223 protein-coding genes and 4 tRNA genes (2 of these 227 cut by a window edge) are annotated in these 224,567 nt (G+C 68.2%); 168 read left to right on the forward strand and 59 right to left on the reverse strand.

The features are described 5' to 3' along the window. The 3 genes from AC1C2R_RS12410 to AC1C2R_RS12420 all read left to right on the forward strand — a co-directional run. Positions 1–229, forward strand: the 3' portion of a protein-coding gene (locus AC1C2R_RS12410) for a DUF2510 domain-containing protein (RefSeq protein ID WP_495380128.1). Its footprint begins 530 nt before the window's first position; the window shows 229 of its 759 coding nt (coding positions 531–759); the start codon falls outside the window, past its left edge; its stop codon occupies positions 227–229. A 63-nt stretch (positions 230–292) separates the two neighbouring features. Then, on the forward strand, positions 293–1,306 hold the full coding sequence (locus AC1C2R_RS12415) for a PHP domain-containing protein (RefSeq protein ID WP_495380129.1): 1,014 nt from the start codon (positions 293–295) through the stop codon (positions 1,304–1,306). Then, on the forward strand, positions 1,306–2,175 hold the full coding sequence (locus tag AC1C2R_RS12420; protein ID WP_495380130.1) for a hypothetical protein: 870 nt from the start codon (positions 1,306–1,308) through the stop codon (positions 2,173–2,175). Before AC1C2R_RS12415 ends, AC1C2R_RS12420 begins: the two co-directional genes overlap by 1 nt. Before the next feature lie 20 nt (positions 2,176–2,195). On the opposite strand, the gene AC1C2R_RS12425 is transcribed toward AC1C2R_RS12420, so the two are convergent. Both AC1C2R_RS12425 and AC1C2R_RS12430 read right to left on the reverse strand, forming a co-directional pair. Then, on the reverse strand, positions 2,196–2,420 hold the full coding sequence (locus AC1C2R_RS12425; protein ID WP_495352804.1) for a hypothetical protein: 225 nt from the start codon (positions 2,418–2,420) through the stop codon (positions 2,196–2,198). 91 nt (positions 2,421–2,511) lie between these two features. Next, entirely contained in the window at positions 2,512–2,904 is a 393-nt protein-coding gene (locus tag AC1C2R_RS12430) for a (R)-mandelonitrile lyase (protein ID WP_495352805.1), read from the reverse strand. A 294-nt stretch (positions 2,905–3,198) separates the two neighbouring features. Here AC1C2R_RS12430 and AC1C2R_RS12435 point away from each other — a divergent pair, with 294 nt between their 5' ends. Further along, positions 3,199–3,579, forward strand: coding sequence for a DUF2255 family protein (locus tag AC1C2R_RS12435; protein ID WP_495352806.1), 381 nt, complete (start codon positions 3,199–3,201; stop codon positions 3,577–3,579). A gap of 40 nt (positions 3,580–3,619) precedes the next feature. Here the strand turns inward: AC1C2R_RS12435 and AC1C2R_RS12440 are convergent, their stop codons facing one another. The 5 genes from AC1C2R_RS12440 to AC1C2R_RS12460 form a co-directional block, all read right to left on the reverse strand. Next, on the reverse strand, positions 3,620–4,504 hold the full coding sequence (locus AC1C2R_RS12440) for an alpha/beta fold hydrolase (RefSeq protein WP_495380131.1): 885 nt from the start codon (positions 4,502–4,504) through the stop codon (positions 3,620–3,622). Between the two features lie 78 nt (positions 4,505–4,582). Next, the gene (locus tag AC1C2R_RS12445) at positions 4,583–5,440 is read right to left on the reverse strand and encodes a type IV toxin-antitoxin system AbiEi family antitoxin domain-containing protein (RefSeq protein ID WP_495380132.1); all 858 of its coding nucleotides are present in this window, start codon (positions 5,438–5,440) and stop codon (positions 4,583–4,585) included. A gap of 72 nt (positions 5,441–5,512) precedes the next feature. Continuing rightward, positions 5,513–6,763: a type II toxin-antitoxin system HipA family toxin gene (locus tag AC1C2R_RS12450; RefSeq protein ID WP_495380133.1), complete on the reverse strand. Its 1,251-nt coding sequence runs from the start codon at positions 6,761–6,763 to the stop codon at positions 5,513–5,515. Next, positions 6,760–7,056 (reverse strand): helix-turn-helix domain-containing protein, encoded by a 297-nt coding sequence (locus AC1C2R_RS12455; RefSeq protein ID WP_495380134.1) that lies wholly within the window; start codon positions 7,054–7,056, stop codon positions 6,760–6,762. Before AC1C2R_RS12455 ends, AC1C2R_RS12450 begins: the two co-directional genes overlap by 4 nt. 657 nt (positions 7,057–7,713) lie before the next feature. Beyond that, positions 7,714–7,995, reverse strand: coding sequence for a hypothetical protein (locus AC1C2R_RS12460; protein WP_495380135.1), 282 nt, complete (start codon positions 7,993–7,995; stop codon positions 7,714–7,716). 297 nt (positions 7,996–8,292) lie between these two features. Between AC1C2R_RS12460 and AC1C2R_RS12465 the strand changes: the two genes are divergently transcribed. Further along, on the forward strand, positions 8,293–8,448 hold the full coding sequence (locus tag AC1C2R_RS12465) for a hypothetical protein (protein ID WP_495380136.1): 156 nt from the start codon (positions 8,293–8,295) through the stop codon (positions 8,446–8,448). Positions 8,449–8,459: 11 nt separating this feature from the next. Here AC1C2R_RS12465 and AC1C2R_RS12470 read toward each other — a convergent pair whose 3' ends face one another. Beyond that, on the reverse strand, positions 8,460–8,684 hold the full coding sequence (locus AC1C2R_RS12470; RefSeq protein ID WP_495380137.1) for a hypothetical protein: 225 nt from the start codon (positions 8,682–8,684) through the stop codon (positions 8,460–8,462). Between the two features lie 99 nt (positions 8,685–8,783). On the opposite strand from AC1C2R_RS12470, the gene AC1C2R_RS12475 reads away from it, so the two are divergent. Beyond that, the gene (locus AC1C2R_RS12475) at positions 8,784–11,960 is read left to right on the forward strand and encodes an SIR2 family protein (RefSeq protein ID WP_495380138.1); all 3,177 of its coding nucleotides are present in this window, start codon (positions 8,784–8,786) and stop codon (positions 11,958–11,960) included. A 74-nt stretch (positions 11,961–12,034) separates the two neighbouring features. On the opposite strand, the gene mobF is transcribed toward AC1C2R_RS12475, so the two are convergent. Further along, on the reverse strand, positions 12,035–14,734 hold the full coding sequence (gene mobF / locus AC1C2R_RS12480) for a MobF family relaxase (protein WP_495380139.1): 2,700 nt from the start codon (positions 14,732–14,734) through the stop codon (positions 12,035–12,037). A 228-nt stretch (positions 14,735–14,962) separates the two neighbouring features. Here mobF and AC1C2R_RS12485 point away from each other — a divergent pair, with 228 nt between their 5' ends. After that, complete coding sequence (locus tag AC1C2R_RS12485) at positions 14,963–15,712, forward strand: hypothetical protein (protein WP_495380140.1); 750 nt, start codon at positions 14,963–14,965, stop codon at positions 15,710–15,712. 572 nt (positions 15,713–16,284) lie between these two features. On the opposite strand, the gene AC1C2R_RS12490 is transcribed toward AC1C2R_RS12485, so the two are convergent. After that, on the reverse strand, positions 16,285–18,573 hold the full coding sequence (locus tag AC1C2R_RS12490) for an AAA family ATPase (RefSeq protein WP_495380141.1): 2,289 nt from the start codon (positions 18,571–18,573) through the stop codon (positions 16,285–16,287). Positions 18,574–18,730: 157 nt separating this feature from the next. Continuing rightward, a complete protein-coding gene (locus AC1C2R_RS12495) occupies positions 18,731–19,420 on the reverse strand; it encodes a hypothetical protein (RefSeq protein ID WP_495380142.1) in 690 nt (229 codons plus the stop codon). Between the two features lie 139 nt (positions 19,421–19,559). Here AC1C2R_RS12495 and AC1C2R_RS12500 point away from each other — a divergent pair, with 139 nt between their 5' ends. Continuing rightward, complete coding sequence (locus AC1C2R_RS12500; RefSeq protein ID WP_127794348.1) at positions 19,560–19,757, forward strand: XRE family transcriptional regulator; 198 nt, start codon at positions 19,560–19,562, stop codon at positions 19,755–19,757. Further along, positions 19,757–20,980, forward strand: coding sequence for a tyrosine-type recombinase/integrase (locus AC1C2R_RS12505; protein ID WP_495380143.1), 1,224 nt, complete (start codon positions 19,757–19,759; stop codon positions 20,978–20,980). Before AC1C2R_RS12500 ends, AC1C2R_RS12505 begins: the two co-directional genes overlap by 1 nt. 52 nt (positions 20,981–21,032) lie before the next feature. Here the strand turns inward: AC1C2R_RS12505 and AC1C2R_RS12510 are convergent. From AC1C2R_RS12510 to AC1C2R_RS12520, 3 genes are all read right to left on the reverse strand, one after another. Next, positions 21,033–21,105: transfer RNA gene (locus AC1C2R_RS12510), tRNA-Phe, on the reverse strand. Positions 21,106–21,195: 90 nt separating this feature from the next. Then, positions 21,196–21,269: transfer RNA gene (locus AC1C2R_RS12515), tRNA-Asp, on the reverse strand. Positions 21,270–21,340: 71 nt separating this feature from the next. Beyond that, positions 21,341–21,413 (reverse strand) — tRNA-Glu (locus AC1C2R_RS12520). 319 nt (positions 21,414–21,732) lie between these two features. On the opposite strand from AC1C2R_RS12520, the gene AC1C2R_RS12525 reads away from it, so the two are divergent. Both AC1C2R_RS12525 and AC1C2R_RS12530 read left to right on the forward strand, forming a co-directional pair. Next, positions 21,733–22,950: a peptidoglycan DD-metalloendopeptidase family protein gene (locus AC1C2R_RS12525; protein WP_495380144.1), complete on the forward strand. Its 1,218-nt coding sequence runs from the start codon at positions 21,733–21,735 to the stop codon at positions 22,948–22,950. Continuing rightward, entirely contained in the window at positions 22,943–24,223 is a 1,281-nt protein-coding gene (locus AC1C2R_RS12530) for a C40 family peptidase (RefSeq protein ID WP_495380145.1), read from the forward strand. Before AC1C2R_RS12525 ends, AC1C2R_RS12530 begins: the two co-directional genes overlap by 8 nt. 159 nt (positions 24,224–24,382) lie before the next feature. Here AC1C2R_RS12530 and ppa read toward each other — a convergent pair whose 3' ends face one another. Then, positions 24,383–24,868 carry an inorganic diphosphatase gene (gene ppa / locus AC1C2R_RS12535; RefSeq protein ID WP_495380146.1) on the reverse strand — a complete coding sequence of 162 codons (486 nt, stop codon included), beginning with the start codon at positions 24,866–24,868 and terminating at the stop codon, positions 24,383–24,385. 106 nt (positions 24,869–24,974) lie between these two features. On the opposite strand from ppa, the gene tilS reads away from it, so the two are divergent. The 17 genes from tilS (at position 24,975) to cls (ending at position 39,693) form a co-directional block, all read left to right on the forward strand. Beyond that, on the forward strand, positions 24,975–26,051 hold the full coding sequence (gene tilS / locus AC1C2R_RS12540) for a tRNA lysidine(34) synthetase TilS (protein WP_495380147.1): 1,077 nt from the start codon (positions 24,975–24,977) through the stop codon (positions 26,049–26,051). A 49-nt stretch (positions 26,052–26,100) separates the two neighbouring features. Then, entirely contained in the window at positions 26,101–26,523 is a 423-nt protein-coding gene (locus AC1C2R_RS12545) for a hypothetical protein (RefSeq protein WP_495380148.1), read from the forward strand. A gap of 43 nt (positions 26,524–26,566) precedes the next feature. Then, on the forward strand, positions 26,567–27,118 hold the full coding sequence (gene hpt / locus AC1C2R_RS12550) for a hypoxanthine phosphoribosyltransferase (RefSeq protein ID WP_495352826.1): 552 nt from the start codon (positions 26,567–26,569) through the stop codon (positions 27,116–27,118). A 191-nt stretch (positions 27,119–27,309) separates the two neighbouring features. Continuing rightward, positions 27,310–29,325 (forward strand): ATP-dependent zinc metalloprotease FtsH, encoded by a 2,016-nt coding sequence (gene ftsH / locus AC1C2R_RS12555; RefSeq protein WP_495352827.1) that lies wholly within the window; start codon positions 27,310–27,312, stop codon positions 29,323–29,325. Between the two features lie 42 nt (positions 29,326–29,367). Further along, on the forward strand, positions 29,368–29,988 hold the full coding sequence (gene folE / locus AC1C2R_RS12560) for a GTP cyclohydrolase I (RefSeq protein WP_495380149.1): 621 nt from the start codon (positions 29,368–29,370) through the stop codon (positions 29,986–29,988). A gap of 55 nt (positions 29,989–30,043) precedes the next feature. Next, a complete protein-coding gene (folP, locus tag AC1C2R_RS12565) occupies positions 30,044–30,859 on the forward strand; it encodes a dihydropteroate synthase (RefSeq protein ID WP_495380405.1) in 816 nt (271 codons plus the stop codon). Continuing rightward, positions 30,852–31,238 (forward strand): dihydroneopterin aldolase, encoded by a 387-nt coding sequence (folB, locus tag AC1C2R_RS12570; RefSeq protein ID WP_495352829.1) that lies wholly within the window; start codon positions 30,852–30,854, stop codon positions 31,236–31,238. Before folP ends, folB begins: the two co-directional genes overlap by 8 nt. Continuing rightward, positions 31,235–31,720 carry a 2-amino-4-hydroxy-6-hydroxymethyldihydropteridine diphosphokinase gene (gene folK, locus AC1C2R_RS12575; RefSeq protein WP_495352830.1) on the forward strand — a complete coding sequence of 162 codons (486 nt, stop codon included), beginning with the start codon at positions 31,235–31,237 and terminating at the stop codon, positions 31,718–31,720. The genes folB and folK overlap by 4 nt, the downstream gene beginning before the upstream one ends. Then, positions 31,717–32,190, forward strand: coding sequence for a DUF3180 domain-containing protein (locus tag AC1C2R_RS12580; RefSeq protein WP_495352831.1), 474 nt, complete (start codon positions 31,717–31,719; stop codon positions 32,188–32,190). Before folK ends, AC1C2R_RS12580 begins: the two co-directional genes overlap by 4 nt. Beyond that, positions 32,183–32,716, forward strand: a complete 534-nt coding sequence (locus AC1C2R_RS12585; protein ID WP_495352832.1) for a PH domain-containing protein — start codon at positions 32,183–32,185, stop codon at positions 32,714–32,716. The genes AC1C2R_RS12580 and AC1C2R_RS12585 overlap by 8 nt, the downstream gene beginning before the upstream one ends. Then, positions 32,713–34,536, forward strand: a complete 1,824-nt coding sequence (locus AC1C2R_RS12590; RefSeq protein WP_495380150.1) for a PH domain-containing protein — start codon at positions 32,713–32,715, stop codon at positions 34,534–34,536. Before AC1C2R_RS12585 ends, AC1C2R_RS12590 begins: the two co-directional genes overlap by 4 nt. Then, positions 34,526–35,284 carry a Rossmann-like and DUF2520 domain-containing protein gene (locus AC1C2R_RS12595; RefSeq protein WP_495380151.1) on the forward strand — a complete coding sequence of 253 codons (759 nt, stop codon included), beginning with the start codon at positions 34,526–34,528 and terminating at the stop codon, positions 35,282–35,284. Before AC1C2R_RS12590 ends, AC1C2R_RS12595 begins: the two co-directional genes overlap by 11 nt. After that, positions 35,281–36,147, forward strand: coding sequence for a pantoate--beta-alanine ligase (panC, locus tag AC1C2R_RS12600; protein WP_495352835.1), 867 nt, complete (start codon positions 35,281–35,283; stop codon positions 36,145–36,147). Before AC1C2R_RS12595 ends, panC begins: the two co-directional genes overlap by 4 nt. 83 nt (positions 36,148–36,230) lie before the next feature. Beyond that, positions 36,231–37,778 (forward strand): lysine--tRNA ligase, encoded by a 1,548-nt coding sequence (gene lysS, locus AC1C2R_RS12605; protein WP_495380152.1) that lies wholly within the window; start codon positions 36,231–36,233, stop codon positions 37,776–37,778. Between the two features lie 15 nt (positions 37,779–37,793). After that, positions 37,794–37,952 (forward strand): hypothetical protein, encoded by a 159-nt coding sequence (locus AC1C2R_RS12610; protein WP_495352837.1) that lies wholly within the window; start codon positions 37,794–37,796, stop codon positions 37,950–37,952. A 93-nt stretch (positions 37,953–38,045) separates the two neighbouring features. Continuing rightward, entirely contained in the window at positions 38,046–38,222 is a 177-nt protein-coding gene (locus AC1C2R_RS12615) for a hypothetical protein (protein WP_495352838.1), read from the forward strand. 4 nt (positions 38,223–38,226) lie between these two features. Then, complete coding sequence (gene cls / locus AC1C2R_RS12620) at positions 38,227–39,693, forward strand: cardiolipin synthase (protein WP_495352839.1); 1,467 nt, start codon at positions 38,227–38,229, stop codon at positions 39,691–39,693. Between the two features lie 39 nt (positions 39,694–39,732). Here cls and AC1C2R_RS12625 read toward each other — a convergent pair whose 3' ends face one another. Then, positions 39,733–40,785: a pirin family protein gene (locus tag AC1C2R_RS12625; RefSeq protein ID WP_495380153.1), complete on the reverse strand. Its 1,053-nt coding sequence runs from the start codon at positions 40,783–40,785 to the stop codon at positions 39,733–39,735. Between the two features lie 60 nt (positions 40,786–40,845). Between AC1C2R_RS12625 and AC1C2R_RS12630 the strand changes: the two genes are divergently transcribed. Continuing rightward, complete coding sequence (locus AC1C2R_RS12630; protein WP_495352841.1) at positions 40,846–41,328, forward strand: hypothetical protein; 483 nt, start codon at positions 40,846–40,848, stop codon at positions 41,326–41,328. Here AC1C2R_RS12630 and AC1C2R_RS12635 read toward each other — a convergent pair. Continuing rightward, positions 41,321–41,569, reverse strand: a complete 249-nt coding sequence (locus AC1C2R_RS12635) for a helix-turn-helix domain-containing protein (protein ID WP_495380154.1) — start codon at positions 41,567–41,569, stop codon at positions 41,321–41,323. The two genes, AC1C2R_RS12630 and AC1C2R_RS12635, sit on opposite strands and share 8 nt — an antisense overlap. Beyond that, on the reverse strand, positions 41,569–42,189 hold the full coding sequence (locus tag AC1C2R_RS12640) for a hypothetical protein (RefSeq protein WP_495380155.1): 621 nt from the start codon (positions 42,187–42,189) through the stop codon (positions 41,569–41,571). Before AC1C2R_RS12640 ends, AC1C2R_RS12635 begins: the two co-directional genes overlap by 1 nt. A gap of 222 nt (positions 42,190–42,411) precedes the next feature. Here AC1C2R_RS12640 and AC1C2R_RS12645 point away from each other — a divergent pair, with 222 nt between their 5' ends. The 3 genes from AC1C2R_RS12645 (at position 42,412) to AC1C2R_RS12655 (ending at position 46,353) form a co-directional block, all read left to right on the forward strand. Then, positions 42,412–44,940, forward strand: coding sequence for an ATP-dependent Clp protease ATP-binding subunit (locus AC1C2R_RS12645; RefSeq protein ID WP_495352844.1), 2,529 nt, complete (start codon positions 42,412–42,414; stop codon positions 44,938–44,940). Positions 44,941–45,150: 210 nt separating this feature from the next. After that, on the forward strand, positions 45,151–45,654 hold the full coding sequence (locus AC1C2R_RS12650) for an amino-acid N-acetyltransferase (RefSeq protein ID WP_495380156.1): 504 nt from the start codon (positions 45,151–45,153) through the stop codon (positions 45,652–45,654). Between the two features lie 63 nt (positions 45,655–45,717). Beyond that, positions 45,718–46,353: a hypothetical protein gene (locus tag AC1C2R_RS12655; RefSeq protein ID WP_495352846.1), complete on the forward strand. Its 636-nt coding sequence runs from the start codon at positions 45,718–45,720 to the stop codon at positions 46,351–46,353. Between the two features lie 63 nt (positions 46,354–46,416). Here AC1C2R_RS12655 and AC1C2R_RS12660 read toward each other — a convergent pair whose 3' ends face one another. Beyond that, positions 46,417–46,887 (reverse strand): hypothetical protein, encoded by a 471-nt coding sequence (locus tag AC1C2R_RS12660; protein ID WP_495352847.1) that lies wholly within the window; start codon positions 46,885–46,887, stop codon positions 46,417–46,419. A 304-nt stretch (positions 46,888–47,191) separates the two neighbouring features. Here AC1C2R_RS12660 and AC1C2R_RS12665 point away from each other — a divergent pair, with 304 nt between their 5' ends. Continuing rightward, on the forward strand, positions 47,192–47,602 hold the full coding sequence (locus AC1C2R_RS12665; protein ID WP_495380157.1) for a dehydrogenase: 411 nt from the start codon (positions 47,192–47,194) through the stop codon (positions 47,600–47,602). 78 nt (positions 47,603–47,680) lie between these two features. On the opposite strand, the gene radA is transcribed toward AC1C2R_RS12665, so the two are convergent. After that, positions 47,681–49,045: a DNA repair protein RadA gene (radA, locus tag AC1C2R_RS12670; RefSeq protein ID WP_495380158.1), complete on the reverse strand. Its 1,365-nt coding sequence runs from the start codon at positions 49,043–49,045 to the stop codon at positions 47,681–47,683. A 9-nt stretch (positions 49,046–49,054) separates the two neighbouring features. After that, on the reverse strand, positions 49,055–49,885 hold the full coding sequence (locus AC1C2R_RS12675) for an SGNH/GDSL hydrolase family protein (protein WP_495380159.1): 831 nt from the start codon (positions 49,883–49,885) through the stop codon (positions 49,055–49,057). Positions 49,886–50,208: 323 nt separating this feature from the next. Here AC1C2R_RS12675 and AC1C2R_RS12680 point away from each other — a divergent pair. From AC1C2R_RS12680 to AC1C2R_RS12705, 6 genes are all read left to right on the forward strand, one after another. After that, positions 50,209–50,298: transfer RNA gene (locus AC1C2R_RS12680), tRNA-Ser, on the forward strand. A gap of 322 nt (positions 50,299–50,620) precedes the next feature. Beyond that, positions 50,621–50,962: an immunity protein CdiI family protein gene (locus AC1C2R_RS12685; RefSeq protein ID WP_495380160.1), complete on the forward strand. Its 342-nt coding sequence runs from the start codon at positions 50,621–50,623 to the stop codon at positions 50,960–50,962. 160 nt (positions 50,963–51,122) lie between these two features. Continuing rightward, positions 51,123–51,638, forward strand: a complete 516-nt coding sequence (locus AC1C2R_RS12690; RefSeq protein ID WP_495380161.1) for a DUF2975 domain-containing protein — start codon at positions 51,123–51,125, stop codon at positions 51,636–51,638. A 345-nt stretch (positions 51,639–51,983) separates the two neighbouring features. After that, the gene (locus tag AC1C2R_RS12695) at positions 51,984–52,409 is read left to right on the forward strand and encodes a hypothetical protein (protein WP_495380162.1); all 426 of its coding nucleotides are present in this window, start codon (positions 51,984–51,986) and stop codon (positions 52,407–52,409) included. Continuing rightward, positions 52,406–52,963, forward strand: a complete 558-nt coding sequence (locus AC1C2R_RS12700) for an RNA polymerase sigma factor (RefSeq protein ID WP_495380163.1) — start codon at positions 52,406–52,408, stop codon at positions 52,961–52,963. The genes AC1C2R_RS12695 and AC1C2R_RS12700 overlap by 4 nt, the downstream gene beginning before the upstream one ends. Positions 52,964–53,340: 377 nt before the next feature. Further along, a complete protein-coding gene (locus AC1C2R_RS12705; RefSeq protein WP_495380164.1) occupies positions 53,341–53,553 on the forward strand; it encodes a hypothetical protein in 213 nt (70 codons plus the stop codon). A 1,064-nt stretch (positions 53,554–54,617) separates the two neighbouring features. Here AC1C2R_RS12705 and AC1C2R_RS12710 read toward each other — a convergent pair. Together AC1C2R_RS12710 and AC1C2R_RS12715 are read right to left on the reverse strand one after the other, a co-directional pair. Continuing rightward, entirely contained in the window at positions 54,618–55,142 is a 525-nt protein-coding gene (locus AC1C2R_RS12710) for a GNAT family N-acetyltransferase (protein WP_495380165.1), read from the reverse strand. 714 nt (positions 55,143–55,856) lie between these two features. Further along, entirely contained in the window at positions 55,857–56,936 is a 1,080-nt protein-coding gene (locus tag AC1C2R_RS12715) for a DNA polymerase IV (RefSeq protein WP_495380166.1), read from the reverse strand. A gap of 114 nt (positions 56,937–57,050) precedes the next feature. Between AC1C2R_RS12715 and AC1C2R_RS12720 the strand changes: the two genes are divergently transcribed. The 5 genes from AC1C2R_RS12720 to AC1C2R_RS12740 all read left to right on the forward strand — a co-directional run bounded on the left by AC1C2R_RS12720 (position 57,051) and on the right by AC1C2R_RS12740 (position 60,112). After that, the gene (locus AC1C2R_RS12720; protein WP_495380167.1) at positions 57,051–57,689 is read left to right on the forward strand and encodes a hypothetical protein; all 639 of its coding nucleotides are present in this window, start codon (positions 57,051–57,053) and stop codon (positions 57,687–57,689) included. A gap of 86 nt (positions 57,690–57,775) precedes the next feature. Then, the gene (locus AC1C2R_RS12725) at positions 57,776–58,315 is read left to right on the forward strand and encodes a GNAT family N-acetyltransferase (protein ID WP_495380168.1); all 540 of its coding nucleotides are present in this window, start codon (positions 57,776–57,778) and stop codon (positions 58,313–58,315) included. A gap of 85 nt (positions 58,316–58,400) precedes the next feature. Beyond that, positions 58,401–58,694 (forward strand): DUF6412 domain-containing protein, encoded by a 294-nt coding sequence (locus AC1C2R_RS12730; RefSeq protein ID WP_495380169.1) that lies wholly within the window; start codon positions 58,401–58,403, stop codon positions 58,692–58,694. 104 nt (positions 58,695–58,798) lie between these two features. Continuing rightward, positions 58,799–59,614, forward strand: a complete 816-nt coding sequence (locus tag AC1C2R_RS12735; protein ID WP_495380170.1) for a YidC/Oxa1 family membrane protein insertase — start codon at positions 58,799–58,801, stop codon at positions 59,612–59,614. A 222-nt stretch (positions 59,615–59,836) separates the two neighbouring features. Next, positions 59,837–60,112, forward strand: a complete 276-nt coding sequence (locus AC1C2R_RS12740; protein WP_056011036.1) for a GlsB/YeaQ/YmgE family stress response membrane protein — start codon at positions 59,837–59,839, stop codon at positions 60,110–60,112. A gap of 68 nt (positions 60,113–60,180) precedes the next feature. Here AC1C2R_RS12740 and AC1C2R_RS12745 read toward each other — a convergent pair whose 3' ends face one another. Both AC1C2R_RS12745 and AC1C2R_RS12750 read right to left on the reverse strand, forming a co-directional pair. Further along, positions 60,181–60,930: a glutamine amidotransferase gene (locus AC1C2R_RS12745; RefSeq protein ID WP_495380171.1), complete on the reverse strand. Its 750-nt coding sequence runs from the start codon at positions 60,928–60,930 to the stop codon at positions 60,181–60,183. Next, positions 60,927–61,697 carry a LysR family substrate-binding domain-containing protein gene (locus AC1C2R_RS12750; protein WP_495380172.1) on the reverse strand — a complete coding sequence of 257 codons (771 nt, stop codon included), beginning with the start codon at positions 61,695–61,697 and terminating at the stop codon, positions 60,927–60,929. Before AC1C2R_RS12750 ends, AC1C2R_RS12745 begins: the two co-directional genes overlap by 4 nt. A 102-nt stretch (positions 61,698–61,799) precedes the next feature. Here AC1C2R_RS12750 and AC1C2R_RS12755 point away from each other — a divergent pair, with 102 nt between their 5' ends. Then, complete coding sequence (locus AC1C2R_RS12755; protein ID WP_495353247.1) at positions 61,800–62,180, forward strand: DUF5997 family protein; 381 nt, start codon at positions 61,800–61,802, stop codon at positions 62,178–62,180. Between the two features lie 16 nt (positions 62,181–62,196). On the opposite strand, the gene AC1C2R_RS12760 is transcribed toward AC1C2R_RS12755, so the two are convergent. Next, positions 62,197–62,850 carry an alpha/beta hydrolase gene (locus AC1C2R_RS12760; RefSeq protein ID WP_495380173.1) on the reverse strand — a complete coding sequence of 218 codons (654 nt, stop codon included), beginning with the start codon at positions 62,848–62,850 and terminating at the stop codon, positions 62,197–62,199. A gap of 35 nt (positions 62,851–62,885) precedes the next feature. Between AC1C2R_RS12760 and AC1C2R_RS12765 the strand changes: the two genes are divergently transcribed. Next, positions 62,886–63,467 (forward strand): NUDIX hydrolase family protein, encoded by a 582-nt coding sequence (locus AC1C2R_RS12765; protein WP_495352862.1) that lies wholly within the window; start codon positions 62,886–62,888, stop codon positions 63,465–63,467. Positions 63,468–63,491: 24 nt separating this feature from the next. On the opposite strand, the gene AC1C2R_RS12770 is transcribed toward AC1C2R_RS12765, so the two are convergent. Continuing rightward, positions 63,492–64,526 carry an NADP-dependent oxidoreductase gene (locus tag AC1C2R_RS12770; RefSeq protein ID WP_495380406.1) on the reverse strand — a complete coding sequence of 345 codons (1,035 nt, stop codon included), beginning with the start codon at positions 64,524–64,526 and terminating at the stop codon, positions 63,492–63,494. 329 nt (positions 64,527–64,855) lie between these two features. Here AC1C2R_RS12770 and AC1C2R_RS12775 point away from each other — a divergent pair, with 329 nt between their 5' ends. Beyond that, positions 64,856–65,323 (forward strand): hypothetical protein, encoded by a 468-nt coding sequence (locus AC1C2R_RS12775; protein WP_495380174.1) that lies wholly within the window; start codon positions 64,856–64,858, stop codon positions 65,321–65,323. Between the two features lie 31 nt (positions 65,324–65,354). On the opposite strand, the gene AC1C2R_RS12780 is transcribed toward AC1C2R_RS12775, so the two are convergent. After that, complete coding sequence (locus AC1C2R_RS12780; protein WP_495352865.1) at positions 65,355–65,858, reverse strand: GNAT family N-acetyltransferase; 504 nt, start codon at positions 65,856–65,858, stop codon at positions 65,355–65,357. Positions 65,859–66,081: 223 nt separating this feature from the next. Between AC1C2R_RS12780 and AC1C2R_RS12785 the strand changes: the two genes are divergently transcribed. The 17 genes from AC1C2R_RS12785 to AC1C2R_RS12865 all read left to right on the forward strand — a co-directional run bounded on the left by AC1C2R_RS12785 (position 66,082) and on the right by AC1C2R_RS12865 (position 85,033). Then, positions 66,082–68,100 carry a glycoside hydrolase family 127 protein gene (locus tag AC1C2R_RS12785; RefSeq protein ID WP_495380175.1) on the forward strand — a complete coding sequence of 673 codons (2,019 nt, stop codon included), beginning with the start codon at positions 66,082–66,084 and terminating at the stop codon, positions 68,098–68,100. 42 nt (positions 68,101–68,142) lie between these two features. After that, positions 68,143–69,840, forward strand: a complete 1,698-nt coding sequence (locus AC1C2R_RS12790; RefSeq protein ID WP_495380176.1) for an ABC transporter substrate-binding protein — start codon at positions 68,143–68,145, stop codon at positions 69,838–69,840. A gap of 3 nt (positions 69,841–69,843) precedes the next feature. Beyond that, complete coding sequence (locus AC1C2R_RS12795; protein ID WP_495380177.1) at positions 69,844–70,803, forward strand: ABC transporter permease; 960 nt, start codon at positions 69,844–69,846, stop codon at positions 70,801–70,803. Then, entirely contained in the window at positions 70,803–71,798 is a 996-nt protein-coding gene (locus AC1C2R_RS12800; RefSeq protein ID WP_495352869.1) for an ABC transporter permease, read from the forward strand. Before AC1C2R_RS12795 ends, AC1C2R_RS12800 begins: the two co-directional genes overlap by 1 nt. Then, complete coding sequence (locus tag AC1C2R_RS12805; RefSeq protein WP_495352870.1) at positions 71,795–72,652, forward strand: ABC transporter ATP-binding protein; 858 nt, start codon at positions 71,795–71,797, stop codon at positions 72,650–72,652. The genes AC1C2R_RS12800 and AC1C2R_RS12805 overlap by 4 nt, the downstream gene beginning before the upstream one ends. Beyond that, complete coding sequence (locus tag AC1C2R_RS12810) at positions 72,649–73,497, forward strand: ABC transporter ATP-binding protein (protein WP_495352871.1); 849 nt, start codon at positions 72,649–72,651, stop codon at positions 73,495–73,497. Before AC1C2R_RS12805 ends, AC1C2R_RS12810 begins: the two co-directional genes overlap by 4 nt. Next, positions 73,494–74,822 carry an alpha/beta fold hydrolase gene (locus AC1C2R_RS12815; protein WP_495380178.1) on the forward strand — a complete coding sequence of 443 codons (1,329 nt, stop codon included), beginning with the start codon at positions 73,494–73,496 and terminating at the stop codon, positions 74,820–74,822. The genes AC1C2R_RS12810 and AC1C2R_RS12815 overlap by 4 nt, the downstream gene beginning before the upstream one ends. An 80-nt stretch (positions 74,823–74,902) precedes the next feature. Further along, a complete protein-coding gene (locus tag AC1C2R_RS12820) occupies positions 74,903–76,315 on the forward strand; it encodes an aminopeptidase P family protein (RefSeq protein ID WP_495353249.1) in 1,413 nt (470 codons plus the stop codon). A 39-nt stretch (positions 76,316–76,354) separates the two neighbouring features. Further along, positions 76,355–77,032 carry a GntR family transcriptional regulator gene (locus AC1C2R_RS12825; RefSeq protein WP_495352873.1) on the forward strand — a complete coding sequence of 226 codons (678 nt, stop codon included), beginning with the start codon at positions 76,355–76,357 and terminating at the stop codon, positions 77,030–77,032. 148 nt (positions 77,033–77,180) lie between these two features. Further along, positions 77,181–78,365 (forward strand): NAD(P)/FAD-dependent oxidoreductase, encoded by a 1,185-nt coding sequence (locus tag AC1C2R_RS12830; RefSeq protein WP_495352874.1) that lies wholly within the window; start codon positions 77,181–77,183, stop codon positions 78,363–78,365. Beyond that, positions 78,365–78,685, forward strand: coding sequence for a (2Fe-2S)-binding protein (locus tag AC1C2R_RS12835; protein WP_495352875.1), 321 nt, complete (start codon positions 78,365–78,367; stop codon positions 78,683–78,685). The genes AC1C2R_RS12830 and AC1C2R_RS12835 overlap by 1 nt, the downstream gene beginning before the upstream one ends. Next, complete coding sequence (locus AC1C2R_RS12840) at positions 78,682–80,169, forward strand: FAD-dependent oxidoreductase (protein ID WP_495380179.1); 1,488 nt, start codon at positions 78,682–78,684, stop codon at positions 80,167–80,169. Before AC1C2R_RS12835 ends, AC1C2R_RS12840 begins: the two co-directional genes overlap by 4 nt. A gap of 52 nt (positions 80,170–80,221) precedes the next feature. After that, positions 80,222–81,139: a dihydrodipicolinate synthase family protein gene (locus AC1C2R_RS12845; protein ID WP_495380180.1), complete on the forward strand. Its 918-nt coding sequence runs from the start codon at positions 80,222–80,224 to the stop codon at positions 81,137–81,139. 40 nt (positions 81,140–81,179) lie between these two features. Next, complete coding sequence (locus tag AC1C2R_RS12850) at positions 81,180–82,181, forward strand: proline racemase family protein (RefSeq protein WP_495352878.1); 1,002 nt, start codon at positions 81,180–81,182, stop codon at positions 82,179–82,181. A gap of 25 nt (positions 82,182–82,206) precedes the next feature. Next, positions 82,207–83,700, forward strand: a complete 1,494-nt coding sequence (locus AC1C2R_RS12855; RefSeq protein ID WP_495380181.1) for an aldehyde dehydrogenase (NADP(+)) — start codon at positions 82,207–82,209, stop codon at positions 83,698–83,700. 194 nt (positions 83,701–83,894) lie between these two features. Beyond that, positions 83,895–84,533 (forward strand): RNA polymerase sigma factor, encoded by a 639-nt coding sequence (locus AC1C2R_RS12860; RefSeq protein ID WP_495352880.1) that lies wholly within the window; start codon positions 83,895–83,897, stop codon positions 84,531–84,533. Continuing rightward, positions 84,530–85,033, forward strand: a complete 504-nt coding sequence (locus AC1C2R_RS12865) for a hypothetical protein (protein ID WP_495380182.1) — start codon at positions 84,530–84,532, stop codon at positions 85,031–85,033. Before AC1C2R_RS12860 ends, AC1C2R_RS12865 begins: the two co-directional genes overlap by 4 nt. 93 nt (positions 85,034–85,126) lie before the next feature. On the opposite strand, the gene AC1C2R_RS12870 is transcribed toward AC1C2R_RS12865, so the two are convergent. The 5 genes from AC1C2R_RS12870 to AC1C2R_RS12890 form a co-directional block, all read right to left on the reverse strand. After that, complete coding sequence (locus AC1C2R_RS12870) at positions 85,127–85,849, reverse strand: VOC family protein (protein ID WP_495380183.1); 723 nt, start codon at positions 85,847–85,849, stop codon at positions 85,127–85,129. Positions 85,850–86,070: 221 nt separating this feature from the next. Then, complete coding sequence (locus AC1C2R_RS12875; protein ID WP_495380184.1) at positions 86,071–86,631, reverse strand: beta/gamma crystallin family protein; 561 nt, start codon at positions 86,629–86,631, stop codon at positions 86,071–86,073. Between the two features lie 502 nt (positions 86,632–87,133). Further along, the gene (locus AC1C2R_RS12880; protein WP_495352884.1) at positions 87,134–88,702 is read right to left on the reverse strand and encodes a DEAD/DEAH box helicase; all 1,569 of its coding nucleotides are present in this window, start codon (positions 88,700–88,702) and stop codon (positions 87,134–87,136) included. Positions 88,703–88,934: 232 nt separating this feature from the next. Continuing rightward, the gene (locus AC1C2R_RS12885; RefSeq protein ID WP_495352885.1) at positions 88,935–89,564 is read right to left on the reverse strand and encodes a DUF1684 domain-containing protein; all 630 of its coding nucleotides are present in this window, start codon (positions 89,562–89,564) and stop codon (positions 88,935–88,937) included. Beyond that, on the reverse strand, positions 89,561–90,157 hold the full coding sequence (locus AC1C2R_RS12890; protein WP_495380185.1) for a hypothetical protein: 597 nt from the start codon (positions 90,155–90,157) through the stop codon (positions 89,561–89,563). The genes AC1C2R_RS12885 and AC1C2R_RS12890 overlap by 4 nt, the downstream gene beginning before the upstream one ends. 100 nt (positions 90,158–90,257) lie before the next feature. Here AC1C2R_RS12890 and AC1C2R_RS12895 point away from each other — a divergent pair, with 100 nt between their 5' ends. Together AC1C2R_RS12895 and AC1C2R_RS12900 are read left to right on the forward strand one after the other, a co-directional pair. Beyond that, positions 90,258–91,511, forward strand: coding sequence for a hypothetical protein (locus AC1C2R_RS12895; protein ID WP_495380186.1), 1,254 nt, complete (start codon positions 90,258–90,260; stop codon positions 91,509–91,511). A gap of 80 nt (positions 91,512–91,591) precedes the next feature. Beyond that, a complete protein-coding gene (locus AC1C2R_RS12900) occupies positions 91,592–92,176 on the forward strand; it encodes a 2-phosphosulfolactate phosphatase (RefSeq protein WP_495380187.1) in 585 nt (194 codons plus the stop codon). Between the two features lie 46 nt (positions 92,177–92,222). Here the strand turns inward: AC1C2R_RS12900 and AC1C2R_RS12905 are convergent, their stop codons facing one another. The 4 genes from AC1C2R_RS12905 to AC1C2R_RS12920 form a co-directional block, all read right to left on the reverse strand. Continuing rightward, entirely contained in the window at positions 92,223–92,834 is a 612-nt protein-coding gene (locus tag AC1C2R_RS12905; RefSeq protein ID WP_495380188.1) for a CGNR zinc finger domain-containing protein, read from the reverse strand. 207 nt (positions 92,835–93,041) lie between these two features. Next, complete coding sequence (locus tag AC1C2R_RS12910; RefSeq protein WP_495380189.1) at positions 93,042–94,445, reverse strand: HNH endonuclease signature motif containing protein; 1,404 nt, start codon at positions 94,443–94,445, stop codon at positions 93,042–93,044. A 253-nt stretch (positions 94,446–94,698) separates the two neighbouring features. After that, positions 94,699–95,325: a SprT-like domain-containing protein gene (locus AC1C2R_RS12915; RefSeq protein WP_495380190.1), complete on the reverse strand. Its 627-nt coding sequence runs from the start codon at positions 95,323–95,325 to the stop codon at positions 94,699–94,701. 4 nt (positions 95,326–95,329) lie between these two features. Further along, positions 95,330–96,523: a PQQ-dependent sugar dehydrogenase gene (locus AC1C2R_RS12920; protein WP_495380191.1), complete on the reverse strand. Its 1,194-nt coding sequence runs from the start codon at positions 96,521–96,523 to the stop codon at positions 95,330–95,332. Positions 96,524–96,571: 48 nt separating this feature from the next. Between AC1C2R_RS12920 and AC1C2R_RS12925 the strand changes: the two genes are divergently transcribed. The 4 genes from AC1C2R_RS12925 to AC1C2R_RS12940 all read left to right on the forward strand — a co-directional run bounded on the left by AC1C2R_RS12925 (position 96,572) and on the right by AC1C2R_RS12940 (position 100,753). Beyond that, complete coding sequence (locus AC1C2R_RS12925) at positions 96,572–97,363, forward strand: LamB/YcsF family protein (protein WP_495380192.1); 792 nt, start codon at positions 96,572–96,574, stop codon at positions 97,361–97,363. Continuing rightward, on the forward strand, positions 97,360–97,992 hold the full coding sequence (locus AC1C2R_RS12930) for a 5-oxoprolinase subunit B family protein (RefSeq protein WP_495380193.1): 633 nt from the start codon (positions 97,360–97,362) through the stop codon (positions 97,990–97,992). Before AC1C2R_RS12925 ends, AC1C2R_RS12930 begins: the two co-directional genes overlap by 4 nt. Positions 97,993–98,147: 155 nt before the next feature. After that, complete coding sequence (locus AC1C2R_RS12935) at positions 98,148–99,008, forward strand: 5-oxoprolinase subunit C family protein (protein ID WP_495380194.1); 861 nt, start codon at positions 98,148–98,150, stop codon at positions 99,006–99,008. Between the two features lie 77 nt (positions 99,009–99,085). After that, complete coding sequence (locus AC1C2R_RS12940) at positions 99,086–100,753, forward strand: glycoside hydrolase family 10-like protein (RefSeq protein ID WP_495380195.1); 1,668 nt, start codon at positions 99,086–99,088, stop codon at positions 100,751–100,753. A gap of 162 nt (positions 100,754–100,915) precedes the next feature. Here AC1C2R_RS12940 and AC1C2R_RS12945 read toward each other — a convergent pair whose 3' ends face one another. Continuing rightward, on the reverse strand, positions 100,916–101,776 hold the full coding sequence (locus tag AC1C2R_RS12945) for a spermidine synthase (protein WP_495380196.1): 861 nt from the start codon (positions 101,774–101,776) through the stop codon (positions 100,916–100,918). A 69-nt stretch (positions 101,777–101,845) separates the two neighbouring features. Then, a complete protein-coding gene (locus tag AC1C2R_RS12950; protein ID WP_495352898.1) occupies positions 101,846–102,598 on the reverse strand; it encodes a spermidine synthase in 753 nt (250 codons plus the stop codon). 349 nt (positions 102,599–102,947) lie between these two features. On the opposite strand from AC1C2R_RS12950, the gene rpoB reads away from it, so the two are divergent. Then, entirely contained in the window at positions 102,948–106,439 is a 3,492-nt protein-coding gene (rpoB, locus tag AC1C2R_RS12955) for a DNA-directed RNA polymerase subunit beta (RefSeq protein ID WP_495352899.1), read from the forward strand. A 43-nt stretch (positions 106,440–106,482) separates the two neighbouring features. Continuing rightward, the gene (gene rpoC / locus AC1C2R_RS12960) at positions 106,483–110,379 is read left to right on the forward strand and encodes a DNA-directed RNA polymerase subunit beta' (RefSeq protein ID WP_495352900.1); all 3,897 of its coding nucleotides are present in this window, start codon (positions 106,483–106,485) and stop codon (positions 110,377–110,379) included. Between the two features lie 131 nt (positions 110,380–110,510). On the opposite strand, the gene AC1C2R_RS12965 is transcribed toward rpoC, so the two are convergent. Continuing rightward, positions 110,511–111,479 carry an acetylxylan esterase gene (locus AC1C2R_RS12965; protein ID WP_495380197.1) on the reverse strand — a complete coding sequence of 323 codons (969 nt, stop codon included), beginning with the start codon at positions 111,477–111,479 and terminating at the stop codon, positions 110,511–110,513. 140 nt (positions 111,480–111,619) lie between these two features. Between AC1C2R_RS12965 and AC1C2R_RS12970 the strand changes: the two genes are divergently transcribed. Together AC1C2R_RS12970 and AC1C2R_RS12975 are read left to right on the forward strand one after the other, a co-directional pair. Continuing rightward, the gene (locus AC1C2R_RS12970) at positions 111,620–112,342 is read left to right on the forward strand and encodes a hypothetical protein (protein WP_495380198.1); all 723 of its coding nucleotides are present in this window, start codon (positions 111,620–111,622) and stop codon (positions 112,340–112,342) included. Between the two features lie 93 nt (positions 112,343–112,435). Beyond that, positions 112,436–113,455, forward strand: coding sequence for a hypothetical protein (locus AC1C2R_RS12975; protein ID WP_495352903.1), 1,020 nt, complete (start codon positions 112,436–112,438; stop codon positions 113,453–113,455). Between the two features lie 7 nt (positions 113,456–113,462). Here the strand turns inward: AC1C2R_RS12975 and AC1C2R_RS12980 are convergent, their stop codons facing one another. Further along, positions 113,463–114,263: a hypothetical protein gene (locus tag AC1C2R_RS12980; protein ID WP_495380199.1), complete on the reverse strand. Its 801-nt coding sequence runs from the start codon at positions 114,261–114,263 to the stop codon at positions 113,463–113,465. Continuing rightward, positions 114,260–114,820, reverse strand: coding sequence for a hypothetical protein (locus tag AC1C2R_RS12985; protein ID WP_495380200.1), 561 nt, complete (start codon positions 114,818–114,820; stop codon positions 114,260–114,262). The genes AC1C2R_RS12980 and AC1C2R_RS12985 overlap by 4 nt, the downstream gene beginning before the upstream one ends. A 185-nt stretch (positions 114,821–115,005) precedes the next feature. Between AC1C2R_RS12985 and AC1C2R_RS12990 the strand changes: the two genes are divergently transcribed. The 3 genes from AC1C2R_RS12990 to AC1C2R_RS13000 all read left to right on the forward strand — a co-directional run bounded on the left by AC1C2R_RS12990 (position 115,006) and on the right by AC1C2R_RS13000 (position 121,159). Further along, positions 115,006–116,091: a hypothetical protein gene (locus AC1C2R_RS12990; RefSeq protein ID WP_495352906.1), complete on the forward strand. Its 1,086-nt coding sequence runs from the start codon at positions 115,006–115,008 to the stop codon at positions 116,089–116,091. Positions 116,092–116,139: 48 nt separating this feature from the next. Next, positions 116,140–120,471: a type VII secretion EssC family protein gene (locus AC1C2R_RS12995; protein ID WP_495380201.1), complete on the forward strand. Its 4,332-nt coding sequence runs from the start codon at positions 116,140–116,142 to the stop codon at positions 120,469–120,471. A gap of 133 nt (positions 120,472–120,604) precedes the next feature. Then, positions 120,605–121,159, forward strand: a complete 555-nt coding sequence (locus tag AC1C2R_RS13000) for an FHA domain-containing protein (RefSeq protein WP_495380202.1) — start codon at positions 120,605–120,607, stop codon at positions 121,157–121,159. Between the two features lie 33 nt (positions 121,160–121,192). Here AC1C2R_RS13000 and AC1C2R_RS13005 read toward each other — a convergent pair whose 3' ends face one another. Then, positions 121,193–121,831 carry a hypothetical protein gene (locus tag AC1C2R_RS13005; protein WP_495352909.1) on the reverse strand — a complete coding sequence of 213 codons (639 nt, stop codon included), beginning with the start codon at positions 121,829–121,831 and terminating at the stop codon, positions 121,193–121,195. Then, complete coding sequence (locus tag AC1C2R_RS13010) at positions 121,828–122,553, reverse strand: hypothetical protein (protein ID WP_495380203.1); 726 nt, start codon at positions 122,551–122,553, stop codon at positions 121,828–121,830. The genes AC1C2R_RS13005 and AC1C2R_RS13010 overlap by 4 nt, the downstream gene beginning before the upstream one ends. A 226-nt stretch (positions 122,554–122,779) precedes the next feature. On the opposite strand from AC1C2R_RS13010, the gene AC1C2R_RS13015 reads away from it, so the two are divergent. From AC1C2R_RS13015 to AC1C2R_RS13085, 15 genes are all read left to right on the forward strand, one after another. Beyond that, a complete protein-coding gene (locus AC1C2R_RS13015; protein ID WP_168197117.1) occupies positions 122,780–123,073 on the forward strand; it encodes a WXG100 family type VII secretion target in 294 nt (97 codons plus the stop codon). A 67-nt stretch (positions 123,074–123,140) separates the two neighbouring features. Further along, the gene (locus tag AC1C2R_RS13020; protein WP_495352911.1) at positions 123,141–123,800 is read left to right on the forward strand and encodes a WXG100 family type VII secretion target; all 660 of its coding nucleotides are present in this window, start codon (positions 123,141–123,143) and stop codon (positions 123,798–123,800) included. Next, positions 123,793–124,104 carry a hypothetical protein gene (locus tag AC1C2R_RS13025; protein WP_495352912.1) on the forward strand — a complete coding sequence of 104 codons (312 nt, stop codon included), beginning with the start codon at positions 123,793–123,795 and terminating at the stop codon, positions 124,102–124,104. The genes AC1C2R_RS13020 and AC1C2R_RS13025 overlap by 8 nt, the downstream gene beginning before the upstream one ends. Before the next feature lie 64 nt (positions 124,105–124,168). After that, positions 124,169–129,823 (forward strand): polymorphic toxin type 15 domain-containing protein, encoded by a 5,655-nt coding sequence (locus tag AC1C2R_RS13030; protein WP_495380204.1) that lies wholly within the window; start codon positions 124,169–124,171, stop codon positions 129,821–129,823. A 4-nt stretch (positions 129,824–129,827) separates the two neighbouring features. Continuing rightward, complete coding sequence (locus AC1C2R_RS13035) at positions 129,828–130,112, forward strand: hypothetical protein (RefSeq protein ID WP_495380205.1); 285 nt, start codon at positions 129,828–129,830, stop codon at positions 130,110–130,112. Then, on the forward strand, positions 130,109–130,483 hold the full coding sequence (locus AC1C2R_RS13040) for a hypothetical protein (protein ID WP_495352915.1): 375 nt from the start codon (positions 130,109–130,111) through the stop codon (positions 130,481–130,483). The genes AC1C2R_RS13035 and AC1C2R_RS13040 overlap by 4 nt, the downstream gene beginning before the upstream one ends. 145 nt (positions 130,484–130,628) lie before the next feature. Continuing rightward, a complete protein-coding gene (locus tag AC1C2R_RS13045; RefSeq protein WP_495352916.1) occupies positions 130,629–131,504 on the forward strand; it encodes a T6SS immunity protein Tdi1 domain-containing protein in 876 nt (291 codons plus the stop codon). Continuing rightward, positions 131,504–131,860 (forward strand): hypothetical protein, encoded by a 357-nt coding sequence (locus AC1C2R_RS13050; RefSeq protein ID WP_495352917.1) that lies wholly within the window; start codon positions 131,504–131,506, stop codon positions 131,858–131,860. Before AC1C2R_RS13045 ends, AC1C2R_RS13050 begins: the two co-directional genes overlap by 1 nt. A 29-nt stretch (positions 131,861–131,889) precedes the next feature. Further along, entirely contained in the window at positions 131,890–132,375 is a 486-nt protein-coding gene (locus AC1C2R_RS13055; RefSeq protein WP_495352918.1) for a DUF6121 family protein, read from the forward strand. 92 nt (positions 132,376–132,467) lie between these two features. Next, the gene (locus AC1C2R_RS13060) at positions 132,468–133,115 is read left to right on the forward strand and encodes a spermidine/putrescine ABC transporter substrate-binding protein (protein ID WP_495380206.1); all 648 of its coding nucleotides are present in this window, start codon (positions 132,468–132,470) and stop codon (positions 133,113–133,115) included. Between the two features lie 299 nt (positions 133,116–133,414). Next, positions 133,415–133,789, forward strand: coding sequence for a 30S ribosomal protein S12 (rpsL, locus tag AC1C2R_RS13065; RefSeq protein ID WP_108596013.1), 375 nt, complete (start codon positions 133,415–133,417; stop codon positions 133,787–133,789). Continuing rightward, positions 133,789–134,259, forward strand: coding sequence for a 30S ribosomal protein S7 (rpsG, locus tag AC1C2R_RS13070; RefSeq protein ID WP_495352920.1), 471 nt, complete (start codon positions 133,789–133,791; stop codon positions 134,257–134,259). The genes rpsL and rpsG overlap by 1 nt, the downstream gene beginning before the upstream one ends. Positions 134,260–134,395: 136 nt before the next feature. Beyond that, on the forward strand, positions 134,396–136,510 hold the full coding sequence (fusA, locus tag AC1C2R_RS13075; protein WP_495352921.1) for an elongation factor G: 2,115 nt from the start codon (positions 134,396–134,398) through the stop codon (positions 136,508–136,510). Between the two features lie 112 nt (positions 136,511–136,622). Next, positions 136,623–137,816 (forward strand): elongation factor Tu, encoded by a 1,194-nt coding sequence (gene tuf, locus AC1C2R_RS13080; protein WP_495352922.1) that lies wholly within the window; start codon positions 136,623–136,625, stop codon positions 137,814–137,816. Between the two features lie 102 nt (positions 137,817–137,918). Next, a complete protein-coding gene (locus tag AC1C2R_RS13085; RefSeq protein WP_495352923.1) occupies positions 137,919–139,133 on the forward strand; it encodes an acyltransferase family protein in 1,215 nt (404 codons plus the stop codon). A gap of 6 nt (positions 139,134–139,139) precedes the next feature. On the opposite strand, the gene AC1C2R_RS13090 is transcribed toward AC1C2R_RS13085, so the two are convergent. After that, entirely contained in the window at positions 139,140–139,589 is a 450-nt protein-coding gene (locus AC1C2R_RS13090; protein WP_495352924.1) for an OsmC family protein, read from the reverse strand. Between the two features lie 501 nt (positions 139,590–140,090). On the opposite strand from AC1C2R_RS13090, the gene rpsJ reads away from it, so the two are divergent. The 23 genes from rpsJ (at position 140,091) to map (ending at position 152,715) form a co-directional block, all read left to right on the forward strand. Further along, on the forward strand, positions 140,091–140,399 hold the full coding sequence (gene rpsJ, locus AC1C2R_RS13095) for a 30S ribosomal protein S10 (RefSeq protein WP_017201594.1): 309 nt from the start codon (positions 140,091–140,093) through the stop codon (positions 140,397–140,399). A gap of 8 nt (positions 140,400–140,407) precedes the next feature. Continuing rightward, the gene (gene rplC, locus AC1C2R_RS13100) at positions 140,408–141,064 is read left to right on the forward strand and encodes a 50S ribosomal protein L3 (RefSeq protein WP_495380207.1); all 657 of its coding nucleotides are present in this window, start codon (positions 140,408–140,410) and stop codon (positions 141,062–141,064) included. Positions 141,065–141,067: 3 nt separating this feature from the next. Further along, a complete protein-coding gene (gene rplD / locus AC1C2R_RS13105) occupies positions 141,068–141,742 on the forward strand; it encodes a 50S ribosomal protein L4 (RefSeq protein WP_495380208.1) in 675 nt (224 codons plus the stop codon). After that, positions 141,739–142,044, forward strand: a complete 306-nt coding sequence (gene rplW, locus AC1C2R_RS13110) for a 50S ribosomal protein L23 (RefSeq protein ID WP_022893880.1) — start codon at positions 141,739–141,741, stop codon at positions 142,042–142,044. Before rplD ends, rplW begins: the two co-directional genes overlap by 4 nt. Before the next feature lie 17 nt (positions 142,045–142,061). Beyond that, positions 142,062–142,901 carry a 50S ribosomal protein L2 gene (gene rplB / locus AC1C2R_RS13115; protein WP_495352927.1) on the forward strand — a complete coding sequence of 280 codons (840 nt, stop codon included), beginning with the start codon at positions 142,062–142,064 and terminating at the stop codon, positions 142,899–142,901. Between the two features lie 12 nt (positions 142,902–142,913). Further along, complete coding sequence (gene rpsS / locus AC1C2R_RS13120; RefSeq protein WP_495352928.1) at positions 142,914–143,195, forward strand: 30S ribosomal protein S19; 282 nt, start codon at positions 142,914–142,916, stop codon at positions 143,193–143,195. 25 nt (positions 143,196–143,220) lie between these two features. Then, entirely contained in the window at positions 143,221–143,586 is a 366-nt protein-coding gene (gene rplV / locus AC1C2R_RS13125; protein ID WP_495352929.1) for a 50S ribosomal protein L22, read from the forward strand. After that, a complete protein-coding gene (rpsC, locus tag AC1C2R_RS13130) occupies positions 143,586–144,338 on the forward strand; it encodes a 30S ribosomal protein S3 (RefSeq protein ID WP_495352930.1) in 753 nt (250 codons plus the stop codon). Before rplV ends, rpsC begins: the two co-directional genes overlap by 1 nt. 2 nt (positions 144,339–144,340) lie before the next feature. After that, positions 144,341–144,760: a 50S ribosomal protein L16 gene (gene rplP, locus AC1C2R_RS13135; RefSeq protein WP_495352931.1), complete on the forward strand. Its 420-nt coding sequence runs from the start codon at positions 144,341–144,343 to the stop codon at positions 144,758–144,760. Continuing rightward, the gene (rpmC, locus tag AC1C2R_RS13140; RefSeq protein ID WP_495380209.1) at positions 144,760–145,101 is read left to right on the forward strand and encodes a 50S ribosomal protein L29; all 342 of its coding nucleotides are present in this window, start codon (positions 144,760–144,762) and stop codon (positions 145,099–145,101) included. Before rplP ends, rpmC begins: the two co-directional genes overlap by 1 nt. Before the next feature lie 2 nt (positions 145,102–145,103). After that, the gene (gene rpsQ, locus AC1C2R_RS13145) at positions 145,104–145,424 is read left to right on the forward strand and encodes a 30S ribosomal protein S17 (protein ID WP_495352933.1); all 321 of its coding nucleotides are present in this window, start codon (positions 145,104–145,106) and stop codon (positions 145,422–145,424) included. A 32-nt stretch (positions 145,425–145,456) separates the two neighbouring features. Then, positions 145,457–145,825, forward strand: coding sequence for a 50S ribosomal protein L14 (rplN, locus tag AC1C2R_RS13150; protein WP_495352934.1), 369 nt, complete (start codon positions 145,457–145,459; stop codon positions 145,823–145,825). Between the two features lies 1 nt (position 145,826). Next, the gene (rplX, locus tag AC1C2R_RS13155) at positions 145,827–146,186 is read left to right on the forward strand and encodes a 50S ribosomal protein L24 (RefSeq protein ID WP_495352935.1); all 360 of its coding nucleotides are present in this window, start codon (positions 145,827–145,829) and stop codon (positions 146,184–146,186) included. Continuing rightward, entirely contained in the window at positions 146,186–146,773 is a 588-nt protein-coding gene (gene rplE / locus AC1C2R_RS13160; protein ID WP_495352936.1) for a 50S ribosomal protein L5, read from the forward strand. Before rplX ends, rplE begins: the two co-directional genes overlap by 1 nt. 128 nt (positions 146,774–146,901) lie before the next feature. Beyond that, a complete protein-coding gene (gene rpsH, locus AC1C2R_RS13165) occupies positions 146,902–147,300 on the forward strand; it encodes a 30S ribosomal protein S8 (RefSeq protein WP_495352937.1) in 399 nt (132 codons plus the stop codon). Between the two features lie 4 nt (positions 147,301–147,304). Next, complete coding sequence (gene rplF, locus AC1C2R_RS13170) at positions 147,305–147,841, forward strand: 50S ribosomal protein L6 (RefSeq protein WP_495352938.1); 537 nt, start codon at positions 147,305–147,307, stop codon at positions 147,839–147,841. Positions 147,842–147,843: 2 nt separating this feature from the next. Next, the gene (gene rplR / locus AC1C2R_RS13175; protein ID WP_495352939.1) at positions 147,844–148,203 is read left to right on the forward strand and encodes a 50S ribosomal protein L18; all 360 of its coding nucleotides are present in this window, start codon (positions 147,844–147,846) and stop codon (positions 148,201–148,203) included. A gap of 41 nt (positions 148,204–148,244) precedes the next feature. Continuing rightward, entirely contained in the window at positions 148,245–148,928 is a 684-nt protein-coding gene (gene rpsE, locus AC1C2R_RS13180) for a 30S ribosomal protein S5 (protein ID WP_495352940.1), read from the forward strand. Then, a complete protein-coding gene (rpmD, locus tag AC1C2R_RS13185; protein ID WP_022893865.1) occupies positions 148,928–149,113 on the forward strand; it encodes a 50S ribosomal protein L30 in 186 nt (61 codons plus the stop codon). Before rpsE ends, rpmD begins: the two co-directional genes overlap by 1 nt. Further along, a complete protein-coding gene (rplO, locus tag AC1C2R_RS13190; protein WP_495380210.1) occupies positions 149,113–149,808 on the forward strand; it encodes a 50S ribosomal protein L15 in 696 nt (231 codons plus the stop codon). Before rpmD ends, rplO begins: the two co-directional genes overlap by 1 nt. A 115-nt stretch (positions 149,809–149,923) precedes the next feature. Next, positions 149,924–151,246 carry a preprotein translocase subunit SecY gene (gene secY, locus AC1C2R_RS13195; RefSeq protein ID WP_495352942.1) on the forward strand — a complete coding sequence of 441 codons (1,323 nt, stop codon included), beginning with the start codon at positions 149,924–149,926 and terminating at the stop codon, positions 151,244–151,246. Beyond that, positions 151,243–151,881, forward strand: a complete 639-nt coding sequence (locus tag AC1C2R_RS13200) for an adenylate kinase (RefSeq protein ID WP_495380211.1) — start codon at positions 151,243–151,245, stop codon at positions 151,879–151,881. Before secY ends, AC1C2R_RS13200 begins: the two co-directional genes overlap by 4 nt. A gap of 6 nt (positions 151,882–151,887) precedes the next feature. Beyond that, positions 151,888–152,715: a type I methionyl aminopeptidase gene (gene map / locus AC1C2R_RS13205; protein ID WP_495380212.1), complete on the forward strand. Its 828-nt coding sequence runs from the start codon at positions 151,888–151,890 to the stop codon at positions 152,713–152,715. Positions 152,716–152,760: 45 nt separating this feature from the next. Here map and AC1C2R_RS13210 read toward each other — a convergent pair whose 3' ends face one another. Then, complete coding sequence (locus tag AC1C2R_RS13210) at positions 152,761–154,659, reverse strand: BglG family transcription antiterminator (RefSeq protein ID WP_495380213.1); 1,899 nt, start codon at positions 154,657–154,659, stop codon at positions 152,761–152,763. 224 nt (positions 154,660–154,883) lie between these two features. On the opposite strand from AC1C2R_RS13210, the gene AC1C2R_RS13215 reads away from it, so the two are divergent. The 18 genes from AC1C2R_RS13215 to glmM all read left to right on the forward strand — a co-directional run bounded on the left by AC1C2R_RS13215 (position 154,884) and on the right by glmM (position 169,942). After that, positions 154,884–155,195 (forward strand): PTS sugar transporter subunit IIB, encoded by a 312-nt coding sequence (locus tag AC1C2R_RS13215; protein WP_495352946.1) that lies wholly within the window; start codon positions 154,884–154,886, stop codon positions 155,193–155,195. Positions 155,196–155,283: 88 nt separating this feature from the next. Then, positions 155,284–155,550 carry an HPr family phosphocarrier protein gene (locus AC1C2R_RS13220; RefSeq protein ID WP_495352947.1) on the forward strand — a complete coding sequence of 89 codons (267 nt, stop codon included), beginning with the start codon at positions 155,284–155,286 and terminating at the stop codon, positions 155,548–155,550. A 45-nt stretch (positions 155,551–155,595) separates the two neighbouring features. After that, positions 155,596–157,278 carry a phosphoenolpyruvate--protein phosphotransferase gene (ptsP, locus tag AC1C2R_RS13225; protein WP_495380214.1) on the forward strand — a complete coding sequence of 561 codons (1,683 nt, stop codon included), beginning with the start codon at positions 155,596–155,598 and terminating at the stop codon, positions 157,276–157,278. A gap of 19 nt (positions 157,279–157,297) precedes the next feature. After that, a complete protein-coding gene (locus tag AC1C2R_RS13230) occupies positions 157,298–158,830 on the forward strand; it encodes a PTS mannitol transporter subunit IIBC (RefSeq protein WP_495352949.1) in 1,533 nt (510 codons plus the stop codon). A gap of 30 nt (positions 158,831–158,860) precedes the next feature. Further along, complete coding sequence (locus AC1C2R_RS13235; protein WP_495380215.1) at positions 158,861–159,301, forward strand: PTS mannitol transporter subunit IIA; 441 nt, start codon at positions 158,861–158,863, stop codon at positions 159,299–159,301. Beyond that, the gene (locus tag AC1C2R_RS13240; RefSeq protein WP_495380216.1) at positions 159,298–160,449 is read left to right on the forward strand and encodes a mannitol-1-phosphate 5-dehydrogenase; all 1,152 of its coding nucleotides are present in this window, start codon (positions 159,298–159,300) and stop codon (positions 160,447–160,449) included. Before AC1C2R_RS13235 ends, AC1C2R_RS13240 begins: the two co-directional genes overlap by 4 nt. Positions 160,450–160,649: 200 nt before the next feature. Then, complete coding sequence (gene infA / locus AC1C2R_RS13245) at positions 160,650–160,871, forward strand: translation initiation factor IF-1 (RefSeq protein ID WP_495352952.1); 222 nt, start codon at positions 160,650–160,652, stop codon at positions 160,869–160,871. Positions 160,872–160,939: 68 nt separating this feature from the next. Beyond that, the gene (rpmJ, locus tag AC1C2R_RS13250) at positions 160,940–161,056 is read left to right on the forward strand and encodes a 50S ribosomal protein L36 (RefSeq protein WP_282836964.1); all 117 of its coding nucleotides are present in this window, start codon (positions 160,940–160,942) and stop codon (positions 161,054–161,056) included. Positions 161,057–161,235: 179 nt separating this feature from the next. Further along, positions 161,236–161,610 carry a 30S ribosomal protein S13 gene (gene rpsM / locus AC1C2R_RS13255; RefSeq protein ID WP_495352953.1) on the forward strand — a complete coding sequence of 125 codons (375 nt, stop codon included), beginning with the start codon at positions 161,236–161,238 and terminating at the stop codon, positions 161,608–161,610. 45 nt (positions 161,611–161,655) lie between these two features. After that, positions 161,656–162,054: a 30S ribosomal protein S11 gene (gene rpsK, locus AC1C2R_RS13260; protein WP_170024924.1), complete on the forward strand. Its 399-nt coding sequence runs from the start codon at positions 161,656–161,658 to the stop codon at positions 162,052–162,054. 164 nt (positions 162,055–162,218) lie between these two features. After that, positions 162,219–163,208 carry a DNA-directed RNA polymerase subunit alpha gene (locus AC1C2R_RS13265; RefSeq protein ID WP_495352954.1) on the forward strand — a complete coding sequence of 330 codons (990 nt, stop codon included), beginning with the start codon at positions 162,219–162,221 and terminating at the stop codon, positions 163,206–163,208. Between the two features lie 50 nt (positions 163,209–163,258). Further along, positions 163,259–163,795, forward strand: a complete 537-nt coding sequence (gene rplQ / locus AC1C2R_RS13270) for a 50S ribosomal protein L17 (RefSeq protein ID WP_495380217.1) — start codon at positions 163,259–163,261, stop codon at positions 163,793–163,795. Between the two features lie 86 nt (positions 163,796–163,881). Then, positions 163,882–164,919: a GNAT family N-acetyltransferase gene (locus AC1C2R_RS13275; protein WP_495380218.1), complete on the forward strand. Its 1,038-nt coding sequence runs from the start codon at positions 163,882–163,884 to the stop codon at positions 164,917–164,919. A gap of 123 nt (positions 164,920–165,042) precedes the next feature. Beyond that, positions 165,043–166,386 carry an acyltransferase family protein gene (locus tag AC1C2R_RS13280; protein WP_495380219.1) on the forward strand — a complete coding sequence of 448 codons (1,344 nt, stop codon included), beginning with the start codon at positions 165,043–165,045 and terminating at the stop codon, positions 166,384–166,386. Then, complete coding sequence (gene truA / locus AC1C2R_RS13285) at positions 166,383–167,363, forward strand: tRNA pseudouridine(38-40) synthase TruA (protein WP_495380220.1); 981 nt, start codon at positions 166,383–166,385, stop codon at positions 167,361–167,363. Before AC1C2R_RS13280 ends, truA begins: the two co-directional genes overlap by 4 nt. Before the next feature lie 218 nt (positions 167,364–167,581). Continuing rightward, positions 167,582–168,028, forward strand: coding sequence for a 50S ribosomal protein L13 (rplM, locus tag AC1C2R_RS13290; RefSeq protein WP_495352959.1), 447 nt, complete (start codon positions 167,582–167,584; stop codon positions 168,026–168,028). Positions 168,029–168,071: 43 nt separating this feature from the next. Continuing rightward, the gene (rpsI, locus tag AC1C2R_RS13295) at positions 168,072–168,557 is read left to right on the forward strand and encodes a 30S ribosomal protein S9 (protein ID WP_495352960.1); all 486 of its coding nucleotides are present in this window, start codon (positions 168,072–168,074) and stop codon (positions 168,555–168,557) included. Positions 168,558–168,580: 23 nt separating this feature from the next. Continuing rightward, positions 168,581–169,942 carry a phosphoglucosamine mutase gene (gene glmM / locus AC1C2R_RS13300; protein WP_495380221.1) on the forward strand — a complete coding sequence of 454 codons (1,362 nt, stop codon included), beginning with the start codon at positions 168,581–168,583 and terminating at the stop codon, positions 169,940–169,942. Positions 169,943–170,026: 84 nt separating this feature from the next. Here glmM and coaA read toward each other — a convergent pair whose 3' ends face one another. Continuing rightward, entirely contained in the window at positions 170,027–170,983 is a 957-nt protein-coding gene (coaA, locus tag AC1C2R_RS13305) for a type I pantothenate kinase (RefSeq protein WP_495352962.1), read from the reverse strand. Between the two features lie 87 nt (positions 170,984–171,070). On the opposite strand from coaA, the gene glmS reads away from it, so the two are divergent. From glmS to AC1C2R_RS13355, 10 genes are all read left to right on the forward strand, one after another. Next, complete coding sequence (gene glmS / locus AC1C2R_RS13310; protein ID WP_495380222.1) at positions 171,071–172,921, forward strand: glutamine--fructose-6-phosphate transaminase (isomerizing); 1,851 nt, start codon at positions 171,071–171,073, stop codon at positions 172,919–172,921. Between the two features lie 22 nt (positions 172,922–172,943). Beyond that, the gene (locus tag AC1C2R_RS13315; protein WP_495352964.1) at positions 172,944–173,312 is read left to right on the forward strand and encodes a holo-ACP synthase; all 369 of its coding nucleotides are present in this window, start codon (positions 172,944–172,946) and stop codon (positions 173,310–173,312) included. Continuing rightward, positions 173,309–174,454, forward strand: coding sequence for an alanine racemase (alr, locus tag AC1C2R_RS13320; RefSeq protein WP_495352965.1), 1,146 nt, complete (start codon positions 173,309–173,311; stop codon positions 174,452–174,454). The genes AC1C2R_RS13315 and alr overlap by 4 nt, the downstream gene beginning before the upstream one ends. Further along, positions 174,454–174,999 carry a tRNA (adenosine(37)-N6)-threonylcarbamoyltransferase complex ATPase subunit type 1 TsaE gene (gene tsaE / locus AC1C2R_RS13325; RefSeq protein WP_495380223.1) on the forward strand — a complete coding sequence of 182 codons (546 nt, stop codon included), beginning with the start codon at positions 174,454–174,456 and terminating at the stop codon, positions 174,997–174,999. The genes alr and tsaE overlap by 1 nt, the downstream gene beginning before the upstream one ends. Positions 175,000–175,009: 10 nt before the next feature. Continuing rightward, complete coding sequence (tsaB, locus tag AC1C2R_RS13330; RefSeq protein ID WP_495380224.1) at positions 175,010–175,645, forward strand: tRNA (adenosine(37)-N6)-threonylcarbamoyltransferase complex dimerization subunit type 1 TsaB; 636 nt, start codon at positions 175,010–175,012, stop codon at positions 175,643–175,645. Continuing rightward, positions 175,642–176,232, forward strand: a complete 591-nt coding sequence (locus AC1C2R_RS13335) for a GNAT family N-acetyltransferase (RefSeq protein WP_495380225.1) — start codon at positions 175,642–175,644, stop codon at positions 176,230–176,232. Before tsaB ends, AC1C2R_RS13335 begins: the two co-directional genes overlap by 4 nt. Further along, positions 176,229–177,332, forward strand: coding sequence for a tRNA (adenosine(37)-N6)-threonylcarbamoyltransferase complex transferase subunit TsaD (tsaD, locus tag AC1C2R_RS13340; protein WP_495380226.1), 1,104 nt, complete (start codon positions 176,229–176,231; stop codon positions 177,330–177,332). The genes AC1C2R_RS13335 and tsaD overlap by 4 nt, the downstream gene beginning before the upstream one ends. A 105-nt stretch (positions 177,333–177,437) precedes the next feature. Beyond that, positions 177,438–177,932, forward strand: coding sequence for a DUF4190 domain-containing protein (locus AC1C2R_RS13345; protein WP_495380227.1), 495 nt, complete (start codon positions 177,438–177,440; stop codon positions 177,930–177,932). Positions 177,933–177,939: 7 nt separating this feature from the next. After that, on the forward strand, positions 177,940–178,683 hold the full coding sequence (locus tag AC1C2R_RS13350; RefSeq protein WP_495380228.1) for a DUF4190 domain-containing protein: 744 nt from the start codon (positions 177,940–177,942) through the stop codon (positions 178,681–178,683). A 10-nt stretch (positions 178,684–178,693) separates the two neighbouring features. Next, the gene (locus AC1C2R_RS13355) at positions 178,694–179,218 is read left to right on the forward strand and encodes a DUF4190 domain-containing protein (protein ID WP_495352972.1); all 525 of its coding nucleotides are present in this window, start codon (positions 178,694–178,696) and stop codon (positions 179,216–179,218) included. A 120-nt stretch (positions 179,219–179,338) separates the two neighbouring features. Here AC1C2R_RS13355 and AC1C2R_RS13360 read toward each other — a convergent pair whose 3' ends face one another. Beyond that, positions 179,339–180,526, reverse strand: a complete 1,188-nt coding sequence (locus tag AC1C2R_RS13360) for a class I SAM-dependent methyltransferase (RefSeq protein WP_495380229.1) — start codon at positions 180,524–180,526, stop codon at positions 179,339–179,341. Positions 180,527–180,677: 151 nt separating this feature from the next. On the opposite strand from AC1C2R_RS13360, the gene groES reads away from it, so the two are divergent. From groES to AC1C2R_RS13375, 3 genes are all read left to right on the forward strand, one after another. Then, positions 180,678–180,974, forward strand: a complete 297-nt coding sequence (gene groES, locus AC1C2R_RS13365) for a co-chaperone GroES (RefSeq protein WP_495380230.1) — start codon at positions 180,678–180,680, stop codon at positions 180,972–180,974. A 147-nt stretch (positions 180,975–181,121) separates the two neighbouring features. Further along, a complete protein-coding gene (gene rarD / locus AC1C2R_RS13370; RefSeq protein WP_495380231.1) occupies positions 181,122–182,078 on the forward strand; it encodes an EamA family transporter RarD in 957 nt (318 codons plus the stop codon). Between the two features lie 256 nt (positions 182,079–182,334). Next, positions 182,335–183,639: an ABC transporter substrate-binding protein gene (locus AC1C2R_RS13375; protein ID WP_495380232.1), complete on the forward strand. Its 1,305-nt coding sequence runs from the start codon at positions 182,335–182,337 to the stop codon at positions 183,637–183,639. A gap of 221 nt (positions 183,640–183,860) precedes the next feature. On the opposite strand, the gene AC1C2R_RS13380 is transcribed toward AC1C2R_RS13375, so the two are convergent. The 4 genes from AC1C2R_RS13380 to AC1C2R_RS13395 are packed head-to-tail and all read right to left on the reverse strand — an operon-like array spanning position 183,861 to position 187,766. Continuing rightward, positions 183,861–184,634, reverse strand: a complete 774-nt coding sequence (locus AC1C2R_RS13380) for an ABC transporter ATP-binding protein (RefSeq protein WP_495362949.1) — start codon at positions 184,632–184,634, stop codon at positions 183,861–183,863. Beyond that, on the reverse strand, positions 184,621–185,532 hold the full coding sequence (locus tag AC1C2R_RS13385; protein ID WP_495380233.1) for an ABC transporter ATP-binding protein: 912 nt from the start codon (positions 185,530–185,532) through the stop codon (positions 184,621–184,623). The genes AC1C2R_RS13380 and AC1C2R_RS13385 overlap by 14 nt, the downstream gene beginning before the upstream one ends. Then, positions 185,522–186,502 (reverse strand): branched-chain amino acid ABC transporter permease, encoded by a 981-nt coding sequence (locus AC1C2R_RS13390; protein ID WP_495362947.1) that lies wholly within the window; start codon positions 186,500–186,502, stop codon positions 185,522–185,524. Before AC1C2R_RS13390 ends, AC1C2R_RS13385 begins: the two co-directional genes overlap by 11 nt. Positions 186,503–186,515: 13 nt before the next feature. After that, positions 186,516–187,766, reverse strand: coding sequence for a branched-chain amino acid ABC transporter permease (locus tag AC1C2R_RS13395; RefSeq protein WP_495380234.1), 1,251 nt, complete (start codon positions 187,764–187,766; stop codon positions 186,516–186,518). Between the two features lie 338 nt (positions 187,767–188,104). On the opposite strand from AC1C2R_RS13395, the gene guaB reads away from it, so the two are divergent. Next, positions 188,105–189,607, forward strand: a complete 1,503-nt coding sequence (gene guaB / locus AC1C2R_RS13400) for an IMP dehydrogenase (protein WP_495380235.1) — start codon at positions 188,105–188,107, stop codon at positions 189,605–189,607. A 97-nt stretch (positions 189,608–189,704) separates the two neighbouring features. Here guaB and AC1C2R_RS13405 read toward each other — a convergent pair whose 3' ends face one another. Continuing rightward, on the reverse strand, positions 189,705–190,862 hold the full coding sequence (locus AC1C2R_RS13405) for a MalY/PatB family protein (protein ID WP_495380236.1): 1,158 nt from the start codon (positions 190,860–190,862) through the stop codon (positions 189,705–189,707). Positions 190,863–190,990: 128 nt separating this feature from the next. On the opposite strand from AC1C2R_RS13405, the gene AC1C2R_RS13410 reads away from it, so the two are divergent. The 8 genes from AC1C2R_RS13410 to AC1C2R_RS13445 all read left to right on the forward strand — a co-directional run bounded on the left by AC1C2R_RS13410 (position 190,991) and on the right by AC1C2R_RS13445 (position 199,870). Beyond that, a complete protein-coding gene (locus tag AC1C2R_RS13410) occupies positions 190,991–192,691 on the forward strand; it encodes an ABC-F family ATP-binding cassette domain-containing protein (protein ID WP_495380237.1) in 1,701 nt (566 codons plus the stop codon). A gap of 63 nt (positions 192,692–192,754) precedes the next feature. Beyond that, entirely contained in the window at positions 192,755–193,879 is a 1,125-nt protein-coding gene (locus tag AC1C2R_RS13415) for a GuaB3 family IMP dehydrogenase-related protein (protein ID WP_495352982.1), read from the forward strand. Positions 193,880–194,019: 140 nt separating this feature from the next. After that, the gene (locus AC1C2R_RS13420) at positions 194,020–195,765 is read left to right on the forward strand and encodes a glycerol-3-phosphate dehydrogenase/oxidase (protein WP_495380238.1); all 1,746 of its coding nucleotides are present in this window, start codon (positions 194,020–194,022) and stop codon (positions 195,763–195,765) included. 158 nt (positions 195,766–195,923) lie between these two features. Then, positions 195,924–196,439, forward strand: coding sequence for a cation:proton antiporter regulatory subunit (locus AC1C2R_RS13425; RefSeq protein ID WP_495352984.1), 516 nt, complete (start codon positions 195,924–195,926; stop codon positions 196,437–196,439). Positions 196,440–196,450: 11 nt separating this feature from the next. Further along, positions 196,451–197,239 (forward strand): SURF1 family protein, encoded by a 789-nt coding sequence (locus AC1C2R_RS13430; protein WP_495380239.1) that lies wholly within the window; start codon positions 196,451–196,453, stop codon positions 197,237–197,239. A gap of 9 nt (positions 197,240–197,248) precedes the next feature. Beyond that, positions 197,249–197,767, forward strand: a complete 519-nt coding sequence (locus AC1C2R_RS13435) for a DUF3817 domain-containing protein (RefSeq protein WP_495380240.1) — start codon at positions 197,249–197,251, stop codon at positions 197,765–197,767. Further along, positions 197,764–199,368 carry a glutamine-hydrolyzing GMP synthase gene (gene guaA / locus AC1C2R_RS13440; protein ID WP_495380241.1) on the forward strand — a complete coding sequence of 535 codons (1,605 nt, stop codon included), beginning with the start codon at positions 197,764–197,766 and terminating at the stop codon, positions 199,366–199,368. The genes AC1C2R_RS13435 and guaA overlap by 4 nt, the downstream gene beginning before the upstream one ends. 52 nt (positions 199,369–199,420) lie before the next feature. Continuing rightward, entirely contained in the window at positions 199,421–199,870 is a 450-nt protein-coding gene (locus tag AC1C2R_RS13445) for an SRPBCC family protein (RefSeq protein WP_495380242.1), read from the forward strand. A gap of 60 nt (positions 199,871–199,930) precedes the next feature. On the opposite strand, the gene AC1C2R_RS13450 is transcribed toward AC1C2R_RS13445, so the two are convergent. Beyond that, a complete protein-coding gene (locus tag AC1C2R_RS13450) occupies positions 199,931–200,467 on the reverse strand; it encodes a TetR/AcrR family transcriptional regulator (RefSeq protein ID WP_495380243.1) in 537 nt (178 codons plus the stop codon). Between the two features lie 66 nt (positions 200,468–200,533). Here AC1C2R_RS13450 and AC1C2R_RS13455 point away from each other — a divergent pair, with 66 nt between their 5' ends. Next, positions 200,534–201,604, forward strand: a complete 1,071-nt coding sequence (locus AC1C2R_RS13455) for an FAD-dependent monooxygenase (RefSeq protein ID WP_495380244.1) — start codon at positions 200,534–200,536, stop codon at positions 201,602–201,604. A 64-nt stretch (positions 201,605–201,668) separates the two neighbouring features. Here the strand turns inward: AC1C2R_RS13455 and AC1C2R_RS13460 are convergent, their stop codons facing one another. Next, positions 201,669–202,487 carry a Bax inhibitor-1/YccA family protein gene (locus tag AC1C2R_RS13460; protein WP_495380245.1) on the reverse strand — a complete coding sequence of 273 codons (819 nt, stop codon included), beginning with the start codon at positions 202,485–202,487 and terminating at the stop codon, positions 201,669–201,671. Positions 202,488–202,643: 156 nt separating this feature from the next. Between AC1C2R_RS13460 and AC1C2R_RS13465 the strand changes: the two genes are divergently transcribed. Beyond that, positions 202,644–203,693, forward strand: a complete 1,050-nt coding sequence (locus AC1C2R_RS13465; RefSeq protein ID WP_495352992.1) for a glycerophosphodiester phosphodiesterase family protein — start codon at positions 202,644–202,646, stop codon at positions 203,691–203,693. Positions 203,694–203,697: 4 nt separating this feature from the next. Here AC1C2R_RS13465 and AC1C2R_RS13470 read toward each other — a convergent pair whose 3' ends face one another. Together AC1C2R_RS13470 and AC1C2R_RS13475 are read right to left on the reverse strand one after the other, a co-directional pair. Next, complete coding sequence (locus tag AC1C2R_RS13470) at positions 203,698–204,522, reverse strand: ChbG/HpnK family deacetylase (protein WP_495352993.1); 825 nt, start codon at positions 204,520–204,522, stop codon at positions 203,698–203,700. Continuing rightward, positions 204,519–205,910 carry an MFS transporter gene (locus AC1C2R_RS13475; RefSeq protein WP_495352994.1) on the reverse strand — a complete coding sequence of 464 codons (1,392 nt, stop codon included), beginning with the start codon at positions 205,908–205,910 and terminating at the stop codon, positions 204,519–204,521. The genes AC1C2R_RS13470 and AC1C2R_RS13475 overlap by 4 nt, the downstream gene beginning before the upstream one ends. 148 nt (positions 205,911–206,058) lie before the next feature. Here AC1C2R_RS13475 and AC1C2R_RS13480 point away from each other — a divergent pair, with 148 nt between their 5' ends. The 5 genes from AC1C2R_RS13480 to sucD all read left to right on the forward strand — a co-directional run bounded on the left by AC1C2R_RS13480 (position 206,059) and on the right by sucD (position 212,512). Further along, positions 206,059–208,527, forward strand: coding sequence for an ATP-dependent helicase (locus AC1C2R_RS13480; protein WP_495380246.1), 2,469 nt, complete (start codon positions 206,059–206,061; stop codon positions 208,525–208,527). 2 nt (positions 208,528–208,529) lie between these two features. Beyond that, positions 208,530–209,645 carry an FUSC family protein gene (locus tag AC1C2R_RS13485; protein ID WP_495380247.1) on the forward strand — a complete coding sequence of 372 codons (1,116 nt, stop codon included), beginning with the start codon at positions 208,530–208,532 and terminating at the stop codon, positions 209,643–209,645. Next, the gene (locus AC1C2R_RS13490; protein ID WP_495352997.1) at positions 209,642–210,184 is read left to right on the forward strand and encodes an NUDIX domain-containing protein; all 543 of its coding nucleotides are present in this window, start codon (positions 209,642–209,644) and stop codon (positions 210,182–210,184) included. Before AC1C2R_RS13485 ends, AC1C2R_RS13490 begins: the two co-directional genes overlap by 4 nt. A gap of 243 nt (positions 210,185–210,427) precedes the next feature. Beyond that, on the forward strand, positions 210,428–211,594 hold the full coding sequence (gene sucC, locus AC1C2R_RS13495; protein WP_495380248.1) for an ADP-forming succinate--CoA ligase subunit beta: 1,167 nt from the start codon (positions 210,428–210,430) through the stop codon (positions 211,592–211,594). A gap of 15 nt (positions 211,595–211,609) precedes the next feature. Continuing rightward, on the forward strand, positions 211,610–212,512 hold the full coding sequence (gene sucD, locus AC1C2R_RS13500) for a succinate--CoA ligase subunit alpha (protein WP_495380249.1): 903 nt from the start codon (positions 211,610–211,612) through the stop codon (positions 212,510–212,512). A 117-nt stretch (positions 212,513–212,629) separates the two neighbouring features. Here the strand turns inward: sucD and AC1C2R_RS13505 are convergent, their stop codons facing one another. Together AC1C2R_RS13505 and AC1C2R_RS13510 are read right to left on the reverse strand one after the other, a co-directional pair. Further along, positions 212,630–214,210, reverse strand: a complete 1,581-nt coding sequence (locus AC1C2R_RS13505; protein ID WP_495380250.1) for a glycoside hydrolase family 30 protein — start codon at positions 214,208–214,210, stop codon at positions 212,630–212,632. 75 nt (positions 214,211–214,285) lie between these two features. Further along, entirely contained in the window at positions 214,286–217,351 is a 3,066-nt protein-coding gene (locus AC1C2R_RS13510) for a glycoside hydrolase family 3 C-terminal domain-containing protein (RefSeq protein ID WP_495380251.1), read from the reverse strand. 415 nt (positions 217,352–217,766) lie between these two features. On the opposite strand from AC1C2R_RS13510, the gene AC1C2R_RS13515 reads away from it, so the two are divergent. The 6 genes from AC1C2R_RS13515 to purH form a co-directional block, all read left to right on the forward strand. Then, positions 217,767–218,354 carry a hypothetical protein gene (locus tag AC1C2R_RS13515; RefSeq protein ID WP_495353003.1) on the forward strand — a complete coding sequence of 196 codons (588 nt, stop codon included), beginning with the start codon at positions 217,767–217,769 and terminating at the stop codon, positions 218,352–218,354. Positions 218,355–218,406: 52 nt separating this feature from the next. Beyond that, entirely contained in the window at positions 218,407–219,930 is a 1,524-nt protein-coding gene (locus AC1C2R_RS13520; RefSeq protein WP_495380252.1) for a hypothetical protein, read from the forward strand. Between the two features lie 32 nt (positions 219,931–219,962). Then, complete coding sequence (locus AC1C2R_RS13525; protein WP_495353005.1) at positions 219,963–221,240, forward strand: cell division protein PerM; 1,278 nt, start codon at positions 219,963–219,965, stop codon at positions 221,238–221,240. Between the two features lie 68 nt (positions 221,241–221,308). Beyond that, the gene (locus AC1C2R_RS13530) at positions 221,309–222,856 is read left to right on the forward strand and encodes an APC family permease (protein WP_495380253.1); all 1,548 of its coding nucleotides are present in this window, start codon (positions 221,309–221,311) and stop codon (positions 222,854–222,856) included. 229 nt (positions 222,857–223,085) lie between these two features. Continuing rightward, the gene (purN, locus tag AC1C2R_RS13535) at positions 223,086–223,679 is read left to right on the forward strand and encodes a phosphoribosylglycinamide formyltransferase (RefSeq protein ID WP_495353008.1); all 594 of its coding nucleotides are present in this window, start codon (positions 223,086–223,088) and stop codon (positions 223,677–223,679) included. Continuing rightward, positions 223,676–224,567: the 5' portion of a bifunctional phosphoribosylaminoimidazolecarboxamide formyltransferase/IMP cyclohydrolase gene (purH, locus tag AC1C2R_RS13540; RefSeq protein ID WP_495380254.1), read on the forward strand. Its footprint extends 740 nt past the window's final position; 892 of the gene's 1,632 nt are visible here — the first part of the coding sequence; its start codon is at positions 223,676–223,678; its stop codon lies beyond the right edge, outside the window. The genes purN and purH overlap by 4 nt, the downstream gene beginning before the upstream one ends.

Below are 224,567 nucleotides of genomic sequence, written 5' to 3' on the forward strand. Positions count from 1 at the left end.
CCGGCTCGGCTACCGGCGTCGCTTCCACTGGGCGTGGACGTTCCTCTCCTCCCTCGTGTACGTCATCGGCCGCTCGGTCGTCGTGCGGCAGCAGGCGGGGCGAGGGTTCCTCCCGATGGCGGCAGCCATCGCACTGACCGTCGTGTTGACGGTCGGCGTCATCGTCTGGGTGATCGTCATCATCTCGAACGCCATGAGCACCGCGATCGAGATGTATCCGTCGTACTGAGCTGCGGATGCCGCCGACTCAGGAGTGGAGCGGCGGGCGCCGATACGCGCCACAATAGGGCCCATGGATCCCGTTGAGGCGCTCGAACAGATCGCGTTCCTGCTCGAACGAGACCGCGCGTCGGCGTTCAAGTCGAAGGCATTCCGCCGGGCCGCCGACGTCATTCGCCCGCTCGGCGCCGACGAGATCGCCGCTCGCGTCGGCGACGGGCGGCTGCAACGCACGAAGGGGATCGGCGACACCACCTTCACCGTCATCGCTCAGGCGACGGATGGCGCGGTGCCCGACTACCTCGCCGAGCTGCGCTCTCGCGCAGGGCTCGCGCCGGCTGGCGCACCGACTGGCCTGAGAGCACAGTTGCGCGGTGACTTGCACAGCCACACCGACTGGTCCGACGGCACGACGAGTCTCGAGACGATGGCCCGTGCCGCCGAGGCACTCGGCCTCGAATACCTCGCCGTGACCGACCACTCGCCGAGCCTTCGCGTCGCCAACGGGCTCAGCGCCGAACGGCTCATAGCGCAGCAGCAGTTGATCGACGATGTGCAGGCCGGAGTCGGCGGCATCCGTCTGCTGCGAGGCATCGAGGTCGACATCCTGCTCGACGGTTCGCTCGACCAGACTCCCGAGATGCTCGACCGCCTCGACGTCGTGGTTGCGAGCGTGCATTCGAAGCTGCGCACCGAGTCGCCGGAGATGACGAAACGGATGCTCCGCGCCATCGCCGAACCGCGCACGAACGTGCTCGGCCACTGCACCGGTCGCTTGGTGGAGGGTTCGCGGGGCACCCGCCCGCAGTCGACGTTCGACGCGCAAGCCGTGTTCGAGGCGTGCGCCGAGCACGGCGTCGCGGTCGAGATCAACTCGCGACCCGAGCGGCAGGACCCGCCCGACGAGCTCATCCAACTCGCGCTCGAAGTCGGCTGCCTCTTCTCGATCGACAGCGACGCGCACGCTCCGGGGCATCTGACGTTCCTCGAACTCGGCGCGGCGCGGGCCGTGGCCAACGGCGTGCCTGCCGAACGCATCGTCACGACCTGGCCGGTCGAGCGGCTGTTGGAGTGGACCCGCGCATGATGAACGGGTCCCCGAGTCAGACGCGCGGCGCGTTGCTCGAGTTGCTGCGAAACCAGGCCGGGCGACGGCGGCCGACCGACCTGGTCGCCCAATATGCCGAGGACGAATTCGTCGCGGCGAGCGTCCTCGACCTGCGCCTCGCGAACACCCTCGACCGGCTGGCGCTCGAATCGGCGGCCGACTTCGACGCGGTGCTGCTCTCGCCCGTCGCACCGCTCGGCTCGAACTCGGTCGTCGCACCGACCTCGCAGGATCGCACCCTCTCGACGATTCGAAACACCGAAGTCGTCTCCGATCCCACGAATGTGCTCGCCCTCGAGAGCGCCAAGCGACTCGTTGGGGCCGATGCGGCGGTGAGTCTCGCCACCGTGCACCAGACGCTGCGGGCGCAGCCGCTCGCCGGCGGCGACGGTGGCGACGACGGTGGCGTCCGCTCGCGACACTTCCGTCTGTTCGCGCTCGCGGTGGCCGGTCGAGGACTTGCCGATGACGAGTTCGAGGTGCGGGCGGTCGCGAGACAACTCGCGGTGTTCGACCGGTTGTTCGATGCGTGCGAGGGTGCGTTGCCGGTCGAGTTCCCTCACCGGCGCGCGGTCGTGCGCACCGGCGCTCGCGGCGATGCGCTCCGCGACCGCGTGCTGCGCCGACTGGCGACGACGTTGCCGCACGTCGAACTCGTGACCGAACCGCTCGAATCCGCCTACTACGACGGTCTTCGCGTGGGCTTCGGGGCTGAGGGCCGCTCGGGCGCCTTCGTCGAGATCGCCGACCTCGGACGATTCGATTGGGTCGCGCAGCTCACCGGCGATCGCCGAACGCGGTTCGTGTCGAGCGGGCTGGGCATCCAGCTGATCCCGCTCCTGTTCTGAAGGTCACCCGCCGGCTCGACTCAATCGCGTGGCTGTTGATCTTTCACGGCCGCGACCGCCGCTTCGACGTGCTCGGCGCTCGCCGGCAGGCCGGCGTCTTCGAGGCGTTGTCGCATCATCGTGCGCAAGTCGTCGACGGCTCCGAGGCCGAGGTCGTAGCGGACCTGCGCGATGATGCCGTCACGTTTCTGGTCGTCGCTCGCGTCGTCGTGGCCGTCTTGGATCGGTTTGTTCTGCTCATCCATGCCACGATGCTCGCACCGTTGGTTCAGCCGGCCAACCCCTTGACGGGCGGGTCGAACGGGCTCGCGATCGCGCGTCGATGGTTCGCGCAGCTCAGTCGGCCCGTGCCGCGCCGTACTCCTCGTCGGTGACGTGATCGCCCCAGGTGGCGTCGTCGTCCTCCCACATCGCGAGATGGCACATGAACGAGTCGGCGGATGCCCCGTGCCAGTGCCATTCGCCCGGCGGCGTGTACACGGTGTCGCCGGGCCGCATGACGATCACGTCGCCGCCGCGGGCCTGCACGAGGCCGATGCCGTCGGTGACGTGCAAGGTCTGGCCGAGGGAGTGCGAGTGCCACGCGGTGCGGGCACCGGGCGTGAACCGCACGAGGTTCACGCGCAGTCGTGACGGCGTCTCGCCGCGGGCGATCACGTCGAAGTAGACGTCGCCAGTGAACAGCTCGGCGGGGCCCTTCGTGCTGGGAGTCTTCGGTTGGCGTTCCATGGCCCCGACGCTACGCCTGGCAGCGGTCGGCTGGGAGGCACTTGACAGTACCCGGAAGACCCGGCATTCCCTCGGGCCGGCGAGCACGCGTTCACCGGGTTACGTACCCACGAGACATCCGGTACCCACGAGACATTCGACCGCACCGTCAGCCTCGACGAGACCCCGACGGCTACCGCGCCATGGACGCCCGTGAGGCGCTCAAGGCGCTCATCGTGCAGTAAGTCCGCAGGTGGCACCCATTGCCGCCGGTCGCCGGTCCGCGCAAGAATCATCCCAGCGAGAGGACACGCAATGAGCACCTGGACCACCGACGAACTCGACCGCATCGGCCGGGCCGAAGAACTGCAGATCGCCTCCCGGCGATCCGACGGCACGCTGCGTCCGTACGTGACGATCTGGGTCGTACGCGTCGGCGATGAGATCTTCGTGCGCTCGGCGTACGGGCCGGATAATCCGTGGTTTCGCCGCGCGCAGGCGAGCGGCACCGGACGCATCCGTGCAGGCGGCGTCGAACGCGACGTGTCGTTCGCCGAGCCTGCCGCCGACATGCACGACGCGATCGACGCCGCCTACCACGCGAAATACGACCGCCACGGACCGCAGATCGTCGGCGCCGTCGTCGGCCCGCAGGTGGTCGCGACGACCTTGCGGCTGGATCCGGTCGCCGACTGACGGCGCCGACCGACGCCGCCGACCGACGGCGGCGTCGGCCCTACTGCTCCTTGGCGGGCGGATGAAGCGCGCCGCGGTGGATCTCGTACGAGCGCGAATGCCCCGGCGAGTCGGGATCGTCGACGATCGGCTGGTCGGCCATGAACAGGCGGATGAGGTGCGCGAGTTCGCCCGGATGGCTGAAGTTGATCGCATGCGCCGCGCCCTCGATCATCACCAGCAGTACGTGGTTGTCGGTGCGGCCGGCCACCTCTTTCACGCGGGCCGGACCCGGCATCAGCGGGTCCCGGTCGCCGATGACCACGAGCGTGGGAATCTGCAGCTCGAGCAACCGCTCGAGTGACGGATACCGGGTGAGGGCGCGGAACATCTTGAACGTGCTCGGCACGCCGAATCGCAGGTAATCGGGAGTGGCCACCCGCATCATCCGTGGCGGTTCGCGCGTGCCGTCACGGGTGAGCTGGCCCACCGCACGGCGCAGCGGCTGGTTGTGCAGTCCGCCCGCAGGCGAGACGAGAATGGCGCGCTCGAGGCGCTCGGGGTGGTGGTACGCGAGCTCCAAGATGACCGGGCAGCCCATCGAGTTGCCGACCAGCGTGGCCGATTCGATCTGACGGTCGTCGAGGAACCTTGCCGCGGCGTGCGCGAGATCCGGCACGTCGAGTGCGTTCGGCGCCTTCCCGCTCCGCCCGAACCCCGGGAGGTCGGGAACGAGGGTGTGGAACTCGTCCATGAGTCGCTCGGCCGTCGGCAGCAGGTACCGGCCGGAGAGGCCGAAGCCGTGCAGGTGCATCATCGCCGGAGCATCCGGCGGCACGGGCGACTCCCGATAGAAGACGTCGATGCCGTCGACGGTGGTCCATCGCTCGGCCAACCGTGACGCCGGGCGCCTGGGGCGCCGCCGCGGAGCAGTCTTCGTGCCCATGCCGATGATCATCCTCGCCGCCGACGCACTCGTCAACGACCGCCTACGCGGCACGAGATGAGGGTCCATTGGGCACGCTCACTTCGGCTGCAGGGCCCTGGCGATCGATACCGACTCGGCGGCGCGCAGTTGTTCTTCGATCTGGGAGATGGTGCTCGAATCGCCCGGTGCCGTGGGTACTGCGTTGCCGCCGCTCGTCGCGAACTCGCGTGAGTTCTCGAGATGCCGCGCGGCCACGAGACTGGCGAGCGAGGGGATCGAAGCAATCTGTTTCGCGATGTTCTCCTGGTCGATTCCTGCGATTCGCATGAGCTCTTCGAGCAGGGCCTCGCCGGCACCCTTGCGGTGTCCGTTGCGCTCGGCGAGCGGGCTCAGGATTTCAGTGAGTCGGCTCACATTCAGCAGAGACTGCCTGGCTGCATCGCGCAGTGCGTTGCTGACGTTGCTGAGGTCGTGCCGATCCTCGATGAGATCCGCGATCGTACGCTCGCGGGTCGTCGCTGGCAGGCCCTCTCGCACGGTGATGTCCTGCTCGGGGAGCGCGCGGGACCGGTATCGAACGTCTGCTCGTTGTGTCTGCCTGCGGGTCGGCGTGGTGAACTCGCTCTTCATCGCGCGTAGGTCGCCAATGCCGAGGAGTCGAGCGGCGGATTCGCCTGACACGACGACGCTCGGTGGGTGCTCGCCGATGCGTTCATGCGCGAGCTTCGAGGGCTCGGTAGCCAGCCATGCCACGCGCAGATCTTCGTACTGCCCGCCCGGTGCGCCAGCAATCCTGTAGACCCCGTGCGACAGGCGGATCAGGTCCCCGGATTCGGATAGTCGCGTGAGGTTCATGTGGCTGACATCGCGCACTCGAGCCTGCGCCGAGGTGACCATGCCCCACTGGGACTCGGCGATCTCCGCCAGCTCGCGAAACGCCAGGTGCGACTCCATACTTGGATGCTAACGTTCAAAGCGTGACTATCCCAGCGCGAAGGCTGTGATTGTTTGGGTGTGAAGACGACCTCAGGCCTCGCGGAGAGTGCGGAGCCCAGCGGTGAACGAGTCCTCGAAGCGCGCGAGTTGCGACCGGGGCACGTCGTTCCCGGTCGCGACCTCGCGCCACCTGGCGAGCGCGTCAGCTACATCGGTGAGTACGGTCCGTGCCGCGGCCGGGGGCAACCGGCAGGCGCGGGCGAGTTCGATCAGCCCGTCTGCTTCGTCGACGGGGAGGTCGGCGCCGGCGATCGTGGTCTGGCGCAACTCGGGTTCGGGGTTCGGGTTCACGTCGAAGGCCGGGCTCAGAGTCCAACCGCCTCGAGCGCGGAGGAAGCCGTGGTTGCGGAGATGGTCGTCGGTGTTGTTCAGCCCAACGCTGACGGCGACCCTGCGGAAGAGTTGGTGTGCGTCATCCGTCGCTCGAGCACTGATCTCTGCGAGGCGATCGGCGATATCGACGTAGTCAGCGTGTTCTCCGTCGCGGTGCTCGAGCATGGTCATCGCGCTCACATAGCCGATGCGGTGGTCGTTCTCGTCACGGTCGAACCGATCGAGCAGGAGCGCATGCCGGTTGTCGACTCGTACGAGACGATGGCGTGCGACCCGAACACCGGCGGCGGCCGCGAGGTCGAGCGCTGTCGCCTCCCAGGCCATGACGTCCCAGGCGTCCTCGTGGTGTGGGAACTTCGCGATCAATTGGCGACCGTCCTCGTCGAGCACCGCAGCCTTCGGCCGGGCTCCGCCGAGCGAGCCGGTTCCCGCGGCGAGAAGAGCCTTCACCGCTTCGAAGTCGTCGTCATTGTCACTTGCGGCCGCGTCCGCGGCCCGCAGGAGCTCGGGTAGGCGGATCATCCGCGGCACGCCGTGGCCGGGGTTGAGGAACGGGTCAGTCGGGCGTTCACCGGACCGATATCTGAGCGCACCTTGGCGGGTGATGTCGCTGACGCCAGCGAGGTAGTCCGCGTCGTCGAAGTCGCGTGGTCTCCGTGACTCCTGGCGGGCGAGGGCCCGCTCGCGCTTCTTGATGAGGTTGCGACCCCAACGATCCGGCGCCGAGTCCGCGAATGCGCCGGGAAGCCCAGACGTCTGCTGCGTGCCGGAGACAAGAGGGAGTGCGGGATCAAGCTGGTACGCCGTCGCGTGCTCGAGGTACGCCCGGTCGTACTGGAAGGTCGTCGAGGTAAGGTTGCCGCGGCTGCGATGGAATTGCGCGCGGCCGGCCAGCACTGTTGCGCCGTCGAGTTCGACGTGGACTTCGAGCGCATCGTAGAGCGTCATCGGATGCGCTTCCGGTCGAGTTGGCCCGCTCGGGCTCGGCCGAGGTCGGTATCGAGCGGATCCAGCGCCGTCGTGAGCGTGTCGAGAATGCCGAGGGCGCGCGCCACGCGCAGCACAACGTGGAAGCTCACGCTCGGATCGCCGTGTTCGAGCTTGCGAAGGGTGTCTCGAGTGACGTCGGCTCGGTCAGCGACCTGCGCGGCGGTGAGGCCGAGGACCTTTCGCCAGCCGACGAAGTCTTGGCCGATCTCGCGGGCGGACCTCAGGATCACCGCGGGAAGCTCGGACGCCATGGGTCTCCCTTCATATAGTGACGAGTATAGTCGTCATTATACGGGTTAATGGCGATCTTAGTTGTCATTATTTGACTCGCCACAGTGAAAGCGACCGTGCACCGAGCGCCTTCCGGACTCGACGAGCTTCGGGCGGGGCGCGTGCATCGGCATACCCGATGTCACCCTGCCGAAGTTGATGGCACAGCCTGGGCGACGGGGCGGCGGCATATCCCGCTGACACAAGAAAACCCCGGTTACCCGGGGTTTCAACGGTGGCTCCGACGGGCGTCGATCCCGTGACCTCACGATTTTCAGTGAGCCTGGGGCGTTTTCGCTCAATTCTTATGGGTATGATATCGCGCTGATCAGGGATTCTTCTGAATGGTCTCAGTTGGTTCAGTTCGTTTTCGCGCATTTAATGGCACATTAGTGGCACAAAATCCAACCGCTGAACGAAGGGTGCACGGCTTGGTGGATGGTGCTGTTCTGGGTTCCCATCGGTCCGACGAGCAACCCGCCCAGCCCACGCGAGACCCACGGCTCGACGAGGTCTTCGCGACTCAACGTCTCGCGATCGACGCTTGCAGTCGCCAAGGTCTTCTGCCAGCGCCGCGGAGGCCTGGGCAACGCCGGCTCCATTCAATGCATCAGCACCTCAGCTTTGCGTTCGAACAGTTAGTCATGACTATCGAGCGAGCGATACATCTGGGAAAATGCGTCAGATATCTCGGCGCACTCCCGTCCAAAGGACGGCCAGTCCGCCGGCCGTTGTCGCGCCAGTTCAGCGCTGAGCTCACCTGACGGGTCGTCTTCACCACCTCGGTTGTAGGCCCATGCAATGGATTCCAGGGCATCAGGGTCGGCCTCTTTGAGGGCTTGGATAGAGATTCCGCTGTCGATGATCGCGATGATGTCCGACAGTTCGGCTGCTTTATCAGTGGGTCCGTGTGTGCTCACGTTTGTCTCCGCTGGGTACGGGTCTTCGGGCGCTAGCAGCACCGACCCAGCAAGGGTAAAGCCGTAGGACGATGCTGTCTTGAACTCTATGACTGGGCAGGATGCCTCCGCTTCCCCCGGCTCGGGGGGCGGCCCTCCAGTGCACCAACCTCAGCCGTGCGCAACTCGCTAGCAGCGCCGAGAAAACTCGCGTTCGCTCATCCAAATTCCTTAGTCGTGCGTGCATAGCGAGGACAGGTCGGGCAGGCTTGGGCGTCGCAGCGCTGACTCGTGTACGGCCGGAACTAGAGTGCTGATGTGACTACCGGTGAGCTGAAGAGCGTGATGGACCGCAGCCGGGACGCATTCTGGTCTGGTGGTATCTGCAACCCGCTTGAGATCATCGAACAGTTCACATTCGTTCAGACTCTCCGCCGCACCATGGACACAGCCCTTCAGAGCGCGGCGGCCTAGCGGTGTGGATCTCAGACCTCGACGTGCCACAGGCCGTACTCGACGCCGCCGAGGCTGGCAATCTTGTCATCTTCGTCGGGGCCGGAGCCTCGCGCGCCAAGCCGTCCTCCCTGCCGGACTTCGAGCAACTCGTTCGCAACATCGGCGCGCGCGCGGGGCGCCCGCCGACAGATGGTGAGGTCCGCCAACCGGATGTCTTCCTCGGCCGCCTTGAGGATGACGGCGTCGATGTCCATCAGCTTGTTGCGAGCGACATCGACGCAGCGGGATCACAGCCAAACTTGCTCCACGAGGCAATCGTCCGCCTCGCAACGGCCGGCCCAACGCCGCGTATCGTGACCACCAACTACGACCGACACCTGAGTTCTGTCGCGGCCGCGCGATCACTCGCTCTTCAGGCCTACGAAGCTCCGGCTCTCCCGGTCGGCAATGACTTTGATGGCATCGTCTATCTTCACGGCTCGCTTAACCAACCAAGCCGCCACCTCGTGGTAACCGACAGCGACTTCGGGAAGGCATATCTGCGGGAGGCCTGGGCATCGCGCTTCCTCGACAGGATGTTCTCGACCTTCACCGTGCTCTTCATCGGCTACAGCCATGGGGATGTCGTGATGCAATACCTCGCGCGCTCGCTCGGATCCGATAACACCCGATACGTCCTCACCGCCGACGCCGCGAATGCCGAGTGGCGTCGTCTCGGTCTAACACCTATTTCGTACCCCAATGAGATCGGCGACCACTCCGCGCTTCCGACTGCTCTCGGGCGTTGGGCCGAACTGGCGACGATGGGCCAAGTTGAGCACCGGGCGCGGGTCGCCGACCTTCTATCCAACGAACCCCCGACGATCCCCGAAGAGGTCTCCTATCTCGAGGACGCGCTTCGCCACCCTGAGCGAGTCAGATACTTCGAAGAGAAGGCTAGATTCACCGACACAGATCGCAGCCTTCGGTGGTTCGGTTGGATCCAGGGGCGCGTGGCTTTCACGGACCTCTTTTCTGACGAGACCACGAGCGAGGCACCATCCCGCGTTCTCACGTCGTGGATCGTCGACGAGTACATTCTCAAAGAGGGTAGATCAGGTGCCGCGCTGCGGGCATTCCGGGAGAAATCGTGGCCGTTCGACACGTGGTACCTAATCACGGTGCGACTCTCCGGCCTCAAGGGAGAGTGCCCAAAGTGGCTGAGCCCTTGGCTTCAACTCGCTCTCCAGAAGGCTCCCAGCAGTGGCGACGACCTCCTCGACATGATGCTGGTGGAAAAAGATTGGTCCACGAACTTTGATCTCGCGCTCCTGCTCTTTCAAGACCGCACCCGTCCTCATCTGAATGCGGCGTTCGACTTCAGCGCTCACGACGCCGAGCCACGATTTGAGGTGAGCCTCTGCGGAGACGAATACTGGCTCACGGAGAGTTGGACCAAAGTATTCGTGCCAGAGCTCGGTCAACATCTGGAACAGCTCCTCGGTTTGGTCACGGAGCAGATTGCGAGCGTCTACCGAAGTCTTCGTGGTTTGGATCCCGACTACGTATTCGATCCGATCGCCTTCTCGCGTTCCGCGATTGAACCTCACGAGCAGGACGGCCACCGTGATCCGATGGATGTTCTTATCGATGCCGCGCGTGATTGCATCGAGGCTGCTCTATCGACGGAGCTGCAACTCGGCCAGAGATACCTCTCGGCATGGGCTCACTCTTCCGACACGATCCTTCGGCGCCTGTCCGTCCACGGCTGGCGTGTGCGGATTGATGTGGACTCCGATGAAAAACTCGCTTGGTTGCAGGAGCAGAATTGGCTATGGGAATCCTCGCTCCAGCACGAGGTGTTTCAGCTGCTCAGGGACAGCTTCCCGTCGGCGGGCACAGAGGCCGCGCGTTCGCTTATCGAGGTTGCACAAGCCGGTCCACCAGAGGCTGACAGTGAGGACCATGCCCAGTACCGGAGCTACAACCTTCTCGGATGGCTCGCCGAGTCTGCCCCTGATTCCTCGATCGCAAGCGCTGCCTTTGAGTCCGCTCAGGCGGCACATCCGGGGTATGGGCACAGTGAGCACCCCGATCTGACCCACTACGGCTCGTTTGGAGTCGTCGAAGACGCGCTTCCGTTCACGCCAGCTGAGTTGCACGAACTCGTTGTCCAAGATCCCGCTGAAGCACTCAATCGCCTTCGGGCGTTCAAAACCAAGAACGCGGTCAAGGGGCCGACTTGGGAAGGGGCGCTCAGGTCCTTGCTAGCTTGCGTCGTGGCTAACCCGGAGGATGGCGAGCTCATTGCTGGAGTTCTACAAGCCGGGGACCGTGACTTCAGAGCGTCGCTCATATATGGGTGGGACAGGGCTACACTCGACCGGCCACTAATCGAGCAGGCGCTCCAAATTATCGCCGGCTGGGACCGCGACGAGATTCGGAGACCCTTCTGCGACATGCTGTCGAATGGTGGAGACCCCGAACATCCCACGCCGTGGCACCAATTCGAGAAAGCCAGGGAACTCGCCTCTCACCTGTGGCCAACTTCGCCGATCGATGGCCCGGTCGTTAGCGGGAACGACCTTCTTTTGGAGGCGATTAACCACCCCGCCGGAGATCTCGCGGAGTTCTGGACGAAGGCCGTTCAGTGGGAATGGTCTGAGAATGAGTCGACCTGGACTGCCATCCCGCAGAGCATAGTCACGGAGCTCGATCGACTGGTGTCCGCCACCGATCGCAATGGCATTTTGGCCCAGGCACGTCTCTCGTCACAGTTGCACTTCTTCTTCGGAGCAGATCGGGAATGGTGCCAGGCCCGACTCCTGCCCCTTTTCGACTGGGCGACCAGCATTTCGCAAGCTACTGCCGCATGGCAAGGATTCCTCACGTGGGGTCGCTGGAACGATGGCCTGCTTAAGGCGGGATTGCTCAATGCATACATCGAAACCACTTCACACACTGACCAATTACCCGACGACCTCGTACGTCAACTTGCCGCCCACCTGACGTCGGTCGCGTTGTACGCACCCATCGCCCCAGAGACATGGCTCACCAGATTCATCGTTAACGCGCCAGCGGATCTTCGAGTCTCATGGGCGAGGTCGATGAAGTCCGCCCTCATCGACTTGGACGAAGGTGAAGTTGCTGTCCAGTGGAACCGATGGATCGAGCGCTATTGGCTGGGCCGAAATCAGTCTGTTCCGCTGCCTTTCACCCCCGCTGAGGCATCGACCACAGCCGGTTGGGTCGTTGGTCTGCCTGGAGTGAGGACCCGTGCCGTCGATCTGGTTCTTGGGTCCGACGCAGGACTCACCGAGAACCGTGGATTCCTCTACAAGCTGAGTGAATTGCACCTTGCAGCAGAAGCGGACGACTGGGCTCGACTCCTGACCCATCTCCTGAAAAACACTGTCGGTCAGCAGCCCGGAGTTGGGCACTACCTCGAGAAGATCGTTCGTCAGCTGCGCCAAGGTGTTCCCGCGCCCGACCTATCCGTGCTGGTCAACGAAGCTATGAGGCTTGGCGTTACGCACGCCGGCGACTGGTAGGCACTCGACGTCGAAGCGACACCGCCGCCAAACATCGGCCGACGAACTGCGTCTTCTGTTGGACTGAGCAGATCTCAAAGACTCAAGCCGACGTCGAGTGAGGTTCGGCTGCCCGAGTCCCGCTCGAAGCCAAACGTGTCCGGAACGCGCGCAGTCCGCGGTCGCTTTTCGCTCGTGGCGAGGCCACGCACGGCTTCCCGCGCAGCGGCCGTCGCGTTTGCAAGCCCGCGATCCGTGCGGTCGCGCTCCGTCGCCAAGACGAACTGCTCCCGTGCATCATCCGCGTCAGGTGCGACGACATGCAGGCGGTTCGAATCGCGCCCGCGCGTCATGCCCACGTAGATGCCCGCCGCATCCATAGCGTCGCTGACCACGGTGTGTGACTCGGGCACGGTAGCGCCCTGCGTCCCAAAGGCGGTCGACGCGTAGGCCAGGTGCGTGTGCTCAGCGACGTACTCCGCAGGCAGTCGCACGGAGCGTTGTCTGCGACCCGAAGAACGCTCCTTCGCCCACACCGCCCCATCGTCGCCTACGCTTTGCACGGACCACGCCTGCCGGTTCGCGACGCGTAGTGCCGAGTCGTTCTTCCGTGTCTGGATCAAATCGCCGCATCCGATGCCCTGTCCATCGGCGCCGGTCGCGAGCTCAAGGTCGTCGACCAGGCCGGCGCGCACGCGTTCATCTCGAACCCGCGCATTCAGCTCGCGCGCTTCGTCGTTCGTCGCGACGGTGACCGCGTGACCATCGCGCCACTCACGCGCGAGCGACTCCTGCAACGCATCCGGGCTCTGATGCAACACGACGAGACCGAGCGCATCCAGGCGATCGAACACCGCCTCGGCATGGTCACCGCGCCGCATTTGCACGGTGAGCGCGGCGTAGGCGGGGTCGGCGAACCGGTGCACGGTCGTCATGCTGTGCACGCGGGGGAGGAGTTGCGCCGCCATGTCGAGCACGCCTCCGCGGCCGACCGCTGCGAGTTGCGCACGATCGCCGATCAGAGCGACGGTGGCGCCGTGCTCATCGGCGACGGTCAGGAGCGCGAGCGCCGTGTCCTGGTCGAGCATCCCCGCTTCATCGACGATGACGCGCTCACCACGAGCAAGACGAGCGGATGCCGCGGGGCCGGCGTACGAGGCATCCGTATCGGGATCTGTGTCGCCGACGGCGAGCCGGGTCCAGACGCCGTCGCGGTTCCACCGCCAGCCGTGCTCGTGCACGAGCTTCGCCACGCTGTCGGTTGCAACGCCGAGTTCCTCGTGCGCAACTTCGGCGGCCTTCTTCGTCGGCGTGACCACGAGGGTCGCGCGGCCATACGCGGCGGCGGCCCCGATCGCGGCGGCGAGCATCGTCGTCTTGCCCGCGCCGGCGGCGCCCTCCACGACGACGAGCGGCTCGGTGGATGCCACGGCTGAGGCCACTCGCACCTGCGCGGCGTCGAGCCGGTGCCGGCGCGCCACGTGCGTCAGGTTCGGCGTGCGCCGACGGCCGGCGTGTGCAGCCCGTGCCGTGAGCAGGTCGCGCAGCCGGGTCTCGGCGGTGATGACGTGCAGGCTCGTGAGGTGTGCGACGTGCTCGGGATGCGGGCTGTCGGGTGGCAAGACCGAAACGCAGTCATCCGCGGCCAGCCGCGTCGTTAGCACGGTGAGCTCTTGCAGCGGTTTCGCGTCGGCGCGCACGCCTGTCTCCGTGATGATGCGCGTGACCTGCTCCTGGATGTCGTGCACCGTCCACGTCGACGCTGCAGCCGCGCAACGGTCGAGCGCATGCGATGCGACATCCCGAATACTCACGCCGTCCAGCGATGCCGACGGGTGCGCAGGAGCGCGCTCGAGGTCGGGGCGGTAGCCGGCGTCCGTAAGCTCGGCACGCCATGCCGCCTCGCTGCCGAGGGAGGCCGGTCGCTTGTGCGGTCGCTCGTGATCCCACGCCATCGAAATCAGCCGCGACATCGCGGCCGGGCCGGGCTCGTCGCCGGGATGTGTCGTCTGCCACTCCTTCTCGAACTGCGCCAGGTTGCGCGCGACCTGTTCGGCTCGCTTGCTCATCACGGCGTTGAAGCACTGAAGCTCCGTGACCTCTCCGGTCACGGTGTCGAGGGTCAGGCCGTGAGCATCGAGGACGGCTGCAAGCTGCGGATGTGCAGCGATGACGGCCGTGCCCAGCGAACGGATCGCGCCCTGCTGTCGGAACAGCGCCGCAGTATCGAGGCCGCGCCATGTTCCGGCTGCCCACACGCGCGTTCCGATCTGGAAGTGGATGTGCCTGTGCGGGTCGCCCGCGCGTGACGTCTTGTGCGAGACGGCGACCGTTTCCAACTGCACTACGCCAACGACCTGTTGCCGCCCGCGCGGGCCGACCCTCGTGACCGAGTGTTGGCCGAGCCACGAGCGAATCGCGGCGACCGCATCACGCTGCGCAGCATCGAGGGTATCGGATACCTCGGGGTGCAACGCCGCGGCGATCGACAGAGACTTCGGTGCGTTCACCACCATCTCCGCGAATCGCGGCGAACCTTGCCGGCCGTCGCCGACCTGACGTGGCGTGCCCATCGATTCGCCGGTGAGCGGGTTGACCCAGTCGACCCATTGCGCGTACTCATCAGGAGTAAGCGCGCCCTCGCCGATCAGGTCGCCGTAGCCGTCGACGACGGAGAACTCGGCCAGTGCTGTGCCGCCCTCGAGGTAGTAGTCGTCGGCGCGGGAGCGATCTGACTCGAGGTATCGGCGCGCGTCGGCCCCGGAACCCCGGTACAGGATCACTCCACCCTTCATTGCCTTCCTCCGAGCCAACTCAGGTCCTTGCAACTACCTACGGTAGCATACGTCCATTCGGAATGATCCAGGGGTCAACAAGCTGCAGATCGAAGATGGCCCTCGAGTGAGGGCTGGTCAGGAAGCAGAGATTCAATCTCGCTTGAAGGCATCGGCGCATACTGCACGCGGCGACACGGTCGGAGGCGGCATCCGTCGAGCGCCGCACCTGGCCGCTACGCTGTGCTCGTGCCTAGAGGCCTCGCACTTACTCTCAAGATCGCCCTCGCGATTGGTGTGCTGGCGCTGGTCATCTGGAACGGACTAGTTGATGAGTCCTTCATAAAGGATGATCCGGTTGCGAGGCTCTGGCTGCTTGTCGTCACCGGTTTCCTCGTCTTCGTCGACTCGTTCACGACAGCTGTGCTGAGCTTCAGGCGCGCCGGCCGCGACAAGCGGATCGCCGATATCAGGGTCGCCCTTCTACCTCTTCTGAGGCAGATCGCACGCTCGCATTCGCTCGATGTCACGATGCTTGGGGCCAGTGTGTTCCGGGTCCGCAGGCGCTGGTTCTTTTGGGCTCGCCTCAAGCGGATCGACCGCTACAGGATGTCAGATCTTCCTCAGCGCTCACGAGTAGATTGGTCGGCCGGCAAGGGCGCGATCGGGGCGGCGTGGAGAGAGCGTGACATTCAGCACGTCGACTGGCGCCCCATTCACAAGAGGTGGGGAAACGGGAAGGTTCGGACCGAGGCGGACTGGGAGAAAGTTCCCGAGGCCGACAGGAGTGGACTGGCGTTCGAAGAGTTCCGCAGCCTGGTCGACAAGTACGCCGAGATTCTGGCCATCCCTATGTTGAAGAGCAATGCGAAGTGCGTGGGAGTTGTTGCCATCGATGTTCCCATCCGCGCGAACGTGCCTAGTCTGGTTCTAGGTGACGATTCCATCGTTGAGAATGCTGCAGAAGCTACCGAAATCATTATGAACGTCGTGGCCTAGCGCTAACATGTGCTGCAAGAGGGAGGCGATCCAATGAATGGCAGTACGAAGGCGGGAGAGTCACCGCGCGAGCGGTACTACGCCGAGCTCGAAGAGCTGGAACCAGACGAGCGCCTTCAAGAGGCAATTAAGGCAGCCCGCAAGTCGGAGACGCAGCGCCGCCTCGTTGAGGCTTGGCGTAGCAGCCCACGTCACCGCACCGCTTAGAACGGGCCAATTAAGTCCTAGCCACCTGGCAGTCCGCCTCATGTTGGTGTGCCTTCCGGTGACCCATCTAGCGGGTTGCTCGATGGGTCGCACGTTCTCGTCACCCAGTCACTGCGACAGAAGGTTGGTAGGCGCTGCGTCCGGCGTCGTGTCGGCTCACCGGGACGGTTCGACGATGAACGTCGCACCGTCCCGAGGGACAGAAATGCCACCTCGGCCTTCAGAGTAGGGCGGGCAAGCAGCAGTCTGCCGTCGGATCGTCGATTCCTCTACCTTTCTGACGCCTTCCTTTGGCGACGCGACTTCTGTCACCCCCACCGCTGGCTATCGGCAACCTCTTCGTTGCCTACGCCCACATGCCTCATTTAGGAAAGCGTGAGCGGGTCTGTTCCTGTCGCCACGCACATGCGCTCGAAGTGCTCGTTGTCGACTGCGCGCAGGAACTCCATGCATCGGCGGACCTGTCCATGAACGGCGCGGGCGTCGAGTACGTCAATGCTCTCGCTGCCCTCTCCGTGCGAGAAACGATTGCAGAAGTCATACACGTCTCGATACGGCTCACCTTCCTGCGATTCCACGAGCACTTCGAGTTGTTGGAGAAAGTCGGTTCGGTGGGGCGCCTTGTAGCTGGCGAATACTTCAAGTACTCGGCGACCAGCATTCGGCAGAAGAAAGAGGCGCTCATGGTCTTCCGAATCAGCGATCCCGGCCATGAGCATTGAGAACAGGTACGCGTACTCCGACGTGTTGTTCAGCAGAACGCGTGGAAGCTTTCCGACGCGAGAACGGCGCTCGCCGCCGACGGAGCCCGCGTACATCTCAAGAAATGAGACCTTTGGAAAACGGACTTCGTCGGCGTCGCCTTTCTTGATCTGGCTCATCGACTTCCCCCAGCCGTTCTTGTGGGACTTGATAAATAGTCTCAGCAAGCTGAAATCGTGAGTCAGAATTATGTACTGGCCGAATCCCTTGAGTGTGTCAATTAGCCACTGGTGGGTGGCGAAGAGCGCCTCCCGGTCGAGCGAGCTTGACGGGTCGTCGATCACCACGATGCGCTGTGCTTTGTCACCGGCGTGAGCCTGCTCGTCTTCCAACCTCCGCAGAAAATACAGCAACGAAAGGGTAGTCCGCTCGCCGTCACTGAGGTCTGTTCCTGGCTCGTTCCCACGACGACAGGCATACGATTTGCCGTCTGCAGTGACCGCCACACTGAGATGGTCCTTGCCGTAGACGCGGGCGAGATCTCGCGTCAATGTGTCCGCCATATCCTTGGTCGTGAACTGCGCCTGACGCACCGTGTCGAGTCGCCGTTCCGCTAGTGCAGCGGATTCCTCAGCGTTTCGGCTCTTTGCGGCCAGCTCCTTTGCTTGGTCTTCAAGTCCGCGGAACGTTTCGCTTTGTGATCCAATCAGGTGGTCGAGAACCGTCTGCTTTCGTTCGGCAGTGGCCTCTGCATGGCGTCGGACCTGATCGTTGTGCTCAGTAACTACCTGGGCCAGCACAGTGGTAGACAGAACCTCGCCGATCACCGGCAAGTGAGGAGGGACAGGCCTGACGCTGGGATCTTCGATTTTGGCGTTGAGCACGTCCTCGATCGCCGCAAGTGCGTCGACGCGGGCGCCCACATCGACCTCGCTTCGCTTGAGGGCGTCCTCGTAGACGGACTGCAGCTCGCTTGCCAAGCTCGCGGAGGCTGGCAGATCCGCAAGCCATGACGCTAGTGAGCGCTTTTCTGTAGTGACCTCAGCAAGCAGCGTTTTCGCCTTGCTGCGAATCTCGAGCCAGCTCTCGTCGAAATGCCGAGCTAGCAGATCCCGTCGGTCGCTGCTTATCTCCTGAGCGCAGAACAGGCAATGGTCGAGTTTCTCGTGCAGATGGAGTCCTTGCTCGACCCATAATTGAGCCGACGGATTGCCCTCTAGCGCTTTTATGGCTAGGCGGGTGGGCGTCTCGGTCAGCAGTTCGGGCAGGCGATCTAGCCTGGCGGCGACGCCGAACGGCGGTGCCGTCACCTCGGGGACTGTCGACGGGACGACCTCGCCAAGTCGCTTCAACGCCTCGGCGTGCGCGTTACTATCCGGGAACTCGCCTTTGTACTTGCGCAGCTCATCCTGCACCTTGGGTACCGAGTAGCGGTTCTTCGTGAAGTGGCTGTAATCGAACTCCTTGAGCTCGGACACAATGCGGTCCTGAAGGTCTCGGGCAAGCTTCCCGACCTTGTCATCAGCAGCTTTCTGCTGTCTAGCCGATTCCTTGGCCTCGTCCCGCAGCTTGCCGATCTCTTCGACGAGTCGATCTTCTTCCTCCTTGGCCTCGATCGCCTCTTTGCCCAGCGTCACGATCGCAGACGCGCCAGCGCCGTCAAGAAAGGCCGACAAATTCGCCTCGACCCATTTGCGAGTGAATACCGCCATGGATTCCGAAGGACTCGCGCCGCCCTTGCTGATGTTCGAGCGATGCTTCTGTTCGTCTTCCCACACGATGCCTGTGGCGCCGTTGCCATCGGCGAGGCTAAGAAGCAGCTCGGATAGCGTCGATTTGCCGCTGCCGTTGTGGCCATAAACCACTGTGCGGCAACCCGACGGCAGATCATCAGGCCAGAAGCCCTGGTCTAGCGACCTCCATGGGCCTTTGAGGTCAATTCGGCGAAGCATATTCAGACCTTAGTGGTGACGCTCAATACTCCAGGAGGAAGCAGGCCACGCATTAGTGTTGCGCTGTACTACCTCGATCGTGCCTCACCAGCACAGAGGGGCGCAGCAACGCGTAGTTCGGTCGTTGCGTATTTCACATCGCTGACCCCCGTGGTCATCACCCCGCCCGGCCACGCCGCCCAGGCGGCAGCAACCCGCGCTCGCGGGCCTTCGTGACCCAGCCCTGCGCCGTCGATAACGCCACGGCATTGACCTCCGCCATCGTTGCGCTCGGATTCGCATCACCCTGCTGCGTGAGCCGGCCGTGCTGCAGCGCCACCAGCTCGTAGAAGTCGGGCACCTTCTTCGGGTCGCCGAGTGGCTTGAGCAGGTCTCGCTCACTGACCTTCCGCCCTGAGGGCAGCACGATCTTGCCGCCGGTGATGGTCTCCGTGCGCTTCATCGCGAAGAGACGCTTGTTGATCGCCGCCTCGATGCGAGCCGTCGGCAGCTCTCGGAGGAGCTGGCTCGTGATCGGGTCGCCCGGCCGCCAGGGCAGGTAGATGACGCCGGTGATGCGGACCTCCTCGGGCACGGCGAAGAGCTGACGCTGCAGCCGGATCATCACGCGAGTGTGGGTGGCCTCGTGCTCGAGGTAGCGCCAGCGTCCGCCGGTGGTCTCGTTCTGCTCGGAGTCCGCCGGTGCGCTTTGCTCGGCGTATCCGAGCACCGAGTCGATCTGCTCGCTTGCGTCGTCGTCGCGCTCGCCGGGGAAGCGGCTGGGCAGGTACCACCCCTCCGGCAGGTCGTCTGCGACGAGCAGGCCGTCGTACGACTGGTCACCGGGGCGGGGCGTCGAGGCGGGCATGCGTCGAGTCTAGCCACTCAACTCAGGTGCTTGCCGAAACCCGCGAAGTGGTGGTAATCTCAGGTACTTGCAAATAGCCGCGCGTGGGTCGGCATGCACGAGATGCCAACCGGCGGCCGATGGGTCGAGGGGGAGCGTCATGGCCGACACCGCGTGGAGGGTCGAGTACCTGAGTCGAGTCGAGGCGGCCGAGCGGTGTCGCATCCCGGTCTCGAGCTTCGACAAGCTGCGCCACGACGGGCTCATCCCCGAGCCCGACGCACGCATGGGCAAGCACCTGCTCTGGAGCGCCGACACGATCGACGAGCTGCTCGCGCGGGGTGGAACGGAACACTGATGGCCGGGCGGCCGACCAAGGACACCCCGTCGCGCGTCGATCCGCGCTCGGGCCGGCCGCTGCCCGAGGGCATCCGCTGGCGCGCCGACCGCCAGCGGTACCAGATCCGCGTCGTCGGCCCGAGCGTCGAGGGCGGTGCCGCTGAGCGCTCGCGCACGTTCCTCACCCTTGCCGAGGCCAAACGCGAGCTGGCGAGGATGGTCGCCGGCCGCAACCCGAACGGATCGATGACCCTCGAGCAGTGGCACGAGAAGTACTGGCCGGCGATCGAGTCATCCGTTCGTCCGGCGACCGCGCGCAGCTACAGTGTGGGCTGGCGGCTCCGCGTGAAGCCCAGCTTGGGTCGGCACCGGCTCGAAGAGATCACCTCGCCGATGATCGAGTCCGCGATGGTCGCGTGGCCCGGCGGGGCATCCGCCAAGAACGATGCGCTCGCGGTGCTCTCGCGCTTGCTCGACGGTGCCCGCCGCTCGCGCTTTATCGACTACAACCCGGCGCGTGAGGTCAAACGGCCGAGCATGCGCGAGTCCATCTCGCCGGTCTCGCGGGCGCTCACGTTCGAGCAGATCGACGCCATGCTCGAACTCATTCCCGACGGCGTCTACCGTCGCTACTTCGCCGCACTCGTCTACACCGGCATGCGGGCAGGCGAGGCGACAGCGCTGCGGGTCGGCGACGTCGACTTCGGGCGCGGCATCATCCGAGTCAGCCGGTCGCTGAGTCCAGGCCAGCATGGCGAGCTCATCGAGCAGTCGCCGAAGAGTCACAAGTCCCGTGACGTTCCGCTGATCGATGCCTTGCGCCCGTATGCCGAGGCGGCCGCTCGCGGCAAGCGAGGGAGCGACCTGATCTTCGACGGCGCCGACGGTGGGCGCCTCACGAACCACAACGCGCGCCGAGGCGTCGGCTGGGAGTCGCTTCGCGAAGCGATCGGCCGACCCGACCTGCGCATCCACGACCTGCGGCACACGTTCGCGACGATCCTGTTCGACGCCGGCGCCAACGCGCCCGACGTGCAGGCCACGCTCGGGCACTCGAGCCTGCAGGTCACCGAGCGTTACTCGCGTGCCCGCGAGGGTGTTGCGCTCCGAACCGGGGCGGCCCTGAATGACGCGATGAAGCACGCCGACGAGACGCCCGCATCCGAACCGGATTTGGCACAACGGAGAACCCGGCGCGACGTTAATGGCACATTAATGGCACAGTCTCATCGGCGACCTTGAGGAATTTCCCGCTGGAACAAGAAAACCCCCGGTCTCCCGGGGGTTTTGTCTGTGGCTCCGACGGGCGTCGATCCCGTGACCTCACGATTTTCAGTCGTGCGCTCTACCAACTGAGCTACAGAGCCTCGGGGCCATCCGCCCGATTCTCACCGGACCTACTGCCTCGAGAAGGCGAAAGCCCCTTCTCTCGAAAGGGAAAGGGCTTGTCGCCTGAGCGACCCTGACGGGACTTGAACCCGCGACCTCCGCCGTGACAGGGCGGCACGCTAACCAACTGCGCTACAGGGCCTCGTGGTGTCTTGCAACACCGTGGTGTCTTTTCGACACCGAGTTATTCGATTATATGTGCTTGTCGTGCAGTGACCCCAACGGGATTCGAACCCGTGCTGCCGCCGTGAAAGGGCGGTGTCCTAGGCCACTAAACGATGGGGCCGGAGGGCAGTGCTGGGCACGCCCGCCGACAGCCAAGCATACGTGCACTCACGCGAGATGGCAAAACGAGGGGCGCGGATGCCGCGGGGCTCGCCACGCGGCATCCGCCACACGCGCCCCAAATGCCCGGAAAGCGCCGATCCCGCCCCTATCGTTGGGCTGCCAGTGCCCGAACCGAGAGTGATGAGCGCGGGGACCCGAGCCCGCGTGGACGGGGAAAGATGTATCGCAGCACAGACCGACAGCCGACCGCTCGAGCTGGAATGAGCCTGAATCGAGGCGCCGCGACGGGATCGCGCCGCCAGCGTACTTCGCGTCGCTTGGGCGCCATCGTCGCGATCGCTGCGGCAGCATTGCTCGGCCCCGTCATCGCGGCGCCGCAGTCCGCGACCGCCGCCACCTATCCGAGTTGGGACGACCTGCAGGCCGCGAAGGCGAACACCGCCGCGGGCGCCGCGGCCGTCGATCAGGTCATCGCCCTCATCGCGCAGCTCGAGACGAATGTCGAGGTGACTCGCGCTGAGGCCGAGCGCCGCACCGACGAGCTCTTCGTCGCCCAGCAGAAGTACGACGAGGCGGTGACGCGCGCCGACCAGATCCAGGCTCAGGCCGACGCATCGGCGGCTGAGGCCGCCGCAGCCGAGTCGAACGCGGGTCAGGTCGCCGCGCAGCTCTACCGTTCGGGCGGCAGCGATGTCGGCGTGAATCTCTTCCTCGACGCCGGCGACGAGCAGGCGACCGACGCCCTGCTCTCGAAGCTCGGCAGCATGGAGAAGATGGTCGAGCGCACCTCGAGCATCTACGACCGTGCTCAAGAGAAGAAGAACACCGCGCTCGCGCTCAGCGACCAAGCCGAGGTGGCACAGGCCGAGCGCGAGAAGCTGCGCATCGCCGCCGAAGCCGCCCTCGTGGCCGCGCAAGAAGCACAAGCGGCCGCCGAGGCCGCGCTCGCCGAATCGCAATCGAAGAAGATCGAGCTGGAGGCGCAGCTGGCGTTCCTCAAAGACGCCGAGGCGAAGACCACGGCGGCGTACCAGGAGGGTGAGCGCATCCGCCAGGAGGAAGAACGGAAGCGCCGCGAAGAGGCAGCCCGCACCGGTTCGCCCGGTGCTGTCGCGGCCTCGGGATGGGCCAAGCCCGCCGCCGGACGGATCACCGGCGACTACGGCCCCCGCGCCCCGATCTGCAGTGGCGGCTGTTCAGGTAGCTTCCACTATGCCGTCGACCTCGGCACCGGCTGCGGTGCGCCGATCTACGCGGCGAACAGCGGCGTCGTCAGCTTCTCTGGAAGCTCGGGCACGTACGGCAACTTCATCAAGATCGACCATGGCGGGGGCGTCTCGACGGGATACGCCCACATCGTCGACGGCGGCCGACTCGTCGGCGCGGGCGAGTGGGTGAGCGCCGGCCAGCACATCGCGTGGAGCGGCACCACCGGGGCATCCGATGGCTGCCATTTGCACTTCGAGGTCTGGATCGGCGGCACCCGCATCGACCCGCTTCCCTTCATGGCCGATCGGGGGATCCGTCTTGGCTGAGAATCGAACGAGGCCCGTGTCGCGGGTGAAGCCGGCGACGGTCTTCTCGACGGTCGCGGTCGGCGCCGTCACCGCGTCGGTCGTTGCGGCGGGCGGCCCGGCCATGGCTGAGCCCGACTATCCGTCGTGGAGCGAGATCGAACAGGCGAAGACCAACGAGGCGACCAAGCAGGCAGAGATCGAGCGGGTCGGCGAGCTGCTCGCGGGCTTGCAACAGGCGGCGGATGTCGCGGTGCAGGCCTCGCAGATCGCGGCCGAGTCGTACCGCATCGCCGTCGACGCGCGCGATCGGGCGGCCGAACGCGAGAGCACCCTCGCGCGACAGGCCGACGAGGCCGACGCGGTCGCCGAGATCTCGAAGATGCGCGCCGGGCTCCTCGCCGCGCATCTTGCGAAGACCGCCGGCAATGACTTGAGCGCCGAACTCGTCTTCTCGGGCGAGAACGCCGACGGGCTGCTGAAGCAGCTCGGCATGGCCTCCAAGCTCGGCGAGCAGTCGCAGGCCGTCTACGAGCAGGCGGTCGCCGACCGCAACACCGCCGACGCGCTGCGCGCCCAGGCAGCGGCAGCAGCTGCCGAACGCACCCGCCTCGCCGCACTCGCCGAGGCGAAAGCGACGGAGGCGAATGCCGCAGCGGAAGCCGCACTCTCGGCCGTCACGGCGCAGGAACAGCGTTCGGTCGAGCTCTACGCCCAGCTCGCGACGCTGAAGAACACGACCGCCGAGCTTGAACGTGAACGGGTCGAAGGTCAGGCACAGGCGGCGGCAGCTGCAGCGCTCGCCGAAGCCACTCGACCGGCCCCCGCGCCTGCGCCTGCGCCGGCGCCCGGTGGCGGAGGCGGAGGCGGTGGTAACGGCGGAGGCACTCCGGCGCCGAACCCCGACCCTGCCCCGCCGAACGCGGGTGCCGTCGAGACGGCGATCTGGTTCGCGAGCCAGCAACTCGGCGAGCCCTACCGGCTCGGCGGCGCAGGTCCAGACTCGTGGGACTGCTCGGGCCTCACGCGAGCCGCGTACGCTGCGGCGGGCATCGGCATCGGCACGCATTCGGCGACGAACCAGTACCACACGCTCGCGGATCGCGGCAAGGCGGTCTCACTCGGCAGCGCGCAGCGCGGCGACCTGTTGTTCTGGGGTTCGCCCGGCAACTACTACCACGTCGCGATCTACCTCGGCGGCGGGCGCATTCTCGAGGCGCCCGACTACGGCAAGCCCGTGCGCGAGTGGCCCATCTGGGGCAGCCCGTCGGCGGCCGCGCGCCCCGCGAGCTGATTCCGATGTGCGCGCTGAGCCGGCCCACGCCAGCGAAGTGCGTCGTGCTCGCTCGCTCGTCACGACGGTTGGGAGGACTTCGTCGGCCCGCCCCTGCTGTCTCAGTCGCACCGAACGGATGTCGCGAGCTCGCGACATCCGTTCGGGCTCAAGCCCTGGTCAGTGACCCGGGAACTTGTCGATCGCCTTCTGGATGAGCGCCTCGGCCTCGGCCGCATCGGCCCAGCCCTCGGTCTTGACCCACTTGCCGGGCTCGAGGTCTTTGTAGTGCTCGAAGAAGTGCTCGATCTCTTTGCGGGTGAACTCGGGGATGTCGTGCAGGTCCTGGATGTGGTTCCAGCGCGGGTCGCCTGCGGGCACCGCGATGACCTTCGCGTCGCCGCCGCCGTCGTCGGTCATGTTGAACACGCCCACCGGGCGCACCTTCACGCCGACGCCCGGGAACAGCGGGTAGTCGAGCAGCACGAGCACGTCGAGCGGGTCGCCGTCGTCGCCGAGGGTGTTCTCGAAGAAGCCGTAGTCGGTCGGGTAGACGAACGTCGTGTAGAGCACGCGGTCGAGAAAGACCCGGCCGGTCTCGTGGTCGACCTCGTACTTGTTGCGGCTCCCCTTGGGGATCTCGATGATGGCGGCGTACTCGCCCATGCTGGTTCTCCTTGTATCGGAAGCACTTCTGGAAGCACTCTCTGGAAGCTCGGCCCCGGGCCGGCCCGTTCAGGAGCGGCCGCGATCGGCGGAATAAGGTTACTTGATGCCTCCTGACCAGCCGACGGCTCCCTCTGAGCCCGCCGAAGTGCCCGCGACCCCGCACCGGCCGCGACTGACACCGCCGATCGCCGACGTGCGCCGCGCAGTGCGCGGCGTGCTGCCCGACGTTGGTCGAGTAGCGCCGCCGCAGGCGACGCGTATCGAGACTCCTGTGACGAATCCACTCGTGCTCGTCGCCCTCTCCGGCGGCGCCGATTCGCTCGCGCTCGCCGCGGCGACGGCGTTCGAGGCGCCGCGCGCCGGACTCCGCGCGGGCGCCGTCATCGTCGACCACGGACTGCAGGCGGGGTCTGCGGATGTCGCGGCCGCCGCAGCGGGGACCGCGCGCGAGCTCGGGCTCGACCCCGTCATCGTGCGCCGCGTCGAGGTGACGGGCGAGGGCGGGCCCGAGGCATCCGCTCGTTCAGTGCGTTATGCCGCTCTCGATGCCGCCGCCGCCGAGACCGACGCGGCGCTCGTGTTGCTCGGGCACACCCTCGACGACCAGGCCGAGACGGTGCTGCTCGGCCTCGCCCGCGGCTCGGGCGCCGCGAGCCTCTCTGGCATGCCGGCGCGTGCCGGTCGCTACGCCCGGCCGCTCCTCGGCATCCGCCGTGCGACGACGCGGCAGGCCTGCCTCGACGCGGGGCTCACCCCATGGGACGACCCGCACAACACCGACCACTCTTATGCGCGCGTGCGCGTGCGCGAACGAGTGCTGCCCGTGCTCGAGGCCGAACTCGGCCCGGGCATCGCCGAGGCGCTCGTGCGCACCGCCGAGCAATTGCGTGAAGACGAGGCGGCGTTCGCTGAGCAGATCGAGGAGTTCATCGAGGAGATCTGCGAACCCGCCGAGGCCGGCATCGCGGTGTCGGTCGGCGCCCTCGCGTCGAACCCGGCGGCGCTGCGCCAGCGCATCATCAGGCACGTCGTCGGCAGCGAGTTCGGCGTCTCGCTCTCGCGCGCCCAGACCCTCGAGGTCGCGCGCCTCGTCACCGACTGGCACGGCCAGGGCCCGATCGACCTGCAGGGCGTGCAGGCTTCGCGCATCGGCGAGTTGTTGGTGTTCACCGCGGCCTGAGTTGCTCCCGCGCCTTGCGCGCGGGTTCCGGGCGTGCCAACGTCGGGCCATGGAACGGCCTTCCGTGCGGCGATGGCCCGCCGCGATCCTGGCATCAGCGGTGATCGCCTGGCTCGGCATGTTCGTGCACAACGTCGCTGATCTCCCGGGGCAGACGATCCTCAGCGCCGAGACCCTCGTGCCGACGCTCGTCACGCTCGTACTGGCCGGATGCTGGTTCGTGCGCCCCATCAGGCGGGTCGCGACGTGGGCGCTCCTCGTCTGGGGCTGGCTCTCGCTCATCGGCGGCATCCTCACCGTGCTCCCGCTCGGGTTCTTGCCGTTCCAGCCGGCGCAGACCATCGCGCACTACGGATTCCATGTCGTCTACGCCGCCACCCAGGTGCCGTTGATCGTCATCACGACGCTCTGGCTGCGGGACGCGCGACGTGCAACCGGAACCGGCGCGGCAGCCGCAGGAGGCGACCGGTAGGCTCGTCACATCCGTTCGCCGAACAACGAGGAGCAGACCGGAAATGTACGCGCGCGAGATCGAGGCCGACCTCACCGAGGTGCTCGTCACCGAAGCCGAGATCCACGAAAAGCTCGCCGAGCTCGCCCGCCGCATCGAGGCAGACTACGAGGGCCGAGACGTGCTGCTCGTCGGCGTGTTGAAGGGCGCCGTCATGGTCATGGCCGACCTCGCGCGCGAGTTGCGCCCGCACGTGAAGATGGACTGGATGGCCGTCTCCTCCTACGGAGCGGGCACGCAGTCCTCGGGCGTCGTGCGCATCGTGAAAGACCTCGACACCGACCTCACCGGCAAGCACGTCGTCATCGTCGAAGACATCATCGACTCGGGCCTCACGCTCAGCTGGCTGCTCGGCAACCTCGAATCGCGCGGCGCCGAGTCGGTCGAGATCTGCGCGCTGCTGCGCAAGCCCGACGCCGCGAAGGTCGACGTGACGGTCAAGTACCTCGGCTTCGACATCCCGAACCAGTTCGTCGTCGGCTATGGCCTCGACTACGCCGAGCAGTACCGCAACCTCCGCGACGTCGCGATCCTCGCACCGCACGTCTACAGCTGAACCCACAGCGGCTGCGCTCGTTGGTTCGCTGCGGCCTGCTTCGCAGCCCACAGCGGCTGCGCTCGTGGGTTCGCTGCGGCCTGCTTCGCAGCCCACAGCGGCTGCGCTCGTTGGTTCGCTGCTGCCTGCTTCGCAGCCCACAGCGAACACGCAGCCGACCTGCAGCATCGCCGCGGTAGCCTGTCAGCACCATGAACATCAAGAAGATCCTGCGCGGGCCGATCATCTACATTCTGCTCGCGATCGTCGCCGTGTGGATCGGTTCGAGCCTCATCACCGCCTCGGGGTTCAAAGAGGTGTCGACGCAAGAGGGCCTCGAACTGCTGAACGACGGCAAGGTCGCATCGGTCAAGATCGTCGACGGTGAGAACCGTGTCGACCTCACGCTCGCCAAAGAAGACGACGAGCTCGGCAAGCAGGTGCAGTTCTACTACGTGACGCCGCGCGGGCCCGACATCGTCGCCGCCGTCGACGAGGCGAACCCCGCCGATGGCTACAACGATGAGGTGCCGCAGCCGAACTGGTTCCTCTCGATGCTCGGCATTCTTCTGCCGCTCGTGCTGATCGGCCTCTTCTTCTGGATCATGCTCTCGGGCATGCAGGGCGGCGGCAGCAAGGTCATGCAGTTCGGCAAGTCCAAGGCGAAGCTCGTCACGAAGGAGAGCCCCAAGGTCACCTTCGACGACGTCGCCGGTGCCGACGAGGCCATCGAAGAACTCCACGAGATCAAGGAGTTCCTGAAGGAACCCGCGAAGTTCCAGGCCGTCGGCGCACGCATCCCCAAGGGCGTGCTGCTCTACGGCCCTCCCGGCACCGGCAAGACGCTGCTCGCACGAGCGGTCGCCGGTGAAGCGGCAGTGCCGTTCTACTCGATCTCGGGCTCCGACTTCGTCGAGATGTTCGTGGGCGTCGGCGCATCCCGCGTGCGTGACCTCTTCGAGCAGGCCAAGCAGAACGCGCCCGCCATCATCTTCGTCGACGAGATCGACGCCGTCGGCCGGCACCGCGGTGCCGGACTCGGCGGCGGCCACGACGAGCGCGAGCAGACGCTCAACCAGCTGCTCGTCGAGATGGACGGCTTCGACCCGAAGACCAACGTCATCCTCATCGCGGCGACGAACCGCCCCGACATCCTCGACCCCGCGCTGCTTCGCCCCGGCCGCTTCGACCGGCAGATCGGCGTCGACGCGCCCGACCTCAAGGGCCGCCAGAAGATCCTCGAGGTGCACTCCAAGGGCAAGCCCCTCGCCAACGGCGTCGACCTCGAGGTGCTCGCACGCAAGACGCCGGGCTTCACTGGTGCCGACCTCGCGAACGTGCTCAACGAGGCAGCGCTGCTCACCGCGCGCTCGAACGCGCAGCTCATCGACAACCGCGCCCTCGATGAGGCCGTCGACCGTGTGATCGCCGGCCCGCAGCGCCGCTCCCGCGTCATGAAAGACAAGGAGAAGCTCATCACGGCCTACCACGAGGGCGGCCACGCCCTCGCTGCCGCGGCGATGAACTACACCGACCCCGTCACGAAGATCACGATCCTGCCGCGTGGGCGCGCCCTCGGCTACACGATGGTGCTGCCGCTCGAAGACAAGTACTCGATCAGCCGCAACGAACTGCTCGACCAGCTCACGTATGCGATGGGTGGCCGCGTCGCCGAAGAGATCGTGTTCCACGACCCCTCGACCGGTGCGTCGAACGACATCGAGAAGGCCACGTCGACGGCTCGCAAGATGGTCACCGAATTCGGCATGAGCGCGAACGTCGGTGCCGTCAAGCTCGGCCAGTCGCAGGGCGAGGTCTTCCTCGGTCGCGACATGGGCCACCAGCGCGACTACTCCGAACGCATCGCCGAGCGGGTCGACGGCGAAGTGCGCACGCTCATCGAGCAGGCGCACGACGAGGCCTGGCTGGTGCTGAACGACAACCGCGACATCCTCGACAAGCTCGCGGCCGAACTGCTCGAACAAGAGACGCTCGACCACAAGCAGATCGCCGAGATCTTCAAAGACGTGAAGAAGCTGCCCGAGCGCCCGCAGTGGTTGTCGAGCGACAAGCGCCCCGTGTCCGACCGGCCTCCGATCGCCTTCCCGACCGAGAAGATGCCGATCGACCAGGGTGCCGTCGACGGTGGGGTCGACTCCGGTCAGCTGCCGGTCGACGAGACCGCTGCGCGCGCGCCCCGGTCGAACCCGCGCCCCGCCACGGCGTAGTCGTCGGTCGGTCGAAGTCCCTCGACCCGAAGAAGGGGAGCCATGGCCGGAGTGGACGCCCTGCGCATCCAGCGCGCGGTGCACGAGATCCTGCTCGCGATCGGTGAAGACCCATCGCGGCCCGGGCTCGAGCGCACGCCCCAGCGAGTCGCCGAGGCTTACGCCGACTTCTTCGGCGGTCTCGACGTCGACCCGCTCAGTCACCTCGCCGACTCGGTTCCGATCGGGTCGGCTCTTCGACAGGCTCAAGGCGGCGCGGATGCCGGCGTGCCCGCGACGAGCGACGCGGTCATCCTGCGCGACCTCGCGTTCCGTTCGGTGTGCGAGCACCACCTGCTGCCGTTCGTCGGTACGGCGCACGTGGCGTACCTGCCCGGTGACCGGGTCGTCGGACTCGGACGCATTCCCGCGGTCGTCGACACGCTCGCCCGCCGTCCGCAGTTGCAGGAGCGGCTCACCGAAGAGATCGCCGACACTCTGGTGGCCGGTCTCGACCCCAAGGGCGTGCTCGTCGTGCTCGACGCGCAGCACCGCTGCGTGACGACCCGGGGTTCCCGGCAGGAGCGCAGCTCCACCGTGACGATCGCGAGTCGCGGCGCGCTCTCCGAGCCCGCTGCCCGCAGTGAGATCATCGCGCTGATCGGTGCGCAGGCGAATGCCTGACGAGCACTCGCTCGCTGAGTCCGTCGAAGCGCTGCAAGAGGCGCCTCCCTTCGACATGCTCGGGGAGCCGATCCTGGTCATGGGGGTCGTCAACGTCACACCCGACTCGTTCAGCGACGGCGGCAAGTGGTTCGATGCCGACGCGGCGATCGCGCACGGACTCGAACTCGTCGCCGAGGGTGCCGACATCCTCGACGTCGGCGGCGAGTCGACGCGCCCGGGCGCGGCGCGCGTCGAACCAGAAGAGGAGTTGCGCCGGGTGATACCGGTCATCCGGTCGCTCGCCGGTCGCGGCATCCGTCTGAGCGTCGACACGATGCGTGCGGCCACCGCGCTCGCGGCCGTCGAAGCGGGCGCCGAGATCATCAACGACGTCTCGGCGGGCCTCGCCGACGCCGCGATGGGCGCGATCGCCGCCGAGACCGGCGTGCAGTACGTCGCGATGCACTGGCGCGGCCACGCCGACCGCATGGACGACTTCGCCGACTACGACGACGTCGCCGTCGAAGTTCGCGACGAACTCGCCCAGCGGGTCGACGCACTCGTGGCCGCGGGCGTCGCGCCCGAGAAGCTCATCCTCGACCCCGGACTCGGCTTCGCCAAGCGCGGGGAGCAGAACTGGCAGCTGCTCGGGCGACTCGACGTGCTCGCGGGGCTCGGGCTGCCGATCCTCGTGGGCGCTTCGCGCAAGCGATTCCTCGGCGCGATGCTGCCGGCCGAGGCATCCGTCACCGACCGTGACCTGCCGACCGCCGTCGTGAGCGTGCTCTCCGCCGAAGCAGGCGCTTGGGGGGTGCGGGTGCACGACGTGCAGGGCACGCGCCGCGCCCTCGACATCCTCGGGGCGTGGCAGAGTGGTCGACGTGCCTGAACTGTGCAAACGCGACCGGGGCGACCGGATCACTCTCACGGGGCTTCGCGTGCGCGCGCACCACGGCGTGTTCGACTTCGAGCGCACCGACGGGCAGGAGTTCGTGATCGACGTCGCGGTCGCGGTCGACCTGGCCGCCGCGGCATCCACCGACGACCTCGACCGCACCGTGCACTACGGCGAACTCGCCGAAGCGGTCGTCGCCGCCGTCGAACGCGACCCGGTCGACCTCATCGAGACGGTCGCTGAACGCGTCGCTGTCGTCGCGCTCGGCTTCGCGGCTGTCGACGAGGTCGAAGTCACGGTGCACAAGCCGCAAGCACCCATCAGCGTTCCTTTCGCGGATGTCGCGGTCACGATCGTGCGGGGGCGGTCATGACGCGCGCCGTCATCGCGTTCGGGGCGAACCTCGGCGATCGTGAGGCGACGATCGCGGCCGCGACGCGTGAGATCGCCGAGACCGACGGCCTCGTGCTCGTGGCGGTGTCGCCGGTCTACGAGACACCCGCGATCAGAGACGCGGGCGTCGACGACGATGCGCCTCGATACCTCAACGGCGTCGTCATCGTCGAGACGAGCATCGACCCGCACGCCCTGCTCGACGTGCTGCAGCACATCGAGCGCGAGCACGGGCGGGTACGTTCCGAGCACTGGGGCGATCGCACCCTCGACCTCGACCTCATCGACGTCGGCGGCACCGTGATCGCCGACGATCAACTCGTGCTGCCGCATCCGCGCGCTTGGCAGCGGGCCTTCGTGCTGGCGCCGTGGCTCGATGTGGAGCCCGACGCCGTGCTGGCCGCGCGCGGGCCGATCGCCGCTCTGCGCGCAGCCGCAACCGACGAGGTGGTGCGCCGGTGAAGCGTACGCACGTCTCCACGATCATCGCGTTCGTGCTGGCCGGGCTCGTCGCGGGCTACCTCGTCGACCTCGCGACCGTCTCCTCCGGGGCGAAGGCGCTCGTGCCCCCCATCTCGCTGCCGATCACTCTGACCGGTGTCGCGATCCTCGTCGTCGCCTTCGCGTGGCCTATCCGGCGCGCAGTGAAGGGCAAGTCGACGAAGCACCTCGACCCCTTCCGGGCGATGCGCACCGCGGTGCTTGCGAAGGCGTGCAGCCTGAGCGGAGCGCTCGTCTTCGGTTTCGGGCTCGGCATCACCCTCTTCCTCCTGACCCGCAGCGTCGTGCCTGCGCCGTCGACCATCTGGCTCGCACTCGCGACGGCGATCGGTGCGGCGCTCCTCATGGCCGGCGGCCTCATCGCCGAGCACTTCTGCACGCTTCCGCCCGACGACACCGAAACCGAGAAGGAAGAACCCGCTCATGCCTGAACTGCCCGGCACGCAGCCCGACGTGACGGGTCCTGAACTGCCCGGCACGCAGACCGCGGCATCCGATACCGGCTGGCAGCGCGTCTCACCGAAGTACCTCGTCGTCGAGGTGATCGGCTCGATCATCGGCATGGTGATCTTCGTCGGCGCACTGCTCGTCGTGTACTTCCTCTGGCAGCAGCAGTGGGCGCTCTGGATCGCGATCGCGATCGCCGTGGCCTCGATCATCGGCATCGCGTTCGAGCCGCGCCGGGTGCGCTCGATCGAGTACCGGCTGCGGGCCGACGACCTGTTGTTCCGGCGAGGCATCATGTTCCAGCGACAGGTGGCGGTGCCCTACGGGCGCATGCAGCTGGTCGACATCACCCGCGGTCCGGTCGCGCGGTGGCTCGGGCTCGCCGATCTCAAGTTCGTGACGGCCGCCGCGTCGACCGCGGTGACCGTGCCCGGGCTGCCGATGGAAGAGGCCGACCGCCTGCGCGACGAGCTCGTCGCCCTCGCCGAGTCGCGCCGGGCGGGGCTGTGAGCCGAATCGAGCGCCCGCAGGGGGTCGTGAACCTCGCCGACGGCGAGTGGCACCGCCTGCACCCGGCGAGCCCGTTGCTGCGCGGCGGTCTCGTGTTCATCGCGGTGATCGGCTTCCTGATCGCCAACCTTCGCGAACGGGTCGTCGACATCTGGATATCCGTCTTCGCGCCCGAGGCGGGCGAAGGGCTCGACGCCGAGTACGGCGGGTGGCGTCAAGATTGGGCGAACGACCCCGTGGGCGGCATCGTCTCCAACGGGCTCGTGGGGTGGGCCATCCTCGGCCTCGCCGTCGTGATCCTGGCTGTCGTGGTCGCCTTCTGGCTGTCATGGCGCATGCACTCGTTCCGGGTGACGCGCGAGGCGGTCGAGGTGAAGAGCGGCATCTTCTTCCGCTCTCATCGAAGCGCCAGGCTCGATCGCATCCAGGGCATCAACGTCAACCGGCCGTTGTTCGCACGACTTTTCGGTACCGCGAAGCTCGAGGTCTCGGTCGCCGGCCAATCGGCGAACGTGCAGCTCGCCTATCTCGGCTCGGCGCTGGCCGACGCCCTGCGGGCCGACATACTTCGGCTGGCGTCTGGTGCCCGCGCCGAACGGGAACAGGGCCCTGGCGCCGCCCGGGCCGCAGTATCCGGCGAGGTCGCGGCCGGCCCCGAGCGTGACGGGGGCGCAGGCCCGGCCGTCGTCCCGGGCACCGACACGGGCGTCGCGTCAGGAGTCGACCCGAGCGGCGCGCACCAGCCCGTGACCTCCCGCGCAGGCGCGATCGTCACCCAGCGCGTCGGCGAGTTCCTCGCGCCCGAGCTCGACCCCGAGCTCGCGCCGCCCGAGTCGGTCGTGCACCTGCCGATCGGGCGCGTCATCGGATCGACCCTGCTCGGCGGTTCGACGCTGTGGGCGATCATCCTCGTGGCGATCATCGTGGTGGGCGTGACGACAGACCAGATGTGGGTGCTCTTCAGCTTCGTGCCCGCGGGGATCGGTCTCGTGAGCTACATGTGGACCCGCATCACGAAGTCGCTCCGCTACTCGATCGCGGGCACGCCCGATGGCGTGCGCATCGGTCACGGGCTGCTCTCCACCGCGAACCAGACGATCCCCCCGGGGCGCGTGCATGCGATCGAAGCGACGCAGTGGGTGTTCTGGCGGCCGTTCGGGTGGTGGTCGGTGCGCATCAACGTCGCCGGACAGTCGGTCTCCGCCTCCGGCGATGCCGCTCAGCGCACCATCGTGCTGCCGGTCGGCATGGCGGCCGACGTGCACCGGGTGCTCGGTCTGCTGCTTCCGGATGCCGCGGCCGACGTCGAACCGCTCGTCGACGCCGGCCTCACCGGCCGGGGCGGCGCCGGCGGCTTCTCGAGCACGCCGAAGCGCGCCGCATGGCTGCGGCCGTTCTCGTGGCGACGAATCGGAATCGCATCCGCCTCCGGCGTCGCGGTGATCCGGCGGGGTGCGCTCGTGCGCAGCCTCAGCCTCGTGCCACTCGCGCGCATGCAGTCGCTCGCGGTGTCGGTCGGCCCGATCGAACGCGCACTCGACCTCGCGACCCTTCGCCTCCATACCGTCACCGGCCCGGTCACGGCGCTGCTGCCGGTCGTCGAGCGTTCCGAGGCGACGGCACTCTTCGAGCGTCTCTCGCACGAAGCGGTCGAGCGTGCGGCGAGCGACACCTCTCACCGCTGGGGCGCGGTCCCGGTCGCGGCATCAGCTGCCTCCGCTGCGCTCGCTGAGCCCGTCGAAGCGCACCCGGGCTCGCCCTCCCTTCGGCAGGCTCAGGGAACAGCGTCCGACGGAACGGAGCAGGATCGTGTCGGCTGATCGTCCGGGCCGGCTCGGTGTCGGCACCATCGGCGCCGGACGCGTCGGCGCGGTGCTCGCGTCAGCGCTCGCGGGTGCGGGGCACGCCCTCACGGGCATCTCCGCCGTCTCCGACTCGAGCCGCGAGCGAGCCGCGGCGATGCTGCCGTCGGTTCCGGTACTGACGATCCCCGAGATCATCGAGCGCAGCGAACTCGTGCTGCTCGCCGTACCCGAAGACGAGCTCGGCGCGCTCGTCGCGGGTCTCGCCGACGCCGGCGTCTGGCAGCCCGGGCAACTCCTGCTGCACACCGTCGCACGCTTCGGCACCGAAGTGCTCGATCCCGCGCGACTCGCGGGGGCCATCCCGCTCGCCGTGCATCCCGCCATGAGTTTCACCGGCACGAGCGTCGATCTCGCCCGACTGCCCGGCACCTGGTTCGCGGTCACCGCTCCGGCGCCGGTGCTGCCGATCGGGCAGGCGCTCGTCGTCGAGATGGGCGGCGAACCCTTCATCGTCGCCGAGCGCGACCGCGCGGCCTACGGCGAGGCGATCGACACCGCGGTGTCGTTCTCGAGTGCGATCATCGACCAGGCGAGCAGCCTCCTCGATGGCATCGGCATCGCCCGCCCGGGCGCCGTGCTTGCGCCGCTCGTGCGCTCCTCCGTCGAGAACGCGCTCGCGAGGCACGACGGCGGCGCATACGCCGAGGGGGCAGATACGATCGACGGGGCCGGTACCGACTGGCCGCTGGGAGGTGGCGCGTGACCGAGGTCGCCGCGGGCACGCGGGTGGTGCCGACGATCGCCGAGCTGCGCGAGCTGCTCGCCGAACGGCGCGCGGCCGGAGCATCCGTCGCCCTCGTGCCGACCATGGGCGCCCTGCACGACGGTCACCTCGCGCTCGTCGCGCGTGCGCGTGAGCTCGCCGACGTCGTCGTGGTGTCGATCTTCGTGAACCCGCTGCAGTTCGGCCCGGGTGAAGATCTCGACCGCTACCCGCGCACCCTCGACGCGGATGCCGCGGCGCTCGCGGTCCTCGGCGTGGAGTTCGTGTTCGCTCCGACAGTCGCCGAGATGTACCCGAGAGGCGAGGTCGGCACGACGCTCACCGCCGGTCGGGTGGGGTCGCTCTACGAGGGTGCATCGCGCCCGGGTCATTTCGACGGCATGCTCACCGTCGTCAGCAAGCTGCTGAACATCGCCCTCCCCGATATCGCGGTCTTCGGCCAGAAAGACGCGCAGCAGGTCTTCCTCGTGCGCAGCATGGTGCGCGATCTCGACGTACCCGCCGATATCGAGGTCGTGCCGACCGTGCGTGAAGCCGACGGGCTGGCCCTCTCGAGCCGCAATCGCTACCTCGACCCGGCGCAACGTGCAGCGGCGCTCACCCTCTCCGAGGCGCTCAAGGCGGCGCATGAGGCGGCCCCCGACGGTCTCTCCGAGGTGCTCGCCGAGGCCGCCGCCGCGTTCGGCGACCACGACGAGGTCACGCTCGACTATCTCGTCGTCGTCGATCCCGAGACGTTCCTGCCGGTCGCCGATGACGCGAGAGGCGAGGCCGTCGTGCTCGTCGCCGCCCGCGTCGGCGCCACCCGGCTCATCGACAACGCGACGATCACGCTCGGCTGACGGCCGGCGTCTCGACGGGCTCAGCCCGCAGGAGCGCACAAGTAGGCTGGTGCACGCACCTTTTCGCACGACGAGAGAGAACGATGGCCGACAACCACACGGGCGCCACGCCCGAGCCCACTGCCGAGGAGATCAGCGCCGACCAGATCAGCGCCGACGAGATCTCCGAGCAGAAGGCCGTGCGGCTCGCCAAGCGCGAGCGGCTGATCGCGTCATCCGAAGACCCGGCCTTCGGCGCGTACCCGGTGCGCCTGCCGATCACGGCGACGATTCCCGGCGTGCGCGACCGGTTCATCGGCCTCGGCGTCGACGAGGCGAGTGGCGTGCAGGTCGGTGTCGCCGGCCGCGTCGTGCACTCCCGCAACACCGGCAAGCTCTGCTTCGCCACGCTGCAATCGGGCGACGGCAGCCGCATCCAGGCGATGGTCTCCCTCGCCGAGGTGGGCGAGGAGTCGCTCGCCGAGTGGAAGGAACTCGTCGACCTGGGCGACCACGTCTTCGTCGCCGGCGAGGTCATCACGAGCCGCCGCGGCGAGCTGTCGATCATGGTGAAGGAGTGGCGCATCGCCTCGAAGGCGATCCTGCCGCTGCCGAACCTGCACAACGAGCTCTCCGAAGAGATGCGCGTGCGCAGCCGTTACCTCGACCTCATCTCGCGCGAGCAGGCCCGCAAGAACGTCATCGACCGCGCGAAGGTCAACGCGAGCCTCCGCCGCACCTTCGATGGGCTCGGCTTCATCGAGGTCGAGACGCCGATGCTCCAGGTCATGCACGGCGGGGCATCCGCTCGCCCGTTCGTGACCCAGTCGAACGCGTTCGACACCGAGCTGTATCTGCGCATCGCGCCCGAACTGTACCTGAAGCGCGCGGTCGTCGGCGGCATCGAGCGCGTGTACGAGATCAACCGCAACTTCCGCAATGAGGGCGCGGACTCGACGCACTCGCCCGAGTTCGCGATGCTCGAGGCCTACGAGGCGTACGGCGACTACACCACGATCGCCGACCTCACTCAGAAGCTGATCCAGGATGCCGCGATCGCGACGTCGGGTTCGCACGTGGTGACGTGGGCAGACGGCGCCGAGTTCGACCTCGGCGGCGACTGGCCGCGCCTCTCGATGTACGACTCGCTCTCCGAGGCGGTCGGCGAGACGATCACGGCGTCGACGGCGGTGGAGCGCCTGAAGCAGCTTGCCGACGAGGCCGGGGTCGAGGTCGACCACCCGCTGCCCGGCAAGTACGTCGAAGAGCTGTGGGAGCACCACGTGAAGTCCGGCCTCGAGCGCCCGACCTTCGTCATGGACTTCCCGCTCGACACCTCGCCGCTCGTGCGCGAGCACCGCTCGATCCCGGGCGTCGTCGAGAAGTGGGACCTCTACATCCGCGGCTTCGAGCTCGCGACCGGCTACTCCGAGCTCGTCGACCCGGTCGTGCAGCGCGAGCGCTTCGTCGAGCAGGCGAAGCTCGCCGCGGGCGGCGACCCAGAGGCGATGCGCCTCGACGAGGAGTTCCTGCGCGCGCTCGAGTTCGGCATGCCGCCGTCGGGCGGCATGGGCATGGGCATCGACCGGCTGCTCATGGCGCTCACGGGTCTCGGCATCCGCGAGACGATCCTCTTCCCGCTGGTCAAGTGAGCTTCAAGTGAGCGGATGCCCCAGATGAACGACTTCCTTCCGAAATCCGAGCTCGAACCCGAGCAGGATCCCAAGCGCCCCTCGAACGCGCGCCTCGGAATCTGGATCGTCGTCGGTGCGATCGGTCTCTACCTCGTCGGCTCGGGCGTCTGGGGCCTCATCGCCGCCGGTTGATCGGCTCTCACCGCTTGCCCTTCCTGTTCTCGGGCAGCGGCGCAGAGCCGTTATGCGGCGAAACCGGGTAAAGCCCCGTATCCTTGTAGCTCTATGGACGAATTCTGGGCGAATGCGATCTGGTCGCTCGCGCCGACCGTGCTCATCGGGCTCATCTTCTGGTTCGTGATGCGCGCGATCATCCACTCCGACCGCAACGAGCGCAAGGCGTACGCCCGCATCGAGGCGGAGGAGCGGGCGAAGCTCGCCCAGCACCGACCGGCAGCGTGAACACGTGACCGCGGAGCAGACGACGCTGCTCGTCGCGGGCATCGTCATCGTCATCGACATCATCGTCCGCATCACCGCGATCATCGTGGTGCCGCGCAACCGCCGCCCGACTGCGGGCATGGCCTGGCTCCTCGCGATCTTCTTCGTCCCGTACATCGGGGTGCTGTTCTACCTGCTCATCGGCAATCCGAAGCTGCCGAGGCATCGGCGTCGCAAGCAGGCCGAGGTCGACCGCTACATTCGCGAATCGACGCACGGTGTCGAGCGGGTCAGCGATCCCGGTGACTGGCCGGCCTGGTTCGAGGGCGTCGTGCGCCTCAACCGCAACCTCGGTTCGATGCCCCTCATCGGCTCCAACAGCGCGAGCCTCATCGGCAACTATCAAGGCTCCCTCGACGCGATGACCGCGGCGGTGCACGATGCGAAACGCTACGTGCACGTCGAGTTCTACATCTTCGCCTACGACACCACGACGGCGCCGTTCTTCGACGCGCTCGGCGAAGCAGTCGCTCGTGGCGTCGAGGTGCGCGTGCTGCTCGATCATGTGGCGTCGTTCCGGGTGAAGGGCTACCGGAAGACGCTCAAGCGGATGACCGAGATGGGGGTGCGGTGGCAGCTCATGCTGCCCGTGCAGCCGTTCAAGGGCAAGTACCAGCGGCCCGACCTTCGCAATCACCGCAAGATCCTCGTCGTCGACGGCGAGGTCGGCTTCATGGGCTCGCAGAACGTCATCGACCGCAGCTACAACAAGCGCAGCAACATCCGTCGCGGCCTGAAATGGAAAGAGCTCGTGACGCGCGTCGAAGGGCCGATCGTGGCCGGGCTCGATGCGATCTTCGCCACCGACTGGTACCTCGAGACCGACGAGGAACCGGTTCGCGACCTCGCGGCGTCGCTCGACCAGCCGGGCGAGGCGCAAGATCTCGACTGCCAAGTGGTGCCGAGCGGGCCGGGGTTCCCGAACGAGAACAACCTCAAGCTCTTCCTCGCGCTGCTCTATGCGGCTGAAGAGCGCATCATCATCACGAGCCCGTACTTCGTGCCCGACGACGCGATGCTCCGCGCGATCAGCGGGGCGACGCAGCGCGGCATCCACGTCGAGCTCTTCGTCTCGGAGATCGGCGACCAGGCGCTCGTGTATCACGCGCAGCGCTCGTACTACGAGGCGCTGCTCCGCGGAGGCGTGAAGATCTTCATGTACAAGGCGCCGTACATCCTGCACTCCAAGCACTTCACGATCGACGACGACGTCGCCGTGATCGGCTCGAGCAACATGGACATCCGCTCGTTCGAGCTCAATATGGAGGTGTCGCTGCTCGTGCGCGGGGCCTCGTTCGTACGCGAGATGCGCGCCGTCGAAGACGGTTATCGGCGTGACAGCCACGAGCTGACGCTCGAGGCGTGGATGAAGCAGCCACTTCGATCGACCGTGCTCGACAACCTCGCGAGGCTCACTTCGGCGCTGCAGTAGCGGGCGCCGTCGCTCGCTGAGCCCGTCGAAGCGCGACTGCTACTTGCGCGGCTTCAGTCGCACCGTCGGCAGCTCGGGCGCGGGCAGCGGCGCGCCGTCGTAGCCCGCGACCGTGCCGAACCGCCCGTCGGGGTTATCGCGGCCGATGACGTCGGCCTGCCATTGCCGACGGAACTCGACGATCTCGTCGTGGCTGCGGCCGATGAAGTTCCACCACATCACGAGCTCTTCACCGAACGGCACGCCGCCGAGGAGGATCACGCGCACGGGTTGCGCCTCGGCCGACAGACGGATGCGGCGAAGCCCGGTCTCGAGATAGGCGAGCTCGCTCCATGCGGCGGTCGTCGAGACGGTGTCGGTCGAGAAGCCGCCGATCGCGGCATCCGTTGCGCTGATCTCGACGGGGCCCGAATCGACGAGCACGCCGTGCTCGAACGCGGGGTCGAGGTCGAGGTCGACGGTGCCGAACGGTGGCAGGTCGAGTTGCGCGCCGAGCAGCGGCGAGAACACGGTGACGGCGCCGCCCTGAGCCTGCCGAACGGATGCCTCGGGCGCGCCGCCGACCGGCAGGGAACCGACGAACACCCGCACCGTGGCGTCGCCTACGACGACCGGTGCGATGTCGGCGTGTTCGAAGAAGGGGCCGACATGCCGTGAGGCATCGGGAAGCGCAACCCACAACTGCACCCCGTGCAGCCGGGTGGTCTCGGGCGTCGACACCTCGGAGTGCGAGATGCCTCGGCCCGCCGTCATGAGGTTCACGGCGCCCGGCCGCACCGTGGCGTGGCTGCCGGCGGAATCGCGGTGCTCGATCTCGCCCTCGAAGAGCCAGCTCACGGTCTGCAAGCCGGTGTGCGGGTGCGGCGGCACGACCATGCCGGCGGTGACCTCCACGTCGTCGGGCCCGTAGTGGTCGGCGAAGCACCAGGCGCCGATCGTGGTGCGGCCCCGCTGGGGGAGCGTGCGGCGCACGTTCATCGCTCGCGGCCCGCCGAGCGGCACGTCGCGCGGAGCGAGCACCTGCACGACCGCGCCCATGGGTTCGTCGGGTCGCGAGAGCACTTCGACCGGATCGCGTTCCTGGTTGCTCATGTCGAAAATAGTACGCGGGTGCCCGCGCACGAGAACCGGGGCGACCGTTAGCATGAAGGTATGGCTCCCTCGATGCGCATTCGTCGCGCTGGTCTCCTCGCTCTGGCGGTCTCGTCGGTGTTCCTGTTGTCGGCATGCAACCCGTCGGGCAGGGCAGCAGAGAACTTCCCCGGTGTTCCGGTCAGTGCCGATGCCGAGGCTGTCGACGTCGAGGAGGGTCCCGACACGGCCGGCGACGAAGAAGAGGCGCAGTCGTCCGAAGACGGCCCCGTGGTCGTGTGGTGGGCCGAAGGCGGTCAGCTCGCCCTGACCATCTCGGGCAGTTCGACGTGCCCCGTGATCGGCAAAGAGATCCGTGTGCTCGAGAAGGCCGGCGAGGGCAACCGCGTCGCGATCGATCTCGTCGAGCAGCCCGAAGGTCAGGTCTGCACGATGGACATCGTGCCCCACACGACGCTCTTCTGGACGCCGGTGTACGTGACGACGACTGAGCCGCTCTACGTCGAGGTGAGTGGCACAGAGGTCGTCGTACCGATCAAGTAGCCTCGGCCAGGTTCGGCCGGAGCACGAGCAGTTCTCCGACCTCGCAGTCGAGTGCGGCGCAGATCGCCTGCAGCGTCGAGAAGCGGATGGCGCGAGCGCGGTCGTTCTTCAGCACGCTGAGGTTCACGACGCTCACGCCGACGAGCTCGCCGAGTCGCGTGAGCGTCATGCCGCGTGCCTCGAGCAGCTCGTCGAGCCGGCAGTGGATGTCGGATGCCTCGTCGGGTTCGGCCGGAGCCATCAGACGAGACCCTCGGTTTCGCGCTGGAGGCGCTCGCCGACTGCGAAGACGGTCGCGGCCGTCGCTGCGATGAACGTCAGGAGGATGAGCGGGAACAGCTCGACCGAGATCACCACGTTGTCGAAGGTGCGGTCGCTGAGCACGGCGAATGCGCCGTTCGCAGCCATGTTGCCGAAGAACGGCACCGCGAAATAGCCCACGATGCCGGTGAATCCCGCAATCGTGACGAGCACGGTGTTGGTGCGGCCGAAGACGATGCTCCTGCTGACATTCCGTGCGAGCCACACGAGGCAGACCACGAGGCCGACCACCACGACGGCCATGATGACCTGCTGGATGACGAGCGACCAGAGCGACGCCGCAGGCAGGGAGGGAGCGGTGATGATCGCGCGATCGAGTTCGACCGTGATGGGAGCCCCGTCGACGCCGATCGGTGCGTCGGCCGTGGTGCCGGTGAACTCGGCCATCACGGGAACGTCGTGATTCGGAAGCACTTCGATGATGCGGGCGACGGACGACCAGACCGCCCAGATCGCGATGCCGATGCCGGCGACCATGAAGATCCACAGGGCGACGGCGTCGCTCCGCTTGACGGTGGGAGTGGGGATGGTGGCGCTCATGTTCTTCCTAACGAATATCGATAATAACGATAAACGATATGGTACGGAGGTCGCTCGACCCTGTCAACGGTCGGCGGCCGAGCCGCGGCATCCGTCGCCGTCACGGTCCGTCAACCCCTGCCTGAGCTCTGCGCCGAGGGCGAACAACGGCCTCGCGGCCCCCTCTGCTGGTTACGCTCTTCATATCGGCGCCCCTACCCAGCGGGGTCGTGAGGAGTAGAAATGTTCGAGAGATTCACCGACCGAGCTCGTCGTGTCGTCGTCCTGGCCCAAGAAGAGGCCAAGATGCTGAACCACAACTACATCGGCACCGAGCACATCCTGCTCGGGCTCATCCACGAGGGTGAAGGCGTCGCCGCCAAGGCGCTCGAGTCGCTCGGCATCTCGCTCGACGCGGTGCGCGAGCAGGTGCAAGACATCATCGGCCAGGGTCAGCAGCAGCCGACCGGGCACATCCCGTTCACTCCGCGCGCCAAGAAGGTGCTCGAGTTGAGCTTGCGCGAAGCGCTGCAGCTGGGCCACAACTACATCGGCACCGAGCACATCCTGCTGGGCCTCATCCGCGAGGGCGAGGGCGTCGCAGCCCAAGTGCTCGTCAAGCTCGGCGCCGACCTCAATCGCGTGCGCCAGCAGGTCATCCAGCTGCTCTCGGGCTACCAGGGCAAAGAGCAGGTACAGGTCGGCGCGAACGAGCAGACCACCCCGCAGGGCGGCTCGCAGATCCTCGACCAGTTCGGCCGCAACCTCACGCAGGCTGCGCGCGACGGCAAGCTCGACCCCGTCATCGGGCGCGAGAAAGAGATCGAGCGGGTCATGCAGATCCTCTCGCGTCGCTCGAAGAACAACCCCGTGCTGATCGGTGAGCCCGGCGTCGGCAAGACCGCCGTCGTCGAGGGCCTCGCGCAGGCGATCGTGAAGAACGAGGTGCCAGAGACGCTGAAAGACAAGCAGCTCTACTCGCTCGACCTCGGCTCGCTCATCGCCGGCTCCCGCTACCGCGGCGACTTCGAAGAGCGTCTGAAGAAGGTCACGAAAGAAATCCGCACGCGCGGCGACATCATCGTCTTCATCGACGAGATCCACACGCTCGTGGGTGCGGGTGCCGCCGAAGGCGCCATCGACGCCGCGTCGATCCTGAAGCCGCTGCTCGCACGCGGCGAGCTGCAGACCATCGGTGCGACCACGCTCGACGAGTACCGCAAGCACTTCGAGAAAGACGCCGCGCTCGAGCGCCGCTTCCAGCCGATCCAGGTCGCCGAGCCGAGCCTGCCCCACACGATCAACATCCTCAAGGGTCTTCGCGACCGCTACGAGGCGCACCACAAGGTGTCGATCACCGACGGCGCGCTCGTGGCCGCGGCGAACCTCGCCGACCGCTACGTCTCCGACCGCTTCCTCCCAGACAAGGCGATCGACCTGATCGACGAGGCCGGCGCACGCCTGCGTCTCTCGATCCTCTCGAGCCCGCCCGAGCTGCGCGAATTCGACGAGAAGATCGCCGTCGTTCGCGCCGCGAAAGAGACCGCGATCGAGGAGCAGGACTTCGAGAAGGCCGCCTCCCTCCGCGATGAGGAGAAGAACCTCCTCGGCGAGCGACTGCGCCTCGAGAAGCAGTGGAAGTCGGGCGACGTCAAGACGACCGCCGTCGTCGACGAGGGCCTGATCGCCGAGGTGCTCGCGCAGGCCACCGGCATCCCCGTCTTCAAGCTCACCGAAGAAGAGAGCTCGCGTCTCGTCTTCATGGAGAAGGCGCTGCACGAGCGCGTCATCGGCCAAGAAGAGGCCATCTCGGCCCTCGCCAAGACGATCCGCCGCACGCGTGCCGGTCTGAAAGACCCGAAGCGCCCCTCTGGCTCGTTCATCTTCGCCGGCCCCACCGGCGTCGGCAAGACCGAGCTCGCCAAGGCGCTCGCCGAGTTCCTCTTCGATGACGAGGCGGCGATGATCTCGCTCGACATGTCGGAGTACGGCGAGAAGCACACCGTCTCGCGCCTCTTCGGCGCCCCTCCCGGGTTCGTCGGCTTCGAAGAGGGCGGCCAGCTCACCGAGAAGGTGCGCCGCAAGCCCTTCAGTGTCGTGCTCTTCGACGAGATCGAGAAGGCGCACCCCGACATCTTCAACTCGCTCCTCCAGATTCTGGAAGAGGGCCGGTTGACCGACGGTCAGGGCCGCGTCGTCGACTTCAAGAACACGGTCATCATCATGACGACCAACCTGGGCACGAAAGACATCTCGAGTGGCCCGGTGGGCTTCGCGATCGAGGGCGACACCCGCACGGGCTACGACCTCATGCGCGGCAAGGTGAACGAAGAGCTGAAGAAGCACTTCAAGCCCGAGTTCCTGAACCGCGTCGACGAGATCATCGTCTTCCCGCAGCTCTCCAAGCCCGAGCTGCTGCAGATCGTCGATCTCTTCATCAAGCGGCTCAGCGAGCGCATGCTCGACCGCGACATGACCGTCGAGCTCACGCAGGCGGCCAAGGAGCGGCTCATCGAGGTCGGGTTCGACCCGGCCCTCGGCGCCCGGCCGCTTCGCCGCGCCGTGCAGCACGAGATCGAAGACGGTCTCTCCGAGAAGATCCTGCATGGTGAGCTCAACTCGGGCGACCACGTGCACGTCGACTTCAGAGACGGCGAGTTCCTGTTCACCACCACGCAGCGGGCCCTGCCCGTCGGCGTCGGCGTGAACACGAACGCGGCGATCGGCACCGGTCCGGTGAGCCCCGATCTGGCGGCCGCGTCGGGCGAGTAGTCGACACGACACGAGGGGCGGATGCTGCGGCATCCGCCCCTTCGTCGTTCCCGCCGCCGTTCGCCTGCGTGCGCAACTCCGGATGTCGCGCTGCCGCACCGGCGTGTTGGCAGAGGGGCGCGGCGCGCCGGTCGATTCATCCGGAGTTACGCACGTCGGGGAGCGGCGGCAGTGCGGCAGGGGCGTCCCCAGCGGCAATACGATGAGGGGATGACCGAGTTCAACGTGCGGCGGGCCCGCACGAGCGATGTGCCGCGAATCATCGACCTCGTGGAGCCGCTCGTCACCCGACGCATCCTGCTCGGCAAAGAGCGTGTCGACCTCTACGGCTCGGTGCAGGAATTCCGCGTGGCCGAGACCGACGACGGCGGGCTCGTCGGCGCCGGCGCATTGCACGTCATGTGGGAAGACCTCGGTGAGGTGCGTACCCTCGCCGTCGACGACGTCTGGCTCGGCCACGGCGTCGGCCACGCGCTGCTCGCCGCGCTCGAAGATGAAGCGCGCGAGCTCGGCCTCAGCCGCCTCTTCTGCCTCACGTTCGAGACCACCTTCTTCGGCCGCCACGGCTTCGTCGACATGGGGCGCGAGACCGTCGACCCCGAGGTCTACGCCGAGCTCGTGCGTTCCAACGACGAAGGCGTGGCCGAGTTCCTCGACCTCGCCCGCGTGAAGCAGAACACCCTCGGCAACACCCGCATGCTGAAGCTTCTCTGAGACGAGATTCGGCGCGCCGAGCGGATGCCGCGGGCAGCGGCATCCCGGTCGTACCCTGTGTGCATGTCGACGAACACACCGGCCGGGCGGCAATCGCCGCAGGTGTATCGACGTCGGCGACTCATCGTGCTGATCGGCCTCGTCGCGGTGATCATCGCGATCGTGCTCATCATCGTGCGTCCTGGGGCGAGTCAGGGTGAAGACGGCGCAGGGGGTGGACCCTCGTCGAGCGCCGACCCGACGACTGCGCCGGAGACGACCTCTATTCCGACCGAGCCGACCGCGGCCGACGGCGACCCGTGCGCGCCCGAGAAGATCTCGGTGGAGGCCGTCACCGACAAGTCGTCATACGAGGCGGGAGAGCAGCCGCAGTTGTCGGTGACGATCACCAACACCGGCAAGAACGTCTGCGTGCTGAACGCCGGCACGAACGCCCAGATCTTCACGATCATGAGCGGCACAGAGGTGTATTGGACCTCGACCGACTGCCAGGTCGACGCGATCGACGCCGAGGTCTCGCTGACTCCTGGTACGCCGGTCAGTTCGACTGTGCCGATCGTCTGGGACCGCACTCGCTCGACGCCCGAGACGTGCGCCGGCCCGCGCGAGACGGTGCCGGCCGAAGGTGCCTCGTACCACCTCGGGGTGTCGGTCGACGGTTTCGATTCGGCCGAGCAGAAGCAGTTCTTGCTCTACTAACATCCGCGTGACTCGTACCCGCGTACCCGCTCGTCGCTTGTGCAGGCCACGACCCGGCGTTCGTCATTTTGACCCGCGTACGGGGGCCGCGCGGTCAGGAGCCTCCGGCTTAGGTTCGTTGAGTGCGCGTCTGGCGTTCCCGGCCGAAGGGACGCGCACCACCACCTCGCCAGGCTGGTGGAGAGCGCCGGGGGTTCCCCCTCTGCTATCAAGCCCGCCCGGCGCTCTCGCGGGGGCGTTCCGCTGCTCCGGCCGAGGGTCTGCGCCAGAACGGTGCGGGTAGCCCGCGAACGCCGGCGCTGAGCCGGTGGGCGGGTCGAAGCGCACGAGCTCGTTGGCCGCATCGAGTGATGGCGCCGACGCCATGAGTTGCTGCTCTGCCGGGTCGAGCGCCCACTTGACGACGAGGTAGACCTCGCCACGCTTCAGGTCACGGTAGCGGCGGATGATCGCCTTCGGCACGAGCGCGTCGTTGCGGATGCACAGCCACGTGTCGCCGTCGTAACGGATCGGCTTCGGAAGACTGCTTGCCATGGTGCTCCTCGAGATGGAGCGCGCCGGCCCGCGCGGGTTTGTTTCGATGCTACGTGCGGCCCACGACAGAGTCTGAGGGCCAGGAAACGAGCGAATGCGCCGGCGCCGTGGGGTCAACGAGAACGCCGTCGTCTTCGTCGACACCTCGGACCCTCACGGTCCGGCACAGACAGCATAGGCTGCTTCTCTCTGAAATACACATCCCAGTCGAGGGTCGGTCGAAGAGCCTCCCGAGCGGATGCCCCGCAGTGCGCCCTGCGCGGACGGAGACGGGTGCGCGGCATCCGCTCGGTACCCTTGAGGGATGGCAGGCAAGGCAGAACGGAAGCAGTCGACGGAGCCCGTGGAGTTCCGTTCGCAGGCGCTCGCGCAGGCACTCGAACGGCAAGACGTGGCGGCGGTCGCCCTGGCCCTCCGCCACGGCAACACCGTCGTGCCGCTCGTGAAGCCGGGGCCGCGCGACAAGCCGCTCGACGGCGGCGAGGTGTGGACCTACCGCGACCCGAAGACCGGCGACGTCGCACTGCTGCTCTTCAGCGATGCCGCGAACAAGCCGGCGAACCTGCCGCCAGCGGTCGGCCTGCAGAGCCCGGGGTGGCTGCGGTCGTTCCTCAAGCGGTACGAGTCGACGATCACGACGGTGTTCCTCGACATCGCGGGCCCGCACCCGATGCAAGCGTCGCCCGGCGAGCTGTTGCGCGCGCTCGAGGCGTAGCGGAGTACGCCGAGTCGGCGCGCACGGCTCGAGTCTGCAGTGTGCGGCTGCGGCGCCCTGAGGAACCGTGTGAGGCCGTCAGAAGGCGGCGTCGAGCTCGCGTTCGCGCAGGCCGGTCGAGGCCATCATGGCGCGTTGCACGACGGCGTGCACGCTGCCGGCTTCGACGTCGAGGATGGTCGTGTAGCCGAGTCGGCGGGCCTCGGCGCCCCGCTGCTTCGCCGCAGTCACGGGGCGCACCTCGCCGGCGAGGCTGATCTCGCCGAAGGCGGCGAGCTCGTGCGGCACGGCACGGTCGCGCATGGCCGAGGCGATGGCGACGGCGATCGCGAGGTCGGCGCCGGGTTCGGCGAGCCGCACACCACCGACGGTGGAGACGTAGACGTCATGATCGCCGAGAGTTTTCAGACCGGCTCGGCGCTCGAGCACGGCGATGATCATGGCCACCCGTGACGGGTCGACGCCGTTGACGACGCGGCGGGGCTGCGGCGCCTTCGTGGACACGACGAGCGCCTGCACTTCGACCGGCAGGGCACGGCGCCCCTCGAGTGCGACGGTGACGCACGTGCCGCTCACGGCACTGCGCCCGCTCGAGAGGAAGAGCCCCGATGGGTCGGGCACCTCGGAGATGCCCTCGCCGGTCATCTCGAAGCAACCCACTTCGTCGGTCGGCCCGAAGCGGTTCTTGAGGGCCCGTACGAAGCGAAGGGCCGTTTGTCGATCGCCCTCGAACTGGCAGACTACGTCGACGAGGTGCTCGAGCAGACGGGGGCCGGCGATCGAGCCGTCTTTCGTGACGTGGCCGACGAGCAGCACTGGCAGCCGCCGCTCTTTCGCGATGCGGATGAGCGTCGACGCGACTTCGCGCACCTGGCTCGGTTGCCCGGGCAGACCATCGGAGAGGGATGACGATACGGTCTGCACCGAGTCGACGATGAGGAGCTCGGGGGCGATGGCGTCGACCTGCCCGAGGATCGTCGCGAGGTCGGTCTCTGCCGCGATGAAGAGCTCGTCGTGCAGGGCCTTCGTGCGCCCAGCTCGAAGGCGCACTTGCGCGACCGACTCTTCGGCGGTGACGTAGAGCACCCGCCGCCCGGTGGCTGCCACGCGCGCCGCGACCTCGAGCAGGAGTGTGGATTTGCCCACGCCCGGCTCACCCGAGAGCAGGATCGCGGCGCCCGCCACGATGCCGCCGCCGAGCACCCGATCGAACTCGCCGATGCCGCTCGGGCGGTGCGCGGCGTCTTCGGTCTGCACGTCGGTGATCGGGCGAGCGGTGCGCGCCTCGCCGAGTTGCACGGCCTGCACGGCGCGCACGATGCCCGTGGGCTCGGCGACGTCGACGACCGTGCCCCATTGCTGGCACTCGCTGCAGCGGCCAACCCATTTGACAGTGCTCCAACCGCACTCGGTGCAGCGGAACGTGGAGGTGGGGCGGGCCATGCCCCGAGACTAGCTGCGGCCGCCGACAGTGACCGCGTCGGCGCGCGCGCCGACGCCGAGGTGTGCGGCGGCCCGGGCGACAGCGGGCCGGAAGGCCTCGGCCCACACCGCGTACCCGTGGTCGTTCGGGTGGAACATGTCGCGCGCGAACTGCGTCAGGATGCCCCGGAGTCCCTGCCGCTTCATGATCTCGTGCAGCGGCGCGACGACGAGTCCGTGCTCGCGGGCGGCGGCACGGAGCATCCGATTCGCCTCGGCCACCTTGCGTTCGCTGTGCGGGAAGTAGAAGCACGGCAGGTCGGCGACGACGGCGCCGGCGGGCAGTTCGGCGAAGATCGAACGGATGTTGCGGTCGAACGCCCGGGGGCTCCAGTCGGCGATGTCGTTCGCGCCGATCGAGACCGTGACCACGTCGGGCCGCAGATCGCGGAACCGCGGCAATTGGTCGCGCACGGCGAGCGCCGTCGTCGCACCCGAGACGCTGAGGTTCACGACGCGCACGCTTCGCCCGGTCACCGCGCGCACCCCGTCGGCGAGTACGCCGACGTAGCTGCGGTCGGGCCGCGACGCGCCGATGCCCTGCGCCGCACTGTCGCCGATGGCGACGTAGAGCAGCTCGCCCTCGACCTTCGCGTGATCGCGCCACCACTTCGAGTGCACCGGCAGCGTGTCGTTCAGCGTCGACTTGTTCTCGCGCATGCGATCACGGAACCGGGGCACTCCGCCTGCACCGAGCAGCGTGACGGCGGACAGACGGATGCCGCGCCACACGCTCGTCGAGTCGGCCGAAGCGCGATTCGTGGCGGTAGCCGTCGCCTGTACGAGGAGTTCTGCGGTCATCACACGACGCTATGACCGTCGACTTCGAGTTGCCTGCGCGCGGACTGGGCGCGAGCTGGGCATGAGGCGTCTGGCGACGGTCTCACCCGACGGCGGTGGTGAGCAAGGGCGGCGCGAACGCGGTCGCAGTCGCGGTCGCGTGCCGGTCTCGAGGGCGTGCGGCCGCTCGATCTCTGCGGCAGCCGACGGGTCGAAGTGACGGATCACGCCGTCGAGGTCGAAGATCACCGCTCGGATCATGCACCCAGTATGGATTGTCGGCGCGTTGGTCGAGGCATCCGCTCGTTTTGGCACTGGCGCGCGCGTCGTCTAAGATCGTCCTCGGTACCGTGTCCGAGCGGCCGAAGGTGCAACTCTCGAAAAGTTGTGTGGGTGAAAGCCCACCGTGGGTTCAAATCCCACCGGTACCGCCACAGAAAACCCCTGGTAAAACAGGGGTTTTTTGCATTCTGAAATCCCTCATGGTGCAGCCGTGGTGTATTTCTCGCCATCTGGGCCGCTCAGCCGCAAAACAGCAGGGGAGTGACGCGCCGAATGCGACCTTGGACGCCTGAGAGGTTGATCGACTTCGTGCCGGTGCCGTAAAAGCCGTGGTTGACGGCGTTCGTTGCGTAGGCATCGCCGGCGGCGCAGCCGGGTCCACGTACCCCGATCGCGAACGGGGACACCGTGAATGCCACGTACCGCGCAGAGAGAGCGCTCAGAGCCACTGTTCGGCCGCGGTAGCCTCGCGGGATGAGTGGGATACCGACTGATCGACGCATCATCCGGCTGTTCCCGGACTACTCACGGGACTGGCCGCTCTGGGAGAACTCGACGCCGACATGGGACGTGGGCTACACGACCACCCCTGAGACATACGGCCTGTCTGAGAAACTCACCGCCGACATCGACGCCTGGAACAAGCTCTGGGAGGCCCACTTCGACCACGCAGAGGGGTGGGACAGCAGCGAAGTCCGCGACGGTTGGGGCGCCGACGGCGAAGAAATCGCTCGCCGCCTGCGCGAGGAGGTCGCCGACTACGCGGATGTGCGGTACGAGCCCTGGCCACTGCGCGGGCCGGTCCGAAGCGAGTAGCGGTGGCCTGAATTCATCGACCGGTGCGGGATGGGCCGTCGAGGGCACGCAAGCGGATCTCTCTGCGGATCGACCCGCAGAACTTCTAGCTGGCTTAGCCTGCCGCGCGGCGCGCGGTCCGGATTCTGTCCCGCACGGCTAACCTCATCGTCACTATCGTGTGAATGACGAAGGCGAGACGATTCTGATGATCATGTCCAAGCAGAACGTTCCAGTGGCGCGCATCGCCTTGGGCGCACTGTTCTTCGTCGCCCTGCTGATGCAGTTCTGGCTCGTTCCGAGCGTTGCCACCGAGTATGCAGCCCGATATCCCGAATATGCGGGCCTGGCGCGTCCATACGTCATCGTCGTCGGGGTCGCGATCGGATTGTTTGAGGTGGCCCTGCTCGCCGCGTGGCAGGTGCTTTCGGCCGCGGCCGCGAACACCCGCACCCGGCGAAAGAGGTGGTGGGCGATCGCCCTACTTGTGGCTCTCTGTTCGTCGGGCGCACTGTTCGCCGGTGTCTTCGTGCATGCCGGGTCCGTCGCAGGCGTCGGTGGGCCACCGATGCTCTTTGGTCTCCTCGTGTCCGTCGCGGTCGTCATCTGCGCGATCGTGCTGAGACGCAAGGCGATGGAATTCACACTTGAAGATGGCAACGATCGGGCGCCGCATCCTGCCAATGCTCGCCACTAGAGCCTCGGCGCTCTCAGCTCGCCCGCAAGCCGGTGCCTTACCGAAACACGCACCGTCCACACGGTGAAGCCGGCCGGGCACGTGGTCCTTCTTCAGGATGGGATTCCTGGTTCAGCGCGTTGAGTTCGGATTTGAGCCTTCGATTCGCGGTATGGACGTTTCGGGCACCAGCGGACATATATGTGTAAGTCGAACGATTGGATGGGCTACACGGTGAACGAGGATCTGGATGAGCTGCTGCGTCGATCGCAGCCCGAGTTGGCAGAGCGCAGCCCACGCCTAACACTCGCACTGGATGACCTGGTTGATGCACAGCCGCTTACGGCACGACGCCGATGGCGCCCGATGGTAACGGGCGGCTTCATCGTGTTCGCACTCGCGGGTGGCGCCTCTCTCGCCGCGGCCGCACCCGGCGTGCTCGCGTGGTTCGGGTGGACGGACAACACGACGTCGTACTCGCGGGGCGACGAGCTCTGCCATGAAGGATTCCGCGTGGTCCCTGCCTCGATCTCAGATCGGGAATCGGAATTGGATTCGCCGTCGTTGCAGGCTGCACAGGAGTACCTCGCGACGCTCGACATCAGCGCCGTCGACATCACGGCGCAACTCGCCGAACAGACCCGAAACGGCGGAGGACCCAGAAATCCCGAGTCCGCGGCGCGCAGCTTGGCCATCTCCGAGCTCATGGTGGAGCACGTCGCGAGCCTTGGCCTTCCCACCGAGGATGTGTCCTTGGAATCGGGCGGCCAATGCGACGGGGCCGATCGATGAGCCGCGCGTCAGGCCCGCGCGCGGCGGAACTCACCAGTGCCCTTCGCGCGAACGCGCCCGACCTCCTCGCCTACTTCGAACGACGCACTGAGCCGCGCGCAGACGCGGCGGATCTCCTCAGCGAGACCATGATCGTCGCTTGGAAACGCGTCGACCGACTCCCCGACGACGAAACCGAAGCCCGAAAGTGGCTGTTCCGCATTGCGTCACGAGTCTTATCCGTGTCCCATCGCGCGAGCCGCCGCCGGCACGCGGCAGTCGAGCGGCTTCGCGACGAACTCACCCGCGCGAATTTGGTCACGCCGAGCGAGATGGAGTCGCTCGAGGAGTCCGAGCACATACGTGCCGCCATAGCGAGACTGCCTCGCCACCTCCAGGAACTTGTCCGACTGATCCACTGGGACGGATTCAGTCTCGTCGACGCGGGCACCATGACAGGAACCTCCGCATCGACCGCCCGTTCACGGTACGCACGCGCCCGTGAACTCCTGCGCGCCGATCTCAGCCCAACGTCGATGGACGTGCGAACCACATCGGTCACAACCGAGCTGTAGCAACACCCGACTCACACAAGGAGCAGCACACGTGGATGTCCAGCCGATCGACCCCGCGGCAATCGATTTGCCCCCTACGAAGCCGATCGATATCTCGGACTACCTCCCGGACCCCTACGACGAGCCCACCGACTAGCCGAAACCACCCATCGTTCGACCATCCAACAGGGCAAGCGCCCTGGCATCAATCACGACCGAGAAAAAGTCCCCTGCATGAGTCCCACCCGTCGAAGCGCCAATCGTTTGCCGCTCTTGCGGGCATCTCGATCGCCCTCCTCATTGCCGGCTGCGCGAGCCAGAACGCGCCGTCGTCCTCGTCCGAGCACGTCGTCTCTTCAGCCACCGACCAACCACTCGACCGGGCTCAGCTTGACCTCTTGTACGACTACTACACAGGCGAGCTGACTCATTGTCTCCGCGAACGCGGCTTCGAGATTCCCACCGCTCCCAGCAGGCAGGAATTCCGTGAGTCGTACTACGACGAGCCATGGCTTCCTCACGCCGAGGCATATGAGGGCGCCGCTTCAGAAGCCGAATTAGCCGATCTGGAACAGGCCTGCCCCCAGCTACCTGAAACGCTGTGGGACTAGGGAAAACTCGGTATGAAAACCTCGAAGAGGGTCGCCCGATAGCCGAGCAGCCGGGCCAGATGCACCGCAGGGTCGGTGATCGCGTGGAACGCGTCGGAGCGGTCGCGCCGGGCAGGCGATCAGGGACCAAATCCTCGAGGATCTCGACCCGCTCGTGCCTGGAATTGCCTGGGGTACCGGGCCTCCCAGCAAACCGTTTATCCAGGGTGAGCCGCACCTCGGCGCCGTCAGCCGCGTATGCGAAGACGATCTGGATGCATTGGGATTCACCGGATGACCGCCGATGCCACGCAGAACACGCTCATTCGAGGCCGAGTCGAGCTGGTGGTTCGGCGAGAAGCTCCAGCACTCCTCGCATACTTTGAGCGACGCAGCCCATATGCGGAGGCACCGGATCTCCTCGGGGAAACGTTGCTCGTAGCATGGCGGCGCGCGGATGCCATGCCTGGCGATGATCTGGAAGCGCGTATGTGGCTCTTTGGGATCGCCCGAAGGGTGCTCGGCACCAGCCGGAGGGGCCGCGGGCGGCGGCACGCGCTCGTCGATCGTTTGCGAGATGACGCGCTCAGCAGCGCTACGTTCGCGCCGGCGCGGGACGACGAACTGCACGCGGCCCTCGCGGCCCTCGCGCCACAGGATGCCGAGATCATCCGTCTGCGGCACTGGGACGGATTCAAACTTGGCCGAGATTGCGCGGCACCTCGGCCGGCCCCCGGGGACTATCCGTAGCCGCTACAGCCGCGCATGCAGTGAATGCGACTCGCTCTGCAAAGCGGTGACCACTGACGACTCCCGCTCAGGGAACCTCGAGAGTTGGGAATCGTCACTTGATGGGCTGGTGCTCTACCCGTAGGCCGATCCACGTACGGGCAAGGCTAAGACCTAAGCACCGCGCAGAACGTCCGTTGACGATTCATACGTGACGTGTTTCACAACCTTCGTGTGTCGAAACCCATGTGTTATGAGGCACTTATGTTACGAGACAGATCCGGCTGGAGTGCCAACTAGCCCCGCAGTTTCGTCGCTCCGAGTCGACCGCGACGTCGCGCACGTTAGTGGACCCTCTACCGGGTGAGGTGTTGCCGGTCCACTGCATAGAGGCACTCACGAACCGCCCGACCATCGTCGCTATCCGACGTTGACACGAGGCTCATACCGATGCGCTCGCAAAGCGCCCTCGAGGGTAGATTCCCTTCGTCGGTCTTCGCCACGACCAGAACGAAGCCGAACGCGTCTAACGCGGCGTGGACGAGCGCAGCGACGGCTTCGGTCGCGAATCCCTGCCCACCTGAGGCCGGATCGAAGACGTAGCCCACCTCGGCTGTCTTCGGCTGATCGTCGAGCCACACGAGACCAACCTCACCGACCACTTCGGTGGCGTTCTGGGCCTCGACGAGCAGAACGAGTTCGTCACCGGCTTCAGAAAAGGCGGCATCTTCATATGTCGCGAGTTCCTCTTCAGCTTTCTCGCGTGTCCAAACACCCGCTCTGAGGTGGCGAGCGACGTCAGGGCGAGAGCGGTAGGCCAGGACCGCGTCCACATCAGTACGGCGGCAACGCCGAAGGTGAAGTCGAGCGGTGGTTATCACGTCATCGATGTTACCGCCGCGCCGCGCCCCGCCCCCTTGCTGGTCGGCTCTCGCACCCAGCTCGTTCCTGGCGGTCACCCCAGTCCCGTCGCCACAGCGATCCCCGGTAGCCTGCCCGATGAAAGCACCCGCAAGTTTGCGTTCTCCACGACACGGATTCTGCCTCGTAACTCTAGAGATTCGAGGCGTCTCGATGATCAGTCGGGGCTCAAGCCTGACAGCGCTGGAATTCGGCGGATTGGCGATTCTCATAACTATGTGTCATATCCGTGTGATCGGATCTGAGTACTCACCGTTGGTTACGAGATACCTGGAGCCCGGTGACGAAATTGATCGGCTACGCGCGTGTATCGACCCGACCGCAGTCAACTCAGCGGCAAGAAGCAGACCTTTTCGTGGCGGTGTACGGGTGTTCAGCGCGCAACGGGGCGACCACGACGACATCGTGAACGCAGTTGCGGCTTTCACCGAGTGTCCTGAAGCTCCCACCAGCGCCATGACGCTTGCGATTCGGGGCGGGCTTTGCATGGCGGTTTGGTTCGGGCGGCCGGCGCGCTGGATACCGTCATCGCTGCCTATGCAGTGGCGAATGATGCAACCGTGATCCACTTCGACCGCGATTTCGAGCTCCTCGCCAGCGTCGTTCCAGAGCTGAAGCAGGAATGGATCGTGCCCCGCGGCACGGCGTGCTAGCCCGGCGTCGACACGCCTCGCTCACCAACCGCTGCGCGTCGGCGTGTGCCCTTCGCGGGCGTCGTCGGGCATGGGCATCTCTGCCCGCAGCCCGAGCAGGCGGATCGGCCGATTTGGTTCGATCCTGCCGGCGAGCTCCAGCGCGCGGGCAAGCACCGTGTCGCGGTCGAACGTCTCCGCGACCTTCTTGGTGAAGACCTTGGTGAGGAACGGCGCGTACCGCACTTTGAGCGTGAGCCCGATCACCGGCCGGCCCTCTGCCGCGATGTCCTCGAGCACCCGGGTGACGAGCTCCCGCACGGCCGCATCGACCTGGGCGGGCTCAGTCAGATCCTGTTGGAACGTTGTCTCCCTGCTGTGCCCGCGGGCGACCCATGGTGTGTCGTCCACGACGTCGGCACCCTCGCCGCGGCCGAGCTGGGCGAACCAGGGCCCCATCTTCGGCCCGAATTCGGCGACCAGATCGTCGGGTGAGGTCGCAGCCAGCTCGGCGACGGTGGTGATGCCGAGCCCGGCCAGGCGACGGGAGATCTTCGAGCCGACACCCCAGAGGTCGATCGTCGGGCGTTCGCCCATCACCTCGAGCCAGTTGTCGACGGTGAGCCGGAACACGCCGCGAGGCTTGCCGAATCCCGTCGCGACCTTGGCACGCACCAGGGTGTCGCCGATGCCGACACTGCAGTGAAGTCGGGTTCGTTCGAGCACCGCCAGCTGCAGCATCCGGGCATATGCCTCTGGATCGTCGGTCTGCACGCCGACGAACGCCTCGTCCCAGCCGAGCACCTGCACGGTCGCGCCGGGCTGCGCGCGCAGTGTCGCCATGACTTCAGCGGATGCCGCGGTGTAGGCCTCTGCGTCGACCGGCAGAATCACGGCATCGGGTGCCTTGCGGGCGGCGATGCGCAGCGGCATCCCTGATCCGACGCCGAACTCACGCGCCTCGTACGACGCAGTCGAGACCACGGCGCGTTCGGTCGGGTCTCCTCGACCGCCGACGATCACGGGCTTGCCTGCGAGCTCCGGCCGTCGCAGCACTTCGACGGCCGCGACGAACTGGTCGAGGTCGACGTGCAGCACCCAGGACTTCCGGTGTCCGGTCACGGAACCAGTCTGCCTCGTGAGGCCGACGCTCCCACATCACCCGAACCGAGTGATTCGGAACATCGACGGCTTCGGTACCGTGAGCCGGTCCCGATCCGGACGACGAGGAGCACGATGTCCACCGAGCAGCCAGCCGAGTCGCGGACGCGTCAGCGGTGGGCGGAGGCGCGGGAGATCATCGCCGTCTTCCTGCTGTCGGTCACCGCGATCCTGACGGCGTGGTGCGGCTTCGAGTCCTCGAAGTGGAGCGGGCAGATGTCGATCGACTTCAGCCAGGCTTCCGCCGCGCGAATCAAGTCGGTCGACCTCGCGAGCGAGTCGCGCGACGCGCAGGCGGTGGACCTCGCCATCTACACCCAGTGGATCGATGCGACGGCGACGGGCGACACCGCACTCGCCGACTACGTGCGTGCTCGATTCACTCCGGAGTTCACGGTCGCGTTCGAGGACTGGCAGGCCGGCGGTGAGGACCTCAAGTCGCCGTTCGCCGAACCGAGCTATGTTCCGATCGGGAAGGAGGAATCGGTCGCGGCGGCGAAACTCGCCGACGAGAAGTTCGAGGCCGCGCTCGAGAGCAACCAGCGCGGTGACAACTATTCGATCCTCACGGTGCTCTTCGCGATGGTGCTGTTCTTCACGGCGATGTCCGAGCGCAACACCTCGCGCTGGCCCGGATGGTTCCTGCTCGGGCTCGGCGCCGTCGTGGCGATCGCCGGCGGGGTGATCCTCGCCACGTTCCCCGTGCTGGTGTGAGCTGGGCCCCGAATCGCACCCGGTGCTAGCGTGGATGGCCGACCACGTGGCATCCGTCGCCGTGGATTCCGCGGAGGGAACGCAGCGTGCATCAACCGGTCGAACTCGACGAGGGCCTCATATTCCGTGAACTCGCGATCGGTGACGGGCCCGCGCTCGCCGCGGCGTACACGCGCAACCGCGAGCACCTCGCGCCCTGGGAGCCCGCCCGAACCGACGACTTCTTCACCGCCGAGTTGCACCGGCGCGACGTCGAGGCATCGCTCACCCGACTCGAGGCGGGTCTCGCCGTGCCGTTCGTGATCGCCGACGGCGACGAGATCGTCGGCCGGATGAATCTCTCCGACATCGTGCGCGGCGCGTTCCAGAACGCGCACCTCGGCTACTGGATCGACGCCCGCTATGCCGGGCGCGGCCTCGCGACGACGGCGGTCGGTCTCGCCGTGCACGCGGCGCGCGGCATCGGTCTGCACCGCGTGCAGGCCGGCACGCTCGTGCACAATGCCGCGTCGCAGGCGGTGCTCGCCCGCAACGGGTTCGAACGCTTCGGGCTCTCCCGCCGGCACTTGCGCATCGCGGGGGAGTGGCAGGATCACGTGCTCTTCGAGCGGCTGCTCGAAAAGTGAGCCGAACCGCACCGGCCGCCGGTGTTAGCGTGGACCCACGCGAGCGCACCGGCACGGGCCGCCGCGACGACCGAGGGGAGCTGACGTGATCGAACTCGTCGTCGCCCTCTTCCGGGTCGCGCAGGCCTCGCTCGAGATCGCGCTCGCCTCGAACGCGCAGATGTCGATCGTGCTCCTCGGTGTCGTCGGAGCGGCCGCCGTCGCCGTGGTCGTCGTGGCCTGTCAGGCGTTGCCGGCGATCGTCGCCGCCGACGCGAGCGGCGCGGCCACACGGTTCCGGCAGACGGCCGACCCGTGGAGACTCCTCGCGCAGAGCGACCCCGACGCACCCGGGCGCGCTCGCCCGAGGGCGCCGGCTGGCGGCATCGCGGCCGCGTAGCGACACTCGACCGACGCCACCATCGCCCAGCGGGCGACGGCTCGGCGACCCGATTCCTCGCGGCCAGACGGATTCACACATCCCTCCGACCGCAAGGAACTCTCATGGACCTCTATGCCTTCCCGCCCATCGCCGCCATTCTCGACGGCGCACACGCCGTGCTCATGGCCCTCGCGGGCATCCTCGAACCGCTCATCGGCATCGCGAGTGCCGCTGCGGCCGTCGTGCTCGTCACCCTGCTCGTGCGCGCAGCACTCATCCCCGTCGGCGTCTCGCAGGCCAAGGCCGAACAGACGCGTTCCCGCCTCGCCCCGAAGCTCGCCGCGCTGCAGCAGAAGCACAAGAAGAACCCCGAGCGACTGCAGCGCGAGACGATGGCGCTCTACGGCGAGGAGGGCACCACGCCCTTCGCCGGTTGCCTGCCGATGCTCGTGCAGGCGCCCATCGTCGGCGTGATCTACGCGCTCTTCATCCTTCCGACGATCGCCGGGCACCCGAACGCGCTGCTCGAGCAGACCTTCTTCGGCGTGCCGCTCGGCTCGAGCCTCGCGGGCCAGATCGCGACCGGCACGCTGACGCCGGGCGCACTGCTCGTGTTCGGCGTCGTGATCGTCGGCATCGCCGTCGTCGGTGAGATCACCCGACGCGTCTTGCAGCCGCGCCCGGCCGCCGGTGGGGTCGCCACCACGAGCCGAGCGGATGCCGCGGCGAAGACCGACGCCGTAGGGGCATCCGCTGCCCTGCTCGCCGGGCCGGGAATGGCTCGAGCGCTCGGCGCACTGCAGTTCATCACCGCCGTGATCGCCGTGTTCGTGCCGCTCGCCGCCGCCCTGTACCTCTTCGTCACGGTGGCGTGGACGCTGTGCCAACGAGTGCTGCTGCGACGCAGTTATCCCCTGCAGGCGCCGCTGCCGGCGTGACGGTGGCGGTGCGAGCGGACGGAGCGGGCGCCCTCGATCTCACCCGAAGATCGGGGGCGTTCCGCTGTACCCGCGGGTGCTGTGCACGGCCGTCTTCCGCCGTCATTCTCGGCTCGAGCCCCCGGGTCATGCCCCATATCGTGTCGCGCGACACGCGCACAAGGGCTTGCCGACATGTGGTGAGCGGTGGTTTCGTAGGGGAATCAAACGAAGGAGCACAACATGAGTTTCCTCGCGTTTCTGATCCTCGGCCTCATCGCCGGGGCGATCGCCAAGCTGATCCTGCCTGGCAATCAGGGCGGCGGGTGGTTCGTCACCCTGCTGCTCGGCGTCGTCGGCGCTCTGCTCGGCGGCTGGATCGGCAGTGCCATCTTCGGCATCGGCATGGATCAGTTCTGGGATCTCGGCACGTGGCTCCTCGCCATCGCCGGATCGATCATCGTGCTGTTGATCTGGGGCCTCATCACTCGGGGCCGCAGCAAGAGCACGGCAGCCTGAGACCGTTCGGCTCGACGAACGCCGCGTGCTCGTCGGCCGGCCTCACCGGCCGGTCGACGGCACGCGGCTCATTCGCGTGCGCGTTCGAGGGCGAGCTCGGCGAAGCGTCTCAGCATGCGTTGCGGTTCGATGACGGATGCCGCGGCCAGCCGTTCGCCGACCTCGCGCAGTTCGCTCGCCGGGAAGTAGCCGTGGTGGCGATAGACCTGTGCGCGGGCGATGAAGTCGTCGGTCGACACCTCGGGGTGGAACTGCGTCGCGTAGACACCCGCGCCCACGCGGTAGATCTGCACGGGGCATCCTTCTGACGATGCCAGCAACCGGGCGTCCGCCGGCAGTCGCTCGGTGGCCTCCTTATGGCCGACGAGCGCGTCGAACCGCTCGGGCAACGCGCCGACGAGCGGGTCGGCCACGCCCTCGGCGGTGAGGCGGATCTCGACGGCCTGGGCCTGTTCGCCGTGTGCCGTGCCGACCTCGCCGCCGAGCAGCCGGGTCAGCACTCCGATGCCGTAGCAGGTGAGCAGGAGTGGGAAGTCGGCCGCGAGCGCCTGTTCGGCGAGACGGGCGAGATCGGACTCGACACGGCGCTGCACCTCGTGCTTGCCCGCCTCAGGGGTCGTCACGTTGAACGGGCTGCCGCCCACGACGATTCCGACGTAGTCGTCGATCGCGACATCGCCGAGGGGGTCGACGTCGAGGCGCACGTGTTCGAGGCTCCCGGCATCGACGCCCATCGCGCGGCGCACCGACTCGTACTCTGGGCCGACGGCCTCGACCTCGGGGCGTGCTGAGAGGAAGAGGAACCGCCTCTGCGTCATCGACCTCTCCGTCGGCTGCGCTGCTTCGCACCCCCGCCGGTGCGTGGCGCCGGCCGGCCGGCCGTGCCCCCGGCCTTGCCCTTGCCCCCGGACTTGCCCTTGCCACTGCCGGCCGCTTTGGCCGCCGCGGCCCGGCGTTCGGCGGCGGCGAGCTTCGCCGCCTTCGCGGGTTTCATCGGGGGCGGGTCGTCGGACGACCCACGCGAACTCTTCGCACCGCGGCCACGCACGACGGCGACGAACTCCTGGATGTCGGTGTCGTCTCGGTCGCGACGCCAGACCAATGAGATCTGCGTGGCCGGGGCATCCGTCACCGGAATCGCGACGACGTCTTTGCGGCGATGCAGCCGGGCGACGGACTGCGGCAGGATCGCATGGCCGGTGCCCGCGGCGACGAGCTCGACGGTCATCGCGGCATCTGGCTGCACGGGTGCGGGCGTCTCGTTCTCGAAGTCGGCGAGGGTGAGTTCATCGGCATCGGCGAGCGGATGCTCCTTCGCCAGCACCACGACCGCGAGTTCCTCCCAGAGGGCGACGGCGTGCAGGCCCTCGGTCTCGACGGGGAGTCGCACGAACGCGACGTCGGCCTCGCCCGCGAGGAGCGCGGTGAGTTGCTCGGGCTGTTCGACGACGAGCGCCTCGAGCGGAAGGTCGGGCCGGCGTTCGCCCCACACCTTGAACCATTTCGAGGGGCTCACGCCGGCGACGTATCGCAGTGTCAGTGTCACCCCGGCCCCCGTTCGCAAGCGGCCTCGCACAGCCTGCATCCAGCGTAGACGATGGCCGCCCGGCCGGCTCGGGTGGGCGGATGCCGCGCGACGGGCTACGGTGTGAAGGTGAGCCAGTCCCAGTCGAGAAACGCCCAGACCATGAAAGCGGAGACCGCAGCCAAGAAGCTCGGCATCCTCCTCGAGGCCGCGCCCGAGGAGTTCCGCACCGGGGTCGTCACGCGCGACGAAGTGGCTGCGCTGCAGGCCGACCCGCCCGAGTGGCTGCAGGTGCTGCGCCGTGAGGGACCGCACCCACGCACCGTGGTCGCGGCGAAGCTCGGCGTCTCCAACTCGGGCCTGGCCCGTGGCGAGGTCACCGAACCGCTCACGACCGCCCAGATCAAGGCGTTGCTCGAGGCCCCGCCTGCCTGGCTCGTCACCGAACGTGCAACGCAGGCCGCCGTGCGCGCCGAGAAGATCCGCGTCGCCGATCGCGACAAGGAGCGCGCCGAGCGCCGCAGCGGCGGCTCGGGCGTCTAGGTCTCGATACGCTTCGCTACTCGACCAGCGGTGTCGGGTAGCGGGCGGCGAGGAAGGCTGAAGCGTCGGCGAGTTCGCGCTCGGAAACCGAGTGGCCGAGTCCTTCGTAGATGCGTTCATCGAGATCCGCGTGCGTCGGCAGCCAGGCTTGCGTTCGAGCCACGGATGCCGCGGGGATCACCTCATCGAGTGTGCCGCGACCCCAGAAGACGGGCGGGGTGAGCTCCGACATCCGCTCATCGCCGTCGCGGTCGCCCGGCAGCGCGAAACCCGCGAGGCTCACCGCGAACGTGAAACGCTCGGGTGCGCGCCGGAGCAGCTCGAGCGCCATCGCGCCGCCCTGGGAGAAGCCGAGCACGCCGACCGACGAGACGTCGGGGGCCACCCGGTCGAGCCAATCGATGACGGCCGTCGTCGCGGCATCCGCCCCCTCGATCGAGAGCTCGACACCCTCGTCGGTGAGCGGGAACCACGCGTGACCGTAGCCCGTGAACGTCGGCGCACGGAGCGAGGCGATGGCCGGGGTGAGCGGCAGGTACGGTGTGAGACCGAACAGGTCGCCCTCGTTGGAGTTGTACCCGTGCAGCAGCACGAGGAGCGGACGACCCTCGCGATCGGCCGCGGATGCAGACCAGAGCACCGCCTCATCGTCGATCTGCACGGGAACCATGGGTCAACGCTAGTGGTGTGAGGCAGAATCAAGGCATGAGCGTACGCACTCCCGACCCGGACTGGAATCCCGACGACGATCCCGACGTCAGGCCGCCGGCGAATCCGGGATGGCTCACCGACCTCGAGCTCGCCGAGGTGCGGGGCCGGTTGCCGCTGCTCTACGTCGAGGCGGTGCCGGTGCGGGTCGACGGGCTCGGGCAGGTCACCGAGGTCGGCGTACTGTTGCGGGCGAACGCGGTGGGGGAGATGACCCGCACCCTCGTCTCAGGGCGGGTCATGTACGGCGAGACGATTCGAGACGCGCTGTTCCGCCATCTCGAGAAGGACCTGGGGCCGATGGCCTTCCCGTTGCTGCCCGCGAGCTCGGTGCCGTTCAGCGTCGCCGAGTACTTCCCGTTGCCCGGCATCTCGCACTTCACCGATGAACGCCAGCACGCGGTGTCGCTCGCCTTCGTCGTGCCCGTCACGGGCACGTGCGAACCGCGCCAGGATGCGCTCGAGGTGACGTGGATGACTCCCGAGGAGGCAGTGAGCGACGGCATCGCCGCTGAGATGGAGGGCGGACGCGGCTCGCTCGTCAAGCAGGCGCTCGCCTCGGTGGGCGCCCTGCGCTAACAGTCGCCGATCACTGGTCTCCGGTCAGCCGACTGTCACTACGACCTTGCCTTTGGCCCGACGGCTTTCAACGCGTGCGAAGGCAGCTGTCGCCTTGTCGAACGGGTAGATGCTGTCGATCTTCACTTCGAGGAAACCAGCGTCGATGAGGCTCGCCAGCGCGATCAAGTCCTCTCGGCTCGGGCGCATGGAGAGACGCTGATAGAAGAGTCCCTTGGCTGCCGCACGACGCCAGATACGCGAGGTCGCGAGGCGGAGTGCGCCGTCGAGGAACATCTCCCTCCCCGGCGCGAGCGCATAGTCCTGACTGATGGATCCGGGTGTCGGTGTCGCCGCGACGGAGACGACACGCCCGCGAGGTGACATCAGCTCGAAGATGCCGGCAAGATCTGTTTTCGGTACAAGATCGAATGCCGTATCGAACGTTCCCCAGCTCGCATCCACTGGCCGGGACCGATAGTCGATCACCTCGTCGGCACCGAGGCGAAGAAGTTCCTCTTCGCTGCTTGCTGAGGCCGTCGCCACGATGTGTGCGCCGAGTCGATTCGCGAGTTGGATCGCGAACATGCCGACCATGCTGGAGCCACCGGTGATCAGCAGGCGCTCGCCTCGTTTCACCATGAGCACGTCTCGAATCGCCTGGAGTGCGGTCGTCCCGGCCAAGGGAACGGCTGCCGCTTGCGCGTACGACAGCGTTCGCGGCGAGGGCGCGACCAGGTCCGCCGCGATCGCGACCTCTTCGGCGAGGGCGCCGAGGGAGGCCTTGTCGGTGCGTGCGAAGACCGCGTCACCGACGGCGACGGAGGTGACTCCTTCCCCGACGGCGGTGACGATGCCGGAGAGTTCGTTCCCCGGGACCAGCGGAAACCGGGTGGGACTGAAGAACCGGAACGCGCCTGTCCGTTGAAGGATGTCGATGGGGTTCAGGCCGATCGCCTGGGTTCTCACGACGACGTCGCCGGGACCGGTGACCGGACTTCGGCGTTCTCCGAGCTGGAGGACCTCGGGTCCGCCGAAGCTGGTGTATTCATATGCGCGAATGGGGTCCTCCGGTGGCAGTCAGCGCAGTCGACGAGGGTACGCAATCGATTGATTACTTTAGGTCCTAGCACGGCGACTCGAGATCCCGGAATTCTTGGCCAAAGGCATGTTGATCAACGTCATGCTCGCCACCCGAATGGACGACGACGACGACTCGGGACGCTGAGAGCGCGGAACTTCTCGACTCATGCGTACCCGACGGCATGCACCTTCTTCGCCTCGAACCAGCGACATGACCGTCCGTGGTTCTTGCCCCGTTGGACGTTTCCCGCCAGCATGTGCCTTGGACGGATGCCGACGGTGACACCGCATCGGCTCCGCGACGACGAGGAGTCAGCGTGAGTGGAGTGCAGGACAAAGCGAACACCGTGATGAACCCCCGACGCGGGACACGGGCTACGCGCCGGCAGCACGCATGGGCACCTCTGGTGTCATCGGCATCGATCGCGCTGCTGGTGCTGCTCAGCGGTTGCACGTTCGGTGAGCACTATGCGATTTTCGACCGGGAGGCGGAATCGGCCGATGCGCCTCCATCCGAGTTTGTCGATGACGAGCTCTACGACGTCGACACCCTTCGCTTCGCCACGGAGTATGAGGGCGACCGCCTCTACCTCGCGAAGGGCAGCGGCCCCGATGGGGGGATCTGCCTTCTCATCGACGGTCCTGAAGACGACGGCAGGTCGATGGCCTGCAGCGGCGGCAGCTGGGTGGGGTCGAATGGCCGCCACGAGTACCACGTGCACCCCGATGGCGCGCCGCTGCCCGATGATGTCTACACGGACCTGACTGAGAACGTCTCGGTCAAGACGGGGTAGGTCGATCGACGGGGGCTGCTATCGTCCGTTTTCAGCGGACGAGCCGAACCTCGTGGATCTCTTCGCCGAGGAACGGCTGCACCTGCTCCGCGCCATCGGCCACGAAGCCGTTGCGTGCGTAGAAGCGGTGAGCACGAGGATTGTCTGAGGCGACCCAGAGGTAGACGGCGTCGTCGCCGACGGCGGCGTCGAAGAGCTTCTGGCCGATGCCGGTGCCGTGGTAGGCGTCGAGCAGGTAGATGAAGAAGAGCTCGCGCTCGCGCGGCGGGTTCTCGTCTCGGGCGGGACCCGAGCCGACGAATCCGACGATCTCGCCGTCGACGAGGGCTGCGAACTGCGAGTACTCCTCGCCGCGCTCGGCGTAGTGGTTCCACAGCTCGGCCATGCGGCGAGGGGAGAGGTGCTCGAAGGCAGCGGCGCTGATCAGGTGGTCGTAGGTCTCGTGCCAGCAGGTGGCGTGTACGCGGCCGAGGGCCTCCGCATCGGAGTCTCTGATGGGGCGGACGACGACATCGGCAACGACTTCGGTGCTCATGTCCCGAGACTAAGCCAGCGCGCGCGTGCGGCGAAATCGACGCCGCCACGGCTCGCCGCCGGGCGTGTCGGCGTGCATCCGGCCGTTCGTTTCGATCATGTGAAGTCTCGCCGGTTCATGACCTCCGGGCTTGACGGGAGCGGAACACGTCCCCGTAATATGTCACCCACTACAACATCACGTACTGTGATGCATGACACAGCACAGAGGGGTCTGTTCGCACATGGAAGACACGGTTGTCGAGCCACGAGGAGTGCACGAACGCTCGGCGACACGGGATCCTGCGGTCTCACCGACGGTCGCATCGCGAGTGCCGCTCGGCTCCGGCCGGGTGCGCCTCACCTCCGGGCAGCTCGCCGACTGGCAGCGACGCAATCGTGAAGCGACGATTCCCCACTCGCTCGAGCAATTGCGTCTGGCGGGCAACCTCGACAACCTCCGCCGCATCGCCGAACCCGACGGCGAGGCTGCAACCCACCCGTTCCGCGGCCGATACCCGTTCCTCGACACCGACGTGTTCAAGACGCTCGAGGGCCTGGCCTACGAGCTCGGCCGCAGCGGTGACGATCGCGACGGCGACGGCGACGGCGATGTCGCAGGCACTGCGCACGCCGTAACCACTGCGTTCTACGAAGAAGCCGTCGATCTCATCGAGCGAGCCCAACGCGCCGACGGCTACCTGAACTCGTACTTCCAGGCACCCGACGTCGAGAAGAACCCGTGGCAGGACCTCTCATGGGGCCACGAGCTCTACAACCTCGGTCACCTCGCGCAAGCAGCGGTCGCGGCATCCCGGCAGCTCGGCGACGACCGCCTGCTCACGGTTGCCCGCCGCTTCGCCGACCTCGCCTACGAGCGGTTCGGCCCCGACGGCGAGGATGCCGTCTGCGGGCACCCCGAGGTCGAGATGGCGCTCGTCGAGCTCGGCCGCGAGACCGGCGAGGTCCGCTACCTCGAACTCGCGAGACTGTTCATCGATCGTCGCGGACGTGGCACGGTCGCACTCAGCGTCTTCCCCGCCGAGTACTTCCAAGACAACGCGCCGCTTCGCGAACTCGACTCCGTGACCGGCCACGCCGTGCGCATGACCTACCTCGCCGCCGGCGCAGCCGACGTCGCCCTCGAGCGCGACGACACGACGCTCGACGCCGCGCTCGAGCGACTCTGGAACGACATGGTCGACACGAAGCTCTACCTCACGGGCGGCCTCGGCAGCCGGCACTCCGATGAGGCGATCGGCGACCGGTTCGAACTTCCCTCCGAGCGCTCCTACAGCGAGACGTGCGCGGCGATCGCCACGATGCAGTGGGCGTGGCGGATGTACCTCGCCTCGGGCGACGCGCCATACCTCGACGTTTTCGAGACCGTGCTCTACAACGCGTATGCGGCCGGCCTCTCCGACGACGGGTGCGCGTTCTTCTACGACAACCCGCTGCAGCGCCGCCCCGACCACGAACAGCGTTCAGGTGCAGAGCCCGACGGCGAGTTGCTGCGCCGCGCGTGGTTCGGCTGCCCGTGCTGCCCGCCGAACATCATCCGCTGGACGTCGGAGCTGCAGGACCACGTCGCCGCGGCCGACGCCGACACGCTCTACCTCGCCCAGTTCACCGGTGCCGACATCGAGCACGGCGGCCTCCGCCTCGCGGTGACCACCGAATACCCCTGGACCGAACGGGTCACGATCGACGTCGCCGATGCGCCGGCCGACGCGCCGCGTCTCGCGCTGCGAGTGCCCGCGTGGTGCCACGGTGCGAGCCTCACGATCAACGGCGAGACGATCGCGGCCGACGCCCCAGCGGGCTGGCTGCGGATCGAGCAGACGCTCGGCGCGGGCGATCGCATCGAACTCGACCTCCCGATGCCCGTGCGCGCCCACGGCGCCGACCCACGAGTCGACGCCCTGCGCAGCTCGATCGCCCTCGCCCGGGGCCCGATCGTCTACTGCGCCGAGCAGATCGACAACGAGTTCGAGCTCGACGAACTGCTGCTCGCTCCGGCCGACGCGGCGGCCGCAACTGCCGTGCCCCGCGTCGTCACGGCCGGCAGTCGCGACGAGACCCGGATCATCACGGTGCCGACGCGGGTCGCCCCGCCCCACAAGGGCGGGCTCTACCCCGAGCTCGGCATCGAGAGGGTGACGGATGCCGCGGCATCCGTCACCACAACCGCAACGCTCGTTCCCTACCACCTCTGGGGGAACCGCGGAGCGGCGGCCATGCGCGTGTGGCTTCGCACGGCCTGAACCACTGCACCGTTCCACCACTCTCACACGAAGGAAGACAGCATGAAGCAACGCACCGCGCTCCTCGCGCTGACACTCGCGGGTTCGCTCGCGCTCGTCGGTTGCAGCGCCGCAACCGACACCCCCGACTCCGGAGGTGACGGCGTCGGCGGTACCCCCACCGCGGGCGGCACCCTTCGGGTGCTGCAGAACACCGACTTCTCCCACCTCGACCCCGCACAGGGCTTCGACGGGGGCGTCAACAACTTCTACCGGCTCATCTACCGCACCCTCACCACGCAGAGCACGGGCGAGGGCGCCGAGGGCACCGAGATCGTGCCCGACCTCGCGACCGACCTCGGCACGCCGAACGAGGACGCGACCGTGTGGACCTACACGCTCAAAGACGACATCGCCTTCGAAGACGGCACACCCATCACGAGCGCCGATGTGAAGTTCGGCGTCGAGCGCTCGCTCGACCCGTCGATCGCGATCGGCTCGCCATACGCGAAGATCGTGCTCGACATGCCCGAGGACTACCAGGGCTACTACATCTCGGGGCCCCTCGACACGATCGAGACGCCCGATGAGCAGACCATCGTCTTCCACCTGAACCAGCCGTACGCCGACTTCGACGCCGTCGTCGGCCAGTCGCCGTTCACGCCGTTCCCGGTCGACGCCGGCGTCACGACGACGAGCCTCGACCAGCAGCCGATCGCATCGGGCCCGTACCGGGTCACGGAATACCAGCGCGGCAGCACCCTCGTGCTCGAGCGCAATGAGAACTGGAACCAGGACAGCGACGACGTGCGCGGCGCGTACCCCGACTCGTTCGAGTGGAGCTTCGGACTCGACGGCGCCACGATCGACGAGCGCATGATCGCCGGCCAGGGCGACGACCGAAACGCGATCGCCGGATCCGTGCAGGCCGCGTCGATCTCGCGCATCCAGACGCCCGAGATCCAGGAACGCACGATCCAGGGCCTGCAGGGCTGCACGACGTACATGCCGCTGAACACGACGAAGCCCGGCATGGACAACCCGCTCGTGCGCCAGGCGATCAACCTCGCCGTCGACAAGCAGGCCGTCAAGGACGGCACGGGCGGAAGCCAGCTCGCCGACATCGCCACGACGATGATGCCGCCGACCGTCGCCGGATTCACCGAGTTCGACCTGTACCCCTCCGACGACTTCGCCGGCGACCCGGATGCCGCGAAGGACCTGCTCGCCGAGGCCGGATACCCCGACGGGTTCACGTTCGTGCTCGACATCCGGAACAACCCGAAGATGCAGGCCCAGGCCGAAGCGATCCAGCAGTCGCTCGCCAAGGCCGGCATCACGGTGGAGTTCAACCTCATCGACTCGTCGACCTTCTACGAGGTCATCGGCACCACGTCGCAACAGCACGATGCCGCCATCACGGGCTGGTGCCCTGACTGGGCGTCGGGTGCGACCTTCCTGCCGCCGCTCTTCGAGGGCTCGCAGATCTACGAGAAGGGCAACTCGAACGTCGGCCAGTTGAACGATCCGGCCGTGAACACCCGCATCACCGAGATCCGCGCGATGACCGACGTCGACGAGGCGAACGCCGCATGGGGCGCGCTCGACGAGCAGATCATGGAGATCGCGCCCGCCGTGCCGCTCCTCTTCGAGAAGGCCGTCATGGTCGTCGGCTCGAACGTCGCAGGCGCCTACGCGCACGCGGGATTCTCGGGCGGCATCGACTACGTGTCGGTCGGACTCGCGAGCCCGGAGCAGTAAACGATGTCGACGGTCCCCAGCGAGCTGGCCGTCGAGTCGGAAGCGAAGGGGGCGCTGCCAACGGGCGGCGCCCCCACCCCGGCCCGACGCGTCATCGCGACGCTCATGAAGTCCCCTGCAGTCGTCGTGAGCGTCTGCATCATCGTGTTCATCGCGCTCCTCGCGGTGTGCGCGCCGCTCATCGCGGCGATCACCGGCTGGGGGCCGTACGAATTCGACAAGACCGCGATCGACTCGGATCTCGGCGGCATCCCCATCGGGCCGCTCGGCGGCATCAGCGCCGAGCACTGGCTCGGAGTCGAGCCCGGCAACGGCCGCGACATCCTCGTGCGCGTCGCCTACGGCGCCCAGGTCTCGCTCACCATCGCCGTCTCGGCCACGCTCGTGACGATGACCCTCGGCGTCGTGCTCGGCATGATCGCCGGATTCTTCAGCGGCGTCGCCGACCAGATCATCTCCCGCGTCATGGACTTCCTCATGGCGTTCCCGACCCTCATCTTCATGATCGCGCTGCTCTCCGCACTGCCGGCCGGCAACCGCCCGGCGCTCCTCGTCGTCGTACTCAGCATCTTCGGCTGGCCCTACACCGCGCGGGTCATCCGGGGTCAGACGATGTCGCTGCGTAACAGCGAGTTCGTCGAGGCAGCGCGCGCCTCGGGTGCGCGCCCGGTGCGCATCGCATTCCGCGAGGTGCTGCCGAACCTGCGGGGCACCATCATCGTGCTCGCGACCCTGGCTGTTCCGGGGTACATCGGCACCGAGGCGGGACTCTCCTTCCTCGGCGTCGGCGTCATGCCGCCCACGCCGTCGTGGGGCCAGATGATCTCGACCGCGGTCGGCTGGTACGCCGTCGACCCGATGTTCTTCCTCATCCCGGGCACCTTCCTCTTCCTCACCGTGTTCTCGTTCACCGTGCTCGGCGACCATCTGCGCACGGCGCTCGACACGGGGGATGCCGCGTAATGCTCTTCTACTTCGCTCGCCGCATCCTCGCGGCCCTCGCCATCCTCTTCCTCATCAGCCTGTTCACCTACGCGATCTTCTTCCTACTCTCGCCCGACCCCGCGGTGCAGATCTGCGGCAAGACGTGCACGCCGGAACGCATCGATCAGATCCGCTCCCAGCTCGGTCTCGACCTGCCGTTCTGGCAGCAGTACTGGCAGTTCATCTCGGGCATCTTCACGGGTCGCACCTACGGTGAGGGCGCCGCGGCGATCGAGTGCGCGGCTCCGTGCCTCGGCTTCAGCTTCCAGACGAACGAGTCGGTCACCGACATGATCACCACCCGGATGCCGGTGAGCATCACCCTCGCCGTCGGCGCGGCCGTGCTCTGGATGCTCGCGGGCATCGGCGGCGGGCTGCTCAGCGCCGTCAAGCAGGGCACCGGCTGGGACAAGGGCGTCATGATGGCCGCGCTCGCCGGCATCAGCCTGCCGAACTACTTCGTCGCCCTGCTGCTGCAGTACGTGCTCGTCGTGCAGCTGCGGTGGCTGCCGTTCCCGCAGTCGATTCCGTTCGCCGAGGATCCGCTGCTGTGGTTCCAGTCCTACCTGATGCCCTGGCTCGTGCTCGCCTTCGGCTACGCGGCGATGTACTCGCGCATCGTGCGCACGAACGTCATCGACACCCTCGGCCAGAACTTCATGCGCACGGCGAAGGCGAAGGGGCTCGACGCCCCGCTCGTGCTGCGCCGTCACGCGCTGCGTCCGTCGCTCACTCCGGTCGTGACCCTCTTCGGCATGGACTTCGCGGGCCTCCTCGGCGGTGCACTCATCACCGAGACGGTGTTCGGCCTGAACGGCGTCGGCAAGCTGACGGCCGACTCGATCGCGAAGAACGACCAGCCCGTCATCATGGGCGTCACGCTGCTCGCCGCCGCGCTCGTCGTCATCGCGAACATGCTCGTCGACGTCGCCTACACGTACCTCGACCCGAGAGTGAGGGTGAAGTCCGCATGAGTCTCACATCACCACGCACGATCTCCATCCCCGTGCCCGGCTCGACGCTGCTCGAGGTCGAGCACCTCACGGTGACGTTCCAAACCTCCTCGGGCCCCGTCGACGTCGTGAAGGACGCGTCGTTCCACGTCGAGGCCGGCGACACGCTCGGCATCGTCGGCGAGTCGGGCTCGGGCAAGTCGATGACCTCGCTCGCCATCATGGGGTTGCTGCCTCGGGGCGGCGTCGCACGCGGCAGCATCCGGCTGAACGGCCATGAACTGCTCGGTCGCAGCGACCGCGAGATGCGCCGGGTTCGCGGCGACAAGGTCTCGATGGTCTTCCAGGACCCGCTCTCGTCGCTGAACCCCTACTACACGGTCGGTCTCCAGATCGAGGAGGCGTACCGAGCGCACAACGGCGGCAGCCGCAAGCACGCCCGCAACGTCACGATCGAAGCGCTCGAACGAGTACGAATCGCGGATGCCTCGCGGCGGGTCGATCACTACCCGCACCAGTTCTCTGGCGGCATGCGCCAGCGCATCATGATCGCGATGGCGCTCTGCCTCGAGCCCGACCTGCTGATCGCCGACGAACCGACGACCGCGCTCGACGTCACCGTGCAGGCGCAGATCCTCGAACTGCTCGCCGAACTGCAGCGCGAGACGGGCACGGGCATGGTCTTCATCACCCATGACCTCGCCGTCGTCAGCCAGGTCGCACAAGACGTGCTCGTCATGAAAGACGGCGAGCAGGTCGAGCGCGGCACGACCGAGCAGATCTTCTCGCGGCCGCAGGCGCCCTACACCCGGGCGCTGCTCGAGGCGCTGCCTCGCATCGACGACCCGTTCGAGTTGAAGGGAGCGGGCGCATGACCGAGGCCATCCTCGCCGCAAGGAACGTCAGCAAGGTCTTCGTCACGCGCGGAGAGGGCGCCGTGTTCGCCGGCACGACCCGGTTCACCGCGGTCGACGACGTGAACTTCGAGGTGCCGCGCGGCAAGACGCTCGGCATCGTGGGCGAATCGGGTTCGGGCAAGTCCACCACGGCGCGCATCGTCGCGAAGCTCATCGACCCGACCGAGGGCACCCTCGAGTTCGAGGGCGAGGATGTCACGAAGGCGAGCGGGCGCGCGCTCGCCGCGTTCCGGTCGAACGTGCAGGTCGTCTTCCAGGATCCGTTCTCGTCGTTGAACCCCAGGCACACGATCGAGAAGATCATCGCGGCACCCCTCGACTACCAGGGCATCACGCCGAAGCAGGGCAAGCGCACCCTCGTGCGAGAGCTGCTCGAGCGGGTCGGGCTGAACCCCGACCACGCGCAACGGTATCCGGGCCAGTTCTCGGGCGGCCAGGCGCAGCGCATCGGCATCGCCCGGGCGATCGCCGTGAGCCCGAAGCTCGTGATCTGCGATGAGGCGGTCTCGGCGCTCGACGTCTCGGTGCAGGCGCGTGTCATCAACCTGCTGAACGAGCTGCAGTCCGAGCTCGGGCTCAGCTACGTGTTCATCGCGCACGACCTCGCGGTCGTGCGACAGATCGCCGACACTGTCGCGGTGATGAGTCGCGGCCGTATCGTCGAGCATGGCGACCGGGCGGCGATCTTCGAGCACCCCGAGCACGAGTACACGAAGGCGCTCCTCGCCGCGGTGCCGCAGATCAACCCCGAATGGGAACGCGAGCGGGTGCGCATGCTCGCAGCAGAAGGAGCAGCAGAGTGATCCAGGCCGAGTACACGATCCCCGGTATGCACGTGCGCGACCACCTCGTCGAGGTGCCGCTCGACTGGTTCGACGAGTCGAGCACCCGGCGCATCACCGTGTTCGCCCGCGAGATCGTCGACCCCGTGAAGCGTCGCGACGAGCTGCCGGTACTCGTCTACCTGCAGGGCGGACCAGGCGGCAAGGGCCCGCGCCCGCCCGCGCCCGACGGCTGGGTGGGGGAAGCCCTGAAGACGCATCGCGTCGTGCTGCTCGACCAGCGCGGCACCGGCCGGAGTTCGCGCATCGACGGCCGGGTCATCGCGGCCGTCGGCGACGCCGCCGCGCAAGCCGACTATCTCGCCCGCTTCCGCGCGGACTCGATCGTCGCCGACGCCGAGCACCTGCGGAGGACCGTGTTCGGCGGCAAGCGATGGTCGACCCTCGGGCAGAGCTACGGCGGCTTCATCACCCTCTCCTACCTCTCGAACGCGCCCGAGGGGCTCGCGGCGAGCTACGTCACCGGCGGGCTCGCGAGCGTGTGGCCCGATGCCGCAGAGGTGTACCGCCGCACCTACCCGCGCACCGAGGGCAAGAACCGCGAGTTCGCCCGCCGCTACCCGCACCACGTCGCGACGATGTCGCGCATCGCCGACCGGCTCGCGGCCGGCGACGTGGTGCTGCCCGGCGGGGACGCGCTCACGGTGCGGCGCTTCCAGAGCCTCGGCATCGACTACGGCATGAAGCCGGGGTTCGAACGCATGCACTTCCTCATCGACGAAGCCTTCGCCGGGGCATCCGATGAGCTCACCGAGACCTTCCTCGCGCAGGTGGAGGCGCGCAGCTCCTACAGCGACAACCCGCTCTTCGCCGTCATGCAGGAGTCGATCTACGCCTCGGGCGACACCGGCGCGACCGCGTGGGCCGCGCAGGCCGAACGCGAACGACGCCCGCAGTTCGCCGAGTCGGCTCGCCCCCTGCTCATGACCGGCGAGATGATGTTCCCCTGGATGTTCCGGGAGATCCGCGCCCTCGAGCCGTTCGAAGCGGTCGTCGACCTGCTCGCCGAACGCACCGACTGGAGTGCGCTCTACGATCTCGACCGACTCGCCGCCAATGAGGTGCCGCTCGCTGCTGCCGTCTACCACGACGACATGTACGTCGATGCGGGGCTGCAGCTCGCCACGGCCGAGCACGTCGGCAACACACGGGTGTGGGTGACGAACGAATACGAACACGACGGAATCGGATCCGAGCGAGTCTTCCCACGGCTCGTGCAACTCGTCGCCGAGCAGGGCGGGCCGATCGTGGACCAGTCTCACAAGATGAAAGGACACGCAGCATGAGCGAGACCCAGACGACCCCCGCGGCTTCGGCCCACGCCGGCCACGACCACGAGGCAGCCACGGTCGCCTCGGCAGCTTCGATGCCCGCGCCCGCGACTCGCGACCCACGGCTGCCGCGACTGCGCGAGGTGCCTGCGTTCCTCGACTACATGGCGACCGGCTGGGGAACCCCCGATCGCACGCCGCCGGTCGAGCCGGGCGTCGCGGGGGCATCCGTTGCGCACCGAGCGCGTCTGAGCGCGGCCTTTCCCGGTCGCACGATCGTGGTCGCCTCGGGTCGCGCGCCGGTGCGCGCGAACGACTCGAACTACGACTTCCGGCCCGACAGCGACTTCTTCTGGTTGAGCGGATGCTCCGTCGAAGACGCCGTCGTCGTGCTGACGCCGGCGGGCACCGGCCATGACGCGACGTTGTTCCTTCCTGCTCCGGCCTATCCCGGCGACCCCGATTTCTTCGGCAACGCCGCGCACGGCGAACTCTGGGTCGGCGCCGCGCCCGACCTGGGGGACTGGTCTGCGGCGCTCGGCATCGAGGTGCGGCCGCTTTCACGGCTGGCCGAGACGGTCGGTCGCGGCGAGGGAGCGCTCGTCACGGGCACGCTGAACTCCGACCACGCGGCGCTCGCGGGCCTGCGTCGATCACCCGAGCTCGGGCGCGTGCTCGCCGAGCTCCGCATGCTGAAAGACGAGTGGGAGATCGCCGAACTCCGCCGTGCGGTCGACGCGACGGTCGGCGGCTTCGCGAGCGTCATCCGCGAAGTGCCGAATGCGATCGCCCTCGGCGGCGAGCGCTGGCTGCAGGGCACGTTCGACCGGCACGCGCGAACCTTCGGCAACGGGCCCGGCTACTCGACGATCGTCGGTTCGGCCGAACACGCGCCGACCCTGCACTGGGTGCGCTGCGACGGACCGGTGAAGCCCGACGAGCTGCTGCTGCTCGACATGGGCGTCGAGACCCGCGCGTACTACACGGCCGACGTGACGCGCACGTTCCCGGCTTCGGGCACGTTCAGCGCCGCGCAGCGCGAGGTGCACGATCTCGTCGAGCGCTCGCACCGGGCAGGCCTCGCCGCCGTCCGCCCCGGGCGGGACTTCCTCGACTTCCACACGGCCGCGATGGAGGTCATCGCAACGGGGCTCGCCGACTGGGGACTGCTGCCGGTCTCGGTCGATGAGGCGCTCTCACCCGAGGGCCAGCACCACCGCCGATACCTGGTGTGCGGCATCGGCCATCACCTCGGCCTCGACGTGCACGACTGCGCCCAGTCGAGCTACGAGGCCTACCAGGGCGGCCTGATGCAACCCGGCATGGTGCTCACGGTCGAGCCCGGCCTGTACTTCCACGCATTCGACGAAACAGTGCCGCCGGAGTTGCGTGGCATCGGAGTTCGCATCGAAGACGATATTTTGGTCACCACCGGCGGTTCCGAGGTTCTCTCGGACGCGCTGCCGATCGATGCCGTCGGCCTCGAAGAGTGGATGCGGGCGCGGTAGTCCTGTCGCCCGCGATCGATGAGAGAGGTCGGAACAGCTATGGGGGTCACCGCGATTCGTCCGGTCGAGCAGCAACAGAGCCTGCGCGCGCAGGTGGAGCAGGCGCTCTCGGCCGCGATCATCTCCGGCGAGCTCGCACCGGGCACACTGCTGACGGTACCGACGCTCGCGGCGCAGTTCGACGTGTCGGCGACGCCGGTGCGAGAGGCGATGCTCGATCTCGAGGGGCGGGGGTTCGTCGAACCGGTGCGCAACAAGGGTTTCCGGGTCACGACCGTGAGCCCCGAGGTGCTTCGCGAGATCGTCGAGGTGCGACAGTTGCTCGAGCCGCCGGCGATGGAGGAGCTCGCACGACGGTTCCCGGCCGGCGAGTTGCCGGCGCTCACCGAGCTCGCCGCGCAGATCGTCGTCGGCGCGCGCACGGGCGACCTGCGCGCCTACCTCGAGGCCGACGTGCATTTCCACCTGACGCTCACGCGCATGCTGGGCAACCGCCTGCTCGTCGAGACCGTCGCCGAGTTGCGGTCGCGTACGAGACTCGTTGGGCTCTCGGCGATGCTCGAGACCAACAGGCTCGACGAGTCGGCAGCCGAGCACCTCGAGCTCCTGCAACTGCTCGAGGCAGGGGATGCCGCAGGGGCGCGCGAGCTCATGCACCGGCACATCCATCACACGCTCGGCTGGTGGGCGGGCAACCCCGAGACCGAGCAGGGCTGAGGGAGCTGGGGCGAGGGCGAGGCGCGAGCGGATGTCCCGTGGCCGGAGTCGGCACGCGGTATGCGGCCCCGCCCAGACCGCGCTTCCTACCCGGCAATGTGTGACATATTACTGATACGATCGATCCAACGGGAAGGGGAGCAGCGCCATGATCAGTGACATCGTGGTCGTCGGGGCCGGCATCGTCGGCGCCGCGTGTGCGCGGGCGTTCGCCCTGGCCGGGTTCCGCGTCACCGTGCTCGACCGCGATGCCCCGGCTTCGGGCACGAGCGCGAAGGGCGAAGGCAACCTCCTCGTCTCCGACAAAGGCCCCGGCGCGGAGCTCGCGCTCGCCCAGTACGCCGCCTCCCTCTGGCCGGGCCTCGCCGCCGAACTCGCCGACGAGCTCCGCTCGTCGTTCCCGGCGATCGAGTACGAGCAGAAGGGCGGGCTCGTCGTCGCCACCACCGCCGAGGGCGCCGCGCCGCTGCTCGCATTCGCGGCATCCCAGCTCGCTGCCGGCGTCGATGCGCGCGCCATCACGATCGACGATGCCCGCACCCTCGAGCCGCACCTGAACCCCGCGATCACCGCGGCTGTGCACTACCCCGAAGACGCGCAGGTGCAGCCGGTCATCGCCACCGAAGCACTGCTCGCCTCGGCGAGGAACCACGGTGCCGACATCCGCCCGTTCGTCACCGTGACCGGTGCGCTGCGTGATGTCAGCGGCCGCGTCGCCGGCGTCACGACGACGGCAGGCGACGTGCCGGCTGGCGCAGTGATCGTCGCTGCCGGCCCCTGGTCGGGCGAGGTCTCGGCCTCGCTCGGGGTGCACCTGCCGGTCAGACCCCGCCGCGGCAACGTGCTCGTCACGACGCGTATGCCCCACCGCGTCTTCCACAAGGTGTACGACGGCGACTACTTCGGCGCCACCCAGTCGAGCGACGCGGCGCTGCAGACGTCGAGCGTCGTCGAGTCGACGGCTGCAGGCACCGTGCTCATCGGTTCGAGCCGTGAACAGATCGGCTTCGACGATCGGCTGCGGGTCGCCGCGCTCCGCGAGATCGCGGTGAAGGCGCTGCGGCTCTTCCCATTTCTCGCGGGCGCGAGCATCATGCGCAGCTACGGCGGGTTCCGGCCGTTCATGCCTGATCACCTGCCCGTGATCGGCGCCGACCACCGCGCGCCCGGCCTCTGGCACGCCAGTGGCCACGAGGGCGCGGGCATCGGACTCTCGCTCGCGACCGCCCAACTTCTCGTCACCGAGTTCACGGATCGATCGGCGTCGATCGACGCGACACCGTTCCGGCTCGACCGCGCATCACTCGCGCCCCACCTCGCGGCGGTGGCGTGATGGGCGCGCGACTGCTGCCGGCCTCCTCCGACCCGATCCGTCCTTCGGCGAGCGCGCCGCTCGCGATCTCGCTCGACGGCGCGGCCGTGCGCGGCATCGCCGGGCAGACGATCGCGGGCGTCGTGCTCGCGAGCGGCCGGCTCGCGTGGCGGCGCACCTCGGTCGACGGTCGCCCGCGCGGCCTGTTCTGCGGCATCGGCATCTGCTTCGACTGCATCGTCACGGTCAACGGCGAGCGCGACGTGCGTGCCTGTCAGCGCCGGGCGGTCGACGGCGACATCGTCGAGAGTCAGCACGACGAACTCCCGGAGGCGGAATGAACGTCGTCATCGTCGGCGCCGGCCCCGCCGGACTCGCCGCCGCGCTCGCTGCACGGGCTCGCGGGGCATCCGTGACCCTGCTCGATGCTGCCGACGAACCGGGCGGCCAGTACTGGCGGCACCTGCCACCCGAGCGCCCTTCGGCCGACGAGCAGGTGATCCACCACGGCTGGCATCGCTTCACCGCCATGCGCGGGGCCCTCGAAGCCGATGCCGGCTGCGAGATCGTGATGGGCGCCCAGGTCTGGGCGATCGAACCCGCGGATGCCCCTGCCCCCGCCGCTCCCCTCGCCGTGCACGTGCTCGTCGGGCCGCCCGACGGCTCGCGCCGCGCCGCCCGCACGTTCCGCCCCGACGCGCTCGTGCTCGCCACCGGCGCCCACGACCGCACGCTGCCCTTCCCCGGCTGGGACCTGCCGGGCGTCTTCACCGCCGGGGCGGCGCAGGCCTTCGCGAAGGGCGAGCGGGTCGCGATCGGCCAGCGGGTCGTCATCGCGGGCGCCGGTCCGTTCCTGCTCCCCGTCGCGGCGTCCCTCGCCGCCACCGGTGCGAAGGTGCTCGGCGTCTACGAGGCAAGCCGCGTCGCCGGACTCGTGCGCGGGTGGCTGCGCAAGCCGTGGCAGCTCCTCGGCGCCGCGAAGAAGGGCGGCGAACTCGCAGGCTACGTCGGCACGCACGTGCGGCACCTCATTCCGTACGCGACCGGTCGTGCGGTGATCGCCGCGCACGGCTTCGACCGGGTCGAGGCCGTCACGGTCGCCCGGGTCGACGCGAACTGGAAGCCCGTGCCCGGCACCGAGCGGCGCATCGCCGCCGACGCCGTGTGCGTCAGCCACGGCTTCACGCCGCGCCTCGAGCTGCCGATCGCCGCGGGCTGCGCGATCTCCCCGGCGCGTTTCGTCGAGGTCGACGCGGCCCAGTTGTCGAGCGTCACCGGGGTCTACGCCGCGGGTGAGATCACGGGCATCGGCGGTGTCGACGCAGCGCTCGCCGAGGGTGAACTCGCGGGCCACTGCGCCGCCGGCGGAGCACCGACGGATGCCGGCATTCGCCGGGCTGTTCGTGCGCGCACGACATTCACGGGGTTCGCAGCCCGCATCGAGGCGGCGCACGGCATCCGCTCGGGCTGGACCGCCTGGCTCGACGACGACACCCTCGTCTGCCGTTGCGAAGAGGTGCCCTACGGCTGCCTCCGCGAGACCGCCGCAGAGACCGGCGGCAGCGGGCTCCGCTCGATGAAGCTCACGACGCGCGCGGGCCTCGGCATCTGCCAGGGCCGCGTCTGCGGTCGCACGGTCGAGGAACTCGTGGGGGCAGCCGGTGCGGTCGGGGGTCTCGATACGGCCGCGGGCGGCCTACTCGACCAGCGGGGGGTGGCCGCGGGCGGCCTACTCGACCAGCCGGAGCGCGTCACGACCGACCGCCGCCCCATCGCCTCGCCGGTGCGCCTCGGCGAACTCGCCGCGGGCGTCGCGCCCGAGTGAGCGCGTTGCACTTCAACGTCCACAACACTCCCATCGTCCAGAAAGGACATCCATGACCACGCAGAAGTTCGACCTCGGCGGTGTCGTCGTTGCGACAACCCTCGCCTTCAAGGAAGACGCATCGGCGCCCGCGGGCCTCGCCGTCGACTACGAGAAGTTCGCCGCGCACTGCGACTTCCTGATCGAGAACGGATGCCGCGGCGTCGGCCCGAACGGCTCGCTCGGCGAGTACTCGAGCCTCACCGACGACGAGCGCCGCAAGGTCATCCAGGTCGCGGTGGAGACCGTGGCGGGCCGCGGACTCGTCGTCGCGGGCGTGCACGGCGTCGGCTGGCACCAGGCCGTGCAGTGGGCCGAGTACGCGAAGGCCGACGGCGCAGATGGCGTGCTCGCGCTGCCGCCGACCATCTACCGTGCGAACCGCGCCGAGGTCATCGAGCACTACACGCGCCTCAACGAGGTGGGCCTGCCGATCATGCTCTACAACAACCCCATCGACACGAAGGTCGACCTGACCCCCGACCTCGTCGCCGAGCTCTTCGAGCTCGAGAACGTCGTGGCCATCAAGGAGTTCACGACCGACATCCGTCGCGTGCTCGAGATCCAGGAGCTCTGCGGCATCGACGTCATCGCCGGCGCCGACGACCTGCTCTTCGAGTCGCTCGTCGTGGGCGCGACCGGCTGGTTCGCCGGCTACCCGAACGCCTTCCCGAAGGAGGCCGTCGAGATCTACGACCTCGTGAAGTCCGGGCGGATCGACGCCGCCCGCGAGCTCTACAAGAACCTCGTCGCCGTGTTCCGCTGGGACTCGAAGACCGAGTTCGTGCAAGCCATCAAGCTGTCGATCGACGTCGCCGGGCAGAGCTACGGTGGAACCACCCGCCCGCCGCGCGGTCCGCTCTCGGCCGAGCACGAGGCGCTCGTACGCCGCGACACGCAGAAGGCGCTCGACTACATCGCGAGCCGCTAGGCCCGCGGGGTAGGAACAGGGCAGGGCTGGAGGAGGACACATGCGTTCGAAGCGGATGATCTCTGCCGTCGACTCGCACACCGAGGGCATGCCGACGCGCGTCGTCACCGGCGGCGTCGGCGTGATTCCGGGCGAGACGATGAACGAGAAGCGCCTGCACTTCATGGCGCACATGGACGAGCTGCGGCTCTTCCTCATGAACGAGCCGCGCGGTCATCCCGCGATGAGCGGTGCCATCCTCCAGCCCTCGACGCGCCTCGACTGCGACTGGGGCGTCGTGTTCATCGAGGTGAGCGGATGCCTCCCGATGTGCGGGCACGGCACGATCGGCGTTGCCACGGTGCTCGTCGAGACGGGCATGGTCGAGGTCGTCGAGCCCGTCACCGAGATCCGCCTCGACACCCCTGCGGGGCTCGTCGTCGCTCGGGTCGCCGTGACCGACGGCCATGCCGACTCGGTGACGATCGAGAACGTGCCGAGCTACGTCGACGCGCTCGACACCACCATCGAGGTGCCGGGATACGGCACCGTGCCCTACTCGATGGCGTTCGGCGGCAACTTCTACGCGATGGTCGACCTCGACGATGTCGGGCTCCCGTTCGACCGTTCGCGGCAGCAAGAGATCATCACGGCGGGTCTCGCGATCATGGCGGCGATCAACGAGACCGCGCCGCCGCGGCATCCGTTCATCGACGGCGTCGACCACTGCCACCATGTCGAATTCATCGCCCCGGGGTCGGATGCCACGCTGTCGCGCCACGCCATGGCGATCCACCCCGGGTGGTTCGACCGCTCACCGTGCGGCACGGGCACCTCGGCGCGCATGGCCGAGCTCTGGGCCCGCGGCGAGCTTGCGCTCGACACCGACTTCGTCAACGAATCGTTCATCGGCAGTCGCTTCGTCGGCCGGCTCATCGCCGAGACCGAGGTCGACGGCCGGCCCGCGGTCATCCCGACCATCACCGGTCGTGCGTGGGTGACGGGCACCGCCCAGTACCTGCTCGACCCCGCCGACCCGTTCCCGACCGGCTTCCAGTTCTAACCGCCGCCGCACTCAAGGAGACCTCATGACGCAAGACCTCGAGACCATCGCGGCAGGCGCTGCCGCAGCAGCCGTTCCGTTCGCGGAGACGAACCCGCGCGACCGCGGCGCAGCCCTCGTGGCCGTCGCCGACGCGCTCGAAGCGAATACCGACGAGCTCGTCGGCATCGCGATGGACGAGACGGGCCTCACCGAGGCGCGCCTCCGCGGCGAGCTCAAGCGCACTGCGGTGCAGCTGCGTCTCTTCTCCGACACGATCGTCGACGGCGGCTACCTCGACGTGCGCATCGACGCCGCCGACCCGGAGTTCGTGCTCGGTGCGCGCCCCGACGTGCGCCGTTACCTCGTGCCGGTCGGCCCCGTCGTGAACTTCGCCGCCTCGAACTTCCCCTTCGCGTTCTCGGTCGCGGGCGGTGACACCGCCGCGGCGCTCGCCGCCGGCTGCCCCGTGATCCTGAAGGGCCACTCCGGCCACCCCGAACTCTCCCGGCGCACTGCCGAGGTCGTCGCGGCGGCTCTCGCAGCCGCGGGCATGCCCGATGGGGTGTTCCAGCTCGTCACGGGCCAGGCCGAGGGCGTCGCGATCCTCAAAGACCCGCGCGTGAAGGCCGGTTCGTTCACGGGCTCGATCCCCGCCGGCCGCCTGCTCGCCGACATCGCTGCTGCGCGCCCCGCACCCATCCCGTTCTACGGCGAGCTCGGCAGCGTCAACCCGGTCTTCGTGACGCAGGGCGCCCTCGCGGAACGCGGCAGCGAGATCGCCGCGGGATACGTCGCGAGCGTCGCGGGCTCGGCGGGGCAGCTCTGCACCAAGCCGGGCTTCGTGTTCGTGCCGTTCGGGCACGGCCTCGACGGCGAGATCGCGGATGCCGCGGCATCCGTCGCCCCGCACCGCCTGCTGAACCCGCGTATCGCCGCCGGCTACCGAACGCGCCGCGACGAGATCCTCGCCGCGCAGGGCGTGCGCGTCATCGCACCCGGCAGCATCGAGATCGACGGCGACGGGCAGGGTCGGGCCACCCCGACGATCGTCGCCGTCTCGCTCGACGACCTCGTCGCCGGGCGCGACGTGCTGCTGGGTGAAGCCTTCGGGCCGCTCTCGGTGCTCGTCGAGCACGAGGCCGGCACCGACCTCGCCGGCCTCGTGCCCACGCTCTTCGAGGGCAACCTCACGGCCACGGTGCACGCGGCGACCGGTGAAGCGGATGCCCCGCTGCGCGCGCTCGTACGCGTGCTCACCGAGCACGCCGGGCGGGTGCTCTTCGGCGGCTGGCCCACGGGCGTCGCGGTCACGCCGGCGATGCAGCACGGTGGGCCGTGGCCCGCGACGACGAACGACTCCTCGACCTCGGTCGGCACCGCGGCGATCACGCGGTTCCTCCGCCCGGTCGCCTACCAGGGCGCCGCTGAAGCGCTGCTGCCGGTGCCCCTGCAGAGTGCGAACCCTTGGGGCGTGCCGCAGGCGTTCTCACCCGCGGGGCAGTCGACATCGTGGGGGTCGCGCGCCTCGGTCGGGTAATCGGGTTCGGCCGGCACGGAACCCGGCGTCGGCATCCGGACATACCTCTCTGTGCGGCGGGCTTCGCCGATGGAAAGGGGACCGTGCGGCATGGAAGACACCCGGGGAACGCGAAAGGCGAGGGGATGCGGCGTCGGCCCGCGGGCCGGGGTGCATGCGCCGATGCGGCGCGGCGCGGTTAGGCTGGCTCGACCATGGTTGACGATGCCCGATCCGACGCGGTGCTCTGGCTCGAGGCGACCTCGGGCACGGAGGCTTCGTTCGGCGTCGTCTACGACCGCTATCGCGCGCGCATCTTCCGCAAGGCGTATTCCCGCACGCTCGACCGCACTGAATCGGAAGACGTCGTCGCCATGGTCTTCCTCGAGGCGTGGCGGCGCCGACACGCGGTGCGGTTCGTCGACGGTTCGCTCCTGCCATGGCTGCTCGTCGTGACCACGAACGTGTCACTCAACAGCCAGCGGTCGGGCAGGCGATACCGGCGCTTGCTCGCGAAGCTCCCGGCCGCCGAGTTCTCGGCCGATCCGAGCCATGAGGTCGGTGAGCGGCTCGACGGCGAGCGCATCGCGCGCGGCATCGCCGCAGCACTCCAGCGCCTGAATGCGAGCGATCGCCGCATCGTCGACCTGTGCCTCGTCGACGAACTCTCGATGGCGACCGTCGCGAGCGTGCTCGATCTGCCCGTCGGCACCGTGAAGTCCCGGCTCTCGCGGGCGCGCACGAAGCTCCAGCAGGCGCTCGGCGACCTTCGTGAGCCACGAGAGCACGGCGCCCCGGGCGCCGCGCCCGCTTCGGGCGCTGCATCCGTCGACGACCTGGGGGTGACCGGATGAACGGGCCCGAGATGCGCCCCGAACGGGATGCCGCGATTCGCGAGATGCTCCTCGATCACGTGCGCTCCGAGCCGGTCGCCCAGGCCAAGCGCCGTCGCACGCGACTGCTCGGCTGGGGCGGTCTCGGCGTGCTCGTGATCGGTGCCGCCGCCACGGCGGGTGCGGTGCTGCTGCAGCCCACCGCAGTCTCGAACGCCGAGATCGTGCTGTGCATGACGGCCGCGGAACGCAATGCCGATGGCAGCTATCCTGGCTCGTCGGCGACGATTGCCTCGCCGAGCGGCGAGGGCAGGGTCGCCGATGCGGTCGAGCTCTGCTCACTGATGTGGCAGCAGGGGGTGCTCGACGCCGAGTACGATCCGTCGGCGCAGAGCAACCCGCCGGGCCGCGTTCCCGACGAGCTGCAGGCCTGTGTCATGCCCGACGGGAGCGCGGTGATCGTGCCGTCTTCGAATGCGTCGATCTGTCCCGCGCTCGGTCTGGCACTGCTCGACGACTAGGTGGTGTCTCGCACTCGTTCGGTCCAGGCGATGATGGCGTGGAGGACGGCTCCGGCACGGGAGGTGGTGGCCACCCCAGTCGGCGGTTCACTCCTACTTCGCCGCGGACACGTCGACCTTCGCAGCGGACACGTCGACGCAGACGATTCCCTTGTTGCCATCCTGATCGGCGATCACCGTGAGCGATGGCGTGTCGCTGTCATCGACGACGATCCCGCCCGCGGCGAGGGCGGCGGCGATCCGTTGCTCGGCCACCTCGGGCGCCACGTAGACCTCGATGTGGAACCGGTGACGCGGGGTCTCGTGCTCGTCGGCGTCCCCGAACCACAGGTTCGGTACCCGTCCCGTGGCGTCCCGGATTTCGTCGCTGGGGGACCCGCGGCCCTGGGACTCGGGGCTCCCGGTCAGGAGCGCGGCCCACACTGGGGCGATGGTCGCTGAGTGGCCCGTGTCGAGGCCGAGCTCGATGTGGCTGACCGAGGCCGGTTCGGCGGCGAGGCTGTGGTCGGCGGCGATCTCGGTGATCCGGCGCGCCAGGTCGACGTCCTGCTGGGTCACCCATTCGACGATGTGTTCGGTGCCCTCGTCGTCGCGGTAGATGGCGTCGTCGCTGATCAACTCGAGATCGACGTACCCATTGCCGATCGACACGCGCGGGTGGTGGCCGAGCGCGTCGCCCGCCTCGCCCACCGCGACGACGAACCGTGCGCCGGTGCCGAAGTCGTCGACCACGTACCGGGCATGCAGTCCCTGGGCCAGTTTGCGCCAGTCGGTCAGGTCGGCGGCGGCGATCTGCTTGCCCTTGAGCATGTCCATAGACATGAGTTTAACTCTGGTTCAGCCGCAGCGGCATCAGAGAATCCACTTCGAACTCGTGAGGCGCTCGGACCTCGTGCAGACGCGCCTCACCACGACCGTCGCAGCCCGCGGCCGGCTCAGTGGATCGCCCATGCTGCCCGTGACGACGATCGGCGACCGCGCGCAGATGAAGCGGCTGGTCGGCCGGACAGGCTCATGCGCCGCACGATCCTACCGGCCTAGCCGAACGTGCCGGCGGGGCGGAAGACCACCGAGCGCACTTGGTCGTTCAGGGTGCCGACGCCGCCACACCATGGCGTGCAAGTCAGGCGGGATCCGCCGTAGCCCGTCGTCGTGTACAGGGAAACCCAGCACCCGTTGGAGCCGCCGGCTGAGCTCACGTTGTTGCTCCAGCCCGAGGGCATGCTCGAGAAGCCGAAGAGCACGCCGTAGCATCCGCTCGACCCCCAGAGAGTGAGGCTCGAGCCGCCTCCATTGCTGTCGGAGTAGACGGTGCCGAGCGGGGTCGTGGCTGCCGCAGCCACACCGCGCGACGACGCATCCGCCGCGGCGATCAGATCGAGATATCGGTCGACGCTCTGTCGCTCCGCGAAGCAGACGGGCGTCGCTTCGACGACCGGTGCATCGACGGGTTGCACTTCGACGGCGCAGTGCACTGGGGCGGCGGCCCTCTGGACGGCGGCATCGAGTGGTGCCGCCGTCGCCGGTGAGACCGCAGCAAGGGTCGCGAACACGAACGTCGTTGCGAGTACAGCGCCGATCGCACGGATCTTCTTCATCGGGTTCCTCTTCTCACGCGGCCGCTCGGCCGCACACATCGTTATGTCCGGCACGGGCGTGGGGTTCCGCGGCGACCCGATGGAACCGCCGACGGGGATCCGGACATATCCGTGTGAGGGACGGAGGTTGTGGATGCGAGGAACGAGAGTGATGGCGACCACGATCGTCGCCGGTGCGATGGCGGCGACGATCACCGTGGCACTCATGGTCGGCGGCGAGATCGGTCGGGCGGTCATATCGGGATTGTGATCGCACGCCGTCGCGCTCGCCGTGCGCGGTGCCGGCCCGCAGGGGACTCGGACCGGTTCAGATTCACGGTGAGCAACGGGCCGGTGTCGGGGGACGCCGGTCCTTTCGGCGCGGCCTGTCACTTCGGCGGGTCCTGCCAAGTCGGCGCGACCAGGAGGAAAGTCGGGGGCTCAGCACGCTCAGCTGCACCACGAGACACGAACGGCCCCGACGAGCGAACTCGTCGAGGCCGTTCAGCCGGGTGTTCGGGCGTCAGCCCTGGGCGCGCCGGTTGCCGCGCGAGTTGCCCGAGGGCGAGACGAGGCTGCCGACACGAAGCGGCGCCTTCGCGCCCGAGCGAGCGGATGACCCGCGCTGCGCGCCCGTCGTCTGCGCGCCGCGGCCCTGGCCGCCACCCTGCTTCGGGGCGTTCGCACGCGCCTCGGCCGGGCGGCCCGAGCGGTCGCGGCGGGGTGCGCCCGCGGCATCCGACTGACCGTCGCCGTTGCCGCCACGACCGCGTCCGCGGCCCTGACCGGCACTCGTGCGGCCTTCGCCGGCGCCGCGCTCGTCGCGAGCGGTGCGTTTGCGCTGCGCGTTGGCGCCCTGCGAGCGGCCGCCGCCGCCCTGCTGCTGCACAGCCGCACGAGGCGACGGCTTCACGAAGGGAGCGACGTCGCCGACGAGCGTGGTCACGGCCGCCGAGGTCGCGGTGACCTGCTGCGGCGTGACGGTGATCGCGGCCTTGCGGAGCAGCGTCTTCAAGTCTTGCTTCTGCGCGGGCAGGCTGATGGTGACGACGTCACCCTCGCTGCCGGCGCGGGCGGTGCGGCCCGAGCGGTGCAGGTACGCCTTGTGCTCCATGGGCGGGTCGACGTGGATCACGAGCTCGATGGCGTCGACGTGCACGCCGCGGGCCGCGACATCCGTGGCGACCATGACGTTGGCCGAGCCGTCGGAGAACGCGGCGAGGTTGCGGTCGCGCTGCGGCTGCGAGAGGTTGCCGTGCAGGTCGACCGCGGGGATGCCCTGCTCGGTGAGCTTCTTCGCGAGCTTCTTCGCGTGGTGCTTGGTGCGCATGAAGAGGATGCGACGACCGGTGCCCGAGGCGAGGGTGCGCACGAGCTCGTTCTTCGCGTCGACGTCGGCGACCTCGAACACGTGGTGGGTCATCGCGGCGACGTGCGAGGTGGCCTCGTCGACCGAGTGCAGCACCTCGTTGTGGAGGAAGCGCTTGACGAGCTTGTCCACACCGTTGTCGAGCGTCGCCGAGAACAGCAGGCGCTGACCGCCTGAGGGGGTCTTGTCCATGATGCGCGTGACGACGGGCAGGAAGCCGAGGTCGGCCATGTGGTCGGCCTCGTCGAGCACGGTGATCTCGATCGCGTCGAGCGTGACGAAGCCCTGCTTCATGAGGTCTTCGAGACGGCCCGGGCAGGCGACGACGATGTCGACGCCGGCGCGCAACGCGTCGACCTGGCGCTTCTGGCTGATGCCGCCGAAGATCGTCGTGGTCTTCAGGTCGTAGGCGGCGGCGAGCGGCGCGAGCACCGCGTCGATCTGGGTGGCGAGCTCGCGGGTCGGTGCGAGCACGAGGGCGAGGGGGCGGCCCGGGCGGCGACGTCCGCCGGCGAGCGTGGTGCCGAGGCGCGCGATCATGGGCAGCGCGAAGGCGATGGTCTTGCCCGAGCCGGTCTTGCCGCGGCCGAGCACGTCGCGTCCGGCGAGCGTGTCGGGCAGCGTGTCGACCTGGATCGGGAACGCGGTGGTCTTACCGTCGGCGGCGAGGGCCGCGACGAGGGGGGCCGGCACGCCGAGCGTGCTGAAGGTGATGTCGGTCACTGGTGCCTTTCAGGGCAGAGCACACCGCTGGTTCGAGCTCCGGCTTGCGGAGGGTTCTCGGCCCGGCGGTGGGTGTTGTGGCGAAGGCGCCGGTCGGCGCATCCGTTCGCCGTATGAGAGTCAACGGGCCACTGCACGATGTGCGGTGCCCGGAAGCGTTTCTACGACGCAAGCGGCGCGTTCATCGCGGCCGCCATCGATCACTCTAGCGGATGACCCTGTGCAACCGCCGTCAGCGGGGCATCCGTTCGCCGACGGGCACGTCTTCGCGCAGCGTGTTGCCCGGTTGGGCGAGCGGGCAGGACCACGACGGATCGTAGGCGCACGACGGGTTGTAGGCGAAGTTGAAGTCGATGACGAGGGAGTCGGGCTCGGCGCCCGGCCCGAGATCGGCGCCCTTCACCGAGTCGAGCAGGTATCGCCCGCCGCCGTAGGTGCCGCCCGGGGTGCCGGCGAGTCGGTCTTTGACGGGCAGGAAGAGTCCGCCGCCGTAGCCCGTGAGCCGCCACACGTCGAGGGTGCCGAGGTAGGGAACGCGCACCTCGCCGATGAGCGAGAACGGAATCACGCCGTCGGTCGCACTGTCGACGGTGATGCGCACGGGCTCGGCGGCGCGGCGCACCTCGAGTTCGAACCGCCAGTCGGGGTCGTACCTGGCCACCGTGAGTCCGGTGAAGCTGGCCCGGTCGTCGGGCAGCAGAGGCGATTGCGGATGCCCCGCGAAGAGCTCGTCTCGCGCGGACTTCCACAGCTCATGGCCGGCAGCGGGGGAGTGCACGCTCAACTGACGCACGCCCGAGTAAAGTCCGAAGACGCGTCGTCGCCAGTCGGCCAGCTGGAGGGCGCCGATCGTGTCGGTCATGCCGCCGCCCCCATCGAGGCGAGCGTCGCCGTTGCCGCGGTCTCCGATGCCGCGGCACCGCCGGCACCGCCGGCACCGCCGGCACCGCCGGCATCGGCGGCATCGGCGGTGCCCGGAGGGTCGTACCGCCAACCGGGTGCGAGCTGTCGCAGCCGTATGCCGCGCCACTGCCAGAACGCCCAGGTCGGATACCAGGCGAGCGCGTCGAGGGCGCCGGCGCTCGCGAGCAACCGGTCGCGGTAGAGGGTGCGACCATCGGGGAGGGCCGAGACGGCCATGCGGTGATCCCAGCTCTCGAACGCGGCGAACGGACCGGTCTCGGCGCCACCGCCGTCGCGCAGCATCCGCACGCCGACGGGCAGGCCGCCCGGGCTGCTCAGTTCGACGCGCTCCTCGCCGATCGGATAGCGGCGGAAGGCGAGCACGCGCAAGCGGTGCGGTCCCTCTGGCCAGACCGTCGGCAGACCGCCCGGCTCGAGCGAGTCGAAGTCGAGCCACGGCGCGACGACCTCGCGCAGCACGGCCGGACTCCGGAGCGCCCGCCATGCGGCATCCGGAGTGCAATCGAGCGTGAGTTTCAGCAGCACCCGCATGAGCTGAGAGTAGGGCGCTCGGATGCCCCTGCCAAGCGCCGCGCCGGATTCGAAGCTGACGCACGGTTCAACCGAACCACGAACGCCTAGACTCCCGCTCATGCCCGACGGACTCTGGTGGTTGCCCTCCCTCGTCGTGTTCGCGGCCGCTGTCGCCGCACTCGCCGGTGCGGTGGTGGCGCTGCGCCGGAGCGGTGCGCGTCGGGAGCGCGGCGCGCTCGCCGAAGGCGCCGAGGCCGAGGCGAGGGCCAAGGTGTTCATCGTGCAGGCCGACAACGCCGTGCGCGATGCGGAACGCGAAGTCGCCTACGCGGAGGCGCAGTTCGGCGCCGAGCAGGCGCGGGCGATGCACACGGCGCTCGATTCGGCACGGGGCTGGCTGCGGGAGGCGTTCATCCTGCAGCAGCGTCTCGACGACGCCGAGGTCGATACCGTGGCCGAACGACGCACCTGGAGCGCCCGTATCGAAGGCCTCTGCGTCTCTGCGATCGGGGTGCTCGACGATGCGAAGTCGTCACTCGCCTCCAGGCGACGCAGCGAGCGCGGGGCGCACGCCGAACTGCCGGCGCTGCGCGAGCAGGTCGAGCAGCTCGGCCGCCGACGACTCGAGGCCGAGGCGATGCTCGGGCGACTCGGCTCGAGGTTCGCGCCATCGGCGCTCGCCGCCGGGCGAGGGGCGGCGACCCGGGTCGATGCCGCGCTCGTCGAGGCGACCGTCGCGCTCGACGCGGCCGAGGCGAGCCTCGCACGTGCCGAGCCGGCGGCCGGTCGGCTGGGGTCTGCGGAGGATGCGCTCGTACGCGCGACCCGCGACCTCGATGAGATCGACGCCGTCGAACTGGCCCTCGCGGCCGCGCAATCGGATGCGTCGCGGGAGGCCGCCGCACTCGACGGCGAGCTCGTGGCAGCGCGGCGCGAGCGCGATGCTCAGGAGGATCCCGACGCTGCCGAGGTGCTCGGATCGGCGATCGGCGACGGCTCGGCCGCGATGGCCGGGCATGCCGAACTGGCCGGCGACCCGTTCACCGACCGCGACCGGCTCCGGGCGTGCCGGGACCGGCTCGAGGTCGCACTCGCTGCGGCTCGCAACGCGCAGGGCCGTCTCGACGGCGCCCGCGGGGCGCTCGGCGGGGCGATCGCCATCGCCGAGAGCCAGTTGCGGGTTGCCCGTGCGGCGATCGATCGGGGCGGACACGCGGTCGGCGCCGACGCCCGCACCAGGCTGGCGGAGGCCGAACGCCAACTCCTCATCGCCCATCAGGAGCCGGATCCGGTGGCGGCGCTCGACGCGGCGCGCCGGGCGACATCGCGGGCGAGTGACGCCGAGGCGCTGGCGCTCTACCGCGCGATGTGAGCGGTTCCCGCGCCGCGGCCCGCGTCGAGATCCCCGTCATCCGGCGCAGGCACCCCCGCCGCACGGGATAACCTGTGCGGGTGAACGAGCAGAACCCGGGCCCCGAGGCCCAATCGACGTATCAGGTGCGGTTCGACTGGGGTCGCCGCGGTACGGCACGCATCAGCGCCGGCGCCGACCTGCTCGTCTGGGTCGATGTGGTTCCGGATGCCTCGGTGCAGGACCTGCCCGAGGGCGTCGTCGAGCTCGCTCCCGCGCAGGCCGCAGTGCTCGCCGCGGGACTCGTCGACGCCACCGCGACCGCGCGCTGGATCCTCGCCGAGCAGGAACGTCTCGGGCGCCGTGCCTTCATTGCGATCATCGCCGCGGGTGATGCCGCGGAGGGGTTCACCGCTGAAGACCTGCTCGGTGCGGGAGCCGTCATCGATGCGCTGGCGTCGCTCGGCATCGACGACACCTCACCAGAGGCCGCGGTCGCGAGCGCGGCGTTCGGGGGCCTGCGCCGGGCGGTGCGTCACCTCACCTCGGCGTCGGTCTCGGGTCGTGCGGCCGCAGCCGCGGGCATGAGCACCGTCGAGTTGCACGGGGTCGCCGCACTCGACTCGATCCAGACGGTGCGAGTCGTTCGCCCGAGCGGGGCGGCCGCCGAGGCATCCGTCGACTAATCGAGGTGCCCGCGTTTCGTCGTCGCGCGGTCGTCGTGGTGACCACTCACGCGGCGGGGCGCACGGCCTTCCGCGCCCGGTGTGCGCGAACTTTGGCGCGATTTCCGCAGCGCTGCATGGAGCACCATCGACGACTCGCCGCCCTCGAGGTGTCGAGGTACACGACCTCGCAGTCGGCGCCCGAGCAGCAGCGGATGCGCTCGACGCTCGCCGGCGCGAAGAGGTCGACGGCATCACGCGCGATCGTGGAGAGCGACTGCGGCACGGTTTGCACCGAGCGGCCGGCCTGCCGGGTGCCGCCCGCGAGCGACGGCGGAATGTCGGGTGTGGCCGCATAGAGGTTCACGAGGTCGACGTCGGCGGCGCGCAGCTGCTCTTCGCGGCTCGCGGCCACCGCCATGCGGCTGATCGCATCGCGAAGTGCGATCGCGTCGAAGAGATCGCGGGAGCGCGCCGCGCCCACGGGCACAGGGAACCGTTCGTACAGCCACCGCGTGAGGTCATCGGGCGCGTGGAGTCTTTCGCCCGACTGCAGGCCGCCGATCTGGCCGGTGTAGGCGAAGTCGAGTGCGAACGAACCCGAGTCGAACCACCAGCGAGTGCCTTCGCCGCTGGTGAACCATTGCCCGACGGCGATCGAGACGGTGGAGACGGGCATACAACCAAGGTACTGGCTGACGGGTCGCCTCATCGACGGCGTGGCTCGGGGATGTATGCGGCGAACGGCATGGTCGTAGACGTAGCGAGCGAGGCGCCTCGCGATCTCTGAGTCCGGGCGCCGGGCGCCGGGCGTCGGGCCGTCGGGCGTCGGGCGTCGCAGTCGACACATCAACGATGCGCCTGTCGGGGTCGGCTGATTCCCGGGTCAGGCCGCAGCGTGCTGACGTTCGGGCAAGGCGAAGCGCGCCTTGCCGCCAAGTCGTGGTGTCCGGTGCGGATCGACGTGCGGTGGTGGTATGAACCACACCTCACTCGCGGTCGCGCGAATCTCCCAAGCTTCGCGGTGGATCATGTGGTGGCAGAAGCTGCACAGCATGACGCCGTTGGCGAGGTCGGTCGGCCCGTCGTCGCGCTTCCACCAGCGGATGTGGTGGGCGTCGACGTAGCCGATGTTCTGCCCGCACGAGGCGCAGCCACCATCGCGCTCAGCGAGAGCGAGACGCTGCGCCTTCGTGAAGCGGCGAGCGGTGCGACCGAGGTCGAGTGGCAGGGATTGGCCGCCGAGGACGGCGGGAATGAGTTCGGCGTCGGCGGCCATGCGCCTGGCGGTGCCGGCGGAGATCGGTTGCTCGATGCCATCGATGCCGGCATGCCCGAGCCCGTCGGTGAGCGTGCGCAGGTCGAGGCGGATCACGACGGTCGTCTTGGCAAGCGGGGTGAGGGTCTGCGTGCAGCCGAGGGTGTGCCGGGCGAGAGCGGCGAGTGCGTCGGCTTGGATCTGCGGGATCGACCGTGCATCTTCGATCACGGCACCCGTCTCGTCGGGTTTGGGCTCCCGTCGGCGCAACACGTCGCTGACGAGCGCCTCGATGGCTGCCTTGAGGGGTGCGGCGGACTCCGGGTCGAGCCGGGCGTGCAGGTGCAGCATGCCGGCGCCGTCTTCACGCATCGTCAAGGACCGCTCCTGCCGGAGGGCCTCCTCGCGGGGCTCGACCCCGGATTCGTCGAGACGCGCCTCTGCTTCACGGACTCCGCGCAGGAGCAACTCGAGGGGAACCCGCCCGGCGAGTTCGACGAGTGCGGCTTCGACCACGTCGGCCAGTGCCGCGTCGGCGCGCAGCGCGACGCGGTCGAGCATCGAGGTGATCGCCGAGGCCGCCTCGACACTGATCGACGCCGTCGCCAAGGTCGCGGCAACGTGTGGGTGGGGCGCGGGGGCCCGGTGACCGCCGAAGGTCTGCCGTTCGGCGGTCGCGGTGCCGACCGCGATGTGTTTCGCAGCATCGCCCCGCGAACCGCCGAGGGAGGCCGCGATGAGCCGGACCGGGTTGTGAAAGCCCTGCGCCTTCGCGAGGCCATCGTTGCCGAACGTGCTGCCCGAGCGCTTGGCGACTTCGGCGGCAACCCGGGTCAGCAACGCGTCTGCGTCGCGGCGAACCTGCGCGAGCGTCTCGGTCACTCGCATCAAGGCCGCGTCGCTCATTTGCTCGAGCTCGCCTTGCGTCGAACCCGTGGTCGCACCGAACGCCGGCAGGCCGTCTGCCCACCTCGCGCGCAAGGCATCGAGGTCGCGTTCGAGCGCCTGCAGCGGTAGCGGGTGTTCTTCCATGCTTCGATCCTGCACCCACCCACCGACATTCGGAGCGGGTCGGAAAATAAACCTGATCTGCGAAAACCGCCTGTGGAGAACTTGGCGAATGCGACACTGTGGAGGATGAGTCAGTGGGGTTTCACGCCGACGAAGCGGGCAGCCGAGCTGGTGCGCGGCAGGAGGCATCCGTCGGCTCTCTCGAACCTCACGGGTGCGCGGTCGACTCGCACGTGTCGAGACGACCTGCAGGCGGCAGGTGCGCCTACCTCGCTCAGCCGCTCGCCGCGCTCGCCGCCTTGCGCCGCACCGCGGCGGTGATCTCGCGGCGGTGCCACACGATGAGGTTCGTCAGGTCGAAGCCTCGGCGGCACAGTCCGCAACTCAACTGGCGCTGCGGCTCGCGGTAGCGGAAGTGCTCGTGGCCGGCGGGGCACTGCCCGATCCAGGGCGCGAGTTCGTGGGCCACTTCGCCGTCATGGGTGCGACGGCCGACGTACCCGAGGCTCGATGCGATCGACGCCCACTTCGGCCCGTGTGCTGCGCGCGGCCCGGCGAGGGCGTGCGCGACCTCGTGCAGCAGGATCTGGTGGATCTCGTCATCGTCGTAGCGGGCGGCGAGGTAGCGCGAGACCGAGATGCGTTTGTCGGTGTAGTTGCAGAGGCCGGCGCGCTTCTTCGCGTTGTCGAACCCGAACGTCCAGGTGGCATTGTCGAGATGCAGCGCGATGAGGGCCTCGGCCCACCGCCGCACGCGCTCGAGATCCGCCATGGAACAGACAATAGCGCTGACCGGCGACACCGGCGAGAAGGCGGCGACCCCCGATCGGGTGCAGATTCCGGCCGCCAGCGCCAGCGCCAGCGCCAGCGCCAGCGCCAGCGCCCGCGCCCGCGCCCGCACCCACCTAGCCGGTCGGCGCGAGCGGCACCCGGTACAACCGGTCGTCGCCATCGCCGGGCGACCCTCGCCCATCGGTGTTGTTCGAGATGAGCCAGAGCGAGCCGTCGGGTCCGGCGGCGACGTCGCGGATGCGCCCGAGCTCGCCCGCGAACCAGGGAGTCGCGGTGGGTGCGCCGCCGCTCGTCGCGGGTGCCACGGTCCAGACGCGTTCGCCGCGCAGCGCCGCGAGGAAGAGCGTGTCGCCGATCACCGCGAGCCCGCTCGGGCTCGACTCGGAGGTGGGCCACTGCACGACGGGGTCGAGGAACCGACCGTCGCCGGCCTGGCCCTCGACGATCGGCCAGCCGTAGTTGCCGCCGCGCGAGATGCGGTTCAGCTCGTCCCACGTGTTCTGCCCGAACTCCGCGGCCCACATGTCGCCGCGCGCGTCCCACGCGATGCCCTGGGGGTTGCGGTGGCCGAGGCTCCAGACGGCATTCCCGAAAGGGTTGCCGGGTGCCGCTGCGCCGTCGGGCGTGACTCGCAGGATCTTGCCCGAGAGCGAGGCGGGGTCTTGCGCGGCATCCCGGTTGCCGGCGTCACCGGTGGTCACGTAGAGCAGGCCGTCGGGCCCGAACGCGATGCGGCCGCCGTTGTGGTTGGCCCCGCCGCGCGGGATGCCGGTGACGACGGGCTCCGGCGCGCCGAGCGCGAGTGCGCCGGGTGCGCCGGTCAGCGGCATCCGCACGACCCGATTGTCGGATGCCGCGGTGTGCGCGGCGTAGACGCGATCGGGCCGCTCCCCGTCGCTCGCGAGAAAGGCGAGACCGAGCAGCCCGCCCTCGCCCCCCGCCGCGACGCCGGGCACGGTGGCAGCGAGCCGCAGTGAGCCGTCGGCCAGCACTTCGACGATGTCGCCGCTGTCGCGTTCGCTGACGAGCACGCCGCCGTTCGGCAGCAACAGGATCGACCACGGCGCGTCGAGTCCCGCCGCGATCGCCTCCGGGGTGCCGGCCGGTTGCAGCACGGGAGGCGGGGGAACAGGCGTCGCGGGCGGTGACGTCGACGGCGGGGCATCCGTGGATGCGAGCGGGGTCGGGCTCGGCAGGGGCGGCTCCGATGCGCAGCCGGCAAGACCGGCCAACGGCACGACGAGCGTGATCAGGGCGACGGATGCTGCGCGCAGACGCAGGTCGTCTCGAGCATGACTGCGCGGCATCCGGCCCTCCCCACCCCAGTCTGCGCGAGTCCGCGCCAGAATGGGAGCATGCCCGTCGAGAACGATGCGAACAGCATCGACCTGAACAGCATCGACCTCAACAGCGACCTCGGCGAGTCGTTCGGGGCGTGGCGCCTGGGCGACGACGAGGCGATGTTCGCCCTCGTCTCGAGCGCGAACATCGCGTGCGGCTTCCACGCGGGCGACCCGATGACGATGCTCGGGAGTGCTCGGCTCGCCGCCCGCATCGGCGTCGCGCTCGGCGCGCACCCGGGCTACCGCGACCTCGCGGGCTTCGGGCGACGCGCGCTCGACACGAGCCCCGCCGAGATCGCCGCGGAACTGCTCGCGCAGCTCGGCGCCCTCGACGGACTCGCCCGTGCGGCCGGCACCCGCGTGCGTTACGTGAAGGCGCACGGCGCCCTCTATCACCGGCTCACGAGCGATGACTCGGCTGCTCATGCGTTCGTCGAGGCCGTCGCCGCCTACGACGCCTCGCTTCCAGTGCTCGGCCCGCCGGGCAGCGCGGTCGAACGGGCAGCGGATGCCGCGGGCATCCGGTACGCCCGTGAGGCGTTCGTCGATCGGGGGTACGTGGCCGACGGCTCCCTCGTGCTGCGAGGGGAGCCGGGCGCCATGATCGACGACCCGGCCGCGGCATCCGATCGGGCGCTCGAGATCGTCGAGACCGGCGGCATCACCGCCGATGACGGCAGCAGAGTGGAGCTCGCCGCGGACTCGCTCTGCGTGCACGGCGACACGAGCGGTGCCGTCGCGATCGCCCGGGCGGTGCGCGCTGCGCTCGAACGCTCCGACATCTCGATCGAGTCGTTCGCGTGAGCCGCCGCCTGCTGCCGAGCGGTGACGCAGCCCTGCTCGTCGAGTGCGACTCGCTCGAGGAGGTGCTGGCGCTGCACGACGCGCTCGCGGCAGAGCCGCCCGCTGGTGTCATCGAACTCGTGCCGGCCGCCCGCACGATTCTCGTCGCGGTCGATCCCGAGCGGCTGCCGCTCGAGTCTGCGGCGACCTGGGTGCGGCGCATCCCGTCCGAGGCCGGTGCGCGGCGCGCGGGTCAGGTCGCCGGCGAGGCGGTGATCGATGTCGTCTACGACGGCGATGACCTGTGGCAGACGGCCGGCCTCCTCGGTGTCTCGCCCGATGCGTTGGCCACAAGGCACCAGGCCGCGGAGTGGCGGGTCGCGTTCATCGGGTTCGCACCCGGATTCGGCTACCTCGTGAGCGACGGCTGGCCGTTCGAGGTGCCGCGCCTCGACGCTCCCCGCGTCCGGGTGCCAGCGGGTGCCGTCGCGCTCGCCGGAGCCTTCGCCGGTGTCTATCCGCGCCAGAGCCCCGGCGGGTGGCGTCTGATCGGGCGCACCGATGCCGTGCTCTGGAATCCGAGTGACCCGGTGCCCGCATTGCTCGTGCCCGGCCGTCGCGTGCGCTTCCGGGCGGTCGACGGCCCATGAGTAGTCTCACCGTGGCTTTCAGGGTGCTGTGCCGGGGCGGTGATCGCCCTTGAGTAGTCTCACCGTGGCTTTCAGGGTGCTGTGCCGGGGCGGTGATCGCCCTTGAGCGGCCTCACCGTGGCTTTCAGGGTGCTGTGCCGGGGCGGTGATCGCCCTTGAGCGGTCTCACCGTGCTCGAGACAGGGCCGCTCGTGCTCGTCGAGGATCTCGGCCGGCCGGGCCTCGCCCATCTCGGCGTCGCCGGCTCAGGGGCGCTCGATCGCGCAGCCCTCGCGCTCGCGAACCGGCTCGTCGGCAACCCCGACGGCACGGCTGGGCTCGAGATCCTGCTCGGCGGGTTCCGTGCGCGATTCGACGAGGAGACCTGGATCGCGGTCGCCGGCGCTTGGGGGCCGGTGACGCTCGATGGCCGGCCCGTCGCGCTCTACACTGCTGCACGCGCGAGTGCAGGTGCGCTGCTCGAGATCGCACCGGCCGCACAGGGCCTCAGATACCTCCTCGCGGTGCGCGGCGGCATCGACGAACCCGAGTCGCTCGGCTCGCGCTCTCGTGACACGCTCGCCGCGATCGGTCCCGACCCCGTCGCCGCGGGTCGTGTGCTCACGATCGGCGCGGCGCCCGCGGCATCCGTGCCCCTGCTCGACCGGGAAGCGGCGTTCCCGCCGCCGACCGGTGCCGTGACGCTCGCCCTCTTGCCGGGGCCGCGCGCCGATTGGTTCACGCACGATGCACGTGCGACGCTCTTCGACACCGCATGGCGCGTGTCGGAGCAAGCCGACCGGGTCGGCGCGCGCCTCGCCGGCCCCGCACTCGAGCGGCGGGTGCCCGGCGAGCTCGTGAGCGAGGCGACGGTGCCGGGCTCGATCCAGGTCGCCGGCGACGGCCGGCCGACCGTCCTGCTGGCCGATCGCCCGGTCACCGGCGGCTATCCCGTCATCGCGATCGTCGCGCCCGCATCGCTCGATGCCGTCGCGCAATTGCGGCCCGGGTACGAGGTGCGATTCCGTCACGTCTGACCTGTGGAAACAACTCTTCACATCCGGTGTCAGGCATGGAAGTATCTTCCAAAACGGACCGACTCGGAGGATCAACGATGCCCCTCGACCGCACACCGCCCGCTGACCAGACACCGCCCGCCCAGACCTCGCCCGCGCTCCACCGCAGGGGGTTCCTCACTCTCGCGGTCGCCGGAGCCGCGGCGTCCGCGTTCACCGTGACCGTCGGCACGCTCGCCGCGACCCCCGCGATCGCATCGTCCGTGACCGGCGACGCAGCCGCCGATGCTGCCGCCGACACAGCGGCATCCCGCAAGCGCGAGCTCCGCGCGATGTGGATCTCCTCGGTGGTGAACATCGACTGGCCGTCGCGCACCGGACTCACCGCCGACGAGCAGCGCGCCGAGTTCCTGCACTGGCTCGACGTGGCCGAGCAGTTCAATCTCAACGCCGTCTTCGTGCAGGTGCGCCCGACCGCCGACGCGTTCTGGCCGAGCCCGCTCGAGCCGTGGTCGCAGTACCTCACGGGCGTGCAGGGGCAGGACCCGGGCTACGACCCGCTCGCCTTCATCGTCGAGGAAGCGCACCGCCGCAACCTCGAGCTGCACGCCTGGTACAACCCGTACCGCGTCTCGATGGGGGCCGATCCGGCCGCACTCGTGCCCGAGCACCCCGCGCGTGTGCACCCCGAATGGGTCTGGGCGTACGGCGGCAAGCTGTACTTCGACCCGGGCCTGCCCGAGGTGCAGGAGCACATCCAGCAGGCGATCCTGCATTCGGTCGAGCACTACGACCTCGACGGCGTGCACTTCGACGATTACTTCTACCCGTACCCGGTGGCCGGGCAGTCGATTCCGGATGCCGCGACCTACGCCGCTCACGGCGCCGGCTTCGACGACATCGCCGCTTGGCGCCGGCACAACGTCGACACGTTCGTGAGCTCCGTCTCGGAGCGCATCACGGCGCTGAAACCCTGGGTCAAGTTCGGCATCAGCCCGTTCGGCATCTGGCGCAACCGCGCGACTGACCCGCTCGGTTCGGAGACGGCCGGCTCGCAGTCGTACGACCTGCAGTTCGCCGACACCCGCAAGTGGGTGCTCGAGGGTTGGCTCGACTACATCAACCCGCAGATCTACTGGCAGTTCGGCCTTGCGGTCGCCGACTATGCGAAGCTCGTGCCGTGGTGGGCCGACGTCGCCGCGACATCCGGAACGCACCTCTATATCGGCGAAGCCCTCTACAAGGTGACCTCGGGTGTCTTCACCGACCCGGCGGAACTCTCGAACCACCTCACGTTCGACCGTGAGATCGACGCCGCACAGGCGCCCGTGCACGGCAACGTCTACTTCTCGGCCAAGCACGTGCCGGCCGACCCGCAGGGCTCGATGTCGCGGGTGCTGGCCGATCACTACTCGCGGCCCGCGATCGTGCCGGCGATGCCGTGGCTGCCCGCGACCGAGGTGCGCACCCCGGTGCTCGCGACCGCACTGCGGTCCGAGGGTGGTGTCGCGCTGCACTGGCTCGATGCTGCACCGCCGAAGCTCCGCGCCACCTCGTTCGCGATCTACCGGGTCGATGGTCGCGTCGACCAGATCGACGTCGAGCACCCGGGCAACCTCATCGCGACGGTTCGGTCCGCCGACAGCGTGGTGCAGCGATTCGTCGACGCGACTGCGGCTGCCGGTGTCCGTTACAGCTACGCGGTGACCGCGCTCGACCGGGTCTGGAACGAGACGCCGCCGAGCCGGGTGCGCACCACCCGCTGAGCCGAGCCGCAGAAAACGGAGATCTGCCCTCGATCGGAGATCTGCGTGGGAATCCATCCGATTCTGCGCAGATCCCCGATCTGATGGCGGGCGCGACTGCCAGCGAGAGGAAGGATGCCGCGTCAGGCGTCAGGCGTCAGGCGTCAGGGTCAGGGTCAGGCGTCAGGCGCCGGGCTTCGAGAGGAATATCGACCGGGCGGGTGGCGGCGACGGCACCGCCGTGGCATCCGTCACGACGGGTGCGCCTGCGATGAAGCGCCGGAGCTCATCGCCGTCGACGAGCTTCGCCGGGGCCGGGTCGCTCGCGAGGCGCCGGGGCAGACCGTCGAAGGGCAGCTCGTCGTGCGAGGCGTACATCACGATATTGCCGAAGCGGCGGCCCTTCAGCATCGAGGTGTCGGCCGCGATCGCGAGGTGTGGGAAGACATGGGCGAGCGTCGCGGCCTGCGACCGCGCGAAGCCGAGGCCGGCGCCGTCGGCGACGTTCACCGCCACGATGCCGCCCGGCGCGAGTCGAGGCGAGACGAGCCCGTAGAACTCTGCACTCGTGACGTGCGCGGGTGTGCGGGCGCCCGAGAAGATGTCGACGACCGCGATGTCGACGGCGCCGTCGAGTCCGGCGGGCAGCTTCGCGAGCACCTCGCGAGCGTCGCCGTGGCGCACGCGCACCTGAGCGCCGCGGGGGAGCGGCAGGTGCTCGCGCACGAGATCGACGAGCTCGGTCTCGAGCTCGATCACCTGTTGGCGTGAACCGGGCCTGGTCTCCGCGACGTACCGCGGCAGGGTGAGCGCGCCGCCGCCGAGATGCACCGCGGTGATCGGTTGCCGGTCTGGGCGCACGAGGTCGATCGCGTGGCCGATTCGCCGTACGTACTCGAAGCCGAGCCAGTCGGGCCGCTCGAGCTCGACGTGGGATTGGGGCGTTCCGTCGACGTAGAGGGTCCACGAGCCGGGCGCTTGACGCGACTCCTCGAGCCGGGCGAGGTGGCCGCTGACGGCGAGGCGGCGTTCGAGGTCTGGCACGGATGCCACGCTACCGCGCACCGCCCGTCGGGGAGCCGCTGCTCGCGGGCGAGCGAGTGCGGCACGTGTTCAGCATGCGCCCCAGAGCGCGAAGTCGAGTCGCTCGCCGTCGAGCACGCCGGCGGGATGCGGACCGAGGGTGAGCAGTTGCTCGCGAAGCCCGACCGGCAGACGGGCGGGTGCGGCGATGAGCACGGCATTGCCCTCTTCCGCGCCCGAGAGCACCTTCGGGTCGCCGGCGACGAGGAGCGCCGCCGAAGGATCGGCGCGGGCGATCGCCCGCGTCTGACTCCGGAGCCGGGTGAGGCCCGCCGCGTCGGCCACGTTCACGGCGAGCACGCCGCCGGGCGCGGTGAGTCCGAGGCATCCGCTCATGAACTCGATGGAATCGACGAACGCCGGCGCCTCCAGTCGGCTGTAGAGGTCGACGATGACGAGGTCGAACTGCTCGGCGACAGTGGCGATGACGGATGCCGCGTCGCCGATCACGAACGTGACGCGCGCGTCGGCGGGCAGCGGCAGGCGCGCGAGCACGGTGCTCAGCAACTCGCGGTCGAGCTCGACGACGAGCTGCTCGGAATCGGGCCGGGTCGCCGCCACGTAGCGGGCGAGCGTGAGGGCGCCGCCGCCGAGGTGCAGTACGCGAAGCGGGGTACCCGGCGCGGCGAGGGCGTCGACGACGTGACCGATGCGACGGGTGTACTCGAAGAACAATCGGGTCGGATCGACCGCGTCGACGTGCGACTGGGCCGTGCCGTCGACGAGCAGGGTCAAGCCGTTCGACGAGAACACGTCGGCCTCGAATTCGATGCGCGGCTCCATTCACGAATGGTGTCACGGATGCCTCGCATGCCGCCTGGCCTGTCGCCTTGCATGTCGACTGGCAGGGGGCCTCGCCCGGTCGGAAAGCCGGTGCTGAGTGGACGCGAAATCGGGTTATACCGGAGAATCGCAGACAAATCAAGAATCGACTGGACACGGCGCGCCTGGCGGCATATAGTTAACCTTTGCGCTCCCAGACCCACCATGCCTTCATATTGCGGTCGGCTTCGTGTACGTGTCGAGATTCTGTGCGGTTCACCGCTGGGATATTCGGCCGCATTCGTCTGAGGGGTTCCACTCTCCGCTACCGACAGTGAACCGGCCCGACGGGGCCATGGAGGTTTTTCACTTGGCCGCTGCGCGCAACGCAACCACGCCCACCCCCAAGAACGGACGCGGTGCAAGCCGTCTCTCGTTCGCCAAGGTCACCGATACCCTCACGGTACCCGACCTGCTCGCCCTTCAGACCGAGAGCTTCGATTGGCTCGTCGGCAACGATGCGTGGAAGACACGCCTCTCTGATGGCAAGGCAGCCGGTCGTGAAGACCTGCCTGAGACCACCGGTCTCGAGGAGATCTTCGAAGAGATCTCCCCGATCGAAGACCTCGGTGAGACCATGCAGCTCTCGTTCACCAACCCTGAGCTCGAGCCTCCGAAGTACACGATCGACGAGTGCAAAGAGAAGTCGAAGACCTTCTCAGCACCGTTGTACGTGAACGCGGAGTTCATGAACCACCTCACGGGTGAGATCAAGACGCAGACCGTCTTCATGGGCGACTTCCCGCTGATGACCCCCAAGGGCACGTTCGTGATCAACGGCACCGAGCGTGTCGTCGTCTCGCAGCTCGTGCGTTCGCCGGGTGTCTACTTCGACCGCACCGCCGAGAAGACCTCTGACAAAGACATCTACTCGGCTCGCGTCATCCCGAGCCGCGGTGCCTGGCTCGAGTTCGAGATCGACAAGCGCGATCAGGTCGGCGTTCGCATCGACCGCAAGCGCAAGCAGTCGGTCACGGTGTTCCTCAAGGCCCTCGGCCTGACCTCGGAAGAGATCCTCGAAGAGTTCGCCGGCTACGAGTCCATCGCCCTCACCCTCGAGAAGGACAACATCCTCACGAAGGAAGAGGCGCTCAAGGACATCTACCGCAAGCTCCGTCCGGGCGAGCAGGTCGCTGCCGAGGCCGCGCGTGCGCTCCTCGACAACTTCTACTTCAACCCGAAGCGCTACGACCTCGCCAAGGTCGGCCGGTACAAGATCAACAACAAGCTCGGCCTCGAGGCTCCCCTCACCGACTCGGTGCTGACGGTGCAAGACATCGTCGCCACGATCAAGTACCTCGTCGCCCTGCACGATGAGCGCACCACCCTGCCCGGCCGCCGCGCCGGCAAGGCGGTCGACCTGCGCCTCGACGTCGACGACATCGACAACTTCGGCAACCGTCGCATCCGCGCCGTGGGCGAGCTCATCCAGAACCAGGTGCGCACCGGCCTCAGCCGCATGGAGCGCGTCGTGCGTGAGCGCATGACGACGCAAGACATCGAGGCGATCACCCCGCAGACCCTGATCAACGTGCGACCCGTCGTCGCCGCGATCAAGGAATTCTTCGGCACCTCGCAGCTCTCGCAGTTCATGGACCAGAACAACCCGCTCGCGGGTCTGACCCACAAGCGTCGTCTCTCGGCGCTCGGCCCCGGCGGTCTCTCGCGTGACCGCGCCGGTGTCGAGGTGCGAGACGTGCACCCGTCGCACTACGGCCGCATGTGCCCGATCGAGACCCCGGAAGGCCCGAACATCGGCCTCATCGGTTCGCTCGCATCGTTCGCGCGCATCAACTCGTTCGGTTTCATCGAGACCCCGTACCGCAAGGTCGTGGCAGGCAAGGTCACCGAGCAGATCGATTACCTCACCGCGATGGAGGAAGAGGACCACATCGTCGCGCAGGCCAACGCCCCGCTGACGAAAGACGCCCACTTCGCCGAAGAGCGCGTGCTCGCCCGCAAGAAGGGCGGCGAGGTCGACCTCTTCCCCGCAGACGAGATCGGCTACATGGACGTCTCGCCGCGCCAGATGGTGTCGGTGGCGACCTCGCTGATCCCGTTCCTCGAGCACGACGATGCGAACCGCGCCCTCATGGGTGCCAACATGCAGCGTCAGGCTGTGCCGCTGCTGCGCAGCGACTCGCCGTTCGTCGGAACCGGTATGGAGGGCTACGCCGCGGTCGACGCGGGTGACGTGGTCACCGCCGACAAGTCGGGCGTGGTCACCGAGGTCTCCGCCGACTCGGTCACCGTGCAGCTCGACGAGGGCGGCACGCAGAACTACTTCCTGCGCAAGTTCGACCGCTCCAACCAGGGCACCTCGTACAACAACCGCGTTCTCGTGAACACGGGCGACCGCATCGAGGCCGGCGAGGTCGTCGCCGACGGCCCTGCGACCGACAACGGCGAGCTCGCGCTCGGCAAGAACCTGCTCGTGGCGTTCATGCCGTGGGAGGGTCACAACTTCGAAGACGCGATCATCCTGAGCCAGAACCTGGTGAAAGACGACGTGCTCTCCTCGATCCACATCGAGGAGTACGACGTCGACGCGCGCGACACGAAGCTCGGCAAAGAGGAGATCACCCGTGATCTCCCGAACGTCAGCCCCGACCTGCTCGCCGACCTCGACGAGCGCGGCATCATCCGCATCGGCGCCGAGGTCCGGCCCGGCGACATCCTCGTCGGCAAGGTCACGCCGAAGGGCGAGACCGAGCTGTCGGCCGAAGAGCGCCTGCTCCGTGCGATCTTCAACGAGAAGAGCCGTGAGGTTCGCGACACCTCGCTGAAGGTTCCCCACGGTGAGCAGGGCACGATCATCGCCGTCAAGGTGTTCGACTCGCAAGACGGTGACGACGAGCTCGGCTCGGGCGTCAACCAGCGAGTGGTCGTCTACATCGCCCAGAAGCGCAAGATCACCGAGGGCGACAAGCTCGCCGGCCGCCACGGCAACAAGGGCGTCATCTCGAAGATCCTGCCCGTCGAAGACATGCCGTTCCTCGCAGACGGCACTCCGGTCGACGTCATCCTGAACCCGCTCGGCATCCCCGGCCGCATGAACTTCGGCCAGGTGCTGGAGACCCACCTCGGGTGGGTCGCCAAGCAGGGCTGGAAGGTCGAGGGCAACCCGTCGTGGGCCAAGAAGCTCCCGAAAGACGCCCATGAGGCCGCGCCCGGCACCAAGGTCGCGACCCCGGTGTTCGACGGTGCGCTCGAGGAGGAGATCGCGGGTCTGCTCGACTCGACGCTCCCCAACCGCGACGGTGAGCGGCTGATCGACTCGAGCGGCAAGACGCAGCTCTACGACGGTCGCTCCGGCGAGCCCTTCCCGTACCCGGTCTCGGTCGGCTACATGTACATCCTGAAGCTGCACCACCTCGTCGACGACAAGATCCACGCGCGTTCGACGGGTCCGTACTCGATGATCACCCAGCAGCCGCTCGGTGGTAAGGCGCAGTTCGGTGGTCAGCGATTCGGTGAGATGGAGGTCTGGGCGCTCCAGGCCTACGGTGCCGCGTACGCGCTGCAGGAGCTCCTCACGATCAAGTCCGACGATATCCTCGGCCGCGTCAAGGTGTACGAGGCGATCGTCAAGGGCGAGAACATCCAGGAGCCCGGCATCCCCGAGTCGTTCAAGGTGCTCATGAAAGAGATGCAGTCGCTCTGCCTGAACGTCGAGGTGCTCTCGGCCGATGGCACGGCTGTCTCCCTCCGCGACACCGACGACGAGGCCTTCCGCGCTGCGGAAGAGCTCGGCATCAACATCTCCGCGCGCTTCGAGTCGTCGAACATCGACGAGATCTAAGCCAGGCCAGTAGACGATTCCAGAGACTTTCCAAGGAGAGAAATTGCTCGACGCAACGACTTTTGACGAGCTTCGCATCGGCCTGGCCACCGCAGAGGACATCCGCAAGTGGTCCTACGGTGAGGTCAAGAAGCCAGAAACCATCAACTACCGCACCCTGAAGCCCGAGAAGGACGGTCTGTTCGGCGAACAGATCTTCGGCCCGAGCCGCGACTGGGAGTGCGCCTGCGGCAAGTACAAGCGGGTGCGATTCAAGGGCATCGTGTGCGAGCGCTGCGGCGTGGAGGTCACCAAGTCCTCCGTGCGTCGTGAGCGCATGGGCCACATCGAGCTCGCCGCTCCGGTCACGCACATCTGGTACTTCAAGGGTGTGCCGAGCCGTCTGGGCTACCTGCTCGACATGGCGCCGAAAGACCTCGAGAAGGTCATCTACTTCGCCGCCTACATGGTGATCGACGTCGACGACGAAGGTCGTCACGCCGACATGCCCGGCCTCGAGAACGAGCTCCGGCTCGAGATCAAGACCATCGGCGACCAGCGCGACGCACGCATCGCAACGCTCATGGCCCGCAAGGAGGAGGAACTCGCCTCCCTCGAGGCCGAAGGCGCCAAGAGCGACCAGAAGAAGCGCGCAGAAGCTGCCGCCGACAAAGAGATGACGCAGGTCCGCAAGTCGGGAGACGAGCAGATCGCGCACCTCGAGCGCGTGTGGGAGGACTTCCGCACCCTCAAGGTCGGCGACCTCAAGCCCGAAGACTCGGTGTTCCACGAGCTCCAAGACCGCTTCGGCATGTACTTCGACGCCTACATGGGCGCCGAGGCCATCAAGAAGCGCCTCCTGGCGTTCGACCTGGCCGCCGAGGCCGACGACCTGCGCCTGCAGATCGCCGAGGGCAAGGGCCAGAAGAAGATCCGCGCGATCAAGCGACTGCGCGTCGTCAGCTCCTTCCTGCAGACCGGCAACTCGCCGGCCGCGATGGTGCTCGACGTCGTGCCGGTGATCCCGCCCGAGCTGCGCCCGATGGTGCAGCTCGACGGTGGCCGATTCGCGACTTCCGACCTCAACGACCTCTACCGTCGTGTGATCAACCGCAACAACCGCCTGCGTCGTCTGCTCGACCTCGGTGCTCCCGAGATCATCGTGAACAACGAGAAGCGCATGCTGCAAGAGGCGGTCGACGCACTGTTCGACAACGGTCGTCGTGGTCGCCCCGTCACCGGTACCGGCAACCGTGCCCTCAAGTCCCTGAGCGACATGCTCAAGGGCAAGCAGGGTCGTTTCCGCCAGAACCTGCTCGGCAAGCGCGTCGACTACTCGGGCCGTTCGGTCATCGTCGTCGGCCCGCAGTTGAAGCTGCATCAGTGCGGTCTGCCCAAGCAGATGGCACTCGAGCTCTTCAAGCCGTTCGTGATCAAGCGCCTGATCGACCTGAGCCACGCTCAGAACATCAAGGCGGCCAAGCGCATGGTCGAGCGTTCGCGTCCGCAGGTCTGGGACGTGCTGGAAGAGATCATCCGTGAGCGCCCGGTTCTGCTGAACCGTGCACCCACGCTGCACCGCCTCGGCATCCAGGCCTTCGAGCCGCAGCTCGTCGAGGGCAAGGCGATCCAGCTCCACCCGCTCGTGTGTGCTGCGTTCAACGCGGACTTCGACGGCGACCAGATGGCCGTGCACCTTCCCCTCTCGGTGGAGGCGCAGGCCGAGGCCCGCATCCTGATGCTCGCCTCGAACAACATCCTGAAGCCGTCAGACGGTCGTCCGGTGACCCTGCCCACGCAGGACATGATCATCGGCCTGCACCACCTGACGACGGGCAAGCCCGGCGCAGCCGGTGAGGGCCGCGCGTTCTCGTCGATCTCCGAGGCCATCCTCGCGTTCGACCAGAACCGTCCGGGTGAGATCGCGCTCGACCTCGGTGCCACGGTGAGGATCCGCCTCGAGGGGCTGCACTTCGCCGATGGCGAGACGCCCGAGAACTTCGTGCCGAGCAAGCCGTACCTGCTCGAGACGACCCTCGGGCGTGCGCTCTTCAACGAGGCGCTGCCGGTCGACTACCCCTACGTGAACGCGCAGGCGGGCAAGACCCAGATCTCGGAGATCGTCAACGACCTCGCCGAGCGCTACCCGAAGACCGAGGTCGCTGCGACCCTCGACCGAATCAAGGACGCCGGCTTCAAGTGGGCGACCCGTTCGGGCGTGACCGTGGCTCTCTCCGACATCCTGACGCCGCCCAACAAGGGCGAGATCGTCTCGAAGTACGAGAAGCAGGCCGCCAAGGTCCAGGGCCAGTTCGAGAAGGGTCTCACGACCGACCTCGAGCGTCGCCAGGAGCTCATCCAGATCTGGACCAAGGCGACCGACGAGGTCGCCAAGGCCATGCAGGAGAACTTCCCGACCGACAACACCATCAACCGCATGGTGACGTCGGGTGCTCGTGGTAACTGGCTGCAGGTGCGCAACATCGCCGGCATGCGAGGCCTCGTGAACAACCCGAAGGGTGAGATCATCCCTCGCCCGATCATCTCGAGCTACCGCGAAGGCCTCTCGGTCGCCGAGTACTTCATCGCGACGCACGGTGCCCGCAAGGGTCTGGCCGACACGGCCCTCCGTACGGCCGACTCGGGCTACCTCACGCGTCGTCTCGTCGACGTCTCGCAAGATGTGATCATCCGCGAAGACGACTGCGGCACGACCAAGGGTCTCGAACTGCCGATCGCGACGACGGATGCTTCGGGTGCGCTCGTGCGCGACCCGAACGTCGAGAACGCGGTCTACGCCCGCAGCCTCGCCGCCGACGCGGTCGACGCGAAGGGCACGGTCGTGGCCGAGGCCGGCTCCGACGTCGGCGACGTGCTCATCGAGAAGCTCATCGCCGCAGGCGTCGAGTCGATCAAGGTGCGTTCGGTGCTGACCTGCGAGTCGGCCGTCGGCGTGTGTGCGAACTGCTACGGCCGTTCGCTTGCGACCGGCAAGCTCGTCGACATCGGCGAGGCCGTCGGCATCATCGCGGCCCAGTCGATCGGCGAGCCCGGCACGCAGCTGACGATGCGTACCTTCCACACCGGTGGTTCGGCTTCGGCCGACGACATCACGCAGGGTCTTCCCCGCGTGCAGGAGCTCTTCGAGGCTCGCACCCCCAAGGGTGCTTCACCTATCGTCGAAGCCCCGGGGCGCATCACGATCGATGAGACCGACCGGCAGCGCAAGGTCATCCTCACGCCTGACAACGGCGACGAGCCGATCGCGTACAACGTGCTCAAGCGTTCGACCCTCCTGGTCGAAGACGGCCAGCACGTAGAGCTCGGCCAGCAGCTGATCGTCGGCACCGTCGACCCGAAGGAAGTCCTCCGGGTCAAGGGTGTGCGCGATGTGCAGAAGCACCTCGTCAACGGTGTGCAAGACGTGTATCGCTCGCAGGGCGTGCCGATCCACGACAAGCACATCGAGGTCATCGTGCGCCAGATGCTGCGCAAGGTCACCGTCGTCGACCACGGCGACACCGACCTGCTGCCCGGTGAGCTCGTCGACCGCTTGAAGTACAACGGCATCAACCGTGCCGCGCTGACCGAGGGCAAGAAGACGGCTTCGGCCCGTCAGGAGGTCATGGGTATCACCAAGGCGTCGCTGGCGACCGAGTCGTGGCTGTCGGCCGCTTCCTTCCAGGAGACCACCCGCGTGCTCACGCAGGCGGCCATGGAAGGCAAGAGCGACCCGCTGGTCGGGCTCAAGGAGAACGTCATCATCGGCAAGCTCATCCCCGCCGGCACCGGTCTGCAGAAGTACCGGAACGTCGCGGTCGAGGCCACTGAGGAGGCGAAGGCGGAGCGGTACCCGAACCGCATCTTCACCGACGACGCGGCCTTCACCGAGGGCGACTTGAGCTTCGTCGACTTCGACGCATTCTCGAGCGACGACTTCACCCCCGGCAACTACAGCTGAGTGTGACCGCTCACTGAGCGTGTCGAAGTGAGCAACGAACAGGGCCCCGGAGCGATCCGGGGCCCTGTTCCGTCTCAGGGATGCTGCGGCATCCGATCACCCCATGAGGCGACGGATGCCGCGGCATCCGCTCAGCCCAAGCGGGTCGCGAGCCACTCGGCCTGACGCTGCCACTGCACACCCTGCCCGCCCTCGTGCTCGTTGAAGTCGTACTCGACGATGTCGGCGGCCGCCGCGTAGTGGTTGCGTGCGGCATAGACGGTCGACGGCGGGCAGATCGGATCCATGCCGGCCACGGAGAACAGCGCCGGCGCGCTCGCCCGCTTGGCGAAGTTCACACCGTCGAAGTACGAGAGCGTGCGGAAGGTCTGCTCGGCAGCGCCGCGCTGCACCGAGAGGTAACGCGTGATCTCTCGGTAGGGGTCCCGGTCGGTCATGCCGACAGCGTGCTCGAAATGGCAGAGGAAGGGCACGTCGGGCATCGCTGCCACGAGACCGTCGGTGAGGCCGGCCGCGGCGATCGCGATGCCGCCGCCCTGGCTGCCGCCGCAGACGGCGACGCGAGTCTCGTCGACTCGGTCGAGGGATCGGATCGCGTCGATCGCGAGTACCGCGTCGGTGAACACCCGGCGGTAGTAGTATCCCGCGGGGTCGTCGATGCCGCGCGTCATGAAGCCGGGGAACGAGGGCCCGGTGCCGTGCGGGTCGGGCGTGCCGCCGCCCGTGCCCCAGGCGCTGCCCTGTCCGCGGGTGTCCATGATGAAGTGCGCGTAGCCCGCGCCGGCCCAGGCGAGCCGCTCATGAGGCAGGCCTCGGCCGCCGCCGTAGCCGTTGTACTCGACCACGGCGGGGAGCGCGCCCGTTGCACCCGCGGGCACGACGAACCAGCCCAGTACCGGGTCCCCGGCGAAGCCGCTGAAGGTCATGTCGAAGATCTCGAACGAACTGAGCGGTGAATCGAGCCGGGTGACACGCGGCGGCTGGGCGAGGGCGCGGGACTCGGCGAGGGTCGATGCCCAGAACTCATCGAAGTCAGCGGGTTCGGCCACCTCCGGTCGATAGTCGCGGAGCTCGTCGAAGGGGCGGTCGAAGCGGGGCACGGGGTCCTTCCGGGTCAATGGTGGAATCGGTGGTCAGCGTAGCGCGGCCGGTCGCCGGCGCAGAGTGCGCCAGTGACAAGACGTCGCACGGGGCGCTACGCTCGCTCGAAACGCCGACGCAGCCGACCGAAGGACTCGCGATGACCGAGCACACTCCGCCTGCACGATCCGCGGTGTCGGCACCGACGGGTGCCGGTGCCCCTCGACCCCTGCTGAAGCGCCCGCTGTTCTGGCTCGTCGTGATCGCGGTGCTGCTGGTCGCCGTCGTCGCGGTGCTCGTCGGCACCGCCATCGGCGGGGCGGCAGGAGCTGGCGCCGCAGGGTCGGCGTCACCGAGCACGTCGCCCGGCTCGACAGCGACGACGCCCTCCTCGGACCCACCCGCGACACCGGGTGCGACGCCGGCGACCGCTGCGGTGCCAGGGGAGTGCGCCGAAATCTACACTCGCGACTGGAATGCCGAGCTCGGCGGCCTCGCCCTCAACCCGGAGTGGACGGAGACGCCCGGCAACGGGCCCTTCTGGGGGTCGAACAACGCCGGAGCGATCACCGTGCTCGAAGCGACATCCGCCCTCACCTGTGCGTGGGTGAGCCCGAACGGCGGCGGCGATGTGGGCATCATCACGAACATCTCGAGTCTCAGCCCCGAGCAGCAGGTCTCCATGCTGGAGCACCTCGGCGCGAGCGGCTTCGCGTGCTACGCGGAGCTCTCGGGCACCCGATGCGTCGTCGAGTCGTCGTCCGACGCGGGCGCTTCAGGGGAGTCGCATTTCCTTCGGGAGGGCATCTGGTCGGCCACGCGTTGGTCGAACGTCACCGCAGACGGGTACACGCATGACATCGTCGCGACGATCTTCGGCTGAGCGAAGCGCCGTGTGCGCTCCCGGTCTCGGGGGCTGCGCGTTGCTACAGTTGGTCAACCGCGGGTACGAGCGTTGCCCGGAAGGAGCGCGATCATGAGCAGCACGACTCCCGGAAGCGAACCGGAGCGACACGACGAGCACACCGGTCCGGTCGATGACCGCGCCGGCGTCGACGCCGTGGACCCCGCGGTCGATGCGACCGGCACGGGCGATGCGACCGGCACGGGCGCGATCGACGCGAGCGACGAGCCGACCCCGGTCGAACCGGCCTTCGGAACCGATGCCGAGCCCGCCCCTGATGCCGGCAGCGACGACCTCGCGGTGACCTCGCGCCTCGACGAGGCCGTCGAGCGCGCGAACGCCGACGCGGCGGCATCCGAGACCAACGGCATCGACGACACGGTTGTCGCGGCCGCACCTCTGCCCGTTCCCGCCGACACCGTACGGCGCGAGACCTACGTGCCGGCTGCGACCGTGGCGACGGGCACGGCCGCCGGCGCCGCGACGCTCGCCGATGAGACACCCGAACCCCTCTACGTCGCTCCGCAGGCCGGGCCGCAGACGATCTACGTGCAGGCCCCGACCCCGCCGAAGGCGAGGGGCAACCGCGGCTTCGGGGTGCTCGTCGCACTCATCGGCACGGTGCTGTTCGGCGTGCTCTACGCCGTCATCGCATACGTGCTGTACCTGAACTACGGAGCGCCCGCCGGCCAGGCCCTCGGCGTCGCCGACTTCCTCGCCCAGCCGACGTTCTGGGTGCCGGTGATCGTCTTCTTCCTGGCCTTCGCGCTGCTCGCGGCGATCGTCAATCGCGGCCCGTGGTGGACCTACGCGGTGTTCGGCCTCCTTGTCGGGGTGCTCGTGTACTTCTCGTACATCGGCGCTGCACTGCTGGCCGTCGAAGCGTGGACGCTGACGCTCGACCAGGCTTCCCAATTCATCGCCGAACGCTGGCTCGACCCGTTCGCGATCGTCGCAGCCGTCATCGCCCGGGAGATCCCGATCTGGTTGGGCGGCTGGATCGCCGCGCGCGGCCGCGCCGTCACCGAGCGCAACCGCCTGGCCTTCGAGGCCTACGACCGTGAGGTCGCGGCGGGGCCGCAGGCGCGCTGAGCCCGGCTCAGCCGCAGGGCAGCTCGGCGGCGGCCGCGTCGAGGTCGATGGCATCGCCCCACGCCGTGAAGGCGAGTTCGGTATCACCCTCGAGTTCGGCGACGCTGAGCGAACGGGGCAGCGGCGAACCGTACCGCTCGACGGTGAGCACGCCCACCATCGCCTCTGACGAGCCGATCTGCACGGCGAGGGTGTCGTCGTCGACGTCGGGAGCGGCCACCGACAGCTGCGCGCCGGACAGTACCGCGTCGAGCACGGCGGCCGGCTCGGTGAACGGCGCCCATCGGGCGGCGGCCGGATCGGTGCCGACGGTGCACTGCACGGACGTCAGTTCGGGGCGGCCGCTCGAGGCGGCGTAGGCGTCGTTGCCTCGCACCCGGGTACTGCCGCCATCGACGAGCAGTTGCGCTTCGAGGTCGCCCGCGAGGAAGTGTGCGCGATAGCCCGACGGCCGGCCCGCATAGTCGATCGTCAGCATGCGGGCGGGCAGCGTCTCGCCCTCTTCGGTGAAGATGAACTCGTTCACCGTGCCCCGCATCGACACCGGTCCGGCGGCGTGCACCGACTGGACGATGATCGAGGCGATCTCGCTCGAGGGGGCCAGCCAGAGGCCGTTGCCGGATGCACCGTCGAAGGACTCGGCGTCGATGCCGTTCGGCGCGGCCGGGAGCTCGGCCGCCGCGCTGCAGGCGGTGAGCAGGGCGGGAGCGGCGAGGGCGGCCACGGCGAAGGCGGCGATCCGGATGCCTCGGCCGCTCGCCGCGCGTGTGCCCGCCGAGCGGCCCGCTGCGCTGCGGGGCGCGGTCACGAGGCGGCGTCCGCCGCGCAGATGCTCGCGCCCTTCTGCTCGGCGACGGTGGCGGCGTCGAGTGAGACCTCGCCCTGATCGCCCGCGGGGCGCACCACGAAGCAGGTGCGGTCGTCGTAGAGCCCCGCTGCTGCGGGCAGCCACGCCTCGGTGCCGGTCACGAAGCCAGTGAGGTCGCTCGCGGTGCCGTCGCCGGAAACGGCGAAGAGCGCGTAGTCGGCGTCGGGACCCGACCAGTCCAGGCGCAGGTTGCCGGACTCGGTATTCACCGAGAGGGCGGAGACTTTCACGCTCGAGTCGGTGAGGGCCGAGACGATGAGCCAGACGACGAGACCGGCGAGCGCGAGGAAGGTGAGGCTGACCGAGACGATGAAAGCGGGGTGCAGCCACCAGCGGCGCACATGCGGCGGCGCCTCGGAGAGCTCGGGTAGCACCGAACCGCCGCTTCCGAGTGCGCGGGCCCCGCCACGGCCCCCGAGCTGCGGCTGGCCCGCGGCCCCACCGACCGTCGCCGTCCTTGTCGCCGTCGACGGCATCCCGGTCAGGCGGTCGGTCATCGCTCGGCTCCCTGCCTTCGGTGCACGCGGTGTTCGGTGCGCGGTTCGGTACATGCGGTGTTCGGTGGGTGCGGTGTTCAGTCGGTCGCGCAGAGCTGGTCGCACGACCGCGTACCATGCTATATCGGTGCGCCTGCTCGGCCCGGCGCCGACAGCAGAGTGCAAGAGAGGTGAGTGTGGGCATCGTGCGACGACGACTCCCGGCGCTCGCCGTGGTCTTCGCCATGCTCTTCGCGACGCTGTTCCTGGCGTCCTCTCCGTTCGCCGCTGATGCCGCAGAGGCACCGCCCGACGCCGACCCCGCTCGCGTGGAGATCCCGTACCTCGGCACCGCGTCCATCGACATCCCGGCTCCCTGGTTCATCACCGATTGCGCGGCGCCGCTCGCCGCGACCCCGTTGGTCACCGCGTGCGAAGCGAACACGATCTCGCTCGCCGCACCCGAGTACGACCCCGATGCCGGGGCCGTGGCACTGCGACTGTCGCTGAGCGACGGGCGCATCAGCACGACGACGGTGTACCGGGTGGTGCTCGAGCCGCCGGCGCTGCCCACGGCGATGCCGAGCACCGAGCTGCGCCCGGTGCCGGCCGGTTCGCTGCTGCGGATCCCGATCTCCGAGCTCCGGCTCGAGTGCCAGGTGTGCAACACCACTGGCGGCAGCCTGCGCGCCGTCGCTGTGCAGCCCGAGAGCGCGGGCTCGCTCTGGGCGACCCCCACGCACCTCGTGTTCAGGGCCGCCGCCGATGCGCGGGGCCCCGTCGAACTCGTCTTCCGCTTCGCGGACGACTACGGATCATGGTCGGGCGACGCGAAACTCGCCGTGTCGATCCTCGACCCGGCCGTCCGACCACTGGCCACCGCCGACATCGTCGTCGAGCTGGCCGAGGGCGCGGCGAGCGTCGATCTGAACGCGCTCGCCTTTCCGCTCGGCGGGGGAGAGCTGATCGTAGTCGGCTGCGGCGATCCGATTCGCGGGCAGGTGCGCTGCGCGGCCGACGGCACTGCCGAGTACCGCGGCGACGGCGGCGTCGATCAGTTCTCGTTCCAGGTGGCCACTGCCAAGGGCGGCCGCGGCTTCGGCACGGTCACGGTCGTGCCGGTCGGCACGACCGAGCCTGCACCGGGCATGGCGTCCATCGCGCCGCCGAAACAGTCGAAGACGGGCGTGCCCGTGCTCGTGCCGCCCGCGGTTCCGGTCGAGGACGACGGGGCGACGGGCGGCGGACTGCTCGGGCCGCTCCTGTCCGTGTTCGATCGGGTGGGCGCGTGACGAAACGATGAGTGATGAACGAATGACCCAAGGCGGAGGGCCGGACCGATGAGCTTGAGACTGACGATCGATCCGGCGATCAGTGGGGACGCGGCAGGCTCGTGGTCGCTCGACGTCGATGAGGCGACGACGGTCGGTGAGGTCGCCGAGGCGCTCGGCCTGCCCAGCGATGTACTCGACCCGCTCGCCGGCGACGCCGCCGCGCTCGCCGAGAGCACGCTGCTGTCCGGGGCATCCGTGCCGACCCGAGGCGAGCAGTCGCTGCAGCCGGGCACCTTGCGACTCGAGTTCGTCGGCGGCCCATTCGCGGGCGACGCGGTCGCCCTCGCCCGTGGCGCCGCCGTGACCGTCGGCAGCGAATCGGGCGCCTCGATCGTGGTCACCGACGGTGCGCTGCTGCCGATGCACGCGAGCCTCGCGCTGAGCGAGGCGACCAACGCCGACGGTCGCCCAGCACGCCTCGTTGCGACCCTCACCCCGGCACCGGACGCGGAGGTCTGGGTCAACGGTGAGCGCCTCGAAGAGGCGCGCGAGATCGTCCCGGCCGACCTGTTGCAGCTGGGCAGCAGCGTGCTGCGACTCGGTATCGCGCCGGCCGCCGACGCCGACCTCACCCGTGACGCCCTCGGCGATCGCGGTTTCAACCGACCATCGCGCATCCGCCCTGCGACCGAGCAGCCCGCCATCTCGCTGCCCGGCGACCGCCCCGAAGACCCCGACCAGTCGCCGCTGCCGTGGCTCTCGGCGATCATCCCGGTCGTGCTCGGGGTGACCATGGCGATGGTGTTCGGCCGCGCGATCATGCTGCTGATGGCGGCGGCGAGCCCCATCATGGTCATCGGCTCCTTCCTCACCAACCGCAAGCTGGCGAAAAAGAAGGGCGTGAAGACCGAACACCAGTGGATCGAGGAGGTGCGCGTCGCCGAGCGGCGCATCGAGGACCTCGCCAAAGTGCAGCGGCTCGAGAACTGGTATCGGCTGCCCGACCCGGTCGTCATCGGCGACATCGCGACCAAGCCGTTGTCGCGCCTCTGGGAGCGGCGTCGCACCGATGCCGACGCCCTGTCGATGCGCGTCGGCGTGGCCGAGGTCGCCCTCGACGTGCGCTTCGAGGGCGGCGGTCGCGACCGCGGTGAGTCGCGTCGCGTCGGAGTGGCACCTGCACCGGTCGCGGCCGAGCTGCGCAGCGGGCCCCTCGGCATCGCCGGGCCTGCCGACGTCGTCCGCAGCGTCTCGCGCTCGATCGTCGCGAGCTTCGCGACGCTGCGCTCGCCCCGGGACTCCGAGATCGTCATCGTCTGCCCCGACGACGCGGCCGACGATTGGGCGTGGACCCAGTGGCTGCCCCACACCGAGAGCGGCTCCGCCGCCGCGGCCGTCGGCAACACCGGTGACAGCCGACGCGAGCGCGTGCGAGAGCTCGGCGTCGTGCTCGAGCAGCGCGTGCGCGCCTCCGGCCAGCGCGGCGCCCCACCGTCGAACGACATCCTCGTCGTCGTCGACGGTGCACGCGAGTACCGCATGCTGCCGGGCATGGTGCCGCTGCTCGAGCATGGCGCGGCTCACGGCATCCACGTCATCGCCCTCGACAGCGAGCGTGCGCGACTGCCGGAGGAGGCCAAGAGCGTCGTCGTCGTCGACGACCACGACCCTGCCATGGCACGCGTCGAGACCGGCTCCGAGTACTACCCGATCGTGCTCCTCGACGGCCTCTCGGTGACGCGCTGCGATCAGATCGCGCGCAGCCTCTGCTCGCTACGGCACGTCAGCGGCGTCGGCGACGACGCCATGCTGCCGATGAGCGTGCGCTACGCCGAGCTGCTGAAGATCGACCTCGACGACCCCGAGCCGATCGTGCGCCGCTGGTCCACCCACCCGCGCAACACCTTCGTCGTGGTCGGCGCGACAGGTGAGGGCGAGTTCGCGATCGACATCTCGCGCGACGGCCCGCACGCCCTCGTGGCCGGCACCACCGGTTCGGGCAAGTCCGAGTTCCTGCAGGCGCTCGTCGTCAGCCTCGCGATGGCCAACCGGCCCGACGCGCTGAACTTCGTGCTCGTCGACTACAAGGGCGGCTCCGCGTTCGCCGACTGCGAGCGGCTACCGCACACGGTCGGCATGGTGACGAACCTCGACGCCCGCGAGACCGAGCGCGCCCTCGCCTCGCTCGACGCCGAACTGAAGCGCCGCGAGAAGGTGCTGCGCGACATGAACGCGAAAGACGTCGACTCCGCGTGGGCGAAAGACGCCGACACGGCCGCCCGTCGCGGACTCGCGCGCCTGATGATCGTCATCGACGAGTTCGCCGAGCTCAAGACCGAGCTGCCCGAGTTCATCGACGGACTCGTGCGCATCGCCCGCGTCGGTCGATCGCTCGGCGTGAACCTCGTGCTCGCCACCCAGCGGCCCGCTGGTGTCGTCACCCCCGAGATGCAGTCGAACATCAACCTGCGCGTCGCCTTGCGCGTCACCGACCGCACCGATTCCTCCGACATCCTCGGCTCGGGCGAGGCGGCGATGATCAGCCCTTCGACACCGGGCCGGGGCTTCGTGCGCACGGGGCCGGCCTCGGCGCCCGCCCCGTTCCAGACCGCTCGAGTTGCGGGCATCCGTCCCGGAGCGCAGCGCCAGGTGAAAGTGCTGCCGCGCAAGGCGCCGCTCGAGTGGGCGGACCTCGGCTACCCCGTGCGCTATCCGAAGGCGGTGTCGACCCAGCAGCAGAACGCCGACCACGACGACACCGACCTGCGGGCGCTCGTGAACCTCGTGACGGCCGCCACTCAGCAGCTCGGTGTGCCGAAGAACCCCTCGCCGTGGCTCATGCCGCTGCCGACCGTGCTGCCGCTCGAGAAGTTCCAGGACCAGCGGGTGCCCGAGCACCACATCGCGCTGGGCCTCGAAGACGTGCCGGGGGAGCAGTCGCAGCGCACCCTCACCTGGGGCGTCGCAGAGGGTTCGCACGTGCTCTTCCTCGGCGGTGCCCTCTCGGGCCGCACGACGGCGCTGCGCACGATGCTGGCGCAGCTCGTGCAGGAGTTCTCGCCGGCCGACCTGCACATGTACATCATCGACTTCGGCAACGGTGCGCTGCTGCCGCTCGTCGACGCTCCGCACACCGGTGCGGTCGTCACCCAGCTCGACTCCGATCGGCTGCCGCGACTCGTGCAGCGCCTGCTCGAAGAGCTCGGCCGCCGTCAGTCGGTGCTCTCGGCCGCCGGTGTCGGGCACATCTCCGAGCAGCGGGCCCAGTCGACCCCCGAGACGCGGCTGCCGTTCGCGATCGTCGCGGTCGACGGCTGGGAGCGCATGCTCTCGACGATGAACCCCGACCAGCTCGTCACCTTCCGTGATCAGTTCATGCGGATCCTGCGCGAGGGACCCGCGGTGGGTGTGCGCGTGATCATCACCGGCGACCGCGGCATCACGGGCGACAAGATCATCTCGTTCATCGACGAGCAGTTCGTGTTGCCGCTGCGTGACATCGCCGACTACCGTACGGCCGGCATCCTCGCCCGTGAGGTCCCGCTGAACCTCGGGCCGGGTCGCGTGCTCTTCGGTGCGAACGCCGCCGAAGCCCAGCTCGCGGTGCTCGTGCATGACACGAGCGGTGAGGCGCAGACGACCGCGCTACGCCGGATCGTCGAGCAGGTGCGCGACCACTTCGACCAGTTCCCGCAGCTCGCGGCGCTCCCCTCGCCGTTCCGCGTCGATCCGCTGCCCGGTCACTTCGCGCTGACGGCCTCTTACGAACTCCCGCTCGGCGAGTCCGGGCCAGACGACGGCCCGGTCGTCGCGGTCGGTGGTGACCTGCTGTCGCGGTTCACGCTCGATTGGCCGGCCGACGGCGGGTTCGTCGTCACCGGCCCCCGCAAGTCGGGTCGGTCGTCGGCGCTCGCGGCGATCGTGCACCAGCTCGCCTGGCGCAAGGCCCCGGTCGTCGTGGTCTCGGGTCGCGAGTCGATCCTCACCGAAGTGGCGGCCGCCCACGGGATCCACGTCCTCAGGGGCGGCGACATCGGTCCGGCAGAGCTCGACCCGATCCTCGACGCCGCCGGTGAGTTCGTCACCGTCGTCGTCGACGACGCCGAGCAGCTCAAGAACGCGCCCATCGAGCACGCGCTCACGGGGGCGAAGCATCGTGCAGTGTTCATCGTGGCCGCCGATTCCGAGTCGCTGTCGACGCTGTTCGGTGGTCCGGTCGTCGAGGCGAAGCGTGCCAGGCGTGCCCTCGTCCTGCGCCCGGAGTCGACGATCATGGGCACTCAGGCGGTCGGTTCACCGATTCCGAAGTTCATGCTCGGTCGCGCCACGCCCGGTTCTGCTGTACTCACGACGCCGAGCGGCTGGCTGCCGGTACGGGTGCCTGATATCCGGCAATGAAGGATGCCTCGCGCACATAGACTGGCCCGGGCGACACCGGGAATGACCGGGTGGTGCGCCCGTCGAGAAGGGGATGATCCGAGTGGCTTCTGCCCGTTGCGTGTATTGTGACGCCACGTTGCAGCCGAACAGCATGTACTGCATCTCGTGCGGTCAGCTGATCCCGCAGTCGAGCACGCCGCCCGTGCCCGCTCAATTCCAGGTCGCGAAGCCGAAGCCGGCGCCGCGCAATGACACCCCGACTCCGGCCGCAGCCGCCCCGCTCGAGCCCGTTCCGCTGCCCCGCTCGCTGCCCTGGCAGCAGCCGGGTGCACGCATCGAGGTGCCTGCGCCAGAGCCCGTCATCGTCGCGCCGATCGAGCGGGTCGAGCTGCTGTTCTCGACCGGTCAGCGAATCGTCGTCGAGGGGGCCGCGGTCATAGGTCGCAAGCCCGCCGACACCGCGCTCGCCATGGGCGCCCGGGCCGTCGAGGTCGTCGACGACACGCGCTCGGTTTCACGGGTACACCTCTTCCTCGAGGTGCAAGGCGGTCAGATCACCGTGGGCGACGCCGGATCGGCGAACGGCTCGCGGATCGAGCGCGCCGGTCAGGTGGTGCCGCTCGAGAGCGCGGGCACCCGTGTCGCGGTCGAGATCGCCGATACGATCTGGCTCGGCGATCTGAGCTTCGTGCTGCACGCGGCCTGACGCGGCAGCGGGTCGTGCGCACTCGCTCAGTCCTCAGTCGCTGAAGAGACCCGAGACGAAGCCGTTCACGATCGTCTGGCTGGCGCGAGCGCCGTAGTGGTCGACCGTGAGGCGGCTGATCGCCTCGTACGAGGGCCCCTCGAGTCGCACGAGCGGCAGGGCTTGCCAGTCACGCCGGTTGCGGCCGGCGACGCCGGCGTAGGCGACACGGTCGGCCCTGGCGAGCCAGACGCCGAAGACGACGTCTCCTTTGTTCGTGAGGGGCAGCGGCAGGTAGACCCGCGGGTCGCCGCCTGCCAGTCGCCCGAGTACGGCGGAGGCCTCGTGCGAGGGCAGTGCCAGATAGGAGCTCGCTTGCTGCTTCAGCACCGTTCCGGTGGCGACGCGCTCCCAGCGGTACGACCAGGCGAGCAGCCAGACGAGTCCGCCCAGCGCGGCTCCGGCGCTGAGCAGCACCGCGCCGGGTGCGACCGCGTCGCGCAGGCCGCCGCGACGGCCGCGGTACGTGCTCGACAGTTCGACGAGGGCGTCGTACATGACGATGCTGAGCACCAAGAGGGCCAGCCCGAGCACGAGCATCACGACCGCGGCGATCATCTGCCCGTGCGAGCGCACGCGGCGCACCTCGGTCGGGCTCGCGTGCAGCGGCTGCTCCTGAGGTTCGGCGGTCACGCGGTGCCCTTCTGAACGGGCCACTTGTGATCGATCATCGGCCCCCTCCATTCGAAGTAGTCGAAGATGCGGTCGAAGGCGCGGGCCGGGATGCCTCGGCGCTCCGCCTCGCGGATGACGAGTTGTGCAGCCTGGTGCGCACTGGCGTCGTCGAGCACCGCATCGAGCAGGAGTGGCACGAGGCCGCGACGCCGACCGTCGAATTCATCGAACACGGTGACGCGTTCACCGCCCGGCGCGCCCGCGAACGCGTCACGCAGCGCCGCCGCGTCGCGCACCCCGAGCTCGCACAGGAGGGTGCCACTGCCGGCGCGCACCGCGGTGTTCGCGAAGAAGCCGATGACCGGCAGCCGTTGCAGCATGCCGGTGCGCCGCCGGTCGTCGAGCACCCCGACGAAGACGATCTCGGACCAGGGGATGAGCGGGGCCGTTGCGAGCTGCACACCGGAGGACCCGACGGCGATCGCGATGTCGTCGTCGGCGATGAGCAGCCCGAGGGCGCGTCGGCGTCGATGCGCGAGGATCGCGGACGCGAGGCCGGCGAACATGGCCAGCGCGGCGATGACCACCGTGAACCAGCCGAAGCCCTTCATGATCGCGACGACGACAAGGGCGGCGAAGACGGCCGCGGTGACGAGACCGGCCACGAGGATGCGACGATTCAGACGCTCGGTCGTGTCAACTTTCGCCCGGTCGACGTGGGCCCGGTAGTCCGCCTGCACTGCATCCTCATTCTCATGCCACGGACAAGGCGTACCGCGCGCGCCGTCAGCCTACCCGGCCTCCAGCGTGTCGCGCATTCGGGGGCGATGGCCGCGTGGAGCAGTAGGGGAGTCCTCCCCATCGGCATTTCCGGTGCTTGCAGGTAACGTGTTCGACGCACAGACAATTCGGAGCGAAGGCTCCTGCTCGGTGCCTACCGAGGCATCCAATTCAACGGAGGAAATCATGGCGGAGATCCGCGTCACATCCGACTCTCTCGCCGGTGTCGCCGGCCAGCTCTCGAGCGGCTCGCAGTCGATCGAGTCGCAGCTGTCGAACCTGAAGTCGCTGGTCGAGGGGCTCATCTCGGGCGACTGGGGCGGCACCGCGTCGCAGAGCTTCAACGAGCTGTACTCGCAGTGGGACCAGGCCGGTCTCCAACTGAAGGAGTCTCTTCAGGGCATCAGCGACCTGCTCAACCAGGCTGCACTGTCGTACGAAGACAGCGAGAACGCGATCGCCGGCACGTTCAACGGCTGACGTAAGGACAACAGATGCCGGCGTGCGGCGACGCACGCCGGCATCGGTTCACGGCTAGGGGTCATGGATGGTCTTCTTCAAAGTACGCGCCGATTCGCTGAGCGAGGTCGCGGCGCTGATCGGCAACGTCATCGTGACGTTCGACGCGAACCTCGCGTCAGCCGACAGCGTCGTCAGCCGCATGGCAGGTACGACGTGGGTCGGTGATGACGCCGAGAAGTTCAGTGAGAACTGGGCCGCATTCATGACCCTGGCCTCGCAGGTCCGGCTCGCTCTCACGGGCCTGCAGCAGGGCCTGATCGCCGCCGACGGCAGCTACACCCGCACTGAGACGGGCATCGGTACCGGCTTCCGCCAGCGCCAGCAGGGCCTCGTCAGCGTGCGCAGCGCCTCGGGCAACCTCAGCACGCGCGTGGCGAAGGGCGAGGACAAAGCGGAGGACATGGCCGAGTTCTTCGGTCGCGACTACGCCGGCGACGACGAGGTCGAGCAGTTCGGCGGTGGCGCGCTCGGCCCGCGCAAGACGAGCGGCCAGGCTACGGGCGGTGGTTCAGGCGACACCGACGGCGACGGCGATGACGATTCGATCGGCAAAGGCGTCTTCCGCCTCAGTGCCGACGGCGAGCCTGATGTGAACGGGTACGTCGAGGTCGACATCGACCTGCCCGACTTCGGCCCCGTGGTCGAGGCGTTCGAACAGATCCAGGGAGGCGGCGCGAATGGCTGAGCAGCAGGCCGACACCACTGAGCTCAGTGAGCTCGTGCAGACGATGAACGAACTCATCGGCTACGCCTCGGCGCTCAAGCAGGGAGCGAGCGGGTTCGCCTACATGCTGCCCACCGAGTGGCAAGGCCCCGCGATGCAGGCATTCCTCGGCTCGTTCAGCGCTTGGACGGTCGGCGCTTCAGCCATCGAGGCGAACGCGCTGGCGCTCAAGAACCAGGCGGAGGCCTCGTCCAAGGCGTACTCCACCACCATCGAGAACCTCGACTCCTCGTGGGCGTCGATTCAATCGAACTTCGAGGCGTAGCGCCGAGGCCCACCGCCTGCTCGCGCCTTCTCGTATCAGAACCGACACTCGGATAGGACTCCTGATGACCCAGGTGAAGCTGGATCCTGCACGTCTCGTGCAAGACGGTGATGACCTCTACAGCATCGCCACGACGCTCGACAGCGCGGTGACCACACTGCTCTCGCAGCTCAGTGGCTGCGGCGGCATGGCGGGCGACGACAACGCCGCAGAGGAATTCTGCGAGGGTTCTGAGGGATACGACCAGCTCGCCGGTCCGACGATCGACGCGGTCACCTCGCACGGCAACGCCTTGCGCATCCTCGACGCTGCGCTCTCGAACACGGCACGCGCGTACGACGCGGCGCAGAAGCCGGGTGCCGGGCTCGACCCCGAGACGGCGCGGCCGGGAGAGGCGACCGCACGCATCGACAACTCGAAGGCGAACCCGGCAGACGCACTCGGTCCGGGGTGGCCCGGTCCGCTCGGAGAGTTCCAGGAGATCCTCGAGTGGGGTCTCGCCCAGGTCGGCGTCGTCATCCCCACCGGCGACGAAGACAAGCTGCAGACCGCGGCCGACGCCTGGGGCGACTTCTCGACCAGCATCACCTCGGCCCGCACCAGTGTCACCTCGAGCTTCACGAACGCCGGTTCGGCGACGCTGCCCGGCCCGCAGAAGGCCTCGATGCTGGCCTGCCGCACGAGCATGTCGACCGGCCTCGGTGAGCTCCGACAGAGCGCCGACGCGATGGAGCAGTGGATTCGAAACTTCCGCACCCAGCTGGGTCAGATGCGCGAAGAGCTCGGCTGGTTCCTGAAGCAGATGGCGATCGAGATTGCCGCGGAGCTCGCCATCGGCGGCCTGCTCAGCATCGTCACCGTGGGTATCGGCGCGCTTGCGACGGCCGCGAAGGTCGGCCACACCGTCGTCCGCTGGTGCATCAAGATCGCCCAGCTCATCCAGAGGCTGAAGACGTTCCTCAGGGGTATCCGCGGTGTCAAGGGCATTCTGGTGCGCGGCGGCCTGCGCGCCGCGAAGGAGGGCCTGCAGGCGGGTCTCGCCTCGACCATCTCGGTCACCTACGTCAACTCCGCTCGAGCCGACGAAGAGGGCTACCAGCAGCAGAACGTCGGCACGGCGTTCGTGTCCGCGTTCGCGGGCGGTGCGATCGCCTCACCTGTTTCGCGAATCCTCGGCGGTTCAGGTGGGCCCGGCTTCAAGGCCGCTATGCGTGAGGTCGGCGCAGAATCGGTCGGCGGCGCCGCCGACGGTCTCGTGAGCTCCGGGGTCGAAGCGGGCATGAACGACACCGAGTTCAATCCGATCTCGGGCATGGTGCTGGGCGCCCTGCTCGGTGGCGGCATGACGGCCGCCGGCCGCGGCGTCAGCGCACTCAGACCTGGGTCGCACGCTGGTGCGGGCTCGGGTGTGACCGCTCCAGACGGCATTCCGACGCCCGGAGGCTCCGGCAATGGTTCGTCGAACCAAGGCGGTGGCGGCTCGGTCGACATCTCGAACGACGCGCCGCAGCCCGGCGCGGGGGATGCGGGCACCAGCGTCGGCGACGGCGGCGGTTCGGTCGATATTCCGACGGATGCCCCGATGGGCGGCGGCGGTGACGGCGGTGCTGGTGCCGGCGACGGCGGGGGATCGGTCGATATTCCGACGGATGCCCCGATGGGCGGCGGCGGTGACGGCGGTGCCGGTGCAGGCGACGGTGGCGGCTCAGTCGACATCCCGAGCAGCGGCGTCGGCGACGGCAGTGGTGTCGGTGGCGGCGATGGCGGCGGGACCCCGGCTGACAACGGTGGGACGCCTGCTGATAACGGTGGGACGCCTGCTGAGAATGGTGGGACGACGCCTGCTGACAATGGTGGAACACCTGCTGAGAACGGGACGACGCCTGCCGAGAATGGTGGGACGACGCCTGCTGAGAACGGTGGGACGACTCCTGCTGACAATGGTGGGACGCCTGCGGAGAACGGGACGACGCCTGCTGAGAACGGTGGAACGACGCCTGCTGAGAACGGTGGGACGACGCCTGCTGAGAACGGTGGGACGACGCCTGCTGAGAACGGTAGGACGACGCCTGCTGAGAACGGTGGGACGCCTGCTGAGAACGGGACGACCCCTGCTGACAATGGTGGAACACCTGCTGAGAACGGGACGACGCCTGCCGAGAATGGTGGGACGACGCCTGCTGACAATGGTGGAACACCTGACATCGATGCACCGGCCGTGGACGGCGACGGCTCGAACGGCTCGGAGGCGCCGACTGCGGGTGCGGCGGGTGGCGCTTCGTCAACGGGCTCGAAGGGCGACGGCTCGAATGCCGACGCTGACAGCGGCTCGACCGACACCGACACCGATTCGACCGACACCGACACCGATTCGAACGACGCTGACACCGACTCGAGCGACACCGATTCGACCGACGCGTCCGGTGACGGCGAGGGCACTTCGCCCGAGCCATCCGATGTCGATGGCCTGGTGGCCCCGGAAGGGATTGCCGGCGCTGCGGTTGCGGCCGGTGCTGCGGCCGTCATGATCGGCAAGCCCGGCTTCCTGCCGACGCACACTCCCGGCGGTTCGACCCCGGCTGCGCCCAAGCCTGCCGGCCCGAACGCCGACGGTTCGAGCAACTCTTCGAACGCAGGGGCGGATGGCTCGGGTGCTGACGGCTCCGGCATCGACGCCGATTCGAACGACGCGAGCACGCCCGACTCGGGCTCGAACCCCGACGATGGGGCAACGCCCGAGAACGACGGTGCGCACCAGCCCGAGGCCGATCAGGGCGGATCGAATCACAGCGACCGCACGCTCGACGAGATCGATGCTGCGCTGAACGAGATCAATCCGAACTACGACCCGTCCGACCCGGCCAACGGGTACGCGACGAACTGCGGCAACACTTCGGCCAACCTCAACGACTTCCTGAACGGCAACTCGCGCTCCGAAGCATCCACTGGAACCCTCGATGTGCCCGACATGGAAGCGCGCACCGGCAACCCGCAGACCTCGATGACTCCAGAGCAGATCGAGGCGACCCTGCGCGACATGGGTGCAGGCTCGCATTGCGTGGTCGGCATCGACCGGTCTGCCACTGATGGTCACTGGTTCAACGCCTACTTCGACGGCGATACCGTATGGTCGCTCGATGCGCAGAACGGCAGCCGCTCGCCATGGCCTCCGGCCGAGCCGAACGCGACCAACTGGGACGCCTCGATCCAGCCCGAGCGCGTCACGAACCCCGACGGCACGAAGCCGAACGCCGTGCAGCCGGCCGCGGACGGTTCGACTCCTGACGGTTCGACTCCTGTCGACAGCAATCGAGGAGGGTACCGTCCTCCGGCGAAGTCCCTCCGGGTCGACGCGTCCCACCCCTCCGACGGTTCGAAGGGCGGCGGCCTCACCTACAACAAGTACACGATCCCGGAGCTGACGCCCGAGATCCGTCAGCAGCTCGACGCTCTCGCTGCGCAGACCGACTCGCCGATCGTGCGCAATCAGGACGGCTCGTACTCGCTCAAGAACCCGATCGACGTCGACGCATTCGCCCGATCTGAACCGAATCACGACTGGGCAGAGTACGAGCGTCAGGTCGGACTGCAGCAGCAGGGCCTGAACGACCTGACAGTCGCCGAGTGGCAGCACAACACGCGTTTCTACGACAAGTTCAAGCGGGTAGCTCCGGGCCTTCAGACGGCGGCGATCAAGGCCCTCAAGCTGGCGGGCGTGCCCATCACGAACCCGGCCGTACTGCACGGGCCGGATCAAGTGGCGGGCGGCCGCGCAGACCGGTTCGACGGCGCGGGCGACCTCGGAATCAACAGCTCGCTCGGAAGCCAGTGGCAGCACCGCATCGACGACCTTCGGCAGGAGATCGCCGGCGCGGTCAGCGACATCGACCCGAAGCTTCACGCACACATCAAGGTGAACGTGCACCTCGGCGCCTCGGACTCGGTCGGTGGAAACCCGAACGCCACCCAGGCGACGCTCACCTCGGCGAAGCCGGTGACTGGACGGCCGGCGGGCGCGAGTGCAGCTTCGGGCGCCGGCTCGCCGTCGGGTGCTTCCGTCCCCGGTGCGACGCCCGCCTCGGGTTCGACGCCGTCGGGTGCGACGCCCGCCTCGGGTTCGACGCCGTCGGGTGCGACGCCCGCCTCGGGTTCGACGCCGTCGGGTGCGACGACTGTCTCGGGTTCGACGCCGTCCGGTGCGACGCCTGTCTCGGGTTCGACGCCGTCCGGTGCGACGACTGTCTCGGGTTCGACCCCCTCGGGTACCGCTCCATCGAGTGCGACCGGGGGAGCGGGACAGGGAACGTCCGCACGCACCGGTGCGGACCCGGCCCCGATGTCAGGGTCGCACCCCGAATCAGGGACCACCCCTGCCGAGTCCACCCCTCCGGCCGAGTCCACCACCCCTGCCGAATCCAGCAACGAAACGGGAACCGACAGCGAGGCGGGAACCGACAGCGAGGCGGGAACCGACAGCGCAAGCGACTCCGACTCCGCTTCCGATACCGACTCCGGTGCTGGTACCGACCCCGCTTCCGACTCCGGTTCCGACGCCGCGGATGCGGAGTCCCAGGCCGGATCCGGGCCGGACGCCGAGTCCGCTCCGGGCGATGGCAGTTCACCGGAGTCCGCAGAGCCGCAGGTGCCCGAGACGATCCACCACCAGGTCCTCGACGACGCGTTCCCGCACATCGCGACGCCTGAGTCGCGAGTCCAGGCGATCCACATCGTCAACGGGCTGGGCGTCACGGTCGACCAAGGGCGCTTCCTGAACAACTGTCACTACGTCGTCAACGCCCTCGAGCTCCGCTTCCGTGGCTACGACGTCATCGCCAGCCCCACCGTGCAGGGTGCGGTCGTCGACGGTTCGACGGGCGCGATCAACCCGACCTTCGAGGGCCGTTTCCCGCACAGCATTGCGGCCGATTGGGTGCAGTCGGATGGCAGTCGTCGGGACTTCGAGCAGTTGGGCGACTACGAGGGCCAGACGGCGCAGGACGCGCTCGACGCACTCACCGCATCGTGGCCCGAAGGCGGCCGCGGGTTCATCGCGGGGTACTGGAAGACGGGCGGTGGACACATCTTCACCGTGGTGAAGGAAGCCGATGGCGTGAAGCTGTACGACGGCCAGGTGAATCGGTCCGACGTCTCCGGCTATCTCGACGCGATGCACTTCAACGAGACGGCCTCCGCACCGTGGAAGGACATCTCGGTCATTCGGGTCGATGATCTCGTGCCCACGAGCGAGGTGCTGAAGACCTCGAAGCCGTGGACTCAGCCGGAGTACCAGCTGCTGCTCGACTGGCGCGACGCCGCGGATCCCTCGGCACTGCCTCAGCAGATGATCGACCGCGAGTTCGCGGCGAACGAACGATGGCGCGACCGGAACAACGAGCTCATGGCCGAGCGGATCGCGATCTTGCACGACCCGGCGACGAGCCCGGCCGAGGCGATGCGGCTGCACGGCGAGATCCAGGTGCTCCACGACCAGAACCTGAGGCTCGAGGCCGGAGCGGTGCAGTTCAAGCTCGAGCTGGTCACTCCGCCCAGCAGCGCGCCTGCCGCACCGGCCACCACCCCACCGGGGGCGGCGACCAATGGGTCGGACGGAACGTATACCCGGTCGAGTATCGTGACCAACGGTCCGGGCGACGATTACGAAGATGAGCACGGCGATGCGAAGCGGGTCGGCGCGGGCCCGTCGAAGGAGCGAGACTAGGACCATGACGATCCAGGAAGCACGCCGGGCGCTCGAACAGTACTTCGTCGAGCACCCGCCCGCGATCTCGGGCGACCTCTACATCGCCGATGAGTGGTTCGAGGACGAGCAGGACTATCTGCCGGTCTGGGGTTCACGGCAGTTCTACGTCGACGGTGTCGAGGCGTACGCCCGCTGGGACAATCTCGCGATCTTCATCGACAAGCGCACGGGCGCGGTCCGCGAGGAGTTCCACACCCCGAACTTCGCGAAGATCAGTCGAATGACGTCCGTCGCAGTGACGGAGTGACGAAGATCGTTCTCGAGACAAGCACCCGGACGTTCATCGCGGAGGCCTGCGCGCTCCCGCCGGTATCGCTCGCCGCGGCCTTCGATCGCGCGGTTTCGCTGCGCCGCGCCGGTGGGAAGGAGGCGTCGCGCGCGTTGAAGCTGTCTGCGATCGACAATTCGCAGCTCGAGCATGCGGTGCGTGCGGCGCTGCTGCCGCGGGCCGACGAGCTGGATGACTTCCGGCTGGGGCTGCACTCCGACGCCAAGAGTGCAGTGGTGATCGCAGCACGGGCTGTGGAGAAGTCCGCCCAGCTGACGCCCGAGCAATACGCACTGCTCGTCACCCCGTTCGTCGAGGTCGGCCTCGACGTTCCTGCTCACGCGGGCTGAGCGAACGCGCGCATGGGGACTCCTCCCCATGTCGTTCGCCTCACGCCTCGGTAGACTCTCCGAGGCGGCTCGGCGCCGCCTATCGCATCGAGCCGATCCGTTTCAACAGTGAGCCGAACGGCTCCGTCTGACGAAAGGGTCACGCATGACGAGGTTCCGGAGCTTCGATCCGGTCGCCCCCATCTCCGACGAGACGATCGCCGCATTCGCCGGCGCGGTCCCGGCCGAGGTCTCCGAGCTCTGGCGCACTTACGGCGCAGGTCTGGTCGGTGACGGGTACTTCCGGTTCCTCGACCCGGCGCGTGCCGCGCAGATGCTCGCCGGTGTCTTCGAGATGCCCGAGGGGGCCACGGTGCTGTTCGCCACGGCCCTCGGCGACCTCGTCGTGCACGTCAAGGGGCTGTATCTCGTCTACAAGGCTCGCTGGGGCGTCATCGACCTCATCGAGGGCGCCGACGTCGACCAGCTCGTCGCGTTGATCGAAGACCCGGCAGAGCGCGACGGCGCCTGGGAGTGGCAGCCGTACCCCGAGGCTCGCGACCGCGACGGCGTGCCCGGTTTCGAGCAGTGCTATGGCTACGTACCGCTGCTCGGCCTCGGCGGTTCGCCGGACCCGGGCAACCTTCAGCTCGGCGGTCTCTACGAGCACTTGACGACGATCGCGCAGCTCGTCGGCCAGCCGTCGGTGCGGCAGCACCTGCAGACGGCTGCAGCGCAGGGCAGCACAGCAGAGACGACAACGGATGCCTCGGACGAGAACCGGCTCGTCGCGGTCGGGCGAGCGCTGTTCGCGAAGCTCACCGACAACCCGAAACTGAACATCATCGACCTGCCCGACGGGCTCGGTGTCTGCCTCGTGCACTCGGTTCGCGGCGGCGGCAAGATCTACGTCGCGCCCGATGAAACGGTGCTGTTCGTCGGCTCGGCGGTCGACTTCGAGGCCGGCCTCGGGGCGTTCCGAGATGGGGTTCGGACCCCGCTCGAGAAGTTCGAGCTCGACCAGAACGGTGGGGGCGCCTGATGGCCGACACCCTCGAGCATCGGTGCGAGCGGCTACGTCAGCCCGTCACCGAGCTCGTCGCGACGAGTATGTCGGCGGCGTACCGCACACAAGACCTCCCCGAGCTGCTGAAGGCGATCGCGAGCGTGCGAAGTATCCTCGCCGACGACCCGTCTGGTCTGGCCGACGGGCCGTTCCTCGCCTGGCTGCCGACGGCGCTGCGCAACCTCGACAGCATGCGAGAGGCCGTCGAGGCGGGCGACGCGGCGAAGTCCTACGCGATCCTCACCGACAAGACCGACGGGTTCATCCGTCTCACGGTCGGCTGCGCCGGGTACCCCGGTTGGGATCCGGCCGGAACCTCCGCTGCGGCTTGATCGGCGAGCACGGGGCGTAGCCTCGAAGCATGGATCAGCGCACGCGCGACGCTTGGGTGATCGCCGCCTTCGCCGCGGCGCTCGATCTCGCGCTCGTCGTCTGCGCGTTCGGCTTCGTGAGTCTCCTCACGGACATCGAGGTGATCGTCGACCCCGAGGCCGGCCTGTTCGTGGCGCCGGCGGCGGTCGGGGCATCCGTCATCGCCCTGTTGCTCACCCTCGCCCAGACCCTTCGTCGACCCGCTCGGATGCTGCCGAGCCTCGCGTTCTCGGCGGTGTGGAGCTGGCTCGCCGCGGTCGTGGTCTCGGCCATCGGCTACGCGCTCGCGAGCACGGCGAACACGATGCTGGCGGCGCTCCTGTTCGGCCTCGGTTTCGGCATCGGGTGGTTCGGGTTGCTCATCCCGGCGCTGGCCGTACTGACGGCATCACTCGCCGTGCTCGTCGCGCGCGGGCGCGGTGCCGGCATGGAGCGGCCGCGGTGGCCGTGGGAGCGCGACCAAGACAACGAGTGACGGCGTCCCCTGAGCCTGTCGAAGGGGCCGCGGCGCGCCATCCGGGACCAGCATCGGTGACGAGGCACCGGCTCGGCGCTATCGTGAAGCTGATGCAGGGTTCGATCGAGGCGCGGGTGAGCCACGAGGTCGACCGGTGGCTGGCGTGGCTGCCCCGGTGGCGACCGGGCACCCACCGCGCCCGCGTGCGGCTCTGCACGCGGTGCTTCGGGTCGCCGATCCTGACCGCCGCGGGGCTCGACATCGACGTGCCGCACCCCGTGCAGCATTCCTTCTCCATGCGCATGAAGGGCATCATCGACCTCGCAGTCGACGACTACACAGCGCGAAACCTGCCGATGCTCCACCGTGAGATCAGGCTCGCCGAAGAGCGCAAGGCGCGGCGCCCGTACCGCGCTGGTGAGGGCCTCGAGCCGGAATTCCTCGGTCTCGACCTCGACCCCGAGCCGATGCCCGACCAGCCGTTCCTCTTCACTCTCAGCGGACTCGAGGCGGATGCCGCAGCCGAAGCGCTCGAGCCGGCGCCGCGCCCCTTCACGATGGAGGAGAAGGAGGCGCTCCGCGAAGAGGTGCGCCTCGCCGATGACTTCGCGAAGCAACTCGGGCGGCGCATCTGCATCGAACTCGCCCAGCACCGCGGGCGCATCGGCGACGCCGTGACCGAGTTCGTCGAGCCGCAGGTCGAAGACCTCCTCGCCGATCTCGAGCGGGAGCTCGATTCGCCCGGGTGGCCGAGCTGACCGTTTGCCGACAGCGAACGCGGGCCCGCGGCATCCGTCCCCATTTGACCGCAAGGTTACGTGGCATTACCATGGATCGAGTGTGCGCTTTGACGCGCGCTTGAATCGTGCCCCGACATTCTGCGAAGAACAAGGCGCGCGAGGCAGGCAGCGGCAGATCGACCACGTCATGGGCACCTTCACGGGTCGCCCCCACGGCATACCCACCACAGAAACGGCGCTGCAGCTCTGCAGTGCCGGTGGGTCTGATGTGAATTCCATCAAACGCTGTCACCGTGCAGCACCAACAAGGAGAAGCAGTGCCAACGATTCAGCAGTTGGTCCGCAAGGGTCGCTCGCCGAAGGTCACCAAGACCAAGGCTCCCGCCCTGAAGGCCAACCCCCAGCAGCGCGGCGTCTGCACGCGTGTGTACACCACCACCCCGAAGAAGCCGAACTCCGCGCTCCGCAAGGTCGCCCGTGTGAAGCTCTCCAACGGCAGTGAGGTCACCGCCTACATCCCCGGCGAGGGCCACAACCTCCAGGAGCACTCGATGGTGCTCATCCGCGGCGGTCGTGTGAAAGACCTCCCGGGTGTGCGCTACAAGATCGTCCGCGGCGCGCTCGACACGCAGGCCGTGAAGAACCGCAAGCAGGGTCGCAGCAAGTACGGCGCGAAGATGGAGAAGAAGTAATGCCTCGCAAAGGACCAGCTCCCAAGCGCCCCGTCGTCGCCGACCCGGTCTACGGTTCGCCCGTCGTCAGCCAGCTCGTCAACAAGATCCTCATCGACGGCAAGAAAGACCTCGCCCAGCGCATCGTCTACGACGCCCTCGAGAACGTTGCCGAGAAGAACGGCCAAGACGCCGTCGCCACCCTCAAGAAGGCGCTCGACAACGTGCGCCCCACACTCGAGGTGCGTTCACGTCGCGTCGGCGGTTCGACCTACCAGGTCCCCGTCGAGGTCAAGCCTCACCGCGCCAACACCCTGGCTCTCCGCTGGCTCACCAGCTACGCCAAGGCCCGTCGCGAGAAGACGATGACCGAGCGTCTCACCAACGAGATCCTCGACGCCTCGAACAGCCTGGGTGCCGCGGTCAAGCGCCGCGAAGACACCCACAAGATGGCCGAGTCGAACCGCGCCTTCGCCCACTACCGCTGGTAGCAGGCAGACGGGTGCCGCGGCCGGCATCCGATCGGGCCCACTACCACTGGTAGCAGGCCGGACGGATGCCACAGCAGGATGCCGCGGCATCCGTTCACCTCATCTTTCCCCTTCCTGAATCCCCGGAGGAACACCCGTGGCACAAGACGTGCTCACCGACCTGAACAAGGTCCGCAATATCGGCATCATGGCGCACATCGATGCCGGCAAGACCACCACGACCGAGCGCATCCTGTTCTACACGGGCGTCAACCACAAGATCGGCGAGACCCACGACGGTGCCTCGACGACCGACTGGATGGAGCAGGAGAAAGAGCGCGGCATCACGATCACGTCTGCCGCCGTGACCTGCTTCTGGAACAAGAACCAGATCAACATCATCGACACCCCCGGCCACGTCGACTTCACGGTCGAGGTCGAGCGTTCGCTCCGCGTGCTCGATGGCGCCGTCGCCGTCTTCGACGGTAAAGAGGGCGTCGAGCCCCAGTCCGAGACGGTCTGGCGTCAGGCCGACAAGTACAACGTGCCGCGCATCTGCTTCGTCAACAAGATGGACAAGCTCGGCGCCGACTTCTACTTCACGGTCGACACCATCGTCAACCGCCTCGGTGCCAAGCCGCTCGTGTTGCAGCTGCCGATCGGTGCGGAGTCCTCCTTCGAGGGCGTTGTCGACCTGGTCGAGATGCGTGCACTCACCTGGCGCGGCGACGCGAAGGGTGACGTCGAGATGGGCGCCAAGTACGCCATTGAAGAGATCCCCGCCGACCTCGTCGAGAAGGCTGCGGAGTACCGTACCCTGCTGCTCGAGGCCGTCGCCGAGACCGACGACGCTCTGATGGAGCGCTACTTCGGTGGCGAAGAGCTCACGGTCGCCGAGATCAAGGCCGCCATCCGCGGCCTCACGGTCAAGAGCGAGATCTACCCGGTGCTCTGCGGTTCGGCCTTCAAGAACCGCGGTGTGCAGCCCATGCTCGACGCCGTCATCGACTACCTCCCGTCGCCGCTCGACGTGCCCGCCATCGAGGCGCACGACGCTCGCGACGAGGAGAAGGTCGTCATGCGTCACGCGGATGCTTCGGAGCCGTTCACGGCCCTCGCATTCAAGGTCGCGGTGCACCCGTTCTTCGGTCGCCTCACCTATGTGCGCGTCTACTCGGGTCGTCTCGACTCGGGTGCCCAGGTCATCAACTCGACCAAGGGCAAGAAGGAGCGCATCGGCAAGATCTTCCAGATGCACGCCAACAAGGAGATCCCCGTCGAGTCGGTGACCGCAGGCAACATCTACGCCGTCATCGGTCTCAAGGACACGACGACCGGTGACACCCTGAGCGACCCGAACAACCAGGTCGTGCTCGAGTCGATGACCTTCCCCGATCCCGTGATCGAGGTCGCGATCGAGCCGAAGACGAAGGCTGACCAGGAGAAGCTCGGCACTGCGATCCAGAAGCTCGCCGAAGAAGACCCGACGTTCCGCACCGAGCAGAACTCCGAGACGGGCCAGACGGTCATCAAGGGCATGGGCGAGCTTCACCTCGACATCCTGGTCGACCGCATGAAGCGCGAATTCAACGTCGAGGCCAACGTGGGCAAGCCCCAGGTCGCGTACCGCGAGACGATCAAGCGCGCGGTCGAGAAACACGACTACACCCACAAGAAGCAGACCGGTGGTTCCGGCCAGTTCGCGAAGATCCAGTTCGCGATCGAGCCGCTCGAGATCGAAGGCGACAAGACCTACGAGTTCGAGAACAAGGTCAGCGGTGGTCGCATCCCCCGCGAGTACATCCCCTCGGTCGACGCCGGGTTCCGCGATGCCATGCAGTACGGCATCCTCGCGGGCTACCCGATGGTCGGCGTGAAGGCGAGCCTGCTCGACGGTGCGGCCCACGACGTCGACTCCTCGGAGATGGCGTTCAAGATCGCCGGATCGATGGGCTTCAAGGAAGCCGCTCGCAAGGCGAACCCCGTGCTGCTCGAACCGCTGATGTCCGTCGAGGTCCGTACTCCTGAGGAGTACATGGGCGACGTCATCGGCGACCTGAACTCGCGTCGCGGCCAGATCCAGTCGATGGAGGATGCCGCCGGCGTGAAGGTCGTGCGTGCGCACGTCCCGCTCTCGGAGATGTTCGGATACATCGGCGACCTTCGGTCGAAGACCTCTGGTCGCGCGGTGTACTCGATGGAGTTCCAGAGCTACGCGGAGGTCCCGAAGGCTGTGGCCGACGAGATCGTCCAGAAGAACAAGGGCGAATAGTCCGAGACGCACGAACCTGCCGGTTCGCGTAACATATCAACACAACCCCCGTAGACCACCGGTCGCAATCCAGCGCCCGGGGGTTCTACACGAGTCCTGAGGAGGACCCACAGTGGCTAAGGCCAAGTTCGAGCGGACCAAGCCGCACGTCAACATCGGAACGATCGGTCACGTCGACCACGGCAAGACCACCCTCACCGCCGCGATCTCGAAGGTGCTCGCCGACAAGTACCCGTCGGCCACCAACGTGCAGCGCGACTTCGCGTCGATCGACTCCGCTCCTGAAGAGCGTCAGCGCGGCATCACGATCAACATCTCGCACGTCGAGTACGAGACGCCGAAGCGCCACTACGCGCACGTCGACGCCCCGGGTCACGCCGACTACATCAAGAACATGATCACCGGTGCTGCGCAGATGGACGGCGCGATCCTCGTGGTCGCGGCGACCGACGGCCCGATGGCTCAGACGCGTGAGCACGTGCTGCTCGCCAAGCAGGTCGGCGTGCCCTACCTGCTCGTCGCGCTCAACAAGTCCGACATGGTCGACGATGAAGAGATCCTCGAGCTCGTCGAGCTCGAGGTTCGCGAGCTGCTCTCGAGCCAGGGCTTCGACGGCGACAACGCTCCCGTCGTGCAGGTCTCGGGCCTCAAGGCGCTCGAGGGTGACGAGAAGTGGGTCAAGTCGGTTCTCGACCTCATGGACGCCGTCGACGAGTCGATCCCCGACCCGATCCGCGACAAGGACAAGCCGTTCCTCATGCCGATCGAAGACGTCTTCACGATCACCGGTCGTGGAACCGTCGTCACGGGCCGCGCCGAGCGTGGCACGCTGAAGATCAACTCCGAGGTCGAGATCGTCGGCATCCGCCCGACGCAGAAGACCACGGTCACCGGCATCGAGATGTTCCACAAGCAGCTCGACGAGGCATGGGCCGGCGAGAACTGCGGTCTGCTCCTTCGCGGCACCAAGCGCGAAGATGTGGAGCGCGGCCAGGTCGTCGTCGCCCCGGGTTCGGTCACCCCGCACACGAACTTCGACGGCACCGCGTACATCCTCTCCAAAGAAGAGGGCGGGCGTCACAACCCGTTCTACGCGAACTACCGCCCGCAGTTCTACTTCCGCACCACCGACGTCACCGGCGTCATCACGCTGCCCGAGGGCACCGAGATGGTCATGCCCGGCGACACCACCGACATGACGGTCGAGCTCATTCAGCCGATCGCCATGGAAGAGGGTCTCGGCTTCGCCATCCGTGAGGGTGGTCGCACCGTCGGCGCCGGCACGGTCACGAAGGTGCTCAAGTAACACCTTTCGCACTACGCGATCCCAACGGGGTCGGGCTTCGGGCCCGGCCCCGTTTCGCGTTCGCCCTCGCGCGAAGCGGGCGAGCGATCTACGCTGGAACAGATGGCAGCTCCCCCTCAGCCACTCGTTCGATCGACGGTTCGCCCCGAGATCCAGGCTCTCCGGGCGCTCGCCGTCGGGGCGGTGGTGCTCCATCATGGTTGGCCGGCCGTCGCGCCTGCGGGGTACATGGGTGTCGACGTCTTCTTCGTCGTCTCGGGGTTCCTCATCACGGGCCTGCTCCTCCGGGAGGCCGAGACACGCGGCAGAATCTCGCTGAGCACCTTCTACCTCCGCCGTGCTCGGCGCATTCTCCCCGCTGCCGTCGCAGTGCTGCTGGCGGTGTCCGTGCTCACGCTGCTCGTCGTTCCGCAGCGCGAGTGGCGCTCGTGGTTCCGCGAGATCGTGGCGAGCGCGCTCTACTACGAGAACTGGCAGCTGGCCATCGATTCGCAGATCCCGCGCCGGGCCGATCTGGAATCGACGCCGGTGCAGCACTTCTGGTCGCTGTCGGTCGAGGAGCAGTTCTACCTGTTCTGGCCGCTCCTCATCATCTTCGGGCTCTGGATCGCCGTGCGCAGGGGAGCGGCCTCCCGGCGCTTCGTGCTGGCCGTGCTCGGCACCGTCACCGCGGCTTCCCTCGCCTACTGCGTCGTGCTCACCACTCAGAACGCGGATCTCGCCTACTTCTCGACGCTCACTCGTACGTGGGAATTCGGCGTCGGCGGCATCCTCGCCGTCGTCGCCGGGACGCCGAGTCCAGATCATGCACGCTGGCGCAGTGCGGCGTCATGGGCTGGGCTCGCGCTGATCATCGTGCCGATCGTCGCCTTCCGTTCGCACGAACTGTTCCCGGGCGTCGTCGTGCTCGTGCCGGTGGCGGGCACGTTGGCGGTGATCTGGGCGGGCATGCCGGATGTCGCGTGGTCGCCGGCCCGTCTCGCGGCAGCGGCCCCCGTGCAGTGGACGGGGGACGTGTCGTACTCGCTCTACCTCTGGCACTGGCCGATCTTCATGTTCATGCCCTACTTCACCGGTATGCCGAGCCCGCCCTGGCTCATGGTGCTGCTCGTCGCGCTCGCGTTCCTCGTCGCGGGTCTCTCGAAGCGATTCATCGAGGACCCGTTCCGCACCCCGGCGAAGGGCGCTCGCGGTCGCCCGTCGGTCGTCATCGGCGGCATCGCGGTCGTCGTCGCGGTCGTCGTCACTGCCGGCGTCGTCGCACCGAGCATGGCCGCCGAGCGTGCGGCCGCGTGCGATCGCAGCGATCGCGAGTGACGTCGGTCAGACCGCGGTTGCGTCGATCGTCGTCTCGAGGTCGATGCTCCCGTGCACGCTGCGTGCCACGGTGCAGCCGCGGTCGATCGCCTTCGCCATGATCTCGATGAGCTTCGTGCGCTCGGCCGGTTCGAGCACCGAGAGATCGACGAGCAGCTCTTCATCGACGCGAGAGTATCGGTTGTCGGCGTCGGAGGTGCCGTGCGCCCACACCGTCATCGCGAAGTCGTCACCGAGACGGCGTGCCGCGACCCGGTCGGCGCTCATGCCGGCGCAGCCGGCGAGGGCGAGCTTCAGAAGCTCGCCGGGGGTGAAGTGGCCTTCCGCCTCCTCGGGCCCGATCAGCACGGTCGAGCCGCGCTCGTTCATACCCTCGTAGGTGCGTGAACCGGTGCGCGTGACCGAGACGCTGCCCGGCCCGATCCGCTGACTCACGCGGTGCGCGTGCTCGGTCATGGGGTCTCCAGTCGTGGTCGTCAGCTCGATTCCATCACGGATGCGGCGGGCTCGAGGCATCCGTCGGCTGGAACTCGGCTGTGAACCGAGTGGGCGCGACACGCCCGGGTTGCATGGATGCCCGGACTGTGGCAAACTCGATGAGTTCAACATTTCGAACGCGCGCATGCGTGCGCGCCGATCGGATCACTGTCAGGCAGTGCATAGCCACCCGGTTCGTACAGGGGTCAGGCTAGGCCGCAGGCAGGAGAACAGACAAGCCGACAACCACAACGCAACAGGCCTGTGCCTGAACAGACACAGGTATGCCTGCGTGCGCGTCGGTGGGCACGAGGTCGGGCGTGTCGAGGGCACCGCGGCGGAGAGAATCCGCCCGGGTGGTTTCGACAGGCTCGATCAACGGCCTTTGACAGAAGAACAGTGGTGCTTCACACGGAGTAGCTACGCGGCGTCCGATGCCCTCGGAAGGGGTAAGACGCCTTGACAGAGAGAGAGTCAGCAATGGCGGGACAGAAGATCCGCATTCGACTGAAGTCGTATGACCACGAGGTCATCGACACCTCGGCGCGCAAGATCGTCGACACGGTGACCCGCGCGGGCGCCACGGTCGTCGGCCCAGTGCCGCTTCCGACGGAGAAGAACGTGGTGTGCGTCATCCGTTCGCCCCACAAGTACAAGGACAGCCGCGAGCACTTCGAGATGCGCACCCACAAGCGCCTCATCGACATCGTGGACCCGACGCCCAAGGCCGTCGACTCGCTCATGCGACTCGACCTGCCGGCCGACGTCAACATCGAGATCAAGCTCTGAGGTAACAGATGTCTTCCGCTACCAAGAACGTGAAGGGACTGCTGGGCACGAAGCTCGGCATGACCCAGGTGTGGGACGAGAACAACAAGCTCGTTCCGGTCACTGTGATCGAGATCGCCCCGAACGTGGTCACCCAGGTTCGCACCCCCGAGAAAGACGGCTACCAGGCCGTGCAGATCGCGGCGGGCGCCATCGACCCGCGCAAGGTGAACCGGCCCGCAGCCGGTCACTTCCGTGAGGCCGGCGTGACTCCGCGCCGCCACCTCACCGAGGTGCGCACCGCTGACGCCGCCTCGTACGAGCGCGGCCAAGAGCTCACCGTCGAGGCCACCTTCGAAGCCGGCCAGCTCGTCGACGTCGTCGGCACGAGCAAGGGCAAGGGTTTCGCCGGTGTCATGAAGCGCCACAACTTCAAGGGCGTCTCCGCTTCGCACGGTTCGCACCGCAACCACCGCAAGCCCGGCTCGATCGGTGCTTCCTCGACCCCCAGCCGTGTCTTCAAGGGCATGCGCATGGCCGGTCGCATGGGTGGAGAGCGCGTGACCGTGCTCAACCTCCGCGTGCACGCCGTCGACGCCGAGAAGGGCCTGCTGCTCGTCAAGGGCGCAGTTCCCGGTGCGCGCGGCCGCCTCGTTTTCGTCCGCAACGCAGTGAAGGGGGCGTAGTCCATGGCTACCGCCAACACCATTGACGTGCTCGACGCGACCGGCAAGAAGTCCGGCTCGGTCGAGCTGCCCGCCGAACTCTTCGACGTGCAGACCAACGTCCCGCTCATCCACCAGGTCGTCGTCGCCCAGCTCGCAGCAGCGCGCCAGGGTACGCACAAGACCAAGACCCGCGGCGAGGTTTCCGGCGCCGGTCGCAAGCCGTTCAAGCAGAAGGGCACCGGCCGCGCCCGTCAGGGTTCGATCCGTGCTCCTCAGATGACCGGCGGTGGCATCGTCCACGGCCCGCAGCCGCGTGACTACTCGCAGCGCACCCCCAAGAAGATGATCGCCGCGGCCCTCCTCGGTTCGCTCTCCGACCGCGCACGCGGTGGCCGCATCCACGCGGTCTCCGGTTTCGTCGCCGGCGAGACGGCGAAGACCAAGGACGCCGTCGCGCTCCTCGGAGCGATCGCTCCCGCCAAGCGCTTCCTCATCGTGCTCACGCAGGGTGAAGAGCTCGCGCAGCGCGCGGTGCGCAACATCCCGACCGTGCACGTGCTGCGCGTCGACCAGCTGAACGCCTACGACGTGCTCGTCTCCGACGACATCGTCTTCAGCACTGCCGCGCTCGAGGCCTTCGTGGCCTCCAAGGCGCTCAAGGCTGACAGCGCAGTGAAGGAAGAGGTCTCGGCATGACCGCCGCCGCGAACAACAAGGACCCGCGCGACATCATCATCGCGCCCGTCGTCTCGGAGAAGAGCTACGGCCTGATCGACGAGGGCAAGTACACGTTCATCGTGGACCCCCGCTCGAACAAGACCGAGATCAAGCTCGCGATCGAGAAGATCTTCAACGTCCAGGTGGCGTCGATCAACACCCTGAACCGTCAGGGCAAGACCCGCCGTACCCGGTTCGGCCTTGGCAAGCGCAAGGACACCAAGCGCGCGATCGTCACCCTCAAGTCCGGCTCGATCGACATCTTCACGGCTGTCGGCTAGGGAGCAGAGGAATAAGAATGGCTATTCGTAAGTACAAGCCCACGACTCCCGGTCGTCGCGGATCGTCGGTCGCCGACTTCGCGGAGATCACGCGCTCGACGCCCGAGAAGTCGCTGCTCCGCCCGCTGTCCAAGACCGGTGGTCGCAACAACCAGGGTCGCATCACGACGCGTCACATCGGTGGTGGCCACAAGCGCCAGTACCGCGTGATCGACTTCAAGCGCAACGACAAAGACGGCGTCAACGCCAAGGTCGCTCACATCGAGTACGACCCCAACCGCACGGCGCGCATCGCGCTGCTGCACTTCGTCGATGGCACCAAGCGCTACATCCTGGCTCCGAACAAGCTCGCCCAGGGCGACATCGTCGAGTCGGGCGCCGGCGCCGACATCAAGCCCGGCAACAACCTGCCGCTGAAGAACATCCCCACCGGTACCGTGATCCACGCGATCGAGCTCCGCCCCGGTGGCGGCGCGAAGATGGCCCGCTCGGCCGGTGCATCCGTTCGCCTCGTCGCGAAAGACGGCCCGTACGCCCAGCTGCGTCTGCCCTCGGGCGAGATCCGCAACGTCGATGCGCGCTGCCGCGCGACCGTCGGCGAGGTCGGCAACGCCGAGCAGTCGAACATCAACTGGGGCAAGGCCGGCCGCATGCGCTGGAAGGGCGTCCGCCCGACCGTGCGCGGTGTCGCCATGAACCCGGTCGACCACCCGCACGGTGGTGGCGAGGGCAAGACGTCCGGTGGACGTCACCCCGTCAGCCCGTGGGGCCAGAAGGAAGGCCGTACGCGCAAGCGCGATCTTCCCAGCGACAAGCTCATCGTTCGCCGTCGTAACGTCGGCAAGAAGCGCAAGTAGGAGTTGTAGAAGATGCCACGCAGTCTGAAGAAGGGCCCCTTCGTCGATGACCACCTGCTTCGCAAGGTGATCACGGCCAACGAGGCCAGCAGCAAGAACGTGATCAAGACCTGGTCGCGCCGTTCGATGATCATCCCGGCCATGCTGGGTCACACCATCGCGGTGCACGACGGTCGCAAGCACATCCCGGTGTTCGTCACCGAGACCATGGTGGGTCACAAGCTCGGCGAGTTCGCCCCCACCCGCACCTTCCGTGGACACGTGAAGGACGACAAGAAGGGCCGTCGCCGCTAAGCGGTGACGTGAAGGAGGAGAAGAAATGGTGGAGTCGATCGCACGCGTGCGACACATCCGCGTGACCCCCATGAAGGCCCGCCGCGTCGTCAACTTGATCCGCGGTAAGCAGGCACAGGAGGCACTCGCCATCCTGAAGTTCGCACCTCAGGGTGCGAGCGAGCCGGTGTACAAGCTCGTTGCCTCAGCCATCGCGAACGCTCGCGTCAAGGCCGATGCCTCGAACACCTATCTGGACGAGCAGGACCTCTACATCAGCAGCGCATTCGTCGATGAGGGCACCACCCTCAAGCGATTCCAGCCGCGTGCCCAGGGTCGTGCCTTCCGCATCAACAAGCGAACGAGCCACATCACCGTCGTGCTCGCCACGCCCGAGGAGGGTACGAAGTAATGGGTCAGAAGGTCAACCCGTACGGCTTCCGTCTCGGCATCACCACCGACCATGTGTCGCGGTGGTTCTCAGACTCGACGAAGCCAGGTCAGCGTTACGCCGACTACCTTGCAGAAGACATCAAGATCCGTCGACTGCTGCAGACGTCGCTCGATCGTGCCGGTGTCTCGCGCATCGAGATCGAGCGCACCCGTGACCGCGTTCGTGTGGACATCCACACGGCGCGTCCCGGCATCGTGATCGGCCGCCGCGGCGCCGAGGCGGAGCGCATCCGTTCCGACCTCGAGAAGCTCAGCGGCAAGCAGATTCAGCTGAACATCCTCGAGGTGAAGAACCCCGAGGCCGACGCCCAGCTCGTCGCTCAGGGCATCGCCGAGCAGCTCTCCGCTCGTGTGGCGTTCCGCCGCGCGATGCGCAAGGGCCTGCAGGGTGCTCAGCGTGCCGGAGCCAAGGGCGTCCGCATCCAGGTCTCCGGCCGCCTCGGCGGCGCCGAGATGAGCCGCTCGGAGTTCTACCGCGAAGGCCGTGTGCCCCTGCACACCCTGCGCGCGAACATCGACTACGGCTTCTACGAGGCGAAGACCACCTTCGGCCGCATCGGCGTGAAGGTCTGGATCTACAAGGGCGACATCACCAACAAGGAGCTCGCCCGCGAGCAGGCCAACCAGAAGTCGTCGCGCCCCGAGCGCAGCGACCGTCCCCGTCGTGCGCCCAAGGCGCAGGAGCCGGCGGCAGCAGGAGTTGAGGCATAACCATGTTGATTCCCCGTCGAGTCAAGTTCCGTAAGCAGCACCACCCCGGCCGTTCGGGCCACGCCACCGGTGGCACCAAGGTCACCTTCGGTGAGTACGGCATCCAGGCGTTGACCCCCGCGTACGTGACGAACCGTCAGATCGAGTCCGCTCGTATCGCGATGACGCGTCACATCAAGCGCGGCGGCAAGGTGTGGATCAACATCTACCCCGACCGTCCGCTCACGAAGAAGCCGGCCGAGACCCGCATGGGTTCCGGTAAGGGTTCACCCGAGTGGTGGGTCGCGAACGTCAAGCCGGGTCGAGTCCTCTTCGAGGTCTCCGGCGTCGACGAGCAGCTCGCTCGTGAGGCGATGACCCGTGCCATTCACAAGCTGCCCCTCAAGGCACGCATCATCAAGCGCGAGGAGGGCGACGCATAATGGCCGTCGGCACCAAAGAGCTCAGCCCCGTCGAGCTCGACACCTTTGAAGACGAGCGTCTCGTCGATGAGCTGAAGAAGGCCAAGGAAGAGCTGTTCAACCTGCGCTTCCAGTCGGCCACGGGTCAGCTCGAAAGCCATGGCCGCCTCCGCGCGGTCAAGCGCGACATCGCGCGCATCTACACGGTCATCCGCGAGCGCGAGCTCGGCATCCGGGCCACGCCCGCGCCGGTCGAGGCTCCGGTCAAGGCCGAGAAGAAGACCAAGAAGGCCAAGGCCGAGGCAACCGAGACCGTTCCGGTCGAGGATGCCGCTGCCGAAGCAGAGACGAAGGAGGCCTGATCATGGCTGAGACCAAGAAGCCAGTTGCCGGAGTCGGCACCGCGGCCGAGGTCGACACCGCGGCCGAGCTCGTCCGCGGCTACCGCAAGGTTCGTCGCGGCTACGTGACCAGCGACAAGATGGACAAGACCATCGTCGTCGAGGTCGAAGACCGCGTGAAGCACCCTCTCTACGGGAAGGTCATCCGCCGCACCTCCAAGGTGAAGGCGCATGACGAGGCGAACACCGCAGGCATCGGCGACCTCGTCGTGATCAGCGAGACCCGCCCGCTCAGCGCCACCAAGCGCTGGCGCCTGGTCGAGATCGTCGAGAAGGCCAAGTAAGCCTCGGGCTTACTTGAAAGAAGGAGTTCACAGTGCTTCAGCAGGAATCACGAGTCAAGGTCGCCGATAACACCGGCGCCAAGGTGCTGCTCACGATCCGCGTTCTCGGCGGCTCGAAGCGTCGCTACGCCGGCCTCGGCGACACGATCGTCGCCACCGTCAAAGACGCGATCCCCGGCGGCAACGTCAAGAAGGGCGATGTGGTCAAGGCCGTCATCGTCCGCACCGTCAAGGAGACCCGTCGTTCCGACGGTTCCTACATCAAGTTCGACGAGAACGCAGCGGTGATCCTCAAGAACGACGGCGACCCTCGCGGCACCCGAATCTTCGGACCCGTCGGTCGCGAGCTTCGCGACAAGAAGTTCATGAAGATCATCTCGCTGGCACCGGAGGTTATCTAACATGGCCAACATCAAGAAGGGCGACCTCGTGCAGGTCCTCTCGGGCCGCAGCCAGGCCCGCGGCGGAGACCGCGGCAAGCAGGGCAAGGTGCTCGAGGTGCTCGTCGCCGAGAACCGCGTCGTCGTGCAGGGCATCAACTTCGTGACGAAGCACGTTCGCGTCGGCCAGACCCAGCGCGGCTCGAAGACGGGTGGCATCGAGACCCAAGAGGCGCCGATCCACGTGTCGAACGTCGCGCTCGTCGACCCCGAGTCGAAGAAGCCGACCCGTGTCGGCTTCCGCAACGAGACCGTGACGAAGGACGGCGTCGAGAAGACGGTCCGCGTCCGCTACGCCAAGAAATCAGGTAAGGACCTGTAATGACCGATACGGCTACGCAGGCTGGCAAAATCCAGCCGCGACTGAAGACCAAGTACCGGGACGAGATCTCGAAGACCCTCACCGAGGAGCACGGCTACACCAACGTGCACCAGGTGCCCGGTCTCGTGAAGATCGTCGTGAACATGGGCGTCGGCGAGGCCGCGCGCGATGGCAAGGTCATCGACGGCGCAATCGCCGACCTCACCAAGATCACCGGCCAGAAGCCGCAGGTCACCAAGGCTCGCAAGTCCATCGCGCAGTTCAAGCTGCGTGAGGGCCAGCCGATCGGTGCACACGTGACGCTTCGCGGCGACCGCATGTGGGAGTTCCTCGACCGCCTGCTGTCGCTCGCTCTGCCGCGCATCCGGGACTTCCGGGGCCTGTCCGAGAAGCAGTTCGACGGCACCGGCAACTACACCTTCGGTCTCACGGAGCAGTCCGTGTTCCACGAGATCGACCAGGACAAGATCGACCGCGTCCGCGGCATGGACATCACCGTGGTGACCACTGCCAAGACCGATGATGAGGGTCGCGCGCTGCTCAGGCAGCTCGGCTTCCCCTTCAAGTCGGCCGAGTCCGCCAACTGAACCACGGATGCCGCGGGCACACGCCCGCGGCATCCGAACCGGTTCCCCGCATCCGTGGGGGCCGACACCACAGGTCACCGCTCGTGTAACGGGTGTTGAAACCTGGTGAACGTAAGGAAACACTTGTCATGACGATGACCGACCCGGTCGCTGACATGCTGACCCGTCTGCGGAACGCGAACTCCGCGCACCACGAGTCCGTGTCGATGCCCAACTCCAAGCTCAAGGGGCACATCGCCGAGATCTTGAAGAAAGAGGGCTACATCGCCGATTTCGAGCTGACCGACGCGCGAGTGGGCAAGACCCTCACGCTGCAGCTCAAGTTCGGCCCCAACCGCGAGCGTTCGATCGCGGGCATCAAGCGTGTCTCCAAGCCCGGCCTCCGCGTGTACGCGAAGTCGACGGAGCTCCCCAAGGTGCTCGGCGGTCTCGGCGTTGCCATCCTGTCCACCTCCAGCGGTCTGCTCACCGACCGCCAGGCCGAGAAGAAGGGCGTAGGCGGAGAAGTCCTCGCCTACGTGTGGTAGTTCCATGTCACGAATCGGACGACTTCCAATCGACATCCCCGCGGGCGTCGACGTCAAGGTCGACGGCCAGGCCGTCGCCGTGAAGGGCCCGAAGGGCGAGCTTTCGCTCACCGTCGCCGCCCCCATCGAGGTCAAGCTCGACGAGAACCAGGTTCTCGTCACCCGACCCGACGACGAGCGCGCTTCGCGTTCGCTGCACGGCCTCACGCGTACCCTCATCGCCAACCAGATCATCGGCGTGACCCAGGGTTACACGAAGGCACTCGAGATCGTCGGCACTGGTTACCGCGTGGCCCAGAAGGGCGGCTCCCTCGAGCTCGCGCTCGGCTTCTCGCACCCCGTCGTCGTCGAGGCGCCGGCCGGCATCACGCTGACCGTCGAGGGCAACAACAAGATCACCGTTGCCGGCATCGACAAGCAGGCCGTCGGCGAGACCGCCGCGAACATCCGCAAGATCAAGAAGCCGGAGCCCTACAAGGGCAAGGGCATCCGCTACGCCGGCGAGGTCGTGCGTCGCAAGGCCGGAAAGGCTGGTAAGTAATCATGGCCGTGAAGACCAAGACGGCTGCGCGTTCGCGCCGCCACACCCGCCTTCGCAAGAAGGTCGTCGGCACCGAGCTGCGTCCGCGCCTCGTTGTCACCCGCTCGGCCCGGCACGTCTTCGTGCAGGTCGTCGACGACGCCGCCGGCCGCACGCTGGCATCCGCGTCCACGATGGAGGCCGACCTCCGCACCCTCGACGGTGACAAGACCGCCAAGGCCAAGAAGGTCGGCGAACTCGTCGCGGAGCGCGCGAAGCAGGCCGGCATCGAGTCGGTCGTCTTCGATCGCGGCGGCAACAAGTACGCCGGTCGCGTCGCAGCGATCGCCGATGGAGCGCGAGAGGCAGGGCTCAACCTGTGAGCACCGTACCTATTGAAAATGGCACTACGAAGGAGCCCGAGGTGACTGCAGAGGCACCCGTCGAGACGGCAGCCGCTTCAGAGCCGGCCCGCAACGAGCGCGATGCTCGTCGTGGTGGCGGCGGCGGTGGCGGTCGCGACCGCAACCAGGGTGGCCGTGACCGTGGTGGCCGTGACGCAGACAAGAGCCAGTTCCTCGAGCGCGTCGTGACCATCAACCGCGTGTCGAAGGTCGTCAAGGGCGGCCGTCGCTTCAGCTTCACGGCGCTCGTCGTCGTGGGCGATGGCAACGGGCTCGTCGGCGTCGGCTACGGCAAGGCGCGCGAGGTTCCGACCGCGATCTCCAAGGGTGTCGAGGAGGCGAAGAAGAACTTCTTCCGCGTCCCCCGCGTCGGAGCGACCATCCCGCACCCCGTGCAGGGTGAGGCCGCAGCCGGCGTCGTCCTGCTGCGTCCCGCGTCCGCCGGTACCGGTGTCATCGCCGGTGGTCCGGTGCGCGCCGTGCTCGAGTGCGCCGGCATCCACGACGTGCTGAGCAAGTCGCTCGGCTCGTCGAACACCATCAACATCGTGCACGCCACGGTCGCGGCCCTGCAGCAGCTCGAAGAGCCGCGTGCGGTCGCCGCGCGTCGGGGGCTGCCCTACGACGAGGTCGCTCCGGCCCGTCTGCTGCGTGCCGAAGCCCAGGCGGCCGAGGCTGCCGCAGCATCGAAGGCAGGTGCCTGATGGCCAAGCAGCTGAAGGTGACCCAGATCAAGTCCAAGGTGAGCGAGAAGCAGTACCAGCGCGACACGCTGCGCAGCCTCGGGCTCAAGCGCATCGGCGCTTCGGTCATTCGCGAGGACACCCCGCAGAACCGCGGCTACGTGAACACCGTCGCGCACCTCGTGAAGGTTGAGGAGATTGACTAATGGCTGACGAGAAGAAGGACGTCGCCGCCGAAGCCCCCAAGAAGGCTCCGACGAAGAAGACGGCCGACAAGCCCGCCGCCGCGAAGGCCGCCCCCAAGGCAGCCGAGAAGAAGGCCCCCGCCAAGGCTGCCGCAGCGAAGGCCGACTCGGCCGACGCTCCGAAGGCCGCGGCGAAGGCTGCGTCGGAGAAGAAGGCCCCAGCGAAGGCCGCGTCCGCCAAGACGGCCGCTGCCAAGGCGGATGTCGCGGAGAAGCGCGAGCAGGTGCTGAAGGTACACCACCTCCGCCCGGCTCCCGGCGCCAAGAAGGACAAGACCCGCGTCGGACGCGGTGAGGGTTCGAAGGGCAAGACGGCCGGTCGCGGCACCAAGGGCTCGAAGGCGCGTGGCAACATCCGCCCCGGGTTCGAGGGTGGCCAGCTTCCGTACCACATGCGTGCGCCGAAGCTGCGCGGGTTCAAGAACCCGTTCCGCGTCGAGTACCAGGTGGTCAACCTGGAGAAGCTCGCCGAGCTGTACCCGAAGGGAGGCGATGTCACCATCGCCGATCTCGTCGACAAGGGCGCCGTTCGCAAGAACGAGCGCGTCAAGGTGCTCGGCAACGGTGACATCCAGGTGAAGCTCACCGTCGCGGTCGACAAGGTCTCCGGCTCGGCCGAGCAGAAGATCGTCGCCGCTGGCGGCTCGGTCAAGTAGACCGGAAACAGCACCGATTGCTCGAGCCAGTCGGGACCTCGCGTATGATTCACGGGGGTCTCGACTGGCTCGAGTCGCATATGGACTGACTCCACACGGAGCTACAGGAGGACGAGTGTTCAACGCCATCGGGCGGATCTTCCGCACGCCGGATCTTCGCCGCAAGCTCGGGTTCACGCTGGGCATCATCGCCCTGTTCCGGCTCGGCTCGTTCATTCCCGCGCCGTTCGTCGATTTCGGCAACGTGCAGGCCTGCCTCGCAGCCAACCAGACGGGGGCGGCGGGTCTCTACGACCTCGTCAACCTGTTCTCGGGCGGTGCGCTGCTGCAGCTCTCGATCTTCGCGCTGGGCATCATGCCCTACATCACCGCGTCGATCATCGTGCAGTTGCTGCGCGTGGTGATCCCTCACTTCGAGACCCTGTACAAAGAAGGCCAGGCCGGCCAGGGGCGTCTCACCCAGTACACGCGGTACCTCACGATCGCCCTCGGCGTGCTCCAGTCGACGACGCTCATCACGGTCGCCCGTTCCGGCGCGCTGTTCCCATCGAGCGACCCGTCGTGTTCGCAGCTCATCTCGAACGACGCGTGGTATGCAGTCCTGCTCATGGTCGTCACCATGACCGCCGGTACCGGCCTCATCATGTGGATGGGCGAGCTCATCACCGAGCGCGGCATCGGCAACGGCATGTCGCTACTGATCTTCACGTCCATCGCAGCGCAGTTCCCGGGTTCGCTCTGGGCCATCGGAATCGCCCGCGGCTGGGACACCTTCGCGATCGTGCTCGTGATCGGCCTCGTGGTCGTGATCGCCGTCGTCTTCGTCGAGCAGTCGCAGCGGCGCATCCCGGTGCAGTATGCGAAACGGATGGTCGGCCGCCGCACCTACGGCGGCAACAACACCTATATCCCGATCAAGGTGAACATGGCGGGTGTGGTGCCGGTCATCTTCGCCTCCTCGCTGCTCTACCTGCCTGCGCTCATCGCGCAGTTCAACACCCCGGCTGCCGGTGAGACTCCGCAGCCCTGGGTCACCTGGATCACGAACTACCTCACGCAGGGCAGCCACCCGCTGTACATGCTGATGTACTTCCTCCTCATCGTCGGCTTCACGTACTTCTACGTGGCGATCACGTTCAACCCCGACGAGGTTTCCGAGAACATGAAGAAGTACGGCGGGTTCATCCCGGGCATTCGTGCCGGGCGTCCGACCGCCGAGTACCTCGACTACGTGCTCACCCGCATCACCCTGCCGGGCTCTCTCTACCTCGGTCTCGTGGCCCTGATCCCATTGATCGCGTTCGCGTTGGTCGGCGCAGACCAGAACTTCCCGTTCGGCGGCGCTTCGATCCTGATCATCGTCGGTGTCGGCCTCGAGACGGTGAAGCAGATCGACGCCCAGCTCCAGCAGCGGCACTACGAAGGACTTCTCCGATGACCCTTCGACAGGCTCAGGGCGCGACGGGGTCGGCTCGCTTCCTGATCGTCGGACCTCAGGGCTCCGGCAAGGGAACGCAGGGCGTGCTCGTCGCGGAGGCATTCGGAGTGCCCCAGATCGCCACGGGTGACATCTTCCGTGCGAACGTCGCAGGCGGCACCGAGCTCGGCAAGCGGGTGCAGGCGATCATCGAGGCGGGCGACCTCGTCTCCGATGCACTCACCAGCGAACTCGTTCGCGATCGGCTCAGCCAAGCGGATGCCGCGAAGGGCTTCTTGCTCGACGGGTATCCCCGCAACCGTGCGCAGGTCGACGACCTCGACGCGTTCCTCACGGGCCGCGGTGAGGCGCTCGACGCCGTCATCGAGCTCGATGTTCCCCGTACCGAGAGCATCGCCCGGCTGCAGCAGCGGGCCGCCGATCAGGGACGCACCGACGACACCGAAGAGGTGATCGCGAACCGGCTGGCGATCTACGAGCGCGAGACGGCGCCGATCCTCGACGTGTACCGGCCGCGCGGCCTCGTCGCTCGCATCGACGGGGTGGGCTCGCTCGACGAAGTGACCCAGCGCATCTTCCGGGGCCTGGCCGAGCGCGGCCTCACGCCGTCAAACGGCAACGTAGTCTCAGCCTGAGCCAGAGTGTTCCGACGTTCGATCTACAAGTCTCCGCCCGAGCTCCGCTCGATGCTGGCGGCGGGTGCGGCGACCGCGGCGGCCCTCGCCGAAGCTCGGCGCCTCCTGGTTCCGGGTGCGACGCCGATCGAGCTCGACGCGGCCGCCGAACGGGTGATCCGCGAAGCGGGCGGGCGACCGAACTTCCAGCTCGAGCCCGGGTACCGGCACACGCTGTGCGTCTCGGTCGACGACGACGTGGTGCACGGCATCCCCGGTGACCGTCCGTTCCGCCCGGGCGACATCGTCTCGGTCGACGGCGGGGCCGAGGTCGACGGCTGGAACGGCGACTCGGCGTTCACCCTCGTGCTGCCCGACCCGGCGCGCCCGGATGTCGTCGCCTCCCGCGAGCAGCTGAGCCGCGTCACGGAGCAATCCCTGTGGCTCGGCATCGCCACGCTCGCCAGAGCGTCTCACCTCAATGAGGTGGGAGCGGCGATGGAGGACTTCGTGCGCGGCGAGGGCGACTACGGCATCCTCACCGACTATGTCGGCCACGGCATCGGACGCTCCATGCACGAGGAGCCACCGGTGTTCAACTACCGCGTCGATCGCCGCGGGCCGGCGGTCAAGCCCGGACTCGTCGTGGCGATCGAGCCGATGATCGTCGGGGGTGCGATCGACACGTTCACCCGCGACGACGACTGGACGGTGACCACCTCCGACGGATCGGACGCCGCGCACTGGGAGCACTCCGTCGCGGTGCATGCCGATGGCATCTGGGTGCTCACGGCATCCGACGGCGGCGCTGCGGGGCTTGCGCCGTTCGGCATCAGGCCGGCACCGATCGCCTGACCGAGATCGTGCCGGCGAACCGGTGCCGGGAGCGGACGGCGCCGACTACGGCTCCATGAGCCGCGCGAGTTCCGCCAGCAGGCCCGGGTAGTCGGTGGCACCGCGAACGAGACGCTCGACGTTCGAGCGCTCCGAGAACGTCTCCACGAACTGGTCGAAGACATCTTGGAACTCGGCTCGTCCGTCTTCGGCGAATGCGATGAGGGCGACCACGTTGACGCGGGCGCCCGACCAGTCGATGGGTGTCTCGTCGATCGCGATCGCGATTGCGGTGCGATCGGCTGACATCGTCATCGCGTGTGGCACCGCGAGGTACTCGGTGAACGCGGTCGATGAGAGGCGCTCGCGCTCCAGCGTGCCGTCGACGTACGAGTGGTCGATGACGCCCGCGGCGATCATGCGGTCGCCGAGGAGGCGGATGACGCGTTCGGGATCCTGCCCGTGCAGGCCGCGGACGAAGAGCTCGGGCGCGATGTACTGCGAGAGCGAGACGGCAAGGCGCGCGCGTCGCCGAACCCGCCGGATGCGACCGAGCTCGGATCGGATGCGTTCGAGGTCGGCCTCCGTGGGAAACGGCGAGATCCGTACGAAATTCGGAGTCGGAACCGGTGGGGCGAGCACCGAGACGACGAGTTCGGCCGGCAGGCTCGACCATTCGACTCCGGCGTGATCGACGAGGCCGACGAAGTCGATGTCATCGGGGAAGGCCTTCGTGATTCGCTCGGCGAGCGCCAGATGTACGTCGTGGTAGGCCGGCGCGACGATGATGACGCGCACCCGCTCGGCGCTCGCCCGGCGACGGTCCAGATACGCCCCGACGTGCATCGCGATGTAGGCGATCTCGTCGTCATCGAAGACGATTCCCTCGGCCATCGCGAGTTCGTGGGTGATGTAGACCGAAAGGTCGTAGATGAGCGGATACGCCGACTTGATCGTCGCGGTCAGGGGATTGCGCGACGGCCGGTGCTCGGCCGAGCGCGCGACGAGATTGTCGACGTGCAGGGCGAGGCGTTCGATGAACTCGTCATCGTCGAGCTCCACGAGGTAAGTGTCGGCCGCTTTCCCCACCACCGCGCGCACCAGCGCGGACCTGGAGGAGAGGGGCGGCCCCGGGGCATCCGTCGCCGGCAGGGTTCGCGTCGCCGCGCGGGTGCCCAGCAGGCGCGAGAGGTGGGTGAGTTCGGCGTCGCCGACCGCGGTGCCGAACCGCGTGCGGATGACCCCGTCGAGCAACTCCCCGAGTGCGGTGCGTTCGCGGTCTGCGCGGTCAGCCGGTGCCGGCAGCTCGTCGGCGTCGAGCCGATGGTCGTGGCCGACTCGATCGACGGCGATGGCGATATGGAGGAGCACGTCGTCCAACGCGTACTCGTTGGGCGCATAGCCGGCTTCAGCGAGCTGCGCGACGAGCGACTCCCTGAACGCGGGCAGCTCGGGATAGGCGGCGCGCAGTGCGACCGTGCCCTGCATGCCGCGCGTCGCCTCCTCGCGGAACAGGGCGCCGAGCAGGCGCCGCATCGCGGACTCGGGACCGCTCAGGCTCACGCGTGGGCCGCGACGCACGAGGGCGAGACCCGTGCCGGTCAGTCGCGCCCGGATGCGGCCGAGATCGGCCTCGATCGTCGACTCGCTGACATGCAGCGACGACGCCGTCTCGTACACGTCGAGACCGGCATCGGCATCGGCGAGGGCGCGGATGATGCGTGAGGCACGTGCTGCGGGAGAGGTTCGCGCCGGCCGGCCCGCCTGCGCCGTGGCCCATGCTGTGCGATCGAGCCGGTACCCGAACGGCCCTGACACGACCACGATGGCGTCGGTGTTCGCACTCGCGACATAGCTGCGGATGGTGCGCGGGGTCACACCGATCCGGGTCGCGAGTTCGGCGCCGGTCGTCCAATCGGTGCGCTCGACGAGCATCTCGACGAGTCGCTTCCAGTTCTCGGCCACGCACATCTCCCGGGTTTTACCCGAACCTCTCGGCCCGGGCAGTGCACACAGTCAACCATCGGCACGACAGGATGCCCGCCCACACGAGAGGAGTTTCCGGGGGAGCGGAAGCGAATGTGCTGGAGCGAAGCCGCGACGGGGGCGGAGAATCGAGGTGATCGCGGCTCGGGCCGTGTGCGAGACGATCGACGGAGACCGCGAGCGGCGGGGCGAGGAGGCATCGGATGCGCATCATCGTGGTCTGCGGCGCCGGCGCTTCGAGCACCTTCGTCACCGTGCGTCTCCGGCGGGCCGCCGAAGCCCGCGGCCTGCCGCTGGAAGCGAAGGCGACGAGTCTGTCCGGGCTCGATGCCGTGCTGCCCGGAGCCGATCTGCTCCTCATCGGCGCGCACCTCGGCGATCAGCTCGACTCGCTCAGCGAACGCGCGGCCGCGGCATCCGTCGATGTCGCGCTCCTGCCCGACGATGCGGCCACCGCCGCCGACGGCGAGGCGCTGCTCGATCTCGCGCTCGCCGCGACCAGGACACGATCATGATCCGCCGCGCGGTGCTCACCGCTCCCTCACTCGCGGCGGAGGGCTATGGTGAACGAGGGAACGGACACTCGCGACGGAGACCGGAATCATGGCGGAACGAACAGTTCGAATCGGATCGACGCATGGCTTGCACGCACGGCCTGCCAAGCTCTTCACCCAAGCCGTCGCAGCCTCGGGCGCCACGGTCACGCTCAGCAAGGCCGGCGGCAAGCCGGTCAACGCGGCGAGCATCCTCGGGGTCATCTCGCAGGGCATCGATCACGGCGACGAAGTCACGCTCGTCGTCGAGGGCGGCGACGAACAGACGGTGCTCGACGAGCTCATCGAACTGCTCGGCACCGACCACGACGAGTAGGGCGGGGCATCCGTCTTCCTTCGATCCGACGACTCGAGAGGGCGAATGATGGAGATCACGGGCACCGGCATCGGCCAGGGGGTGGCCGTCGGGCCGGTGGTGCGGATGGCCGAGCGCCTGCCGGAGCCGGTCGACCGACCGAGCCATCTCGACCCCGAACGCGAAGGGGAGCGGGCGAGAGCCTCGCTCTCGGTCGTCGGGGCGGAGCTCGCCAGCCGCGGGGCCAAAGCCGGGGGAGCCGCGAAGGACGTGCTCGAGGCCCAGGCGATGATGGCCGAGGACCCGAGCCTCATCGACGAGGTGACGAAGCTGCTCGAGACGGGCAAGACCGCCGAGCGCGCCGTCTACGAGGCGTTCGCCGCCTACCGCAACCTGCTCGCCGGCATGGGCGGGTACATGGGCGAGCGCGCAGCCGATCTCGACGACATCTCCCAGCGCGTCATCGCGCACCTGCTGAAGCTTCCGGCCCCCGGTGTGCCGAATCCGGGGTATCCGTTCGTGCTCGTCGCCCGTGACCTCGCGCCCGCCGACACCGCGACGCTCGACCTCGGCCAGGTGCTCGGACTCGTGACCGTCGACGGCGGCCCGACCTCGCACACCGCGATCCTCGCCCGCGAGAAGTCCATCGTCGCGGTCGTCGGGGCAGCGGATGCCGCGAGCCTCGCCGACGGCGATACGGTCGTGGTCGACGCCGCGGGCGATGTCGTGATCGCCTCGCCCACGCCCGAGCAGCTCGCCGACGCGAAGGCCCGCATCGCGGAGCGCGCGGCGCTCGAGGCGGCGCCGGTGACTCCGGGCGCACTCGCCGGCGGCACTCCGGTGCCGCTCCTCGCGAACCTCGGTTCGGCCGACGGGGCCGCGGAGGCGCTCAAGCTCGGCGCCGAGGGCGTCGGGCTCTTCCGCACCGAGTTCCTCTTCCTCGACGCCGACAGCGCGCCGAGCGTCCGAGAGCAGCAGGAGCACTACACGAGGCTGCTCACGGCATTCGCGGGCAAGAAGGTCGTCGTGCGCGTGCTCGACGCCGGCGCCGACAAGCCGCTCGCCTTCCTCAACGACGCGCCCGAGGAGAACCCGGCACTCGGGCTCCGGGGCATCCGATCGCTTCGGCACTCCGAGGTCATCCTCCGGGAGCAGTTGACCGCGCTCGCCGCGGCCGACTCGGTGACCGACGCCGAGCTCTGGGTGATGGCGCCGATGATCGCGACGGTGGAAGAGACGCGGTACTTCACGGCGCTCGCCAAAGAGCTCGGCATCAGGGTCGCCGGTGTCATGGTGGAGACCCCGTCGGCGGCACTCATCGCGCGCCACGTGCTCGCCGCGTGCGACTTCGCCTCGATCGGTACGAACGACCTCACCCAGTACACGATGGCGGCCGACCGACTGCTCGGTACCGTCGCGAACCTGCAGAGCCCGTGGCATCCGGCCGTGTTGCGGCTGATCGCCGACGTGGGCGATGCAGGCGCCGAACTCGGCAAGCCCGTCGGGATCTGCGGCGAGGCCGCCGCCGACCCGCTGCTCGCCGTCGTGCTCGTGGGACTCGGTGCCACGAGCCTGTCGATGTCACCATCGGCACTCGCAGATGTCCGCGCATCCCTCGCGCGGTACAGCCTGAGCGAGGCGAAAGCGCTTGCGCAGGCAGCCCTGGCCGCTGAGGGAGCGGCCGAAGCCCGAGCGGCGGCTGACGCAGCCGCCACCGACATCACCACGACCCGGGAATCCGCGTCGTGACCATCAGAGAGGCATCAAAATGACGACGACGTCATCGGACACGAAGCGGCCAGGGGGAGGCCGGGTAGCCGTCCAGAAGTTCGGCACCTTCCTCAGCGGCATGATCATGCCGAACATCGCGGCATTCATCGCGTGGGGGTTCATCACCGCCCTGTTCATCGAAGCCGGACCGTTCCCGGTTCCGGCGCTCGGCGGCTTCCCCGACGCCGACGGCAATGAGTACGTCGGCCTCGTCGGCCCGATGATCACCTACCTCCTGCCGCTGCTCATCGCCAACACGGGCGGGCGCATGGTCTACGACACCCGAGGCGGTGTCGTCGGCACCATCGCGACCATGGGTGTGATCGTCGGCGCGGGCATCCCGATGTTCATCGGCGCCATGATCATGGGCCCTCTCGCCGCGTGGATCATGAAGCAGCTCGACAAGCTGTGGGAGGGCAAGATCAAGGCCGGCTTCGAGATGCTGGTGAACAACTTCTCGGCCGGCATCCTCGGACTGTTGCTCGCGCTCGCCGGCTTCTTCGCGTTCGCGCCGGCCGTCGAGTTCGTCAGCAACGGCCTCGAGGCCGCGGTGAACTGGCTCGTGGTCGCGGGACTGCTGCCGCTCGTGTCGATCCTCGTCGAGCCCGGCAAGGTCCTCTTCCTGAACAACGCGATCAACCACGGCGTGTTCACGCCGCTCGGCATCCAGCAGTCGGAGGAGACCGGCAAGTCGATCCTGTTCCTCATCGAGGCGAACCCCGGCCCCGGCCTCGGCATCCTGCTCGCGTTCGCGATCTTCGGTGTCGGCATGGCCAGGGCGAGTGCGCCCGGTGCGATCATCATCCAGTTCTTCGGCGGCATCCACGAGATCTACTTCCCGTACGTGCTGATGAAGCCGATGCTGATCCTCGCTGCGATCGCCGGCGGTATGACGGGTGTCGCGACGAACGTGCTCTTCCAGTCGGGGCTGCGTGCTCCCGCCGCACCGGGGTCGATCATCGCGGTGCTGCTCCAGACTGCGAACGACAGCTACCTCGGAGTCATCCTCTCGGTGGTCTTCGCCGCGACCGTCTCGTTCCTCGTCTCCGCGGTGATCCTCAGGGCGAGCCGCAAGCGCGACCTCGCGAAGGAAGACGCCGGCGATCTCTCGGCGGCCATCGCGAAGACACAGGCGAACAAGGGCAAGTCGAGCAGCGTCTTGGCAGACCTCCAAGCCGACGGTGCGGCCGCCGGCGGTGCCCTGCTGGGCGAGGGCGAGGCTGCGGCGTTCGAGCGGAAGCCGATTCACAAGATCATCTTCGCCTGCGACGCCGGCATGGGCTCGAGCGCCATGGGCGCGACAGTGCTGCGCAACAAGATCAAGAAGGCAGGCATCGACAGTGTCGACGTCACGAACAAGTCGATCGCCAGCCTCACCGACGACGTCGACCTCGTGGTCACCCACCAGGACCTCACCGACCGGGCACGACTGCAGTCGCCGAACGCCCTGCACATCTCGGTCGACAACTTCATGAACTCGCCGAAGTACGACGAGATCGTGCACTTGCTGGAATCCGAAGGCGTGCGCTGAAAGGCCAGCGCCGATAGAAAGGAACGGCCCATGACCGAACAGATCCTCTCTCCTGAGAACGTGCGGCTCGTACCTCGTGCGGCCGACCGAGACCAGGCGATCCGCGACGCCGGCGGCATCCTCGTCGATGCCGGCGCGGTGCGCCCGGACTACCTCGACTCGATGCTCGAGCGGGAGGGATCCGTCTCGACCTACATGGGCAACTTCCTCGCCATCCCGCACGGCACGAACGAGGGCAAGGACGCGATCGTGCGCTCCGCGCTCTCGTTCGTGCGGTACGACGAGCCTCTCGACTGGGGCGGCGAGCCGGTGCGCTTCGTCGTCGGCATCGCCGGGCTCGAGAACGAGCACCTCGAGATCCTCTCCAAGATCGCGATCATCTTCTCCGACGACGACTCGGTGCAGGCGCTCGTCGACGCCGGGTCTGCGGAGGAGATCTTCGCACTCCTCTCGGAGGTCAACGACTCGTGAAAGCCGTGCACTTCGGCGCCGGCAACATCGGGCGCGGCTTCGTCGGTCTCCTGCTGCACGAGGCGGGCTACGAGGTCGTGTTCGCCGACGTGAACGCCGAGCTGATCGATGCGCTCGCGGCATCCGACCACTACACCGTGCACGAGGTCGGCGCCGGCGACCGCGACCGGGTCGTCGACGACTATCGCGCCGTCAACAGTGCGACGGATGCCGCGGCGCTCGCCGCCGAGCTCGAGACCGCCGACCTCGCGACCACCGCGGTCGGGCCGACCATCCTGCGCTTCATCGCCCCGCACCTTGTGACCGCGCTGCGTGCGCGGGCCGCCGAGGCCCCGCCGCTGGCGATCATGGCCTGCGAGAACGCGATCAACGCCACCGACGTGCTGCGAGACGAGATGGCCACGCTCGTCACCGAATCGGAGTGGCCGGCGCTCGCCGCACGCGCGGTGTTCGCGAACACCGCGGTCGACCGGATCGTGCCGGCGCAGGCGCCCGGCGCGGGGCTCGACGTCACCGTCGAGACCTTCTTCGAATGGGCGATCGAACGCCAGCCGTTCGGTGCGGTGGCGCCCGCGATCCCCGGCGCGCACTTCGTCGCCGACCTCGCACCGTACATCGAGCGCAAACTCTTCACGGTGAACACCGGGCACGCGGCGACGGCCTACTTCGGGTTCCTCGCGGGGCACGAGCGCATCGCCGAGGCGCTCGCCGATCCGGCCGTGGCCAGTGCCGTCGAGCGCGTGCTCATCGAGACCTCCGCGCTCATCGTCGACAAGCACGAGTTCAGTGAGGCGCAGCAGGCCGAATACCGGGCGGCCATCCTCGAGCGCTTCCGCAACCCCGAGCTGCCCGACACCGTCGAGCGTGTGGGGCGCCAGCCGCTGCGCAAGCTCGGGAGGCACGAGCGGTTCATCGGTCCGGCGGCCGAACTCGCCGAGCGCGGCGGCTCGGTCGACGGCCTCCTCGCCGCGGTCGGCGCCGCCCTGCGCTTCGATGTGCCGACCGACCCCGAGAGCGTCGAGCTGCAGGCACTGCTGCCGGCGCGCGACGCCACGGAGCTCGTGCACGAGGTGACGGGCATCGAGGCGGGGCATCCGCTCGAGGCCGCGCTCATCGCCGTGTTCACGGACGCGCAGTCGACCGCGTGAAGCGCCGTCGGCGCGGCATCCGTGGCTCAACTGGCGAAGTGGGCACGAATCGCCTATAGTTGACCCTTGGTGTTCTGCACGCCTGCTTCGGCATGCCTGACGGTCTGTGTTCCCACAGATCTTCTGTGTCCTGACGGGGCTGCGTTCTGCGCAGAACCATCGCACGACCAGCATCCCAAACTCCAAGCGATAGTGAGGCTATGGCCAAGAAAGACGGCGTCATCGAGATTGAAGGCTCGGTCACCGAGGCCCTTCCGAACGCGATGTTCCGGGTGGAACTCTCGAACGGGCACAAGGTCCTCGCGCACATTTCAGGGAAGATGCGCCAGCACTACATCCGCATCCTCCCCGGAGACCGCGTGATCGTGGAGCTGAGCCCATACGATCTGACGCGCGGCCGCATCGTCTACCGCTACAAGTAAGGGCTGTTCGGAAAGTAACGGCTCGCGGCGTCCCGCGGGTACGAGGACAGCGAAATCAAGGAACAATCGTGAAGGTCAACCCCAGCGTCAAGCCCATCTGCGACCACTGCAAGGTGATTCGCCGCCACGGCCGCGTCATGGTCATCTGCAAGGCCAACCCGCGCCACAAGCAGCGTCAGGGCTAGTCGCAGACAAGGGGCGCACGCGCCCCGCTCCCCACAACTGAACATATCGGCAGCGCCAGAAGTATCGATCTCGATACGCCGCTTCGCGGCTACTCGATCAGCGATACGGACACCTCGGGTCGGAGGCCCGGGCACCGGCGTTGTTCCACACCTCCACTTCGAAACAGGAGAAGCCACACATGGCACGTCTGGCAGGAGTCGACATCCCGCGCGAAAAGCGCGTGGAGATCGCACTGACTTACATCTACGGCGTCGGCCGCACGCGAGCGCTCACCACGCTCGCCGAGACCGGCATCGACGGAAACATTCGCGTGAAGGACCTCAGCGACGAGCAGCTCATCGCCCTCCGCGACTACATCGAGGTCAACTTCAAGGTTGAGGGTGACCTGCGCCGTGAGGTGGCAGCCGACATCCGCCGCAAGGTCGAGATCGGCTCCTACGAGGGCATCCGCCACCGTCGCGGTCTCCCGGTCCGAGGCCAGCGCACCAAGACCAACGCTCGCACCCGCAAGGGACCGAAGCGCACCGTGGCCGGCAAGAAGAAGGCTCGCTAGGCCGAGGCCTAAGCGATCCAGCGCCTCTAGGATTCAGGAGAAATCATGGCAGCACCCAAGACGGCAGCTCGCAAGCCGCGCAAGAAGGAAAAGAAGAACATCGCAGTGGGCCAGGCCCACATCAAGTCGACGTTCAACAACACGATCGTCTCGATCACCGACACCAACGGTGCCGTGATCAGCTGGGCTTCCTCCGGCGGCGTCGGCTTCAAGGGCTCGCGCAAGTCGACCCCGTTCGCCGCGCAGCTGGCCGCAGAGTCGGCCGCCCGCCAGGCGCAGGAGCACGGCATGAAGAAGGTGGACGTCTTCGTCAAGGGCCCCGGCTCGGGCCGCGAGACCGCGATCCGTTCCCTTCAGGCCGCAGGGCTCGAGGTCGGCAGCATCAACGACGTGACGCCCCAGGCGCACAACGGATGCCGCCCGCCCAAGCGCCGTCGCGTCTGATTCTCACGTTGGTCGAGTAGGGCGCTCGCGCCCGTATCGAGACCCCGCGGTCTCGATACGGCCCTGAGGGGCCTACTCGACCAGCGATCCGTTCTCTCACTCAACTCAAGATCCTCGTACTCGCAGGTGTCATATAGCGGACACCCTGCCGAAAGGAATCAACAGTGCTGATCGCACAGCGCCCGACGCTCACCGAAGAGAACATCTCGGAGTTCCGTTCGCGTTTCGTGATCGAGCCCCTCGAGCCGGGCTTCGGTTACACCCTGGGCAACTCGCTCCGTCGCACCCTCCTCTCCTCGATCCCCGGCGCAGCCGTGACGAGCATCCGCATCGACGGCGTGCTCCACGAGTTCTCGACCGTTCCGGGCGTGAAGGAGGATGTCACCGAGATCATCCTCAACATCAAGAACCTGGTCGTCTCCAGCGAGCACGACGAGCCGATCACCGCCTACCTGCGCAAGCAGGGTTCGGGTGAGGTCACCGCCGCCGACATCTCGGCTCCGGCCGGCGTCGAGGTGCACAACCCCGAGCTCGTCATCGCGACGCTCAACGACTCGGCGAAGTTCGAGCTCGAGCTCACGATCGAGCGCGGCCGCGGCTACGTCTCGGCCAGCCAGAACCGCAACGAGTACTCAGAGGCCGGCCAGATCCCGGTCGACTCGATCTACTCACCGGTGCTCAAGGTCACCTACCGCGTCGAGGCCACCCGTGCCGGCGAGCGCACCGACTTCGACCGCCTCGTGGTCGACGTCGAGTCGAAGGCGGCCATCACGCCGCGCGACGCGATCGCCTCGGCGGGCCGCACGCTCACCGAGCTGTTCGGCCTCGCCCGCGAGCTGAACACCGCCGCCGAGGGCATCGAGATCGGCCCCGCGCCGGTCGACGCCGTGCTCTCCAGCGAGCTCTCGATTCCGATCGAAGACCTCGACCTGTCGGTGCGCAGCTACAACTGCCTGAAGCGCGAGGGCATCAACACGGTGTCCGAGCTCGTCGCCCTGTCGGAGTCGCAGCTCATGAACATCCGCAACTTCGGTCAGAAGTCGGTGGATGAGGTCAAGGACAAGCTCACCGAAATGGGTCTGTCGCTCAAGGACTCGGTCCCCGGGTTCGATGGCGCCCACTTCTACACGGGCTTCGACGACGAGAACAACTAGGCAGGCACTGCGCCCGCCCACCCACCCCCACCTACTGGAGAGAACGAACCATGCCGAAGCCCACGAAGGGCCCCCGCCTCGGAGGCGGCCCCGCCCACGAGCGGTTGATGCTCGCGAACCTCGCTGCTGCGCTGTTCACGCACAAGCGCATCACCACGACCGAGACGAAGGCCAAGCGCCTGCGTCCGCTCGCCGAGCGTCTGGTGACGTTCGGCAAGCGCGGTGACCTGCACGCGCGTCGTCGTGTGCTCGGTGTCATCGGCGACAAGACCGTCGTGCACGAGCTGTTCACGGTCATCGCACCGCAGGTCGCCGACCGTGAAGGCGGTTACACCCGCATCACGAAGATCGGCAACCGAAAGGGCGACAACGCGCCCATGGCGGTCATCGAGCTCGTGCTCGAGCCCGTGACCCCGAAGAAGCGCGCAGCCAAGCCGGCCGCCGCCGAGGCGCCCGTCGCCGAGGATGCTCCGGCCGAGGTCGTCGAGGAGACCGAGGTCGTCGAGACCGAGGCTGCTGCCGATGAGACGGCCGAGGCTGTCGCCGACGAGGCGCCCGCCGAGACCGAGGCCGCCGAGGCCAAGTAGTCTCGACACTCGTTCACGAAGGCCTCGGTGCGATTGCACCGGGGCCTTCTGCGTGCCGCGCACGTGTCGCCGTCTAGGCTGAAAGTGTGACCGAGCACGACTTGCCGCCGCTCTTCGAGCGCATCGCGGCTCCCGAGACGCTCCCGCCCCTTTCGCATCCCGACGTCGAGGCATGGCGCCCGGTCGGCGACGACGACCTCGACCTGCTCGTCGCACTCGAGGCGGCCATGGCGGCAGTCGACCATCCCGAGTACGCGGTGCCGCGCGAGGAGCTCGCCGACGACCTCGGGATGTCGTTCGTCGACCGCGAGCTCGATACGGTCGTCGGGCTCGATGCCGACGGTCGGGCGGTGGCGTGGGGCATTGCGTACCACCCGCCGGTGCACGACACGCTCGTGCGCACGATTCTCGCGGGCGGCGTGCATCCTGAGCTGCGTCGTCGCGGCATCGGCCGGGTCCTCCTCGAATGGCAGCGCGCTCGGGGAGAGCAGCAGCTCGCGGCATCCGACCTGCGGCTACCCGGCTGGATCATGGCCTTCACCGACGACCGCGCGCACGGAGCCGGTCCGTTGTTCGAGTCGTCGGGGTTCAGCGTTGCGCGGTACTTCGCGGGCTTGCGCCGTGACCTCGGGGAGCCGATCGACGATGCTCGCCCCGGCGACGGTGTTCGCATCGAGATGCTGACGTCATCGCGGGTCGACGAGGTGCGAGAGGCTCGCAACGACGCGTTCCGCGATCACTGGGGCAGCCAGCCGACATCCGAAGAGCAATGGCGGGCCTTCGCCTCGAGCGCGGTGTTCCGCCCCGATCTCTCGGTCGTGGCCGTCGAAGAGGCGAGCGACCGTGTCGTGGGGTTCGTCCTCGCCGAAGTGAAGGAAGACGGCTGGGCCGGGCAGGGCTTCTCGAGTGCGCACATCCCGTTGGTCGGCGTGGTGCGCGGCCAACGCGGGCGCGGCATCGCGAAGGCGCTGCTGGCGACCCACCTCGCGGCCGCCGGTGCCGCCGGGCTCGAGTACTCCACGCTCGAGGTCGACGCCGCGAGCCCCACCGGTGCATTCGCCCTGTACGAGCGCATGGGGTTCAGGGCGGCGACCAGCGAAACCAGCTACACGATCGTGGTGTAGCGCTCCGGCTGCTCGCGGCATCCGTTCGCACGGTTCCGTTGTCCACAGCGGCATGGGGCTCGATCGCGTTTCTGCCAGAATCGGTGCTCGACGCCCGCCATCCGGTGGGTGAGAGGGAGTCGCATGTCCACGCTTCGGGTTCCGGTCGACCGCGATCTGTCGATCGACTTCGCCCGAGCGCTCTGCCTTCCCGTCGTGGTGCTGCTGCACGCCTTGCAGATGGGCATCGGCGGCTCGCCGTTGCGGGCGTTCAACGCGCTCGACGGCTTCGAGCCGCTCGCCTGGGCGACCTGGCCGCTCATGATCATGCCGGTCTTCTTCATCTGCGGCGGGTTCGCCTCGATCACCCAATGGCGGCGGCTTCGCGGCCACGGCGAGACGGTCGCGCACTACGTGCGGCTGCGCGCGATCCGGCTCGCACGTCCCGTGGTCTCGGTGGTCGCAGCCGTGGGCGTCGTGCTCGCGGCGATGCTCGTCGGCGGTGCCGACTTCGAGTTCATGCGCACCTTCGCCATGCGGCTCGCCGAGCCGTTGTGGTTCATCCCCGTGTACATCGCATGCACGGCTCTCGTGCCCGTCATGTCGACGTTGCATCGGCACGTGCCGTGGGTGGCATATCTCGGGCTCGCGGGCGGGGTCGTCGCGGTCGATGTGGCGACACGTGCTGCCGGCCTTCCTGTTGGGCCGCTCAACTGGCTGTTCGTGTGGCTCTTCGCGCAGCAGCTCGGTTTCGGGCTGCGCGACGGCTGGTTCGCCCGACGCTCCCGTATCGTGCTCTGGACCATGGCGGCCGCGAGTTACGGCGTGATCGCGGTGCTCGTCACGGTGTTCGGGTATTCGCACGACATGCTCGACAACCTGAACCCGCCCACCCTGTGCATCCTGGCATTGGCAGTCGGGCAGGTTTCGCTGTTCGCACTGGCGCAGCCGGCGATCCGCCGTGCGATGCAGCGCAGGGCGGTGCTCGGCGGCGTCTACGTCTTCGGTGTGTACGGCATGGTCATCTACCTCTGGCACACATTCGCCATGGCCGTCGTCGTCGGCGGTCAAGCCCTGCTCGGCTTGGCGTTTCCGCCGGTGCTCTCGCCGGCATGGTGGGCGACGCGCCCGATCTGGATCGCGGCGATCGCGCTCGTGGTGGCGTTGTGCTGCCTCGTGGTTCCCAGGTTCGAGGCGCGTTGGCCTGCCCCCGGTGAGCGCAGCACGCCGCTCGCCGCGGTCATCGTATGGACCGTGATCGCGATCGTCGGTGTGGGCGTCATCCTCACGCGGGGGTACCTGCCATGGCAGGTCGGACTCACGGGTTGGGCGCTCGTGACCGGTGCGGTCGTGATGCTCACCATCGGAGGTCCGGGTGCGCGGGTCGCCGTCGCACCGCCATCCCGGCGGGCACCCGCCGAAACGGCGGCGCCAGGGGTCAAGGGCAGTGCGCGAGACGGTGATTCCGACCCTAGGCTGGTGCGGTGATCGAACGAGCGGATGCCGCGGGCGGGCTGCACCTCGACGAGGTGAGTGAGTCGGACGCGGCGGGCAACGTCGACGTCGAGTCATCCGTGGTGCGCCTTCGACTCGGCATCGCCTACGACGGTACCGACTTCAACGGGTGGAGCCGCCAGCCGAGGCAGCGCACCGTGCAGGGGGTGCTCGAAGACGCGCTCGCGACCCTGTTCAGGCGCACGGGTGCGGCTCCAACGCTCACGGTCGCCGGGCGCACCGATGCCGGCGTGCATGCGATCGGGCAGGTTGCGCACCTCGATGTTCCAGTGGATGCGTTGCGGGCAGTGACGCGGCCGCGACGAGGCCACCCGGCCGAGGTTGCGAGCGAGGCGGGTGTGCTCGCACGACGACTCACCGGCATCCTCGGGGCGGGCGCCGATGTCGTCGTCAACGGCATCGATCGTGCGCCTCACGGGTTCGACGCCCGGTTCTCGGCGATGTGGCGCCGGTACGAGTACCGCGTCGCCGATGCATCCGCTCGACGCGACCCGCTCGAGCGGCGTCGCACCGTCGCCATCCCGCGTGCCCTCGACGACCGGGCGATGTCGGCGGCGGCCGAGTCGCTCGTCGGCCTGCACGATTTCGCGGCGTTCTGCAAGCCGCGCGCCGAGGCGACGACGATCCGAACGCTGCAGTCCTATCGGTGGCGCCGAGACGCCGACGGGGTGCTCGTGGCGTCGTTGCAGGCCGACGCCTTCTGCCGCTCGATGGTGCGCGCGTTGATCGGCGCGGTGGTTGCAGTGGGCGAGGGGCGTCTTGGCGTGGAATCACCCCTGGAACTGCTTCGTGCGGGGCAGCGGACGAGCGCCTTCAAGGTCATGCCTGCGAAGGGTCTGGTGCTGACCGAGGTCGGATACCCCGATGACCACGAGCTCGAGGCGCGGGCGGCGCAGACCCGTGCGCGGCGCGCGCTCCGGGCGCATCCGATCGACGCAGAGCTGCGCTAACGCAGCTGTGGTGACGCAGAGCTGTGCTGACGCAGACTGCGGCTCACCCGCGGGATTGGACGCCCGCGCCTCGACCCGCTAAGCTTTCCCTTTGGTGTCGTCCTCTGCGGCGACATGCGAAGTTGAGCCCTCCACCAGGGCGTTCGAACGCATCGCGGGCGAACACCCACCGGAGTGGGATTCACGAACCCCTCACTCGATCAGAAAGCAGCACTTCCGTGACGCGCACTTTCACTCCCAAGCCGTCCGACATCCAGCATGACTGGGTCGTCATCGACGCAACCGACATCGTGCTCGGTCGCCTCGCGAGCCACACCGCAGCCCTGCTGCGCGGCAAGCACAAGGCGATCTTCGCGAACCACGTCGACACCGGTGACTTCGTCATCATCGTCAACGCCGACAAGGTGGCCCTCACCGGCCAGAAGCTCGAGCAGAAGAAGGCCTACCGCCACTCGGGGTACCCGGGCGGCCTCAAGGCCGTCAGCTACGCCGAGCTCCTCGAGAAGAACCCCGTCCGCGCCGTCGAGAAGGCGATCCGCGGCATGCTCCCGAAGAACTCGCTCGGTCGGGCCCAGCTCAAGAAGCTGAAGGTCTACACCGGGCCGGAGCACCCGCACTCGGCTCAGCAGCCGAAGCCGTACACCCTCACCCAGGTCGCCCAGTAATTCCGGCACCCTCGACGTTCTCGAAATAAGGATTCACACCACCATGGCGAAGATCGCAGACCAGATCGAAGCGGCTCCCGAGAGCTACACCACCGAGAGCGCCGCTGAGGCCGCTCCCAGCACCCCCCGCCCCGTGCTCACCGTGCCCGGTGCCGCCGTCGGTCGCCGCAAGCAGGCGATCGCCCGTGCGCGCCTCGTTCCCGGCGCCGGCAGCATCACCGTCAACGGTCGCGAGCTCGCGGCCTACTTCCCGAACAAGCTGCACCAGCAGCTCATCACCGATCCCTTCACGGTGCTCGAGCTCACCGGCTCCTACGACGTGGTCGCGAAGATCACGGGCGGCGGCCCCTCGGGCCAAGCCGGCGCACTGCGCCTCGCCATCGCTCGTGCGCTCAACGAGATCGACCGCGAGAACAACCGTGCGACGCTCAAGAAGTCGGGCTTCCTCACGCGTGACGCTCGCGTCATCGAACGCAAGAAGGCCGGTCTCAAGAAGGCCCGCAAGGCGCCGCAGTTCTCGAAGCGCTGATCTCAGCGCCCGGATCTCCGTAGATGCCTCGGCTTTTCGGAACCGACGGGGTCCGGGGCCTGGCCAACCGTGAACTCACGGCTGACCTCGCCCTGGGCCTCGCTCAGGCTGCTGCCGCCGTCCTCACTCAGGGGCGGCACGCAGAAGGGCGTCGAGCCGCCGGCCGGCGGCCCGTCGCGGTCGTGGCGCGCGACCCGCGCGTATCCGGTGAGTTCCTTACCGCTGCCGTCTCGGCCGGCCTCGCCGCCTCGGGGGTCGACGTGCTCGATGCCGGTGTCATCCCGACGCCGGCTACCGCGTTCCTGATCGACTCGATCCGCGCCGATTTCGGCGTGATGATCTCGGCATCGCACAATCCCGCGCCCGACAACGGCATCAAGTTCTTCTCGTTCGGCGGTACGAAGCTCCCCGACGAGGTCGAAGACCGCATCGAGTCCTTCCTCGGCCGGCCGAAGCTCGCTCCGGTCGGCGACGGCGTCGGGCGAATCCGCCGCTTCGCCGATGCCGAAGACCGCTACGTCGTGCATCTGCTCGGCACGCTGCCCCACCGGCTCAACGGACTGAAGGTCGTGCTCGACTGCGCGCACGGCGCTGCCGCTGGCGTCTCGCCCGAGACGTTCACCGACGCCGGAGCCGACGTCATCGTCATCGGAGCCGACCCCGACGGCATGAACATCAACGACGGCGTGGGGTCGACCCACCTCGAGCAACTCCAGGCGGCCGTGGTCGAGCACGGGGCCGATCTCGGCATCGCCCATGACGGCGACGCCGACCGCTGCCTCGCTGTCGACGCCGACGGCAACGTCATCGATGGCGACCAGATCATGGCGATCCTCGCGGTGTCGATGAAAGAACGCGGCACACTGACCGACGACACGCTCGTCGTGACGGTCATGTCGAACCTCGGCCTGCGTCGCGCGATGGCCGAACGAGGCATCCGCGTCGTCGAGACCAAGGTCGGCGATCGCTACGTGCTCGAAGCGCTCGCGGCCGAAGGGCTCGCGCTCGGCGGCGAGCAATCGGGCCACGTGATCATGAGCGAGTTCGCCACGACCGGCGACGGCGTACTGACCGGCCTGCACCTCGCGGCCGAGATGGCGCGCACCGGCAAGACGATCGCCGAGCTCGCCTCGGTCATGACGGTCTACCCGCAGGTGCTCGTGAATGTGCGCGGCGTCGACCACCACGCGCTCGGTGACGATGCGGCGATCGCTGCCGCGGTCGCCGCGGTCGAGGCCGAGCTCGGCGACTCCGGGCGGGTCCTCCTGCGCCCCTCCGGCACCGAGCCGATGGTGCGCGTCATGGTCGAAGCCGCCGACCAAGAGGCCGCCGAGCGACACGCTGAGACGCTCGCGGCCGTCGTCAGGCAACGACTGTCCCTCTGACGTTCCCGAGTCGCCCGGGCCTGTGCCTCATCGGGCAACTCGATGCGCGACGCCGGCGGATGCCGCGGCATCCGTTCGGGGCGCTCAGAGCTTGCGCAGCAGCACGCTCGAGACGGTGTGATCAGAGCCCTTACGAAGCACGAGGGATGCGCGCGACCGCGTCGGGCGGATGTTCTGCAGCAGGTTCGGCTCATTGATGGTGTGCCAGATCTCGCGTGCCCGCGCACGCGCCTCGGCTTCGGTGAGGCTCGCGTAGCGATGGAAGTACGAGCGCGGGTTCGCGAAGGCTCCGCGCTGGAGCTTCAGGAAGCGTTCTTCGTACCAGCGCGCGATGTCGCTCGTGCGCGCATCGACGTAGATCGTGAAGTCGAAGAGGTCGCTCACGGCAAGACGATGACCGGGGCCGGGCGGCTGCAGCACGTTCAGGCCCTCGACGATGAGCACGTCGGGTCGACGCACGGTGACCTGCGCGTCGTTCACGATGTCGTAGGCGAGGTGCGAGTAGAACGGCGCGCGCACTTCGGCCGCACCGGCTTTCACCTCGCTCACGAAGCGGAGCAGTGCACGGCGGTCGTACGACTCGGGGAAACCCTTGCGAGCCATGAGGCCGCGCCGTTCGAGCTCGGCGTTCGGGAACAGGAACCCGTCGGTCGTGATGAGTTCGACGCGCGGCGTGTGCTCCCAGCGAGCGAGGAGTTCGCGCAGCAATCGGGCGATCGTCGACTTGCCGACGGCGACCGAGCCGGCGACGCCGATGACGAACGGTGTCGACTCGAAGCGCTCGCGCAGGAACTCGCTCGTGACCTTGTGCAGCGACTTCGTGCCGCCGACGTAGAGGTTCAGCAACCGGCTGAGCGGCAGGTAGACCTCGGCGACCTCTCGGGGGTCGAGCGGTTCGCCGAGACCGCGCAGTTGCACGATCTCGGTCTCGCGCAATGGGGAGGGCATCGACGGTGCGAGCGCGGCCCAGTCGGCTCGATCGAGTTCGATGAACGGGGAGATCTGCGCCGCGGGCGACGACTGGCTCTGCGGATCAGGCACCGTGCCAGTGTAGTCAGCCGCTCGGGCACGGCGCCCGGGCGGCGACGGCGGGGGAGTGCACAGTGGCGCGCCAGTACAATCACTCCCATGTGTGGAATCGTCGGGTACGTCGGAGAGCGCAACAGCCTCGACGTCCTTATGGGAGGCCTTCGCCGCCTCGAATACCGTGGCTACGACTCAGCGGGAGTGGCGGTCGTCGACGACGACGGTGCCATCGAGACCGCGAAGCGGGCCGGCAAGCTCCAGGTGCTCGCCGACGAACTCACCGCGAACCCGCTGCACCGCGGCGGTACCGGCATCGGCCACACGCGATGGGCGACGCACGGCGGGCCCACCGATCGCAATGCGCACCCGCATCTCGGCGATGAGGGCCGGCTCGCCCTCATCCACAACGGCATCATCGAGAACTTCTCCGAGCTGAAGGCCGAGCTCGAGAGCGAGGGCTTCACCTTCGAGAGCGAGACCGACACCGAGGTCGCCGCCGTCCTCCTCGGCAGGGAGTACCGGGCGACCGGCGACCTGCGCGAGGCGTTCCGCAGGATCGTGTCCCGACTCGATGGCGCATTCACTCTGCTGGCCGTGCACCGTGACGAGCCGGGCGTCGTCGTCGGCGCCCGCCGCAACTCCCCGCTCGTGATCGGACTCGGCGAGGGCGAGAACTTCCTGGGTTCGGATGTCGCGGCCTTCGTCGAGTACACGAAGCGCGCTGTGGCGATCGGCCAGGACCAGATCGTGACGATCACCGCCGGCGATGTCGTGGTCACCGACTTCGACGGGCAGCCGGTCGAGGTCGAGCCGTTCGACGTCGCGTGGGACGCGTCCGCCTCCGAGAAGGGCGGCTGGTCCTCGTTCATGCGCAAGGAGGTCTCGGAGCAGCCCGAGGCCGTGCGGAACACGCTGCTGGGCCGCGTCGTCGACGGCCAGGTCGTGATTCCCGAACTCGAGTCGTTCGGCGATGACGAGCTGCGCGGCATCCGTCGCATCACCGTCATCGCGTGCGGCACCGCCGCCTATGCGGGAATGGTCGCGAAGTACGCGATCGAGCAGTGGGCACGGGTGCCGGTCGAGGTCGACCTCAGCCACGAGTTCCGCTATCGCGAACCGGTGCTCGATGCGGACACGCTCGTCGTCTCGATCAGCCAGTCGGGCGAGACCATGGACACGCTCATGGCCGTGAAGTACGCGCGTGAGCACGGAGCGCGAACGATTTCGATCTGCAATACGCAGGGGGCGACGATTCCCCGCGAGTCCGACGCGGTCGTCTACACGCGCGCCGGGCCCGAGGTCGCAGTGGCCTCCACGAAGGCGTTCGTCGCGCAGATCGCGGCGCTCTACCTCTTCGGCCTGCATCTCGCACGGGTGCGCGGCACGCTCTCCGCCGATGCGCTCGCGATGCAGTTGGAAGAGCTGGCAGCGGTGCCCGAGAAGCTCGAGGTCGTGCTCGCCGAGTCCGAGAAGGTCGCGCAGCTCGCGCACTGGATGGCCGACACGCGTTCGGTGCTCTTCCTCGGCCGTCACGTCGGCTACCCGATCGCGCTCGAGGGTGCGCTGAAGCTCAAGGAGCTCGCGTACATCCATGCCGAGGGCTTCGCCGCCGGTGAGCTCAAGCACGGCCCGATCGCACTCATCGAACCGGGCCAGCCCGTGTTCGTGGTCGTGCCGAGCCCGCGCGGCTCCGCGGCCCTGCACCCGAAGGTCGTCTCGAACATCCAGGAGATCCGCGCCCGCGGCGCTCGCGTGATCGCGATTGCCGAGGCCGGTGACGCCGCAGTGCTGCCGTTCGCCGACGAGGTGCTGCGCATCCCGCTTGCGGCGCCGCTCTTCGAGCCCTTGCTCGCCGTCGTGCCCTTGCAGATCTTCGCGATGGAACTCTCGCAGGCGAAGGGGCTCGATGTCGACCAGCCGCGGAACCTCGCGAAGTCGGTCACGGTCGAGTGAGCCGGCTGCGGGAGGTGGCGCGGTGATCGCGGGGATCGGCATCGATGTCGTCGACATCGCCCGGTTCGAGCGTTCGCTGGCGCGCACTCCCGCGCTTCGCGACCGGCTGTTCGCCGAGAGCGAACGCGACCGCCCTGCGCGATCGCTCGCCGCGAGATTCGCCGCGAAAGAGGCGCTCATCAAGGCGCTCGGCGGTAACCCGGTCATCCGGTGGCACGACATGAGGGTTGTGCAAGACGAGCACGGCAACCCCGATTTCGAGCTGTCGGGCGCGATCGCGCAACTCACCCGTGACCTCGGCATCGATCGGGTCCACGTCACCATGAGTCACGACGCCGGCATCGCGAGTGCGTTCGTCGTGCTCGAGAACGGGGCGGGAGGCGCCTCGTGAACGGGCCGACGGATGCCCCGGTGAGGCCGTTCCGCGAAGCCGTCATCGATCTCGAGGCCGTGCGCGGAAACGTGCGCAGGCTCGCCGCGGTCGTGGCGCCGGCGCTGACGATGGCCGTCGTGAAGGCGAACGCCTACGGGCACGGCGCGGTACCGGTGGCCCGGGCGTCGCTCGCAGGCGGCGCCGACTGGCTCGGTGTCGCCGACATCGACGAGGCACGGGCGCTCCGCGAAGCGGGCATCGATGCGCCGCTCCTCGCGTGGCTCCACGACCCGGGTGCGACGTTCGGCCCCTCGATCGAGCGCGACATCGACCTCGGCGTCTCGTCGATCGCTCAGCTTCTCGCCATCGCGGATGCCGCGGCATCCGTCGACCGCGTGGCGGCCGTGCACCTGAAACTCGACACGGGTCTCAGTCGCAGCGGCGTCGCCCCCGAGCACTGGCCCGAGGCGGTCGCGATCGCGGCGGGGCTCGAGGGTGCAGGCCGCATCCGCGTGCGCGGCCTGTTCAGCCATCTCGCGAACACCTCTCCCGATGAGGATGCGCGCCAGCTGGCCGCCTTCGAGCGCGGCCTCGAGCAGGCAGCGGCGGCGGGACTGCGCGCCGAGGTGCGCCATCTCGCCTCGACCGCGGGAGCGCTGCGCGTGCCCGCCGCTCGTTTCGATCTCGTGCGCATCGGCATCGGCGCGTACGGCATCCCGCCGTTCGGCGACGGTACGACTGCGGCCGATCTGGGGCTGCGACCCGCCATGACGCTCCGCGGCCGCGTCGCTGCTGTGCGCCGCGTCGAGCCCGGAACCGGTGTGTCGTACGGCCACATCTGGCGCGCTGCGCGTGCGACGACGCTCGCCCTCGTGCCGCTCGGGTATGCAGACGGGGTTCCCCGCCAGGCGTCCGATCGGGCAGAGGTCTGGATCGCGGGCGCGCGCCGCCCCGTCGTCGGCCGCATCGCGATGGACCAGTTCGTCGTCGACGTCGGCGACGACCGGGTCGAGGCGGGTGACGAGGTCGTGCTCTTCGGCGACCCCGAGACGGGCGCACCGTCGGCGGACGACTGGGGCGATGCCGCAGGCACCATCGGCTACGAGATCGTGACCCGGATCGGCCCGCGCGTGCCGCGCCGCTACCTGGGCGGGGCGTGATGCGGTTCGAGGTGATCGACACCCCGGCGATGGAGTCGTTCGGTCGTGAGCTCGGGGCCGTGCTGCGCGCGGGCGACGTCGTCGTGCTCACGGGGCCGCTCGGCGCGGGCAAGACCACGCTGACCCGCGGTATCGGCGCGGGCCTCGGGGTGCGCGGGCGCGTGCAGAGCCCGACCTTCGTGCTCGCTCGCACCCATCCGAGCCTCGTGGGCGGCGCCCCGCTCGTGCACGTCGACGCCTATCGGCTCGGCAGTGCTGCACTGCTCGACGACCTCGACCTCGACTTCGATCGCTCCGTCGTCGTCGTCGAATGGGGTGCCGGACTCGTGGAGGACGTCACCGATTCATGGCTCGAGGTCGTGATCGAGCGGCCGACTGGCGCGAGCACCGCGGATGCCGCGGCGCCGGTCGGCGGCGCGGGCGGCATGGATGCCACGGCCGGCGGCCTCGACCGCACCGCACTCGATGCCGACGAGCCGCGAACGGTCACGGTGATCGGCCGCGGGCCCCGCTGGGTCGCCACTCAGTACGCCGCGCCCGCGTAGGCTTGAGGCCATGCTCCTCGCGATCGACACCTCGACGGGCACGAGTGTCGCCGTCGTCGATCGAGATGGCGTCAGCGGTGAACTGCGCTGTCTCGTCGAGACGGGTACCGACGACACGATGCGCCACGCAGAGGTGATCGGCGGATTCATCCGTGACGCGCTCGCCGGCGCCGGCGTCGAACCACGAGACCTGTCGGGTGTCGCGGCGGGAATGGGACCCGGGCCGTTCACCGGCCTGCGCGTCGGCATCGCCGCAGCACACGCCTTCGCGCTCGGCATCGGCCGCCCGTTCGTTCCGGTCGTGAGCCACGACGCGATCGCCTTGGCCCGGTACCGCGCGGGCGACGCCGGCCCGCTGCAAGTGGTCACCGATGCCCGGCGTCGCGAGTTCGCGATCTCCGAGTACGACGGACTCGACGGTGACGGACTGCCGGTGCGGGTCAGCGGCCCCGAACTCGCGCCACGCGACGAGGTGCCCGCGCCACGCGGCATCCGCTTCGATGCCGCGATCGTCTCGGCGGGCGCGGTCGGCATGCTCGCCGAACTCGCTTTCGCCACCGGTCGCCTGCCGCTCACGCCCGACGAGCCGATCTACCTGCGAGCACCCGATGTCACCCCGTCGGCCGGCAAGAAGGTGCTGCGATGAGCGTGTTCATGCGACGTGCGACGAGCGACGATCTCGAGCGCATCATGGTGCTCGAGCGCGCGACCTTCGAGGCCGATGCCTGGCCCGAAGACGCCATGCGCCGTGAGATCGAGAGCGAGCACGGCTACTACCTGGTGGCCGTCGACGACCGGATCGAAGCCCAGCGCGACGCTCGCCCCGATGCCGATGCCGATGCCGATCCGGAAGCCGATGGCGATCCCGCCGGCGGCCTGCTCGGCTACGCCGGCCTGCTCGCTCCGGCCGGCGGCGGGCAGGGCGACATCCAGACGATCGCGGTCGCGCCGTCGACCCGGGGCATCGGCCTCGGTCGCGGCCTCATGCACGCACTCATCACCGAAGCTCGGCGCCGTCATGTCTCGGAGCTCTTCCTCGAGGTGCGCGCCGACAACCCGATCGCCCGTGCGCTCTACGACTCGCTCGGCTTCGAGGAGATCGGCGTGCGCCGTGGCTACTACCGGCGCGGCATCGACGCGGTGCACATGCGGCTGACGGTGCCGCCGGCGGTCACCCGCCCCGCCGACGACGCGGGCGAGCGCGCTGCTGGCGGCGCAGGGGTGACCCGATGAACCGCGACGCCCCGCTCATCCTCGGCATCGAGACCTCGTGCGACGAGACCGGTGTCGGCATCGTGCGCGGCACGACGCTCCTCGCCAACACGATCGCCTCATCGATGGAGGAGCACGCCCGATACGGCGGCGTCGTGCCCGAGATCGCCGCGCGTGCACATCTCGAGGCGCTCGGGCCCACGATCCGGGCGGCGCTCGCCGAGGCATCCGTCACCCTCGCCGATCTCGACGCGGTCGCGGTGACGAGTGGCCCCGGCCTCGCGGGCGCGCTCATGGTCGGCGTCGGCGCCGCCAAGGCGCTGGCCATCTCGCTCGACGTGCCGATCTACGCAGTGAACCATCTCGTCGGGCACGTCGGCGCAGATCTGCTCGACACTGCGGCTCCGCTCGAAACGCCCACTGTCGCGCTGCTCGTCTCGGGCGGGCACACTTCGCTCCTGCTCGTGCGCGACCTCGTCTCCGACGTCGAGCTCCTCGGCGAGACCATCGACGACGCCGCGGGCGAGGCGTTCGACAAGGTGGCGCGGCTCCTGGGGTTGCCGTACCCCGGCGGGCCCGAGATCGATCGAGCCGCGATCGGCGGCGACCCGCGAGCCATCCGGTTCCCACGCGGACTCACCCAGCCCAAAGACCTCGCGGCGCACCGCTACGACTTCAGCTTCTCGGGCCTGAAGACCTCCGTCGCTCGATGGGTCGAGCAGCGCGAAGCAGCCGGCGAGCCCGTGCCGGTCGCCGACGTCGCTGCGAGCTTCCGCGAAGCGGTCGCCGATGTGCTCGTGACGAAGGCCGTCGCGGCGTGCACCCGACTCGGTGTGCCGCGCCTGCTGCTCGGCGGCGGCGTCGTGGCGAATGCCCGCCTGCGCGAGTTGGCCACCGAACGAGCGGATGCCGCGGGCGTCGCGTTGCGCATTCCGCCGCTGTCGCTCTGCACCGACAACGGCGCGATGATCGCCGCACTCGGCGCGCAACTCGTGATGGCGGGGCATCCGCCGTCGACGCTCGACTTCGGTGCAGACTCGACCCTGCCGGCGACCGAGATCCAGATGGCGGCCGAGTCCGCGTCGTCACGTGCGTCGGAATCCGTGCAGCCCCGTACGTAGCGCGATAGTGTGATCACGAGACCGGATGCCGCTGTCGTTGACAGCGCCCGGGAGCGCCTGTCATCGTGGCGGGGTCGTATTCCACAGCATCGAGGAGAACCCACCGTGACCGATCCGAACCATCCTGAGCAGCCCGACGGCGCAGTGCCGCCGGTGCCGCCGGCCGAGACGCCTGCCGCACCGGTTCCGCCCGCCCCGCCGGTTCCGCCCGCTGCTGCACCCGTTCCTCCCGCAGCGCCCGCGGCGCCCGCGTACGGTCAGCCGGCACCTGCCGCGCCCGCCTACGGTCAGCCCGCGCCCGCGGCGCCCCCCTACGGAGACGCGTCGGCCAAGCCGTCGCAGGTGCTGAGCATCCTCTCCCTCGTCGGTGGCATCGTCGGCCTCGTCGCTTCGTTCTTCTACTTCGGCCTGCTGTTCTCGATCGCCGCCGTCGTGCTCGGCTTCATCGCGAAGAAGAAGGAGCCGGCCTCGAAGGGCATGTGGCTCACCGGCATCATCCTCGGTTTCGTCGGCATCCTGATCGGCGTGATCTTCATCATCATCGCGATCATCGCCTTCGCGGTGCTCGCCAACTACGGAACGACCTACGGGTCGTACTGAGGCAACCATGAGTGATCCCAAGAACCCCGACGTCCCAGAGGTGCCAGACCTCCCCGAGGTGCCGGCCGAGCCCGAGACGCCCAGCGTTCCCGAGCCCGAGCTGCCCGACGCCCCCGAGCCCGAGATTCCGAGCGCGCCCGAGCCCATCGTGCCGGTCGACGCCGCTGCGGCCGCTCCGGCATCGTCGACACCCGACGTGCCCGAAGTGCCATCGGCGCCCGAACCGCCGGCTGCTCCAGAGCCACCTGCACCGCCCGCACCACCGGTGCCCCCCGCGGCACCGAGCTACGGAGCTCCGACGCCCCCGCCGCAGCCTCCCTACGGCGCTCCCGCCGCAGGCGGCCAGCCGGCGGCGCCCGGCTATGGTGCTCCCGAGCAGCCTGCATATGGTGCGCCCGCCCAACCTCCCTATGGCGCACCGGCGCAGCCGGCGTATGGCGCACCCGCCTACGGCACTGCCGCACCGACGAGGGCGACACCCGTGCTCAGCCTGATCTCGCTCATCGCGGGCATCGTGGGGCTCATCGGCTTCTTCGTCGTCTTCATCCCGTTCGTCGGTGGGGTGCTGCAGCTGTTCATCCCGGCTGCGGCCGTCGTGCTCGGCTTCCTCGGCAAGAAGAAGGAGCCTGCTGCGAAGGGCATGTGGCTGACCGGCATCATCCTCGGTTTCGTCGGCATCGCCATCGCGCTGCTGTCGTTCGTGCTGTGGGGCATCGTCTTCTCCGGCTACGACAGCTATTACGGGTACTGAGGAGCGATCCATGGTTGAGCGCGAGGGGGTTTCGCCCGACGGCGAGACCCCCGACCGCTCTCCTGGGGCTCGCGACGACGGGTCGAACGGGGCGAGCGACGAGCGAGCGAGGTCGTTCGAGCCCTTGGCGCCGTTCCAGCCCGCCGAACCGACGTTCCGTGCCGATCCCGCGGTGCGGGAGTTCGACGTCCCGTTCGACACGGGTCAGCTCCGATCGATCTCCACCGGGCAACTGCTCATCGTGCATCGGCCGGGATCCGACCCGACCGAAGCGGTCGAAGAGCAGACGCAACGGCGGGTGTTCAGCTGGATCGCGGCCGTCGCCGGCACCATCGGCGCCGCGGCATCGCTCTTCGTGGGCTGGATGCTGCCGCTCTCCATCGCCGCGATCGTCTTTGGCGTGCTCGGCCTTCGCCGTGAGGAACGGGGGCGCACGCTGGCATTCGCCGGCATCGGCACCGGCATCGCAGGGCTCGTGTTCTCGGCCGTCTGGATCGGCTATTACGCGATCGTCTTCGGTGCTCTGCCGCACTGACGTCGTGCCGCGCTGAGGTCGTGTCGGGCTGAGGCCCTGACTGCCGTGCCGACATGCGACGGCCGACGCTTCACGCGATGACGACGGGCGGGTGGCCCCGGCAATTCGGCGAGCGTCGGCTCAGATCCGCTCGACGAGCAGGGCGACGTGCCGGCCTGCTTCGCGGGTCAGCACGATGGTCGCAGAGGCCGCGCCGCGCAACTTCAACCGGGTGCGCAGCCGGGCGGGGTCGACATCGGTGCCGCGCTTCTTGATCTCGAGTGTGCCGATGTCCCGTTCCGCCAACGCCTGTCGCAGCTGGCGCTCGTCGGCGGGCAGCCGTTCGAGCACGCGGAACCCGCGAGCGAACGGCGAGTCGAACGCGGTGTCGGCAGTGAGGTACGCGATGCCGGAGCTGAGCATCCACGCGCCGTGCGCACGGGCGAGATCACCGATCAGCCGCGCGCGAATGACGGCACCGTCGGGCTCGTACAGGTAATCGCCGAGCGGCCCGACCGGAGCGTCTTCGCTGTCGGCACCCGCCGTGAGTTCTTGGGCGGCGTCACCCCGGATGACGAGGGCGGCGCGGCGAATGCCGGGACGGGCGACCGATCCGAACCAGACCCCGAGCTCGACGAGGTCGCCGTCGACCGAGACCCACTGCGCCTCTGCTCCTGCGGGGATCACGCCGCGATCGGTGCCGGGGCCGAGCTTGACTCCGACGGGCATGCGCTCACCCAGCCCGAAGGCGAAGTCGAGCGAGGGGGAGTAGTCGGCGGCATCCGTGATTCTCGTCGTCGTGCCGCCTGTGGTCGTTCGTCGCGCCGGATCGAGCCACGCCCCGTCGATGCCGCCGAGGGCGACCTGCTCCGCCTGCTCGTGCAGCACTCGCACCCGGGGAAAGGGCGTGAGATTGTACGCTGCGATCGCTGCGGTGACCTCGTCGGCCTCGGCGGCCGTGACCTCGAGGTCGATCGCCGCCATGGCGAGGGCATCGCCCCCGATGCCGCAGCCGAGGTCGGCCACATGGCCGACACCGGCCCTCGAGAAGCGTCCGGCGTGCAGGGCCGCGACCTTCAACCGTGTCGCCTGTTCGAGGCCGGCTTCGGTGAAGAGCATCCGCGAGGCGAACGGGCCAAACTTCGCCTCGGCCTTCGCTCGGAGCTTCGCCTGGCTGAGCACGGCAGCCACGAGACTGGGTCGATGCCCTTGCTTGCGAAGGTCGGCGACGGTCTTGACGATGTCGGCCTTCGAGTCCCAGTCGGGCAGCCCGTCGAGCAGCGTGAGGCCCTCTGGCGAGAGCAGTTCGACGAGTTCAGCGCGATCCACCCGGCCACGCTAGCATCGCGTCGCGGCAGCGTTCGCCTGTGGCTGAACGGGCTGGCACTCACGTTGCACGAGTGCCAAATCGCGCCTAGACTCGGTTTAGCACTCTCGCTCTGAGGCTGCCAACCAGTCTTCGTCAAGAAAGAGGTCAACCGTGTCGGTTTCCATCAAGCCGCTCGAGGATCGCATCGTCATCAAGCAGGTCGAGGCCGAGCAGACCACCGCATCGGGTCTGGTCATCCCCGACACTGCCAAGGAGAAGCCCCAAGAGGGCGAGGTCGTGGCAGTGGGCCCCGGTCGCATCGATGACAACGGCAACCGCATCCCGCTCGACGTCGCAGTCGGCGACAAGGTGATCTACTCGAAGTACGGCGGCACCGAGGTGAAGTTCGACGGCGACGACCTCCTCGTCCTGTCGGCTCGCGACGTGCTCGCGGTCGTCGTCCGCTAAGGCGACACGATTACATTCGAGGCCCGGATGCCCCAGTGGGGCATCCGGGCCTCGTCGTCGTTCGGGCGAGCGGATGCCGCGGCATCCGCTCACCCGAACCTCTTGCCCGCCGCTCTCGTCATCCCCACCCGGGCGTAGTCTGTGCTGGTGTCATCCCGCTCCGAGACCGTGCCATCCGCCTCGACGACTCCGACGGCGGGAGTGAGCCGCTCGGGCCTCTTCTTCGCGATCGGCGCCTACGGCTTCTGGGGCTTCCTCCCCATCTACTTCATCGCGCTCGCCCCTTCGGCGCCGTTCGAGATCGTGGCCTGGCGGGTGCTGTTCTCGATCGTCTTCTGCGCCCTGCTCATCACGGTCACGCGCGCGTGGCGGCCGCTTGCGGTGCTCTTGCGCGATCGCCGCATCGTGCTCACGATGGGGCTCGCCGGTCTCCTCATCTTCATCAACTGGCAGACCTACGTCTACGCGACGCTCTCCGGCCAGGTGGTCGAGGCTGCGCTCGGCTACTTCATCAACCCGATCGTGACGGTCTTCCTCGGCGTGCTCGTGTTGCGCGAGCGCCTGAACCTCACCCAGTGGATCGCGGTCGGCATCTCGATCGTCGCGGTCGTGGTGCTCGCGTTCGGATACGGCCAGTTGCCGTGGATCGCACTCGTGCTGGCGTTCTCGTTCGGCTTCTACGGACTCATCAAGAAGCGCGTCGGCCCGAAGGTCGACGCGGTCTCCGGACTCACGATCGAGACCATATGGCTCGCACCGCTCGCCGTGGTGCAGCTCGTGTTCGTCGCCATGACCACGGGGCTCACGATCGGCACGGTGAGTGTGTGGCACACGGTGCTGCTGATCGGCCTCGGCGCGGTCACCGCGGTGCCGCTCCTGCTCTTCGCGGCGGCTTCCCGACGACTGCCGCTCATTTTCATGGGCTTCATCCAGTATTTCGCGCCATTCATCCAGTTCCTCGTCGGAGTCGTCGTGCTGCACGAGCCGATGCCGCTCGAGCGCTGGATCGGCTTCGGGCTCGTCTGGGTGGCGCTCATCGTGCTGACGGTCGATCTGTTGCGCGGCGTTCGCGTGTCGAGACGGCTGGTCGTCGAGCCCGCGTGACCCGTGTCCCGAGCGGGCCGGGTGGCGAACCGGTGAGCGGATGTCGCAGGCGCGCGATTTTCGCGTGAACGGGCGGTTTCTCGCTGATTCCGTGCGCCGAATCAGGGGGAGGTGTCGGCGAGATAACGATTGCCGCGGTGTTACATGGTTGTGACCGCCCTGACTTGTTTCCGCCATTGGCGCGGAATACTGTCAAACAACGGCGTCACCATGGCGCTGCATTGTGTACCAATTTCCTTCAGTCCCAAGGAGCAACATGAGCGTATTCGCGAAGGCCTCGGCCTCGCGCTCGGCTCGCGCAGCCTGGACGGGCATCGCCATCGCTGGCGTCAGTGCCCTTCTCCTCACCGCGTGCAGTTCGGGTGCCCCCGCCCCCGCCGATTCCGACGAACCTGCCGACACCGGCGACGCGCTGCCCATCGCCGAGGGCGAGCGCGACCTGTCGCTCAAGCTCGGAACGATCCTTCCGCAGAGTGGTGCGCTCGCGTTCCTCGGCCCGCCCGAAGAGGCCGGCGTTCAGCTCGGTGCCGATGACGTCAACGCGGTCGCGGACTCCGGTCTCGGCGTCGAGATCATCTTCCGCGACTCGGGTGACACCACCACCGACACCGCGACCGTCTCCGTGACCGACCTCCTCTCGCAAGACGTGTCGGCCATCATCGGTGCAGCGTCGTCGGGCGTCTCGAAGACCGTCATCGACCAGATCGTCGCTGCAGGAGTCATCCAGTTCTCGCCGGCGAACACTTCGGCCGACTTCACCGAGTACAACGACAACGGACTCTTCTGGCGCACCGCTCCCTCCGACGTGCTCCAGGGCGAGGTGCTCGGCAACCTGATCGCCGAAGACGGCAACGCGACGCTCGGCCTGATCGTGCTGAACGACTCCTATGGCACGGGTCTCGCGGAGTTCACCAAGACCGCCTTCGAGGCGGCCGGCGGTGAAGTCGTCGCAGAGGCGCTCTTCAACGAGGGCGACTCGAGCTTCGATGCCCAGATCGCTGAAGTGACGGCTGCCAACCCCGACGCGATCGCACTGATCACGTTCGACCAGGCGAAGATCATCACGCCGGCGCTCGTCGGTGCGGGCTACCCGAATGACCAGCTGTACTTCGTCGACGGCAACCTGTCGGACTACAGTGCAGACTTCGCCCCCGGCCTCGTGGCCGGTTCGAAGGGCACGCTCCCCGGTCTCGACACTGGAACGCTCGGTGACTTCACCGACCGTCTGCTCGAGGTCGACCCCGCGCTGGCCGACTTCAGCTACGCGGCTGAGTCGTACGACGCGGTCGTGCTTCTCTCGCTGGCGGCGTACGCGGCCAACAGCACCGAGGGCCCCGAGATCGCCAAGTACCTGCGTCAGGTCTCGGGCGGCTCAGGCGACGGCGAGAAGGTCACGAGCTACGAAGAGGGCGTCGCGCTCCTCGAAGAGGGCAAGCAGATCGACTACGACGGCCCCTCGGGCCCGATCACCTTCGATGAGAACGGAGACCCGACGGAAGCCACCATCGGCATCTTCCAGTACCTCGACGACAACACCTACGAGCGCATCGGTGACGGCTGATCCGCTGAGTGAGTGAACGACAGGGCCCCGACTTCGGTCGGGGCCCTGTTGCGTGCGGTGGCGGTGTGCGGTGGTTGCGTGCGGTGGCGGCGTGCGGTGGCTGCGAGTGCCGGCTGCGAGTGGTGCGGGGCCCGGGTTTCGGCCGGGACCTTCGCGGCAGCCGTGGCATGCGAAGAGGGGCGGATGCCGCAGCATCCGCCCCTCTTCGTGTCGTGCCGTGCTCAGTCGTCGTCTTGGCCCAGCGTTCCCAAGTAGAGGCCGATGACCTTCGGGTCGTTCAACAGCTCGCGGCCCGTGCCGTGGTAGGCGTCGCGGCCCTGGTCGAGCACGTATCCGCGATCGCAGATCTGCAGGCAGCGGCGTGCGTTCTGCTCGACCATGATGGTCGTCACGCCGGCCTTGTTGATCTCCTTGACCCGGAGGAACGCCTCGTCTTGCCGCACGGGCGAGAGCCCGGCAGAGGGCTCGTCGAGCAGCATCACGTGGGGACCCATCATGAGTGCGCGCGACATGGCGACCATCTGCCGTTCTCCGCCCGAGAGTGAGCCGGCACGCTGGCCGAGACGCTTCGCGAGTTCAGGGAAGATCTCGGTGACGAACTCCAGCCGCTCCTTGAGGCCCTTCGGCTTCAGGTACATGCCCATCTCGAGGTTCTCCTGGATGGTCAGCGAGGGGAACACGTTGTTCGTCTGCGGGACGAAACCGACGCCCTGCGCGACGAGTTTGTTCGCCTGGAGGTTGGTGATCTCTTCGCCGTGCAGGTAGATGCCGCCTTCGCGCACCTTCACGAGACCGAAGATCGCCTTCAGGAGCGTCGACTTTCCGGCGCCGTTCGGGCCGATGATGCCGATGAGCTCGCCGGGCGCGGCCGTGAGCGAGCATCCGTTGAGGATGTTCACTCCGGGCAGGTACCCCGCGACGACGTTGCGCACGTCGACGACGAGATCGGTGGCCGGCGGCTCGGCGACCGCCGGTGCTGGGCTACTGTTCGTCATCGATGAGCTCCTTCAGTACTTCGATGTGCTCGCTGTCGGTGCTGCCGAGGTCGGCATCGTGGTGGGCCCCGAGGTACGCGTCGATGACTGCGGGGTTTTCCATCACCACGTGGGGATCGCCCTCGGCGACGACACGACCCTCGGCCATCACGATGACCCAGTCGGCGATGTGGCGCACCATGTGCATGTCGTGCTCGACGAAGAGCACGGTCATGCCCTCGGCCTTGAGGTTCAGGATGTGGTCGAGCAGCGACTGGGTGAGCGCGGGGTTCACCCCGGCCATCGGCTCATCGAGCATGACCAGTGTCGGGTCGCTCATGAGCGCCCTGGCCATCTCGAGGAGCTTCCGCTGCCCGCCCGACAGGCTCGCCGCGTAGTCGTCCTTCTTCGCGTCGAGCTTGAACCGGGTGAGGAGATCGAGCGCCTTCTCTTCGATCTCATCGTCTTGCTTGCGCCAGAGCGAGGGAATGAGCGAGCGGAACAGATTCTCACCGATCTGGTCCTTCGCGCCGAGCTTCATGTTGTCCATGACCGACAGGAGGCCGAGCGACTTCGTCAGCTGGAAGGTGCGGATCAGGCCCATGCGTGCCACGCGGTAGGCCGGCACGTGGGCGAGCGGTCGTCCTTCGAACGACCAGGTGCCCGTGTCCGGCCGGTCGAATCCGGTCAGGAGATTGAAGAACGTGGTCTTGCCGGCACCGTTCGGCCCGATCAGTGCGGTGATCGCGCCGCGCGGGATCTCGACGTGCTCGACGTCGACGGCGATGAGGCCGCCGAACGTTCGCTTGACGCTGTCGGCGACCAGGATCGGGTCGACCTTCTTGACTCCGGGCGCCGGGTCGCCGACGTGGAGCCCGGTCGACTTGACCGGCTTCGAGGAGGCTTGTTCATTTGACAAAAGCGAGCTCCTTTCGGTTTCCGAGGATGCCTTGTGGCATGAACACCACTATCAACATGATCGCCACTCCGACGAGGATGAACCGGATCTGACCGGCCTGCACCTGCGTCATGAAGGGCAGCCACCCGGCCTCGACTGCACGGGCGATGAAGCCCGAGAAGAACGAGAGCAGCACCCAGAACACGATGGACCCGAGGATCGGCCCCAGGATGGTCGCGGCCCCGCCGAGCAGCAGGATCGCGTAGATGAAGAACGTGAGCGTCGGCTGGAAATACGACGGCACGACCGCGCGTGGCATGACGAATATCATGCCGGCGAAGGTGCCGAAGAGACCGCCGATGATCAGGCTCTGCATCTTGTAGGAATACACGTTCTTGCCGAGCGCGCGCACCGCGTCTTCGTCTTCACGGATGCCCTTGAGGACGCGGCCCCACGGGCTGCGCATGAGGAGCCACGTAAGCACCACGGCGATGGCGACGATGATCCACGCGAGCACGAGGAAGAACCAGACGCGATTGTCGAAGATGAACGGGCCGAAGCCGTATCGCCCAGGCGGGAACGGGTTGAACGCCAGGAGCCCGGTCTGGTACTCCGAGAGTCCGTTCGCCGAGCCCGTGACCGCTTGGAATTCGTTGGTCGTGAAGATCAGCCGCAGCACCTCGGCGGCGGCGATCGTCACGATTGCGAGATAGTCGGCGCGCAGGCGCAGCGTCGGGATGCCGAGTACGAGCGCGAACACGATGGATGTCGCGACCGCGGTGAGGATGCACGCCCACACCGGCCAGCCCAGCCTGAGAGCCGGGATCGCATATCCGTATGCGCCGAGCAGCATGAACCCTGCCTGACCGAAGTTCAGGAGGCCCGTGAAGCCGAAGTGGATCGCCAGACCCAGTGCGGCGAGTGCGTATGCAGCAGTGGTCGGGCTGATCAGCTCGACGGCCGCGTTTCCGAAGATTGCTCCCCAGTCCATGGTCTTCCCCTTCCTATCCGATTCGCTCTCGACGACCCAGGATGCCCTGTGGTCGGAACAACAGCACCACGATCATGATGACCAGCGCACCGACGTACTTCATGTCGCTCGGCAGCCACAGCGTCGACAACTCGACGAAGAGTCCGACGATGACGGCGCCGAGGAGTGCACCGAAGGCGGTGCCGAGGCCACCGAGCGTCACCGCGGCGAAGACCAGCAGCAGGATCTGGAAGCCCATGTCCCAACTGACACCCGGCCGGAAATACGCCCAGAGGATCCCCGACAAGCCGGCCAGCGCTGAGCCGAGTACCCAGACGATGCGGATGACGAAGTTCACGTCGATGCCGCTCGCGGCGGCGAGGCTCGGATTGTCGGAAACAGCCCGGGTCGCCTTCCCGATGCGGGTCCGCAACAGGAAGTAGGCGACGGCGAGCAGCACGACGACGCTGGTCGCCATGCTCGCAACGTCGATCCAGCTGAGCGAGATCGGGCCGAGCGAGAATCGGGCGACGCCCGTCGCGCCGACGAGCTGCTGGGTCTGGCCGCCGTAGAAGTACTGGTAGGTGTACCGCAAAGCGAGCGACAGACCGATGCTGACGATCATCAGCGGGATGAGACCGAGGCCCTTCTTTCGGAGAGGTTTCCAGATCGCAGCATCGAGTCCCCAACCGAGCAAGCCGCTGAGGATCACCGCGATGATGATGGCGAGCCAGATAGGCAGCGCGAGAGTGCTCCCCAAGGTCAACGTCATCAGCGCGCCGAACGTGATCAGCTCTGCGTGGGCGAAGTTGGACAATCCCGTGGTGCCGAAGATCAGCGAGAGCCCGACCGCCGCCAGCGCGAGGAGCAACCCGAAGTTCAGCCCGTTCACTGCACGTTCCAAGAACTGGTCCCAGAAGCTGACGGTGACGCGCTCGCCCTGGCCGAGGAAGAAGTTCACCGACGCGTTGCGCGTCAGCCCGAACGTCGCCTCGCGCTCTGCGCCGCCCTCCTCGGCGACGATGACACCCTCGGGAAGCGTGTCCTCGTCGAGCGTGACGATGAAGGTGCCCTCCTTCTCGGGCACTCCCACCTCCCACCGTCCGTCGGCGTCGGTCTCGGTCTCGGCCTCGAAGCCGTTGCCCTCGACCGTGATCTGGACACCCTCGAGGGGTTCACCGTCGTACTGCACGTTTCCACGGAAGTGGTACTCGAACTCCGTTTCGGGCTCTTCTGTTGGCTCTGCCTGCTCGGTGGCCTGGGCCGTACTCCCATCCTCCGCCATCGCAGGGGACGCTGCGATGCCGGACAGAGTGAGTGCGGACAAAAGGATTCCGAGGAGGACGAGCCACCTCCTTGGAGACCGTTGGGCGAGCATTCGTGTGGGTTTCACTGCACCTCCAAGGGCGCCCCTCGGGCTTGGTGGCCGTCGGGGTTCGGTCCTTACTGTCGACAACGTCGTCGACAGTACGTGCCGATTATGTCTCATACGTTTCACAGATGAGGCAAACGGCGTTCGATTGTTATCCGGGAATGGCTCGGATGCAAACTCGCTTAACATTGGTATCGCGGGCCTGACCCATGGCGCGCGGTACTCGGGCAGAACTCGACGCGAGGAGCGATATGGACCAGGCCGACCCGTTCGGACTCACAGGACTCACCTACGATGACGTCCTTCTGCTGCCTGGCCACACCGATGTGATTCCGAGCGAAGCCGACCCCACCTCGCGCCTCACCCGTCGCATCAGCGTTGCGACGCCGCTGCTCTCGGCTGCGATGGACACCGTCACCGAAGCGCGCATGGCGATCGCGATGGCACGCCAGGGCGGCATCGGCATCCTGCACCGCAACCTCTCGATCGCCGATCAGGCCGAGATGGTCGACCGGGTCAAGCGCAGCGAGTCGGGCATGGTCTCCAATCCGGTGACGACGACGCCCGAGGCATCCGTCGCCGACGTCGACGCCCTCTGCGCGACGTATCGGGTCAGCGGACTGCCGGTCGTCGACGCCGATGGCAAGCTCGTCGGCATCATCTCGAACCGCGACATGCGCTTCGTCTCCGACTTCGAGAAGCCCTCCACCTCGGTGAGCGAGGTCATGACCAAGATGCCGCTCATCACGGGCCGCGTGGGCATGAACCCCGACGAGGCGCTCGCGATCTTCGCGAAGCACAAGATCGAGAAGCTGCCCCTCATCGACGACGACGGTCGCCTGACGGGCCTCATCACCGTCAAGGACTTCGACAAGTCGGAGCAGTATCCGAATGCCACGAAAGACAGCGAGGGTCGGCTCAGGGTCGGCGCCGCGATGGGGTTTTTCGGCGACGCGTGGGAGCGTGCAGAGGCGCTGCGCGACGCCGGGGTCGACGTGCTCGTCGTTGACACCGCCAACGGTGAATCGGCCGGCGTGCTCGACATCATCCGCCGTCTGAAGACCGATCCGACGTTCGCGCACATCGACGTCATCGGCGGTAACGTCGCGACCCGCGAGGGTGCACAGGCGCTCGTCGACGCGGGCGCCGACGCCGTCAAGGTCGGCGTCGGTCCCGGTTCGATCTGCACCACGCGCGTCGTCGCGGGGGTGGGCGTGCCCCAGATCACCGCCGTGTACGAGGCATCCAAGGCCACGAGGCCCGCCGGCGTGCCGCTCATCGCCGACGGCGGCCTGCAGTACTCGGGTGACATCGCGAAGGCGCTCGTCGCCGGCGCCGACACGGTCATGCTCGGTTCGCTGCTGGCCGGTACGGCCGAGAGCCCGGGGGAGCTCGTCTTCCAGAACGGCAAGCAGTTCAAGGCGTACCGAGGCATGGGGTCGCTGGGCGCACTGCAGACGCGCGGCCAGAAGACCTCGTACTCGAAAGACCGCTACTTCCAGGCGGATGTCCCGTCTGACGACAAGCTCATTCCCGAGGGCATCGAGGGCCAGGTGCCCTACCGCGGCCCGCTGTCGGCCGTGGCGTACCAGCTCATCGGCGGACTCCGCCAGTCGATGTTCTACGTCGGGGCGCGCACGATCGCAGAGCTGAAGACCAAGGGCAAGTTCGTGCGCATCACCCCGGCGGGGCTCAAGGAGTCCCACCCGCACGATGTGCAGATCGTCGTCGAGGCGCCGAACTACACGAGGTGAAGGTCAGCGCGGCGCAGCGGAGCTGCGACGCGCTTCCTTCACAAAGGCGGTAGCCGTAGCGCCGCGAAGCGCCGGCGCGCAGCGCCGCGACCACCGTTCAACCGACCCTCGCGTCCGCCAGCCGCGTGACCGCCTCGCTCAGCACCTCCGGTGTGCAGGCGAAGTTGAGCCGGGCATGCCCGCGGCCGACGGTCGTGCCGAACGTCGGGCCGATGCCGAGGGCGACCTTGGCGTGCTCGAGCGCGTAGGCGGCGGGGTCGTCGCCCCAGCCGAGAGCTGAGAGGTCGAGCCAGGCGAGGTAGGTCGCGTCGGGCATGCGGTAGCGCACTCCCGGCAGCTCGTCGGCGATGAGTTCGGCGAGCAGCCGCCGGTTGTCGTCGAGGCTTGCGAGCACGCCGTCGAGCCACGGCCCGCCCTCGCGGAACGCCGCGATCGAGGCGATCGACCCGAACTGGCTCATGCGCCACTCGACCTCGTACGGCAGTGCGGCGCGCACGCGATCGCCGCGTTCGCTCGCTGTCACGATGAGCGCCGCCTTCAGGCCGGCGATGTTGAACGCCTTGCTCGCGGCGGTCACCGCGACGCCGTACTCGCGGGCCTCGTCGGAGACCGTGAGGAACGGCGTGTACGAGACCCCCGGCTGCACGAGCGGTCCGTGCACCTCATCGGAGACGATCGTGACGCCGTGCCGGGCGGCGATCGCGGCGAGGGCGGCCAGCTGCGCGGCATCCGGAACCAGGCCGATCGGGTTGTGCGGGTTGCAGAGCACCATCGCCCGGGCACCGGCCGCGAACGCCGCGTCGATGCCGTCGAGATCGAGGGACCAGCCCTCGTCGATGCCGCCGAGCATCGGCACCTCGACCACTCGCCCGGATGCCTCGGTGACGAGGTCGAAGAACGGCGGATAGATCGGCGGGGTGATCACGACGCCGTCGCCCGGGACGGTGACCCGGCGCAGCACCTCGACGATGCCCATGCTGACGTCGGCCGTGCACGTGACGCGAGCCGGATCGACGTCCCAGCCGAGTCGCGCGGCGGCGAAGCCCTGGAACGCTTCGGCGACGGGCAGGCTCCCCGCCGTGTACCCCGTGTCGGAGCGGCGGATCGCCGCGTGCAGGGCCGCCGCGATCGGCTCCGCGAGCGGGAAGTCCATCTCGGCGACCGGCAGCGGCAGCACGTCATCGGCGTAGAGGCGCCACTTCGCACTGGTTCTCGTGCGGAGTGCGTCGAGGGGCTCTGCTGCGGTGCGTTGCATGCCTCCAGCTTGCCGCAGATCGGCCCGCGTTGGCAGGGCGAGCGCAGAGGCGCTAGTCTGGTCGGCTGCCCAACGGGCGGTGCGGCACCGGGTGAATGCGCCCAGCCGCGTACCGAACGGACACTCCCATGGGTTTCATCGACGTCAACGGCGTCTCATTCTCGCTGCCCGACGGCCGGCCATTGCTCGCCGACCTCGCCTTCCGGGTGACGGACGGCGCGACCACCGCCCTCATCGGCGCGAACGGCGCGGGCAAGTCGACGCTGCTGCGCATCATCCGCGGCGAGTTGCGCCCCGACGAGGGCAGCGTGCAGGTCGATGGCGGTCTCGGCGTGATGGACCAGTTCGTCGGCACCGGGCAGACGGTGGAGGGCACGGATGCCACGGTCGCGGGCCTGCTCGTCTCGGTCGCGCCGACCCGCGTGCGAGCGGCGGCGATCGAGCTCGAGGCATCCGAGAACGCCCTCATCGAACGCGACGACACCGCAGCGCAGATGCGCTACGCGACCGCGCTCGCCGAGTACGCCGAAGCGGGCGGATACGAGCAGGAGGTCGTGTGGGACCACTGCACGATCGCGGCCCTCGGCATCCCGTTCGAGCGTGCGAAGTGGCGTGAGCTCTCGACCCTCTCGGGCGGCGAGCAGAAGCGGCTCGCGCTCGAGGCGCTCTTCCGCGGCCCCGAGCAGGTGCTGCTGCTCGACGAGCCCGACAACTCGCTCGACGTGCCGGGCAAGCGCTGGCTCGAGTCGCAATTGCGGGCCACTCCCAAGACCGTGCTGCTCGTCTCGCACGATCGCGAGCTGCTCGCTCGTGCCGCCGACCGCATCGTGACGCTCGAGCTCGGCGCGGCGGGCAACACGGCGTGGGTGCACGGCGGCAGCTTCGAGGGCTACCACCGCGCACGAGAGGAACGCTTCGAGCGGCTCGACGAACTCCGCCGCCGCTGGGACGAGCAGCACGCCGCACTGAAGACCCTCGTCGCAACGCTGAAGGTCAAGGCGACGTACAACGCCGACATGGCGTCGCGGTACCACGCCGCGATGACCCGGCTGCGCAGGTTCGAAGAGGCCGGTCCGCCCGAGGAACGACCGCCCGCGCAGGCCGTCTCGATGCGACTCCGGGGTTCGCGCACCGGCAAGCGCGCGGTCGTCGGGGAGCGCCTCGAACTCACGGGCCTGATGAAGCCGTTCGACCTCGAGGTCTGGTACGGCGACCGGGTCGCGGTGCTCGGCTCGAACGGTTCGGGCAAGTCGCACTTCCTGCGCCTGCTCGCGGGCGGCGGCACCGAGCCCGATCGCACGCTCGGGCACATCACGACCATCGGCGAGACGCTCGCACGGGTGCCGCACACGGGCAAGGCAGTGCTCGGCGCGCGGGTCGTGCCCGGCTGGTTCGCGCAGAACCACGAGCATCCCGAGTACCGCGGTCGCGCCCTGCTCGACATCCTGCATCGCGGTGATGCGAACCGTGACGGCATGGCACGCGAGGCGGCGAGTTCCGCCCTCGATCGGTATGGGCTCGTGGCATCCGCTCAGCAGACCTTCGACTCGCTCTCGGGCGGCCAGCAGGCGCGCTTGCAGATTCTGCTGCTGGAGCTCTCGGGCGCAACACTGCTACTGCTCGACGAACCGACCGACAACCTCGACCTGGTCTCGGCCGAGGCGCTCGAACACGGGCTCTCGCGCTTCGACGGCACGGTACTCGCGGTCACGCACGATCGCTGGTTCACTCGCGGGTTCGATCGGTTCCTCGTGTTCGGCGGCGACGGCGAGGTCTACGAGTCGGATGCCCCGGTGTGGGACGAGAAGCGCGTCGCGCGGGCCCGTTAGGGCGCGGGTTCGAGACGTCGATCATCCTCAACCGGCGAAGTGCCGGTTGGGTAGGGTTGAGTGGTGACTCAGGAGATCGAGATCGGCCGCTCCAAGCGGGGCCAGCGCGTCTACGCATTCGATGACATCGCGATCGTGCCGAGTCGGCGCACCCGCGACCCCGAAGACGTCTCGGTCGGCTGGTCGATCGACGCCTACCAATTCGACATCCCGTTCCTCGCGGCGCCGATGGACTCCGTCGTCTCGCCGCAGACCGCGATCATGATGGGGCAGCTCGGCGGTCTCGGCGTGCTCGACCTCGAGGGTCTCTGGACCCGCTACGAAGAACCCGAGCCGGTGCTCGCCGAGATCCGCAATCTCACGCCCGAGCACGCGACCGCGCGCATGCAGCAGCTCTACTCCGAGCCGATCAAGCCTGAGCTCGTCACGGCACGTCTCGCCGAGATCCGCGCCGCGGGCGTCACCGTCGCCGGTGCGCTCTCGCCCCAGCGCACGCAAGAGCTCTACGAGACCGTCGTCGCCGCCGGCGTCGACCTGTTCGTCATTCGCGGCACGACGGTGTCGGCCGAGCACGTCTCGAAGAATCAAGAGCCGCTGAACCTCAAGAAGTTCATCTACGAGCTCGACGTGCCCGTGATCGTCGGCGGTGCAGCCACCTACACGGCAGCCCTGCACCTGATGCGCACCGGGGCTGCGGGTGTGCTCGTCGGTTTCGGCGGGGGAGCGGCCTCGACGACCCGAGCGACGCTCGGCATCCACGCACCCATGGCCACGGCGGTCGCGGATGTCGCAGGCGCGCGCCGCGACTACCTCGACGAGTCCGGTGGCCGCTACGTGCACGTCATCGCCGACGGCGGCGTCGGCAAGTCGGGCGACATCGTTAAGGCGATCGCATGCGGCGCCGACGCGGTCATGCTGGGAACGGCGCTCGCGCGGGCGACGGATGCCCCGGGCGGCGGATACCACTGGGGCGCCGAAGCGCACCACCCCAAGCTCCCGCGCGGGCAGCGCGTGCACGTCGGCCAGGTCGCCCCGCTCGAAGAGGTGCTCTACGGGCCGGCACCGTCGGCCGACGGTGTCACGAACCTCATCGGGGCGCTCCGCCGCTCGATGGCGACGACCGGGTACTCCGACCTGAAGGAGTTCCAGCGCGTCGAGGTCGTCGTCGCGCCGTATCAAGGGCTGTAACCGAACCGGGTGGCTCCGAGGCGGGTTTCGAGACGGCACTGGCGCACCGCCTCAACCCGCGGTGCCAACGTGTCTCGCTTCGGGTAGCGTGGAAACGGATCACGCGGCCCGGCCGTGAGGCCGCGGGGATGGGGTGCACGATGGCAACTCAGAAATCGGCGAGGCTCAAGTCGGTGACGCGTTCGACCAAGCTCGGACCAGAGGAGAGAGTGGCCGCGATCGCGCGGCTGAAGGAGAAAGAGCTCGACGTCCTCGTGGTCGGCGGCGGCATCGTCGGCACCGGAGCGGCGCTCGACGCCGTGACGCGAGGGCTCTCGACCGGGATGCTCGAAGCTCGTGACTGGGCGTCGGGCACTTCGAGTCGATCGTCGAAGCTCGTGCACGGCGGCATCCGCTATCTCGAACAGCTCGACTTCCGGCTCGTGCGCGAGGCGCTCATCGAACGCGGCCTGCTGCTGCAGCGCATCGCGCCGCACCTCGTCAAGCCCGTGCGGTTCCTCTACCCCGTGCAGAAGCGCATCTTCGAGCGCTTGTACGTCGGTGCGGGCATGCTGCTCTACGACATCTTCAGCTACACCGGAGGGCGGCCACCCGGGGTGCCTCACCACCGGCACCTGTCGAAGCGGCAGGTGCTGCGGGCGATCCCGTCGCTCTCGAAGGACGCACTCGTCGGCGGACTCACGTATTACGACGCGCAGGTCGACGACGCCCGCTACGTGGCGAGTCTCGCGCGTACTGCCTCGTTCTACGGCGCGCACGTTGCGAGTCGTGTCAAGGTCGACGGCTTCATCAAGGTCGGCGAACGGGTCGTCGGCGTGAAGGCGCACGACCTCGAGACCGACGAGCACTTCGAGGTGCGGGCCAAGCAGGTCGTGAACGCCACCGGCGTGTGGACCGACGACACGCAGCGCATGGTCGGCGAGCGCGGCACGTTCAAGGTGCGCGCCTCGAAGGGCGTGCACCTCGTCGTGCCCCGCGACCGCATCCAGTCGGCGATGGGCATGATCTTCCGCACCGAGAAGAGCGTGCTGTTCGTGATTCCGTGGGGCCGGCACTGGCTCATCGGCACGACCGACACCGACTGGAACCTCGACAAAGCCCACCCTGCGGCGACCGCGGCCGACATCGACTACCTGCTCGAGCATGTGAACGCCGTGCTCGGCATCCCGCTCACGAGAGAAGACGTCGAGGGCGTCTACGCAGGGCTCAGGCCCCTGCTCGCCGGGGAGAGCGACCAGACCTCGAAGCTCTCGCGTGAGCACCTCGTCGCGCACACCGTGCCCGGCCTCGTCGTCATCGCAGGTGGAAAGTTCACGACCTACCGCGTCATGGCGAAGGACGCGATCGATGCCGCCGCCGATGCGCTCGACGACAAGGTGCCGAAGTCGACGACGCAAGACATTCCGCTCCTCGGGGCCGAGGGCTACCAAGCCGCGTGGAACAAGCGCGGCAAGATCGCCCGTGCGTTCGGCGTGCACGAGGTGCGCATCGAGCACCTGCTGAACCGCTACGGCACGATGACCGACGAGTTGCTCGACCTGATCCGCGATGACGCCGCGCTCGGCGAACCGCTGCCGGGGGCCGACGACTACCTCGGCGCCGAGGTCGTGTACGCGGCTTCGCATGAGGGCGCCCTGCACCTCGACGACGTGCTCGCCCGGCGCACCCGCATCTCGATCGAGGCGTGGGATCGCGGAGTCTCGGCTGCGCCCGTTGCTGCACGGCTGATGGGCGAGGTGCTCGGCTGGGACACGGCTCGCCAGTCGCTCGAGGTCGAGCGCTACCTCGAGCGGGTCGCTGCAGAGCGCGCCTCGCAGGAGCAGCCCGACGACGAGTCGGCCGACCGTGTGCGGCTCGAGGCGCCCGATATCGTGAAGGTGGATTGAGCGCTCAGAACGCTCCAAGCCGCCGGGGCAGATTTCGACGACGTGCCCGCTGTCGGTGCTGAGAGCGCAGAGGCCGTGCGCCTGGGCGCTTGGGCGTCGAGAGGTGTGGACGTCGATAGACTAGGGACGATCCCGCTCGACCCGGAGGTGACCGCGCCATGATCGACGTCCGCCGGGTGGCGCTCCCCGGAGTCGGCGTGCTCCACTCGTTCACGACCGATGACGGCGTCGAGGTGTCGGTGGTCGCGCACCGAACGGGTGCCAGTGACCTCATGACGCGACCGGCCGGAAGCGGCGAGGATCATCCGGCCACGACCGTGCGGCTGAGCGACGACGAGGCACGCGTGGTCGCCGAACTCCTCGGCGGGACGAGCATCGTGACGTCGATTTCCGAACTCGACGAGCTGCCGGGCGTGCCCATGGACTGGTTCGTCGTCGACGCCGACGACGCTGTGCGCGGCCGTCCGCTCGGCGAGTTCGATCGACCCGGTGAGGTCGTGATCGCTGCGGTCGTGCGCGACGACCACGCCTATCCGACGCCGTCCGACGACTTCGTCACCCAGGTCGGCGACACCATCGTCGCCATCGGGCCGAAGGAGCGCGTCGACGCCGCATTCAGCGCGTTCCGCCACGGAGCGGCGCCACTCGAGCGCGGCGAGGACCCCAGCGCCTGATGCTCCACATGATGCTGCGCCCACGGTGGGTGCTCGCACTGCTCCTCGCCCTCGGCATCGCCGCGGCCTTCGCACTGCTCGGCCAGTGGCAGCTCGAGCGTGCGGTCGAGCAGTCGGTCGTGGTCGAGCGGCCCACCGAAGAAGTGCGGCCGTTCGCCGGCGTCGCCGAGCCCGACCAACCGACCGAGCAAGCCGCGACCGCCCAGATCGTCGAGGTGACGGGCACCGTCGTGCCGGGTGACACGGTGATCGTCGAAGGGCGACTGAACGACGGCGTCGCGGGCTTCTGGCCGGTCGTGCATCTCGAGGTGACGGATGGCACGCCGGGCGGGTTGCCCGTCGCGCTCGGTTGGGCGGCCGACGAGCAGACCGCTCGTGAGGCGGCCGATCGGTTCGAGGCCGGCCTCGACCCCCTCGAACCCATCACACTCGTCGGGCGGTTCCTGCCGAGCGAAGCGCCGATCGCCCCCGATGACGAAGCCGACCCGTTCTCGATGCAGGCCGTCGCTGTCGCGCAGTTCATCAACGTGTGGGCGGAATTCGACGACCGGCCCGTCTACTTCGGCTACATCACCGCAGCCGAGCCGGTCGCCGGACTCGAAGCCATCGTCTCTCCGCCGCCCGAGCAGGAGGCGGAGCTGAACTGGCTCAACATCTTCTATGCCGCGGAGTGGGTCGTCTTCGCCGGCTTCGCGATCTACCTCTGGTACCGCCTCGTGCGCGATGCCGTCGAGCGGGAGCGAGACGAGCAGGCCGAGGCCGCGGCATCCGTCGATCGCACGCCCAGTGACGCCACGTAGACTGGTGCCATGCCGCTCGAGCCGAAATCTGCCGATCTGCCGCGCATTCGCGGGGCGCTGAAGTTCTACCAGGTGGCCTCGGTCATCACGGGTGTCATGCTGCTGTTGCTGTGCGCCGAGATGATCCTGAAGTACGTGTTCCACCTCGAGCTCTTCGCGTTCGGCGATCAGGGCGTGCTCGCGTTCACCCCGGTGATCGAGACGGCGGCCGGGCTCGAATCGACCGGCACGGGTGTGAACCTGTCGACCGGCATCCTCATCGCCCACGGCTGGTTCTACGTCGTCTACCTCTTCAGCGACTTCCGTCTCTGGAGCCTCATGCGCTGGCCGTTCAGCCGGTTCATCATCATCGCGCTCGGCGGCGTCGTGCCGTTCCTCTCGTTCTTCCTCGAGGCGCGCATCGGCCGCGAGGTGCGTGGCTACCTCGACGCCCGCGAGGTCCGCGAGGCCGATGCGGCCGACGCGACCCCGTCCGTGGCGACATCCGACACCCCCGACACTTCCAACCCCGTGGAGGCCCAGCAGTGACCGATCAGCCCACCGAGCAGCGGCCGGTGCTCGTCGTCGACTTCGGAGCGCAGTACGCGCAACTCATCGCTCGGCGGGTGCGCGAGGCATCCGTCTATTCCGAGATCGTGCCGCACACCATCACCGCCGCTGAGGTCGCGGCCAAGAACCCCATCGGCATCGTGCTGTCCGGAGGGCCGTCGTCGGTCTACGAAGAAGGTGCGCCCGCGCTCGACGAGGGTATCCTGCAGCTCGGCGTGCCGACGCTCGGTATCTGCTATGGCTTCCAGGTGATGGCCAAGCAGCTCGGCGGCGAGGTCGCGCACACCGGTCTCCGCGAGTACGGCGCGACGGCCGCCACGCTGACGGCGCTCCCTAAGCCCGTCGAAGGGGCCGAGGCCAACGTTCTGCTCGAAGGTCAGCCCGCCGGGCAGACCGTGTGGATGAGCCACGGCGACTCGGTCTCGCGCGCTCCCGACGGCTTCGAGGTGCTCGCCTCGACGGAGTCGACACCGGTCGCCGCGTTCGCGAACGATGAGAAGCGCTTCTACGGGGTGCAGTGGCACCCAGAGGTCAAGCACTCCCAGTACGGGCAGCAGGTCATCGAGAACTTCCTGCACCGCGCTGCCGGGATCCCGGCCGACTGGAACTCGGGCAACGTCATCGCCGAGCAGGTCGCCCGCATCCGCGAGCAGGTCGGCTCGGCTCGCGTGATCTCCGCGCTCTCGGGCGGCGTCGACTCTGCGGTGTCGACCGCGCTCGTGCAGGAGGCGGTCGGCGACCAGTTGACCGCGGTCTTCGTCGACCACGGGCTGCTTCGCCAGGGCGAGCGCGAGCAAGTGCAGAACGACTACGTGGCCGCGACGGGCGTGCGTCTCATCACGGTCGACGCCGCCGACGTCTTCCTCGACGCGCTCGCGGGGGTCACCGACCCCGAGGAGAAGCGCAAGATCATCGGCCGGGAGTTCATCCGCGCGTTCGAGCAGGCCGAGCACGACCTCGTCGCCGAGGCCGCCGCCGACGGACAACCGATCAAGTTCCTCGTGCAGGGCACGCTCTACCCCGACGTCGTCGAATCGGGCGGCGGCACGGGCACTGCGAACATCAAGAGCCACCACAACGTCGGCGGCCTGCCCGAAGACCTGCAGTTCGAGCTCGTCGAGCCGCTGCGCACCCTCTTCAAAGACGAGGTGCGTGCGATCGGGCGCGAGCTCGGCCTGCCCGAGGCGATCGTCGGTCGTCAGCCGTTTCCGGGGCCCGGCCTCGGCATCCGCATCGTGGGCGAGGTCACCCGTGATCGTCTCGATCTGCTCCGCGCGGCGGATGCGATCGCCCGTGCCGAACTGACCGCCGCGGGCCTCGACCAGGAGATCTGGCAGTGCCCCGTCGTGCTGCTCGCCGACGTGCGGTCGGTGGGCGTGCAGGGCGACGGCCGCACCTACGGCCACCCCATCGTGCTGCGGCCCGTCTCGTCGGAAGACGCGATGACCGCTGACTGGACTCGGTTGCCCTACGACGTGCTCGCTCGCATCAGCAACCGCATCACGAATGAGGTGGCCGAGGTCAACCGGGTCGTGCTCGACATCACGTCGAAGCCGCCGGGCACCATCGAATGGGAATGATGCTGCGGCGGCCCGATGCGAGCCGTGCGTCGTTCCAAACGCTCGGCCGCTGATGGCGACGGCCGGGAGGCGGATCTCCCTCCGGGTCGCGCGTGAGGTCGGCCGCCCCGCGAACGAGGTCTGGGCGGTGGTTGCCGACTACGGCAACGACCCGCTCTGGCGCGCCGGCGTTGCGACGATGGACCCCGACCCTTCGGGAGCTGTCGGGGTCGGCACCACAACGCGAGAGGTCATGCGATTCGCGGGCACGACCTATCGCAACGGCGGCATCGTGAGGACCGTGGAGCACGGGCGGTCGTTCACGTGGCGGACGACCTCGGGCATCGATGCGGAGGGAGGGCGGTCCGTCGAGCCGATCGACGGGCTGCGCTGCGTGTTCACGTTCCACGTGCACATCCGGCCCCGCGGCGTGGAGCGCTGGTTCGCCCTGCCTTTGCGGTGGATGCTCGCGCGTGCGATCCGGGCGGACATCCGGCGACTGGAACGGCTCGTGCGCGACTGAGGTCGGACCCCGCGAAGTGCCCCCCGCGTCGGCCCTCATGCCCGTATCATCGGGCGTAACTCACTCGAGCAGCAGTCGACGGATGGCACGGCGGTGCGACTCGACGTCGAGCGGCTCGCCCTTCCTGGTCGTGAGCTGGTGCAGGAGCACGCCGTCCGAGTAGTCCGCGAGCCAGCGCGCTCGCTCTTCTGCGCGGTCGACGCCCGCGGCGTCGACCAAGGCGCGCGCCACGTCCACGAATCGACGGTGTCCTGCGACGACGGCATCGGGCTCCGACAGTGCGAGCACCAGACGGGCACGCGTGAGGTCCGCCTGTTCGGTGACGAACGCGGCGAGGGTGGCCGCGAGGCGGTCGGCAAGGGCGTCGGCGTCGGCCGGGGGCGGCAGCTGCGCGCCGGCGGACCAGAGCTCGAGGTCGCGCTGCTCGAGGCGCTCGACTGCAGCCGCCACGAGCGCCGCACGCGTGCGGTAGTAGTTCGAGGCGGTACCGGCGGGGGAACCGGATGCCGTGTCGACGGCGCGGTGCGTGAGTCCCTTCATGCCGGTTGCGGCGACGACATCGAGGGCGGCGTCGGCGACGAGAATGCGGCGGTCCATAGCGCGAGTGTACCGAGCCGACTACAAAAGTAGTGTCTATACTATTTTTGTAGTAGCGTGGCGCGCATGACTCGCATCCGCATCGTCGGCGGCGGAATCGCCGGGCTCGCCCTCGCGGCTTCGCTCGACCCCGACCGCTTCGATGTCACGCTCGTCGAGCAACGCACCGAGCTGGCCCGCATCCGTACCAGCTTGGCGATGTGGCCCCAGGCCGTCGACGCGCTCGAGTCGATCGGCATCGCCGACGGGCTGCGTCGCTCGAGCCCATCCATCGACCGGTTCCCATTGCGCAGCTCCGCCGGACGCACCTGGACGGAGCTGCCGACGCCCGTGGCAGTACTCGTCGCCCGCCATGACCTGCTCGCCGCGCTCGACGCGGCCGTCCCGGCATCCGTCGTTCGCACCACCGAGCGCGTCGACAGCCTGGTTGCGGCGCCCCACGAACTCGTCGTCGGGGCCGACGGCGTGCACAGCGTCGTGCGGCGCTCGGGCTGGGGCAGTCGAGCGGATGCCTCGCTGACGCCGTACCTCGCGGTGCGGGGTGTCATGCCGGACTCCGCACCGGCCGAGGCGATGGGCGAGTACTGGGGTCGCGGTCGCCTCTACGGCGTCGGGCCGCACCGTTCGGGCACCAACTGGTATGCCGCGTTCCGCTCCGACCTCGGGCCGCGCCGCATCGATGTCGCCGCCGCGCTCGAGCTCGCGCGGCAGGGTCTCGACGAGCTCGCCCCGGGCCTCGCCGACGTGCTCGCTTCGGCTGCGCCCGAGGCCACCCTCGTGCAGCGCGTCTGGACGGTTCCGCGCTTGCGTTCGTACGTGAACGGACGACTCGTGCTCGTCGGAGACGCGGCCCACGCCATGACGCCGAATCTCGGTCGAGGTGCATGCGAGGCGCTCCTCGACGCGGTCGCACTCGGGCGGCTGCTCGGGGAGCTGCCGGTCGACGAGGCGCTGAACGCGTACGACCGGGCTCGCGTTCGATCGTCGCAGCGTCTGCGTGCGGCATCCGGAGTGCTCATGCATCTCGCGCTCGCCGAACGTGCCCAACCCCTGCGCGATCGCGTGCTGGCGTTCGCCGGCAGCCGCGCCACGAGTCGCACCACGCCGCACCGTCGGGACGCGAGCATCGTCGGCTGAGCACGAGTGGACGGAAACACGAACGGCCGCCCGAGGGCGGCCGTTCGGTGAGTGCGGGACGCTGTCAGTCGCCGGACTGGATGATCGCGAGCATGCGCAGGATCTCGAGGTACAGCCAGATGACCGTCACCATGATGCCGAAGACGCCCGACCACTCGTACTTCTTCGGGGCGCGGTTGCGCACGCCCTGCTGGATGAAGTCGAAGTCGAGCACGAGCGAGTAGGCCGCCATGATGACGACGAAAATGCCGATGATGACGCCCCACGGGATACCGAAGATGAAGCTCGGCTCGCTGCGGAGCCCGAACGCGCTGTCGGTGCCGCCGAAGATCATGAGTCCGAAGTTCACGAGCGAGAAGACCGCGTAGCCGACCATCGCGATGAGGAAGATCTTCGTCGCCTTCTTCGACGCGCGGATCTTGCCCGAGGCGAAGAGTGCGAGCGTCACGCCCACGACGACGAGCGTCGCGATGACCGCCTGTGCGACGATGCCGCCGCCGAACGCCGTCTCATACCACGACGAGATGCCGCCGACGAAGACGCCCTGCACGCCCGCGTAAGCGAGGATGAGGCCCGGTGACGGCTCCTTCTTGAAGATGTTGACGAGGGCGAGCACGAAGCCGACGATGCCGGCGCCGATCCAGAGGAACGGCACGGCCTCGGTCGTGACCCAGCCGAGCGCGGCACCGACGAGAAGCAGGCCGAACGAGACGGCCGCCTTCTGGATCGTGGTGTCGACCGCCATGGTCTCGCCGGCGGGCGGGGTGGCGGGCTGGTTGTACATCTCTTGCAGCTGCTGCGCGGAGATGTCTGGCGCGGCGGCCACGCCTCCCTTGGCGGAGAACGCGGAGTTCCGCGCGAAGGCGGGGTTGTCGAGAGCCATGGGTTTCCTCTGCTTTCGGCTGTGATCTTGCTCGGGCGGCGGCTGCACGTGGCATCCGTTGCCAGAACAAACCTACCCGAGTTACCCGTGACAACGCCTTGAGTTCTCGCGGAATTCCCGCGGTTTTCGTCGCGTGCCCTGACTACGCTGGATCGCATGCTGCACGACGAGACTCCGCGCCCTCTCGTGATCGGTCACCGTGGCGCACCGGGCTACCGCCCAGAGCACACTCGCTCGGCCTACGAACTCGCCTTCGCGCTCGGCGCCGACGCGGTCGAGCCCGACATCGTCGCGACGCGCGATGGCGTGCTGGTGCTGCGACACGAGAACGAGATCTCGGGCACCACGGATGTCGCGAGCCGCCCTGAATTCGCCGGTCGCCGCACCACGCGCGAGATCGACGGCACGGCCCTCACCGGCTGGTTCACTGAAGACTTCACGTGGGCCGAACTCGCCACACTGCGTGCGCGGGAGCGCCTCGGCTCGCTCCGTCAGGCGAGCGCGAGCTTCGACGGACGATTCCCGATCATCCGGCTGCGCGAACTCTTCGAGATCATCGACCTCGCCGCGGGGGAGCAGCGGCGGCTGCTGCGGATGGTCGCCGAGTTCAAGCACGCCGCGCATTTCGATGCGCTGGGGCTCCCGCTCGACGAGCTCTTCGCCGCCGAGCTCGACGCGGCCGGCTGGGGCCGCGGCGATGAGCGGCTCATCATGGAGGCGTTCGAACCGACACTGCTCGACCGGCTCGGGGCACGCGGCATCCGGGGCAAGCGGGTGTTCCTCATCGAGGGCGCGAGTGCGCCGTGGGATCTCGTGCTCGAGCAGGGCCGAGCTGCGCCCCGCTACGACTCGTTCGTGACCGAGGCTGGACTGCTGGGACTCACCGGGAGATTCGACGGGGTGAGCGTCGGCAAGGCGCGGCTCGTCGGCGGGGCTCGCGTGAAGCGGGCAGCGGATGCCTCGAGCCAGCCGCTCACGGGGGCCGACCTCGTCGATGCGGCGCACGCCGCGGGCCTCGAGATCTACACCTGGACCTTGCGCCCCGAGAACCGCTTCCTGTCGGCTCCGTTCCGGCGCGGCACCGCCCGTGCGGCCTACGGCGATTGGCTCGGCGAGTTCGTCGAGGTCATGCGCATGGGGGTCGACGGGGTGTTCGTCGACCAGCCCGACCTCGGGCTCGAGGCACGTCGGGCTGCGACCCTCTGACGGTTCACCACGCCTCGACGAGCTCGATGCCCTCCGTGTCGATCGCCGCACGGAACCGATCGTCGCGGAGCAGCGCGAGCTCCCACGCGCGGACGATGCCGTCGGGGCCTGCGACGGCGTGCTCGGGCGCGGGGTGCATGAAGATCTCGCTCGTGCCCTCGGGCAGTGCCCCGAGGATGCGGAGGTAGCCGTCGAGGAGTGCGTCGTAACCGCCGAGTTGTGCCGCCGAGCTGCGGTTCGTCGCGATCGCTGCGGGAATCGGCACGCTGAGTGCGTCAGCGGCAGCCACCGCCGTGGCGTGCGCCGCCGCCGTTTCGGCGGGAAGGGCGCTGCCGATGTAGAGCGTCGGGTCGCGCGGGAGCCGGAACCCCAGTCGGTGGCGCGCCGCGAGTTCGAGGGCCTCGCCCGTGAACGAGCGTCCGGTGAGTCCGTAGAGCGTGCCGGCATGCGAGTCGAGGGCGAGCGGTCGGATGCCCCAGTCGAGCAACCGCTGGAGTTGTGCGCCGAGCTCGGCGGCGACCTCGCCGGGGTCGGCCCGGGTGCCCACCTCTTCGGGATCGAACGGCAGCATGCCGTCGTCCGAGACGAGCGATGCGGCGGCTTCGATCGGCCGCCATCCGGCGAGGCCGCGTTCGCTCGAGAGTGTCGCGTGCAGCCGAGGCGTGACGCCGGCGTGGGCGACGGCGCTCGCCGCGGCCCCGGCTCCGGGCGCGACGACGATGACCGTCGCCGCGGTGATGGCGCCCTCGGCGGCGAGACGTGCGATCTCCACTGCGCTCTCGGGCTCACGCCCGAGGTCGTCGGCGGTGAGCACGAGTCGGCGCGTCATTGCGCCGTCTCGTCGTCGGCAGCGGCGGTGCGCACCGACTCGAGGGTCGTCGCGCCGTCGGCCTCGGCTTCGGTGAGGCCATCGGGCACCCGGATGAACCGGGCGAGGATCGCCCCGACCACGCAGAGGAGGAACGGGTACACGCAGAGATAGAAGCGGAACGCGACATCCGGTTGGCTGCCGGGGTCGTCACCCGAGTTGTAGCCGAAGAAGATGCCGAGCGAGGCGAGTGCGAGGCCCGTGATGATGCCGTTGAGCCGACCGAAGAAACCGAACGCCGAGAGGAAGAGTCCCTCGCGGTGCTGACCGTGCCGACGGGCGTCGTCGTCGAGCACGCGAGCCACGATGAGATCGTTCGTGGCGAGCATGCCCGAGTAGCCGGCGCCGACGAGGAGGCCGGCGAGCAGGGCGGTGACGAGGTCGACCGCGAAGAAGAGCGGGATGAAGCTGATCGCGAGGATGAAGAATGCGAGTCGCCAGGTGAACGCCGCGCCCTTGCGGCGGATCACGCGCGTCCACACCACGAGGCCGCCTGCCGAGCAGAGGATGACGGTGGCCTGCAGGTAGAGCGCATTCGCGACGGGCAGGCCGAGGGAGTAGCGCACGAACAGCTGGAGTCCGGCGAGCACGAGCGCCATCGCGCTCGCGTAGCACGCGCCCGCGACCCCGATCGACCAGAACTTCGGATTGCGGATGATCGTGAGGAGCGTCGCGAAGAAGCGCGGCCGCGCGCCCTCGGCGTAACGGGGGTTCTCCTTCGCGCTGAACGCCATGAAAAGGATGACGGCCGTGGCGATCGCTCCGTAGATGATCGCGGTCGTGGTGAAGCCGACCGTCGTGTCTTCGGTGCCGAACACTTGCGTCGTCAGCAGCGGCGTGATCGCGAGCGAGATCACGAGGGCGACGAGCTGGAAGCCCTGCCGAAGCGAGTTCGCGACGGCTCGCTTGCGCTCGCGCGGGAAGAGCTCGGGAAGCAAGGCGCCGTAGTTCGCGTTCAGCATCGAGTCGAACGCCTCGCAGAGGATCGCAAAGATCGCGAACCAGAGCACGAGCCCGAGTCCCTCGAGCGAGTCGGGCGCGGAGAAGAAGGCGATCATGCTCGCGGCGAGGAGCGGTGCGCCGATGACGAGCCACGGCCGGCGGCGGCCCCAGCGGGTGCGGGTGCGGTCGGAGAGGAAGCCGAGCACCGGGTTGTCGACGGCGTCGATGACGGCGTAGACGATCATGACTCCCGCATACACGCGCACGTCGAGGCCGAGGATGTCGACGTAGTAGAGGATCATCGACCCCTTGATCATGTTGATCGGGATCGAGGTGCCGAACATGCCGATGGCATATCGCCATGGGGCGGTGGCAGGAGGAGGTGTCGTCTCAGCGCGTTCGGTCATCGTCGTCCTTCGCTCGGGCTGCGCAAATGTTACGACATTCTGAGGAGGTTCGTCGATGGGCCGCCGCCTCCCACGGCGTCGGAACGGCCGTCGCGTGGGCGCACCGCCGAGGGGCGATGTCGGCGGTCGCGCTTAGACTTGAGGGGATATGACGCTGATCCTCGACCCCGACGAACCGGCCGGCTGGCGCGAGGCCCAGCCCGCGACATCCGAGGGCCACTCCGCCTCCCGCCTGACCGACGGGCTGAACCCCGAACAGCGCGAGGCCGTCGAGTACCGCGGGCCCGCGCTGCTCATCGTCGCGGGCGCAGGCTCGGGCAAGACGCGCGTGCTCACGCACCGCATCGCGAGCCTCATCGAGAGCCGCGAGGCGTGGCCGAGCCAGATCCTCGCGATCACGTTCACGAACAAGGCCGCGGCCGAGATGCGCGAGCGCGTCCAGGCGCTGCTTGGCGAAAGCGCGTCGGGCATGTGGATCTCGACCTTCCACTCCGCGTGCGTGCGCATCCTGCGCCGCGAGGCCGAGTCGATCGGCATGTCGTCGACGTTCACGATCTACGACTCAGCCGACCAGCGCACGATCCTCAAGCGCATCATCAAAGAACTCGCGGCCGACACCATGGGCTTCACCCCCGCGAGTGCGCAGGCCAAGATCTCGAAGCTGAAGAACGAGCTCGCCGACGCAGACACCCACGCGCGCAACGCGAACATGAACGACCCGCAAGAGGCCATGTTCGTCGAGATCTTCCGCCAGTACACGCGGCGGCTGCGAGCAGCGAGCGCCCTCGACTTCGATGACCTCATCGCCGAGACGGTCTACCTCTTCCGTGCCTTCCCGAAGGTCGCGGCGCTCTACCAGCGCCGCTTCCGGCACATCCTCGTCGACGAGTACCAAGACACGAACCACGCGCAGTACTCGCTCATCCACGAGCTGACCCGGCCCGTCGCGCGCGAGCTCGTCGAAGAACTCGACGAGCACGGCATCCTGGTGCGAGGGCTCACGGATGCCTCGGGGTCGATCCCCGGCGCGAGCCTCACGGTCGTCGGCGACTCCGACCAGTCGATCTACGCCTTCCGCGGCGCCGATATCCGCAACATCTCGGAGTTCGAACGCGACTTCCCGGGGGCGAAGGTCGTGCTGCTCGAGCAGAACTACCGCTCGACCCAGAACATCCTCTCCGCGGCGAACGCCGTGATCGCCAACAACTTCGACCGCAAAGAGAAGAAGCTCTGGACGGCCGACGGCGATGGCGCGCAGATCACGGGCTACACGGGCTACACCGCGCACGACGAGGCGCAGTTCATCGCCGACGAGATCGAGTCGCTGCACCGCGAGGGCGTCGCCTATCGCGACATCGCCGTCTTCTACCGCACCAACGCGCAGACCCGCGCGTTGGAAGAGATCTTCGTGCGATCGGCAGTGCCGTACCGCGTCGTCGGCGGCACGAAGTTCTATGAGCGCGCCGAGATCAAAGACGCGATGGCCTACCTGATCGCGGTTGCCAACCCCGTTGACGAGCTCGCACTCCGCCGCATCCTGAACACCCCGAAGCGCGGCATCGGTCCGGCCACCGAGACGGCGCTCGCCTCGTTCGCCGAGCAGAACGAACTGACGTTCCGGCAGGCGATGCGTGCGGTCGACGGGCTCGGCCTCGGTCCGAAGGTGACCGGGGCGATCGCGGCGCTCGCGAAGGTGCTCGACGAGGCCGCCGCGATGCTCGTGCCCTCGGCAGAGGGCATCGCCGCCGGCACGAACGTGGGTGCGGCGAAGGTCTCCGACGTGCTCGTGTACCTCATGGAGCATTCGGGCTTGCTCGACGCGCTCCGCAACAGCCGCGACCCGCAAGACGAGACCCGCGCCGAGAACGTCGAAGAGCTCGTCGCGCAGACGCGCGACTTCGACCGCGAGAACCCCGGGGCCACGCTCGTCGACTTCCTCACGCAGGTCTCGCTCGTGGCTGCGGCCGACGAGCTCGACGACGCATCCGGCACCGTCTCGCTCATGACGCTGCACACGGCGAAGGGCCTCGAATACCACGCGGTGTTCCTCACCGGCATCGAAGAGGGCCTGCTGCCGCACCAGATGTCGGCCTCCGAACCGGGTGGGCCCGCTGAAGAGCGACGGCTCTTCTACGTGGGGATCACGCGTGCCCGCAAGCGGCTGTATCTCTCGCTCGCGATGAGCCGGGCGCAGTTCGGCGAGGTCGCGGTGGCGATGCCGTCGCGCTATCTGCAGGAGATCCCCGAGGGCCTCATCGACTGGCGCCAGTCGCCGGGCATGGCGACGTCGCGCGGGGGCACGCAGCCGCGCGCGCTCAACGCCCGTCGCGGTGCTCCTGGCGGAGCATGGGGCACGCGCGACCGCGACCTCGAGCGGTTCAGCGTCACCAGGGCCGACAAGCCGAAGACCGAGTGGGCCAATCGGGTCACCGGCACGGTGCGCGACAACGGCGACCTCACGCTCGAAGCCGGAGACCGCATCCGCCACGTCGACTTCGGCGAGGGCAAGGTCACCCAGGTCACGGGCGAGGGCACGAAGCGCATCGCGCACGTCAGTTTCGACACCGCCGGGCAGAAGAAGCTCCTCATCAAGATCGCGCCCATCGAGAAGCTCTAGCAATGGGCGAACCGCTCGACTCGACGCGACCCGAAGGGCTCGTCGCGCGACTGCGTTCGCTGCGCGCACTCGACCTCGAGGTGGCGCTCCGGGCGGCCCTCGCGGCGGGCATCCCGCTCACGGTGCTCGTCGTACTCGGTCGCGTCGATCTCGCCGCGTACGCGGCATTCGGCGGCATGACCGCGATCTTCGGGCGCAACGAGCCGTACCGCACGCGGTTGCGCACGGTCACGGCCGCAGGGGCGGTGCAGCTCGGTGCGGTGGGCGTCGGCATCCTGCTGTCGGTCGCCGAGGCGCCGCTCGCAGTCGAGGCCGCCGCGCTCGCCGCGGTGATCGCCCTCGTGATCGTGCTCTTCAATACGCTCGGGGTCACGCCGTCGGGGCCGTTGTTCGCGGTCTTCGCTGTGCTCGTCTGCGCGGCCCAGCCCGTCGACGACGGCAGCGGATGGCTCCGCTGGGGCGTCACTGCGGCCGCGGCGGCGTTCGCGTGGTTGCTTGCGATGTCGGGATGGCTCCTGCGCCGCGCCGTGCGCACCCGCGGGGAGGCGATCTTCAAGTCGCTGCCTCGCACGGCGCCGGTTCGGGTGCGGGCGTACGCCGACCCTCGGGTGTGTCTGAACGTGGTGCAGAGTGTCGTCGCGGCCCTCGTCGCCGGCGGCATTGCCGTGTTGCTCGGCATCGGCCACCCGTACTGGGCGGTGGTCAGCGCCGTCGCCGTGATTCCTCCGGCGAGATCCGCCCACACCGTGCAGCGCGCGTGGCATCGGGTCATCGGCACGGCCGTCGGCGTCGGCGTCGCCGGGCTCGTACTCTGGCCCGATCCGCCGATCTGGGTGCTCGTCATCGTCATTGCGATCTGCCAGTTCGCCGCCGAGATCCTCGTGGGTCGGCATTACGGGGCTGCGCTCGTCTTCGTCACGCCGCTCGCACTCGTGGTCGCGAGCCTGGCCGGCTCGACGTCGCTGCCGGTGCTGCTCGGTGACCGATTGATCGAGACCGTCGTCGGCGCGGCCATCGGCGTCGCGGCGGTGCTCCTCGCCCGAGGCTTCGTCGAGCGCGTGCCGATGCCGCCGCCGACCGCCGCCACACCGAGCATCCGACCGATGGAGGAACCATGACCTGGCCGACCCGCGCCCGACGCACCGTGTACGAGAACCCGTGGATCACCGTCACCGAAGACGAGGTCGTGCGTCCCGACGGTCGCGACGGCATCTACGGGGTCGTCGAACTCAGGAACGACGCCGTGTTCGTCGTCGCGATGACCGACGACGACGAGGTGCTCCTCGTCACGATCGACCGGCACACGGTCGGCGAATCCATCGAGGTGCCGGCGGGTGGCACCGACGGTGAGAGCCCGCTCTCGGCCGCACGCCGAGAGCTGCTCGAGGAGACCGGCCACGAAGCAGCCGAGTGGCGCGAGATCGGGCGCATGACCGCACTGAACGGCATCTGCCGCGCCGACGAGATCGTCTACCTCGCGACCGGGCTGCGCCACGCGGCATCCGTCACTGAGTCTCAGGCCGAAGAGGGAATCAGCCGCCTGCAGGCGGTGCCGTGGCGCGAGGCCGTGCGCATGGTGCGCGACGGCGAGATCACCGACGGCGAGACCGTCGCGGCCCTCTTCTACGCGGCAGCGGCGCTCGGCCGCATCGGCTGATCGGCGTCACGGCGTTCGGCGTGTTCCCATCTCGGCTCGTACTCGGAGCGAGCTGCCATCGTGTCGCATTCCGACGCACGCACCACGACCTGAGGAGCCCGCCGCCGGTTCGGCCGCGCCGAACGGGGGGAGTAGCATGGAAGATGGCCCACTTATCTTGACGTCGAGATTCTTCGGGGCGTCGGGCCGACACCCACCAGCCACTGTGCGCTTTCGCGCGTGCGGACCGATTGGAAGTAGAGCGTGGATCTTTACGAGTACCAGGCCAGAGACCTGTTCGAGCGATACGGGGTCCCGGTGCTCCCGGGCATCGTCGCCGACACCCCCGATGAAGTGCGTGCGGCGGCCGAGCAGCTCGGCGGCGTCGTAGTCGTCAAGGCCCAGGTGAAGACCGGTGGCCGCGGCAAGGCCGGCGGCGTCAAGGTCGCGAAGACCCCCGACGAGGCCTACGAGGCCGCGAAGGCGATTCTCGGCCTCGACATCAAGGGTCACGTCGTCAAGCGCGTCATGGTCGCCGGTGGCGCACGCATCGCGCAGGAGTTCTACTTCTCCGTGCTGCTCGACCGGGCCAACCGCTCCTACCTCTCGCTCACGAGCGTCGAGGGCGGCATGGAGATCGAGGTGCTCGCCGTCGAGAAGCCCGAGGCGCTCGCTCGCGTCGAGGTCGACCCGATCGCCGGCATCGACGTCGCGAAGGCCCGCGAGATCGCGGTCGCCGCGAACTTCCCGGCCGAGCTCGTCGACAAGGTCGCCGAGGTCTTCGTGAAGCTCTACGAGGTCTACAAGGGCGAAGACGCGACCCTCGTCGAGGTCAACCCGCTGATCCTCGACGAAGACGGAAACGTCATCGCGCTCGACGGCAAGGTCACGCTCGACGAGAACGCCGAGTTCCGTCACGCAGGCCACGCGCTCCTCGAAGACAAAGACGCCGCAGACCCGCTCGAGGCCGCCGCGAAGGCGCTCGACCTCAACTACGTCAAGCTCGACGGCGAGGTCGGGATCATCGGCAACGGCGCGGGCCTCGTCATGTCGACGCTCGACGTCGTCGCATACGCGGGCGAGAACCACGGCGGCGTCAAGCCCGCCAACTTCCTCGACATCGGCGGCGGCGCCTCGGCAGAGGTCATGGCCAACGGCCTCGGCATCATCCTCGGCGACCCGCAGGTCAAGAGCGTCTTCGTGAACGTCTTCGGCGGCATCACCGCGTGCGACGAGGTCGCGAAGGGCATCGTCGGCGCGCTCGCCGAGCTCGGCTCCACGGCGAACAAGCCGCTCGTCGTGCGTCTCGACGGCAACAACGTCGTCGAGGGTCGCCGCATCCTCGAGGAGGCGGCGCACCCGCTCGTCACCCTCGCCGAGAACATGGACCAGGGCGCCGACAAGGCCGCCGAGCTGGCGAACGCCGCGTAGTTAGGGAATCGAAGAATGACTATCTTCCTCAACAAGGACTCCAAGGTCATCGTCCAGGGCATCACCGGCGGCGAAGGCTCCAAGCACACGGCGCGCATGCTCGCGGCGGGCACCCAAGTGGTCGGCGGAGTGAACGCCCGCAAGGCCGGCACCACGGTGCTGCACGCCGACAAAGACGGCAACTCGGTCGAGCTGCCCGTCTTCGCCACGGTCGCCGAGGCCATCGCACAGACGGGGGCGGATGTCTCCATCGCCTTCGTTCCCCCGGCCTTCACGAAAGACGCCGTGGTCGAGGCCATCGACGCCGAGATCCCGCTCCTCGTGATCATCACCGAGGGTGTTCCCGTCGGCGATTCGGCCGAGTTCTGGGCGTACGCCAAGGAGAAGGGCAACACGACCCGCATCATCGGGCCGAACTGCCCCGGCATCATTAGCCCCGGTGAGTCCCTCGTCGGCATCACCCCGGCGAACATCACCGGCAAGGGGCCGATCGGCCTCGTGTCCAAGTCGGGCACGCTGACCTACCAGATGATGTACGAGCTGCGCGACCTCGGCTTCTCGACCGCCATCGGCATCGGCGGCGACCCGATCATCGGCACGACGCACATCGATGCGCTCGCCGCGTTCGAGGCCGACCCCGAGACGAAGGCGATCGTGATGATCGGCGAGATCGGTGGCGACGCCGAAGAGCGGGCGGCCGAGTTCATCAAGGCGAACGTCACGAAGCCGGTCGTCGGCTACGTCGCCGGCTTCACGGCTCCCGAGGGCAAGACGATGGGCCACGCCGGCGCCATCGTCTCCGGCTCCGCCGGTACCGCTCAGGCGAAGAAGGAGGCCCTCGAGGCAGCCGGTGTCAAGGTCGGCAAGACGCCGAGCGAGACCGCCGCGCTGCTCCGCGAGGTGTACGCCGCGCTCTAGACACTTCCGCTCGACGAACGGCCCCGCAGACTTCGATCTGCGGGGCCGTTTCGGTCGGCGGGCGGATGTCGGTTGGGACTCGTGCCATGAACGAACGACTCGTCATCACCTCTCACGTCAACCCACCCGATGCGTGATGGTCGTGAGCGAGTGTCCTGGCACTTCGAGGACGAACTCCTGAGACTGAGCTTCCATTCGCACCGACCGAGGCTGGTCGGCGCCATTCCAGACGAGGACGACCAGCGAGCCGGCTGGGGTGCGAAAGGCGATCTGCCGCAGATCCGTCGCATCCGACGACGATTCCACCCGCACGGAACCGGGCGGCACCGCCGAGCCGGCGTGCGCGAGAACGTAGTACTCGGCATTGCGGGTCACCGTGCCGTCATCGGCGATGGTCACGACGCCGGAGCACGACTCACAACCGCCTCGATGCGGCCCGTGCTGCTCGTTCAGAGCCAGGTTCCACGTGAGCACGCCCGTCGCGTGATTCTCGAGCGCACCGATGAGCAGGTTCGTCGACTGCCACGAGAACGTGTCAGCGAAGACCTTCTCGGGGGCATCACCTGGCGCGCCCGACCCTGAACACTCGGTCACCCAGATCTGCATGTCGCTGAACTGCTCCCAGAACTGCAACTGCGCCGAGGCATCCCCGAAGTAGCAGTGGTAGGCGATGCCGTCGATCCATTCGGCGGCTGTCGTGCGCAAGAGGTCGGCGGGATACTGAGAAGCCGGGTCCTCTCCTTCGGGAGTCGAGGCGGCGTCGGCCGGACTCAACGTCCAGTTGTGGTCGTATCCGAGAATGCCGGCGTCGAGCCCGGCGTCGGCCAGCGCCGGGCCGAGCCGCTCGATCAGCTTCGCCTCCTGCCAGACGGGCATGTCGGTGCCGGGGTAGCCGTCGGGATGGCGCAACTGCGGCTCGTTCTGCACCGTGAGCAGACTGATGTCGAGACCGGCATCGCGGTATGCCTCGACGAATCGCACCAGATACTCCGTGTACGTGTCGTAGGCCCGGTCCTCGTCGATGAGACGACCTCCCTCGAGCGAACCGCTCGTCTTGAGCCATGCCGGCGGGCTCCACGGCGATGCGATCAAGCGTATGTCCGGGTTGATGGCGAGCACTTCCAGCAGGACCGGAATCATGGACGCTCGGTCGGGTGCGATGTCGAAGCCGTCGAGCGACCAGTCCGTCTCGCCCGGCGGGAGATCATCGAAGGTGAACGCGTCACCTGCGACGAAGTCCGAGGCGCCGATCGGCAGGCGCAGCACCGTCAGCCGCACGGGTCCGTGCGGGGAGAACAACTCGTCGATCAGCGCCGCCCGCGCAGCCTCCGGAATCTGTGCGAGCAGGTCCGCGGAGGCATGGGTCATCGCAGCCCCGAATCCGCGGATCTCCTGTGCTGTCCTGGCTGAATCGACGCGGATATCCGGCGGCTCGTTGCCGGCCGACGAGGTGACTTCCACGCTGATCTCCTGGAGTCGCTGACCGCCGTTCGCGCTCGTCGTCACTGCGACCGGTCGACTGCGCTCCGGTGCACTCGACTCCGCACTCTCTGTGCCTCCGGTCGGTGGTGATGCGGTGGAGGTCGCGATCGTGATGACCACGGCGGCCACGAGTCCGGCGACGACCAGACCCGCGATGATCCACCCGACCTTCCGCTGGTGGAGCCAGTCGGCACCAGGTCGTCGCGTGCTGATCATCTGTGCTCCTCTCGCGGGCGGTGGGGACGAGGTGGGCCCGGCAGCGCCGGACCCATCTCGTGTGCAGGCGAGTGCTCAGCCGGCTTGCCGTTGCAGTGCGAACGATTGAGCCGGATCGTCGGCGTTGCAGGAACGCTGCACGATCCGGGCACCGTCGTCGCGCACTCCGCCGTCGACCGCCAGGCAGCGGCCGCTGTGCACGGCCACGAACTGGTAGTTGCCGTCGCCGATGCGACGAAGCTCGAACTGCTGGTGGCGATCCCTCGTCCACTTCCCGAGCTCCGCCGGTGCTCCGTTCGCCCTCGATGCGTCCGCGATCTCGAGCGTCAGGGGTGCGTTCACGTTCCTGATGCGATAAACGTCGCGCTTCACCTTCGTCAGTGTCCACTCCGCGTTCGCCTGCGGTGCGGGGCACGACCATTGCTGCACCGGGGTGCCGACGGCCGTGCCGTGGTCCACCGCATCCAGGCAGGCTCCCGACCCCTCGTTGACGATCGTGTAGACCGCCCGGGTCGAGATGCCGGAGGCTTCCTCCTTGTCCGCCGACCTCACCTTCACTGCGTCATCGAGGCGGATGTCCTGTGAGGACGAACCGACCAGGATGTCGAGCGTGCCGCGTGGCGTGACCCAGGCGTCGGTGTACGAATCCCAATACGAGAAGGACTCCCGTGACAGGTCGATCGTGACCTCCTCCGACTCGCCCGGCTCCAGGTGCACGCTGGCGTATCCCGCCAGTTGTTTCGGTGCCGACTGGACGACGTTCGTCGGCAGGGCCCCGACGTACACCTGCGGTGACTCGGTTCCCGCAGTGTCGCCGGTGTTGGTGACGGTGAAGGTGGCCGAGACGCGTGCGTTGCCACGCGATTTCGTTTTCAGGTCGGAGTACTCGAACGTGGTGTACGACAAGCCGTGCCCGAACGGATACTTCGGCGCGATGCCGAACTCCTCGTATCCCCGGTAGCCGACGAAGACACCCTCGGTGTAATACGAGTCGACTCCGATGCCTGGATACTGCTCGGGTGTCGAAATCGGCGTCTCACCCTCTGAGACGGGGAACGTGACCGGCAGCTTGCCCGACGGTGACACCTCACCGAAGAGGATCCTCGCCATCGCCGCTCCTTGATTCTGACCGCCGAACCACGCCTCGAGGATGGCGGGGACGCCGTCTTCCCACTCGACCGTGGTCGGGCCACCGGTCGTCAACACGACGACGGTGTTCGGATTGGCCGCCTTGACCGCGTCGATGAGTGCTTCCTGCCCGCTGGGCAGTCCGATGTCGGCCTTGTCACCGCCCTCCGACGAGTAGTCCCTGACGACGACGACCGCAACGTCGGAGTCGGCTGCCAGGGCCGCCGCCTCCGTCGCCTTCGGGTCGACCAGACCCGCCGGCTTCGTCCAGCCCAGCTTCATGCGCGGACCCAGATCGCCGGTGGCACCGCTCGCGTCGTGGGTCGCGGTGACGGTGTAGTCCTGCCCCCCGACCAGATCGAGCGTCACCGTGTCCGTGGTGAGCGCTGTCGTCGTCGTCTCGAGAATCGTCGCGCCGTCCAGGGTCACCGACGCTTCGCCTGCCGCGACGAGCTCCAGTTCGTATGTTCCGGAGGCAGGCGGGGTCAGTGTCGATGAGTACGACGTCGCGGCGATGCCACCACCCGGAAGCGTCGGCAGCAGCGGCGATTGCGCGTTGAACCCCTCGAAGTAGAAGAACCCGCCGTTGATCGAGATGTCCTGCAGGGTCTCCTGGTCGATGACGTTTCCGCCCGCGTCGTACACGATCACGTCGGCGCCCGGACTGCCATCCGAGCTTCGGAGGTAGTCCGACGGAATGGCGTCCATGCCGGGCAGGAGCGTCGAGGAGGTGACGAAGTCGGTACCACGCGCCAACGAGACGGTGGCCCCGGGCACCATGTCGCGAATGCCCTGCAGCGGAGAGATCGTCGAGGTAGGAATCTGGATCAGTGAGCTGCCACCGCCGGCGGTGACGTTGTCCGCGTCAGCGCCGATCACCGCAACGGAGTCGATCGCTGACGGATCGAGCGGAAGGATTCCGTCGTTCTTCAGCAGCACCATGCCGTCCTCGGCGATCCGCTGCGATTCGAGCGCATGGCCTGCTTCATCGAACGGTTGCTCGACCGGAGGCGTATCGAACAGTCCGATGCGGAACATGGCGGTCAGGATGCGCAGTACCGCCACATCGATCTCCGACTCGGCCACCTCGCCGCTCAGCACGGCGTCCTCGAGCGCGAGGAAGAATCCGAAGCTCGGCTGTTCCTGATCGAGACCGGCGCGGAACGCCGGAACCGAGCTGTGGGTCGCGCCGTAGTCGCTCATCACGAAACCTCGGAAGCCGATCTGGTCGTGCAGGATGCCATTCAACAGTTCGGAGTTCTCACAGGCGTAGATGAAGTTGATCTTGTTGAACGAGCACATCGCCGTGGCGGGGTCGCTTCCCTTGACGCCGATATCGAACGGCCGGATGTAGATCTCCTGCAGTGCCCGTTCGCCCACAATGGCATTCCCGCCGCTCAGGCGATCCTCCTCTTGGTTGTACGCCGCGTAGTGCTTGATGTCACCGGCGACATTGTGGGACTGGATGGCGTTGAGCTGCGCCGCCGCGAGCGTTCCCGACAGCAGAGGGTCTTCGCCGTAGCCTTCGAAGCCACGACCTGCGACGCCGACTCGCGCCATGTCGACTGCGGTGCCGAGTGAGACGTTGTGACCGGTCTTGAAGGCTTCGTCGCCCATCACGTCGCCGTACGCCGCCGCATCGGCGACGTCGAACGTGGCGGCCAGCGCGATGGGGGCCGGCAATGCCGTTGAACGCTTGCCGTTCACGTTCGGGTTGGCGATTCGGATTCCGGCGGGGCCGTCGGCCATGGTGAGCGCGGGAATTCCGAGACGCTCGATGGGAGCATTGTAGAAACCGTAGAAGTTGTTCAGTTCGCCCTCGAGCATGTCGATCTTCTCGTCGAGCGTCATCTGTTCCAGCAGCGCCTGGGCGCGCGCCTCGGGAGAATCCACCGGGGCGCCGAGTGCCGCTCCCGAGCCTGAGACGACGGCCACTGCGGCGACGAGCGCCCCAGCGGCGATGAGTGCGATCGAGGTCGTGCTCGATCTCCGTTGATCGATGTGGATGCGCATATCCGTTTCCTCATCATGAGGTTGTTGCGAGATGCGAGCAGAGATTCCCGGGCTCGGAGCCGCGCCCGCCGTTCCTGTGGTGCCGTGATCGCTGCCATGTGGGGCATCGCGGTCGATGGCACGGAGCCTCCCTTCTCGAAAGTCGGGCGCATGTCACGGGACCGTGATCGGCGCGAGCCGTACTTATTAGCGAGGGGGATGACTTCACACGATCCGATTCGGATCGCGGTCGCGCTTCGATGAATTCGGGAGAGCGTTAAGGGCATTGTAGATCCACCCTCGACAGCCGCAAGCCCCCATTTCCAACGCCATCGCGACGGCGCGGCGGCGACGCAATTCGTCAGCAACGCGGCCCGCGCACTGACCGGCGGGCCCGTCTCGGTCGCTCTGACCGATGTCGTGCCAGAGTGGGAGCATGAGCGAAGACTCGGCGCGAACAGAACGGGATTCCGTGGTCGAGCCGGCACCGGATGCCGCGGACGCGATGCCACGAGGACGCGCGCGTCGGACGATCGCGAACGAACTCGTGCGCACGACGTTCGTCACCGAAGAGAGCGTGTACGGCGTCATCCTCGTTTCGGGCATGATCGTCGTCGCCGGCGGACCGGGGACGAACGCCTTCGAGGTGTTCTGGAAGGTGGTCGGGACCGTCATCGTCTTCTGGGCCGCGCACGTCTACGCCGGCACGGTGGCGCGCCACGGTCTCGAGGAGGGGCACGTCATCGGGTTGCGCGATGCGTTCCGCGCATCGTTCAATCGTGCGCTCGGGCTGCTCGCCTCGGCGATGATTCCGTCGCTCATCCTGCTCCTCGGTGCGACGCGGGTCGTTCCCGATGCCGTCGCCATCTGGACGGCACTCTGGGCGGGCGTCGCCGTGCTCGCCGTGCTGGGCTGGATCGCTTTCGCACGGCGCGGAGCACGCTGGCCGATCCGGCTCGCGGGCTCGCTCGTCACCGCGATGTTCGGCGTCGCGATGATCGCCCTGAAGGCCTTCATCCACTGAATCCGTGCGGCGAGCCGCCACTGGCGCTAGGTTGCTCACAAAAGGGGGAGCCATGGCCGGCACGAACGAGGCTGAGCTCGAGGCACGCATTGCGGCGCTCGAAGCTGAGAACGAGACGTTGCGCGCGAGCGTGCTCGACGCCGAGACGGCGCGGGAGGCACCGGGGGCGGATGCCACGGCATCCGTCGCCCAGCAGCGTGCAAAGCGCGGGTGGGGCCGCAGCGTCACCGCCGTGGTGCTCATCGTCGTGGGGCTCCTGCTCGCACCCGTCGCGGTGATCTCCGCGTGGGCGCGCCTCGAACTGGCCGACACCGATCGCTTCGTGGCGACGTTCGCGCCGCTCGCCGAAGACCCGGCGGTGCAGGCGTACCTCGGCGACGAGGTCACGGCCGCCATCGAGGAGCAGGTCGACATCCCGGGGATCACGGCCGACCTGTTCGACGGCATCCGGGAACTCGGGCTGCCGCCCCGTGCCGAGGCCGCGCTCGGCCTGCTCGAGGTGCCCGCGACGCAGGGCATCCAGTCGCTCGTCTCCGACGTCGTCGATCGGGTGGTCGAGTCCCCGGCCTTCGCAGATGTCTGGGCGTCGACGCTGCGCATCACCCACCGGCAGTTCGTGGCCGCCATGGAGGGCGACCCCGACGCCGCACTCGCCATCGGCAGCGACGGCACGCTCTCGGTGCAGCTCGGCCCCATCGTGGAGGCCGTCAAGCAACGGCTCATCGAGCAGGGCGTCGGGTTCGCCCAGGCGATCCCGACGGTCGACCGGGCCGTCGTCATCGCACAAGACGACGCCTTCGCGTTGATCCGCACGATCTACGCGCTCGCCATCGGAGTCGGCACCTGGCTGCCCTGGATCATCCTGGCCTTCCTCGTCATCGGCGTCGTCGTCGCGCGTAAGCGCACGAGGGCGCTCGTGTGGACCGCCGGCGGGTTCGCGCTCTCGATGCTGATCCTCGCGAGCGGTGTCGGCGTCGGCCGCTGGTTCTTCGTGGGCGCCGTCAGCCCGTCGGTCATGCCGCCGGATGCGGCCGAGGCGATCTATTCGGGGCTCATCGAGATCATGATGTCGACGATCGTGGCACTCGTCGTGCTCGGCGTGCTCGTCGCCGTGGTGGCCTGGTTCTCGGGTCCGTGGCGGCCCGCCCGTGCACTGCGCGGGTTCGCCGAATCGGGCTTCGCGGCGGTACGCCGCGCCGCGGCCGCGCACGGCATCACGACCGGTCGCTTCGGCATCGGGCTCGACCGCTGGCGAGTGGTCGTGTATGTCGCAATCGCCGTGATCGCCGCACTCGTCGTGTTGTTCTCGCGGCCTGCCTCGGCCGGTCTGGTCGTCACGACGCTTCTCGTCGCCCTCGTCGCCCTGCTCATCGTCGAGTTGCTCCGGCGACCTCAGGGTGAGGTCGCTGCCGACGTCGCTGTTGCCGACGCCGCCGCCGCTGCCGGTACGGTCGACGAAGAGGTCGAGGTGCTCGTCGTCGCCGGAACCGATGGCGTCGAGCCCGGTGTCGAAGTGATCGAAGGCGGCGACGCCGCGACCCCGAGTCCGCCCGACACCGCACGTCCTGCCGACTGAGCGGCGTCGGCCGGGATAAGCTCGGCGTCGGAATGAGACGCACGACGATCGCCCTGCTCGCCGGCCTCGAGGCATCCGTCGCCGCCCTCATCGGCCTCGGCATCGCGCTCGTGCCGCTCATGCTGCTCTGGGCCGTGCACTTCGGTCTCGCCGTCGATGCGACGATCTTCTTCCGCGCGGCGGCCGACGTGTGGCTGCTCGGGCACGGCGTCGACCTCGAGCTGCAGCTCGACGCGGTGACGGCAGCCCGCACCGGACTGCCGGGCGCCGGGGACCCGTTCCCGATCACGATCGCGCTGCTCGGCTTCGCGCTCGTCTCCGTCGCGTTCGGCCGCCGCATCGGCCGCCGTTCGGCCGCCGAGGGGCATTCGTTCACCGGCGGTCTGGCGGCGATCGGCGTGTACGGGCTCGCCGGATTCGCGCTCGCGGCGACCGCCGGCATCGACGGTGCACGCTCGTCGCTGTGGCAGGCGGCCCTGCTGCCGGCCTTCACGATGGCGGTCGGTGTCGTGGTGGGTGCGGTCTTCGAATCGCTGCGCGACGACCCGATGACGGATGCCGCGGGCAGCGTCGTGCGTCGTGGAATCACGGCGCTGCCCGCGGTGCTCGTTGGCACCGTGCGCGCCGCCGTGCGGATCGGTGCGGGCGCCGCGTTCGGCGTGCTCGCGGTCGCGGGAGTGCTCGTCGCGGGGCTCATCGCCGCGGACTACGCGACGATCGCGGGCCTCTACCAGTCGCTCGGCACCGGCATCGACGGTGGTATCGCGCTGACCGTCGCCGAGCTCGCCCTCCTGCCGAACGTCGTCGTGTGGGCGGCGGCGTGGCTGCTCGGGCCGGGCTTCGCGCTCGGCACGGGCACCTCGGTGGCACCTGCCGGTACCCTGCTCGGGCCCGTGCCCGGCATCCCGCTGCTCGGTGCGCTGCCGACCGAGGCGGCGCCGTTCGGTGCGCTCTGGCTCATCGTGCCGGTGCTGCTGGGCTTCGTCGGCGCCTGGCTCGTCCTCGGCGGCGAGCCATCCGTGCACCCCTCGGCTCGCGACGCCTGGTGGTCGCCGCTCGTGGTCGGCGCCGGTGCGGCGCTCGTCTCGGGAATCGTGCTCGGATTGCTGGCATGGTGGTCCGGCGGCGCCGCCGGTCCGGGGCGACTGGCCGACGTCGGCCCGAACCCATGGGAGGTTGCGGTGATCGCGGCGGCGACCGTCGGCGTCGGCGCGATCGTCGGCGGGTATGCCGGCCGCCAGGGTGGCCCTCGCGCCGACGATGGCATCTTCGCCGTCACCGGTGCGGGAGTCGGGAGCGGTCGGCGCTGACATCCCGAGCTGCCGAGGCGGGCACGCGAGTGCTATTCTGCGCGTGACCGCATGATCGAGGAGGATCGATGTCGGCTCCCAACGAGACTGCGCCACCCGCAACTGAAGGCAAGGGCCTCGCCGCAGGAACACTGGGCCTGTGGGGTTCGACCGTCATCGGTCTCGCCTCGACGGCGCCCGTGTACTCGTTGGCCGCGACGCTCGGGTTCGTCGTGCTCGCGGTGGGTGCGCAGGCGCCCATCGCCTTCATCATCGCGTTCGTGCCGATGCTGCTCATCGCCTTCGCCTACCGCGAGCTGAACCGGGCGGTGCCCGACTGCGGTACGACCTTCACCTGGGCGACGAAGGCGTTCGGCCCGTGGGTCGGCTGGCTCGGCGGATGGGGCGTCGCGGTCGCCGGCACCGTCGTGCTCGCGAACCTCGCGCAGATCGGCGGCATCTACTTCTGGTTGCTGGTCTCGCCCGAGCTCGCCGAGAACGTGCCCCTCGTCACGGCGACCGGTGTCGTGTTCATCGCGCTCATGACCTGGATCAGCTGGCGCGGGCTCGAGATCGGCGAGCGTATCCAGAACGTGCTGCTCGCGGTGCAGTACCTCGCCCTCGTGCTCTTCGTGGTCTTCGCGACGGTCGCCGTGATGACGGGCACCGCGCCCGAAGGCTCGACCGCGCCGAGCGCCGACTGGTTCAACCCGTTCGCGTTCGAGTCGTTCGACGGCCTCGTCGAGTCGGTGCTGCTCGCGTTGTTCATCTACTGGGGTTGGGACACGTGCCTCGCGCTCAACGAGGAGACTCGCGACCCGAAGCGCATCCCCGGCCGTGCGGCCGTGCTCACGACGCTCATCCTGCTCGTGACCTACGTCGGCGTCGCCGTCGCGGCGATGTCGTATGCGGGCCTCGGCGACACGGGCCTCGGGCTCGCGAACGAGGGCAACGCCGACGACGTGTTCTTCGCGCTGAAGGACGCGGTGTTCGGGCCGTGGGCCTGGCTCCTCGTCGTCGCCGTGATGATCTCCGCGGTGTCGTCGACGCAGACCACCATTCTGCCGACGGCGCGCGGCACGCTCGCGATGGCGGTGTACAAGGCACTGCCGAAGCGGTTCGCCACGGTGCATCCGCGATACCGCACACCATCGTTCTCGACGCTGCTCATGGGCTTCGTGGCCATCGTGTTCTACATCGGCATGACCCTCGTCAGCGACAACATCCTGCAGGACACGATCCTCTCGCTCGGCCTCGCGATCGCGTTCTACTACTCGATCACGGGGCTCGCGTGCGTCTGGTACTTCCGCAAGACGCTGTTCACCTCGTGGCGCCACTTCTGGAACCGACTCGTGTTCCCGCTCGTGGGGTCGGTGCTGCTGATCTTCGCGTTCGTGTTCTCGGCGATCGACATGCTCGACCCCGACTACGGGTACACGGTGCTCTTCGGCGTGGGCGGGGTGTTCGTCGTCGGGGTGGGATCGCTCGCGCTCGGCGCAGTGCTCATGGTCGTCTGGTCGTTCTTCGCCGACTCGCGACCGTTCTTCCGCGGTGAGGCATTGAACCGCGAGACGGAAGTGCTCGTGCCCGAAGACGAGCAGAAGGTCATCCGCTCCGTCGACGGCGGCCTGGGCTGAGCGGATGCCGCGTGGCGGGCGCGGCGTCGCGGTGGCGCAGTTTCGAACCTTCGCCGGCCGGTAGGCTCGGAGGGTGCTGAAGCTCGTCGTCCTGATCTCGGGCGTCGCGGTGGCGCAGTTTCGAACCTTCGCCGGCCGGTAGGCTCGGAGGGTGCTGAAGCTCGTCGTCCTGATCTCGGGCGTCGCGGTGGCGCAGTTTCGAACCTTCGCCGGCCGGTAGGCTCGGAGGGTGCTGAAGCTCGTCGTCCTGATCTCGGGCACCGGTTCGAACCTTCGTGCCCTGCTCGACGCCTCCACCGATGCGGAGTTCCCGGCTCGGATCGTCGCGATCGGTGCCGACCGCGATGCCGAGGGTCTCGCACTCGGTGAGGAGTACGGTGTGCCGACGTTTTCCGTGCCCTATACGGCGTATCCCGATCGCGACAGCTGGGGTGCGGCGCTCATCGAAGAGATTCGCCGCTGGGAGCCCGACGTGGTCGTGCTCTCGGGCCTCATGCGGCTCGTGCCGCCTGCCGTCGTCGACGCGTTCTCGCCGAATCTCATCAACACGCACCCCGCGTACCTGCCCGAGTTCCCGGGTGCGCACGGCGTGCGAGACGCGCTCGCAGCGGGCGTCACGCAGACCGGTGCGAGCCTCATCGTCGTCGACAACTCCGTCGACGGCGGCCCGATCATCGCGCAGGAGCGCGTGCCGGTGCTGCCGGGCGACACCGAGTCGAGCCTCCACGACCGCATCAAGCCCGTCGAGCGGCGCCTGCTCATCCAGACCGTGCTCGACATCGCCAACTCGCACCTCGACCTGAAGGAACTCGCACGATCATGAGCGGCCCCACCCACGACCCGAGTCTCTACCGCGAGCGCGACCTGGTGCCGGTGCGCCGTGCGCTCATCGCCGTCAGCGACAAGCGCGGCCTCGTCGAACTCGCGATTGCGCTCGTGGGCGCGGGCGTCGAGATCGTCTCGACGGGCGGCACCGGAAAAGCCATCGCCGACGCGGGCCTGCCGGTCACGCAGGTGGCCGAGGTGACGGGCTATCCCGAGCACCTCGACGGTCGCGTGCGCACGCTGCACCCGGCCGTGCACTCGGGCCTGCTCGCCGACCTGCGGCTCGAGCACCACGAGGCCGAGCTCGCGGGCCTCGGCATCGAGCCCTACGAACTCGTCGTCGTGAACCTCTACCCCTTCGCCGAGACCGTCGCGGCGGGCGCGGCGCCCGACGCCGTGATCGAGCAGATCGACATCGGCGGCCCCGCGATGGTGCGCGCCTCGGCCAAGAACCACGCGAACGTGGCGGTGGTCGTCACGCCCGATCGCTACGACGAGATCGCCGCATCGGTCGCCGCGGGCGGCACGACCCTCGCGCAGCGCACCGGGCTCGCACGCGAGGCGTTCCGGCACACCGCGTCGTACGACGTCGCGGTCGCTTCGTGGCTCGGCAGCGTCGTCGCGCCCGACCAACCGGCCGATGAGTCGCCGTTCCCCGCGTGGGTCGGCGGCACCTGGACCAAGGACGCCGACCTCCGCTATGGCGAGAACTCGCACCAGAAGGCCGCGCTCTACGCCTCGACGGGAGGCCGACCCGGCATCGCCCAAGCCGTGCAGCTGCACGGCAAAGAGATGTCGTACAACAACTACGTCGATGCCGACTCGGCCGTGCGGAGCGTGTTCGACTTCGATGAGCCGGCCGTCGCGATCATCAAGCACGCGAATC

This window comes from Agromyces sp. Y182 (assembly GCF_059445385.1).

Bases quoted from the DNA above. Each gene is read 5' to 3' on its own strand.
- rplQ (WP_495380217.1), top strand. From the start codon at position 163,259: ATGCCGAAGCCCACGAAGGGCCCCCGCCTCGGAGGCGGCCCCGCCCAC.
- AC1C2R_RS12805 (WP_495352870.1), top strand. From the start codon at position 71,795: ATGAGTCTCACATCACCACGCACGATCTCCATCCCCGTGCCCGGCTCG.
- AC1C2R_RS12765 (WP_495352862.1), top strand. From the start codon at position 62,886: ATGAGCGTACGCACTCCCGACCCGGACTGGAATCCCGACGACGATCCC.
- sucD (WP_495380249.1), top strand. From the start codon at position 211,610: ATGACTATCTTCCTCAACAAGGACTCCAAGGTCATCGTCCAGGGCATC.
- tilS (WP_495380147.1), top strand. From the start codon at position 24,975: ATGCCTCCTGACCAGCCGACGGCTCCCTCTGAGCCCGCCGAAGTGCCC.
- AC1C2R_RS13085 (WP_495352923.1), top strand. From the start codon at position 137,919: ATGGCAGCTCCCCCTCAGCCACTCGTTCGATCGACGGTTCGCCCCGAG.
- AC1C2R_RS12650 (WP_495380156.1), top strand. From the start codon at position 45,151: ATGACCGAGTTCAACGTGCGGCGGGCCCGCACGAGCGATGTGCCGCGA.
- AC1C2R_RS13430 (WP_495380239.1), top strand. From the start codon at position 196,451: ATGCTGCGCCCACGGTGGGTGCTCGCACTGCTCCTCGCCCTCGGCATC.
- AC1C2R_RS13530 (WP_495380253.1), top strand. From the start codon at position 221,309: ATGTCGGCTCCCAACGAGACTGCGCCACCCGCAACTGAAGGCAAGGGC.
- AC1C2R_RS12635 (WP_495380154.1), bottom strand. From the start codon at position 41,569: ATGGCTCCGGCCGAACCCGACGAGGCATCCGACATCCACTGCCGGCTC.
- rpsQ (WP_495352933.1), top strand. From the start codon at position 145,104: ATGGCTGAGACCAAGAAGCCAGTTGCCGGAGTCGGCACCGCGGCCGAG.
- AC1C2R_RS12760 (WP_495380173.1), bottom strand. From the start codon at position 62,850: ATGGTTCCCGTGCAGATCGACGATGAGGCGGTGCTCTGGTCTGCATCC.
- AC1C2R_RS12660 (WP_495352847.1), bottom strand. From the start codon at position 46,887: ATGGCAAGCAGTCTTCCGAAGCCGATCCGTTACGACGGCGACACGTGG.
- rplB (WP_495352927.1), top strand. From the start codon at position 142,062: ATGGCTATTCGTAAGTACAAGCCCACGACTCCCGGTCGTCGCGGATCG.
- AC1C2R_RS13510 (WP_495380251.1), bottom strand. From the start codon at position 217,351: ATGCGCATCCACATCGATCAACGGAGATCGAGCACGACCTCGATCGCA.
- AC1C2R_RS12830 (WP_495352874.1), top strand. From the start codon at position 77,181: ATGATCAGTGACATCGTGGTCGTCGGGGCCGGCATCGTCGGCGCCGCG.
- rpsG (WP_495352920.1), top strand. From the start codon at position 133,789: ATGCCTCGCAAAGGACCAGCTCCCAAGCGCCCCGTCGTCGCCGACCCG.
- AC1C2R_RS12640 (WP_495380155.1), bottom strand. From the start codon at position 42,189: ATGAGCGCCACCATCCCCACTCCCACCGTCAAGCGGAGCGACGCCGTC.
- AC1C2R_RS12985 (WP_495380200.1), bottom strand. From the start codon at position 114,820: ATGACCGACCGCCTGACCGGGATGCCGTCGACGGCGACAAGGACGGCG.
- rplW (WP_022893880.1), top strand. From the start codon at position 141,739: ATGACCGCCGCCGCGAACAACAAGGACCCGCGCGACATCATCATCGCG.
- AC1C2R_RS12860 (WP_495352880.1), top strand. From the start codon at position 83,895: ATGGTTGACGATGCCCGATCCGACGCGGTGCTCTGGCTCGAGGCGACC.
- AC1C2R_RS12920 (WP_495380191.1), bottom strand. From the start codon at position 96,523: ATGCCGCGCAGTCATGCTCGAGACGACCTGCGTCTGCGCGCAGCATCC.
- AC1C2R_RS13025 (WP_495352912.1), top strand. From the start codon at position 123,793: ATGGCTGAGCAGCAGGCCGACACCACTGAGCTCAGTGAGCTCGTGCAG.
- AC1C2R_RS13470 (WP_495352993.1), bottom strand. From the start codon at position 204,522: ATGACGCGCCGACTCGTGCTCACCGCCGACGACCTCGGGCGTGAGCCC.
- AC1C2R_RS13235 (WP_495380215.1), top strand. From the start codon at position 158,861: ATGACCGAACAGATCCTCTCTCCTGAGAACGTGCGGCTCGTACCTCGT.
- AC1C2R_RS13395 (WP_495380234.1), bottom strand. From the start codon at position 187,766: ATGGCGGAGGATGGGAGTACGGCCCAGGCCACCGAGCAGGCAGAGCCA.
- AC1C2R_RS13520 (WP_495380252.1), top strand. From the start codon at position 218,407: ATGGCCGGCACGAACGAGGCTGAGCTCGAGGCACGCATTGCGGCGCTC.
- rpmD (WP_022893865.1), top strand. From the start codon at position 148,928: ATGGCCAAGCAGCTGAAGGTGACCCAGATCAAGTCCAAGGTGAGCGAG.
- AC1C2R_RS12505 (WP_495380143.1), top strand. From the start codon at position 19,757: ATGGCCGGGCGGCCGACCAAGGACACCCCGTCGCGCGTCGATCCGCGC.
- folE (WP_495380149.1), top strand. From the start codon at position 29,368: ATGGCCGGAGTGGACGCCCTGCGCATCCAGCGCGCGGTGCACGAGATC.
- rpsK (WP_170024924.1), top strand. From the start codon at position 161,656: ATGGCAGCACCCAAGACGGCAGCTCGCAAGCCGCGCAAGAAGGAAAAG.
- lysS (WP_495380152.1), top strand. From the start codon at position 36,231: ATGGCCGACAACCACACGGGCGCCACGCCCGAGCCCACTGCCGAGGAG.
- AC1C2R_RS12865 (WP_495380182.1), top strand. From the start codon at position 84,530: ATGAACGGGCCCGAGATGCGCCCCGAACGGGATGCCGCGATTCGCGAG.
- AC1C2R_RS12445 (WP_495380132.1), bottom strand. From the start codon at position 5,440: ATGGAGTCGCACCTGGCGTTTCGCGAGCTGGCGGAGATCGCCGAGTCC.
- rplE (WP_495352936.1), top strand. From the start codon at position 146,186: ATGACCGATACGGCTACGCAGGCTGGCAAAATCCAGCCGCGACTGAAG.
- tsaD (WP_495380226.1), top strand. From the start codon at position 176,229: ATGAACCGCGACGCCCCGCTCATCCTCGGCATCGAGACCTCGTGCGAC.
- rplC (WP_495380207.1), top strand. From the start codon at position 140,408: ATGTCTTCCGCTACCAAGAACGTGAAGGGACTGCTGGGCACGAAGCTC.
- AC1C2R_RS13015 (WP_168197117.1), top strand. From the start codon at position 122,780: ATGGCGGAGATCCGCGTCACATCCGACTCTCTCGCCGGTGTCGCCGGC.
- AC1C2R_RS13280 (WP_495380219.1), top strand. From the start codon at position 165,043: ATGTCCACGCTTCGGGTTCCGGTCGACCGCGATCTGTCGATCGACTTC.
- AC1C2R_RS13200 (WP_495380211.1), top strand. From the start codon at position 151,243: ATGACCCTTCGACAGGCTCAGGGCGCGACGGGGTCGGCTCGCTTCCTG.
- rpsI (WP_495352960.1), top strand. From the start codon at position 168,072: ATGGCGAAGATCGCAGACCAGATCGAAGCGGCTCCCGAGAGCTACACC.
- rpsM (WP_495352953.1), top strand. From the start codon at position 161,236: ATGGCACGTCTGGCAGGAGTCGACATCCCGCGCGAAAAGCGCGTGGAG.
- folK (WP_495352830.1), top strand. From the start codon at position 31,235: ATGACGCGCGCCGTCATCGCGTTCGGGGCGAACCTCGGCGATCGTGAG.
- AC1C2R_RS12810 (WP_495352871.1), top strand. From the start codon at position 72,649: ATGACCGAGGCCATCCTCGCCGCAAGGAACGTCAGCAAGGTCTTCGTC.
- AC1C2R_RS13460 (WP_495380245.1), bottom strand. From the start codon at position 202,487: ATGGCTCTCGACAACCCCGCCTTCGCGCGGAACTCCGCGTTCTCCGCC.
- AC1C2R_RS13525 (WP_495353005.1), top strand. From the start codon at position 219,963: ATGAGACGCACGACGATCGCCCTGCTCGCCGGCCTCGAGGCATCCGTC.
- AC1C2R_RS12795 (WP_495380177.1), top strand. From the start codon at position 69,844: ATGTCGACGGTCCCCAGCGAGCTGGCCGTCGAGTCGGAAGCGAAGGGG.
- AC1C2R_RS13450 (WP_495380243.1), bottom strand. From the start codon at position 200,467: ATGGACCGCCGCATTCTCGTCGCCGACGCCGCCCTCGATGTCGTCGCC.
- AC1C2R_RS12425 (WP_495352804.1), bottom strand. From the start codon at position 2,420: ATGGATGAGCAGAACAAACCGATCCAAGACGGCCACGACGACGCGAGC.
- AC1C2R_RS13480 (WP_495380246.1), top strand. From the start codon at position 206,059: ATGACGCTGATCCTCGACCCCGACGAACCGGCCGGCTGGCGCGAGGCC.
- ftsH (WP_495352827.1), top strand. From the start codon at position 27,310: ATGAACATCAAGAAGATCCTGCGCGGGCCGATCATCTACATTCTGCTC.
- AC1C2R_RS12440 (WP_495380131.1), bottom strand. From the start codon at position 4,504: ATGGGCACGAAGACTGCTCCGCGGCGGCGCCCCAGGCGCCCGGCGTCA.
- AC1C2R_RS12735 (WP_495380170.1), top strand. From the start codon at position 58,799: ATGGACCTCTATGCCTTCCCGCCCATCGCCGCCATTCTCGACGGCGCA.
- AC1C2R_RS12585 (WP_495352832.1), top strand. From the start codon at position 32,183: ATGCCTGAACTGCCCGGCACGCAGCCCGACGTGACGGGTCCTGAACTG.
- tsaB (WP_495380224.1), top strand. From the start codon at position 175,010: ATGCTCCTCGCGATCGACACCTCGACGGGCACGAGTGTCGCCGTCGTC.
- infA (WP_495352952.1), top strand. From the start codon at position 160,650: ATGGCCAAGAAAGACGGCGTCATCGAGATTGAAGGCTCGGTCACCGAG.
- AC1C2R_RS12630 (WP_495352841.1), top strand. From the start codon at position 40,846: ATGGCTCCCTCGATGCGCATTCGTCGCGCTGGTCTCCTCGCTCTGGCG.
- AC1C2R_RS13030 (WP_495380204.1), top strand. From the start codon at position 124,169: ATGACCCAGGTGAAGCTGGATCCTGCACGTCTCGTGCAAGACGGTGAT.
- AC1C2R_RS13035 (WP_495380205.1), top strand. From the start codon at position 129,828: ATGACGATCCAGGAAGCACGCCGGGCGCTCGAACAGTACTTCGTCGAG.
- AC1C2R_RS12415 (WP_495380129.1), top strand. From the start codon at position 293: ATGGATCCCGTTGAGGCGCTCGAACAGATCGCGTTCCTGCTCGAACGA.
- rpsH (WP_495352937.1), top strand. From the start codon at position 146,902: ATGACGATGACCGACCCGGTCGCTGACATGCTGACCCGTCTGCGGAAC.
- rpsC (WP_495352930.1), top strand. From the start codon at position 143,586: ATGGGTCAGAAGGTCAACCCGTACGGCTTCCGTCTCGGCATCACCACC.
- AC1C2R_RS13375 (WP_495380232.1), top strand. From the start codon at position 182,335: ATGAGCGTATTCGCGAAGGCCTCGGCCTCGCGCTCGGCTCGCGCAGCC.
- AC1C2R_RS13355 (WP_495352972.1), top strand. From the start codon at position 178,694: ATGGTTGAGCGCGAGGGGGTTTCGCCCGACGGCGAGACCCCCGACCGC.
- AC1C2R_RS12855 (WP_495380181.1), top strand. From the start codon at position 82,207: ATGACGCAAGACCTCGAGACCATCGCGGCAGGCGCTGCCGCAGCAGCC.
- radA (WP_495380158.1), bottom strand. From the start codon at position 49,045: ATGGCCCGCCCCACCTCCACGTTCCGCTGCACCGAGTGCGGTTGGAGC.
- AC1C2R_RS13490 (WP_495352997.1), top strand. From the start codon at position 209,642: ATGACCTGGCCGACCCGCGCCCGACGCACCGTGTACGAGAACCCGTGG.
- AC1C2R_RS13230 (WP_495352949.1), top strand. From the start codon at position 157,298: ATGACGACGACGTCATCGGACACGAAGCGGCCAGGGGGAGGCCGGGTA.
- AC1C2R_RS13420 (WP_495380238.1), top strand. From the start codon at position 194,020: ATGGCAACTCAGAAATCGGCGAGGCTCAAGTCGGTGACGCGTTCGACC.
- AC1C2R_RS12700 (WP_495380163.1), top strand. From the start codon at position 52,406: ATGAGCCGCGCGTCAGGCCCGCGCGCGGCGGAACTCACCAGTGCCCTT.
- AC1C2R_RS12720 (WP_495380167.1), top strand. From the start codon at position 57,051: ATGTCCACCGAGCAGCCAGCCGAGTCGCGGACGCGTCAGCGGTGGGCG.
- AC1C2R_RS13405 (WP_495380236.1), bottom strand. From the start codon at position 190,862: ATGCAACGCACCGCAGCAGAGCCCCTCGACGCACTCCGCACGAGAACC.
- AC1C2R_RS13055 (WP_495352918.1), top strand. From the start codon at position 131,890: ATGGATCAGCGCACGCGCGACGCTTGGGTGATCGCCGCCTTCGCCGCG.
- rplP (WP_495352931.1), top strand. From the start codon at position 144,341: ATGTTGATTCCCCGTCGAGTCAAGTTCCGTAAGCAGCACCACCCCGGC.
- AC1C2R_RS12975 (WP_495352903.1), top strand. From the start codon at position 112,436: ATGAGCAGCACGACTCCCGGAAGCGAACCGGAGCGACACGACGAGCAC.
- AC1C2R_RS12825 (WP_495352873.1), top strand. From the start codon at position 76,355: ATGGGGGTCACCGCGATTCGTCCGGTCGAGCAGCAACAGAGCCTGCGC.
- AC1C2R_RS12845 (WP_495380180.1), top strand. From the start codon at position 80,222: ATGACCACGCAGAAGTTCGACCTCGGCGGTGTCGTCGTTGCGACAACC.
- AC1C2R_RS12940 (WP_495380195.1), top strand. From the start codon at position 99,086: ATGCCCCTCGACCGCACACCGCCCGCTGACCAGACACCGCCCGCCCAG.
- AC1C2R_RS12905 (WP_495380188.1), bottom strand. From the start codon at position 92,834: ATGCCCGTCTCCACCGTCTCGATCGCCGTCGGGCAATGGTTCACCAGC.
- AC1C2R_RS12870 (WP_495380183.1), bottom strand. From the start codon at position 85,849: ATGGACATGCTCAAGGGCAAGCAGATCGCCGCCGCCGACCTGACCGAC.
- AC1C2R_RS12420 (WP_495380130.1), top strand. From the start codon at position 1,306: ATGAACGGGTCCCCGAGTCAGACGCGCGGCGCGTTGCTCGAGTTGCTG.
- AC1C2R_RS13020 (WP_495352911.1), top strand. From the start codon at position 123,141: ATGGTCTTCTTCAAAGTACGCGCCGATTCGCTGAGCGAGGTCGCGGCG.
- rplR (WP_495352939.1), top strand. From the start codon at position 147,844: ATGGCCGTGAAGACCAAGACGGCTGCGCGTTCGCGCCGCCACACCCGC.
- ppa (WP_495380146.1), bottom strand. From the start codon at position 24,868: ATGGGCGAGTACGCCGCCATCATCGAGATCCCCAAGGGGAGCCGCAAC.
- AC1C2R_RS12490 (WP_495380141.1), bottom strand. From the start codon at position 18,573: ATGCTTCGCCGAATTGACCTCAAAGGCCCATGGAGGTCGCTAGACCAG.
- AC1C2R_RS13220 (WP_495352947.1), top strand. From the start codon at position 155,284: ATGGCGGAACGAACAGTTCGAATCGGATCGACGCATGGCTTGCACGCA.
- rpsS (WP_495352928.1), top strand. From the start codon at position 142,914: ATGCCACGCAGTCTGAAGAAGGGCCCCTTCGTCGATGACCACCTGCTT.
- AC1C2R_RS12655 (WP_495352846.1), top strand. From the start codon at position 45,718: ATGTCGACGAACACACCGGCCGGGCGGCAATCGCCGCAGGTGTATCGA.
- AC1C2R_RS12895 (WP_495380186.1), top strand. From the start codon at position 90,258: ATGCCCGACGGACTCTGGTGGTTGCCCTCCCTCGTCGTGTTCGCGGCC.
- AC1C2R_RS12820 (WP_495353249.1), top strand. From the start codon at position 74,903: ATGCCCGCGCCCGCGACTCGCGACCCACGGCTGCCGCGACTGCGCGAG.
- glmS (WP_495380222.1), top strand. From the start codon at position 171,071: ATGTGTGGAATCGTCGGGTACGTCGGAGAGCGCAACAGCCTCGACGTC.
- AC1C2R_RS13465 (WP_495352992.1), top strand. From the start codon at position 202,644: ATGCTGCACGACGAGACTCCGCGCCCTCTCGTGATCGGTCACCGTGGC.
- AC1C2R_RS13215 (WP_495352946.1), top strand. From the start codon at position 154,884: ATGCGCATCATCGTGGTCTGCGGCGCCGGCGCTTCGAGCACCTTCGTC.
- tsaE (WP_495380223.1), top strand. From the start codon at position 174,454: ATGCGGTTCGAGGTGATCGACACCCCGGCGATGGAGTCGTTCGGTCGT.
- AC1C2R_RS12785 (WP_495380175.1), top strand. From the start codon at position 66,082: ATGGAAGACACGGTTGTCGAGCCACGAGGAGTGCACGAACGCTCGGCG.
- folP (WP_495380405.1), top strand. From the start codon at position 30,044: ATGCTCGGGGAGCCGATCCTGGTCATGGGGGTCGTCAACGTCACACCC.
- AC1C2R_RS13505 (WP_495380250.1), bottom strand. From the start codon at position 214,210: ATGATCAGCACGCGACGACCTGGTGCCGACTGGCTCCACCAGCGGAAG.
- AC1C2R_RS12835 (WP_495352875.1), top strand. From the start codon at position 78,365: ATGGGCGCGCGACTGCTGCCGGCCTCCTCCGACCCGATCCGTCCTTCG.
- AC1C2R_RS12995 (WP_495380201.1), top strand. From the start codon at position 116,140: ATGAGCTTGAGACTGACGATCGATCCGGCGATCAGTGGGGACGCGGCA.
- rplO (WP_495380210.1), top strand. From the start codon at position 149,113: ATGGCTGACGAGAAGAAGGACGTCGCCGCCGAAGCCCCCAAGAAGGCT.
- AC1C2R_RS13060 (WP_495380206.1), top strand. From the start codon at position 132,468: ATGCAGGGTTCGATCGAGGCGCGGGTGAGCCACGAGGTCGACCGGTGG.
- AC1C2R_RS12430 (WP_495352805.1), bottom strand. From the start codon at position 2,904: ATGGAACGCCAACCGAAGACTCCCAGCACGAAGGGCCCCGCCGAGCTG.
- AC1C2R_RS12755 (WP_495353247.1), top strand. From the start codon at position 61,800: ATGAAAGCGGAGACCGCAGCCAAGAAGCTCGGCATCCTCCTCGAGGCC.
- AC1C2R_RS12745 (WP_495380171.1), bottom strand. From the start codon at position 60,930: ATGACGCAGAGGCGGTTCCTCTTCCTCTCAGCACGCCCCGAGGTCGAG.
- AC1C2R_RS12740 (WP_056011036.1), top strand. From the start codon at position 59,837: ATGAGTTTCCTCGCGTTTCTGATCCTCGGCCTCATCGCCGGGGCGATC.
- AC1C2R_RS12685 (WP_495380160.1), top strand. From the start codon at position 50,621: ATGAGTGGGATACCGACTGATCGACGCATCATCCGGCTGTTCCCGGAC.
- AC1C2R_RS12495 (WP_495380142.1), bottom strand. From the start codon at position 19,420: ATGCCCGCCTCGACGCCCCGCCCCGGTGACCAGTCGTACGACGGCCTG.
- hpt (WP_495352826.1), top strand. From the start codon at position 26,567: ATGTACGCGCGCGAGATCGAGGCCGACCTCACCGAGGTGCTCGTCACC.
- AC1C2R_RS12885 (WP_495352885.1), bottom strand. From the start codon at position 89,564: ATGACCGACACGATCGGCGCCCTCCAGCTGGCCGACTGGCGACGACGC.
- AC1C2R_RS12910 (WP_495380189.1), bottom strand. From the start codon at position 94,445: ATGGAAGAACACCCGCTACCGCTGCAGGCGCTCGAACGCGACCTCGAT.
- AC1C2R_RS12665 (WP_495380157.1), top strand. From the start codon at position 47,192: ATGGCAGGCAAGGCAGAACGGAAGCAGTCGACGGAGCCCGTGGAGTTC.
- AC1C2R_RS12625 (WP_495380153.1), bottom strand. From the start codon at position 40,785: ATGAGCAACCAGGAACGCGATCCGGTCGAAGTGCTCTCGCGACCCGAC.
- rpsJ (WP_017201594.1), top strand. From the start codon at position 140,091: ATGGCGGGACAGAAGATCCGCATTCGACTGAAGTCGTATGACCACGAG.
- guaB (WP_495380235.1), top strand. From the start codon at position 188,105: ATGGACCAGGCCGACCCGTTCGGACTCACAGGACTCACCTACGATGAC.
- AC1C2R_RS13050 (WP_495352917.1), top strand. From the start codon at position 131,504: ATGGCCGACACCCTCGAGCATCGGTGCGAGCGGCTACGTCAGCCCGTC.
- AC1C2R_RS13410 (WP_495380237.1), top strand. From the start codon at position 190,991: ATGGGTTTCATCGACGTCAACGGCGTCTCATTCTCGCTGCCCGACGGC.
- rplF (WP_495352938.1), top strand. From the start codon at position 147,305: ATGTCACGAATCGGACGACTTCCAATCGACATCCCCGCGGGCGTCGAC.
- AC1C2R_RS12675 (WP_495380159.1), bottom strand. From the start codon at position 49,885: ATGACCGCAGAACTCCTCGTACAGGCGACGGCTACCGCCACGAATCGC.
- rpmC (WP_495380209.1), top strand. From the start codon at position 144,760: ATGGCCGTCGGCACCAAAGAGCTCAGCCCCGTCGAGCTCGACACCTTT.
- AC1C2R_RS12545 (WP_495380148.1), top strand. From the start codon at position 26,101: ATGGAACGGCCTTCCGTGCGGCGATGGCCCGCCGCGATCCTGGCATCA.
- AC1C2R_RS12970 (WP_495380198.1), top strand. From the start codon at position 111,620: ATGACCGAGCACACTCCGCCTGCACGATCCGCGGTGTCGGCACCGACG.
- AC1C2R_RS12455 (WP_495380134.1), bottom strand. From the start codon at position 7,056: ATGGCGTCCGAGCTTCCCGCGGTGATCCTGAGGTCCGCCCGCGAGATC.
- AC1C2R_RS12750 (WP_495380172.1), bottom strand. From the start codon at position 61,697: ATGCAGGCTGTGCGAGGCCGCTTGCGAACGGGGGCCGGGGTGACACTG.
- AC1C2R_RS12610 (WP_495352837.1), top strand. From the start codon at position 37,794: ATGCCCCAGATGAACGACTTCCTTCCGAAATCCGAGCTCGAACCCGAG.
- rplX (WP_495352935.1), top strand. From the start codon at position 145,827: ATGGCCAACATCAAGAAGGGCGACCTCGTGCAGGTCCTCTCGGGCCGC.
- AC1C2R_RS13485 (WP_495380247.1), top strand. From the start codon at position 208,530: ATGGGCGAACCGCTCGACTCGACGCGACCCGAAGGGCTCGTCGCGCGA.
- AC1C2R_RS12950 (WP_495352898.1), bottom strand. From the start codon at position 102,598: ATGGAGCCGCGCATCGAATTCGAGGCCGACGTGTTCTCGTCGAACGGC.
- glmM (WP_495380221.1), top strand. From the start codon at position 168,581: ATGCCTCGGCTTTTCGGAACCGACGGGGTCCGGGGCCTGGCCAACCGT.
- AC1C2R_RS13515 (WP_495353003.1), top strand. From the start codon at position 217,767: ATGAGCGAAGACTCGGCGCGAACAGAACGGGATTCCGTGGTCGAGCCG.
- AC1C2R_RS13090 (WP_495352924.1), bottom strand. From the start codon at position 139,589: ATGACCGAGCACGCGCACCGCGTGAGTCAGCGGATCGGGCCGGGCAGC.
- AC1C2R_RS12790 (WP_495380176.1), top strand. From the start codon at position 68,143: ATGAAGCAACGCACCGCGCTCCTCGCGCTGACACTCGCGGGTTCGCTC.
- AC1C2R_RS13445 (WP_495380242.1), top strand. From the start codon at position 199,421: ATGGCGACGGCCGGGAGGCGGATCTCCCTCCGGGTCGCGCGTGAGGTC.
- AC1C2R_RS13475 (WP_495352994.1), bottom strand. From the start codon at position 205,910: ATGACCGAACGCGCTGAGACGACACCTCCTCCTGCCACCGCCCCATGG.
- AC1C2R_RS12450 (WP_495380133.1), bottom strand. From the start codon at position 6,763: ATGACGCTCTACGATGCGCTCGAAGTCCACGTCGAACTCGACGGCGCA.
- mobF (WP_495380139.1), bottom strand. From the start codon at position 14,734: ATGAAGGGTGGAGTGATCCTGTACCGGGGTTCCGGGGCCGACGCGCGC.
- AC1C2R_RS13435 (WP_495380240.1), top strand. From the start codon at position 197,249: ATGCCGCTCGAGCCGAAATCTGCCGATCTGCCGCGCATTCGCGGGGCG.
- AC1C2R_RS12800 (WP_495352869.1), top strand. From the start codon at position 70,803: ATGCTCTTCTACTTCGCTCGCCGCATCCTCGCGGCCCTCGCCATCCTC.
- AC1C2R_RS12500 (WP_127794348.1), top strand. From the start codon at position 19,560: ATGGCCGACACCGCGTGGAGGGTCGAGTACCTGAGTCGAGTCGAGGCG.
- AC1C2R_RS12780 (WP_495352865.1), bottom strand. From the start codon at position 65,858: ATGAGCACCGAAGTCGTTGCCGATGTCGTCGTCCGCCCCATCAGAGAC.
- AC1C2R_RS12875 (WP_495380184.1), bottom strand. From the start codon at position 86,631: ATGAAGAAGATCCGTGCGATCGGCGCTGTACTCGCAACGACGTTCGTG.
- AC1C2R_RS13045 (WP_495352916.1), top strand. From the start codon at position 130,629: ATGACGAGGTTCCGGAGCTTCGATCCGGTCGCCCCCATCTCCGACGAG.
- AC1C2R_RS12645 (WP_495352844.1), top strand. From the start codon at position 42,412: ATGTTCGAGAGATTCACCGACCGAGCTCGTCGTGTCGTCGTCCTGGCC.
- AC1C2R_RS12925 (WP_495380192.1), top strand. From the start codon at position 96,572: ATGCCCGTCGAGAACGATGCGAACAGCATCGACCTGAACAGCATCGAC.
- ptsP (WP_495380214.1), top strand. From the start codon at position 155,596: ATGATGGAGATCACGGGCACCGGCATCGGCCAGGGGGTGGCCGTCGGG.
- AC1C2R_RS13350 (WP_495380228.1), top strand. From the start codon at position 177,940: ATGAGTGATCCCAAGAACCCCGACGTCCCAGAGGTGCCAGACCTCCCC.
- rplV (WP_495352929.1), top strand. From the start codon at position 143,221: ATGGTGGAGTCGATCGCACGCGTGCGACACATCCGCGTGACCCCCATG.
- rplD (WP_495380208.1), top strand. From the start codon at position 141,068: ATGGCTACCGCCAACACCATTGACGTGCTCGACGCGACCGGCAAGAAG.
- AC1C2R_RS12615 (WP_495352838.1), top strand. From the start codon at position 38,046: ATGGACGAATTCTGGGCGAATGCGATCTGGTCGCTCGCGCCGACCGTG.
- AC1C2R_RS12435 (WP_495352806.1), top strand. From the start codon at position 3,199: ATGAGCACCTGGACCACCGACGAACTCGACCGCATCGGCCGGGCCGAA.
- AC1C2R_RS13380 (WP_495362949.1), bottom strand. From the start codon at position 184,634: ATGACGAACAGTAGCCCAGCACCGGCGGTCGCCGAGCCGCCGGCCACC.
- AC1C2R_RS12850 (WP_495352878.1), top strand. From the start codon at position 81,180: ATGCGTTCGAAGCGGATGATCTCTGCCGTCGACTCGCACACCGAGGGC.
- AC1C2R_RS12470 (WP_495380137.1), bottom strand. From the start codon at position 8,684: ATGGACATCGACGCCGTCATCCTCAAGGCGGCCGAGGAAGACATCCGG.
- AC1C2R_RS13390 (WP_495362947.1), bottom strand. From the start codon at position 186,502: ATGGACTGGGGAGCAATCTTCGGAAACGCGGCCGTCGAGCTGATCAGC.
- AC1C2R_RS12890 (WP_495380185.1), bottom strand. From the start codon at position 90,157: ATGCGGGTGCTGCTGAAACTCACGCTCGATTGCACTCCGGATGCCGCA.
- AC1C2R_RS13455 (WP_495380244.1), top strand. From the start codon at position 200,534: ATGACTCGCATCCGCATCGTCGGCGGCGGAATCGCCGGGCTCGCCCTC.
- AC1C2R_RS13000 (WP_495380202.1), top strand. From the start codon at position 120,605: ATGTACTGCATCTCGTGCGGTCAGCTGATCCCGCAGTCGAGCACGCCG.
- AC1C2R_RS12840 (WP_495380179.1), top strand. From the start codon at position 78,682: ATGAACGTCGTCATCGTCGGCGCCGGCCCCGCCGGACTCGCCGCCGCG.
- AC1C2R_RS13335 (WP_495380225.1), top strand. From the start codon at position 175,642: ATGAGCGTGTTCATGCGACGTGCGACGAGCGACGATCTCGAGCGCATC.
- AC1C2R_RS12695 (WP_495380162.1), top strand. From the start codon at position 51,984: ATGGTAACGGGCGGCTTCATCGTGTTCGCACTCGCGGGTGGCGCCTCT.
- AC1C2R_RS13425 (WP_495352984.1), top strand. From the start codon at position 195,924: ATGATCGACGTCCGCCGGGTGGCGCTCCCCGGAGTCGGCGTGCTCCAC.